This is a genomic window from Pseudomonas sp. PvP001, assembly GCF_040546375.1.
GTDB lineage: Bacteria > Pseudomonadota > Gammaproteobacteria > Pseudomonadales > Pseudomonadaceae > Aquipseudomonas > Aquipseudomonas coleopterorum.
In genome coordinates, this window is sequence record NZ_JBEPNQ010000001.1 from 4,681,358 (window position 1) to 4,849,397 (window position 168,040).

A 168,040-nucleotide genomic window follows, 5' to 3' on the forward strand; every position below is an offset into this window, starting at 1 on the left:
AATCATCAATGAATAACTACGACGTAGTGATTGTAGGGGGCGGTTTCACCGGCCTCACCGCAGCGTATGTACTGGCCAAGCAAGGCAAGAGCGTACAAGTCATCGAAGCGGACTCCACCCCTGGCGGCCTGGCCGGTATCTTCGAATTCGACGATGGCGTGCGTGTCGAGAAGTTCTATCACCACTGGTTCAACAACGACGTGTTCGTACCCGAGCTGGTCAAGGAACTGGGTCTGGAAGGCGACGTGATCCTGCTGCCGACCCGTACCGGCATGTACTTCAACGGCCGCATGTGGAAACTGTCCACGCCGCTGGACCTGTTGCGCTTCAAGGCATTGTCCTTCGTGGATCGTATTCGCCTGGGTCTGCTGGTGTTCCAGGTGCGCAAGATCAAGGACTGGAAGTCCATCGAGCACCTCAGCATCCGTGAATGGCTGGAAGGCATGTGCGGCAAGTCGGTGTACAAGGTGGTCTGGGAGCCGTTGATCGACTCCAAGTTCTCGGTCTACGCCGAAGCGGTCAACGCCGTGTGGATGTGGAAGAAGCTGGTACTTCGCGGCAGCACCCGTAACGACAAGGGTGGTGAAGAACTGGCTTACTTCAAAGGCGGTTTCGGTCGCTTGGCTGAAGCGCTGGTCTCGGCCATCCGTGAGCACGGTGGCGAAGTGAGCCTGAATACCAAGGTCCAGGGCCTGGTAACCGAAGGCAAGCAGATCACAGCCGTCACCACCGACAAAGGCGAAGTCGCCGGCAAGAAGTTCCTCTTCACGCCGTCGTTCCCGTTGATCGCGGATCTGTTCGAAGGCAAGGCCGACGACCAGTGGCTGGCCAAGCTGCGTCGCGTCAAGTACCTGGGCAACATGTGCCTGGTGCTGCGTTTGAAGCACAGCCTGTCCGACACCTACTGGTTGAACGTCAACGACCCGGGCTTTCCGTTCGTGGGCGTGATCGAACACACCAACTTCGACACCCCGGAAAACTACAAAGGTACGCACATCGCCTACCTGTCGCGCTACCTGGCGACTCAGGATCCGGTGTGGGCCTACAACGACGAGCAGTATCTGGACTTCGCTTTGGGCCACCTCAAGCGCATGTTCCCCAAGTTCGAGAAGGACTGGGTCGTCGACTACAAGGTATGGCGCTCCGAGTACGCACAGCCGGTGACCGAGCGTAACTATTCGCAGTATGTACCTGACGCTTCGACGCCGTACGACAATGCCTTGATCTCGACCATGGCGCAGATCTATCCGGAAGATCGTGGTACCAACTACGCTATCCGCGAAGGCCGGGCTGTGGCCAAGCGGCTGAAATAGGATCTCAATAGTCAATGAAATACTCCGAGTGTCCGACTGGTGCGGGCGCCCGGAGCTGTTTGAAGGATCCCAAAAAGGATGATGGCTACGCTCATCATGGAGATGTGAATGTCCTCACAAAATTTACCGTCAAAGCCAATGGTCTTTTTAATGCTGGTGTCTCTGGCATTATTGATCGTCCTTAATATTGACTATTTATGGGGTCATTCCGTAGACCTCGCCCACCACTACGTGCTTGTATTTAGAGTGGGGGAGCAATTCAATCTCGGAAATCCCGCAGATCCCTCTATGGGCGAAATGAACTTGTACCCGCGGCTTAGCCATATTTTCGCTGCGATTGTGGGATTTATTCTTGGGTCACCATTGCTTGGGCTCAACTTTACAGCGCTATTAGCCCTTTTCTTAATCTGGTTCTGCTACGTATATTTGCTTGGTACCTTGCCGCGAGCTTTAGCGTTAGCGAGTATGATCTCTCTGGCCTTGATATCGCTTTTTAATAAGCGAGTGTTACATCTCGAGGTCCATGGTGGAGAAATTCACGATAACTATTTCTTTTCTCAGTTGGTGGCTCAAAGCTTCAGCATGCTGGTTATTGTGCTAGGTTTGATCTGTGAGCGTAAGGCTGGACGGTGGTATGCCTACTTTGTCCTGACCATTGGTGTGGTCATCAATACTGGCGTGCACCTGCTTCCTACGCTTGAGCTACTAGGTGTCCTTGCATTCCTAGTATTGTTGGATGGTATCAAGGCGCGCCGTGACGCTGTGCGATGGGAGATTTGGTTTCTGCCGGTGGTTGTCATTCCTATTGTTGCGCTTGTGGCGGTATTGAGTAATCCGGCATTCGCCGCAATGCGAATGATTGCTGAGAATAATGGAGGTCTAAGTTTCGAACGGATTAGTTATCCTTTGGGCCTGATTGCTGTTTGCGTAACGCTGTTTATAATGTCGATCATAGCTGCCTGGATCTACCTGCGTCCAAACTCCCGGTATAGTTGGCCTTTACTCAAATATTTGGGAGCCTTAGGGTTTTCAATGGCCTCGCTTTGTATTTTGCAAATATTACTGGCGCAGTTTGGGTATGGTTCCGACTATGCTGCTAAGAAATATGGTAGCGGATTGCTAACATTGCTTCTGGTGTTTGCAAGTATTGGTGTAGGCGCTTTGCTGCTGCGTCTTCCACGAATCAACGCAATCAATCTACCTGGCTGGTTGATCCCTCCTGGTGTAGCAGCCTTATTTTTTTGTATCGCAACTAACGCCACTCCGCGCAACAGCGACTTTGACCTCTCGGATCTAATAGGCCTGGAAAAAAGTCTAGCTGGTTTATTGTCCAGTCAATACACGCCCGCTGTAGTGCCTAAGCAGGACGTAGTCATAGACGTGAGTAAGACTCCAACCTTTGATTATATGTTTTCATTGGCAATCTCGCGCACTTCACGTGAATACGCAACACCCGAAGTTTACTCTGCGCATGCCATCGCTGATCTGAACAACTACGAAAACGTGATCACTGCTCGCGGTGCACCTCGTTACGATAATCCAAAGTGTCGGCTTAATAGCAATCGGCTGCTCGTAGTAAACTCCGCAGCTTGTCTGGCGGCTGAGGCAGATAAGGTTGAAAAAGCGCGGACTGAATTCGACTTCTCTTCACAGAGCACGCTTCCGCAAGGTAGTGTCGATGGTTTCAGTATTCCGGAGCCACATGGTCGGTGGATGCTAAGTGCGAGCGCTAAGTTTACTTGGCTGCAGCCGAGCATTCAGCCCTCCGCGATGATAGTAGAGCTCGCGCCTTATTTAAATGTTCAGCACCCAGAACAGAGGCTTCTTATCAAGGTAAATGGTAATCCAGTTTATGAAGGTGTATATCGTTATAATGAGCCAATAAAGCCTTTTGAAGTCATAATGCCTACGGTGGGTGCTAAGAGTTATTTTATTGAGTTCTCCACACCGGATGCTGTTTCGCCAAAAGCTTTAGGCTTGGGTGATGATACTCGCGAGCTTAGTTTTTCTTTAAAGAGGCTGAGTTTTAAATGAGGGTGCATGTGTGATTAACTTTGTGAGGGTCAGTGCTGAAAAGGCAGGTGAGCGGAAGTGTGGTGAAAGCTCTTCATCGCTAGCTGTAAATTTCATAACTGACGCGGTAAGTATGCTAATAAGGCAATTTTATGCATGATACTGAAATCATACCTCACCACTTTAATTATCGGCATGTGGTGGTGTATTTCGTAATTGGTTTAGCGCTTCTGCTCCTTTGTTTGCTGCTTGGCCGCCTGGAGCCAGTGCGAGTTGGCGACGGCTCGGAGTACTACGCTCTTTACTTGGCATGGCGAGATACGCTCCGACCTTGGATGGGTGGTGCTTCGTACGCATCCTACCAACAGCTTTTCTCAGAGCACGGAATCGCTGAGTTGGTCACGCTAGACTGGTTAAGGAATGCATTCCCCTCCCTTCACCTTGGTGAGACAGCCGATTTCAATCACTTTTGGTTTTACAGTTTCCTAGCATTCATAGTAAGCAAAGTAGCCAGTTTTATAGGTCTGATGCTCAATCCGCATCAAGCATTTCTTGCGCTACATTGGCTATTGCTATTTGCAACCTGTTCTACTGCTTATAGGCTATATGGAGGTAGAGGCGTTGCAGTATTTGTAATACTTACATTTTGCTCGCCTATTATTTGGTTTGTGGACAAGGTTCACACTGAACTGCTGACCTATTGCGCGACATTAATTGGAATTATGCTTGTCTTCTCGCGCATGTACTTGGCAGCAGCATTTGCTATTGCCATTGCTGCAACGCAGAATCCCAGCTTCGCATTAGTCGCCTTTATTCCTTTCACCTACCGATTCATTCTGTTTCGAACGCAACGGTTCACATTGATCGAAGTTTGTATTGTGGTTGCGACAGTGCTTATGGTATTGGTCCATCCTGTGTATTATTTTCTTAGGTATGGTGTGGTGACACCCCAACTGCTTGCTGGCGGTGCATCGCTGGGCAGAAACCTATCAACGTTTTATATATGGATCTTGGATCCGGATCTTGGTTTGTTGCCAAATTGGCCAGTTGGAGTTTTCATTATAGGCACTGCATTAATATTGTTGAGGAGGAAGCCGCTTATTGCTTCGAGGGAAGGGTGTAAGCCATTCTATATTTTCCTGGCGGCGTTCTTTTTTATTAACTTTTATGCGCACTCATCGACTATTAATCTCAACTCTGCTGGCACTCCAGGCGTGGCTCGTTATTCCCTGTGGTATCTGCCGGCGTTCTTTCCGATTGTCTACTTCGTAGCCCGTTGTCTGCCGTTCCGAAATTGGGTGACAGCACTATGGGTGATAGTGCTTCTTGTTCTTGGGATTTATAGTGCGCGGGAAAATAACCCAGTCAGGCATGAGCAATATTCGGTGCCTTCATGGCTGTCCAATATGATTCAAACAGATTTTCCGAATCTCTATTTTCCACCCGATGAGGTCTTTGTTGAAAGGTATTCTGGATATGGCGAGGCTATATATTCCCTAAGGCCCCGCGCAATTCTCGGCCCCGACTGCCATAAGCTGTTTATATTTGGGGGTCAGCGTAATCAAATGGTGACGGCGCCATCGTCATGTGCACTTGATCTAATGAAGCTTGAGCAGACCATAGCTACCGAGTTTCCGATTACAGAGAAAGATCGCTACGTCCGACTAAGTGACAATCAGCTTAAATCAGCCATATTGGTGATGAAATTTGGTCATTATCCAGCTGGACCATCGGATGGTGGCGCACCAATGCTTGGCGCAGGCTGGCTGGATGTTGAACCATGGGGGCGCTGGTCTACGACTGACGCTACTTTGACTCTACCTTGCAATCCAGCACAGCCATACGCTGCAAGAAGCAGCGTCGATCTTATCTTGCATGTGCAGAGCTTTGCGAATCAACCCGTTCAGATACGGCAGGACGACATAGTCCTTTTCGACGGGCCGGTGCCCACTGATAATTTGATCCCTGTTCAGTTGCAGGTGGAAGGCTGCAAGGTTCCTTTCCTAACGCTAGGATTACATATAAAAAACGCCAAATCACCTCGTGAGCGTGGCTTATCTGAGGATACTAGGATCCTAGGTATAGGGTTGCGCGGGATCGATGTGTTGCCATAGATAAAGTGCCGGCGTGTGAGCGGGAATTGGCTTATGGGTGCTCAATGCGATAAACTTACACCGCTCTTTATGCTCAAACGCCGGTTGATCAGTAGGTGGATTTTGTTAGGTGAGAAATAGGACTGTTTGTCTACTATTCTACTCGGGCATGTATGCCTCCTATGCCGTATCGCTGGTAATTCTAGTGCGTGGGGGACTTCATTAAAGCGCTTGTCTATGCTGTATGCAGAATAGTATTGGCTTCATTACTTGGTTGATTAAAGTGGGTAGGATTTGCGTCGTGTGGCTCTAAAACTGTCTCGTCGCTTCTGGCACTCATCTTGGTGGTGGGTTTTAGTTTATGAGGCGTTCATTGAGGTTGGTGGTGAATAAGTTTCTGCATGTACGATAAGACCTATAGGCTCAATTCTGTAAATTATGCTTTATGTTTGCTGCTCTCGCGCTTGGAGTAACTCGCCTGCCGTAGTAGGAAATTCAAGTCGGCGTAATGATTTGCGGCGGAAGTACAGTTTCGAAAGCTGGCATGATAAGAAGATTAAAGTGGTCCACAAGGCGCGGAGTCGCTGGTCTAGAGTGCCTGCTTGCCTGTCGCTAGAGCCTTGGGTCTGTGAGACAATTATTAAGCGCTCCAACATGTACATGAGGATCTTCTTGGACAAGTCATTAAGGTGGCCGGTCCTACATGGCTGGTTGCCTTCACTAGCGTTGAAGAAATATGTACCAAAACGTATACATAGTTATCGGCTCAGAAACTGAGCACCCTACCACATAAGGTGGTTGCCTAACGCATGGTAAAGCGATAGAAGTTTTGGTGTCTATCTGGAACGACTTTCGAGCACGCTTGGATGTTCGTCCAAACCTTAATTTTATCGGTGAGCTGTGCAGTCTAACGGTCCCCAGTTGACGGTTGAGCCGAGAAATTGTCTACAATTTAGGATTCGCCGTCCGCCCGAGCCGGAGTTACGTCTCCCGTTGGCCGCGCCGCGACAGTCAAACCCCGGCCTTGATCGAGGCGATCACTGACCCCGACGTTTCATCCAGAACATCGCGCCCATACACGCCGCTTGCGCCGCCACAAGCGAATTGCTTATCAATAGCAGCACCAGCCGCGTCAGCCGTTTTCGCGGTTTTTCAGACCTAATCTGTCCTACCTGAAGCGACTTTCGCAGGCCTGGCTGTCTAAAGCTGGGCTGAGCTGGCGGGTATATGTATACTCCGCGGTTTACAGATAAGGCGCCGGTGCTTTGCGCTGCCGCAAGCGTGGTTCGGTTTCTCTTTCGCTGCCTCGTCGGCACTAAATGGAGTTGGTTAATTCGCATGAAAGCTATTGTCACTGGTATCACTGGTCAAGATGGCGCCTACCTGGCGGAACTGCTGCTGGAAAAGGGCTACACCGTTTACGGCACCTACCGCCGTACCAGCTCCGTCAACTTCTGGCGTATCGAAGAGCTGGGTATCCAGAACAACCCCAACCTGCACCTGGTTGAATACGACCTGACCGATCTGTCCGCCAGCATCCGCTTGCTGCAGACCACCGAAGCCACCGAGGTGTACAACCTCGCCGCGCAGAGCTTCGTGGGTGTTTCGTTCGAGCAGCCGCTGACCACCGCCGAAATCACTGGCCTGGGCGCTGTGAACCTGCTGGAAGCCATCCGCATCGTCAACCCGAAAGCGCGCTTCTACCAGGCTTCGACCTCCGAGATGTTCGGCAAGGTGCAGGCCATTCCTCAGATCGAGGAAACTCCGTTCTACCCGCGTAGCCCCTACGGTGTGGCCAAGCTGTACGCCCACTGGATGACCATCAACTACCGCGAGTCGTACGGCATCTTCGCTACCAGCGGCATCCTGTTCAACCACGAATCGCCACTGCGCGGTCGTGAGTTCGTGACCCGCAAGATCACCGACACTGTCGCCAAGATCAAGCTGGGCCTGCAGGAGACCCTGGAACTGGGCAACATGGACGCCAAGCGCGACTGGGGTTTCGCCAAGGAGTACGTCGAAGGTATGTGGCGCATGCTGCAGGCCGACGAGCCGGACACCTTCGTCCTGGCCACCAATCGTACCGAAACCGTGCGTGACTTCGTCACCATGGCGTTCAAGGCCGCGGACATCGAGATCAAGTGGCAGGGCGAAGCCGAAGCCGAGCAAGGCCTGTGCGCCAAGACCGGCAAGGTCCTGGTGTCGGTCAATCCGAAGTTCTACCGCCCGACCGAAGTCGACCTGCTGATCGGCAACCCGGCCAAGGCCAAGGAAGTACTGGGCTGGGCGCCGAAAACGTCGCTGGAAGAGCTGTGCCGCATGATGGTCGAGGCCGACCTGCGCCGCAATGAGCAAGGGTTCTCGTTCTGATGGCTAATGTCGGCAAGCGTGCATTGATCACTGGTATCCAGGGTTTCACCGGTCGCTACATGGCGGCCGAGTTGGCGGCTCATGGGTATGAAGTCATCGGCCTGGGCAGTCAGCCGTCAGAGGAGCCTGGTTACTACCAGGCCGACCTGAACGATGCGCCCAGGCTCGCCGCCTTGCTGGCAGAGCTGCAGCCAGACTATGTGATCCACCTCGCCGCGCTGGCGTTCGTGGGCCATGGTGTGGCTGATGCGTTCTATCAGGTCAACCTGATCGGGACGCGCAACCTGCTCGAGGCGCTCGCTGCTTCGGGCAAGGCGCCTGAATGTGTATTGCTGGCCAGTAGCGCCAATGTGTATGGCAATGCATCCGAAGGCATGCTGGATGAAGGCACGGCGCCCGCGCCGGCCAACGATTACGCCGTCAGCAAGCTGGCCATGGAATACATGGCCAGCCTGTGGCAAACCCGCTTGCCGATTGTCATTACCCGGCCGTTCAACTACACCGGGGTGGGGCAGGCGGACAATTTTCTGTTGCCGAAGATAGTTTCGCACTTCCGCCGCAAGGCCGAAGTCATCGAACTGGGCAACCTCGATGTATGGCGCGACTTCAGTGACGTTCGTGCGCTGGTGGCCGCCTACCGCGGGCTGTTGGAAAACAAGCCCCTGGGGCAGACCGTCAACGTCAGCTCGGGTGTCACCCATTCCCTGCGCGAAGTGATCGAGTTATGCGAAAGCATCACTGGCCACCGCATGCGCGTGGAAGTGAACCCCGCGTTCGTGCGGGCAAACGAAGTGAAGACGCTGTGCGGAGACAATACTCGCCTGCGCTCGCTGGTCGGCGACTGGCAGACCCCGCCCTTACGTGACACCCTCCAATGGATGTTGGCTGCCCAATAAATGAAGGTCGTCCTTTCCGTCGAGCCTGTCCGCTTTCCGCTGACGGGCATCGGTCGTTACACCTATGAGTTGGCGCGGCGCCTGCAGAACAGCCCCGAGATCACCGACCTGCAGTTCTTCGCCGGTCGCAGTTTCCTGTCAGGGTTGCCCAGTGCAGCCGATGCCTCCGGCAGTGGCTACAGCCTCAAGCGCGCGGTGCAGAAGAACTTTCTCGCCATCGAGGCCTATCGCCTGTTGATGCCGCTGCTCAAGGCCCGAGCCTTGAAGGCTCATGGCGACTGCCTGTATCACAGCCCCAATTATTATCTGCCGCCGTTCAAAGGGCCTCGTATCGCGACGTTTCACGACTTGTCGCCGTTCACCTGGTCCCAGTGTCATGCGCCGCAATTGGCGCGCTACCTGCAAAAAGAGCTGCGGCTGACCTTGAAGCGGGCCGATCGCCTGATCACCGATTCCGAATTCACGCGGCGCGAACTGGCTGAGTATTTCGACTGGCCCATCGAGCGGATCGATGCCGTACCGCTGGCCAGTTCACCGGAGTTTCATCCGCGCAGCGCCGCCGAAACCAGCGAAGTGCTCGCTCGTTATGGGCTGATGCACGAGGGATACAGCCTGTTCGCCGGCACCATCGAGCCCCGCAAGAACATCGAAACGCTGCTCACGGCCTACGAAAGGCTGCCGCTGGCTACGCGTCAGCGCTGGCCGTTGATCCTGGCCGGCTATCGGGGCTGGCGCAATGAAGCCATTTTCGCGCGCATCGAATCCGCGCAGCGCCAGGGCTGGGCGCGCTATCTGGGGTTCGTGCCGGCCGAGGACCTGCCGATCCTGTTCGCGGGCGCACGGTTGTTCGCCTTCCCGTCACTGTACGAAGGTTTTGGCCTGCCGGTGCTGGAGTCGATGAGTTCGGGCGTGCCGGTGGTGTGTTCCAATAACTCGTCGCTGCTCGAGGTGGCGGGTGATGCGGCGCTGATGTGCGAAGCAATGGACATCGAGACCTTGGCAAAGCATATGGCCCAGGCACTGGAAGACGTGAAATGGCGCGCCGCTGCACGGCAACGGGGTCTGGATCACACTAAAGGATTCTCGTGGGACCGATGCACCGAGCAAACGCTGATTGCCTATCGCAAGACGATGGAAGGCGAATGATGATAGTCCTAGGCTTCTACAAATACAAAGTAGCCCTCCTTAGTTTCGAGGCTCTAATAATGCGGATTTCAGTGTCGAGCCTGATACGCGGTGGTAGTTGCAGCCCTCCAGTATTGCCGTTTTTGATCGGTCTTAATGTCTAAATGAACAGATGGGAGCAAGTGATTTGATTTTTTCCGGCGGATCGAATTTGTTCTCTCGTGACCGAAAGACGTTAGAGAAAGTACCGTTTATTCTCCTTTTTTTCATAGTGGCTATGATTCTTGGATCATTGCTGAATGGCGCCACCTCGAAATTGTACTGGTCGAGCGATTATGCCATTTTCATGGTGGACATGCTTCATGCCTCTGAGTTCCAGCAGGCGGTAGGTATTTCGTCAAGATTTGGATGGGCTCATCCTGGTCCGCTTAACTATTACTTGCTTTTACCTTGGTATTGGTTATCAGATTCAGGAGAGCAGGGTTTGGTTGCAGGAACTTTTTTTTATAACACTCTCTTCTTAATGGGAGCAGCCTACACAGTTGGCAATGCAGCAGGAAGGGCTGTGGCTGCACTATTCGTTGTTACTGTTGTTAGTGTTATTTTCATGGCGATGGGGGCTGAATCTTTTTTTGACGTTCTGCTACCCTCTGCGACACTTTTTCCTTGGGTGCTGGCTGTCATTTTGGCATCTCTTGTCGCTATCAGAGGATTGAGGTACGTTCCGTTACTGGTGGGCACTCTGACCTATGTCACTCAGATGCATGTTGCGTTTTGGATGCCTGCGGCGGTTTTAGGTTTGAGTTGCGTCGTATTGTCTCTATATCACCAGCGCCCAATGAAAAAAGATATAATGTATGGTGTTGGATCGTTGGTTTTCGGATTCGTACTGTGGCTCCCTCCGTTATTGCAGATGGATAACTTGCGTGCTATTTTTGATTTTTTCTTATTACGGCCGGCTAGCGAGCATAGCGTTTGGGATGCATTTCGGGCGCTTCTAGTTTTGGTGGGACAGCCGATCCTTGGAATACCGCTACACTACCAAAATGTAGATTCAGAGCTACCCTCGCTTTTTATCGGATTTATGCTATTCGTTGGCTTGATTATTGGCGCTGTGCTCGCGTTCTTAAAAAAACATATTTTTGCGCAGGTTTTGGTTGTCATTCTGATCCTCCAAATATTTGTCTATATTTTCGCGTTGACGAAGATGGTAGGTCCTATTCTTCATCATAGCATTACCTTCTTTTCTTTATTGTCTGTTTTTATTATCCTTCAGCTAGTGGTTTTGTCAATGTCATACTGGAAGGGCTCCTATAAGGCGTTACCGATATATGTAATTGGCTTCATGATATTTGGATTGATATTTTCGGTGCCTGCATGGGTGTCTGCGGTAGGAAAGGTTGAGCGCCCTGATGAATCTGTAAAAGGCCTTTACGGAAGGCTTAGTTCTGCAGTCAGGCTCTGTGAAACTCCCCCGACGATTTTCATGAATCAAGAGAATTGGAAAATTTTAATCGGCGCTATTTCAGAGCTTTACAGGGCAGGCGGGGAGTTTTCAATCTATCCTGCAAACTGGCGGATTGTATTCGGTGGGCGAGTTCCCGTAGCTATCAATGAATGCCAGATAAGGTTTTCTAAAGATGATCAGGACGTTTCAGTTTCGATCGATTCAGATAGTTCGCCGTATGATTTGCGTCTCGTCTACGTAGCTAAAGATATGAAGTTCACTGGCTACGGTTCGGCCGTATTTGATCAAGAAAACCTCTCCGTGAAAGCCGAGAATTTTGTTGATGCTGGCCTTGTATCCAAAGAGTTGCTATTACCGTATGGAAGATATAAGATAGTTGGGCATTTTGATTGGAGCGTAGTATCTGCGAGCCCGTTAGCCAATGCTGCCCATTTCTCCATGCATGGTCGAGAAATGCTTAGCCCGATTTTTGCATCCGAAAAGCATGATGCTAAAATTACTAGCTACATAGATTCAGATGGTAGCCCTATGAGAATCTCTTTTGGTCTAGGTGGGTGGTCTGTGGGAAGTGGGGTGATTTCGATGAGGTCGCTTGAAATATATTCAATTAATACTGATAAGTGAGCAGGTTCTCGTGTCCAAGCCGAAATCATTCATTCCGCACAATGCCTTGGCTTTATTTGGGTTTGAGTGGGTTCGCAAACTTTGAGAGAGTCATTGTGCTCTGCCCTCTTTAATGCGGCTGGTTTATAGCTAATGTCAGGTAGGTAATAAGCTGGCAGTCGCGCTAACGAATCGAAAAAACTGAATGAAAGCAATCCTAAGTAGAGCCTTTGCTGCTAGAATCGATGACATTAGCGTATTCACTGCCCGCGCTTTGACCGCCTTTATAATGAAGGTGGCAGGTGATGCGGCGCTGATGTGCGAAGCGACGAACATTGATACCTTGGCGCAACTCATCGCGAAAGCGATGAAAGACCTTCAATGGCGCACAGACGCACGTGAACGGGGCCTGGCCCACAACGACGGCTTCTCGTGGGACCGCTGCACCGCGCAAACGCTGATCGCTTACCGCAAGACGTTGGAAAGCCGATGATCAAGGTGCTGCATTTTTTCAAGACCTACTTTCCCGATTCCATGGGCGGCGTTGAGCAGGTCATCTTCCAGCTGGCTGAAGGCTGTGCCGCTGGCGGTGTGGAGTCCGAGGTCCTGTACCTGAGCGATCGCGGCGCCGCGCGCAACGAGCGGGTAGGGCGCCACATCGCCCATCGCTCGAAACTGGATCTGCACGTGGCTTCCACCGGTTTTTCCTGGTCGGCACTGGGTGATTTCAAGGAATTGGCCAGCAAAGCGGACCTGATCCACTACCACTTTCCATGGCCGTTCATGGACCTGGTGCATTTTGCCAGCCGTACGGGCAAGCCGTCGGTGGTGAGTTATCACTCCGACATCATCAAGCAGAAGACTTTGCTCAAGCTGTACCAGCCGCTTATGAATCGCTTTCTCGGGGCCATGGACCGCATCGTCGTGTCATCGCCCGATTACGCGGCGAGCAGCCCGGTTCTGCAGCGCTTTCCCGAGAAGCTGTCGGTCATTCCCTTCGGTCTCGACCCGGCGACCTATCCCATGCCCGCCGCCGAGCGCCTGGCACACTGGCGTGGTCGCTTCCCGGGCAAGTTCTTTCTGTTCGTTGGCGCGCTGCGTTACTACAAGGGTTTGAACTACCTGCTGGACGCAGCCAAAGCCACTGGGCTACCGGTGGTGATTCTCGGCGGTGGTCATCTGGAGGCCGAACTCAAGGCTTACGCCCAGCAGTTGGACGTGGGCAACGTGCACTTTCTTGGCGGCCTGCCGGACGAAGACAAGGCGGCGCTGCTCACCTTGTGCCACGCCTTTGTCTTTCCTTCGCACCTGCGCTCCGAGTCGTTCGGTATTTCGCTGCTTGAAGGCGCGATGTACGGCAAGCCGATGATCTCGTGTGACATCGGCAGCGGCATGAGTTACATCAACCGCACCGGGGAAACAGGATGGGTGATTCCCCCGCGTGATTCTCAGGCGCTGGCGGCTGCCATGCAGGCGCTGTGGAACGACGAAACCATGGCCAGTGCCATGGGCGCCGCCGCATCGCGGCGTTTCCAGCAAGTATTCACCGCACAAGGAATGGCGGACAGTTATGTGCAGTTGTATCACGACGTATTGCAGCGTTAACCCACTCGACCAAGGTACTGGCTCATGATCTCGAAACCTGTTTTGATCACCGGTGCGTCGGGGTTCGTCGGCGCCGCCGTGGCGGCGCGTCTGGTGCAGCTGGGCTGCCCGAACACGCGGGCAGCAGTGCGCCGCGCCTACACGCAACTGCCTCTGGGCGTTGAAGGGTGCGTGGTCCCGACCCTGGCTGCCGATACCGATTGGACCAGCGCCCTGGCCGGCATCGACAGTGTGGTCCACGCCGCTGCGCGGGTGCATGTGATGCGCGAGTCCGCAACCGACCCGTTGGACGCGTTCCGCCGGGTGAACGTCGAAGGCACCCTGAACCTTGCTCGCCAGGCGGCCCAGGCCGGGGTTCGACGCTTCGTGTTCATCAGTTCGATCAAGGTCAATGGCGAAGCCACCGAGCCAGGCCGGCCGTTTCGTGCCGACGACGAGCCGGCACCCCAGGACGTCTACGGCGTGTCCAAGCTGGAGGCGGAAGTGGGCCTGCGTGCGCTGGCTGAGACCACGGGCATGGAAGTGGTGATCATTCGTCCGGTGCTGGTGTACGGGCCGGGTGTGCGTGCAAATTTCCATGCGCTGATGAGCCTGGTCAACAAAGGCGTACCGTTGCCATTCGGCAGAACCAGCAATCGCCGCAGCCTGGTCGCGCTGGATAACCTGGTGGACCTGGTGTGCACCTGCCTGGAACATCCGGCTGCGGCTCATCAAACCTTTCTGGTCAGTGATGGCGAAGCGGTGTCGACCGCAGGTCTGGTGCGAGCCATGGCAACGGCGCTGGGCAAGAAGCCGCGTCTGCTCGATGTGCCGCTGCCGTGGATGAGCCGCGTGGCCCAGGCGTTGGGGCAAGGCGCGGTGACGCAGCGTCTGTTCGAGTCCCTGGAAGTGGACATCGACAAGAACCGCCAGCTGTTGGGTTGGGAACCCTCCACCCGAATGGCCGAGGCATTGCTCGCCACCGCGCGGCCCTACGTGGAAGCGCGACGTAGATGAGCATGCCGGTGTGGCTGGTAATCGTTCTGGTGATGGCCTATGGGCTGACCTACGCCTTGCGCCGCTATGCCTTGGCATGCAGCCTGATGGACGTACCCAATGCGCGCAGCTCCCACACGGTGCCGACACCACGCGGCGGCGGGGTTGCCATCGTGCTGGTGTTCCTCGCGGCCATAACGCTGCTGACCCTGAATGGAACGCTGGACAGCCGCTCCTGGCTGGCGCTGTTCGGCAGTGGTGCGCTGGTGGCGGTGGTGGGTTTTCTCGACGACCATAATCACATTGCCGCGCGTTGGCGTCTGCTCGGGCATTTCGGTGCGGGCGCCTGGGCGTTGCTGTGGCTGGGCGGCATGCCGGGTGTGCTCGGTGCAGTCGATGGCCTTGCGCCGCTGTGGTGGGTGTTCGGCCTGTTGTATCTGGTGTGGATGCTCAACCTCTACAATTTCATGGACGGTATCGACGGCATCGCCAGTGTCGAGGCCATCTGCGTGTGCGCCGGAGCTTGTCTGATCTATGCAGTGGGCGGGCACCCGCAGTTGATGTGGCTGCCGGCCTTGCTCGCCGCAGCGGTGGCGGGCTTTCTGTTGTGGAACTGGCCGCCGGCGAAGATTTTCATGGGCGATGCGGGCAGCGGGTTTCTTGGGCTGATTCTGGGCATCCTCTCGGTCCAGGCCGCGTGGGTCGAGCCGAGTTATTTCTGGGCCTGGGTCATCCTGCTGGGGGTGTTCATCGTCGATGCGACGTTCACCCTGCTGCGCCGCCTGCTGCGCGGCGACAAGGTGTACCAGGCCCACCGAAGCCATGCCTATCAGTACGCTTCAAGGGTTTACGACAGACATCTGCCAGTCACCGTCGCAACGGCATTGATCACCCTGGGATGGCTGTTACCCATGGCTCTGTGCGTGACGGTTTTCGGTCTGAACCCCGCGTTAGGCACTTTCATTGCATACATCCCTTTGTTGTGGCTGGCTTTTCGTTATCATGCGGGGGAATTGGAACGCGCGTGAAATTGCGTTCGCGCACTGGTGCTATCGACTGATCGCACTTATGGTTACGTAGTTGCTGCAACCGACCGTTACGGTCAGGGGCCAATTGGGTCGAATGTCTATGGATAAGATACGTACACGCTTGCTGGGTTTGCCACGTCGCCAGAAGCGCATGCTGCAGGTGGTCACGGACATTGTGCTGGTCTGGGTCGCGCTGTGGATGGCATTCCTGGTGCGCCTGGGCGTCGAGGACATGTACAACCCGATTCGTGCGCACGACTGGTTGTTCATGGCCGCGCCGCTGGTGGCGATACCGCTGTTCATTCGTTTCGGGATGTATCGAGCGGTGATGCGCTACTTCGGCAACGATGCACTGGTGGCCATCGTCAAGGCCGTCAGCCTCTCGTCGTTGATCCTGGCTTTGGTAGTGTATTGGTACAGCAACCATCAGACCGTGGTGCCGCGCTCGATCATCTTCAACTACTGGTGGATCAGCCTGGTCATCATCGGCGGCTTGCGCCTGGCGATGCGTCAGTACTTCATGGGCGACTGGTTCAACGCGGTGCACAACGTGCCGTTCGCCGGGCGCGACGACCGCCTGACCAAGGTGGCGGTGTACGGTGCAGGTGTGGCGGGCAATCAACTGGTCGCCGCACTGCGCATGGGCCGGGTGATGCGTCCGGTGGCGTTCATCGATGATGATCCGAGCATCTCCGACCGGGTGATCGCCGGTCTTCAGGTGTTCAAGCCCAAGCATATCCAGCGCATGATCGAACTGACCGGCGCCGAGGAATTGCTGCTGGCGCTGCCGTCGACATCGCGTTCGCGGCGACGCGAAATTCTCAGCTTCCTCGAAAGCTTTCCGCTGCATGTACGCAGCGTGCCGAATTTCACCGCGCTGGCCAGCGGCGAGGTCAAGGTCGACGACATTCAGGAAGTGGACATCGCTGACCTGCTGGGGCGCGATTCGGTCCCTGCGCAGGATGACCTGCTCGAGCACTGCATTGCCGGCAAGTCGGTGTTGGTCACCGGGGCAGGGGGGTCGATTGGCTCCGAGCTGTGCCGACAGATCCTGGGTCTGGAGCCTGCGCTGCTGATTCTGCTGGACCATGGCGAATTCAATCTCTACACCATCAGCGGCGAACTGGAGCAGCGTGCGGCCCGCGAAGGGCTGAACGTACAGATGCTGCCGACCCTGGGCACGGTGCGTGACCAGGCCAAACTGCTCGAAGTGATGACCACCTGGAAGGTGGACACGGTGTACCACGCGGCCGCCTACAAGCATGTGCCGATGGTGGAACACAACATCGCCGAAGGCGTGCGCAACAACGTACTTGGCACGCTGAACTGTGCCCAGGCAGCGCTGCAGGCCGGAGTGGCCAATTTCGTGTTGATCTCCACCGACAAGGCCGTGCGCCCGACCAATGTGATGGGCAGCACCAAGCGCCTGGCGGAGATGACCCTGCAGGCGCTCAGCCGCGAGGTGGCGCCGGTGCTGTTCGGCGACCCGGCCAACGTGGCGCGGGTCAACAAGACGCGCTTCACCATGGTGCGTTTCGGCAATGTGCTGGGGTCGTCCGGCTCGGTGATCCCGCTGTTTCACAAGCAGATCAAGTCCGGTGGCCCGGTGACGGTGACCCACCCGAACATCACCCGCTATTTCATGACCATTCCCGAGGCCGCGCAACTGGTGATCCAGGCCGGTTCCATGGGGCGCGGTGGCGAGGTGTTCGTGCTGGACATGGGCGAGCCGGTGAAGATCATCGACCTGGCACAGAAGATGATTCACCTGTCGGGCCTGAGTATCCGTTCCGAACAGAACCCGCAGGGCGATATCGGCATCGAGTTCACCGGGTTGCGGCCGGGCGAGAAGCTGTACGAAGAGCTGCTGATCGGCAACAACGTGGTTGCCACCCGGCACCCGATGATCATGAGTGCCCATGAGGATCATTTGTCATGGGAAGGCCTCAAGACCGAACTGGCCGCGTTGCTGCGCGCACTGGATGAAGCCGATTTCGACCGGGTCCGCGAGATCCTGCAGGAAGCGGTGAGCGGGTACGCGCCCGAAGGCGAGATCGTCGATTGGCTGCACCTGCAGCAGCACCGTGGCGGCAACGATTGACCTGCCGCGCCGGCCTTTCCGATGCCGACAACCGCTCCTGCGCAGCCATCAGCGACGAGCGGTAGGTTTGGGTTATACTCGGTTTTTTTAAGTCCTAGGGCCCTCCAAATGCATCGCGGCGCCTAGATTGATAGAGGTTATGTCCTTGGTTTCGACCCTCTTCGGCATGTGCTGCGCCTCAAGGCTCGAGCGCCGATGCGACTCCGGTTGCCACGATCTGGGTAAACCATTGCAGACGATGGCTACCGCATGACGCTGCCTACGACATTGATCAGCGTTGTCGTGCCCACCTATAACTACGGTCGATACCTTCATCGCGTCCTGGACTCGATTCTCGATCAGTGGTCGGATGATCTGGAACTGATCATCGTGGACGATGGTTCTACCGATGACACCGCTCGGATCGTAGATGGCTACCTGCCGCGCTTTGCATCTGTCCAGTATCTCTATCAAGCCAACGCCGGTGCGGCGGCGGCGCGCAATCATGGCATCCGCGTGGCGAGAGGGCGCTTCATCCTGCCCGTCGATGCCGATGACGAGCTGATTCCGGGTGCAATCGCCGTCCTGCGCGCGATGGTGAAAGCCACACCTGGCACCGACGTGATCATCGGCGCTCACGTATCAGTCCATCCGGATGGCCGCGAACGCACTCGGCTTCCCGCCCCGGTGCCCGACTTGAGTGCCAAGGCCAAGATCTGCCGGTATCTGCTGCAAAAGCGTATTTCATTTGCGCCCAGCAGCATCCTGATCACCCGTGAACTCCTGATCAAGCGACCTTACGCGGAGCAACTGCGCTCTGGCGAGGACATTCCCGTGTTCGCGTATCTGTTGGTAGCCGCGCAAAAGATCATGATCACGGACCAGGTGATCGCCCGCATCCACAAACATCCCGACAGCCTGCGCAACGACCGACGGGATGAAGAAACATTGGCTCAGGCCATGACGACGGAAGTGTTTTCGACGCTTCCGGAAGAGTGCCAGCCGTTGCGCAGGCGCTACCAGGCGCAGCGCTACCTTTCCCTGTTTCGCGCAGCATTGCGCGAGAAGGAGCGTTCCAAGGCGCTCCACTACTATCGACGAGCCCTGTATCTCAGTGGGCCGCAAGCGTTGCGCTGGGTTTACCTGCGCAAGGCCATCAATTTGTTCTTCAAGGATTAGCCTGCATGTGGTCAGCGGTTTCAGCGGCGAGACATAACTCACCGTCTTCGGTATTCAACAACCTTTCGCCTCTGTGGCTGACCTTCATCGGCAGCCTGGTGTTGTCGCTCATAGCGATGGCAGGCACCGACATCCTGGCCCGTGATGCCGCGTTCTACATGGATATAGCGTACCAGGCGAGCCGCCACGGTTCAGGCATTGCGCTGGAGATGTTCAACTGGCCCTGGTTCGCGCTGCTGATCGCGGGCACGCATTCGGTGACCGGCCTGCCACTGGAGTGGTGCGCCCACCTGTATTGCGCGCTGTTCATGGCCGGGACCTGTACGCTGCTGGTCGACTGCATCCGCCAGCGTGTGCCAGAGGCGACGTGGTGGGCGTGCCTTGTCGTGCTCGCCATGCCGGCGATCAACCAGTTTCGCTGGGACATCATCCGCGAGGATGGCTTTTGGTTCTTCTGTACGCTGGCGCTATGGCTCACGCTGCGCTGGGAAACCCACGGTGGCTGGTTGCGCGCCTCGGCTATCTACCTGGCCGTCGCTGCCGCCGTGCTGTTCCGGCTTGAAGCCTTGACGCTCCTGGTTGCATTGGGTGCATGGCAACTGCCCAATCTGTTCATCAGCGGACGGCGCCGTCAATTCCTGGAGTTTTTCTGCCTGCCGCTGGTGCTGCTCGTTCCAGTCCTGGCCGTGTTGGCGATGTATGTGGACTGGCAGTCCAGCCGTATCGAACTGATGATGGCGCTGATCAGCCCGCAATCCATATTGACCAACTTCAATACGCTGGCGCATCAGTTCGGTAGTTCGCTGATCAACAAATACTCTGTGGATGAAGCCGGACGCATCATCTTTTTCGGTCTGCTGGCGTCGCTTCTGATCAAGACAGTCAGCATGATGGGCCCGTTCGCCCTGCCGTTTCTGTGGCCGCGGTCCTGGAGCCTTTGGCAGCTGTACTGGAAGTCCTTCCGCCCATTCGCCTACGTTGCTGCGGCCTATCTGGTCGTCATGATGCTGTTCTTCATCCATTCACAGTTCATGATCGGCCGCTATCTGAGCTTCCTCGATGTGCTGCTTCTGCCGTTGCTGGCGGTTGCGCTGGCACGGTTGGCCCAGGCGTATCCGAAACTGGGCAAGGCGATGCTGGTGCTTGGCGTGCTGATGATGCTGGCGAATGTCATCTCCCTGGGTGGCAAGAAAACCAACTTCGTCGCCGCTGGCCAATGGGTTGCGCAGCACATCGAAGAACAGACGCCGGTGTTCTATGAAGATGGGCGCATTTCCTACTATGCCGGGCGCGGGTATCCGCAGCCGACACTACCTCGCGAAACCGCAATCGCTCCTGGCAGTTTCGAGCGTTACCAGTACTTCGTTTTCGAAGCCGCTGAAAGCGAGCCCTGGCTGCAGGCGTGGATGGCCGAACATCACATGAGGGTTCTGGCCAGCTTCCCTCAGCGAAAAGGCAAGACCGTGACGGTGGTTGGCCGCTGATGTCACATCCACTTGGATCACTGCGCAGGCAGGTGGCGTCGATGCATTCGTGTACTGAGGTAGAGGTATGAAAGTCTTGCTGTTGGTGATGGACGAGCAGCGCGTGCTGCTCGACCGCCTGTACGACATCATTCGCCAGCATTGTGATGACTGCGTGATCATGCGGCTCACCAAGGCGCAGCAGATGAACCTGGGTCCGTTTCTCGCGTCGGTGAATCACCAGGACTTCGATCGCGTGGTGGTTTTCTCCCGCGTCAAGCGTCTAGCGCCTCAGTGGCGAGTCCTGAAGTGCGTGCCCGGATTGATCTTTCTGGAGCATGACGCCTATCAGAACTACATGCCCAACAGTAAGTACCGTCACATGTATTCCCGTCTGTATGCTCGCCTGCCTGCTTGCCGGGCCTTGGTGTCCGGTGCGGTGGTCGCACAGCGCATGCAGGCCGAAGGCATAGACGCACTGTTCATTTCCAAGGGCTATGACGATGCCATGCTGACCAACCTGGGCGGAACGCGTGACATTCCCCTGGGCTTTCTCGGCAGTCTGAAAAGCAAGGAATATGCGCAACGCCGGGCCATCCTCGAGTCCCTGGCCAGCAAGACGGGGATGCTGATCGCCAAGACCGCGTCGGGCGAGGAGTATCTGCAGACACTCAACCGCATCAAGGTATTCGTCAGTGCCGATATCGGTATGGGCGAGTTCATGATCAAGAACTTCGAAGCGCTGGCCTGTGGTTGCGTGCTGCTGGCCTGGAGTCAAGGCGAGGAGGACCGTCTGCTGGGATTTCAGGACATGCACAACGTGGTGTTCTACCGTTCAGAGGCCGAGGCATTGGAAAAAATTGCCTTGCTTGAGAGCGACCCCGTGCTCGCGGCTCGGATTGCTGAAAATGGCCAGGCATTCGCCCGTGACAACTACAGCTTCGCGCGGGTCGGACGGGATCTGGCTGCGGCGATCCAGGCGCCGATGCGTCGCTGGCAGGCGCCCGGGCCGCTGACGCAGTGGTGGGTGAAGATGCGTTTCGGGCTGAAGGTGCCGAGCCAGTGAACCACGGCGATATGAATCTGGCCGCTTTGCCGGGGGGGGATCAGGATATCCTCGGTGCTTTCGACGAAGGTTTGCTCGATTGCCTTCGCCGTGCCGAGCGAGTGGTGCTGGTGGCCAATAACCCTGCCATTGGCCAGGCCGACGTCGACGCACTGTCGCTGGGGCCCCGTGATGCAGTGGTCAGTTTCAATACCTGCCTGAAGTGGCCGCTGCTCAGTAGCCTGAGCACGAATATCTTCATCCACGGCTACAATGCGCCTGACCAGTATTTCTTCGGTCTGCCTCATGGGCCTGGAGTGCAGGCGTTGTGGCAAGCTCCCGAGGCTCGCTGCTTTACGATACTGGTGGGTGTTGCCCATCCCATGTCACCCGTCAAAGGTGTTTCGCTGTTTCGCGAACGCATTCCGTTGCCCACGCTGTGGAATTATCCCAGTGCCCACGCCAACGGCAAACGATTCGTCGGCCCGTCGACGGGCTTCAATGCACTGGTACTGTTCGACTGGCTGCGCCGTGACCAGGGCATGGACTTCCGTCTGCTGACCCTCGGCTACTCCAATGATGGCGGCAAGCTCTGGAGTGGGCATGCCTGGGACTACGAGCGGGCCTGGCTGGCCAACGCCGACGTTGAAACCCTGGCTCTGCAGCGCCAGCCAAGCTGGTGGCAGCGCTTGTTGAAACGCCGATAAAAAGTGTAACTACCTCCGTTCAGGAAAGATCACGTGTTGAAAGTGGCCGTCGCGTTCTTTGGCATCCCCAGAAATTCAGCAATATGCTTCCCGTCGATCCAGAAGCAGGTGCTTGCACAGATCCCGCAAGGGGCGAACGTGCAGTGCTTTTATCATCTGTACCAGACTGACACCGTTTCGAACCGACGCTCGGGCGAGGACGGCTCCCTGAGCGCTTCCAATTATGATCCGTTCCTGACCATGACCGGAGCGCTCGAACGAGACACCGGTGTGCTGGAGCGGTGGGAGTTCGAACGGATCAAGGCACTGGGCGATACCTGGGGGGATGAGCACGCATCGGTCCGCAACCTGCTCCTGCAACTGCACTCCTTGCATAGCGTGACTGCAAGGGTGGAGGCGTTCGATCCGGACTTCGTCATCTTCGTTCGGCCTGATCTCAAGTATCACGATCCTCTGCCCGGCTATGTATTCGAGCAGCCTGATGCTCGTCGTTTGAATGCCTACATTCCCAATTGGCAGTGGTGGGGAGGCTTGAACGATCGATTCGCGATTTGCGGGCGTGACGTTTACCAGGCCTATGGGCGCCGAATAGAGCGCATTTTCGAATTTTCCAAGGCCACGGGTCGCAAGTTGCACTCCGAGCGTCTGCTCAAGTTCGCCCTTCAACAGGCCAATGCCAAGATCTGCCTGCTGGCGACCACGGCTTCACGTGTCCGCATCAATGGGGAATATGCGGAAGAGGATTTCACCGGCAAGCATGGCATGGGCAAGCGCGAAAACCGTTACCTGCATCCCGTTGCGTACTGGCGAACATGGTTCGATGCCCGGCGCAGGTCATCATAGGTTGGCTTCGTGAAAGGAGCTGCGCGGCTCAAGGGCTGACCCATATTTTCTTACACTTGCTCGGATGGGCGTCAGGGGTCGGAATGCACGCAGGGCGCGCGCTGCGACATGTTCCCTAACACCGTGCAGGTGGACTGTCTGGCTTCATTGGCTAATGTGTGCGAGCGGCTTTGGAATGCCGCTTACCTCACGTCAATCATGGAGCGTACACAGTGCTTAGAGCGTTTTTCTCCTATTTACTATTGGCCATCCTGGCAAGTTCTCCAGGACTGGTTCATGCCGCGCCAGCCTCCAGAGTGGAAGCATCGACGCTTGCGGCAAGGCAGATGCCGGTGCCAAACCGGGTTCACTTGAATACTGCCGATGCAGAGACCTTGAAGCGCGAGCTTTCGGGAATAGGGCGCACCAAGGCCGAAGCTATCGTGAAACACCGCGAGGCTTATGGACCCTTCGATTCCATAGACGAGTTGCTCGAAGTGAAAGGCATAGGCAAGACCTTGTTCGAGCGTAATCGCGAGAAACTTGCATTGTGAGCCCTCTATCGGGGGTCACCGTCAGCGAGAGCTGACGAGGTAGAGCTTGGATCTATCAGGAATGACCGACTCGACGATATCCGCCGCCCGCTCGGTGCCACCCATCAGATGGATGGCATCGGCCAAGTTCTCGAGCTCCGGCCATTGGTTCTCCAGCAAATGACGCAAGTGCTCTGCCAGATCCCGGCTGCTGCTGTGCCGGCTGGCGTGCACGCCGGAACCACTATAGGCCACGCGCGCCGCAACACCTGGCTGGTCGGCTGCGATGGGCAGGGCCAATATGGGGGTTTCCGCCACTACGGCCTCGAGCACGATGTCGAGGTCGCCGTGGGTCACTAGGACGTCGGCGTACTGCAACACCATGGCCTGGTCGGCGAAGTCCGTGACCCAGGTCGCGCCATGACGCAACAGCTGGTCGCTTTGGCGATGGCTCAGGCCGCCGCAGTGCACCACCAGCAATTGCGCATCGAGCATCTTGCAGGCTTGGGCAATGCGCTTGAACAGATTCATCCGGTTGCCATGTTGGCTGCCGAAGGTAGCGACCACGAAGGGCCGACTGTTGTCCAGGGTGTAGGGCAGGTGGTTGGTCTCATCCGAAACCCGACGCAATGGACCCACTTCATGGAACCAGGGTGGCAGGTTGGGGCGGGGGAAATCGAACTCCAGCACCGTCTGACTGATCTGCGCCAGCGGCGACAGGCATTCATGCAATTTCTCGCGAACGGGCAGACCCAGCGCTACGCTCTGGCGCGCGATGACCTTGCGCAGCGGCTTCATTACCCAGTCGTGAAGACGTGCGCCCCGTGCGTAACGCTTATGCGCACCGTCGCTGCTGCTCGTAGGAATAGGGCAGCACGGCCAATGGCACCGTGGTGTCTTCGCGGTTGACCGGCAGTGCACAGGCAATGGAAACGAAGGGCAGGCCGAGCGATTCCGCCACCAGCCCACCGGCTGCCTCCATCTGATCGCAGATCAGTGCATCGATGCGATCTTCGCGTAACGCCGCGGGCAGTTCCTCGCAGAGCATTTGCGTAACCTGCGCCATGTCCACGTAGCTGCGCCACTGGCCCAGCAAGGTGTCGAAGTAGGGCGGCAGTGGCAGGCTTTTCGAACGTTTTCCGGTGGGCAGACGATGTTGGCCAACCGGGTGGAACTTGATCCGCTCGAAATGCAGCAGACGTCTAGCGTCGGGCTGATGAAAGAACGTCACGCTGTGGCCACGCGCGATCAGCTCGATGGCAAGGTTCTCGAGCGGCTGGAAATGACTTGAGAGGGGTTGAGCGATGATGGCGAAGCGAATCATGGCTGACTCCCGCAGGGTCCGGTGATCAAAGTGCGTGAACTCCTGTATCAACGGCAGTTTGGGCGAGCCGGGCACTCGTACTGCGATTTTGCACGAGTATCATATTTGAAGCTATGAGCCTGGATCTGTGACGCTCGTTCCATATGAACCGGGGGTTTGTGCGCTGTGGACGTGCTGATCGTCGGAAAAGTGCTCGATATACGTCTGGCAACAGATTAAAAATTCTTGTAAAACAATAGTTTGAGATCAAAGCTGAATGTAGTTTTTGATTTGTCGTCAAATGCTCGACGTTTTTCATTCCGAACGGCTGTATTGGAGAGTAAGCTTGCCAGCGGGCCACCCGTCGAGGGTGATATTCATTGGAAAGCGCGGGTCGCATTGCACCCGCCGTAGTGGCTTGGCGCGGCGGGTAAGGGACCGTCCTGCGCTCGTGCCTGGGAAGTGGATGATGGCTGACAAGACATTGCGTATTCTGATTGCCGACGAGTTGGGCCAGCAAGCGGTGCAGATCGAGCGAACGCTCAACCATCTGGGCTATTTCAGGGTCGTGGCGGTGCACACGCTCGACGAATTGCTGGTCATGGTCCAAAGCGCTTACCAGCCATTCGATCTGTTGATTGCCAACACCGACATGGCGGTGCGCTCAGGTGTTGATTTGCCACGATTCTGCAAGAACACCGAGCATGTCCGCCATGCGTTGCTGTATGAAAGCCAGAAGCAGATCGAAACGGAGCTGACCGACGCCAGCGGTGAGCGGTTGCGTACCAGCGTGATGCAGTTGCCTGACCTTGAAGCCCTGAAGACATTCATGGCCATCGTCGAATCGCCCAAAGCGCCACTGGAGCATCGCGTACGCGTGATCGGCGACGGTGTTCGCACGCGTAAGTCTCTGAGCTCCCCTTCGCTGTAGCCGTTCGCGCCTGCCACGTCCGACGCTTTTTGCTATCCTGCGCGCCTTTGACAGGCGCGAGGATACGCGCCGTCGGTCACCAGCGGATTTGCTCATGCCTGCCGATAGCTCAGCCCAGCCCCTGCTGCTCAACCGCAGCGACCACAAGACCCTCGGTCTGGCGGCCCTTGGTGGCGCGCTGGAAATCTACGATTTCATCATTTTCGTTTTCTTCGCGCTGACCCTGAGTCAGCTGTTCTTCCCTCCACAGATGCCGGAATGGCTGCGCTTGCTGCAAAGCTTCGGCATCTTCGTGACCGGTTATCTGGCTCGTCCATTGGGCGGCATTCTGATGGCGCATTTTGCCGACCGTCTGGGGCGCAAGCGGGTCTTCAGTCTGAGCATCCTGATGATGGCGGTGCCCTGCCTGCTGATCGGAGTGATGCCCACCTACGCGCAGATCGGCTATTTCGCGCCGCTGCTGTTGCTGGCCTTGCGAATTCTGCAAGGCGCTGCCGTAGGGGGCGAGGTGCCGAGTGCCTGGGTGTTCGTTGCCGAACACGTGCCGCTGCGGCGACGCGGTTATGCGCTGGGTTTTCTCCAGGCTGGACTGACCTTCGGCTACCTGCTGGGCGCGCTGACCGCGACCGTGCTGGCGCGGGTGTACACGCCACAGGAAATTCTCGATTGGGCCTGGCGTCTGCCGTTTCTGCTCGGCGGCGTGTTCGGCGTGGTTGGGGTGTGGCTGCGTCGTCTGCTCAGCGAAACGCCGGTGTTTCTGGCCATGCGCGCACGCAGCGAGCAAGTCAGCGAGTTTTCCCTGCGCACCGTGTTGCGCGAACATCGCGCGTCGTTGATTCCGGCGGTGTTGCTGACGTGCGTGCTGACCTCCGCCGTAGTGGTGTTGGTGGTGATCACCCCCACAGTGATGCAGCAACGTTTCGGCCTCGATGCCCGGCACACCTTCGCGTTGAGCAGTCTGGGCATCGTGTTCCTGAACATCGGCTGCGTGCTGGCGGGCTTGCTGGTCGATCGCATCGGCGCCTGGCGTGCGCTGGTTCTTTACAGTGTGTTGCTGCCGCTGGGCATCACTGCACTGTACGCCAGCCTGGTCGCAGGTGTAGGTAGCCTCTCACTGGCTTATGCGTTGGCAGGCCTGGGGTGCGGGGTGGTGGGGGTGGTGCCTTCGCTGATGGTCAGCCTGTTCCCGGCGAAAGTTCGGGTGTCGGGGATTTCGTTTACCTACAACATCGCCTATGCACTGTGGGCCAGCACCACGCCGTTGTTGCTGATCGCCCTGATGCCCTGGAGCCCATGGGTGTGCGTGGGCTATTGCCTGGCGATGGGCGCGGTCGGCATCGGTACCGCATGGGTCTTCGGCAGACGCCGCCCCTTGCAGGCGTACGCCTGACTCCAAACGAACCGGCCTCCTCAGGCCGGTTTTTTTTATGGCCGGTTTCAGGCAGCAGAGCTGTTGAAGCAGAACTGTCAGAAGCAGAACTTTGGGAACAGAACTGTGGGAGCGGGCTCTGCCCGCGAATGGAGCACCGCGATCTGCCAGGCACACCTCGGTGAATTCTTCGCGGGCAGAGCCCGCTCCCACAGGGATGTGGCAGGTACCCCACAGGGCAGAGCCCGCTCCCACAGGGATGCGGCAGGTACCCCACAGGGCAGAGCCCGCTCCCTCAGGATGTGGCAGGTACCCCGGAGGGCAGAGCCTGCCTTAAAGAAAATCCCTATATATGGGATTGATAATTATATATTGAGATTTCGATCCGGATGGATTTATAGTCGGCCATCACACACCGCCATTCACTACCAAAAACAAACAAGGTGAAGCGATGCAGCCGCAACTCGTTGCACTCGATTGGGGGACCAGTTCCCTGCGAGCCTATCTGCTCGGCCCCGAAGGCCATGTACTCGACCAGCGCTCGCTGGATCGGGGCATCATGCAGCTGTCTACCATCCCCCGTACCATCTGCGGCGAATCCACCAATGATGGCTTCGAACTGACGTTCGACGAAGCCTGTGGCGACTGGCTCGACGCCTACCCCGACGCTGCCGTGATCGCCTGCGGCATGGTCGGCAGCGCCCAGGGCTGGCAGGAAGTCCCCTATTGCCCAAGCCCTGCCCAGGCCGCCGACGTGGCCGCTGGCATGGCACGGGTACGCACCCTGCGCGGCATCCATGTGCACCTCGTGCCCGGCGTTCTGCAACGCTCGGCGCTGCCCAACGTGATGCGCGGCGAGGAAACCCAGATCTTCGGTCTGTTGCAGTCGCTGCCCCCGGCCGAGCGTGACCAGACCCTGCTGGTCGGTCTTCCCGGCAGCCACTCGAAGTGGGCGAGGGTGGTCGAGCAGCGCATCGAACATTTCGACACCTTCATGACCGGCGAGCTGTTCGCCGCTGCCAGTGCCCACACCATTCTCGGCCGCACCCAGAAGCGCAGTGCGTCGTTCGACAGTGTGGCCTTCGAGCGCGGCGTGGCCGTGGCGATGTCGCCCGAGGGCAGCATTGGTGTGCTGTCGACCATGTTCAGCGCGCGCAGCCTCGGCTTGACCGGCCAGTTGGCCAGCAGCGAGCAGGCTGACTACCTGTCCGGCCTGATGATCGGGCACGAACTGCGGGCGCTGGCCGAAATGCTACGCCAGCGCAGTGGTCTGGCGGCGCTGCCGGCGGTGGTCCTGATCGGTAACGGGGCCTTGTGCCAGCGCTACAGCCAAGCCCTGGCCCTTTGCGGTTTTTCCAGCGTCAGCCAGGCCGAACAGGCCACCGAACGCGGTCTCTGGAGCCTGGCGCTGGCCGCCGGGCTCGTCGCTCAACAGCTCCAAGAGGTTTGACATGCTCAAGCAAGCAATGGCCCAGAACGGGCTGATCGCCATTTTGCGCGGCCTGCGCCCCGAGGAATCGGTGGCCATCGGTGAAGTGCTGTATGACGCCGGTTTTCGCATCATCGAGGTGCCGCTCAATTCCCCTCAGCCTTTCGACAGCATTCGGCTGCTGCGCAACAGCCTGCCCGCCGACTGCCTGATCGGCGCCGGAACGGTGCTGTCGGCCGAACAGGTGCAGCAGGTGAAAGCCGCGGGCGGGCAATTGATCGTCATGCCCCACAGCGATCCAGCGGTACTCAAGGCGGCCAAGGAAGCGGACCTGTACCTGGCGCCGGGCGTGGTGACGCCAACCGAAGCCTTCGCCGCCCTCGCTGCCGGCGCCGATGTGCTGAAACTGTTCCCGGCCGAGTCCCTGACCCCTGCGGTGGTCAAGGCGCTGCTGGCGGTGTTGCCCAAGGGCACGGCGCTGGTGCCGGTGGGCGGGATCAGCCCGGACAACATGCAGCCGTTTTTCGACGCGGGCGTGGCGGGCTTTGGCCTGGGCTCGGGTCTGTTCAAGCCGGGCATGACGGTGCAGCAGGTGGCGGACAACGCCAAGGCGTATGCGCAGGCGTGGCGATCGCTGACGGGCTGAGAGGTGCCGGCTCAGGGTGCGGTGGTGCGGGCCGACGCGGCTTGCACCGCTGCTACAGGGGTGGAAGTCGCGAATTTATTACAGGCGCTTGAGCGTCCATCGAACAAGAGAGACAACAGATGAAAATCACCAAACTCACTACATTCATCGTTCCGCCGCGCTGGTGCTTCCTGAAGGTCGAAACCGACGAGGGCGTGGTTGGCTGGGGCGAGCCGGTGGTCGAAGGCCGCGCGCATACCGTGGCTGCCGCGGTCGACGAATTGTCGGACTACCTGATCGGCAAGGACCCACGCAACATCGAAGACATCTGGACAGTGCTGTACCGCGGCGGCTTCTACCGCGGCGGTGCGATCCACATGAGTGCGTTGGCCGGTATCGACCAGGCCCTGTGGGACATCAAGGGCAAGGCCCTGGGTGTTTCGGTCAGCGATCTGCTGGGCGGTCAGGTGCGTGATCGCATCCGCGTGTACTCGTGGATCGGTGGGGATCGGCCGGCCGATACGGCGCGGGCGGCCAATGAAGCCGTAGCCCGTGGTTTCACGGCGGTGAAGATGAACGGCACGGAAGAACTGCAGTTCCTTGACACCTTCGACAAGGTCGATCGCGCCCTCGCCAGTGTGGCGGCCGTGCGTGATGCGGTCGGGCCGAACGTAGGCATCGGCGTCGACTTCCATGGCCGGGTGCACAAGCCCATGGCCAAGGTGCTGATGAAGGAGCTGGACCAGTTCAAGCTGATGTTCATCGAAGAACCGGTGCTGAGCGAGAACTACGAAGCGCTCAAGGAACTGGCGCCTCTGACCAGCACGCCGATCGCGCTGGGTGAGCGTCTGTATTCGCGCTGGGATTTCAAGCGGATCCTCAGTGAAGGCTATGTGGACATCATCCAGCCCGATGCGTCCCACGCCGGCGGGATCACCGAGACCCGCAAGATCGCCAACATGGCTGAAGCCTATGACGTGGCGCTGGCGCTGCATTGTCCGCTGGGTCCGATCGCGCTGGCGGCTTGCCTGCAGCTGGATGCGGTTTGCTACAACGCGTTCATTCAAGAGCAGAGCCTGGGCATTCACTACAACGAAAGCAATGATCTGCTCGATTACGTCGCCCATCCCGAGGTGTTCGACTACGACAACGGGTTCGTGAAGATCCCGAATGGGCCGGGGCTGGGCATCGAGATCAACGAGGAGTACGTGCGGGAGCGGGCCGAAATTGGCCATCGCTGGCGCAACCCGATCTGGCGCCATGCCGATGGCAGCTTTGCCGAGTGGTGAGAAGACGCTGATATTGCGGCGCGGCCTTCGCGGGCAGAGCCCGCTCCCACACGGATATCGACACCTTTGTGAGAGCGGGGCAGGCGGTGAGCCATCTGCCTGCGAAAGCGTCCGCAAAGGCGCCGCATCACCCTCTACAACTACAATAAGAGGCACCCCATGCACACGCAAACCGCAACCACCGCTCCGGCGCTGGCGACGCCCAGCCGCAAGCGCTTCTTCATCATGGTGCTGCTGTTCATCACCGTGGTCATCAACTACCTGGACCGCAGCAACCTGTCCATCGCCGCACCTGCACTGACCAGCGATCTGGGTATCGATCCGGTGCACGTCGGCCTGATCTTCTCGGCCTTCGGCTGGACCTACGCGGCCATGCAGATCCCCGGCGGCTGGCTGGTGGACCGCGTGCCGCCGCGCATTCTCTACAGTGTGGCCCTGGCCCTGTGGTCCATCGCCACGGTCATGCTTGGGTTCGCTGGCAGCTTCATCGCCCTGTTCGTGCTGCGCATGGCGGTGGGTGCGCTGGAAGCCCCGGCGTACCCCATCAACAGCCGCGTGGTGACGACTTGGTTCCCCGAGCGCGAACGCGCCACTGCCATCGGTTTCTACACGTCGGGCCAGTTCGTCGGGCTCGCTTTCCTGACGCCGGTGCTGGCCTGGCTGCAACACGAATTCGGTTGGCACATGGTGTTCGTCAGTACCGGTCTGGTCGGTATCGTCTGGGCGGTGATCTGGTACGCCGTGTACCGCGAGCCGCGTGATTTCAAAGGCGCCAACGCTGCCGAAATCCAGCTCATCAGCGACGGCGGCGGCCTGGTCGACATGCAGAAATCGGCACGTCAGGCCAAGGCCGGCTTCAGCTGGACCGACCTGGGTATCGTGCTAAGCAAGCGCAAGCTGTGGGGCATCTATCTGGGCCAGTATTGCCTGAACTCGACCCTGTGGTTCTTCCTCACCTGGTTCCCGACCTATCTGGTCAAATACCGCGGGATGGATTTCATCAAGTCGGGCATGCTCGCCTCGCTGCCGTTCCTGGCGGCTTTCGTCGGCGTGCTGTGCTCCGGGTTCTTTTCCGACTGGCTGATCCGTCGCGGCGCGAGCATCGGCTTGGCGCGCAAGCTGCCGATCATCGGTGGCCTGCTGATCTCGACCTGCATCATCGGCGCCAACTATGTGGATTCGACAGCTTTGGTGATTGCCTGCCTGGCGCTGGCGTTCTTCGGCAACGGGTTGGCCTCGATCACCTGGTCCCTGGTCTCGACCTTGGCGCCGGCGCGTCTGCTGGGTCTGACGGGCGGGGTGTTCAACTTCATCGGCAACCTGTCGGCGATCACCACGCCGATCGCCATCGGTTTCCTGGCGACCGGCGACTCGTTCGCGCCGGCGATTACCTACATCGCGGTCACGGCGTTGGTTGGGGCGTTGTCTTATATCCTGCTGGTGGGCAAGGTCGAGCGGATCGAGCTTTGACCGCTTTGCAAGCAGGCGAACATAATGCGCCTGCTTTTTCTCGACGTGAAGGTTGACCATGCAGGACGACATGCCCCCCGCCGCACCGACCGGCACACAGACCCTGCTGCGCGGCCTGGCGGTGATTCAGGCCGTGGCCGGCGGCGCCCGCGATCTCAAGGAGATCGCGCGGCGCATTGGCACCACCCGCAGTACCACGCACCGACTGGCCAGCTGTCTGGTGGACGAGCGCTACCTGCGGGTGTTGCCTCAGGTGGGGTATCTGTTGGGGCCGCGGCTGATCGAGCTGGGCTTTCAGGCGCGGGAGGAGGTGCCGCTGGTGATGCTGGCGACCCCTTGGCTCGATGAGCTGTCGGCGCTGACCGGCGATACCATTCACCTGGCGATTCGCGACGGCGATGAGGTGCTGTACCTGCACAAGACCCCGGGGCGCAATGGCCCGGAGATGCGTTCGCGGGTCGGGCATCGCATGCCGCTGGCGCGCACCGGTATCGGCAAGGCGTTGATGCTCGATGCCAGTGAAGCCGAATGGCAGCGGCTGTTCGAGCAGGGAGAGGCGCTGGCGGCGAAGTCGGCGCTCTGGCCCGACCACCCGCAATTGACCTGGCCGCAGTTCCAGGCCCGTATGCGAACGTACGTCGCGGGACGCTATGCGTTCGATCTGGAAGACAACGAACCCTCGATCCGCTGCGTCGCCGCGCCGATCCGCGACGCCAGTGGGCAGGTAGTGGCCGCGATCAGTGTCGCCAGTACGGTGCCGTACATGCCGCTGGAAAAGATGCATAGCTTGGTGCCAGTGGTGCAGAAAGCCGCCCAGGCCGTCTGCGCCGAACTGGGCGCCAAACCGCAGCCCTAGCCGCCAATCATTTGCATCAGGCCCACCGTATACACCGCCGACGCGGCTTGCGCCGCTGCTACATGGGGGTGTGTCTGTGGGAGAGGGGCGGGCGGGTGTGGGAGCGGGCTCTGCCCGCGAAGGGGCCTTGCGGTGCATCAGGCCCACCGCATACACCGCCGACGCGGCTTGCACCGCTGCTACAGGGGGAGTGTGTCTGTGGGAGAGGGGCGGGCGGGTGTGGGAGCGGGCTCTGCCCGCGAAGGGGCCTTGCGGTGCATCAGGTCCACCGCATACACCGCCGACGCGGCTTGCGCCGCTGCTACAGGGGGGGTGTGTCTGTGGGAGAGGGGCGGGCGGGTGTGGGAGCGGGCTCTGCCCGCGAAGGGGCCTTGCGGTGCATCAGGCCCACCGCATACACCGCCGACGCGGCTTGCGCCGCTGCTACAGGGGATTGGGGTGTTTGTGGGGGCGGGGTCTGCGCACAAGAAAGGCCCCTGACAGGAGGGGCCTCATGAGGGCATGCGGGAAACAGCGGGCGGTCAGTTCAGGCCGAGTTTGCCGCGCAGGGTGGAGAGGTCTTCGGCGAGGGTGTTGACCGGGCCGATCAGGGCTTTGCGGTCGTTTTCCTTGACTTTGTCGTAGGTTTCGAAACCGCCGTCCTGGGTCTTGTACTTGGCCAGGATCTTGTCCACGGTGGCGAAGTTCTTGTCGACTTTGGCGGCGAACGCCTTGTCCTGGCTTTCGATCTGCGGGCGGAACAGGTCGACGATCTTCTTCGCACCATCGATGTTGCCCTGGAAGTCATACAGGTCGGTGTGGCTGTAGCGATCTTCCTCGCCCGACACCTTGGTCGCCGCCACTTCTTCCAGCAGCGCGGCAGCACCGCCGACCACTTTTTCCGGCGGGAAGGTCAGCTCGGCGATGCGGTTCTGCAGGTCCTTCACGTCCTTGAGCAGGCCGTCGGCCAGGGCATCCAGACCCTTGGTGGTGTTTTCCGAGTACAGGCTGTATTCCAGGCGATGGAACCCGGTGAAATCTTCTGCCTTCACACCGGCTTCATGATCGTCGACCCGGGAGTCGATCGACGCATCCAGATCACTGAACAGCTCGGCGATCGGCTCGATCGCTTCGTAGTGAACGCGGGTCGGTGCGTACAGCTTCTTGGCGGTGGCCAGGTCGCCCTTCTTGATCGCGTCGGTGAATTTGGCGGTTTCCACGGCCAGTTGGTCGACCTTTTCGGTCACGTAGATCTTGTAGTCCGAAACCGGGCCCACCAGGTCCAGGGGCGACTGGGTCGCGGCAAAGGCCGAGAGCGGCGCGTTCAACAGGCCTAGGGTCAGCAGCAGAGCGAGTGGCGTCTTTGTCATGAGGGGTTCCCCGGTGGTCTCAAGTGGTCAAGCGTTGGTCGTGGTGGTTCTGGTCGCGTCGAGCAGGCTGCGGCCGATGAAGTCCTGGGCGCCGGTCACCCCCGGCAAGGTGAAGAAATAGCCGCCGCCGACGGGCTTGAGGTATTCCTCGAGCGGTTCGCCGTTGAGGCGGGTCTGCACGGTGATGAAGCCTTTTTCCAGATCCGCCTGGTAGCAGACGAACAGCAGGCCCATGTCCAGCTGGCCGTTCTTGTTCGCCCCGTTCGAGTAGTTGAACGGGCGGCGCAGGATCAGGTTCTGCTGCGACGCAGCCGTGCGCGGGTTGGCCAGGCGGATGTGTGCGTCCAGCTTGGTGATCTTGCCTTCGGGGTCCTTGGCGTAGTCCGGCACATCGCTTTCGAGCCGGCCATCCATGGGTGCGCCGGTGGTCTTCACCCGGCCGAAGATGTTTTCCTGCTCCTGCAGCGGGGTGCGGTCCCAGCGTTCGACGAAGTTGCGGATGATGCGCACCGCCTGATAGCTGCCGTGGGCGGCCCAGGCGGGTTCGTCGCTGTCGGGCTGCACCCACACCAGGGTGTTCATCAGCCGGTTGTCGTTGGAATCCGGGTTGGCCGAGCCGTCACGAAAGCCGAGGAAATTGCGCGCGCTCTGCTCGGGTTCGCCCGGTTTGGCGGGCGCTTGCGGCGGTACGGTGCCTTCCTGCTTCCAGCGCACGAACAGCAGGTCGGGCAGGTTCTTGACGATGTCACGCAGGGCGTGAATGTTGCTGTCCGGCGTGTTGGCACAGAACTGCAGGGTCAGGTCGCCGTGGCACTGATCGGCTTCCAGTGCGTCGTTGGGGAAGCCGACCATCCGCGACAGGCGCTTGGGCTTGACGTCGGTGAGGCCGAAGCGCTCGTCGAACAGCGACTCGCCCACCGACACGGTGATGGTCAGGTTGTCCGGCACCACCACCGGGCCGAGGATGCCCGAATCCAGGGGAGGCAGCTTGGGGTCGACCTGAGCGACGGGGCCGCCGGTCATCAGAAAGCGGATGCGCTCGTCCAGGGTGCGGAACAGGCGCTCCAGGTCTGCGCGGTCACTGGCCAGGACATCGAAGGCGACCATCATACCAGCGGCCGGTCGTGGCGTGACGATGCCGGCCTGGTGCTGGCCCTCGTAGTCGTGGCGGTCCTGGGTCTTTTCACTTTTCGGTGCTTCGGTGACCTTGGCGGCGGGGGCCGCCATCGCCGGACAGCTAAGCCCCGCGCCGGCCAGTGCCGCGCCGGCAGCGCCCAGGCCCAGCAGCACGCGCCGACGCTGGGCGTCGACCGGTGAATTCGGGTTGTCGGTGTTGCTCATGATCGTTGACCTCGTATCTTTTCCATTCGCCGCACGTGTGGCTGCGTCGGGCTTTATCGCGGCCAGCCAATCACACTGTGGAGACCGCCGACGCGGCTCGCGCCGCTGCTACAGAGATCGCGCTCAAACCTTGTCCGGTCTCACCGCGTTCAGTCAGCCATAGCGCGTAAACCGCGACGCGGCTCGCGCCGCTGCTACAGGGTGGAGAGGCCAAGGGCGGGGTCGATGCCGTCGAGGGCATCGGCCAGGGCCTTGGCTTGCGCGGCAATCTGCTGGCGTTGTTCGGCGCTGACCGTTTCGTAGCTTTGGTAACCGTCGCCGCTGCGCAGGCTCGCCAACTGCATGGCCAGTTCGTCCGCTGCGGCATCGATGCCCGGCAGCAACTCGGCCGCCGACTTGGCCAACAGCGGACGCAGCAGGTCGATGACCTTGCGCGCGCCTTCCAGGTTGGCAGCGAAGCCATTCAAATCGGTATGGCTGTAGCGCTCTTCCTCACCGTTGGTGCGAATGTCCGCCAGCCCACGCAGGTTGCGCGAGACGATGTTCACCAGTTGTTCGGGCGGCAGCGGTTGAGCCAGCAGTTGGCGTTTCAATTCGGTGACGTCGGCCGCCAGTTTCTTCGCCACCGGTGCCAGGCCATCCAAGGTGTTCTGTTTGAACAGGCCGTATTCCAGGCGGTGGAAGCCGCCGAAGGCCGGGTCCTGCTCACGCTTTTCGTAGTAGTCCGCGCGGGCGTTGATGGCATTGTCCAGCTCGGCCAGACGCTGCGCGGCGGGCGCGATGCGTTGATAGGCGGCGCGCGCCGGTGCATACAGATGGCGCGCCTGTGCCAGATCACCGGCAACGATGGCCTGGTTCAACGCATCCACGGCGCGGATCAGGCCGCTGCCCTGGGTCGCCAGGTACACCCGGTATTCCGACAGCGGGCCGACGAAGGCCACCATCGACGGCCGCGCTTTGGCGGCTGCATCGGATTCGGCCGTAGGCGTCACCTTCAACGTGCCGCGAGGGTTGCTGAGCAGACCGCAGGTGATCTGATAGTCACCCGGCTGCAGGTTGGCGTTGATCACCTGGCTCAGGCCGGGCGCGATGTTCTCGCGCTCCTCGACCACCAGCACGCCGTCGAGGATTTCCCATTCCACGGCGCGCTCGGAACGGTTGACGATGCGAAAGCTGTTGCGCCCGGCAGCCACGGTCAGTGAGGCCGGCTCACAGTTGTGTGGATGGATGTTCACCACGATTTCGTTCTGGGCACTGGCCTGACGTTTGTTCGAAGCGACTTGCGAGGCGTAGTAGAACAGGCCGCCGGCGGCGATCATCACGACCACCGACCCGGCGAGCGCCAGACGCATCAGGCGCGGCGGCGCGCCATTGACTGGATTGGACATGGAGGCCTTACTGATGAGTGGCAGGGGAGGAGGGAACCGGCGTCGGCGCGGCATGGGGCATGAAGAACACCACCAGTGCCACGACCAGATAGATCAGGTACGCGCCCAACGTGCTGACGGTGGGAGCATCCTGATAGCCGAACATGCCGGCCAGCACCGATCCGGTCGGACCGTCCATGGGCAGCGTGGCGCTGATGTCGAAGACCACGGTCTGCAAGCTGTTCCAGACCCCGGCTTCGTGCAGGGCCATCACGGAATTGGCGAGAATCCCGGCCGCTACCACCAGGATGAACAGACCCGTCCAGCGAAAGAACAGCGACAGGTTCAGGCGCATGCTGCCCGAATAGATGGCGAAGCCGACCGCCACCGCGACCAGCAGGCCAAGCAGGGCGCCGATGGGCGCGCCAGGCCCTTCGCTCTGTTGAAAAACCGCGAGCAGGAAAAACACGGTTTCCAGGCCTTCACGGGCGACCGCAAAGAACACCATGGCAATGAGCGCGGCAACCTGATGGCGAGAGCCGGTCAGGGCCTGGTCCAGCGCGGCCTGCAACGAATGCTTCACGCAACGGGCGACCTTGCGCATCCAGAACACCATGGAGGTGAGGATGACCACGGCCACCAGGCCGATGAGCGCTTCGAACAATTCCTGTTGTTTCTGCGGAAATTCCGCGCTCATCAATTCCAGACCACCGCCCACCAGCAGGGCCACGGCTGCGGCCAGGAAGACGCCGATCCAGACCGCTGGCATCCATTGACCACGGCCGGTCTGTTGCAGGTAGCTGGCGATGATGCCAACGATAAGCGCGGCTTCAATCCCTTCGCGCAGCATGATCAAGAATGGAACCAGCACTTCGCACCGTTCGAGGAGTAATAAGGATGCTAACTTGTAACATAATGATACTCATTATTGAACAGAGCGCTTGATCTTTGCGCCGAGCGGAAGCTGAACAAATCTTCAGGATGGCGGAGCGAACCTTCGGGCCGCGCCGCCATTTAGGCATCAACCCGTGGTGCCGTACACCTCCTGGCCCAAGCGCAGTACCAGCAGCGTCAATGAATCCGCGTTCGCCAGGATGATCTTCGCGCGCACCTCCGGATTGCCTCGAAAGGCCACCCTGGCTTCGGCCAAGGTCGACTGGCCGGACAACTTGAGGATCATTTCCCGCTGACGCCCATCGTAGTGGCGAAAATCACGACGACCGTTGGTACCGCGCCGGGTGAACAGTTTCGTGTCCGGGGTGCTCAAGGACAATGCCTCGTGCCGTACCCGGTTCAGGCTATGGGCGTAGAGCTGTGCCTGGCTGTGAGGCCCGCCCAGCGTGTCGTGTTGTTCGAGCAGTGGCCTGAAGCTGTCCATGTAGGCGATGTCCACGGTCTTGAGTACCTGATGGCTGACTTCATGCAGCAGTGAAGAGGCCTGGTGATGCAGGAACATGTCGTTCTGGCTGCGGTGGAGGTCCGAGTAGAGGATGGTTTCCGGCGGCAGGACGTAAAACTCTTCGGTAAGGAAGATGCGCTTCTGCGGATCGGTTTCCCAGACGAACGCGTGGGTGCCGTTGTGCCGTTGCTTGTTCAGCCCCACCCAGTAGCGGGGCGAGGATTGCGGGTCCAGACCGGGGGTTGTGAACTCGCTGAGCAGGCGCAGGCAACTGCTGCGAATCTGATGCAGCATGGCCGGTGTCACATCGACCTCGAATATGTCGGTGAGTACGGCGTTGGTTTCAGCGGCGAGCGGTACATGGGGCGCGGTTTGATTCAGGTTGGCCAAGGCGTTGCGCAGGCATTCCACGCTGTGGGCGTGGGCCTCCACCAGCTGCCGATGCCGCCGAGGATACTGCCGGCGAATCTGCAGAGCGCCTTCGGCCTGGGTCACGAACAGATCCGTCAGGTTCTGCTCGGCCACCCATATGTCATAGTGCTCGACGATGGAATAGCCGCCGCCCATCCGCACCACTTCGGCATCCACTCGCCACTTCTGCTGTTCATCGAGCTCAAGGTTCGGGCCGTCGCCTTGAGGGCTGATGATCTTCAAGCCAACGTCGGCGTCCGCCACCTCGTACACTCGACCACTGACGACGGCATAGCGGTGTTTGCCGTCGGTACTCTTGTAAAGGTTGAGCAGCGGGTCGAAGTGCAGCTCGGAGAGCACCACATCGGTGGCCTGGGCATTTTTCAAGGCGGTCAGCCCGGATGTCCCCAGCACGCCTTGCTGGGATGCCGCCATTTCGTCGGAAGGCCGGCGCTTGGACGGCTCACGCCACTCCAGGTCGTCCAGGGCTTGCCGCGACCCCACGACAGACGCCAAGGCCGCCACGAGGTCGGCTACCGCTTCTCCCCATTTCCGTTCCTTGGCGGCTTCCACCGAATCGCGGACCAGCACAATGCCCTGATACAGCGCCACCAGCGAGGCCACGGCACTGGGCAGCATGACCGAGCCTTGCTGCAAACCCAGTTCCAGCAGACGGCAGAACGCGTTCCAGGTGGCCTCGCCAGCCGACAAGGTTTGCTCCTTGGCGGCCAGCTGGATCAATTTCAGGGTGTCTTCGAAAATCAGAAACAGCGCATTGCCGGTGTAGGGTTTGTCCGACAAGGTAATCGAAGGCGGGCGGCCCGGGCGTTGGCCATCGCTGACTTCGGTGGTCCATGGAATATGGGGCTCCCGGAAACCGCCGTGCTGGTAGCGTTCCTTGGCCTGTGCCGGAAGGCGCGACATGATCAGCGCCTGCAGGCTGGCGTCGGTTTTCACCTGGGCGAGCAGGCTGGCGCGGTCGGCGTACTCGAGCAACGTCTGTTCCCCACCGTAGGCGCTGTACAACACGACCGGCCCTGCCGCCTTGTCGTCGGGCGCGAACAGGAACATCGCGCAGGCCATGTCAGCGGCAACGTCAGTGTCCGGGATCAAGCCAAATGGCGCAATGATGACGTTGTGACGGTGCAGCGGTTCACGCGCCAGCCCGTCGGGCATCTCCATGACCTGCTCGATCAGGTTGACGGCCTCGTTGCTCAGCTTGCCCTGCATCTGCCGTTCGGCGGCGTAGCGCAGCATCTGCGGCGGTACCCCCCGGGCGAACAGGCGGCGGCGTTCGGCATAGTCGGCATTCGTGGGAGCGAGCCGTTCGGCAAGCATGCTGCGATAGGCACCACCGATGTCGGCTTGGTCCACCAACGTGCGGATCTGGTGTGTGCTTGGGGTGGCAATGGTTTGGCTGGGTGGGTCCAGCACGATGGTCATCGCACTGCTCAACGAGCCGCCGAACTGGTCGACTGCCCACTGCGTCAGTGACTGGGTGACACCGGCGGCACTGCCCAGCGCGATACCGCCACCGGCACTCAAGCCCCCGCCGCTGGTATCGGTCAGCGTGATCTGCACCCGATCGGGATTGTAGGGCCCTTGCGGCCAGGCCTTGAGCATGGCCTCTTTGAGGCGGTCTCGGGAGAAATCCAGGATGTAGGGTATGTTGGCCAGGTAGTTACCCTGAGCATCGGTGGTCGATGCGCAGCGTCGCAAGATTTCGGTGTAGCGCGTGATCTGTTCTTTGGAGGCGTATTTCAGCCAGCCAGGCAGCAGTTCCACCAGTTGGCTATTGGCGATTTCGGTGCCCAGCCATTCAAGCGCCGCTGCCAGGGTGTCGTCGCTGTGCTCGAAATCGGTATTGCCCTGCATGAGTTGGGTGGAAAAGTGGCAGTCGATGCCAAGCTGCAGGTTGCTCCTCAAGTAAACCAGGCGTCGATTGAATTCCAGGGCACACAACTCGGCGATGAAATCACCGCGCAGGGCATGGGTCGTCAGGTCGGACGCGCCCCCCAGGCTGGCGTTGTCCTGAATAGGGCCTGCGCGGTCCCGGAAGTAGCGACCGCTGCCCAGATTTCGCGATCTTGACGGGTGAGTCACGACGGTGGCGACGGTCTCCTTCATCTGCTGGGCAGAGCTGAACGCCCGCAGGCCATCGTGGGTCGACCACATCAGCACCGGGCCTTCGGGTTGCGAGCGCTGATGAATGAGCACCAGATTGCTCAGCACGACCTCACTGCCATCGCTGCGCGCGCGCAGGCACAGGCTTTGCACGTCCACGTCCAGTGCATTGCGCAATGCCGCCGTCGGTCGATCCAGCGCAACGGCCAGCCAGTCGAGCATCTTCTCGTCGATTCGCCCTTCACGCCGCGCCGACGCCAGACCGATGCGCAGGCAACGTTCGGTGATGGCTCGCCGCTGCCCCTGCAGGTCGTAGGTGCCGCGGTAATGCCCGTAGGGGGTGGTGTCATGGCGAGCGGCCAGGCGCGCAAATGCACGAGGCACGTGTCGGCGTTGCTCGCCGATCAGGCGTTCCATCTGCAGGATGTCGGGCCATTGCAGGGTGTTGCCACGGGCGTCCAGCACCGCGTCGACACTGGACAGTGCCTGAACGATAGCGCCGCTGCAGCGCTCCAGAAAGTAGTCCACCAGGCTGATCGACGACAACTGCGGCGAGCCGGCGATACGCAAGTGCAGCTGATCAACGGGCAGCGTCGACTGGATCGCCAGCAAACCGGGCGCCAGCAACTGTTGCACTCCCTTGACCAGGCTCAGTGAGCGCTTGCGCTGCCCATCCAGTTGACGTTGCATGGCGTGCAGTTCCCGCAGCCAGGTCTGGCTGGGCGGCCCGCTCGGCTCGTCGACCGCCGGGGTGGCGGGGGCGGCGTGCTCCACTGTCTCGCCCAGCCAGGCCAGATTGGGCTGGAGCAGATCATGGAGTGCCGTGGCCCGGGCCATGGCGGACAACGGATTGCCGCGCAGCTGGGCTGGCATGTCGAAGCAGTCCTGAACGCGGCGGCGCTGCAGATCGATGAAGCCATCGGCGAGGGCTTGCCACGGGCTGCTGGTGAGGGGCGTCAGCTGCGCCCCGGGAACGATGGTGGCGTTGAACAGCTGGCGCTGGCTGGCAATGATTCTTGGACTGCTGGGGGCTTGGGCGATCAAGGTGTCGAAATGCCGGCTCAAGGCCCTGAAGTCGCTGCACAGCGTGAAGCCCTGGTCGCAGCTGTACAGCCAGTGTCCCAGTGCGGCATCGTTTCTATCGCTGATCACCAGCACCCCAGGCCAGGGCACTGCACGGTCGGTTTTAACCGGATCGGCGGCGAAGCTCAGGCTTTGCAGCACGATGTCCGCACGCGGCTTGTCTTGCGCTGCGTCCATCAGCAACGCTCGCTGCGCCGGGGTGTAGCCCAGATGTGCCTGGATCTCCAGCACCGCGTTCAGGTAGCTGTGCTTCAGGTGTCGGGCCAGTAACGTGCGGTAGGTCGACGCCGAAGACGACGGCGTGGAAGCCCAGAAAGCGACCAGCGCTTGATCGAAAGCCCCTGGAAGTTTCGCCACGGTGCTCGCGATGGTCGCGTTGTACGTGGCCGTTTCAGTGGCGCTGAGGGCCTGGCCGTACACGCCGATGAAGTGATGTTCCACGGACGGGCTGCCACGACCGGTCAGCCTGTCCAGACCGACATCGATCAGGTTCTGGGTGGTCTCGACGGTTCCAGGGGTGCCCACCCGGCGCTGTATGCGGTGCAGGGCCGGGACGATCGGGTCGCTTGCCGGCAGGGCAGTGCGCAGGGCGCGGGTCAACTCCTGATCCAGCACGGTGCGTAACGCCGGTACGCTCTGCAAACACGCCACCAGGGGCTTGAGCCGCTTGGCATGGGCCTGGATGATCGCGTCCATCCAGCGTTGGAACGGCGTCCTGGACACCGACAGCCAGCGCGCGTAAGCCCCCTCCAGGTCGGGTCCGGTACCAGGCTCGAGCAGGGCCGCTTCAAGTTCACGGCGAGTGAAAAAGGGCAGTATCCCGGCCATCGGGGAGTAGAAATAGACGGCCGGGTTGGTGATGTCGGCATGGGCGATCATCAGACCGCTGAAGATACCGGGCGCCGCATTGGTCAACAGGCTGATGCGCATGTCACTGGGCAGACTGGGCTGTTCGGGCAACCGCCGCAGCCAGTCGTGCTCGATGACGCTCAAGCGTTCATCCTGCAGGGCTTGCAGCAATTGGCGGGACATGCGCTGCGCCAGCGATCGGGCATGGAACCAGGGCAGGGTGTTGGACATCGGGCGGACTCCTTGTGGTGCGAGCCGGTCCTTGCCAGCTCGCGGAGCGCCTACGCTAGAACCTGTCCGGTCCGGGGAAGCTGTAGATATGTGTAACCTGGGATCGCCGCCTGGGCACGTCCAGATACAAAAACGCCCCGGCACTGGCCGAGGCGTCTGGTCTCACCGCAATCGATCAGACCGGGAACAGTTCGCTCAGCTTCATGGCCAGCATCATGTCGCCTTCGGCGCGCAGCTTGCCGCCCATGAAGGCCTGCATGCCGTCGGTTTCGCCGCTGACGATGCCCTTGAGGGTTTCGCTGTCCATGACCAGAGTGACGTTGGCGTCCGGATTTTCACCTTCCTCCAGTTCGCAGGTGCCGTCCTTCACGTGCAGCGCGTAGTGCTTGTCTTCGTCGGTGATGTTGAAACCGAAGACCAGGTCCAGACCTTGGGCGGCGGCTGGATTGAACTTGGCTTTCATGGCTTGTACGGCGTCGGCTACGGAGGTCATGGTGCGTTCCTTTTGTTGGAAGGGTGCGGCGATCGCGCAATCTTGGGAGGGCCAAGGCTCGATGTGACAGTGAAAGTCTTCCGAGGGTAGGGGGGGCATCGACAGCTGTCAACGAAAAATCATACGTGCGTTTGAAAGGCTTGTTTGATGCCGATCGTTTCACGGCTGGCCCAAGGCTTTGCCCCCCGGTATGCTGGGCCCATTCAATCGCCCCCTGGTTTGGCGGGCGTCATGCATGTAAGGAGTCACCGTGGAGTTTCTTGCCGATTACGCCGGTTTTCTGATCCGGACCGTCACCTTGGTCGTTGCCATTCTGGTGGTGCTGGCCGCGATTGCCTCGCTGCGTGCCAAGGGCCGGCGCAAACCGGCTGGCCAGTTGCAGGTCAGCAAGCTCAACGACTTCTACAAGGGCCTGCGCGAGCGGCTCGAAGCCGGGCTGTTCGACAAGGACAAGCTCAAGGCCTTGCGCAAGGAACAGGCCAGGACCGACAAGAAAGCCAGGAAGAAAAAGCCCGACAGCAAGCACCGGGTGTTCGTCCTGGACTTCGATGGTGACATCAAGGCCTCGGCCACCGAGAACCTGCGTCATGAGATCACCGCCGTGCTGACCCTCGCGACGCCCAACGACGAAGTCGTGCTGCGCCTGGAAAGCGGCGGCGGCATGGTTCACAGCTATGGCCTGGCGTCCTCGCAACTGGCGCGCATCCGCCAGGCCGGTGTGCCGCTGACCGTGTGCATCGACAAGGTCGCGGCCAGTGGCGGCTACATGATGGCCTGCATCGGCGAGAAGATCATCAGCGCACCGTTCGCCATCCTCGGCTCCATCGGCGTGGTGGCGCAGTTGCCCAACGTCAACAAGCTGCTGAAGAAGCACGACATCGATTTTGAAGTGCTGACGGCGGGTGAGTACAAACGCACCCTGACCGTGTTCGGCGAGAACACCGAGAAAGGCCGGGAAAAATTTCAGGAAGACCTGGACGTCACTCACAAGCTGTTCAAGAGCTTCGTGGCCCATTACCGGCCGCAGTTGTCCATCGATGACGTCGCCACCGGTGAAGTCTGGCTGGGCGTGGCGGCGCTGGACAAGCAACTGGTGGATGAGCTCAAGACCAGCGATGAGTACCTGGCCGAGCGCGCCAAGCAGGCTGAAGTCTTTCATCTGCATTACGCCAAGAGCAAAAGCCTGCAGGAGCGGGTCGGTCTGGCGGCCAGCAGTTCGCTCGAGCACGTGGCGAGCAAGGCCTGGGGCAAGCTCACCCAGCAGCGCTTCTGGTAACGGTCAGCCTTATGTAGTGCAGAACCCGATGTAAACCTTGCTCCACTGATTGCCCGGGAGTCTTTCGCTGCCGGGCAATCTTTCTGGAGCCGTGTCGTGACCCCGCAAATCCCTTCTCCGAGTCCAGGCACTGTGCCTGCGAACCATGATCTTGTCGCTCGCCTGCTGCCCGCCTGGCTGACCCGTGCCAGCGTCCAGGGCCGTGCCGAGTACCAGCAGGCACTGACCCTCAGTCATGCCGCGCAGTTCCGGGTGCGAAGCTTGATGAACACCGTCAAGCCGCCCGCCACCTTCGCCGCCGAGCGTCTGGCTCCGGCCTTGCGTTCGCGCTTCAATCAGGACGTGGACCTGAACGGCACGCAATGGGTCCGGTTCGAGTACAGCTACGGCATCGACCGCCGCGTGACCTCCGTGCGCCGTCAGAGCTTGCTCGAAGTGGCCATGGCCAACTTCGGGCCCGAGGAAAGTGAACCGGGGGCTTATGACAGCGATACCTTGCTGGTGCCGGCCCGCGCCCTCAAGTTGGAGGTGGGACCCCGGTTGGCCTGGCGTCTGGACCGTAGCCAGGTGCTGTCCATCACACCCGAACAGTTTGCTCGTGCCTGCCGGGAAATCGATCTGGGCCAGGCCTATCAAGAGCATGTGCAGCAGGTCTTTCACACCGACGAGTCGAACGCTGGCAGTGCACGCGAACGGCTGGAAGCCAGCTTTCGCAGTGATCTGAAAGCACAGATGGCCCGTTCGCTGCTGCGCGGTGACATCACGGCCCAGTGTGAACAGGTGCTGCAGCAATTGTTGCGCGGGCCTTCCAGCGACGTCAGTTGGAACGGCACGCCGGTCGTGGTTTCCGGGGTGCGCGCCTTGGTCACCTGGTTCAGGAGCGGCACGGTGTTGTCGGGCATGTTCGTGGTTCAGGCATCTGCCAGCGCCGATGCGGCGTGTGTGGTCTATCTGCCAGGTGATCCGGACTCGCCTCTCAAGCAATACACCAGCGTGCAGGCGTTCGCCGACGCATTGCGCGAAAAGCTGCGGCGCCCCGGTTATGCCGACTATTTTGCGCGGTTCATCTGCGAGGCGGAGCGCCATGGCTTCTTCGAGCGTTTGAACGACACGTTGCGGCCCGAAGCGTTTTCCCTGTGGACGCCCAAAGGCCGGGTCGATGACCCGAACGCCGATATCGGCGTGCGACTCGAGCCCCGTGTCGGTGGTGTGGTCGAGCGCCTGTACGAAGATGCGTTGGGCATGCTTGTCGCCAACGCGCGGACCTTCGTGGTGCCCACTGCCGAGGTCGACCGGGCTGCCCGTGAGGCGCGTCTGCTCAAGTACCTGGAGTGGGGTACCACGCTGCTCAATGCGTCGGCGTTCTTCGTTCCTGGCATCGGTGTATTGATGGCCGCCGTTGGCACCGCCCAGTTGCTGGGCGAGGTGTTCGTGGGCATCGACGATTGGGAGCACGGGCAGACCCAGGAGGCCCTGGATCACCTGTTCAGTGTGGCCGAAAATGCGGCCTTGATCGCCGCCACCTCGGCGGCCGAGATCACCTTGGCACGCTCGCCCTTCGTCGAGGGGATGCTGCCGGTGGTCGACCGCCACGGCGCGACACGGTTGTGCAACCTGAAACTGACCGATTTTGCCAGCCCCGAACCCTTGCCCGTGCATCTGCAAGCGGACCCTGCTGGCCAGTATCGGCAGGGGGCTGACCGCTATATCAAACTGGACGGCATTGCGTACCGGCAGAGCGAGGACGTCGAGCTCGGCCGCTGGTACCTGGAACATCCCGACCCCCAACGGGGATTGCGGGTGGCGCTCGAGCACAATGGCGAAGGCGCCTGGCGGGCGGCCCATGAAGACCCGACCACATGGAACGTCGAACAGGCCATGAGCCGCTTGGGGCCGGTGTTCGAGGGGTTTACGCCAGGCACGCTGCAGCGCATCCGCCAAGTCACGGGGATCTCCGCCGCGCAGATCCGTCAGATCCACGTCCAGGGTTTGCCACTTCCGGCAACCCTGCGCCTGGTCGCCGCTGACGTTCGCGCCGCTCAGGGGATGAAGTCGCAACCTCATGAGTGGCCCGCCGAGCATGCCGCCGCCGCGCTGCGTCGCGACTTTCCGCGCCTGCCCTGGGAGCTGGGCGAAGCGCTGTATCGTCAGGCCAACGCGCAGGAGCGCCTGCAACTGACGCAGCGCCAGCGAGTCCCCCTGCGGTTGGCGCTGAAGGCCCATGAGGGCATACGCGAGGCCAACCTGAACCGTGCCATCGGCGGGCTGGTGTGGCCGTCCATGGCCAACCCTGCCACCGCCAGGCTACGCCAGGGACTGCTCGATCTGCTGCCTGAACGCGAACGTGCAGCCGCCACCGCTCAACGCATCATTCAACTTGCGCTGGCCGACCGCGAGCGTGCCGCGCGCCTCATCGGCCAGCGTCGGATGCCCGCTTTCAACGGGCCGGAGCGGTTGGACGACGGCAGGATCGGCTATCGCCTCAGCGGCCGCGGCCGTCCTGCACAAGCGCCAGCGTTGCCTCATATGGCGGCAGACCTCGAGCAGGCTCGCCACGAGGCGGAGGGCGCACGACTGGAGGCTGCCTTGAACCAGTGGGCCCTGCAGCCGGCGACCGTAGCGGACGAAAATGGCAACCCGGCGCCTGTGGACCCGGCGCATCGCACCCTGGCCGCACAGCGCCTGCGCGATGCCTGGCATCGTCAGGCGCCGCTGGCAGAGGGGCTGGCAGGCGATCCGCCGCAGTATTTCCTCGACCTATCGGAGCTGCGGGTCGGCGCTTTGCCGGCATTGACGGTCGATTTCAGTCATGTGTCCTACATCACCCTGGAAGGCGCTGGACTCGAAAGTTTGCCGACGGGCTTTCTGCTGAATTTCCCCACCCTCACCGTGCTTGACCTGCAAGGCAATCTGCTCAGCGAAATCCCGGCCGAGGTGGCCGCGTTACCGTACCTGGAATCCCTGACGCTGGAGAACAACCGGCTGAGGGCGTCGCCGACGATGTTCGATGCCCTGCGCGGGCTCGATCGACTGCAAGCGCTGGTGCTGCGCAACAATCCGGTGCGTCTTCCGGCACCGGCGGTACAGGCATTGAGCGATCTGACGTCGCTGCGCTACCTGGTGCTCAGCGGCACCGACACTGTTGCCATGGCCGAGCACCTGCCCACCTTGGCTCGGCTGACCCAGCTGGAAAACCTCTGGCTGAGCGACAACAATCTACGACTGACGCCGGCCGCCATGCAGGCGTTGTGTTCGCTGCCGCTGCTGGACTACCTCGACCTGTCCGGCAATCCGTTGGGCGAGCACCTGGACCTGGCGGGGCTGCCCGTGATCGGCGCCCTCAACCTGCGGGCCTGCGGCCTGACGCAGTGGCCTCGGGGGCTGACGCAGCTGATGTCCCGTGAGCCTTTGACGCTGCGCCGCGTGGCGCTCGACAACAACGCTATCGTCGACGTGCCGTCACTGACCGAACTTGCCTTCTTTCAGGAAGAACCGCAGGTGGCAACGCCCTTGATCATCTCCTATGCCGGGCTCAGCGAGCTCAGTGTCCGGCGGCTGCAGGCGGTGGGCGTTTCCTTCAAGTACCTGGACATACTGGCCGCCGCAGCCAGTCCCGAGAGACTGCAGCGACTCCGTGATCTTCGCGCACACCCTCGGTCGACGCGCTTCATCCAGTTGCTCGACCGCCTCGGCGAAACCGCCGACCAGGCGCTCGTGCCGGACAATCTGGCCAGTCGCGCCTGGGCTGTGATCGATGCCGCCGCCCAGTCGCCCGTGTTGCGTGACGAGTTGTTCCTGCTCGCCCAGCGCCCGGACGCCTGTGGCGATCAAGTCATCGCGCTGTTCAATGATCTGGAGGCACAGCTGCTGTTCGCCAGGGCCAACGATGCCACCTTGGACGGCCCGCAGCGGGCCACCGAGCTGCTCGCGACTTCGCGCAGCCTGTTCCGGCTCAACCAGGTTGAATCGCTGGCCCGTGCCGAGGCGCAGCGACGTGTGCAAGCGCGGCAGATCGAGCCGGACGAGTTCGAGGAGGTCGAGGTGCTGCTGGCCTACCGCATCGGCCTTGCGCAACGCCTGGAGCTGCCCAACCAACCCCATGGCATGCTGTTCGCCAATATCGAGCCGGTCACGGCGCAGCAGCTCGATGCCGCGGCGCAGCAGGTTCATCAGGCCGAAACGCGGGAGGCTTTGCTGGAGTGGCACATGGTGCAGGACTACTGGCTGGGCTACCTGCGCCGCGCGTTCGCCGAGCGGCTGAGCCAGACCCTGGCGCCTTTCGTCGCACGGCAGCAGGCGCTGGAAGCGGCACCCTACGATGACGGGTACGACGAGCGACTGGTGGCGCTGCAAGTGGAGCGACACGCCGCCGAAGCAAGTCTGTTGAGGGCACTGACCGAACACGCCATGGACGGCTGAGCGGGCACACACCTATCTACCTCAACCACAGCGTGGGGCTTTGTTCCACTGGCGCTCTGCCCGCTACACCCCGTGGCGGGCATTGCCATGGAGCACAAGCATGACCCTTGATTCTGCCGTGACCGGCGAAGCGGCTTCCCACCAGGCCCTGATCGAAGCGGTGTTGCCGTCGTGGTTGACGGCGGCGGCACCGGCGTTGCGCGAGGCTTATTTCGCCAGTTCGTTGCTCAGTGTGCGGTCCAGTGCGGATGCCGCCCAGGTCAGCGCGCGCTTGCAGACGCCTGCCGCGTTCTGCGCGCCGTTGTTGCAGGCAGCGCTGCAAAAGGCCTACCCGACGCTTGCGCTGGACGTGAACAAGCACGAACTGATTCGCATGGTGCGCACCCGTGACGGGCTGACCACCCAACTGACGCCCAGGCACCAAACCCTGCTCGAAGCGGCCTTGCAGAACTTCCTGCCTGCCGAAGCGAGGCCCGGGGGGCTGGAGGAGGGTACGGTCATCCTGCCGGTTGGCGTCTTCGGTTTTACCCTCGATGACGACGGCAGCCTGGTGTATCGCTACCCGGACAGCGCGCGGGTCAAGCTTGAGGTGCATGATTTCGCAGCCCTGGTCCGCAAGCTGGATCTGGGCCGTCAGTACCAGGCGCACTTCAAGGCGGTGTTCCGCCCACTCGGTCAGGCGCCCAGCGAAGATCTCGAACAGGCCGACACTGCCGGCCGGTTCAACCTGGCCATACGCGACCATCTGGACGCCGCGGCCGTGACCGCGCGGATCCGCGGATACATCAGCGAAGCGGCCTATCGGGCAGTCAAGCAGATCACGCAACCCAGGGACTTGCAGCCCGCTAGCTGGGAGGGCAAGTCGCTGCGGTTCTGCCAGCTGGGGTTGCTGCATACGCCGCTGACCAAGGGGTACAGCCTGTTGGGCATGGTGCTGATCGAACAGGTGAACGGTTCGGCCTGCCTGGCCTACATGCCCGGCGAGCCGACCCATGCACTCAGGGAGTACGCCTCACGGCAGGCGTTCGCCGATACCCTGCGTGAGAGATTGCGCGAGGTGCCTTACCGTGACTATTTCGGGCGCTTCGTCGCTCAGCGCAGCCAGGCGGCGTTTACCGAGCGTCTGGTCAACACCTTGTCGCCGGTACCCTGGATCGTGCCTGGCCAATTCGTCAAACCACCGGTCCCCAACCCTGACGCGGACATCGGCCTGCGTGTGTATCCGGTCGAGGGCAAGCTGGTGCACCTGCTGTATAGCCAGCAACTGATCAAGTTGGGAGAAACGGTGCGCCTGGCGGTGGTACCCACCGATGACGAGGATCAATTGGCGCGAGAGCAGCGTGTTGCGTGGTGGGAAGGGGTGTTGGCCAGCGCATTCGATATCGCCACGTTCGTCGTGCCTGGGGCTGGGGAACTGGCACTGGCGGTCGGCGCTGTCGAACTGGTCAAGGACCTGTGCCTGGGCGTCGATGACTGGAAACACGGGCAGACGGTGGAAGCGATCAGCCAATTCGGCGCCGTGGCACAGAACGTAGCATTGCTGGCCAGCGGTGCCGCAGCCAGCATCGCTCTGGCGCACTCACCGTTCATGGAGGCGCTTGTCCCGGTCATCGACAGCGCAGGCAAGCCACGCCTGCTGAATCCGGACCTGACGGCGTATGCCACCGACATCAGCCTGCCCGCCGACGCTATGCCCAATGCTCTGGGCCAGTATCGGTTCAACGACCGTACCTATGTGCGCATCGACCAGCACTACTACCAGCACGTGCAGGATGAAACGAGTGGGCAATGGGTCATCGACCATCCCAGGCTGCGCGACACCTATCGCCCGGTGCTGACCCATAACAGGGCCGGGGCGTGGCAGCACGTTCACGAGCAGCCACTGCAGTGGCAAGGTGCGCAACTGTTGCGCCGGTTTGGCGCCATCACCGATCGTCTGAGCGATGCCGAGCTGCTGCAGGTCAACGACGCCTGTGGGATTTCCCCCGAGCAATTGCGCGAAGCCCACGTGAACCGACAGCAAGCCCCTGTGCTGTTGCAGGACGCGTTGTTGCGTTACCGCGCCCGGCGCGATGTCGAGCGCCTGGTTACGCAGGTTCGGCAGGCGCAGCCGCCCGGGGAGGGCGCTGCCTACTGTCTGCCACTGCTGCAGCGTGTTGCCGGCTGGCCGCAAAGCTGGACCCTGCGCGTGGTCGCCGAGGACGGTCATGCCGTGCAGTACGGCGCCGGGCACGCCGAGCCGATCGTGGTCCAGCGCAGCGACTGGCTGGCGGGCAAGCTGTGCGAACGCATCGTCGAGCAGCTCGACGACACGCAGAAGCAGCGTCTGTTTCCGGACAGCGTCGAGAACTCCGTACAGGGCCAATCCTCGGCATTGGCCCAGGCCCTGGCCGATCAGGTGCAGGCGGCCAGTGCGGACATTGCCGACGGACTCTATGCCCACCAGGAGCCTAAACTGACCAAGGAAGCGGCGCCCATCAAACGCCTGTTCCCCGGATTGTCCGGGCGAGCAGCCAACGACCTGGCCGCGCAGGCGCTGGACTGGGAGCTGAGCCAGTTACGTGGTAGCGGACGGCTGTCCGTGCGCCTGACCGAGCAAGCACGTCTGTACCTGCGCGTACAGCGGCTGAATCGGGCGTGCGAGGGGCTGATCGATCCAGCTTTCACTTCCGAAGATCGCGACACCCTGGCCCTCGGCCTGCTTGCCCAACTGCCCGGCTGGACCGGTCATACTCGAATCGAGCTGCATGCCGGGTACCTGCAGGGTCGCACGTTGGCAACGGTGGGCAGTGAAGCGGCCAGCGAGGTGAAGTATCTGGTCAGTCAAGACGGGCAATACCAGGCGTTCGACGCGCTGGAGCAGGCGCTGGGCGGCCAGCAGGATGTGTTCGCGGCGCTGTGCAGTGCCTTGCCGGATGTCGAACTGAAGGCACTGTCGCTCTCGCGCCACGACAGCCGAGGGCTGCGCAAAAGCCTGTCGGCACAGGCCGCAAGCGACCGAACGCGCGCGGGTCTACTACTCGGGCAGAGGGTGATACAGCCGTGGTTCAAACTGCCCCAGCTCACCGAGCAGGGGACCGGTTACACCCTGAGCGGTCGGGCAGAGGCCTCCTGGGGCCAGCGGCGGCGCTTGCGTGCGTTGTACCCCAGCCTCAGTTATAGGGACATGGCCGCGCTACGCGACGTGCTGCGCCGTCCGGGTGAAAGCTTCGAACTGGCGATTCAGCGTCTGGAGCAAGAGTACAAGGTATTGGACAGTTCGCTGGAGCTGTGGAGCCGAGCACTGCCCGAGTACGCCGCCGCCCGCGCCGAAGTGCGTAACCGCCTGCTCAGGGCCTGGCGGGGCGAAACACGCCGAGTCAACCTCAGCGGCCGGACCCTCGGTGAGTTGCCGCTGATCACCGCCGACTTCAGCCATATCGTCGAGCTCAAGATGGAGCGCATGCAGCTGTCGGCAGACCCGTCCTTCTTTCTTTCGCGATTCCCGAGGCTTCAGAAGTTGTCCCTGGGTCAGAATTTCCTGCGGGCCATTCCGTCGCAGATCAAGGAGCTCACGGCACTGACGCACCTGGACCTGCAGCTCAATGTGATGGAACCGGTGCCGGACGTGTTCGCCGAGCTGGCCAAGGACGACAGCAGCGTCATCCAAGTCCTCAACATGGACCGCGCATGTGTTTCGACCATCGTCGACGGTCGCGAGCAGCCGCTGTTGCTCGGCGAGCAGGCCATGACCAGCCTGTCACGCCTCAAACAGCTGCGCTCTCTGATTCTGGCCAACAATGCGTTCAGCTTCGACGACCGGGGCATGGCGATCCTGGGGCACATGAATCAGTTGGAAGAACTGTCGTTGAAAAACACCTTGATGAGCCTGACCGATCAGGGGCGCCAGGCACTCAGCCGCCTGACACGTCTCCGATCACTGAACCTGAGCTTCAATGAACTGGGGCAGGCGCCGGATGTGGCCCGCATGCGCATGCTGGAAAAGCTGATCCTGCAATCCACCGGCCTCACACAATGGCCAGAGGGCTTGAGCTTCCTGATGAATCGTCACGCCACGCCGTTACGCTGGATCAACCTGAGCGACAACAACCTGACCGAGCTGCCCGACCTGGCTGAAACCACCTACGTCACCATGATGCGCTCCTTCATACTGCGTGAGCAGTTCCACATCAACCTCGACCGCAACCCACTGTCGGAGCTCTCACGGCGGCGCCTGCGGCGGGCACGCATCGATTTCCAGGCCGGCGACCGGAACACCGCAAGCAGTGCGCAGAATCAGACCAGCAACGCCTGGCTTACCGATTGTCCCCATGACTTGCGTGCCAGTATCGAGGCGGACCAGAACACGCCGGAAGCGGCCGCCTTCTACCGAGTCATGGCGCGCCTGACGTCCACGGACGCCTACAAACGCCACCCCGAGCCCTTCAAGGCGCGCATGTGGTCGGTAATGCGCGCGGTGGTTGCCGATGCCCAGGCACCCGGCGACGGGCTGGGAACGGGCGACTTGCGTGAGCAACTGTTCGAGCACGCCACCTTGGTCGACGGCAGCTGCGGGGATGGCATGAGCATCGTGCTGGATTATTTCGAAACGCGAACGCTGGCCTGGCAGGCTGCGTCCTCGGCCATGGCCGGTGGAGAGGCGATGCTGCGTCCGTTGCTGGGCTTGGGGCGTCAGCTGTACCGCGCGGCGCTGGTGGATGAGTATGCCGCAGCCATCACCCAGGGACGCTTGAATCGGCGTGCCGCGCTGATTCTGGAAGCCCTGGAAATACCTGCGCTGCATCCCATGGATCAGATAACGGACGCCCAGCTGCTCGATGGCAACCCCGATGAGGTCGAGATCCGTCTGCTGTTGCGCAACCGTCTGCAGGCTCGCCTGGCGCTGCGCGCGCAGCCATCGATGCTGTACAGCGAAATCCTCTCCACCGAGACCACCCGGCAAGTGGGCAATGCCGTGCTCACGGATGAAACCGCCAGCGGCATGTTGGATTGGCTGGCCGAACAGCCGTTCTGGAGCCTGTACCTGCGGCGGGTGTACCCGCAGCGGTTCGAAGCGGTCGAGAGCTTGTGGGGGAACGTGCTGATTCATTTCGAAGAAGCCAGGACGCTGGACCCGTTCAGCGTCGAGCAGGACACTTTGGCCACCGTACTCAAGGCGCTGAGCGACTTGGCGCCGGAAACCCTGTGGGGCGGGGCGCAAGGGGAGCCATTGCGTGTCGTCATGACGGATCAGGCGGCGTTGGAGATGTACGCCTCGATCAGTACGGGCCGTACCAAGGCGACTCAACGGCTGATCAGAACCTTGTCTGAGGAGGTGACCGCAGCGAACGTTGCGTAACGAGGCGGTGCAATGAAAAGGCTGGCGCAAGGTAAATCGCGCCAGCCTTTTTAGGTTCAGCGACGACGGAACAGCGGCAGCGGTTCGTCGGTGGCCGCCTGGTAGCTCACGGAGAAGTCCTTGAGACTTTCCAGTGCTTCGTACGGATCCTTGTCGGCGCGCAAGGCGAAGGCATCGAAGCCGCAGCGGTGCAGGTAGAACAGTTGGTCGCGCAGCACGTCGCCGATGGCGCGCAGTTCACCCTTGAAGCCATAGCGATCGCGCAACAGGCGTGCGTTCGAGTAGTTGCGGCCATCGGTGAATGCCGGGAAGTTCAGGGCGATGACCTCGAACTGGTTGGCCACCTCGCCGATCTCTTCGGCTTCCTCGTCACTGTCCAGCCACACGCCCAGGCCGCCATCGCGGGCCTGGAGCGCCGGACCGTGTTCGCGCCACAGGGCCAGTGGTACGATCAGATCATCGCAGTTGCTGATGCCGTCGAACGGTGTGTCCTTGGGCAGCAGGTGCCAGGTTTCGTCGACAACTTCGTTGTTCTTAATGATTCGCTGCATAGACGCGCTCCTTGAAGGGGTCGATGCCGATCCGCTGGTAGGTATCGATGAAACGCTCGTCTTCGGTGCGTTTTTCCACGTACACGTCGATCAGCTTGGAAATGACATCGGGCATGGCTTCCTGGGCGAAGGAGGGGCCCAGGATCTTGCCCAGGCTGGCGTCGCGGCTGGCGCTGCCACCCAGGGACACCTGGTAGAACTCTTCGCCTTTCTTGTCCACGCCCAGAATGCCGATGTGGCCAACGTGATGGTGACCGCAGGCGTTCATGCAACCGGAGATGTTGAGATCCAGCTCGCCGATGTCGAACAGGTAGTCCAGATCGTCGAAACGACGCTGGATGGATTCGGCGATCGGAATCGACTTGGCGTTGGCCAGGGAGCAGAAATCACCCCCTGGGCAGCAGATGATATCGGTCAGCAGACCAATGTTCGGCGTGGCAAAACCGCCTTCGCGCAGCTCGTTCCACAGGCTGAACAGCTGGGCCTGTTCGACGTCGGCCAGAATGATGTTCTGCTCATGGGAGGTGCGCAGCTGGCCGAAGCTGTACTTGTCGGCCAGATCGGCAACGGCGTCAAGCTGCTTGTCGGTCAGGTCGCCGGGGGCCACGCCGGTCGGCTTGAGCGACAGGGTTACCGCCACGTAGCCGGGCTTCTTGTGCGCCAGGGTGTTGCGCGAACGCCAGCGGGCGAAGCCGGGGTGCTCGCTGTCGAGCTGGGCCAGGTCGGCCGCGAAATCAGGCAGTGCCTTGTAGTCCGGGTCGACGAAGTGCTTGGCCACGCGGTGCAGTTCGGCCTCGGTCAGGGTCGTGCTGCCGCCACGCAGGTGCTCCATCTCGGCATCGACTTTCTGGGCGAAGACTTCCGGCGTCAGCGCCTTGACCAGGATCTTGATGCGCGCCTTGTACTTGTTGTCGCGACGGCCATAGCGGTTGTACACGCGCAGGATGGCGTCCAGGTAGCTGAGCAGGTCCTGCCAGGGCAGGAACTCGTTGATGAACGCGCCGACTACCGGCGTGCGGCCCAGGCCGCCACCGACCAGGACGCGGAAGCCCAGCTCGCCGGCGTCGTTGTGCACGGGCTCAAGGCCGATGTCGTGCACCTCGATGGCGGCACGGTCGGTGCTGGCGCCATTGACGGCAATCTTGAACTTGCGCGGCAGGTAGGCGAATTCGGGGTGGAAAGTGGTCCACTGACGAACGATCTCGCACCAGGGGCGCGGGTCGATCACCTCGTCGGCGGCAACGCCGGCGAACTGGTCGGTGGTGACGTTGCGCAGGCAGTTGCCGCTGGTCTGGATCGCGTGCATCTGCACGGTGGCCAGTTCGGCGAGGATGTCCGGAATGTCTTCCACGGCCGGCCAGTTGAACTGCACGTTCTGCCGGGTGCTGATGTGGGCGTAGCCTTTGTCGTAATCGCGAGCGATCTTGGCCATCATGCGCGTCTGGCGCGATGTCAGCTGGCCGTAGGGCACGGCGACGCGCAGCATCGGGGCAAAACGCTGGATGTACAGGCCGTTCTGCAGGCGCAGCGGGCGAAATTCTTCTTCGCTCAGTTCGCCAGCCAGGTAGCGGCGGGTCTGATCCCGGAACTGCTTGACGCGGTCCTCGATGATCCGTTGATCGTACTCGTCATAAACGTACATGGTGATCCTGTTCTCAGGCTGTCTTTCGCATCATCAGAAAAAGCACGCGCACGGTCGCGCACTCTTAGCAGAGCCGACGGAAGATAACAGTTTGTAAATAGACGTAAAAGTGACGTTTGAGTATATGCACCGAACCAGAATGCATATGCACGTGGGAGTCTTCACCCTGTGGGAGCGGTCATGCTGTGGGAGCGGGCTCTGCCCGCGAAGGGCACACCGCGCAGTGCCTGCGGAACCACACCGATCTTTTCGCGGGCAGAGCCCGCTCCCACAGGAGAGGATATGCCCGCATCAGCGGGATCAGAGCGCCTTGCTGATATGGATGTCGCTGATGTTCGCCGCGGCGTCGCCATGCAGGGCCACCAACGCCGCCTTCGCTTCTTCCAGCGAGCCCGTTTCCAGGTGCGCGAAGTCCCAGCGACGCTGCCCATCGAGGTTGTAGCGGATCACGTACTTGATCATGGGTGCCCCTGCATCAGGTGAATTTCGAAGCCGTGCGGCGCACGATCTTGATCTTGTGGGTGAACGTGCTCTTGCGCGTGACGCTCGACAGCTTGGTGCCGGCGGTGTCGATGGTGATGTTCCAGAAACCGGTGCTGGGCGCCGTGATCTTGGCCGGGAAGGTGTCGAACGCGCCGCCGTGATAAGTATGTCGCCCACCGTTCTTGAAGCTGCGGAAGTTGGCGTCGCTCATCAGGCGGATGTTGCAGCGCTGGGAGCATTCGATGACGACCAGATCGTCTTCGTTGAGGTGCTCGCGCTGGTGAACGAATTTCATGGACTCTCCACAGTTGCAGGTGCGCAAAAAAGCGCAACGATATCATGCGCATCGCCGTGCGGATAAATTCTGCCGATGCATGGAGCAAATTCATGACCTTGCGGTCACAGGGTATTTAATGACGGAGATGCATCATGAAGTGGGCCTGGTTGACGGCAGTGGTAATGCTCGGTGGTTGTGCCACCGTGACGGACATCGAGAAAAGCCCCGAGACCATGAGTGTAATTTCCGGCAAGACCCCCAAGGAATATTCCACCTGTGTCGTCGCTCAGCTGAGCAACAGCCGCGGACCGTCGCTGATCGAACAGAAACACGACGGCTATCGCATCATCGTTCCGCAGAAACTTTCCAAGGACCCGGCCGCCGTGCTGATCGTCGACGATCGTTCCGGTGGCAGCAGCATCAAGGTGCACGAGCGCCTGTCCAACGTACCGCTGCGCCCGGCCGATGTACGCCAGGCGGCCGAGAAATGCATCTCCGGCTGAGCCGGCGCTATTTGCAGATCACCACCAGGCTGCGGGTCTGGTAGTTGCCCAGGTCGGCATCCGCCAGCCCAGCCTCGTCAGCACGTCTCGGCACGCCCTGAGTCGCTACCGTCTGGTAGCCGCCGGGGCACTCGAGTCTTGCCTGCTCGTCGCACTTGTCCCAGGACATGGCCTGACCCGAACAGTCGATGTTCAAGCCCTGTTGGCCGTTCTTCAAAATGGTGGCGGAAGTGCTCGCGCAGGCCGAAACGGCGAGCACGGCGATGCAGGACAGGGTAGTGCGCAGGAGGGTGTTCATGAGGCGGGATTCTTCAGGTAGACAAGGGGGCCGCTATGCGGTGGCCCAATGCTATACACTGGCAAGCGGCAAGGGTAGTTGTGCGCGGAAATTTTCCGTTGCTCAAGCGGTGTAGCAATATTTACCCTGCAGTGGAACTATCTTCACCAGGATTTCTCTATCAACCAATCAATTGGCCAGCGGCAGACATTGTGAAGTAGTCGACGCCTGAAACCGACTGTGCCGTACCTCGTCAGCATTGCTCTTTTGTAAGGACTCACATGATCAAGAAATGCTTGTTTCCAGCGGCCGGCTACGGTACTCGCTTCCTTCCAGCGACCAAAGCAATGCCCAAGGAAATGCTGCCGATCGTCAACAAGCCACTGATCCAGTACGGCGTCGAAGAAGCCCTGGAAGCTGGCCTGAGCCAGATCTCCATCGTCACCGGTCGCGGCAAGCGCGCGATCGAAGACCACTTCGACATCAGCTATGAGCTGGAAACCCAGATCAAGGGCACCGAGAAAGAGAAGTACCTGGTCGGCATCCGCAAGCTGATCGACCAGTGCACCTTCTCCTATACCCGCCAGGTGCAGATGAAGGGCCTGGGCCACGCCATCCTCAGCGGTCGTCCACTGATCGGCGACGAGGCGTTCGCCGTGGTCCTGGCGGACGACATGTGCGTGAATCTGGAAGGCGACGGCGTGCTGCAGCAGATGGTCAAGCTGTACAACCAGTTCCGCTGCTCGATCGTCGCCATTCAGGAAGTCGATCCTCAGGAAACGAACAAGTACGGCGTGATCGCCGGTGACATGATTCGTGAAGACATCTATCGCGTTACCAGCATGGTTGAAAAGCCAAAGCCTGAAGATGCCCCATCGAACCTGGCCATCATCGGCCGCTACATCCTGACCCCGGACATCTTCGACCTCATCGAACAGACCGAGCCAGGCAAGAGTGGCGAGATCCAGATCACCGATGCCCTGATGAAGCAGGCCCAGAACGGTTGCGTACTGGCCTACAAATTCAAGGGCGAGCGTTTCGACTGCGGCGGTGCGGAAGGCTACATCGACGCCACCAACTTCTGTTTCGAAAACTTCTACAAAACCGGCAAGGCGTTCATCTGACGCCTCACCGGCTTGCATGATCGACGCCGCTGCTCTTCGGACAGCGGCGTTCTCGTTTTATGGCCACGGCCCGGTGGCGGGTCGTGCAGGTGCCAGGAGAGCAACATGAGCTATGACTTCGATTTATTCGTGATTGGCGCCGGTTCCGGCGGTGTGCGCGCCGCGCGTTTTGCCGCAGGTTTCGGCGCAAAAGTGGCGGTGGCCGAGAGCCGCTACCTGGGCGGGACCTGCGTCAACGTGGGCTGCGTACCGAAGAAACTGCTGGTTTACGGCGCGCACTTTGCCGACGACTTCGACCATGCCAGCGGCTTTGGCTGGAGCCTGGAGAAACCCTCGTTCGATTGGTCGACGCTGATCGCCAACAAGAACAAGGAAATCGAACGGCTCAATGGCATCTACCGCAATCTGCTGGTGAACAGCGGCGTCAAGCTGGTCGAAGGCCATGCACGCCTGGTCGACCCGCACACGGTCGAAGTGGACGGCCAGCGCTTCAGCGCCGAGCACATCCTCGTGGCAACCGGTGGCTGGCCGCAGATCCCCGACGTACCGGGGCGCGAGCATGCCATCACGTCGAACGAGGCGTTTTTCCTCGAGCAGTTGCCCAAGCGAGTGATCGTGGTAGGGGGCGGCTACATCGCCGTCGAATTCGCCGGGATCTTCAATGGCCTGGGCAGCGAAACCACCTTGCTGTACCGCGGCGAGATGTTCCTGCGCGGCTTCGATGGTTCGGTGCGCAAGCACTTGAGCGAAGAGCTGACCAAGCGCGGCATGAACCTGCAGTTCAATGCCGACATTGCCCGCATCGACAAGCTCGATGACGGCAGCCTCAACGTCACCCTCAAGGACGGCCGCGAGTTGGCGGCCGATTGCGTGTTCTACGCCACCGGACGCCGGCCGATGCTGGACAACCTGGGGCTGGAGAACACCGGTGTGAAGCTGGACGACAAGGGGTTCATCCAGGTCGACGAGCAGTTCCAGACCACCGAGCCGTCGATCCTGGCGCTGGGTGACGTGATTGGACGGGTACAGCTCACGCCCGTGGCCTTGGCCGAGGGTATGGCCGTGGCGCGTCGGCTGTTCAAGCCCGAGCAGTATCGCCCGGTGGATTACAAGCACATTCCGACGGCGGTGTTCAGCCTGCCGAACATCGGTACCGTCGGCTTGACCGAGGAAGAAGCGCGCGAGCAGGGCCATTCGGTGCAGATTTTCGAAAGCCGTTTCCGGCCCATGCAGTTCAGCCTGACCCACAGCCAGGAGCGCACCCTGATGAAGCTGGTGGTCGATGCCGATACCGACAAGGTGCTGGGATGCCACATGGTCGGTCCCGATGCCGGCGAGATCGTTCAGGGCCTCGCCATCGCATTGAAGGCTGGCGCGACCAAGCAGGTCTTCGACGAAACCATCGGCGTGCATCCCACGGCCGCCGAAGAGTTCGTCACCATGCGCACACCGGTGGACGCCTGAGTCCTGGGCCTGCCGGTCAGTCCGGCAGGCCAACCACGGCGGCGTATTCCTGCAGCGCGGCATCGTGGCTGATGCCCAGCTTTTCCATGGCGCAGCGTTTCTGGCGGCTGATGGTCTTCTCGCTGCGATCCAGATGTGCAGCCACGTCACGCCCGCTCATGCCGCCTACCAGCAATTTCAGCACTTCCAATTCACGGGTCGAGAGGCGCTCATGGGCGCCCCGGGGTTCGACTTCGTGTTCGGCCAGGCGCCGGGTGAAGCGGGCGCTGAGGTAGTGGCTGCCGCGCATCAGGGTGTAAGCCGCCGTGCTCAGGTTGCTCAGGCATTCTTGCTTGTCGTACAGGCCCCGCGCTCCGCTGTCGAGAATGGCGCGCAGCACCATGGGGTTGTCCAGCGTAGTCAACACCAGCACGGGCAGGCGTGGGTAGAGAAGGCGTACCTGACGCAACAGGGCCAAGCCGTCGCCGCCTTGCTCCTGAGGCATCCGGTAGTCGGTGATCAGCAGATCACAGGCGTGCTGCTGCAGGCATTCGAGGACCTGACTGGCGCTCTCGGCTTCGTCGATGACGCTGAAGCGCGATCGCGGCGCACGCTCCAGAGCGATGCGCAGCCCGAGTCGAACGGCCGAGTGGTCGTCGGCCACGATGGTTTTGATAGTCATCTGGTTGATCTCATCTGCGAAAGCGGGCCCCATGCTAGCTGTCAGGTGGGGGCATGGCTGTCAGGAAGGCGTTGGTGCAGGCGTGAGAAAAGTCGACAAAAAGCGGCGGCATCGCCCTCTGTTCACAATTCTTCTTTATTATGGGTAGCCTCGATAGGCAAAACCAATCGGTAGCATCCAGTTTGCCAATGAGCTATCGCTCGAGCATGTGTTTAGGATGCTCCCTATCGAATTCAAACACGATTTCAACCCCCTGAAGGAGAGTCACCGATGCCGATCATCAACAGCCAAGTCAAGCCATTCAACGCCACCGCTTACCACAACGGCGCTTTCGTGCCGGTCAGCGACGCCGATCTGAAAGGCAAATGGTCTGTCGTATTCTTCTACCCAGCCGACTTCACCTTCGTCTGCCCAACCGAACTGGGCGACCTGGCCGACAACTACGAAGCGTTCAAGCAACTGGGCGTGGAAATCTACGGCGTGTCGACCGACACCCACTTCACCCACAAAGCCTGGCACGACACTTCCGACACCATTGGCAAGATCCAGTACCCGCTGATCGGTGACCCGACCCACGTCATCTCGAAGAACTTCGACGTGCTGATCGAAGCCGACGGTATTGCTGATCGTGGCACCTTCGTGATCAACCCCGAAGGTCAGATCAAGATCGTCGAACTGAACGACGGTGGTGTAGGCCGTGACGCTTCCGAGCTGCTGCGCAAGGTCAAGGCTGCCCAGTACGTTGCTGCCCACCCAGGCGAAGTCTGCCCAGCCAAGTGGAAAGAAGGCGAAGCCACCCTGGCTCCATCGCTGGACCTGGTTGGCAAGATCTAAGCAGCTTCCCACGCTGTTTCCCGCGGGTCATTTCCCGCGGGATCGCGACATCCGTTACGGGATTGCGATACCTCCTTAACGGACCGCTTTCGTATCATCGTTTCCAAAAGTATCTCGCTCACGCGGGGCCCAGTGCCCTGGCGGGCAACTGTCGTCTTCGAAACACTCAAAACGGAAATCGCCCTCATGTTGGACGCCAATCTTAAAGCCCAGTTGAAAGCCTATCTGGAACGGGTCACCCAACCGATCGAGATCGTCGCGTCCCTTGATGACGGCGCGAAATCCCAGGAATTGCTCGGTCTGCTGCGTGACATCGATGCACTGTCGGACAAGATCACGCTGCTGGACAACGGTAACGATGCGCGCAAGCCGTCGTTCTCCATCAATCGCCCCGGAGCGGACATCGGCCTGCGTTTCGCCGGTATCCCCATGGGTCACGAATTCACCTCGCTGGTACTGGCGCTGCTGCAGGTTGGCGGCCACCCGTCCAAGGCCAGTGCCGAGGTCATCGAACAGATCGCTGCCCTGAAAGGCGAGTTCCTGTTCGAAAGCTATTTCTCGCTGTCGTGCCAGAACTGCCCGGACGTGGTCCAGGCACTGAACCTGATGGCGGTGCTCAACCCCAACATTCGTCACGTGGCCATCGACGGCGCCCTGTTCCAGGCCGAAGTCGAAGAGCGTCAGGTGATGGCTGTGCCAAGCATTTACCTCAACGGCAAGAACTTCGGCCAGGGCCGCATGGGTCTGGAAGAGATTCTGGCCAAGATCGACACCAGCGCCAGTGATCGTCAGGCGGAAAAGCTCAACGCCAAGCAGGCGTTCGACATGCTGGTGATCGGCGGCGGCCCTGCCGGTGCATCGGCGGCCATCTATGCGGCGCGTAAAGGTATCCGTACTGGTGTTGCGGCCGAGCGTTTCGGCGGGCAAGTACTGGACACCATGGCCATCGAGAACTTCATTTCCGTGCAGGAAACCGAAGGTCCGAAGCTGGCTGTCGCCCTGGAAGAGCACGTCAAGCAGTACGACGTGGACATCATGAACCTGCAGCGCGCCGAGAAACTGGTGCCGGGCAAGGACGGTGCGCCTCACGAGGTGATCTTCGCCAGCGGCGCGTCGCTCAAGGCCAAGACGCTGATCCTGGCGACCGGTGCGCGCTGGCGTGAAATGAACGTGCCAGGTGAGCAGGAATACCGTAACCGTGGCGTGGCCTACTGCCCGCACTGTGACGGTCCGCTGTTCAAGGGCAAGCGCGTGGCAGTGATCGGCGGTGGTAACTCGGGTGTGGAAGCGGCCATCGACCTGGCTGGTATCGTCGCCCATGTAACCCTGATCGAGTTCGACACACAGTTGCGTGCCGACGCCGTGTTGCAGCGCAAGCTGTACAGCCTGCCCAACGTCAAGGTCATCACCAGTGCGCTGACCACTGAAGTGACCGGTGACGGACAGCGCGTCAATGGCCTGCGCTACAAGGATCGCCAGAGCAGCGAGCATCACGAAATCGCGCTCGAAGGCATCTTCGTGCAAATCGGCCTGCTGCCCAACACCGACTGGCTCAAGGGCACCATCGAGCTGTCGAACCGTGGCGAGATCATGGTCGACGCTCGCGGCGAAACCGATCTGCCGGGTATTTTTGCCGCCGGTGACGTGACCACCGTGCCGTACAAGCAGATCGTCATCGCGGTCGGCGAAGGCGCCAAGGCTTCGCTGTCGGCATTCGATCACCTGATCCGCACGTCCGCCCCGGCCTGATACGACCGGCAAAGCCCCTGTAGCAGCGGCGCAAGCCGCGTCAGGCTCCGACGCGTTCACCCAGGCGCACCGCGCCTACCGCTGACGCGGCTTGCGCCGCTGCTACGGGGGATTGCGTGTACCGCTGACGCGGCTTGCGCCGCTGCTACGGGGGATTGCGTGTACCGCTGACGCGGCTTGCGCCGCTGCTACGGGGGATTGCGTGTACCGCTGACGCGGCTTGCGCCGCTGCTACGGGGGATTGCGTGTACCGCTGACGCGGCTTGCGCCGCTGCTACGGGGGATTGTGTGTACCGCCGACGCGGGTTGCGCCGCTGCTACAGGGGATCGCGTGTACCGCTGACGCGGCTTGCGCCACTGCTACAGGGGATTGCGTGTACCGCTGACGCGGCTTGCGCCGCTGCTACAGGGGAGTGCGGGCTCTGTAGCAGCGGCGCGAGCCGCGTCGCTTTTGACTTATACACTTCATGGATAGCACTTACGCAACTACGGTTGCCACAGTTATATCGCACTGGAGTTGCATGCTTTTATACAGTCGGATGTGACCGTTCGGCAGCGCCACAAAAAATAGCAGATGCTCTTCGATGTTTTCACATCCTTTTCACAGCCACTGTTCCACTATGAAATCCGCTGATGGAACAGCGCCCCAAATGCCCGCTTCGGCGGGCTTCTTATTGCCTGCGTTTTACGCTTTCCTCCAGTTTCAATTCCCCCGCGTCTCCGTGTCGCGCGTTCGATGCCGTATCTGGTTTGGCATCATCCGCACCGTTCCGTATCATCAACCGCAGCTACTGCCCATTCATTCAAGGGAGCTTTCATGAGCCTCGATCATTTGAACAATGTGCCCGGTGTTACCGCGCAACCTGAAGCCGCCACATCCCAGTTCGTCTTCAACCACACTATGTTGCGGGTCAAGAACATCGAGAAGTCGCTGGACTTCTATACTCGCGTACTGGGTTTCAGTCTGGTTGAAAAGCGTGACTTCGCCGAGGCGCAGTTCAGCCTGTATTTCCTGGCGCTGGTGGACAAGTCGACCATCCCGGAGGATGACAAGGCGCGTACCACCTGGATGAAATCCATGCCGGGCATTCTGGAGCTGACCCATAACCACGGCACCGAGAACGACGCCGATTTCGCCTACCATGACGGCAACAGCGATCCCCGTGGCTTCGGGCACATCTGTGTGTCGGTGCCGGATATCCACGCTGCCTGTGAGCGCTTCGAAACGTTGGGCGTGGACTTCCAGAAGCGTCTGACCGATGGCCGGATGAAGAGCATCGCCTTCATCAAGGACCCGGACGGTTACTGGGTCGAAATCATCCAGCCCGACCTGTAGACCACTCCCTCTGTAGCAGCGGCGCAAGCCGCGTCAGGGACGGCGTGGTGAACATGACCCACCGCGGTGTCTCAGACGCGGCTCGCGCCGCTGCTACAGGGGTGACGCAAGACCGTGTAGCGGCGGGGCGGGTTATACCGGAATGTGCTGGCGGTAACGCTGATAGGCACCGTGGTAGGCGAGGACATTGGCAGGGATGGGTTGGGTGTGGCTGGTGTCGTCCAGCCGCACACAGCGTTTGCATAACGCGGCCAGTCCGTCCGGATCCTGACCGGCACACCAGGCGGCCTGAATGGCTGCGCCCAGGGCCGCTGCTTCCGGTTGTTCGGTACACACGACGGGCGCGTCCATGACGTCGGCCACCAACTGGCGCCACACCGGGCTCTTCGAACCGCCGCCGATCAAGCGTATGGCATGAGTCTGCAGGCCCCCGGCCTGCAGCAGATCCAGGCCATAGCGCAGGCCGAAGGTCGTGCCTTCCACGGCCGCGCGACATAGGTTCGCAGCGTTCAGGTTGTTGGTGGTCAAGCCCAGCACGGACCCGGTGGCGTGGGGCAGGGCAGGCACCCGTTCACCGTTCAGGAACGGCAGCATCACGATGCCTTCCGCCCCGATCGGCGCCTGCGCCACCGCCTGGTTGAATCCGCTGATGTCCAACTGCAGCAGCTCGCGCACCGCCGTGGTGACGTTGGTCAGGTTCATGGTGCAGATCAGCGGCAACCACCCTCCCGACGACGAGCAGAAGCTTGCCACCGCCGGTTCCTCCAGCACGGTGGGACGGTCACTGTAGGCGTACACCGTGCCTGAAGACCCCAGGCTCATGGTGATGACCCCAGGGTGAATGTTGTCCGTGCCGATGGCGCCCATCATGTTGTCGCCCCCGCCACTGGCGACCACTGCCAGTGGATTGATGCCCAGGCGCGCAGCAATGCCCGGGCGAATGGTACCCACCGGCTGGTGCGCCTCGATCAACCGCGGCAACGCGGCTTCCAGACGGCCGCTGGGGTCGATCTGCCGCAGCAGGGCCAGGTCCCACTGGCGTTCGCGCACGTTGAAATAACCGGTGCCCGAGGCGTCCCCGTATTCGGCGCGGGCCTGCCCGGTGAGCCAGAAATTCAGGTAGTCATGGGGCAGCAGCACATGGGCGATCCGTTCGAAGATCTCCGGATGGTGCTCCCGCGTCCAGAGCAGCTTGGACACGGTATAGCCCGGCGCGATCACCAGCCCCAGGCGGTCGAGCGAGCCCTGCTCACCGCCCAGCTCGGCCAGCAGGCGCTCGTTCTGCGGCGTGCTTTCGGTGTCGCACCAGAGCTTCGCCGGCCGCAGCGCCTGACCATCGGCGTCGAGCAACACCAGCCCGTGCTGCTGCCCGGACACACCGATACCCAGAATCTGCTGACCATCGATGCCGGCCTGGGCCAGCGCCTGGGCAGTGGCCTGCTCGAAAGCGGTGAGCCAGTCGCCCGTCTCCTGTTCGCGACGGCCGTTTTCGCCGCTGATCATGTGATGGGAGGCCGAGCCCTGGCCCATGACCTGGCCACTGTCCGCGTCAAGGATCAACGCCTTGGTCCCTTGGGTGCCGCAGTCGATCCCGAGAAACATGGCCGCTTACTCCTTGCCGTCCAGCATATGTTCCAGGGTGGCCTGCACGCCTTGGGTACGCAGGCTGTGCAGATTGCGTTCGAAGGCGGCCACGAACTCCGCCGACTGGGGGATCCGGGTGCCGAAGATTTCCTCGACGCCCAGCAGCCGCTTGGTGAGCGAGGCCGGGTCGGCAACCAGTGCCTGGCAGAACGCAGCGCGCGGGTCGGGAATGCTGTAGTGGGTGCCGTTTTCGTCGACGCCGCCCAGGTAGAGCGCCCAGGCCGCCACCACCAGTGCCGCGCGTTCGGTGCTCTGCCCGTCGGCGATCAGCCGGTTGATGGTCGGTACGGTGAACTTGGGAAACTTCGAGGAACCATCCGAGCAGACGCGCTCCAGTTGATCGGCGATGGCCTGGTTGGAAAAACGCTCGATCAGGGTGTCCTTATAGCCTTCCAGGTCGATACCGGGAACGGACGCCAGTTGCGGGGTGACGTCCAGGTCCATATAGGCGCGGATATAGCGCACGAACAGTGGATCGTTCATGGTTTCGTGAACGAAACGGTAGCCCTTGAGGAAGCCCAGGTAGGTCAGGGCCAGGTGACTGCCGTTGAGCAGCTTGATCTTCATTTCTTCATAGGGCGTGACGTCGTCGGTGAACTGCACGCCGACCTTTTCCCACGCGGGCCGACCGGCGCCGAACTTGTCTTCGAGCACCCATTGCACGAATGGCTCGCAGACCACCGGCCAGCTGTCGTCGATACCATGGCGCTCGTGCAACTGCGCGCGGTGGGCATCGCTGGTCATGGGCGTGATGCGGTCGACCATGGCATTGGGGAACTGCACATGGCTGGCGATCCAGTCATGCAGCGCTGGATCATGCAGCGCGGCGAACGCCAGCAGGGCCTTGCGGGCGACCGCGCCGTTGTGCGGGAGGTTGTCACAGGACATCACGGTGAATGCTTCGATACCGGCATCGCGACGTTGCCTCAACGCTGCGCAGAGAAAGCCGAACACCGTACCGGGTGCCTGCGGATGCGCCAGGTCGTGCTGGATCTGTGGCAAGTGGGCCATGAACTCGCCGTTGCTGTCATCGATGCAATAGCCGCCCTCGGTGATGGTCAGCGAGACGATGCGCACCGAAGGCTCGGCCAGTTTATCGATCAAGGCCTGGGCGCCGTCTTCGGCCAGGAGCATGCCGGTGATCGCGCCGATCACCCGCACTTCGGTGTCCGGGGTGTCGCCCAGTTCGACCAAGGTGTAGTAGAAGTCCTGCTCGGCCAGGGCGTCGCGGACCTTGCGGTCTTCGCTGCGCAGGCCGGCGCCACAGATCGCCCACTGTTCGGCCTCTCCCATGTTCATCAAGGCATCGGTATAGAACGCCTGGTGTGCGCGATGAAAACCGCCCACACCGATGTGGACGATGCCATGCGCACGGGTCGCAGGATCGTAGGTCGGCAATTGGATGTGTTCGGCGAGCTGGTGCAGATTCTGTCGATTGAGTTTCATCATCGGTCCTGTATCAGGCAGCGGCCTGGAGCGGTTTGGCCACGGCAATGCCCTGGGCGTCGAAAAGGTGGCAGTACTGGGGATCCAGCAGCAGGCTCAGGCGTTCGCCATACTGGCTGCGCAGATCACCGCGAATGCGCAGGGTGAGCGGCTCCTGGGAGTCGGTGATCACATGGCAGAAAGTGTCGCTGCCCAGGCGCTCGCTGACGTCGGCGGTCACCGCCAGTTGGCATTGCCCCGGTTGGGCAAGGTCGAGGTGCTCGGGGCGGATGCCCAGGGTCACCGTGTCGCCCACGCTCAACGTCTGGCTGACACGTGGCAGGTAGATATGGGTGCCGGCGTCCAGAGCGACTTCGCAGCCCTGGCCGTCGACGCGGCTGAGCTTGCCCTTGAGGAAGCCCATCTTGGGCGTGCCCAGGAAACCGGCGACGAACAGGTTCGCCGGATGGTGATAAAGCTCCAGGGGCGAGCCCACCTGTTCGACCCGACCGCCGTTGAGTACCACCACCTTGTCGGCCAGGGTCATGGCCTCGACCTGGTCATGGGTCACGTAGATCATGGTGGCCTGCAGCTCCTTGTGCAGGCGCGACAGTTCCAGGCGTGTCTGCACGCGCAGGGCGGCGTCGAGGTTGGACAGCGGTTCGTCGAACAGGAAGATTTTCGGATGGCGCACGATGGCCCGGCCAATCGCCACGCGCTGGCGCTGGCCACCGGACAATTGCTTGGGCTTGCGGTCGAGCAGGGCGCCGAGTTCGAGGATGCGCGCCGCTTCCGCCACCTTGCTTTCGACCTCGGCCTTGGGTTTGCCGGCCAGGTCCAGGGCGAAGGAGAGGTTCTTGCGCACGGTCATGTGCGGATACAGGGCATAGGTCTGGAACACCATGGCCAGGTCGCGTTTGGCCGGCGTCACTTCGGTGATGTCGCGGCCGTCCAGTTCGATGGTGCCGCTGCTCACCTCTTCGAGCCCGGCGATCAGGCGCAGCAGGGTCGACTTGCCGCAGCCCGACGGGCCGACGAACACCACGAATTCGCGGTCGTGCACTTCCAGGTCGATGCCCTTGATGATCTGCAGACCTTCGAAGCCCTTTTTCAGGTTTTTTATTTTCAGAGTGGCCATGGATTGGGTCCTTTGGAAGGAAGTGTTGTTCGGGCGGGCGTCTTCGCGGGTAGAACCCGCTCCCACAGGGTTGCGTGAAGCAAACGTGACTGGCTCACTTGACTGCCCCGAAGGACAGGCCGCGCACCAGCTGCTTCTGGCTGATCCAGCCGAAGATCAGGATCGGCGCGCAGGCGAGGGTCGATACGGCCGACAGCTTGGCCCAGAACAAACCTTCGGGGCTGGAGTAGGAGGCGATCAGCGCCGTCAACGGAGCGGCGCCGGAACTGGTCAGGTTCAGCGACCAGAACGCTTCGTTCCAGCACAGAATCAGTGACAGCAGCACGGTCGAAGCCAGTCCGCCCTTGCTGATCGGCAACAGCACCCGGAGCATTTCCTGACCCAGGGTGGCACCGTCCAGGCGTGCCGCTTCGAGTATTTCCCGGGGAATGTCCTTGAAGTAGGTGTACACCATCCAGACCACGATCGGCAGGTTGATCAGGGTGTAGATGACGATCAAGGCGATGCGCGAATCCAGCAGGCCGGCGCCCTTGGCCAGCAGGTAGATGGGCATCAGCACGCCCACCGGTGGCAGCATCTTGGTGGAGAGCATCCACAACAGGGTTTGCTTGGTCCGTTTGGTCTCGTAGAACGCCATCGAGTAGGCGGCCGGCACGGCGATCAACATGCACAGAGCCGTGGCGCTGAACGAAATCAGCACCGAGTTCCAGGCGAAGTGCAGGTAGTCGCTGCGTTCCTGGATGTGCAGGTAGTTTTCCAGCGTGGGCGTGAAAATGAACTGCGGTGGCGTGGCGAAAGCGTCGATCTCGGTCTTGAAGCTGGTCAGCACCATCCAGAAGATCGGAAAGAACACCACGATGGCTATAGCCCAGGCCAGGCAGCCCAGGACCAGACTTTGCAGGCGACGCGATTGTTGAAGTGTCATGGCGCAGGCCTTCAGTTCTTGTCGGTGAGGTTTTTGCCGATCATCCGCACCAGGATGATCGCGGCGATGTTGGCGATGACCACGGCGATCAAGCCACCGGCCGAGGCCATGCCCACGTCGAACTGCACCAGGGCCTGGTTGTAGATCAGGTAGGCGAGGTTGGTGGACGCAAAGCCCGGTCCGCCGTTGGTCGTGGTGAAGATTTCAGCGAACACCGAGAGCAGGAAGATCGTTTCGATCATGACCACCACCGCGATGGGTCGCGCCAGGTGCGGCAGCGTCAGGTGCCAGAAGATCGCCAGGGCACCGGCACCGTCCAGCCGCGCGGCTTCCTTCTGCTCCTGGTCCAGGGACTGCATGGCGGTCATCAGCAAGAGGATGGCGAACGGCAGCCATTGCCAACTGACGATGACGATGATCGAGAACAATGGGTAATGCGCGAGCCAGTCGACCGGTTCGGCGCCGAAGAACTTCCACACCGCGGCGAGAATGCCCGAAACCGGGTGGAAGATCAGGTTCTTGAAGATCAGTGCGCCCACGGTGGGCATGATGAAAAATGGCGAGATCAGCATCACCCGCACGATGCCGCGGCCGAGAAACTCGCTGGCTTCCAGCAGCGCGGCGATCAATACGCCGAACACCACGCTGATCAGCAGCACGCTGCCCACCAGCAACAAGGTATTGGTGGCGCCCGGCATGAAGCCTGCGTCGGTGAGAAAGAAGCTGAAATTCTCGAGCCCCACGAATTCGTTTTCGCCGGGGTACAGCAGGTTGTAGCGGATCAGCGAGAAGTACACGGTCATGCCCAGCGGCACGATCATCCACAGCAGCAGCAAGGCGACCGAAGGGGTGACCAGAAACCAGCCGGGGTTGGACAAGCGGCGCTTGTCCGTCACCTCAGCCGTGTCGGGCTGGGGCTTGACAGTCGTAGTATTCATGAGTGCGCACCTGGTGAGCAGCGCTGCCCGCCGCAATCAGCGGGCAGCAGGGCAGACGTGTTACTGCTTGGGGTAGCCGGCGCGCTTCATGGCCCGCTCGGTGGCTGTCTGCGCGACGACCAAAGCCTGATCGGCCGTGCTCTGGCCGGTCAGCGCGGCAGAAAATGCCTTGCCGACCTCGGTACCGATGGCCTGGAACTCGGGGATCGTCACCAGTTGGATACCCACATACGGCTTGGTATCGGTCTGCTTGGGATCGGCCACCTTCAGCGATTCGAGGGTGATGTGCGCGAACGGCGCCGCCTTCAGGTACTCATCGGTGTAGGTGGATTTGCGCGTACCCGGCGGCACGTTGGCCACGCCGTCGGTTTTGGCCACCAGCGCGGCGTACTCCTTGGAGGTCGCCCAGGCCGAGAATTGCTGTGCGGCTTGCTGGTTCTTCGAGCTGGTCGGAATGGCCAGGGCCCAGGAGTACAACCAGGCGGAGCCCTTGTCGGTGGTCTCGTGGGGGGCGAAGGTGAAGCCGACGCTGTCGGCGACCTTGCTCTGGGTCTTGTCCATGGTGAAGGAGCCGGCCACGCTGGCATCGACCCAGATGGCGCACTTGCCGCTGTTGAACAAGGCCAGGTTCTCGTTGAAGCCGTTGCTCGATGCGCCCGGCGGGCCGGATTTCTTCATGTTGTCGACGTAGAAGTTGAGGGCCTTCTTCCACGCATCGCTGTCGAATTGCGGCTTCCACTCATTGTTGAACCAGCTGCCGCCAAAGCTGTTGGCCACGGTGGTGATCAAGGCCATGTTCTCGCCCCAGCCGGCCTTGCCACGAAGGCACAGGCCGTATTGGTCCTTGCTCTTGTCGGTGAGTTTGCCGGCGAAGTCGGCGATCTGTGTCCAGGTGGGTTTCTCCGGCATTTCCAGCCCGGCCGCCTTGAACAGGTCGGTGCGGTAGTAGGTCATCGAGCTTTCGGCGTAGAACGGCAGGGCGTACAACTGACCCTTCACCGACAGGCCGTCGCGTACCGAAGGGAAGACATCGTCGATGTCGTAGCTGGCGGGCAGGTCCTTCATCGGTGACAGCCAGCCCTTGGCGCCCCACAGCGAGGCTTCGTACATGCCGATGGTCAGCACGTCGAACTGGCCGCCCTGGGTCGCGATATCGGTGGTCAGGCGCTGGCGCAGCACGTTTTCTTCCAGCACCACCCAGTTGAGCTTGATGTCGGGATGCTCGGTCTCGAAGGTCTTGGCCAGGCGCTGCATGCGAATCATGTCGCTGTTGTTGACGGTGGCGATGGTCAGGGTGGTGTCAGCGTAGCTGTAGCCGCTGAGGGACAGTGCACCGCACAGGGCGCCGGCAACGAGCAGATGTTTGCGGTCGATCGTCATCTCGCATTCCTCTTCGGCACGCCGGGAGGCGGCCTTGGTTATTATTCTTGTGTCTTCGTCGAGGTGAAGCACTGGCTGTGATTACAGACCCCCGCAGCCGTTCTGACAAATCCCTGGGAGCACCTGCGCTGATACTAATTTGCACTGGCCGCGCCATACGCGCGACGTGCCAGAGGGATACAGGCAGGCGCTGTGAGGTTTCGTACAGGTTTCAGGAGCTCAGCCGTTGCATGGCCAGACGACGATAGTGCGACGGCGTCATGCCCTTGAGCTGCTGAAAGCGACGGTTGAAATTGGAGATATTGTTGAAGCCCGATTCGAAGCACACGTCCGTCACCGGGCGATCGCCATCGGCCAGCAGCTCGCAGGACTTGCTGATGCGCAGCCGGTTGACGAATTCGACGAAGCAGCGGCCGGTGGCTTGCTTGAACACCCTGGAGAAGTAGGTGGGTTTCATGCCCAGGTAGGCCGCGACTTCTTCCAGGGACAACTCACGGGCGTAGTGAGCGAAGATGTAGTCGACGGCGCGGTTGGTCCGTTCGACCGCGTGCTCGTCGGCGTCCTGGACGGCGGCGGTGCCTGACAGCAGTTGGTAATCGTCACAGGCGGCCAGCGATTCCATGAGAATCAGGAAATGGCCGAGACGACTGATGCCCTGGCTGTCGGCAATACGCTGCATCGACACGCTGGCTTGGGCGATGGTCTGCGGGCAGCGAAATTCGATGCCATAGCGTGCCCGCTCCAGCAGCGGGGCGAGGCTGCGCAGTTCGCTGAACACCTGATGGCCCTGGTCGAACAACTCGTCGGTGAAATTGACCAGCATGTCGCGCTTGTTCACCGACTGACCACTCTGCATCTGGCTGATCCAGTTGTGCGGCAGGTTGGGCCCGGTCAGAAACAGGCTGCCCGGATTGAAATTGCCGATGTAGTCGCCGACGAACACTTTGCCCGAGGTGGCGACCAGCAGGTGCAGTTCGTATTCCTTGTGGAAATGCCAGCGCACCAGCGGACATGGGAAGCCGTGCTGGCGATAGATGATCGAGCGACCTTCGTGGTCGTCCATCAACTCATAGGAAGGGTCGGTGATTCGCGTGGGTCGAGTCATGCCGTGGCTGCTTTTATGATTGTGCCGATCGGGAATGCGCACTCAAGCATAACGGCGTTCGGTGCTGCGCGTCCAAGGCTGAGATGACCAGGCTCAGCAGGAGTCGTCGTGCTTGCGGGGTGTTGAGGGGCGCAGCAGGTCTGGCCACGTAGGACGCACGCTGCTGCGCTGCGGTTTCCAGTCGGTCAGCGACGGCTGGGCCTCGCTGAGCGTTGGTTTCAGGAGCTGTAGCTGTGCCAGCAGCGCTTCGACGGCGGCCATCAGTCCGACTTTGGAGTTGGGCAATACCGGATGTGTGGCGGGGATGAACAGACTCATGTGGGACAGTTCTGCCAAGGGCGATGCCGGGCAGTCGGTGATGCTCATGACGCAGGCGTTGCGCGATTGAGCGAACTCGGCCATGCGTATGGTTTCACCGGTGTAGGCGGGCAGGGCGATCGCCAGCAGTGCATCGTTGCTGGTGATGTTGCTCAGTCGGTAGGCCGAGCCTTCCATACCCCCATCCAGTGTCACGCAGTGCGCCCCGACACAGAACGGATTGAGCCCGGCCGCTGCGATCTGGGCGATATGAAAACTGTTGCCCAAACCGACCACGAAGACATTTTGCGAGCGTGCCAACTGCCGGGCCATGTCCTCGAAGGTCTGGCTATCGTTCATGCGTGCGACGTTTTCCAGGTGGTGCTTGCTCAGGTCGATCTGCTGGTCCAGATGAAAGCCGTTCTCGGGTGATTGCTTCAGCCTGTCCTCGATGACATCGGCCGAAGAAACCACGGCGAGCAGATTTTCCATCAGGGCGAAGCGCAGTCCGGTGAAGCCGTTGAACCCTATCGCATTGGCCAGACGGTTGACGGCAGCGGTGGAAGTGCCGGTCGCAGCAGCCAGTTCTTCTATGTTGAGCGTTGCGCTGCGGTAGGGATTGGCTTGCAGAAACGTCGAGACTTTCTTCAGCGCCGGGCGGAGGTCGGCATGCTGGATGCGTAGCTTACGCATCAGATCGGAGTCGTACACCTTGGTGCTGGTCATAGGCGCCATTGTCGTTCGTCCTGAATGAGCATGGAAACGGTGCTTGAGGACTAGAGTTTAGTTGTCCGACTACTTGCGTCCAGTACATGCTTAGATCGATTGGTTCTTGGATTGGATCCACTGCGAGAAATATTTCGTGCTCTTGTGCAGGTGATGGCGAAGCATGGCGCCGATGAAATTGGCACGCCGATGCTGCGGGAGGTTCGCGTGAAGCTGCTGCAGACGCCGGGCCAGTGCTTGTGCATGGTGCTCCATTGCATAGGCGGCAAGCAGATGCTCCCGGCACTGTGTCTGGGCCGCGTGCCATCGCTCTTTGTGGTCGTACAACAGCACCGCGGCCTCCGCCAATTCGTCGGCGCTGCGGCCGATTTCGCCTGGCCAGCGGTCACCCGTGCGCATGCCTTCGGCGCCCCACGGGGTGGTCACGCTGGGGGTACCGCAAAGCATGGCATCGAGCAGCTTGCCTTTGATGCCGGCGCCAAAGCGCAGGGGTGCCAGGGCCACCCGCGCCTGACCGACCACCTGCAGGGCGTCCGCTGCCCAGCCCTTGACCAGAAAACCGTGTGCAGGGTTGTGCAGGGCCGTGGCCTTGGGCGGTGTGTAGGCGCCGTACACATGCAGCTCGGCCCGCGGCAGTCGCTTGCGGATGCGTGGCCACACTTGATTTTTCAGCCACAGCACGGCGTCCCAATTGGGCGCGTGACGAAAGTTGCCGATGCACACGAAGTTCGCGCGCTGCTCGAAATCCAGAGGAGGCGTGGGCAATGGCTCGACCATCAAAGGACAGTCGTGGAGCAGATCGGGCGGCACGCCGAAACGCTCCACCAGCAACTGCGATTCGAAGGGCGAGATCATCAGGCTCAGGTCGCAGCGGAAGATAGCTGCGACTTCGCGCTGGGTGACGTCGGCCTCGCTCATGTGCTGGAAGAGGATGTCGGGCGTTACGTCGAACAACGCGGCGAAGTCGTTTTCATCGTCACTGGCTTGCAGACGCTCCTTGAGCAGGCCCTGGCGGGCGTCGCGCAGGCTTTGCAGGTCACAGGTTTCGAGCACACGCACGGCTTGCGGACAGTGCAGCTCCACGCGCCAGCCGAACTGCTCTTCCATCATGAAACGGTCGAACAGCACCATGTCCGGCTGCAAGGCGCCGACGAAACGGTCGAAGCTGTCGTTGTTGAGTTCGATAGTCTGCTCGGCGATGCCCAGCGCCGCCAGATCGGCCTTGTGTTCGCCGACCTTGGCGGGGCTGGCGAAGGTGACCTGCCAGCCCTGGGCCACGAAGCAGTGCAGCAGCTGCATCATGTGCCCGCCGGCCGCCGATGAGGTGGGCTCGGGCCAGACATAGCCGATGACCAGAACGCGTTGAAAGGGCATGAACGAGACTCGGGGAAAAACCGGGCGCGTATTAGGCCATGATTACGCGCCGCGGTGTAGCGGCAGGCAGGCTTCAGGCCGCCAGCATGCTCTTGACCTTGTCGCGCAACTGGTCGATGGAAAACGGCTTGCCGATACTGCTCATGCCCGCTGGCACGTCGAGGGCTTCAGCGTAGCCGCTGGCAAACAGTACTGGCAGTACCGGGCGCAGAGCGCGCGCCTTTTGGGCCAATTCCTTGCCATCCATGCCGGGCAGACCCATGTCGGTCATCATCAGGTCGATGGTCTTGGCGGCATCTTCGAGAAATTTGAGGGCGCCCGGTCCGTCCTCGGCTTCCAGTACCTCGAACTCGAATTCCTCCAGCACGTCCACGATCAGCATGCGGACGATCGCGTCGTCTTCGACGACAAGAATGGTTTTGGCGGTATCGGACATCGTTCGGATCCTGGTCGGCAAAGGGCGCAGACGGCGCCGAGCCGTCATTTCGCAGATATCGATGCGCCTCTGGGCGACGAGCACCTGGGAGGCAGGGCGCCATCATAAAGCATGGGTCGGGGTCAGACCATGCCCGCGGAGCCATTAAACGAGACTGTTCCCACGTTTAGATATGAAAATTCTTACAAGACGTACGGAAAAAACCTAACTCTTTGATCGAATTGCGGCAAAATCCCCCGCCTCGATTACAGGATCCGGGTCCAAGGACATGAACAAACCCTCTTCGATCGACGAGCGAAGCTTCCGCCGACTGCTCAGTCGCAACGTCGGCCTGCCGCTGGGCGTCGGCGTGCTCAGTGCCGCCGTGTTCATCGGCATCATCGTCTACCTGCTGTCCGTGATCGACTGGGTCGAGCACACCGACCGCGTGATCAACAACGCCAACGAGGCGACCAAGCTGTCCATCGACATGGAAACCGGCATGCGCGGTTACCTGTTGTCGGGCGCCGAAGGCTACCTGGATCCCTATGAGCTGGCCAAGCCGCGTCTGGCTGCCGAACTGCCGGCGTTGCAGGCGCTGGTCAGCGACAACCCGCGCCAGGTCGATCGGCTGACTCGCATCATGGCCCTGCAGAAGGACTGGCTCGACTATGGCGAGGAGCTGATCGCGCTCAAGCGCTCCACCGGCGACTATTCCAGCGTGGTCCAGACCGGTCGCGGCAAGCGCCTGACCGATGCGATCCGTAAGGAATATGAAGGCTTCATCGCCATGGAGCAGCAACTGCGGGTGGAACGCAGCGAGAACGTGTCGCGCACCATCTGGACCTCGGTCAGCCTCTATGTGCTGTTCGTTTTCGTGGTCAGCGCCTTGCTCGCCTATTTCGGCCGACGCGACATGACCGAGCTGTCGACCTCCTACGGTGGCAATCTGGCCGCCTTGCAGAAGGGTGCCAAGCGCCTGCAGGACCAGGCCTGGTTGCGCACCGGTCAGACGCAACTGGCCGAGCAGTTGCTGGGCCAGCAGACGTTGCAGATGCTGGGCCGCAACATGCTGCAATTCTTCGCCCAATACCTGGGCACGGTAGTCGCCGCGGTGTACATCCGCGAAGAACAAGGCAACCTGCGCCGCATCGCTTCGTACGGGTTCTCCCGCGAGCGTGAGGTGATGGATCAGGTGCTGATCAATGGCGAGGGCATCGCCGGCCAGGCCGTGCAGCGCAACCGGGTCATTCGTCTGGACGACGTGCCGGCCGATTACCTGCGCCTGAGCTCCGGCCTGGGCGAGGGCGCGGCGCGCAGCGTACTGGTCATACCGACCAGCGACAACGACCACATCAATGCCGTGGTCGAGCTGGGCTTCCTGCGCCCCTTGACCGACCGCGACCTGGAAATCGTCGAATTGCTGGCCGACAACATCGGCACCGCCATCGAAGCGGCGCGCTATCGCCAGCGTCTGCAGGAAGTGCTCGCCGAAACCCAGCAGCTCAATGAAGAACTGCAAGTGCAGCAGGAAGAGCTCAAGACCGCCAACGAAGAGCTCGAAGAGCAGTCACGCGTGCTCAAGGAGTCCCAGGCGTACCTGGAAACCCAGCAGGCCGAGCTGGAGCAGACCAACGAGCAACTGGCCGAACGGACCGAAGCCCTGGGCGAGCAGCGCGATGCGCTGGATCGCAAGAACCTGGAGTTGAACCAGGCCCAGGTGCAGCTCGAAGAGCGCGCCGACGAGCTGCAGCGTTCAAGCCGCTACAAGTCCGAGTTCCTTGCCAACATGTCCCACGAGCTGCGCACGCCGCTCAACAGCTCGTTGATCCTGGCCAAGTTGCTGGCGGAAAACCCCCAGGAAAACCTCACGGCCGATCAGGTCAAGTTTGCCGAGTCGATCTATTCGGCGGGCAACGATCTGCTCAACCTGATCAACGACATTCTGGACATTTCCAAGGTCGAGGCCGGTAAGCTCGACCTGCGTCCGGAAAACAGCAGCGTGCCGCGGCTGGTGGACAGTTTGCGCATGACCTTCGAGCCGCTGGCCGGGCAGAAGCATCTCGAGCTGTCGGTACAGATTCTTCCCGATGCCCCGGCGATGCTCTATACCGATCGCCAGCGCGTCGAGCAGATTCTCAAGAACCTGTTGGCCAACGCCCTCAAGTTCACCGAACACGGCATGGTCGAGCTGCTGGTCTCCGGCCACGCCAATGACGACATCGCCTTCCAGATTCGCGACACCGGCATCGGCATTGCCGTCGACCAGCAGCAAGCCATTTTCGAAGCGTTCCGCCAGGCCGACGGCACCACCAACCGGCGCTACGGTGGCACCGGCCTGGGTCTGTCGATTTCCCGCGACCTGGCCAACATGCTCGGTGGCTACATCACCGTCACCAGCGAGCTGGGCAAGGGCAGCACCTTCACCCTGGTTCTGCCGCAGCGTTACGAAGAGATCATCGAGGCACCGCGACACGCACCGCAGCCCATGGTTATCGCGCCGCAGCCGGTATCCAACACCCCGGCGGTGATCGAAGCACCGCTGACCGTGGCGCGCTTCGCCGACGATCGCGACAAGGGGCCGTTCACCAAGCGCTGCATTCTGGTCGTCGAAGACGAACCCAATTTCGCCCGCATTCTCTACGACCTGGCCCACGAGCTGGGCTACCACTGTCTGGTCGCACACGGTGCCGACGAGGGCTTCGATCTGGCAGCGACCTTCGTGCCCGATGCGGTGCTGCTCGACATGCGCCTGCCCGACCATTCCGGGCTGACCGTACTGCAGCGCCTGAAGGAACTGGCCACCACCCGGCACATCCCGGTGCACGTGATCTCGGTCGAGGACCGGGTCGAAGCGGCCATGCACATGGGCGCCATCGGCTATGCGGTCAAGCCGGCTACGCGTGATGAACTCAAGGAAGTCTTCGGCCGCCTGGAAGCCAAGCTCACCCAGAAGCTCAAGCGCATTCTGCTGGTGGAAGACGACGACCTGCAGCGCGAAAGCATTTCCCTGCTGATCGGCGACGACGACGTCGAGATCACCGCCGTGGGCTTTGCCCAGGAAGCGCTCGACCTGCTGCGCGACAACGTCTACGACTGCATGATCATCGACCTCAAGTTGCCTGACATGCTCGGCGGCGACCTGCTCAAGCGCATGTCCAACGAGGAGATCCGCTCGTTCCCGCCGGTGATCGTCTACACCGGACGCAACCTGACCCGCGACGAAGAAACCGAGCTGCTCAAGTACTCGCGCTCGATCATCATCAAGGGCGCGCGCTCGCCCGAACGTCTGCTCGACGAAGTGACCCTGTTTCTGCACAAAGTCGAATCGCAGTTGTCCCATGAGCGGCAGAAGATGTTGAAAACCGCCCGCAGTCGCGACAAGGTCTTCGAGGGCCGCAAGATCCTCGTGGTCGACGACGACGTGCGCAATATCTTCGCCTTGACCAGCGCCCTTGAACACAAGGGCGCCATCGTTGAAGTGGGCCGTAACGGCCGTGAGGCGATCGACAAGTTGAATCAGGTCGAGGACATCGATCTGGTGTTGATGGATGTGATGATGCCCGAGATGGACGGCTACGAAGCGACCCGCGAGATCCGCAAGGATCCACGCTGGCGCAAGCTGCCGATCATTGCGGTGACCGCCAAGGCCATGAAGGACGATCAGGAGCGCTGCCTCCAGGCCGGCTCCAATGACTACCTGGCCAAGCCCATCGACCTGGACCGCCTGTTCTCCCTGATCCGCGTCTGGTTGCCGCAACTGGAGCGCATGTAGTGAGTGATTCCCCGGCCGATCAGTCGTTGCAACCGGCTGCCGAACGCCATATCGATATCGAGATCCGGCTGTTGATCGAGGCGATCTACCTCACCTACAGCTACGATTTTCGTGACTATTCCGGCGCTTCGGTGAAGCGCCGCATTCTGCACGCCCTGCGGCAGATGGAGTGCGGCAGCGTCTCGTCGCTGCAGGCGCGGGTGCTGCACGAGCCCACGGCGTTCATGGAGCTGCTGCAGTACCTGACGATTCCGGTCAGCGAGATGTTCCGCGATCCCGAGCACTTCCTGGCCTTGCGCCGCGAAGTGGTGCCGCTGCTCAAGACCTATCCGTCGGTGAAAGTCTGGATCGCCGGCTGCAGCACCGGGGAGGAGGTTTATTCGATGGCCATCCTGCTGCGCGAGGAGGGTCTGCTCGAACGCACCATCATCTACGCCACCGACATCAACCCCACCTCCCTGGAAAAGGCCAAGCAAGGCATCTATTCCATGGAAAGCGTGCGCGCCTACACGCAGAACTACCAGCGCGCCGGTGGCACTCGTTCGTTCTCCGACTATTATACGGCGGCCTACGGCAACGCGATCTTCGACAGCAGCCTGCGCGCCAACGTGACCTTCGCCGACCACAGCCTGGCCACCGACAGCGTGTTTTCCGAGACGCAACTGGTGTCGTGTCGCAATGTGCTCATCTATTTCAACAAGGGCTTGCAGGACCGTGCCTTCGGGCTGTTTCACGAGTCCCTGAGCCGGCGTGGCTTTCTCATGCTGGGCAGCAAGGAAACCCTGGATTTCTCGGCTTACAGTTCGCGTTTCGAAACCCTGACGCGCCCGGAACGGATCTATCGCAAGTCATGAGTCGTTTTCAAGCGGTGGTGGTGGGGGCTTCGGCCGGCGGCGTGGAAGCGTTGCTGGGTATCTACGGCCAGTTGCCGACGAATTTCAAGCTGCCGGTGCTGACGGTACTGCACCTGCCCGACGAGCGTCACAGCCAGCTGGCGGAAGTGTTCGAGCGGCGCTTGAATCGGCCGGTGCGCCAGGCCCGGGACAAGGAGCCGATCGAGGCGGGTATGTTCTATTTCGCCGGGCCCAGCTACCACCTGTCGGTGGAGCGCGATTTCAGCCTCTCGTTGAGCCAGGAGGAACGGGTGCATTATTCCCGTCCCGCCATCGACTTCCTCTTCGATTCGGCAGCCGATGCCTATGGCGCCGGCCTGATCGGCGTTCTGCTGACCGGTGCCAACGAAGACGGTGCGCGCGGCCTGGCCAGCATCAAACGCAAGGGTGGCTTGACCATCGTCCAAGACCCCGCCGAGGCGCGGGTTGCGGTCATGCCGCAGGCGGCCATCCGCCTGCAGACGCCTGACCATATTCTTTCACTCCACGGCATTGGCTGTCTGCTTGCCGAGCTGGAACGAAGCACATGCTAAGCAACGTCCAAGCAAAACTGTTGATCGTCGATGACCTGCCGGAAAACCTGCTGGCCCTGGAGGCGTTGATCGCCAGCCCCGGCCGTGAGGTGCACAAGGCGTTGTCGGCCGATGAAGCCCTTTCATTGTTGCTGCAGCACGAATTTGCCATGGCCATTCTCGACGTGCAGATGCCGGGCATGAACGGCTTCGAGCTGGCAGAACTGATGCGCAGCACCGAGAAGACCAAGAACATTCCGATCGTCTTTGTCAGCGCCGCCGGGCGCGAGCTCAACTATGCCTTCAAGGGCTACGAGAGCGGCGCGGTCGACTTTCTGCACAAGCCGCTGGACATGCAGGCGGTGAAGAGCAAGGTCAGCGTGTTCGTCGACCTGTACCGTCAGCGCAAGACCCTCAAGGAGCAGCTCGATGCGCTGGAGCGCTCGCGCCAGGAGCAGGAGGTCCTGCTCAAGCGTCTGCAGGTGACCCAAAGCGAGCTGGAACATGCGGTGCGCATGCGTGACGACTTCATGTCGATCGTCTCCCACGAGGTGCGCACGCCGCTCAACGGTCTGATCCTGGAAACTCAACTGCGCAAGTTGCACCTGGCACGCGATAACGCCGACGCCTTCACCCTCGACAAGATGCGCGCCATGGTCGAGCGCGACGAGCGCCAGATCCAGAGCCTGATTCGTCTGATCGAAGACATGCTCGATGTGTCGCGGATCCGTACCGGCAAGCTGTCCATCCGACCTGCCCAGTTCGACCTCGCGCAATTGGTGCGCAACCTGGTCGACAGTTTCGCACCGCAGGTGGATGCTGCCGATTGCACGATCAGCCTGCAGGCCGATGAGCCGGTGCTGGGTATCTGGGACGAGTTCCGCATCGAGCAGGTCGTCAGCAACCTGATTTCCAATGCCTTGCGCTACGGTGGCAAAGGCCCGGTGGAGGTCACCGTGTATGGACACAACGGCTGGGCGCGCGTGGAAGTGCGCGACCATGGCATCGGCATCAGCAAGGAAAACCAGCTACGGATCTTTCAGCAGTTCGAGCGCGTTTCCGGTAGCAACGTGGTGGCCGGGCTGGGCCTGGGGTTGTTCATTTCCGAGCAGATCGTGGCCGCTCATGGTGGACGTATCGAGGTCGAGAGTGCGCTGGGCGACGGCGCGACGTTCCGAGTCAGCCTGCCGCTGTAGGAATAAGCGCAATCACACGCAACCTCTGTCGCAGGTCATGGTCGTAATGGCAGCGAAACACACACGTACATAGGCTTCCCCATGAGTGAAGATGCACAAGATGTCGTTCTCATCGTCGAGGACGAACCGCTGATATTGATGGTACTGGCGGATTACCTGGAGGGTCAGGGGTATCGCGTCCTGAAAGCCGAAAACGGCGAGCAGGCGCTGGAGATCCTTTCGACCAAGCCGCACCTTGACCTGATGGTGACGGACTACCGTTTGCCTGGCGGGATTTCCGGGGTGAAGATCGCCGAACCGGCAGTGCTGTTGCGACCAGACCTCAAAGTCATCTTCATCAGTGGCTATCCGGCAGAGATCGAAGAGACCAACAGCCCGATCGCGCGCAAGGCGCCGATCCTGGCCAAGCCATTCGACTTGGACACGCTGCACCAACAGATCGAGAAGTTGCTGGCGTGAGAGAGCAAGGTGCCTGACGGTCAGGCACCCTGTTTATCGAGGCGCTATCTGCTTCAGGGCGTCGGCAGCGCTGCACCTTTGGGCCAGAGCAGCCACACCTGACCTTCCTGCTTCATGTTGCCGGCCAGTTCCCCGGCTTCGTCCCCCGTCCCCCAGAACAGATCCGCACGCACTTCGCCGGCAATGGCGCCACCGGTGTCCTGAGCCGCGACCGGGCGCACCACGGGGCTGCCGTCAGGGCGTGTAGTGGACAGCCACAACAGACTGCCCAGCGGTATCACCTTGCGATCGATTGCTACACTGTAGCCAGCGGTCAACGGCACGTTGAGTGAACCGCGGGGGCCTTCGTTGCTGTCCGGGCGCAGGCTGAAGAACACGTAGCTGGGGTTGCTGGCGAGCAGTTCCGGTACCCGCTGCGGATTGGCCACAGCCCACTCGCGGATACGGCCCATGCTGACTTCTTCCTTCTTGAGCAGGCCTTGCTCGACCAGCCAGCGGCCGACCGGGCGATACGGATGGCCGTTCTGGTCGGCGTAGCCAACGCGCAGCTGCCGGCCGCTGTCCAGTTGCAGGCGGCCCGAGCCCTGGATCTGCAGGAACTGCAGGTCCATGGGGTCGCGCATCCAGGCGACCACGGGGGCATTGATGCCTTGGCGCTGGATCGTGGCGGCGTCGTCATAAGGGCGCAGTACCTGACCATCGAGCCGACCGCGCAGGCGCTTGCCCTTGAGCTCGGGGTAGAGGCTGTCCAATTGCACGCTGATCATGTCGGTCGGCACGCCGTAGACGGGGACCGGATGTGTTGCGCGTCGGCCTTGAGGCTGCCCGAATAGACGGGTTCGTAGTAGCCGGTGATCAGGCCGTGTTCGCCTTTTTCGGCTGAGCGCAGGCCATAGACCTGCAATTGCGCCTGGAGGAAAGCGCGGATCGCGGCAGGGGAGGTGTCCACCGATTGCGCGCCGGCGCAGGTAGCGCCCCAGATCGGGTCCTTGGCCAGACGCTGGCAGGCCGAGCGCCAGGCCGCAAAACCGGCCTGCAGGTCGCTGTCGCTGACCTTGGGCAGGTCATCCCAAGTGGCGGGTGCGTAAGTGGCGACGGGATGGGTGGTTTCGACAGGCTTGTTGTCGCTGTCGCAGGCGGACAACAGCGCCAACGCGGGCACGACGCCGATGAGCAGGCGCCGCCAGGGAAAACGGAAATGGGTCACGCAACGCATCCTGATAGCGGGGAGAGGCGGCTACTTTGGATAAACCCACACCCGACGTCAAATCGATGCGGTGGTCCAGGCATACCGCGGCGTCCGCCGACGCGGCTTGCGCCGCTGCTACAGGGGGTTGCAATCCGCGTTGTGATTGATGCGGTGGTCCAGACATGCCGCGGTGTCCGCCGACGCGGCTTGCGCCGCTGCTACAGGGGATTGCAATCCGCGTTGTGATTGATGCGGTGGTCCAGGCATACCGCGGTGTCCGCCGACGCGGCTTGCGCCGCTGCTACAGGGGGTTGCAATCCGCGTTGTGATTGATGCGGTGGTCCAGGCATACCGCGGTGTCCGCCGACGCGGCTTGCGCCGCTGCTACAGGGGGTTGTAATCCGCGTTCTGATTGTCTCCGCCGACGCGGCTCGCGCTGCTGCTACAGGATGGCACCACTCCCTGTAGCAGCGGTGCAAGCCGCGTCCGGGTTGACGCGGTGGCCCGGGCTCACCGCGATCGAGTTCAGCAATAGCTCGCGATGCGACGAACCTGGCTTTGGCCCTGGCTCAGGTTCCATTCCCGATTGAGTGTCTGGAACACATCGTTGACGAACTGTCGGTCAGCTGCAGCTTTCTTGCCGACGTACCCTTTGCCACGCCGGTAGATGGGCATGCGTGCACGCAATTCGGGGTGATTGCGCTCGAATGCTTCGCCATCGGCGTCGTTGGCCAAGGCATCTATATGCACGTCGCCACGCTTGCACACCCAAAGAATGTGGTCGTCCAGCGTGTCACGGCCGGCTGCCAGGATACGGGCAAGTTGGTCAACGGTAGGTTGCTGATTCAGGTTCATGATTACGCTCCTTGAGCTCTGTGTGATCTGTCAGGTTGTCGTCTTCAACACGCGTCCGCCGATACGCTTCAGGTGTTGTCCGTCTAGGTCAGTACTGGCTCGAGCTCGATGTGTAGTGCCGGCGATCCTGACTACATGAAACTCATGAGGTTCAGGTTCCAGCGGCCCGCCTGGTACGCGGAGGTCATCGGAGTGGCTCGATGGCTCATCGAGCAGGGCCCATTCGGGCTCCGCTCTGTTCCCGATCAGGGAGACGGCCTCATCATGCAAGGCCGGGAGAGGCGCGTCAATGGATATGTAGTGCTTTTATGTCGGCACTACATATTTTAATTATGACCTCCCGGTCACGCTTCAGTGGAGTGGGAAATTGCTGATAGCGACCCGTCACCTCGAGAAAGTCACGGCAAGGGTTGATTGTTCCGAGCGCTCCTATAATCATGCTCGGCCCGGGCACGGTCGGGCCGTCCCGTGCAAGCACCCACTGGAGCAGTATGGAGTTCAAGCAGAGTCTGAGTCGCCGCATCGTCATCGTGTTTGCCCTGATGAGCGCGTTCGTCGCCGGGGTGTTCGCGGTGGGTATCGTGGCGACCGTGCATCTGGTGGAGCGCAAGCTGACGACCATGAGCCTGAGCGGCAACATGCACCGCCTGTTGCTGGTGGACAATGCGGACGACTGGCGTCATCGCCCCGAGAAAGACGAGCTTTTCTATATCGATGGCGGCGACGGCGACCTGAGCATGCCCGATGAACTCAAGACCCTGCCGGTCGGGTTCCAGGAGCTCACCCTCGGTCCACGTACCTACTACGCCATGGTTGCCCAGGTCGACGGGCGTCAATACGTCCTGTTGCGCGACCAGGAGGGCATGGAGCAGCGCGCCCATGTGCTGTTCATCGTGGTGGGCGCCGGCTTTCTGTTGAGCATCGCCCTGGCGATCCTGCTGGGCGGGCTGCTGGCACGCCGCGTGATGGCGCCGGTGGTGCGTCTGGCGCGGCAGGTGCGTCACCGCGACAAGATGCTCGGCCTGGCGCCGCCGTTGTCGCCGGACTACACCGACGACGAGGTCGGCGAGCTGGCGCGCTCGTTCGATGAAACCCTGAGCAAATTGCGCGCTGCGCTCAACCGCGAGCAGATGTTCACCAGCGATGTCAGTCACGAGCTTCGCACGCCATTGATGATCCTGGCGAGCTCCTGCGATCTGCTGCTCGGCAGCGAGCTGGATGAGCGTTCGCAACGACAGGTGACCCGCATTGCCCGGGCCACGGATGGCATGAGCCAGTTGGTCGAGACCTTCCTGCTGCTCGCCCGGGATCGCGAGGCGGCCAGTCATGGCAACCCCACCGCGACGCTCAGGCGTACTGCCGATGAACTGGTGGAGATCTGGGGGCGGCAGATCGAAGCCAAGGGCCTGGAATTCATCTATGTCGTGGATAACTATTCGAGCGAGGTCTATAACCAGGCCTTCCTGCACTCGGTGATGGGCAACCTGCTGCGCAATGCCTGGCACTACACCGACACCGGTTTCGTGCGCCTGACCCTGACGGAAACCGGCTTCCATGTCGAAGACAGCGGCATCGGCATTCCCGAGGAAAAACGCAACGCGATGTTTCAGCCCTTTGTGCGGGGTGACGAGCAGCGGGGCGAAGGCCTGGGTCTTGGCTTGTCACTGGTGCAGCGTATCTGCGTCAACCAGGGCTGGAGCGTCAGCCTGAGCAGCCGCGAACCCCACGGCTGTCTTTTCAGTGTGAAGCTGGGCAACGCCTAGCTTCCGCTTACCCACAGCGTGCGCCCAGTCACTCTTTTTTTGTGAACCTTGACACGATTTCGTGGTCTTTCAGCTGGCGGCTTGAACCGACGGCATGCCGGGCAATAGGCCCTTTGGGAGCTTTTCATCGCTTCCCTTCGCAAGTAGTAGCCACCCGTAGCGGTAGTAGCGACAGGCCCTCCGGTGCAGGCCCAGCCTCTTGGGACATTGTTGTCCCGCTATCGAATGGTCCGTTCATCGGGGCCTTTTTTCTTATTCATGTGAAGATCGCCATGCCCTCATTTCAACGTTTCTCTACCGTATTCAGCCGCACCCGCCTGGTGGCCACCGGCGTATTCACTGGCCTGCTCTTCACTGTCGGCCCGGCGCATGGCGAAGAGGCTCCTGGCAACAGCCGCTGGGTCAGTGACAACCTGAGCACCTTCGTTCGCAGTGGTCCTACCGACGGCTATCGCATCGTCGGCAGTTTGAAGTCCGGCCAGAAGGTCGAGTTGCTGTCTACCCAGGGTGACTACAGCCAAGTGCGCGGTGAAGGTGGTTCCAGTGTCTGGATCCCCAGCAGTGACCTGCAACAGACGCCAGGTCCCGCCGAGCACGTTCCCTTGTTGACCCAGCAGGTCGCCGATCTGAGCGGCAAGCTGCAAACCATCGACGACAGCTGGAAGAACCGCGTACAGGGCATGCAGGAAACCCTGGACGCGCGCAAGGCGCTGATCGACGAGCTGGAAGCGCGCAGCAAGGCACTCAATGCCGAGCTCAGCGATGCCCAGTCCGAGCTGCGCAGCACCCAGGCGAAGCTGGGCGACGAAAACAAGCATGTGATGATGAGCTACATGGTCTACGGCGGCAGTATCGCTGGTGCCGGTCTGCTGGCCGGCCTGATCCTGCCGATGATGACCCGTGGCCGCAAGCGTAACGACCGCTGGTTCTGAGGGTTACGCCTACAGTTTGTGCTGAACCTGCCAGGCCGCTCGATGATCTATGGTGTTGCACTCCATATCACTACATAGAGAGCTTTGCCATGAACACCAGTGACCTCCTTGAACAACTGCTGCGCGGTCGCGGCAGCCAATCCTCGAACAACCGACCTGGCGCACCGAGCGGGCAGGGTGGTCTTGGGGATCTGCTGGGAAGTTTGCTCGGCGGTGGCCGGGGTGCATCAGGTGCCGGTGGCCTCAGCGGTCTGGGTGGATTGCTGGGCGGCCTGCTGGGCGGGCGTGGCGGTAATCGATCCGGTTCCGGCAAGTACGCTGCGCTCGCATCGTTGGGGATGATGGCCTTCAAGGCCTATCAGGCCTGGCAGCAACAGCAGGCCAATGCCCCACAGCAGGCGTTGCGCACCGTCGATCAGTTGTCCGAGCCGGAAGCGGAAGGGCATAGTCATGCGATCCTGCGCGCTCTGATTGCCGCCGCCAAGGCCGATGGCCGGGTGGATGCGCAGGAGGAAGCGGCGATCCGCGCCGAGTTGACCGAGCATGCCGAGGATGCGCAGTTGCAACAGTGGCTGGATGCGGAGCTGGCACGGCCGCTGGACGCACAGGAGTTGGCCAGCGCGGCTGATGGCCCGGCAATGGCGGCGGAGATGTACCTGGCCAGTGTGATGTTGATGGGCCAGCAGGATGCCGGCGAGCGCGCGTGGCTCGACCAATTGGCCGCTGCCCTCAATCTGGCGCCGGAATTGCGCGCCCAGCTCGATCAGCAGGCCCAGGCGCAATAAGCCCACCGCAAAAGCCGTACGGCGATGCTGCAGGCCAACCCCATGCACCGCCGACGCGGCTCGCGCCGCTGCTACAGAAAATCTCCGTGCCCCGGCCAAGGTTGCACCATCGCAACCCACCAAACGCCCACAAGCCCCGTAGCAGCGTCGCAAGCCGCGTCCGGCCGCACCGCCGATCCGACAGACACCCCACAATCCCCGTAGCAGCGGCGCAAGCCGCGTCCACCCACACCGCCAATCCGACAGACACCCCACAATCCCTGTAGCAGCGGCGCAAGCCGCGTCCACCCACACCGCCGATCCGACAGACACCGCACAATCCCTGTAGCAGCGGTGCAAGCCGCGTCCGGCCGCACCGCCGATCCGACAGACACCCCACAATCCCTGTAGCAGCGGCGCAAGCCGCGTCCGGCCGCGCCGCCGATCCCTACAGGATGGTCACAAAGGCCCCAGCTCCAACCATATTGGCGCATGGTCGGACGGTTTTTCCATCGCCCGCAAATCGTAATCGATACCCGCTGCCCGAACCCTGGGCAGCAACCCGTGGGACGCCAGGATCACGTCGATCCGCAACCCCCGCTTGGGCTCGTCCTCGAAGCCGCGGCTGCGGTAGTCGAACCAGCTGAACCGGTCCGCCACTTCCGGATGCAAATGACGGAAACTGTCCACCAGCCCCCACTGTTGCAATCGCTGCATCCACTCGCGCTCTTCGGGCAGGAAACTGCACTTGCCGGTCTTCAGCCAGCGCTTGGCGTTGTCCGCCCCGATACCGATATCGCAATCCTGCGGAGAGATGTTCACGTCCCCCATCACCACCAGCGCTTGATCGTTACTGAACCCTGTATCCAGCAGGGTTTGCAGGTCGCTGTAGAAACGACGCTTGGCCGGAAACTTGGTGGGGTGGTCGCGACTTTCACCCTGTGGAAAATAACCGTTCATGATCGTCACGACCTGGCCTTGGGCATCGGCGAAGGTACCGCGGATGAAGCGGCGCTGTGCGTCCTCCTCGTCGCTGGCAAACCCTTTGTCGATACTCAACGGCGCGGCGCGCGACAGCAGTGCCACCCCGTAATGGCCTTTCTGCCCGTGGAAATGCACGTGATACCCCAGCGCCTCGATCTCGGCCTGGGGGAACTGTTCATCCGACACCTTGGTTTCCTGCAGACCGATCACATCCGGCTGGTGCTTGTCGATCAAGGCGGCCAGCTGATGGGGGCGGGCACGCAAGCCGTTGATGTTGAACGAGACGATTTTCATGGTCGCGGATCCTGGCAAATCGGTGATGCTAACGGACTGCGGCGCAGCTCACCAGCACGGCGTCCGGCATCGGCGCACGATTTGCTTCACCAGGGTACGGAACCCCTGGGGTCGCGGACCGTCCATTGACTACTCGTTGCACTCCTCAAGGACAGACCCGATGCCCCAGACTTCGACCACCGCTGCAGAAGTACGTCAGCTCGATGGTGGTTATGCCCGTGAAACCCGTGCGCTGCTGTACCAGACCTATCTCGTCGACCCGACCTTCGCCTACCTGTTCGAAGCCGATCGCCCAGGCTTCGAACGGCGCGTGCGTTCGACCGTGCGGCAATTGGTCAATCAGCATTTTCTCCAGGACCTGCCGGCCTTGGGCTTGTTCTTCGACGACCGCCTGGCGGGTGTTGCGCTGGTAGCGCCACCACAGCGTCGCCTGGGCATCACCGAAAGCTGGGCCTGGCAGTGGCGAATGATGCTGGGCACGGGCGTGGAAGGCACGCGCCGCTATCTCGAATACCATCACGCCGTCCAGGAATGCATCCCCTCGGATGCCGTCCATGTGCTGCCGCTGATGGGGCTGCACCCGGACTTCCAGGGCCCTGAACTCGGGGAGCAACTGCTGACGGCGGTGCATAACTGGTGCGCCCAGGACCCAACGTCCGAAGGCGTGGTACTGGATACCGGCAACCCGCGCTACCTGGCGTTCTTCCAGCGCCAGGGCTATACCCAGATTGGGGAAGTGAACCTGGGGCCCGTGGTCGAGCATGTGTTCTTCCACCCCAGTCCTGAAACAGTCGGTTACGCACAGGGCTGATCCAGAGTCCTTGGCAACGCCTGGCAGGGTCCAAATCGACGTACGGGTCGTGATAGCATTCGCCTATGAATTATTCAGGACGATTGGCCGGCAGCCTGGCGCTGCTGGTCGCAAGCATGGCGGCCCAGGCCCAAAGCGTACTCGACGTACGCGTCAACCCTGCCAACCCGGCACTCAAGAGCAACGTCGAAGGCTACATCGGCAGCTTGGGTGATCGTGACGGTGAGGCGCTGCTGCGCTTCAGTCGGGGAGCCGAGGAGCAGGCGCAAAAGGCGGCCCAGGCACTGGGCTATTATCAGGCACGCGTGACCAGCGAAGTGCAGCCGGGCGAGAACCCGCGCCTGCTGCTGCGCATCGAACCGGGTGAGCCTGTGCATCTGCGCAACGTCACGGTGCGCGTCGAAGGCCCGGCGGCCGACTTGAAGGCCTTTCGCGTCCCGCGCAGCAGCGAGCTGGCGCCGGGTGCCGTGCTCAACCACGGTCAGTACGAAAATGCCAAGCAGCTGATCCAGAACCAGGCCTCGCGCTATGGGTTCTTCAGCGGCACTTTCAGCAAGCAGCGTCTGGCGGTCGACCCACGGGCCGGCGTCGCGGATGTCGAACTGGTCTACAACAGCGGCCCGCGCTTCAAGCTGGGCAAGGTCAGCTTCCAGGGCGACACGCCGTTCGACGAAGAACTCCTGCAACGCATGGTGCCGTTCAAGGAAGACACGGCCTACGATTCCGAACTGATCGCCGAACTCAACCAGGCGTTGCAATCGAGCGGCTACTTCGAAGGCGTGCGGGTCGATGCCGCGCCCACTGCCGCCAGCGAGCGAGTGATTCCCGTCGATGTCCAGCTGACGACCCGCAAGCCTCGGACCATGGGCTTGGGCCTGGGGTATTCGACCGACGTCGGCCCGCGCGGCAAAGCCAACTGGACCCGCCATTGGGTCAATCCCCAAGGCCACAGCTATGGTGCGGAACTGGAACTTTCGGCGCCTCGGCAGAACGTCGGGCTTTGGTACGACATTCCCCTGGATCCCCCTCTGACCGACAAGCTGCGATGGGCGGGCGGTTATCAATACGAAGAGCTGGCCGACACCGACAGCCTGAGCAAACTGCTCACGTTCGGCCCGGAATGGCACAGCAAACTGCCGAGCGGCTGGCAGCGGGTCATCTCGTTGAAGTGGCAACGCGAAGAATACCGACTCGGCGACGACACCGGCCTGAGTACCTTGCTGATGCCCGGCATCAGCTACACCTACCTCAAGAGCGACAACAAGGTCGACCCCCATAACGGCTACCGCGTGCAGTTCGATGCCCAGGTGGCCAAGGAAGGGGTGCTGTCGGACACCAACCTGTTGCATGGCAACGTAATGCTCAAGGGCTTGACCACTGTGGCACAGAATCACCGCTTGCTTGGCCGGGTGCAGTTGGGCGGCAATGCCACCAACGGTTACAAATCCGTTCCGCCTTCGTTGCGTTTCTTCGCCGGTGGCGACCAGAGCGTGCGTGGCTACGACTACCAGACCCTGTCACCGGAGAACTCCGATGGCGATCGCATCGGCGGACGCTACATGGTCGCCGGCAGTGTCGAGTACCAATATTCGATTGCCGAAAAGTGGCGCGTGGCAACCTTCATCGACAAGGGCAACTCGTTCAACGACCTGAAATTCGCCGACCTCAAGACAGGCATCGGCGTCGGCGTACGCTGGGTGTCCCCGGTGGGCCCCATTCGGCTCGACCTGGCCCACGCGATGGATGACGATGGCGGCGTGCGGCTGCACTTTTCCATGGGGCCGGAACTGTGAGGCCGGCGGTGAAGCGCGGTGCGCTGATCACCCTGGCTGCGCTCGTTGGCCTGTTGCTGATCGTTCTGGTGACCCTTTATCTGGTGCTGGGAACCCAGGCGGGTAGTCGTTGGGCGCTGGCCCGTGTGCCCGGACTGACCCTGGAAAACTTCAAGGGCACACTGGGCAGCCACTGGCAGGCAGACTCTTTGATATGGCAGCAAGGCGCGACCCGCGTCGAAGTGCGGGCACCCGAGCTGGCCTGGTCACCCAGTTGCCTGTGGCGCATGACGCTGTGCATCGACACCCTGCACACCGACGCCATTCTTGTGCAACTGCCTGCCAGCCAGGAACCGGCCAGCGACGGGCCGATCACACTGCCTGACCTGCAGTTGCCCGTCGCCATAGAATTGGGTGATGTGCGTATCGGCAGCCTGCAACTCGATGGCGTGCAGCAGCTCAGTGGTTTCGAGCTGGCGGCGCACTGGACCGCCGATGGCCTGAAGATCGATCGCGGGCACTTGCAACGCGATGATCTGGTGCTGGATCTGGACGGCACCTTGCGCCCCGGCGGCCAATGGCCGCTGAACCTCAATGCCCAAATACAGTTGCCCAAGGTTGACGACAAGCCTTGGCAAGTCACCCTGAACGCCACAGGTGATCTGCTCGACACGCTGACCCTGAACGGGCAAAGCTCTGGCTACCTGCCGGCCGCCATAACGGGCACCCTGAAGCCGCTGGCCGAACACTTGCCGGCCCAGCTGCGCATTGTCAGCGAGGCGTTCAAACCCAGCGCCGGGCTGCCTGACACCTTGGCATTCAATCAACTGGAACTGCTCGCCAAAGGCGACCTGCAGGCTGGCTATGCCATCGATGGCCACGCCAGTCTGCCAGCGGAACAATCACCAATGACGTTGGTGCTGGGCGCGCGGGTCGACGCCAAGGGTGCAGTGGTTCAGACCCTGGATATTTCCTCCACGGCACAGGAACAGGTGCGGCTGGCTGGCAGCGTGGATTGGCACGAAGGTCTGGCGGCCAAGGCCACTATCGATTGGCAGGACTTCCCGTGGCACCGCCTGTACCCCGTCATTGCCGAGCCGGACGTGAAAGTCCGGCGTTTCAAAGGCGAGATCGACTATCGAGACGGCAAGTACCTGGGCAACCTCAACGGTGCCTTCGATGGCCCAGCCGGTGCGTTTACCCTGGTGACGCCGTTCAGCGGCGATCTGCAGCAAGTGTTCCTGCCGCAACTGGAACTGGTCGCGGGGCAGGGCAAGGCAGCAGGGCACCTGAACGTCAAGTTCGCCGATGGCGTTGCCTGGGACACGGCTCTGGACCTGAGCGCCATCGATCCTGCCTACTGGGTCGCGCAGATGCCAGGCAGCCTCGCCGGTCCGCTGCGCAGCACCGGCGAGTTCAAGAACGAACAGCTCAAGCTGGATGCCGACCTGGACCTCAAGGGACGCCTGCGCGGGCAGCCTGCGGTGCTCCAGGCCAAGGCGCAGGGCGCCGGGGAGCGCTGGACGCTGGGCAATCTCGACGTACGCCTGGGTGACAACCGTATCCAGGGTCAAGGCAGTCTGCAGCAGCAGATTCAGGCGCGACTCAACATCGATCTGGCCCGTCTGGGCCAGTTGTGGCCCGGGCTGCAAGGCCAACTCAAGGGCCAGCTCGACGCGGCCGGTACCTTGCAGGCGCCCCAGGGCAAGCTCTCGCTGCAGGGGCGTCAGTTGGCACTGGACAGCAACCGTCTGCAGAACCTGACACTGGACGCCGTCCTCGACAAAGCCCAGCGTGGCACCCTTGATTTGACCGCCGCCGGTATCCGCGCCGGTGACACCGACCTGGGCACCCTGACCGGTAAGGCCTCGGGCGATATCAAACGGCAGCAGCTGCAATTGGCGCTCAAGGGGCCGCAACTGGCTTTGGCCACCGCGCTGGACGGCACGCTCGATAAGGGCTTCACCGCGCAAAGCAGTTGGCGCGGGCGGCTGGCCAGCGGTTCGGTCCAGGCCGGTGGCCAGGATTGGCGTCTGCAGGCGCCGGCACGTCTTGAATACCTGGCCGGTGGCCAGGTCAATTTCGGCGCCCACTGCTGGCGCTCGGGATCTGCCAGCCTGTGCGGCGACGACCAGCGCCTCGCGCCGCAGCCGCGACTGCGTTACCACCTCAAGCAGTTTCCGCTGGACAGCCTGGCCCAGTGGCTGCCGAAGGATTTCGCCTGGAAGGGCATGCTCAACGCCGATGTCGCGGTTGACGTCCCTGCCAGCGGCCCGGCCGGTGAGGTCATGATCGACGCGGGCAACGGTACCCTGCGCGTGCGCAACAAAGAGCAATGGGTCGATTTTCCTTACCAGACACTGCGCCTGACCAGTCGCTTGAACCCCAAGCGGATCGATACCGAACTCAACTTCAGGGGCGATCGCCTGGGACAATTGCAGGTCATCACCCAGATCGATCCCATTGCGCAGAGCAAGCCGATCAGCGGCAGCTTCCGCCTGTCCGGGCTCGACCTTTCCATCGCTCGGCCATTCGTGCCCATGGTGGAAACCCTCAAGGGCCAACTCGATGGCAGCGGGCAGATCGCCGGTTCCCTCGTGGCGCCCCAGGTGAACGGCAATGTCACCCTCAGCGGCGGTCAGATCGCCGGCCCGGAATTGCCCACCACCCTCGAGGACTTGCAACTGCAGGCGTTGATCGCGGGTGAAAGCGTGCGCCTGCAGGGCAGTTGGAAAAGCGGCAAGACGGGTCAGGGGACGTTGGGCGGCACGGTCGCCTGGGCCAACGCTCTGGACGTTGACGTGCAGCTCAAGGGCACGCGCTTGCCGATCAACGTCGAACCCTATGCGACGCTCGAAGCGGCTCCGGATCTGAGTATCCAGATGAGTGGCGAAAGGCTCGCCGTGGCCGGCAAGGTGTTCATTCCCAAAGGGGCCATCGTCGTCCGCCAGCTGCCACCGTCCACCGTCAAACTTTCCGATGACGTGGTGATCGTCGGCAATCAGACCGAGCAGGGCAAGACACCCTTGCCCATGGCGATCGATATCGATGTGGAAGTGGGCCAGGAAAAACTCACCTTCAACGGCTTTGGCCTGAGTGCCAATCTGGCCGGTCACGTGCACATCGGCGACAACCTCGACACTCGGGGTGAACTGGCGCTCAACGATGGGCGCTACAACGCCTATGGCCAGCGCCTCACCATACGTCGCGCACGGCTGTTGTTTGCCGGGCCCATCAGCCAGCCGTACCTGGACATTGAAGCGATCCGTACCACCGGCGATGTGATTGCCGGCATCCGCCTGACCGGCAACGCCGAGCAGCCTACCAGCGAGGTGTTTTCGGAACCGACCATGAGCCAGGAGCAGGCGCTGTCGTACCTGGTGCTGGGTCGCCCGCTGGGCAACAGCGGCGAGGACAACAACATGCTCGCCCAGGCGGCGCTCGGCTTGGGCCTGATGGGCAGTTCGGGGGTGACCAGCAAACTGGCGACCGATCTGGGTATCGAAGATTTCCAGCTCGACACTCAGGGCAGCGGCGATGCAACCAGTGTGGTCGCTAGCGGTAATCTGTCGGAGAAACTCAGTCTGCGCTATGGCGTGGGGGTATTCGAGCCGGCCAATACCATTGCCTTGCGCTATCTGCTCAGCAAACGTCTGTATCTGGAAGTGGCCAGTGGCGTGGCCAGCTCACTGGATCTGTTCTACAAGCGCGATTTCTGAGGGGTGAACCTAGGCCCGTGAATGGGCCCGGGGAATGCTCGACTAGCCAAGGGTGCGGCGAATGTTGCCGATCTGGCGCTGGCTCAGTCCGTATTTATGCGCCAGCACACTGCGCGAGGTGCCGTTGCGCGTTTCGTGGTGAATCTGTTGATTGCGCCACTGCCGCAGAAAATGGTCGGCCTTGGGGATTTCCAAGGCCATGCCGGCGAAGCGCTCGATCAGGGCGGCCACCGTTTCGGCTTCAAGCTGCTCGGTCAGGCTGGTGCGTTGCGGGTGCTTGGGAATGTAGCGCGGGCGCCCGCCATACAGTTGCGTCAGTCGATAAGCTTGCTCGACGCCGATGCAGTCGATCAGTACCTGTAATGAGTGGGGGAGTTGCTCGACGTCGATCTGCTGAAGCTGTTGGGTGTTCATGGTGACTTCCTTGTGGCAGCAAATGGCCCATCCGGCCGGCAGCCATTCTTGTCCAGGCGCCTTTGGGGCTCTAGGAGTCAAGGGGTCTCTGGGTGTAGGTAGGTTCCGACAGCTACGTCGGAAACGTTCACCACGAGGCCGCATCGCCATGGCCCGTGATCCGGTTCTTGAACGCCATCCCCTGTTGCGTCCAGGCGTTGTAAAATGCGATTTTCCGCGCACAGAGCTGACTTCGGTTCATGTGCAATCCACGCAAAGGTGTGAGGCCGGATACCCAGGTCGGCCAACACCCCTGTCAGGACCTTTAGATGACCCAAGCTCAACGTATCAAGTATTCCTTGCTGATTGCCCTGCTGGTGCTGCTGGCAATGCTCGGCCTGTCCTACCTGCAGACCCAGGGCGTGATCACTGAAAAAGTCTTTCAATACATCGCCATGGGCATTGCCGTGCTCGTGGTTGTGATCAACGGCGTGATGCGTCGCAAGGTCAAGCGACCGTGAACTAATTTTTCAGCGTGACGCTCCAAGACAGTGCAGCACACACCAATCACTGTTATGGAGTGCCCCATGTTCAAGAAGACTTTGACTGCCGTAGTTGCAACTTCCGCCTTGATGACTGCCGGCCTGGCGCTGGCCGACAAGCCGGGTGCGGGTTGGATCACCATCGAGAAAGCCATCGAAACCGCCAAGTCCAAAGGCTACACCCAGGTCACCAAGATCGAAGCCGACAATGATGGCTACTGGGAAGGCGAAGGTCTCAAGGCTGATGGCGTGACTTACGAGTTCCGCATCGACGGCGTATCGGGCAACGTGCTGCGCGACCAGAAGGACTGATTCGAGCGGGCTTGTCCTGAAGCAGGTGGGTATGGCGTACTAGGACTCCGTTCCGTTCACGCCAGGAAGCCCATGATGCCTGCCAGCGACGCTTCGCAATCGTTGTCCTTCTCCGATCTGACGCAGCTGCTGCGTCAGATCTTCCTGCGTCATGGCACCTCGGTCGAGGTCGCCGACATTCTCGCCCACAACTGTGCAACCGCCCAACGCGACGGTGCCCACAGTCATGGCACATTCCGCATACCCGGTTACCTCTCTACCTTGGCCAGCGGCTGGGTGGACGGCAAGGCGCGCCCCGTGGTCGAGGATGTGGCAAGCGGTTATGTCGCGGTGGATGCCGCAGGGGGCTTTGCGCAGCCGGCGTTGGCCGCTGCGCGAGGGCTGTTGGTGAGCAAGGCACGCGAGGCGGGCATCGCTGTCCTCGCTATCCGCAACTCCCACCATTTCGCCGCGCTCTGGCCGGATGTAGAACCCTTCGCCGCCGAAGGCCTGGTCGCTCTGAGCGTGGTCAACAGCATGACCTGCGTCGTCCCCCACGGCGGTAACAAGCCGTTGTTCGGCACCAATCCCATAGCGTTCGCGGCGCCTTGTGCGGGCAAGGATCCCCTGGTCTTCGACATGGCCACCAGTGCGCTGGCCCACGGGGACGTGCAGATCGCGGCGCGCGCCGGCCATTCGGTGCCCGTGGGTACCGGTGTCGACAAGCACGGGCAGCCCACGACCGATCCGACAGCGATCCTCGAGGGTGGTGCGCTGCTGCCGTTTGGCGGACACAAGGGCTCGGCCTTGTCGATGATGGTCGAGCTGCTCGCCGCAGCGCTCACTGGCGGGAATTTTTCCTTCGAGTTCGACTGGAAGCAACACCCCGGCGCACAAACGCCCTGGACCGGGCAACTGATCATTGTCATCGACCCCAGCAAGAGCGCTGGTCGGGATTTTGCCGTGCGTAGCCGCGAGCTGGTCGAGCGCATGCACGAGGCAGGGCAGATACGGTTGTCGGGTGACAGGCGCTATCGTCAGCGAGCGTTATCGCACACTCAGGGTATTTCGATGCCGGTGCAAGAACTGGAAAGACTGCGGGCGTTGGCGGGGGAGTGAAGCCTGGGCACAAGAGGGCCGCAGCGATCGGCGGCCCGGAGCGGAGGTGAATCAGTTACGACGGCCCAGCAACAGGCCGAGCAGCAAGCCACAGGTCGCCGATGCGGCCACGGTCTGCCACGGATGGCCACCGATGTAGGTCTGCGTGGCCTCGACCACCGGTTTGGCGCGTTCGCGCAGCCCGGCGAGGGAATAGGACACATGTTCGAGTTTGGAGTTGACCTGCGCGCGCACGGTGTCGGCCTCGTTGCTTCCCAGAGAGGCGCTGTCCCTGAGCATTTTTTCCGACTCTTCGATCAGCGCCAACAGCTCGCTGAAGACTTGATCCTTGATTTGATCCTCGGCCGATTGAGCACCTGATTTACGGGCCATTTCACTAACTCCTGGTGTTTATTAAGGCAGTGCAAGATGGAGTCCCAGCGCCCTGGAAAGTTGCATGAAGGGCTTGGGCACGGCGTCTGTTCCTACAGATTTTCATGTATAGGCGTGTAAGATGTCGCCTGTTTTTTCTGCTGACAGGTACCTGCAATGAGCTTCAATCTCGCCAATCGCTCGCTGGCCGAGCGCGCCATGATCGAGGATGAAAAAGCCCGTCTCTACGAGCTGTGGCAAGCCAACCTGGGCAAGGCCAAAGCCGAGGCCGCGCGTCTCATCGGGGAAAAGGCCAAGCGCAAAGGGCGCTGGGCCGAATGGGTGCGGGGCGAGCTGGATGGCATGTCCCCCCCCGAATACGCCAACATGGTCCGCGCCGAAGTGAACAAGCTGATGGCGGCGGCCCGCTGATTCCCCCAGCGTGGTGCATCCCAAGGATTGCTCGGTCCGCGACCCCATCCGCACTCAGTAGCCCGTTGCGGACGGTAGACTCAAGGTACCGCTGTCGCTGAAGCGCACCGTCCCGAACAGCCCCCCGGCAAGCTTGCCGTGCAGGCGGTAGGGCAAGCCGTTCAAGCTCTGCGCCGGGTTCAGGCCCACCGCCTGGCGCAATGCGGTCAGTGCGGACACGCTGACCGGCACCACCAGCACATCCTCCGAATACCGCTCGATACGGCCGTGCTGACTGCTGACGCCGCTGGCCAGCGGACGGCCGTTGACGTCCAGATTCACTGCCACGCCGTCGTACTCGATCGGCGTTTCGTTGGGGTTCTGCAGTCGCAGCTTGATGGCGAAGCGCAGTTCCAGCTCGTGCGCCGGCAAAGGCTCGATACCCACCACGCTGATCGACACCGGATCACGCTGGGGCAACAGCGAACAGCCCACCACGCTGGCCAGCAACGCTACGGTCAAACAACTGCGCAATAAGCGAAACATGGTTCTACAACTCACCGGCCGAGCACGTCGCTCCCTGTCTGCGACCATCATCGTGGCTATCGGTTCGCCGCTCACGCGCAATGCGGGGCAGGGTTGAACACACCTCTGCCATGAGCTGGCTTGATGTGTGCAGATGTTTCAAAGAACTGTTTCCGAGAATCGTTCAAACACAGGGTTCAAGGAAACGGCGCTCCTGCGTGTTCAGCCACATGCCGTGAAAATGTGCTGCCATTGAGTGCCCGCGATTGAGGCATCGGACAAAAAGGTGTGCTTCAACTTGGCGCGCTATCGATGAAGTCGATGGCAAGGCAGCTTTCATATTCACGGCGCCAGATCGCCATTGGGCGCCTATGGTTACCTGCAGGAACGCTCCTTTGCTCATCTCCACTCTCGAGGGCACACCCATGACCGTTTCGCAACTCAAACCCACGCTGGGCACCCTGCACCTGTGGGGCATCGCCGTTGGCCTGGTGATCTCCGGAGAGTACTTTGGCTGGAGCTATGGCTGGGGCAGTGCCGGCACCTTGGGTTTCCTCTGCACGACGCTGATGGTCGCCGTGATGTACACCTGCTTCATTTTCAGCTTCACTGAACTGACCACCGCCATCCCCAACGCGGGCGGGCCCTTTGCCTATAGCCTGCGTGCGTTCGGCCCCACCGGTGGAATGATCGCCGGGCTGGCCACGCTGATCGAATTCGTGTTCGCCCCGCCTGCCATCGCCATGGCCATCGGCGCCTACCTCAATGTGCAGTTTCCAGGGCTCGACCCCAAGTGGGCGGCAGTGGGGGCCTATTGTGTGTTCATGAGCCTGAACATCGTCGGCGTGAGCATCGCGGCGACATTCGAGCTGGTGGTGACCATCCTCGCCGTGTTCGAGCTGTTGGTGTTCATGGGCGTGGTGGCGCCAGCGTTCAGTTTCAGCAATTTCGCCCTGGGCGGGTGGGCCGGGTCGGACACGTTCAGCCTGGGTGCCTTGAGTGGCATGTTCGCAGCGATTCCCTTCGCTATCTGGTTCTTCCTGGCCATCGAAGGCGCGGCCATGGCCGCCGAGGAAGCCAAGGATCCCAAGCGCACCATTCCCCGGGCCTACATCGCCGGCATCCTGACCCTGGTGACCCTGGCCATCAGCGTGATGATCTTCGCCGGTGGCGTGGGTGACTGGCGCGCTCTGGCCAACATCAACGACCCGCTGCCGCAGGCCATGAAAGGGGTAGTGGGCGAGAACTCCAACTGGATGCACATGCTGGTGTGGATCGGCCTGTTCGGGCTGGTCGCCAGTTTCCACGGCATCATCCTGGGCTATTCGCGGCAGTTCTTCGCGCTGGCACGGGCCGGCTTTTTGCCTCCGAGCCTGGCCAAGCTGTCACGTTTCCAGACGCCGCATCGCGCCATCCTCGCCGGTGGCGTGGTGGGCATCGCAGCGATCTTCAGCGATGGCCTGGTCAATCTCCAAGGCCTGACGCTGACCGCAGCGATGATCACCATGGCCGTGTTCGGCGCCATCGTCATGTACATCATGAGCATGCTCAGCCTGTTCAAACTGCGTCGCAGCGAGCCCCAGCTGGAGCGTTCCTTCCGCGCCCCCGGCTATCCGCTGGTGCCGGCCATTGCCCTGCTGCTGGCGCTGGTGTGTCTGGTGGCGATGGTGTGGTTCAATGCCATGATCTGCGGGATCTTCATCGGCCTGATGGCCCTTGGCTCGCTGTTCTGCGTGTTCGTGCGCAGCCGTGGCGACCGCCAACCCGTACTGGCCAGCGAGTGAGGAGGGCAGCATGAGTTTCGTGCACAGCATCGGCGGGCAGACCTGGCGTTTCGACAGCCTCCGGCAGTTGATGGCCAAGGCCAGTCCGGCCCGCTCCGGCGATTACCTGGCCGAGATCGCCGCCGGCAGTGATGCCGAGCGGGCGGCGGCGCAGATGGCGCTGGCCGAGGTGCCGCTCAAGCGCTTTCTGGACGAGGCGCTGATTCCCTATGAAGAAGACGAGGTCACTCGGCTGATCGTCGACACCCATGATGCGCAGGCTTTCGCTGCGGTCAGCCATTTGACCGTGGGCGGCTTCCGCGATTGGCTGCTCGGCGATGCGGCCAGCGAAACCAGCCTGCGCGCGTTGGCGCCAGGCATCACGCCGGAGATGGCCGCGGCTGTCTCGAAGATCATGCGCGTGCAGGACCTGGTCCTGGTGGCGCAGAAGATCCGCGTGGTCACGCGCTTTCGCAACACGGTCGGGCTGCGTGGGCGCATGTCGACACGGTTGCAGCCCAACCACCCCACCGACGATCCGGCCGGCATTGCCGCCAGCGTGCTGGATGGCCTGCTGTACGGCAACGGCGATGCCATGATCGGCATCAACCCGGCCAGCGACAGCTTGAGCGCCATCAGCGAACTGTTGAAGATGCTCGATGGCGTCATCGAGCACTACGGGATCCCGACCCAGTCGTGCGTACTGACCCATGTCACGTCCTCGATCGCGGCGATCGAACGCGGCGTGCCTCTGGACCTGGTGTTCCAGTCCATCGCTGGTACGCAGGCGGCGAACAGCAGTTTCGGCGTCAGCCTGGCGGTGTTGCAGGAAGGCTACGAAGCGGGTCTGAGCCAGAGGCGAGGGACGGTCGGCAACAACCTGATGTACTTCGAGACAGGCCAGGGCAGTGCGTTGTCGGCCAATGCCCACCATGGCGTGGACCAGCAGACCTGTGAAGCGCGGGCCTATGCCGTGGCGCGCCGGTTCGACCCTTTTCTGGTCAACACCGTGGTGGGGTTCATCGGGCCGGAGTATCTGTACAACGGCAAACAGATCATCCGCGCCGGTCTCGAGGATCATTTCTGCGGCAAGCTGATGGGTGTGCCGATGGGCTGCGACATCTGCTACACCAATCATGCCGAGGCCGATCAGGATGACATGGACATGTTGCTGACCCTGCTGGGTGTTGCGGGGATCAATTTCATCATGGGCATTCCGGGCTCCGATGACGTCATGCTGAACTACCAGACTACGTCCTTTCACGACGCCTTGTACGCGCGCAAGACCCTGGGCCTGCGCCCGGCGCCCGAATTCGAGGAATGGCTGGCGCGCATGGACATTCTGCAACAGAAGGATGGCCAGCTCCGTCTCGGCAGCGGTGTGCCACCGTTGTTCGGCAAAGCACTGGGGCGGCTGGGTTGAAGCGCCGGTTTCGTCTGGTCATAGCGATGGGGTGGAAAGTAACTCATGAACGATAAGACGCTGACACAAGGCGATCCCTGGCATGCGTTGCGTGCACTGACACCGGCGCGCATTGCCTTGGGGCGAGCCGGCACCAGTTTGCCCAGCAGTGCCCAATTGGACTTTCAGTACGCCCATGCGCAAGCTCGCGATGCCGTTCACCTGCCGTTCGACCAGGCTGCGCTGGTACAGGCCCGTCCCGAGAGCCTGAGCCTGCACAGCGCGGCGAGTGATCGGCATGTCTATCTGCAGCGTCCGGATCTGGGGCGGCGCCTGGACGAGGCGTCGCTGCAGACCTTGCGTACTTATGCCAACGAGCATGCGACCGGTTTCGACCTGGCGCTGGTGATCGCCGATGGTCTCTCCGCGTTGGCGGTGCATCGGCATGCGCTGCCCATGCTCGAGCGCATCGAGCGGATTGCCGCTGACGAGGGCTGGAGCCTGGCGCCGATCTGCCTGGTGCAGCAAGGCCGTGTGGCGGTGGCCGATGAAGTCGCTCAGGCGTTGGGCGCGCGCATGGTGGTGCTCCTGATTGGCGAACGGCCCGGCCTGAGCTCGCCCGACAGCCTGGGGCTGTATTTCACCTATGCACCGCGGGTGGGGCTGAACGATGCTGCGCGCAATTGCATTTCCAATGTGCGCCTGCAAGGGCTGAGCTACGCCACGGCCGCGCACAAGCTGCAGTACCTGATGCGCGAAGCGCACAAGCGGCAGCTGTCGGGTGTACACCTGAAGGATGAAGCGCTGGTACCCGAGATCGACAATGACACCCCCCAACGCCCCGGCAACTTCCTGCTCCACGATCCCGCGTAGCAGCACCCCCTGTGGGAGCGGGTTCTACCCGCGAATGGTTCACCGCGGTATATGGACATGACCGGGTAGTATCAGGAATACCGCATAGACCGCCGACGCGGCTTGCGCCGCTGCTACAGGGGATCCTGTGGGAGCGGGTTCTACCCGCGAATGGTTCACCGCGGTAGATGGACAAGGCCGGGTTGTATCGGGAATACCGCATAGACCGCCGACGCGGCTTGCGCCGCTGCTACAGGGGATCCTGTGGGAGCGGGTTCTACCCGCGAATGTTCGGCGCGGTAGATGGACATGACCGGGTTGTATCGGGGGATACCGGATAGACCGCCGACGCGGCTCGCGCCGCTGCTACAGGGGATCCTGTGGGAGCGGGTTCTACCCGCGAATGGTTCACTGCGGTAGATGGACAAGGCCGGGTTGTGTCAGGAATACCGCATAGACCGCCGACGCGGCTCGCGCCGCTGCTACAGGGGATCCTGTGGGAGCGGGTTCTACCCGCGAATGGTTCGGCGCGGTATATGGACATGACTGGGTTCTATCAGGAATACCGCATAGACCGCCGACGCGGCTTGCGCCGCTGCTACAGGGGATCCTGTGGGAGCGGGTTCTACCCGCGAATGGTTCGGCGCGGTATATGGACATGACTGGGTTGTATCAGGGATACCGGATAGACCGCCGACGCGGCTTGCGCCGCTGCTACAGGGGGGCGCAGCTGGTTATTGGTCTTGGCGCATTTTGTCGATATGAATCCAGAGGTTTTCATCCTCGTAGGATTCGATCACCAGATTGGCGCCGGCGGATCTGAGGGTCTGCGGGGATTGGCTGGTCGACAGCGCGACAGTGAACAGACCAGCGGCGACTGCGGCCGTCACGCCTGGCACCGAGTCCTCGAAAGCGATGCCAGCCTCGGCCCGGGCACCCAAACGTTGCAAACCGGTTAGGTAGGGCAGTGGATCGGGTTTGGCGCGCTCCAGCTCTTCGGCGACCACCACCTGCGGCAGGCGCTCGGCCAGGCCCAGGGCGTCGAGCATGTGCTCGGCATTGGCGCGCGGAGCGTTGGTCACCACGACCATGCCCAAGCCTTCGCGCTCGGCATGGTCGAGCAGGCGCAGCAGCCCGGCGATGGGCGTCAGCTGCGGGGCGAGGTCGCGAAAGCGTGCTTCCTTGCGATCGGCAAAGGCTTCATGCTCGGCCACCGAGCGGTCCGGGAACAGGTACTGGCACAAGTCGGCGTTGGCCCGGCCACTGGCGTGCAACTGGAACTCTTCATGGGTGAAGTCGCGGCCTTCTTCGGCCAGCAATTGCTGGACAGCGAGCAGGTGCAAGGCGTCGGTTTCGGTCAGAGTGCCATCGAGGTCGAACAGCAAGGCTTCAAGCATGAATCGTCCATTCCATCCCAGGGTTTGCCGCAGTGTAGCAGCCTCGTCCGGCATTCCTATGTCAACCGCGTGCTACTGGGCGGATGGGGCTTGGCAATTATTTAGTGCGATGTTATTTTGCCACCACCTAAAGAGCCGCTTTTTGATGGCTACTCCCTCAGTAAATACCCTCTGAACAACTGGCCAGTCTCTCGCAGGAAGCTCGAGCCTGTCATTCGCGGGAAAGTGTGATGTCGGATAGTGTCCATGCCGCTGCTCAGGCGTTCGTCTCGAGCGATCGGCTTACCTCGTTGCCTGATCGCCGGCAGTTCCTGACTGACCTGGGGCACCTGTTGCTCCAGCACCCGGATGAGTCGCGCTACCTGGTGCTGATCGATGCCATGGACACCGCCTGGGCCCACGACATGACCCTGGCCCTGGGCATGGTCCCGTTCGAGAACCTGCTGTGCTGCATTGCACGCCGTCTGGTGCGTCTGCGGGCAGGCCAGGGGAGGGTGTATCACATCGGCCGCAAGCGCTTTGCCTTCGTACTCGATGCGCAGCAAGGCGATGTCAGCGGCTACCTCGACATTCTGGTGCACGCCCTGCGCTGCACTACCCAGATCGAAGGCATGCCGGTTCGTCCCAGCGTACGCGCGGGCGTCGCGCCTTTCGTGATCAACTTCGAAGCAGTCCGCGATGCCCTGCGCAAGGCCATGTACGCCGCTGAACTGGCCCTGCTCGCAGGTCAGCCGTGGGCGTGGTACGACCCGGTGCGCGACAATGCCTATCGCCGGTCTTTCAAATTGGCTTCCGACGTTACCCAGGCGATGCGTGAGGGCCAGCTGCGCCTGGTGTTCCAGCCACGCTTCGCGCTGCGCGAGGGTGACCAGGTCAGCGCCGAAGCCTTGCTGCGCTGGGAGCACCCACGCCTGGGCCTGGTCTTGCCCGACGAATTCATTCCGGTGCTGGAAAGAAACGCGCTGATCCACAGCGTAACGCGCTGGGTGATCGACGCGGCATTGGCCAAGCTCGCCCAATGGCCGGCCACGCTCCTGACCCGGCTTTCGGTGAACCTCTCGGCGCTGGATTTCGACGGCCACGACATCCCTCAGGTCATCAGCAATGCCTGCCGTACCCATGGTATCGACCCAGAACGCCTGGAAGTGGAGATCACCGAAGGGGAGTGGTTGCGCTCCAATCCACAGGTGCTCAGCCAGCTGGCGGCCATTCGTGACCTGGGGGTGGATGTGGCGATCGATGATTTCGGTACCGGCTACAGCAATTTTTCCTACCTGCACGAGATCCCGGCCAACGTGGTGAAGCTGGACAAGTCGATGATCACTGGCCTGGAACACAGCCCGCGGCATCAGTTGATCGTCCAGGCGGTGCTGGAACTGGCCCGCAAACTGGGCTACCGAACGGTTGCCGAAGGCGTCGAAACCTTCAAGTGCATGCAGGTGATCCGCGCCTTGGGCTGCGATGAGGCCCAGGGCTTCTATTTCGCACGGCCCATGGTCGAACAGGAATTCCTGGGCTGGAGCGGCGCTTCGCGCTTTCCATTGCGCAAATTGCTGGTGCCCACGCCGGAGTGATCGGGACCGTTCGCACCCCCGATGGCATGAAGTGAAAATAGACGCTTTACTGTTCATGCATACAGTAGTAAAAATGCACCCATGAACAGATCACTCCCACTCACCGAAGTTTTTTTCCCACGCTGCCTGACCATGAGGGCAGGGCAGTGATGGGCGCCGTGGTCAGCCTGGAAGGGTTGATCGACCAACGTCGCGTCTGGCGCGGTCGCCAGGAGTCCAGCCCCAGCGGCGTGCAGCCGACCGGGCATGCCGCCCTCGACGCCGTGCTGCCCAGCGGGGGTTGGCCACCGGCAGCGCTCAGTGAAATCCTGCTGGCCGCCAACGGCTGTGGCGAATTGCAGTTGCTCTGGCCGACCTTGGCGCGTTTGAGCCAGGCCGGTGAACGAATCGTGTTGATAGCGCCCCCGTTCATTCCCTACCCCCATGCCTGGATGGCGGCCGGTGTGCGCCTGCAACACCTGAGCGTGCTGCAAGCGCAAGGCCGGGATGCCTTGTGGGCTGCCGAGCAGTGTCTGCGTTCCGGCAGTTGCGCAGCCGTGCTCTGCTGGCCGCAGAACCCCGACGACAAGGCCTTGCGGCGCCTGCAGGTAGCCGCCGAAACCGGCGAAACCCTGGCCTTTGCCTTGCGCGAGCAGCAGGCGGCGCACAACCCGTCGCCTGCTGCCCTGCGGCTGTCGCTGCAAGGGCCTGCCGGGCAAGTGCAGATTCTCAAATGTCGCGGCGGGATACCCCCTGCGATGCCCGTCACCTTCGTCAGTTACGCTTGAGATTGCCATGCTGTGGGCCTGCATTCTGCTGCCGCAACTGGCCCTCGATGCCGTGCTGCGCCAGCGCGACGATCCGCAGCAGCCGCTAGTCCTGGTCACCGGCCCGGTGCAGCGGCGAGTGCTGCAGGCGGTCAACCCGGCGGCGCGGGCCCTGGGTCTCAAACCGGGGCAGTCGCTCACCGCCGCCTACATGCTCAGCCGCGATTTTGCCACCGCACCCTACGATCCGGCGCAGATCGAGCACTGGCAAAGCTTTCTGGCGGCGTGGGCCTATCGGTTCAGCTCCCAGGTCAGCGTGCACTATCCACGTGTATTGCTACTGGAAGTGCAATCGACCATGGGCCTGTTCGGGCCATGGCCGCAATTCGAAGCGCGCTTGCGCGATGAACTGAACGCACTGGGGTTCCGCCATCGCATTACCCTGGCGCCCAATCCGGCTGCGGCGCGGATGCTGGCCAATGCTTATGACGGTTTCGGCGTCGAAGACCCGGATGCCCTGGTCGAGGCCCTTCAGCGCCTGCCGGTGGAACGGGTGGGGCTTGCTGCCGATGACGCCACGGCGCTCAAGCGCATGGGCATGCGTCACCTGGGTGAGGTCTTGTCCTTGCCCAGGGCACAACTGGCCAGGCGCTTCCCAGCCCAGGTGCTCAGCCATCTCGACACACTGCTGGGGCATCGCCCCCTGGCGCTGGAATTCTTCATTCCTCCGGACGTATTCGACCAACGCATCGAGCTCAATTTCGATGTGGAGTCGAACCAGGCCCTGCTCTTTCCCCTGCGACGCCTGATCAACGACCTGGCGGTTTACCTGGCGGGGCGGGACGTGGGGGTGCAGCGTTTTACCCTGCACCTCAAGCATGCGGACGGCGAAGACACGCGGGTCGAGGTGGGCCTGCTCGCCGCCGAACGGGACGCGGCCCTGCTGTTCGAGCTGGCCCGCGGTCGCTTCGAGCATCTGCAGGTGCCACGGCCCGTGCAGGTCGTACGGTTGAGTGCGCTCGACCTGCCGCGCTTCGTGCCCGCCTGCAAGGAGTTGTTCGATCAGCGGCCGCAACAGACCCAGCCTTGGGAGCAGTTGCGCGAACGCTTGCGCGCACGCCTGGGCGACGATGCCCTGCAGGATCTGCGCGCCCATGCCGACCATCGCCCGGAGCGGGCCTGGCGCAACGACGGCCCGTGGATGCCGGCTACCCTGAATCTCGGCGCACAGCGACCGGGATGGTTGCTGGAGCAGGCCGAACCCTTGCCCGCCCATGGCTTGCGCGTGCTGGCCGGGCCTGAGCGCATCGAATCGGGCTGGTGGGACGGTGGCGATGTGCGCCGTGATTACTATCTGGTCGAAACCTCGGCAGGGCAGCGCGGTTGGGCTTATCGCTCGGTGGGTGATGACACCACGTTGTTGTTGCAAGGCTGGTTCGCATGAGCCAGGGCTACGCAGAATTGCACTGCCTCTCCAACTTCAGCTTCCAGCGCGGTGCTTCCAGTGCCCAGGAGCTGTTCGCCAAGGCGGCGGCCTTGGGTTATGAAGCGTTGGCGATCACCGACGAGTGCACCCTGGCCGGTATCGTGCGCGCCTGGCAAGCGGCCCAGGCTCACGGGATGACGCTGATCGTCGGCAGTGAGATGCGCATCGAAAACGGGCCCAAGCTGGTATTGCTGGCGCAGAACCTGGGTGGCTATCAGGCCCTGTGTCGCCTGATCACCCTGGCCCGCCGACGTGCCGACAAAGGCCGGTATCGTCTGCTGCGCGAGGACCTCGACGAGGTCGAACGCGAGGGCCTGCTGGCGTTGTGGATAGCCGATGAGCCTCATGAACTGGCCCACGGTCATTGGCTCAAGGGACGTTTTGCCGATCGCCTGTGGCTGGCCGTGCAATTGCACTGCGGCGCGGACGATCAGCGACGCCTGCGCGGTTTGCTCGATCTGGCAGCGACGCTGGGCCTGCCAGCGGTGGCCTGCGGCGACGTGCACATGCACGCTCGTGGGCGGCGCGCCTTGCAGGACACGATGACCGCGATCCGCCATCACGTACCCGTGGCCGAGGCCGGGCATGTGTTGTTCGCCAACGGCGAGCGGCATCTGCGTGGGTTGCCACAACTGATCGACCTCTATCCGGCGGCGCTGCTTGAGGAAACCCTGCACATAGCCCGGCGCTGCCATTTCGATCTGGGTCAGCTGCGCTATCAGTATCCCCACGAGTTGGTGCCCCAGGGCCATGACGCAGGCTCCTGGCTGCGCCATCTGAGCGCCGAGGGTGCGCGCTGGCGCTGGCCATCGGGGGTGACCGCCGAGGTTCAGGCCCTGCTCGACAAGGAACTGCAACTGATCATCGAACTGGGCTATGAAAGCTACTTTCTGACCGTCCACGACATCGTGCGGTTTGCTCGCGAGCAGCATATCCTTTGCCAGGGGCGCGGCTCGGCGGCCAACTCGGTGGTCTGTTTCGCCTTGGGCATCACCGAGCTGGACCCGCGCGACACGCACATGCTGTTCGAGCGCTTCATCTCCAAGGAGCGCAACGAGCCGCCGGACATCGACGTCGATTTCGAGCACGAGCGGCGCGAGGAAGTCCTGCAGTACGTTTTTCGTCGCTACGGTCGCGACCGCGCCGCGCTGACCGCCGTCGCCAGCAGTTACCGTGGCCCCGGCGCGGTACGCGACGTTGCCCGGGCGCTGGGCCTGCCACCGGACCAGATCACCGCACTGGCCGATTGCTTCGGCCGCTGGAGCGACCACCTGCCCCCGGTCGAGCGATTGGTCGAGGCCGGATTCGACATCGAAAGCCCGGTGCTCAAGCGCGTCATGGCACTGACCGAGCAACTGATCGGTTTCCCTCGTCACCTGTCCCAGCATCCCGGCGGCTTCGTGATTTCCGAGCACCCTTTGCACACCCTGGTGCCGGTCGAGAACGCCGCCATGGCCGAGCGTACGGTGATCCAGTGGGACAAGGATGACCTGGATGCCGTGGGCCTGTTGAAGGTCGACATTCTGGCGCTGGGCATGCTCAGCGCGATTCGTCGCTGTTTCGACCTGGTGCGCGGCTACCGGGGCCTTGATCTGACCCTTTCGACCTTGCCCAAGGAGTGCCCGCAGACCTACGCGATGATCAGCCGGGCCGACACCATCGGTGTCTTCCAGATCGAATCCCGAGCTCAGATGGCGATGCTTCCGCGCCTGCAACCTCGCACGTTCTACGATCTGGTCATCGAGGTGGCCATTGTCCGACCGGGCCCCATCGTTGGCGACATGGTTCACCCGTACCTGCGTCGGCGCAATGGTCAGGAGAAGGTCAGTTACCCCTCTGAAGCCCTCAAAAAGGTTTTCGAGCGGACATTGGGCGTGCCCCTGTTCCAGGAACAGGTGATGGAGCTGGCCATCGTCGCGGCGGGCTACACTCCGGGCGAGGCCGACCAACTGCGGCGCTCCATGGCTGCCTGGAAGCGCCATGGCGGGTTGGAGCCCCACCAGATCCGGCTCACCGAAGGCATGCTGAAAAACGGTTACACCCGCGAGTTCGCCGAACGCATCTTCGAGCAGATCAAGGGCTTTGGCAGCTACGGCTTTCCCGAATCCCATGCCGCCAGCTTCGCCCTGTTGACCTATGCCAGTTGCTGGCTCAAGTGCCATGAACCTGCGGCCTTTGCCTGCGCCTTGATCAACAGCTGGCCCATGGGCTTCTACAGTCCCGACCAGATCCTGCAGGATGCATGTCGCCATCATCTGCAGATCCTGGCCGTGGATGTCTGCCACAGCGACTGGGACTGCAGCCTCGAATCCCGCACCACCGGGCAACCCGCTGTGCGCCTGGGGTTGCGCATGGTCAAGGGGCTGCGCGAAGAGGCTGGGCGTGCGGTGCAGCAGGCTCGCCTGGCCGGGCCGTTTCTGGACGTGACCGATCTGGCCCGCCGCTGTGGGCTGGACAACCGCGCGCTGGAACAGCTGGCCGACGCCAACGCCTTGCTTGGCCTGGTGGGTCACCGACACCAGGCGCGCTGGGATGTGGCCAGTGTCGAGCAGCAGTTGCCCCTGTTTGCCGATGTACCGACTGCTCGCGAGGCCAGCGTGGCCTTGCCGGTACCCAGTGTCGGCGAGGACCTGTATGCCGACTACGCCAGCCTCGGCACCACCCTGGGGCCACACCCGCTGGCCATGCTCCGCGAGCGCCTGCAGGGGTTGCGCTGCCGCAGCTCCCAGGATCTGCAGAGCCTGGCCCACGGTCGTCCGGTTACCGTGGCGGGGTTGGTCACGGGCCGCCAGCGACCGTCGACCGCCACCGGGGTGACCTTCGTTACCCTGGAAGACGAGTTCGGCATGATTAACGTGGTGGTCTGGCGTGACCTGGCCGAGCGTCAGCGGCGCGTGCTGGTGGGGTCGCAGATGATGCAGGTCAAGGGTCGCTTCGAGCACAAGGACGGCGTGCGCCATGTCATTGCCGGGCATATGGCCGATGTCAGCGCCATGCTCCACGGGCTGGATATCCGCAGCCGAGATTTCCGCTAGCCAGGCTGCGCGGGGCAGGCAAATGCAGTATTGTTGTGTCCATTCGTAAAAGCCTGTGCTGTTCAGGCGATCGCCAAAGGGTAGAGGGTGTCATGGGTCACGAAAGCATCAACTGGGACAAACTGGGTTTCGACTACATCAAGACCGATCTGCGCTACCTGTCGCACTGGCGCGACGGTGAATGGGATCAGGGCAACCTGACCGAAGACAATGTGCTGCACATCAGCGAAGGCTCTACCGCACTTCACTATGGGCAGCAGTGCTTCGAGGGCCTCAAGGCCTACCGTTGCAAGGATGGTTCGATCAACCTGTTCCGCCCCGACCAGAACGCTCTGCGCATGCAGCGCAGCTGTGGTCGCCTGTTGATGCCGCAAGTCCCCACCGAGGTGTTCATCGAAGCCTGCCGCAAAGTGGTCGCGGCCAACGAGCGCTTCATTCCGCCCTATGGTTCCGGCGGCGCCCTGTACCTGCGTCCTTTCGTGATCGGCGTGGGTGACAACATCGGCGTGCGCACCGCACCCGAGTTCATCTTCTCGATCTTCTGCATTCCGGTCGGCCCTTACTTCAAGGGCGGCATGAAGCCGCACGATTTCGTCATCTCCGGCTACGATCGCGCTGCGCCCAACGGCACCGGTGCCGCCAAGGTCGGTGGCAACTACGCTGCCAGCCTGATGCCAGGCTCCAACGCCAAGAAGGCCAACTTCGCCGACTGCATCTACCTGGATCCACAGACCCACACCAAGATCGAGGAGGTGGGCTCGGCCAACTTCTTCGCGATCACCCAGAACGACGAGTTCGTGACCCCGAAATCGCCGTCGGTATTGCCTGGCATCACCCGTCTGTCGCTGATCGAACTGGCGCAATCGCGTCTGGGCCTGAAAGTGATCGAAGGTGACGTTCTGATCGATCAGCTCGACCAGTTCAAGGAAGCCGGTGCTTGCGGCACCGCGGCGGTGATCACCCCGATCGGGGGTATCGAATACAAGGACAAGCTGCACGTGTTCTACAGCCAGGAAGAAGTGGGGCCGTTCACCCAGCGCCTGTACAAGGAATTGACCGGTATTCAGGCCGGCGACGTGGAAGCACCCGAGGGTTGGATCGTCAAGGTCTGATGCTTCAGGGCAGGCCGGCAGCTGGCGCTCGGCTTGCCCTGTATCCCGCCGCCGCTCGCTCGAGCGGCAACCGCCTCTTTTTCCAGCCGCATCGCTACGGTCGAAATCCGGCTAGCTCACCCCAACAAGCGTGTCTGAAAGAAAACGCGATCGTACGATGTACGCGCTTTTTCCATGGCCTGTACTTCGCGTCGCTTGTCCGCGCGTATCAGTCCGACAAAGACGATAGCCGCAAGAACGGACAGTGCGCACCAGCCCAGCAGAAAGGTAATCATGGGTCTCTCCTGTTGATCGCCCGCGCAGGGAGAATCCCCTGCCAATGCTGTATCGGCCTGATGGCACAATGCTTTATACCGAATGTCGGATCAGGTCAGCGGGCGCCTTCAGGGAAATCCGCGACGGATGCAACGATAACCTTCCGTCGTACTCTCAATGTAGGACACTTTTCGAGGGCAAGTAACGATGACGACGCCGGACAAGGACTACATCCAATGGCTGGTCGACCAGTCCATGCTGCACACGGCCAAACAGCGCGCCAAGCTGTACGCCGGACAGGCACGGCTGTGGCAGCGACCCTACGCCCAGGCCAGACCTCGGGACGCCTCCGCCATTGCTTCGGTGTGGTTCACTGCCTACCCAGCTTCCATCGTGACCCGCGAAGAGGGCTCGGTGTTGCAGGCCCTGGGTGACGAAACCTTATGGCATGCGCTGTCCGAGATTGGTATTCAGGGCATTCACAACGGCCCGTTGAAGCTCTCCGGTGGCCTGCGCGGACGTGAACGCACGCCCAGCGTGGACGGCAACTTCGACCGCATGAGCTTCGACATCGACCCTGAACTGGGCACCGAAGCCGACATGATCCAGCTCAGCCGTATGGCCGCCGCGCACAACGCCGTGGTCATCGACGATGCGATCCCCTCGCACACCGGTAAAGGCGCGGATTTCCGTCTGGCCGAAATGGCCCATGCGGACTATCCAGGCCTCTACCACATGGTCGAGATCAAGGAGGAGGACTGGGGGCTGTTGCCTGAAGTGCCGGCCGGTCGCGATGCGGTCAACCTGACCCCGGAAGTCTGCGACATCCTCAAGGACAAGCACTACATCGTTGGCCAGTTGCAGCGGGTGATCTTCTTCGAACCGGGCGTCAAGGAAACCGACTGGAGCGCCACCCCGGTGGTGGTCGGCGTGGACGGCAAGCCCCGGCGTTGGGTGTACCTGCACTACTTCAAGGAAGGTCAGCCTTCACTCAATTGGCTGGACCCGACCTTCGCCGCGCAGCAGATGATCATTGGCGATGCCCTGCATTCCATCGACGTGATGGGCGCGCGCATCCTGCGCCTAGACGCCAACGGCTTCCTGGGAGTCGAGCGGCGTGCCGAAGGCCCGGCCTGGTCCGAAAGCCATCCGCTGTCGGTCAACGGCAACCAATTGCTCGGCGGTGCCATTCGCAAGGCCGGGGGTTTCAGCTTTCAGGAGCTGAACCTGACCATCGACGATATCGCCTCCATGTCCCACGGCGGCGCAGACCTGTCCTACGACTTCATCACTCGTCCGGCCTATCAACATGCGCTGCTGCTGGGCAACACCGAGTTCCTGCGGCTGATGCTGCGGCAAGTGCATGCTTTCGGCATCGACCCGGCTTCGCTGATTCACGCCTTGCAGAATCACGACGAGTTGACCCTGGAGCTGGTGCATTTCTGGACCCTGCACGCTCACGATACCTACCTGTATCAAGGCCAGACCTTCCCCGGCAACATTCTGCGCGAGCACATTCGCGAAGAGATGTACGAGCGCCTGGCCGGTGAGCACGCGCCCTACAACCTGAAGTTCGTGACCAACGGGGTTTCCTGCACCACCGCCAGCATCATCACGGCGGCGCTGGGCATTCGTGACCTGGAAGCGATCACCGAGCAGGACATCAAGCAGATCCAGCACATTCACTTGCTGTTGGTGATGTACAACGCCATGCAGCCTGGCGTGTTCGCGCTGTCGGGCTGGGACCTGGTCGGCGCACTGACTCTGCCGGCCGAAGAAGTCGCGCATCTGATGGAAGACGGTGACACGCGCTGGATCCACCGTGGCGCGTACGACTTGGTAGGCCTTGATCCAACCGCAGAGTTCTCCGCCGGGAACATGCCGCGTCCCAAGACCCTGTACGGCAACCTGGTCGATCAACTGCAGCGTCCAGACAGCTTCGCTTCGCAGCTGAAGAAGATTCTGGCGGTGCGGCGTGCCTACGACATTGCGGCCAGCAAGCAGATTCTGATCCCGGACGTGCAGCATCCCGGGCTGTTGCTGATGGTCCATGAACTGCCAGCGGGCAAAGGCACGCAGATCACTGCGCTGAACTTCAGCAACGAGCCGATCGTGGAGACCCTGCATCTGCCAGGCATCGCGGCAGGTCCGGTGGTGGACATCATCAACGAGCGGGTCGAGGGCGATCTGACCGAAGACGGTGAATTCACCATCACTCTGGACCCGTATGAGGGCCTGGCCCTGCGTGTGGTGAGTGCTTCGCCGATCTGATAGGTTGCGGGCGCCGATGCGGACCTCGCATCGGCGCCTGGAAAGCAAAACCCGGAAAGCACTGAGGGGAGCCTAGGCTCCCCTCAAGGTTTTTCTGCATGCTCTGTTTTTATTATTGAGGGGCGACCTGTTGTTGTAGTTGTCGGTCGTGACCCGTACCGCGTGTTGTGCGATCCCCATGCGGGATCAAGAGCAAACGTATTTTTTTGAGCGCTGATCTGCTTTCATCATCGATCCAACCAGTGGGTAGCTACTGAATGTAGTTTTATTGTTCTCTACCTGGCTGCGGGGCAAGCCCCTGAAAAGCCCATCTTCTCCAAAAAAATCTGTTAGCTACGTCTCTGTCGCGTTTGTTCTTGTTATGTCAGAGTCGTTTCGTCTTGTTGTTATTGGTTTGTCGCGTTGTTGTTATTGTTGTACGTAAGCTATAGCAGGGTGCGTGCCAACTTCTGCAATCTCTTTATAATCAATGGCTTAGGATTCCTGCGCAAACGTAGTGCGACAGAGTGACGCAGATTTGTTCCCATGTTACCCGCTTCGCGTTCCCCATCGGCAGGACCGGTAACACTTTGTGTCCGGGTCGCGCACAGGTGACACCCCGACGGCTATGGGCTGATCCACACTTCCACCCGACGATTCTTGATTCGCCCCTCATCGACCTCATTGGTCGCCACCGGCAGTTGCGCACCAAGGCCCTGGATGTCGCGCAGCACCACGCCGGCCTTGACCAGCTCCCGGCGCACCGCCATGGCTCTGAGCCGAGACAGCAACACGGCGCGAGCGGGATCGTCCTTCGCATCGCCAAAACCCACCAGCGTGGTTTTTTTCTGCAGCAAACCATGACGGCCAAGGTAGTCCTGCACCCGAACCACATCGGCCAACGCCTTGTTATCCAGCGTGGCGCTGCCCTCGGCGAAGCGAAAGCTGACCGACAGGCGCAGGCCGTCACGGGCCAGTTGCCGGTAGAGCAGGGGCATGTCGGGCGAAGTCGGGACGCTCATGGCCTTTACCGTTTGCGCCACGAAGCCCTGGCTGGCGACGATGCCCTGGCCCGCTTCGCTCTGGGCGAAGGCGATCAGCGCGTCGGCCCAGGGCGAAGGGCGTGTAGGCGCGCTGTACAGGTAGAGCCGTCGGCTCAGCGGATAGTCCTGGGTTGCGATCAAGCTGACCGTAGGCGCCATGGGCTGGCTGGCACCATCGACGATCGCCAGCGCTCGGGCCTTGCGCACCGAGGCCAGGCCGATGAAACCGATGGCTTGGCGATCGGCACTGACCCGATCCGACAATTGCTCGCTGGATTCCAGCCTCAGCGCGTGGCTGCTCAGTCGGCTGCCATAAGGGCTCAACACCTGGTCGCGGAAAGTCTCCCACGTACCCGAGCGATCGTCCCGGGCCAGTACATGGATCGGCCCACGGCCACCGAGCACGCGCCAGTCGTCGATCTCGCCACTGAACACCTGGGCAAGCTGCTGCGTTGTCAGCTGTCGAAGGGGGTTGTCCGGATGAACGATGACCGCCACGCCATCGATGGCGATCACGTGTTCGGCGGCGAAACTGGTCAGGTCACCCAGAGGCGCCAGTCTGGCACGCTCCAGGTCACTGATCGGTCTGGATGAAGCGGCCAGGTCTGCCTGGCCGCTCAGCAGGCCGTCGAAGCCGGTGCTGGAACCGTGGGCGGCGATGGCAAAGCGCAGCGGTGAACCGTTCGGCTCGTGCGCGGTGATGAGTTGCTCGCCCGGAGCCGGGGTGAACGTCTGGATATCCTGCAGGCCGCGGGCTTCGAGCAGGCCGCGCACCAGGGCTGGGAGCAGCGCCGCACCGAGGGTATTGGAGCCCTGGATGCGCAATGTGTCCGGGCCGGCGAGGGCGCCGCTGCACAGGCTCAGGATGCACAGCATGAAAAACAGACGGTGCATGGCGAATTACCGGGTCGGGAAGCCTCGCAGATTAAGTCAGTCATGTTGCAGAGCGATGACGGCAGTTATTGCTGCGCTCGTCGTTCGCGGCCGATGACCGCTCCTACAGAAGCATCTGACTCACACCTTGCGCTTGACCGAAATCGACGATGCCGCGCTGATCACCAGATCGGCATAGCGCTTGGTATCGCGCTCCGGGACCCAGCGCGAGCGAGAGACCGCCAGGTTCACAGCGCCGATACCGCGGCCGTTGCCATCGACGATGGCCGCCGCGGTGGAAACATCGCCGTAGAAGAACTGGTCTTCGGTGTGCGCATAGCGACGCTGGCGGATCTGCTCGATGCTGGCCCAGATCTGCCCGCGATCGGTGATGGTGGCCGGCGTGTGCTGGACGAACTGGCTGCGGTCGAAGATGTCGTTCACTTCATCGTCACTGTAGGTCGCCAGCAACGCCTGACCGGGCGCCGTGCACCAGGCCGGCAGACGAGTGCCGATGATGACGCTGGCGTTGAACACATGCCGGCTGACGATGCGTTGCACGTAGACGATGTCGGTGCCGTCGAGCACCGTCAGGTTGGTCGCCTCTTCGGTGTCCGCGCTCAACTGTTGCAGATAGGGCGCGGCGCGGGTCACCAGTTCGCTGGACGTCAGGTAGTGATAGGTGAAGTCCAGCAGCCGCGGCGACAGCTCGTACTTCTTGCTGCTGTCCTTGTTCAGATAGCCCAGGGTCGCCAGGGTGTGGGTGAAGCGCTGGGCAGCGCTGAGGTCCATGCCGGTCAGTGCGGCGATGTCTGACAGCGACAACTGGCGCTGGCTGCCATCGAAGGCCATGAGCACTTTCATGGCCTTGTCGACGGACTGCACGTAGAGCGAGGAGGCCGTGGGATCGGCAGGTGGGGTCTTCGGGGTACGGGCCATGAACGCAACACAGTGGTGAAAAAAAACCGATTATCCGGCAGATGCCTGGCACTTTCTATCGCTATTCACTAGAACGTTACTGCGCAGTTCGGGCCTGGTCCTGCATTCAACTGCGGCTGTCCCAGGCCAGGCTGGCGTCCTTGGGCAGCAGGTGTTTCTTGATGCGTTCGCTGGGGGTCAACTCGAACCCCTCCACTTGCCGGTAGTAGCGTGGCAATTGATAGGAGGCGCACCGGCGAGCGGCCCATTCGAGCATGGCTGGCCAGTCCGGGGGGGTATCGGTCTGCAGTTGCACGTACAGCAGGATTTCCTGCTCGCCGACCGTCGACTCGACCCCGATCGCGGCGCAGGCCTGCACCGCTGGATGCCCACTGAACACCCGCTCCACCTCCCAGGCGGACACGTTCTCGCCCCGCACGCGCATGCTGTCGGTGCGACGGCCGACGAAGAACAGGTCGCCCTCGGCATCCATGCGAGCCATGTCTCCGGTGAACAGGCGGCCGTCGCGCAAGGCGCTGGCCGTCGCTTCAGGGTTGTCGAGGTAGCCGGGCAGAAAGACGCCGTCGACCTCGCTGGCAAGTACGATTTCCCCCAATTGTCCGACTTCGACGGGCTTGCCGTAGGGGTCCAGCAGTTCCAGGCTCAGCCATGGCAAGGGGCGGCCGATCGAGCCGGGCTTGCCGGTGCGGTTCAAGGTGGCGAAGCTGGAACATTCGGTCATGCCATAGCATTCGCGCAGCGGGCAGCCAAAACGCTGCTCGATCGCCGCCCAGTTGGCCAGGCTGACACCTGCGCCCCACAAGGTGCGTAGAGCATGGTGGGCAGGCCACTGCTCTTCGGGTTGCTGCATGAGGATATCGATGATCCCGCCCAGATAATGCAATTGCGTGGCCTGCACTTGCACGCACTGCGCCCAGAACTTGCTCGCGGAAAACCGCTGCACCACGTTCAGGCTGACCTCGGCCAGAAAGGGCATCAGCAGCATCTGCGCACCGCCGATGTGGCACAGCGGTTCCCACAACAGCAGACGATCGCCGGCCTTGACGTCGGCGACCTGCAATACCGCCTCACTGGCGATGCGCAACATGCGATGAGTGAACACCACGCCCTTGGGCGCCCCGGTGGTGCCAGAGGTGTAGATCACACAGAGCGTGGCATCGGTCGCACTGTCTTCCAGGCGCAGGGTCGCGGCCGGGCAGGCCAGCGCCTGTTCGTGCAGCGTGTTGATGTCGACACAGTCAAGGTGGCCTGCGGCACTGCTCGCCAGGCGCTCGGCGAACTCGGCGTCGCCCACCACGAGGTCCGGGCGGGCATGTTCGAACGGGTAGTCCAGGCCCGGTCCGCGCAGCTTGGTGTTGATGGGAATCCACACCAGGCCGCTGAGGATCAGTGCATAGATCAATACGATCTGGTCGTCGCTGTTGCCCAGCATGACCGCGACCCGGTGTCCGGCCCGCAGGCCACGTTCGGCCAGTACCTGTTGCAGCGCGGCGACCCGCTGGCGCAATTCCCGTGTAGTCAGGGAACGACCTTCGAACGTGACGCGTACAGCGTCGTCATCGATCATCAGGCCAGCATGGATAAGCGGTGCGGTGGTCAGTTGATCCTGACTGATGCGATGCGGGAAGAATCGAGTGTATGTATGCATCGTTCAGAGCCCTTGACGTTTGGAGTTGGAGCGCCGCGAGACCCACTGGGCGATCACGGCAAACAGCACGATGAACACCAGCAAGGTGGTGGAAACCGCAGCCAGGGTCGGCGTCAGCGCCAGTTGGATGCTGTCCCACATCTGCTTGGGCAAGGTGGTATTGATGCCGCCACTGACGAAGATGGCGATGGTCAGGTCGTCGAACGAAGTGATGAAGGCCAGCAGGAAGGCCGAGACCAGGCTCGCCGACATCAGCGGCAGGGTCACCGTGCGCAGGCGAGTGAATGCGCCGGCACCGAGGATCCGCGCCGCATCGTCCAGACGCCAGTCGTATTGCTTGAAGGCCGCGGACAGGGTCACCACCACATAGGGCAGGGCCAGCACGGTATGGCCCAGTACCAGGCCGATGTCCTTGCCCGCCAGTCCCAGTCGGGAAAACAGGTAGAGCAGGCCGAGGGCGATGACGATGCGCGGCACGATCAGCGGTGCGATGAACAGGGCGAACAGGCCCTTGCGCCAACCTGCGCTGACCCGTGTCAGTGCCAAGGTCGCGCCAAAGCCCAGCACCAGGGCCAACAAGGCCGTGGCCACACCGACGCCCAGCGAACGCAACAGCGCCGCCTGCCATACCGCGGACGTGAAGAATTCTTCGAACCACTTCAGGCTGAACAGCTTGGGTGGAAAGGCAATGAACGGGCTGCTGGTGAAGGCCAGCGGGACGACCACCAGCACTGGCAGGATCAACAGCATGACCAACAACACGCTGTAGCCCGTGAGCAGCACACCGTCGCCACTGCGCCGGGGAGCGTTGCCCTTGCCCGAAAACAGATGCCCGAGCCAGATCAGCATCTGCAGGCCGCGTCCGGACTGGCGCTCCTTGGGCGCCTCGCCGCCCAGCGACGACAGCCCGGCGATGCGATCGTAGATCACGAACACCACCAGCGAGCAGGCCAGCAGCACCACCGAGAGGGCGCCGGCAAAGTTCATGTCGAACAGGTCGAGCACCGAGGAAATCACCAGTTGCGCCACCATCATTTCCCGTGGCGAACCCAGCAGCGCAGGCACGATGAAGAAGCCCAGGCTGGTGATGAATACCAACAGCCCAGCGGCGGCGATGCCCGGCGCCGACAGCGGCAGGAAGATGCTGAAGAAACTCATCGATCCGCTGGCGCCCAGGGTCTGCGCGGCGGGCGCCAGGCGTTGATCGATGCTGCGCATGATCGGCAGCAGAGTGATCACGGCCAGCGGCAGCATCGAATGCACCATGCCGATCAGCACCCCGGAAAGTGCCGGGACCAATCCGGATGGATTGTCCAGCACATCGGCGGCCAGAGTGGTCAGCAGTCCTTTGCGCGACAGCAGCAGCATCCATGCGTAGGTCTTGACCAGGTAGCTGGTCCAGAACGGCAGCATGATCCACAGCAACCAGCGCTCCCGGCCCATGGGCGAGAGACGCGTGAGCAGATACGCCACGGGGTAGGCCAGCAGTACCGAAAGTAATGCCGTCAGTGCCGAGATCCAGAAGGTGATGCCCAATACGCGCGCATACACCGGGGTCGAGGCGATCCGTTCGAAGTTGCCCAGGCTCAGCTCGCCGCTGGCGTTCTGAAAACTGCCCATGAGCATTTCCGCAACCGGCAACAGAAAGAACAGCGCCAGGAACAGCAGGGCGGGGATGGCCGGAATCAGGCCCTTGCGCCAGCTCATGACACGGCCTGCGCAGGCAGCAGGGTAGCCCGGGTCGGGTCCCAGGCGATGCCCACCGGGTCGCCGATGCGGGGGCTGAGGTCGCGCGAACAGCGCACGCTGAAGCGGTTGCCCGAGGGCAGTCGGACCAAGGCGCGGGTGTCACTGCCCAGGAACACGCATTCATCCACGGTGCCTTGCAGCAGGCCTGCGGCGGGGTCGGTGAGGCGCGCGGCTTCGGGCCGGATCAGCAGAAACGCTTCGGTCCCTGCACTGGGCGCCTGGTGCCCGGCGCATCCGGTCAGGTCCAGCCGTTGACCTTCGACCTGCAGGTGGCCAGCACCGTCGCGCTGGCCCTGCAACAGGTTGGAATGACCGATGAATTCGGCTGCAAAGCGTGTAGCCGGGCGATCGTACAGTTCTTCTGGCGTCGCCAGCTGCTCGATCCGCGCCCGATTCATCAGGCAGATGCGGTCCGACAGGGTCAGCGCCTCTTCCTGATCGTGGGTGACATAGATGAACGTGGCCCCCAGCTCCTTATGCATGCGGCGGATTTCCAGCTGCATGTGCTCGCGCAGGTTCTTGTCCAGCGCGCCGAGTGGTTCATCGAGCAGGATGATCGAGGGTCGATAGGCGAAGCAGCGCGCCAGGGCGATGCGCTGCTGCTGACCACCAGACAATTCGTTCGGGTAGCGATGGGCGAAGTCCTCCATGCGCACCATGGCCAGGGCATCGTCGACTGCCTGGCTGACCTCGGCCTTGGGGTACTTGCGCATGCGCAAGCCGTAGGCCACGTTGTCACGCACGCTCATGTGCGGAAACAGCGCGTAGCTCTGGAACACCAGGCCGATGCCGCGTTTGCCGGGTGCGATGTGGGTCGCCTCCTGGCCGTCGATCAGCAACTGCCCGCTGTCGGGCGGGACCAATCCGGAAATCATCTGCAGCAGGGTGGTCTTGCCCGAGCCCGAAGGCCCGAGCAGGGTCAGGAATTCGCCTTCACGCACCTGAATATCGGTAGGTTGCAGGGCGACGAACTGACCATAGGTCTTGCCCAGGCCACGGGTTTCAAGTTTCACGCTCATGCATCGACTCCCTTACGACAAGATCCAGGCGTTGAACCGCTCGGTCACGGCGGTACGGTGCTCCGCCCACCAGGCCGGGCTGGGCAGGCGCATGTGTTCCAGGTTCTGCGGCGCAGTGGGCAACAGCGCAGCCCGCTCGGGGGCGATGAACTCGAACGACTTGCGGTTGGTGGGGCCGTAGGCCAGCGTGTCGGTGAAATCGGACTGGCGCTTGGCATCGGCGCAGAAGCGCACGAACTGCTTGGCCATGTCGGCGTGTGGCGTGCCCTTGGGAATCGCCCAGCCTTCGATGGAATACAGCCCTTGGTTCCAGACGATCTGCACCGGAGCGCCATTGTCGATGGCCGCCTGGGCGCGGCCGTTCCAGGCCGAGATCATGTCGACTTCGCCGCTCTGGATGGCCTGCATCGCCTGCGCACCGGAGGTCCACCACAGGTCGATGTGCGGTTTGATCTTGTCCAGGCTCTTGAAGGCGCGGTCGACGTCCATCGGGTACAGCTCGTCGAGGCCGACGCCGTCGGCCAGCAGAGCCTGTTCCAACGTGTCCAGGGGGCTGCGGCGCAGGCAGCGACGGCCGGGAAACTGCTCGACGTTCCAGAAGTCCGCCCAGCTCTGCGGGCCCTTGCCATCCTTGAAGGTGTCCGTGCGGTAGGCCAGCACGGTGGAGTACACATCGACGCCCAGGAAGTTGGGGGTGATCGCTTCGGGCAACAGGTCGGGGTATTCGCTGGCCGACAGACCGATGGGTTCGAGAAAGCCCTGGGCTTCGAGGTAGGGGATGTCGGCGGAGATGGTCAGGGTGGTGACGTCCCAGACGTAATTGCGGGTTTTCACCATGGCCGAAAACTGCGCCACGGGCTGTGATTCGCGGGCCACGCTGATGACTTTGATGCCGGTGGCTTTTTCGAAAGGGTCGTAGAAGGCCTTGCGGTAGGCCTCGGTGTAGGGGCCACCGGGATCGGAAACGATGATCTGCCTGTCGGCGGCGCGGACTACGCTGGGCAGACCGCAGACCAGAGCGACGGTGGCACCGGCCTTGAGCAACTGACGGCGTCCGGGGTTGGAAGGTGTGTGCATGACAGTCTCCTGCAGAAAACGAATGGATCGTTGGGTAGTCAGGACGTCGGCAGTCAAGGTGTTGCAAAAAGCCGGGGTAGGTACATGGCCGCCGCCGTGCGTAGTGCTATCTGTGGGAGATGACCCTGTGGGAGAGAACCCTGTGGGAGCGGGTCTCTGCCCGCGAACGGGCCTCCACGGTGTATCAGTGCTCCGCATCGCCGCCTTCGCGGGCAGAGCCCGCTCCCACAGTGTGGGAGAGAACCCTGTGGGAGCGGGTCTCTGCCCGCGAACGGGCCTCCACGGTGTATCAGTGCCTCCGCGTCGCTGCCTTCGCGGGCAGAGCCCGCTCCCACAGTGTGGGAGCGAAACCTGTGGGAGCGGGTCTCTGCCCGCGAACGGGCCTCCACGGTGTATCAGTGCCTCCGCATTGCCGCCTTCGCGGGCAGAGCCCGCTCCCACAGTGTGGGAGCGATCCCTGTGGGAGCGGGTCTCTGCCCGCGAACGGGCCTCCACGGTGTATCAGTGCCTCCGCGTCGCTGCCTTCGCGGGCAGAGCCCGCTCCCACAGTGTGGGAGAGAACCCTGTGGGAGCGGGTCTCTGCCCGCGAACGGGTCTCCACGGTGTATCAGTGCCTCCGAATTGCCGCCTTCGCGGGCAGAGCCCGCTCCCACAGTGTGGGCGAGAACCCTGTGGGAGCGGGTCTCTGCCCGCGAACGGGCCTCCACGGTGTATCAGTGCCTCCGAATTGCCGCCTTCGCGGGCAGAGCCCGCTCCCACAATGGGCGCGCGCCCACTGCTAATCTGCTTTCAGAAGGTAGGCTGGGTTTTACTTGGCCCGCGCCTTGAAGAAGGCTTCCATCATGCGTGCCGGCTCGCCGGAGTCGTACGCTTCCTTTTGCAGGCGTCGGCCGGCTTCGATGCAGTCCTTGAAGCCCGACTCACTCATTTCGCGGAATCGCTGCTTGTCCAGGCGCATGGCGATCGGTGGCTTGGCGGCCAGTTCTTCGGCGATTTCAAGTGCCTTGCTCATCACCTGATCGGCCGGGACCAAATGGTGAATCAAGCCGATCTGCTTGCATTCATCGGCATTCATCAAGCGGCCGGTCAGTGTCAGCTCGATGGTGCGCGACATGCCCAGCATGCTGTTCATGATCCAGGGACCTGTGGTGCTGGGAATGCCCGAGTTGATCTCTGGCTGGCCCATGCGCACGCCGGGGTGGCCGATGCGGATGTCGCCCAGCAGCGCGACCTGGAACGCCGAACCTGCGGCCGTGCCGTTGAGCGCGATGATCAGGGGCTTGGACAGGCCGCGCAGCGTGGCGTAGTAACGCTCCCATTCACCCACCCATTCCACGGCGCGATCGCCGTCGAAATCATGGGCTTCGGAAAGGTCCTGGCCCGCGGAAAACGCCCGGTCGCCAGCGCCGGTCATGATCACGGCCTTGATGGCAGGGTCGGTGTTGTAGCCGTTCAGGGCTTCGATGATTTCGTTACGCATCGGCGTGGTCCAGGCATTGAGCACCGCCGGACGATTGAGGGTGATGACAGCGACGGGGCCTTTGATTTCTAGCACGATGTCTGACATGTTTATCTCAATGCGATAGTTGATGTGGAATAACGATAGAATTATCCCGCTGGATGCGCAACCGGTTTGTGTGGATTATTGGCAAAGCGCGCACGACAGAAGACGCCACTGCACTCAGATCAACGTGCACACGCTGGCAGCGGTCAGTGGCCGAGAAGAGGGCGGTGCGGTGTGTCAGGTGTTATGCGGTGAGATTTTCGCGGCCGATGGCCGCTCCCACGCAGGGGTGTGGGAGCGGATCATGGAGAGGTAAGGATCAGGTCACAACGCGGTAGCAGGGCACATAGGCTGCGCCACCCCGGCAGTTTCATGCGGTGCTGCTCGACGAACGCCTGCAGCAACTTGTCCAGCGGCTCCATCACTGCGGCATCGCCACGGATCTGGTAAGGCCCGTGTTCTTCGATCAGGCGAATGCCCTTGTCCTTGACGTTACCCGCCACGATGCCGGAAAACGCCCGGCGCAGGTTGGCCGCCAGCTGATGCGGGGGCAGGGCGCGGCGCAGTTCCAGGTTGGCCATGTTGGCGTGGGTCGGGTCGAAGGGACGCTGGAAGCTTTCCTCGATCTTCAGCAGCCAGTTGAAGTGGAACGCGTCGTTGCGCTCGCGACGGAACGATTTGACCTTCTTCAACGACTCGGTCATCTCCCGTGCCACGTCGGCCGGGTTGTCGATGATGATCTGGTAGTGCTCTCGCGCCGCCTCGCCCAACGTCGCCACGACGAAATGATCCAGTTGCTGCAGATACGCCTCGGCACTCTTGGGCCCGGTGAGGATCACCGGGAACGGCAGCCCCTGATTGTCCGGGTGCATCAGGATGCCCAGCAGGTACAGGAATTCCTCGGCCGTGCCCGCGCCGCCGGGGAATATGATGATCCCGTGACCGACGCGCACGAACGCTTCCAGACGCTTCTCGATATCGGGAAGAATGACCAGCTCGTTGACGATCGGATTCGGCGCTTCCGCCGCGATGATCCCCGGTTCGGTCAGACCCAGATAGCGTCCGCCGCTCATGCGCTGCTTGGCATGGGCGATGGTGGCGCCTTTCATCGGGCCTTTCATCACGCCAGGGCCGCAGCCGGTGCAGATGTCCAATTTGCGCAGGCCCAGTTCGTGGCCGACTTTCTTGGTGTACTTGTATTCGTCCGAATTGATCGAGTGGCCACCCCAGCACACCACCATCTTGGGCTCGAGGCCGGCACGCAGGGTGCGGGCGTTGCGCAATAGATGAAAGACGTAGTCGGTGATGCCCTGGGAGTCGCTCAGGTCGATGCGCTGGCTGTGCAGCTCGCTTTCGGTGTAGACGATGTCGCGCAATGCGCTGAACAGCATTTCGCGGGTGCTGGCGATCATTTCGCCGTCGACGAAGGCGTCGGCCGGAGCGTTCAACAATTCCAGGCGAACACCGCGGTCTTGCTGGTGGATGCGCACCTCGAAATCCTGATAGGCATCGAGGATGGTCTTGGCGTTGTCGACATGGGCGCCGGTGTTGAGGATGGCCAGGGCGCACTGGCGAAAGAGGGTGTAGGTGCTGCCCGAACCGGCGGCGCTGAGTTGCTGGACTTCACGCTGGGAGAGGGTTTCAAGGCTGCCCTTGGGGCTGACCGAGGCATTGATCACATTTCTTGGGGCCATTCTATATTCCCTTAACGCACTGTAGCGCGGCCACACGGGCCGCCCCATCTGGATAATGAGCGACTTCACCGGCCCCAGGCTGTCTGTCTTTCAAGCCTGGGCGCCGGGTCTGCTTGTCCTGTTGATGAAAAACCGTTTCCTCCTGGGCATGGGGCTGATCGACACTGGTCTCATCTTACTCCGCGCCGCTGCGCGTCGGTCAACGTCCGTCGCCAGAAAAACTCCAATGCAGTGAATCGCTTGGCAGCGCACCGCGTTACCTGTGACACTTACGGGGACCGAGTCGTGAACCTTACCCCCACACGCCCGGTCGATAGCTGCGGCCCACCCTTTTACAGAGGCCGCTTTCGGGTCAATGCTGTGGATACCTGCCAGCGATTGTCTTGGCCCGTCTACTTCCTGGAGAACACCCCGTGATATTGATCAGACCCTCGGCCACGCTCAAAGCATGGGGCGCCCACGGCTTCACCGCCACCGGCGTGGTGCTGGCCTTTCTTGCCACACTGGCGCTTTTCGATGGCCAGCCGAAGATCTGCCTGCTGTGGCTGGGCCTGGCGCTGGTGGTCGACGGCGTCGACGGCTCGCTGGCGCGCAAGCTCAACACCCAGTCGGTACTGCCGCACTTCGACGGCTCCACGCTGGATCTGGTGATCGACTACCTGACCTACGTGTTCATTCCGGCGCTGTTCATCTACCGCTACATCCCCTTGCCAGAATTTACCATGCTGATCACCGTCAGCATCATCCTGGTGTCGTCGCTGTTCTGCTTCTGCAACGTCAACATGAAGAGCAAGGACAACTACTTCGTTGGATTCCCGGCGGCGTGGAACGTGGTCGCGCTGTGCATGTACATCATTTCGCCGTCGCCGTGGGTGGCACTGCTCAGCGTGATCGGTCTGGCCCTGCTGACCGTCACCAAGATGAAGTTCCTGCACCCGTTTCGGGTCCGTCGCTTCATGGCGATCAACATCGCCGTGACCTCGATCTGGCTGCTGTGCACCTTCGTGCTGATCCTCAATCATCCGGCCAGCAACCCGGTGGCGATGGGGCTGTGGAGCCTGATGTCGGCCTACTTCCTGGGCATCTGCGTCTGGCGCACAGTGGTCGAATGGCTCGGCCGCCTGCGCGCCTGATGCCTGGATTCAAACGCCTGGCAGGTTGAGCATCTCGATCCACAGGGCGCCTTTGCCTGAAGGCGCCTCCCCGGTACGGGTCAGCGCGCCTTGCACACCCACTGCGTAACTTCCCACCTTGTCGGCTTTCTCGCCGGTCACCAGCAACCAACGTCCACTGGGTGAGAAGGCGATGTTGCGCGGTTGTTTTTCCTGCAAGGGATAATTGCCCTGGAAGCTCAAAGTACCAGTGTTCGGATCGGCCTTGAATGCCGAGACGGAGCTGGTGGTGCGCTCGGTGATGTAGATCAACTGACCATCCGGCGAGACGCGAATGTCCGCCGCCCAGATCCGCGGGGTAGGGTCGTCCTTGAGGTCGTTGTTGGCCGCGTTGCGGATTTCGCCCTGTACCAGATTCAGAGATTTGGGCACGCCTTCGGCATGGGCCACTTTGGTCAGAGCGCCTGTCTGCGAGTCGATGGAAAAACTGTCGACCGTACCGCTCAGCTCACCCACTACGTAGAGAAACTTGCCTCCTGGCGCGAATGCGATGTGCCGCGGGCCGCTACCTGCTGTCACCGACGCATGGGCAGGGCCGATGGGCTCCAGTGCGCCGCTCTTCTGGTCGAATGAGAACTGCATCACCTTCTCATCCCCAAGCGAGGTGGCGTAGACGAAATGGTTGCTGGGGTCGCTGCGCACCGAGTGGGCATAAGGACCGGTAGGGTAGACCTTGCTCTCCTTGGCCGGGCGATGCTCCGCATCGATGGCTTGTACGGTGAGCACGTTGCCCCCGTAGGAGGCACCCATCAGGTAGCGGCCACTGCGATCGGTGCTCAGGTAGGCCAGGCTGGCAGCGAGCGGTGCCTCGGCGGCGGCGGTCAGTTGGCCAGTGCCGGGGTCGATACGGTAAGCGATCACTCGAAAGGGCTCGACCCGCAGCGCGGCATACAGGGTCGTGTTATCGGGGCTGAGGGCCATGGGGTTGACCTTGTCGCCAGCAGGGGTCTGGTGCAGCAGAGTCAGGGAGCCGGTGGTTTCGTCCAGGCGGTATTGAGAGATCATGCCGTCGTCGGGGCTTGAGATATAGGCAAAGGTGTTGGCCTGAGCCATACCGCCCGCGCAACCAATGGCAGCGGCAAGAAGCAAATGTTTACGCATGAATGATCCTCGGTTTTGTTGTTGTGATCAGTCATCCTATGAGTGCATTGCACCGAAGTAAAGAATTCCACCTTCCCCTGTAGCAGCGGCGCAAGCCGCGTCGGCCGCCTCCGCAACAGGTCACTGTGAACGCGGTGTGGCCGACGCGGCTTGCGCCGCTGCTACAGGGGTGATGATTACAGGCTGGAACGCAGGGGAATTTCTTCGCGCATGATGTGGTTGCCTTCCTCGGGGTTGCCGATCATCTCGTCATGGGCGTTGCCCTGCACCAGGAACAACTTGATGTCGGCGACACCGGCCAGCACCTTGCGTGCTTCCTCGACCGAGGCGACGTGAATGGTTGCGCCATTGTCACTGGCCACCGGCTGGGACACACCCTCCAGGATGGCGTGCAGCACGTAGGAGCCACCTTCCATGGAAACCAGGTTCACTTCGTGGATTTCGCCATTGTTGACGTGGCTACTCAGTTTATCGATGTTCATGCGCGACCTCGAAATGGCGGGATGGACCGGAGTGGCCATCGCTCTTGCCCCATGCAAGGTTTGAGGCTGGCCACGCTGACGGAGTTCCATCGCGCGGCACCTCCCGCGCGCCGCGTCAGATCTTCCAGCGGCTCGCGGTCTTGGCCAATCGTTGCTGCAGCCCGTCGAGGTTATTGACCAATTGCAGCGTCAGCAGGCGATACCCGATCAGCTCACCGGGCACCACGTTGGGCGCGTCCGCATCGGCGCTGGCGTAGTTGCGCTCCAGCCGTTCGGTGGCACCATCGCGCAAGGCGCGGGCCATGCCCACCAGTTGCCGACGAATGTGCCGGTGCTCACCGCTCAGGCACTGCTGCAATTGCGCCATGGCGTTACGGTCGGTCCCGCTGGGGCGCAGGTTGGCGAGGATTTCCCAGAGTGCTCAGGCACATGCGGAAATGACCCTGGATCGCGTCCAACTCGGTCATGGAGATCTTCACTTCCTTGGACACCGACGGCAGCAGCGAGCGTAGCTGGACCATGTTCGCGTTGAGCTTGGCCATCAACTTGAGGTGTTCATCGGCCGACACCGGCTGGCCACTGACGATCCGACTGTGAATGGTCGCGCAGCCGCGCAATCCGGTGGCCAGGTTGTAGCGCCACGAATACACGGCGTAAAGCGGCAAGGCGAACGAAAACGCCAAGGCCAGGGCGATGCCGATGAGGATGTCGACAGTGCGCCATAGGCCGTCGGTGATCGGATTGTCGCCATGACCGGCGACGATGAACAACGTGATCGCCGACAACAGTGCCGTGTAGCCGCCCTTGCCGATCGCATGGTAGGCGAAGAACCCACAGGCCACCGACATCAGCAGGTAGGTCACGATGGGCAGTTCGAAGTAGTTCTGCTGGGCCACCACGGCCAGCCCGAGCGCGGCGCCGATGAGGGTTCCGTAGGCACGTTCCACCGATTTCTTGCCGATATTGCCATGGTGCTGGAGCCCGCCGATGACGATCAGCAGGGTGACCGATGCCCACTCACCGTGGGGCAGGTTGAAGCCACTGGTCAGCAGGATGGACACCAGCAAGGCGGCGACGATGCGTGCGGCGTGTATCAGGCGGGCGTGCCGGTAACGACGGTAGGGATCGAGCAACGGCCGCAGCACGCGGCGCAACCAGAAGGGTAGAGCAATGGATTTGAATGCATTCATCCGTTAAATGACCATGGGTACCTGGAATAAGTCCGCCACACAGCTGTCGACTCTGGGCTGGAAGGTAAATTGTGTCATGGCTGCGGCTATATATCTTGTTCAAGGAACGCTTTTGTCGATGCTCGACTTCTCTCGCCTGAAGAATTTTCTGGGCCAGGCCCGACGTGCCTTGCAACTGGTCTGGGCGACTTCACCCGGCCTGCTGCTTGGGCTGGTAATCGCCACGCTAGCCGCGGGCATCCTGCCGGCACTGGCGGCCTGGCTGGGCCAGCGCATCGTTGATGCAGTGGTGGCTGCCATGCAGCTGCACCAGCAGACCGGCGCTGCGCCGCTGTGGCCGGTGTTGCGCTATGTCCTGATGGAAGCCGGTGTGCTGGCACTGCTGGCCGCAGCGCAGCGCGGCCTCTCGGTGCAACAGGCGCTGTTGCGCGTTCAACTGGGACAGAAGGTCAATACACTGATTCTGGAGAAAGCCCAGACCCTCTCGTTGATGCAGTTCGAGGACTCGGAGTTCTACGACAAGCTGGTGCGCGTGCGCCGGGAAGCGTCCACGCGACCGCTGGCGCTGGTGAGCAAGTCGCTGGGGTTGGTGCAGAACCTGATTTCCCTGGTCAGCTTCGGTGTGTTGCTGGTGCATTTCTCGCCCTGGGCATTGGTGATCCTGGTGATCGGCGCGTTGCCGGTGTTCTTTGCCGAGGCGCATTTTTCCGGCGATGCCTTCCGCCTGTTCAGCCGCCGCGCACCGGAAACCCGTCGACAGAATTACATCGAAACACTGCTTTCCCACGAGGGTTACATCAAGGAGGTGAAGCTGTTCGGTTTCGCGCCGCTCTTGCTGCAGCGCTATCGCGACACCTTCACCAAACTGTATGCCGAGGATCGCCGCCTGACCTTGCGTCGGGACGGCTGGGGTTTCGTGCTGGGTCTATTGGGCACGACGGCCTTCTATCTGGCGTATGGCTGGATCGTCATCGACACGGTGAACGGCCATATCACCCTGGGGCAGATGACCATGTACCTGGTGTTGTTCAAGCAGGGGCAGAGTGCGGTCAGCAGCAGCCTTACGGCGATCGGCGGCCTGTACGAAGACGGCTTGTACCTGGCGGACCTGTACGACTATCTGGCCTACCCGGTGCAGGCCACTCAGGGCGATCTCACTCAGGGCGTGAAGCCGGGCGACGGCCTGCGCTGTGAAGGGCTGGGCTTTCGCTATCCAGGCGCCAACCGCGCCACCTTGCAGGGTATCGACCTGCATCTGATGCCGGGCAAGAGCCTGGCGCTGGTGGGTGAGAACGGTTCAGGCAAGACCACCTTGATCAAGCTGCTGACGCGTCTGTACCGGCCTGACGAGGGTCGCATCCTGCTCGACGGCAGCGATCTGCAGGACTGGCAGGAAGAGGCGCTGCGTCAGCGAATCGGGGTGATCTTCCAGGATTTCATCCGCTATCAGTTCAGCGTCGGGGAAAACCTCGGGGTGGGTGACACCCGTGCGTTCGATGACACGCAGCGCTGGCGCGAGGCCGCGGTGCAGGGCACGGCCGAGCCGTTTATCGAGCGTCTGGAGCACGGCTATGCCACTCAGTTGGGGCGCTGGTTTGCGGGTGGGCAGGAGCTGTCCGGTGGGCAATGGCAGAAGCTGGCGCTGTCGCGGGCCTACATGCGGCGTGATGCCGACATTCTGATTCTCGATGAGCCTACCGCAGCACTGGACGCCAGTGCCGAAGCCGCGGTGTTCGAGCATTTCCGCGAGTACGCTAAGGGCCGCATGACCCTGTTGATTTCGCACCGCTTCTCGAGTGTGCGCAATGCCGACCATATTGTGGTCCTGGAACAGGGCCGGGTGCTGGAGCGCGGCAACCATGAACAACTGATGGCCCAGGCGGGGCGTTACGCCGAACTGTTCGACCTACAGGCGCGGGGTTATCGCTGAGAGGTCCAGGAGATGCACCGCGTTGAGTTCTTCGCGGGCAGAGGGCTCGCCGCCCGCCCCGCTCCCACATGATCGCCACCGCACCTTGTGGGAGCGGGTTCTACCCGCGAAGGACGCACCGCGGTCCAGCAGATGCACCGCGTTGACTTCTTCGCGGGCAGAGCCCGCTCCCACATGATCGCCACCGCACCTTGTGGGAGCGGGTTCTACCCGCGAATGGCGCACCGCGGTCCAGCAGATGCACCGCGTTGACTTCTTCGCGGGCAGAGCCCGCTCCCACAGGATCGCCACCGCACCTTGTGGGAGCGGGGCGGGCGGCGAGCCTTCTACCCGCGAAGGGTGCACTGCGGTCCGGCAGATGCACCGCCACTCCAGGCAGAGCGGATCTGTGATGCGTTTGCGAGTGCCGCCGTCTACGGCTTGATCCCTTGATGCGAGTAGCCCGATGCAAGCGCTTTTGGTTGAAATACTGGATGCCGTCCGCCCTCTGATCGGACAAGGCAAGGTGGCCGATTACATTCCGGCGTTGGCCGATGTGCCCGCCGCGCAACTGGGTATTGCCGTGTACGGCAACGATGGCGAAGTGTTCAGCGCCGGCGATGCCCACACGCCGTTTTCCATTCAGAGCATTTCCAAGGTGTTCAGCCTGGTCCAGGCGATCGGCCACTCGGGTGAAGACATCTGGCAGCGTTTGGGCCATGAGCCGTCCGGGCAGCCGTTCAATTCCCTGGTGCAGCTGGAGTTCGAACGGGGTCGGCCGCGCAACCCGTTCATCAACGCCGGTGCGCTGGTGATCTGCGACATCAACCAGTCGCGCTTCGCCGCTCCTGCGCTGTCGATGCGCGACCTGGCGCGGCGGTTGTCGGGCAACCCTCAGGTGATCGTCGATGGCCGGGTGGCGGAATCGGAATACCAGCACCGGGCGCGCAATGCGGCCATGGCTTACCTGATGAAGTCGTTCGACAACTTCCACAACGACGTCGAGGCGGTGCTGCGCAGCTATTTCAGCCACTGCGCGTTGCGCATGGACTGCGTCGATCTGGCCCGCGCCTTCTGCTTCCTGGCCAACGACGGCTACTGCAAACACAGTGGCGAACAGGTGCTGACCCGGCGCCAGACCCAGCAGGTCAACTCGATCATGGCCACCAGTGGGCTGTACGACGAAGCGGGCAACTTCGCCTACCGCGTCGGGTTGCCAGGCAAGAGCGGGGTAGGCGGCGGCATTGTCGCGGTGGTGCCGGGGCAGTTCACCGTGTGCGTCTGGTCCCCGGAACTCAACCCGGCGGGCAACTCGCTGGCCGGCATGGCTGCACTGGAGCTGCTCAGCGAGCGGATCGGCTGGTCGGTTTTTTAGGTAGAGGCCTGAGTGACCGGGGTGCTTTTTCGCGGCCACGGACCGCTCCTACACGATCAGCGTGCATCCGTAGGAGCGGTCATCGGCCGCGAAGGGCATGACGCGAAGTGTCTGATCGACCGAGGGGGTTTTTTCGCGGCCACGGACCGCGAAGGGCATGGCACGGTATGCCTGAGCGTCCGCGATTAAACAAAATGTGACAGGTTGCAGTGCCCAAGCGCCGCTGTGGACTTTAAACTGCGGCCCTCTTCAGAGGGCGATATGGCATGAACGATTTCCCGACCCGCCGCCGAGTACTCGCCGGCATGGGCATTCTCGGTCTCGGTGCGCTGGCCGGATGTGGCGACAGCAATACGCTGTCGTTCAAGTACGGCAAGGACCTGAGCAACGAGATCCTTGGCCGCACCTTCCGGCTCAAGGACCCGCAGGGCAACGAAAAGACCCTGTCCAGTTTTCGCGGCATGATGCCCATGGTGTTCTTCGGTTTCACCCAGTGCCCGGCCGTCTGCCCGACCACCTTGGCGCGTGCGGTCCAGGCCAAGAAACTCATGGGCCGCGACGGTGACCGCCTGCAGGTGATCTTCATCACCCTGGACCCCGAACGCGACACGCCGGAAGTGCTCGACGCCTACGTCAAACTCTTCGACCCCACCTTCGTGGCCCTGCGCGGTACGCTGGAACAAACCGCCGAGGTCGCGAAGGAGTTCAAGGTGTTCTACGAAAAGGTCCCGGTAGGGGATACCTACACCATCTCCCATACCTCGACCAGTTACGTCTACGATTCCCGAGGCGTGCTGCGCCTGGGTCTGTCCCATTCCCTCACCGCACAAGAGTGCGCCGAGGACCTGCTCACCGTAATGGAAGTCTGCTGATGAAACCCGTTGCCACTTTGAAAGCCCTGCGCCCATTCACCGTCCTCGCAGTCGCCCTGAGCCTCTCCGGCTATGCCATGGCCCAAACCACCGTGGAAGATGCCTGGGCACGTGCCACGGTTCCAGGCCAGCCGGCCACCGGCGCATTCATGACGCTGACGGCGGATTCGGACAGCACCTTGCTCAGTGTGCAGTCACCGGCTGCCAAGGACACGCAGATCCACCAGTCGACCATGAAAGGCGACGTGATGAGCATGTTGCCGGTGGACGAAGTCAGTCTGCCCGCAGGCGAACCGGTCGTGTTCGATGCCAACGGCTATCACGTGATGTTGATGGGCTTGGTCAAGCAGGTGAAAGAGGGTGATGCAGTGCTATTGACCCTGAAGATCAAGAATGCACAGGGAGAGGAAGAAACGCTGGAAGTGAACGCCGTGGCCAGGGCACTGAATGCACCCGACCACGCTCACGCTCACTGAATGACCGGCAACAGGGCGCTGCCGGCATCACAGTTGCACCGTCGCAATCACTTGCCGACGGTCTGACCCAGGAACCAGGCACGCTCTTCGGCCTGATCGATCCACTCTTCCAGCAGGCTGGTGGTGGACAGGTCGTTGGCTTCGTCGGTGACGCCATGGGTAGTGCGCATGTAGGCAGCCAGGGACTGGTTGTCGTCATGCAGCTCGGTCAGCATGTCTTCCGGCGACAGGTCGGCAACTTCGCTGCTGGCCAGACGCTTGAGTTGCACCATCTGCTCCATCGAGCGGACAGTCGGCTCGCCGATCTTGCGGGCGCGCTCGGCAATCAGGTCAGTGATGGCGTAGATCTGGGTGGCTTGCTCTTCCAGCAGCAGATGATAGTCGCGGAAATGCGACCCTTTCATGTGCCAGTGGTAGTTCTTGGTTTTGAAGTACAGCGCAAAGACGTCAGACAGAAGCACTGCCAGTTCCTGACCAACTTCGGCTTGGTTCTGCAAGCGGGCGCCTTCGCCTTTCTCGGCTTTGGCCTTGACGGACGATACGGTCTTGAGTTCCTGTTTCACATTGGCAACGGCCATTTGAAATCTCCTTGGTACAGGTTTGCGGGATAGGGTTTGTAACCACTAATTGAATCGACCGCGCTGTGAACCGGAATGCTCAGAGATTTTTTCAATCACGCCGATGAAGGGTCGCTATCAACGTAGGAATCAAGCTGCACAGCGCCTGAATTCGGGAAGCTCAAGGTAAAGGTCGTCACGCCGTCGTCACTGGACGCACTCACCTTGCCGTTCACCAACGTCATGATCGACTGCACTATGGCCAGCCCCAGGCCACCGGAGTCGCCAGGCTCCGTGCGTGCCGGATCGATGCGGAAGAAGCGATCGAACAATCTCGGCAGATGCTCGGGCGCAATGGTGTCACCTTCGTTGCGCACGCACAGGCGCACGAACGCCGCGTCATCGTGTCGGCTCAACCGCACAGTCGTGCCGGGCTTGGCGTGGCGCACCGCGTTGGCGAGCAGATTGCCCAAGGCCCGTTGCAACAGTTGCAAGTCGGTGTTCAACGTCCCGTGCAACGAATGCTCAAGGCATGCACCGCGCTCGTCGGCCAGCAGCTGGAAGTAGTCGCACAGCTCTTCGCCCAGATGAGCAAGGTCGATGGCCTGCATGTGTACCCGGCGCTGGCCGTGGTCGGCACGGGCCAGGAACAGCAGGTTTTCCACCATGCGGTTCAGACGCTCGTACTCCTCGATGTTGGAACCGAGCAATTCACGGTATTCATCCGAACTGCGGGGCTGGTTCAGGGCTTGGCCCGTGCTGGCCAGCAGCGTGTGGAGCGGGGTGCGAATTTCGTGGGCCAGATCGGCCGAGAATTGTGAGAGCCGTTCGAAACCCTGTTCGAGCCGCGCCAGCATGCCATTGAGCGCCTGAATGGGCGCCTGCAATTCCAGGGGCGCGGCGGTATCGGCCAGCCGTCGATGCAGATTGCGCAGATCGATGAGGGCCAGCGCGTCGGCCATATCGCGCAGGGGTGTCAGGGCCCGCCGTACCAGCAGCAGACCGATGATCCAGGCCAGCAAAGCGCCCGCCGCCACGGCCAGGTACAGACGCAGCCGATAGCTGGCCAGGATCGCTTCGCGTTCTTGCAGGCGTTTGCCGACCATCACCGTCAGCGCTTCGCCCGCCGGACCGACCGCGTCACCGGCCAGCAACAAGGCGTTACGGTCCTGACGAATGTCGGCCCGGCTCGGATGCTGACTTACACCGATGCGTGGAGGATCGCCCAGTGTTTCGCCATGGGGGTTGATTTCGAACACCAGGCTGCCATCGGCGCGGCGCACCCGCAGCACGCTCTCCTGATTGCCAAGCATGTTCTGGTACAACTGAGGGCGCTGCTGCAGGGCGCCCAGGCTGTCGCTGTCGTGGAGCAGGGTGCGGACCTGTTCGAGTCGACCCAGCAGGGCGAGATCGTCGCGGTAGGCAATTTCAGCCGCCAGCGAGCGGTACAGAAACACCGCGACCGCACTCATCGCCAGCGTGCAGACCACCGCCACGGCCAGCGCCAGCCGCCAGGCCAGGGAATGGCGGCGTTCACTCATCCTGGTGCTCCAGCCGATAGCCGACGCCACGCACGGTATGGATCAGCTTGGGCATGAATGGATCGTCGACCTTGGCCCGCAGGCGGCGTATCGCTACCTCGACCATGTTGGTGTCGCTGTCGAAATTCAGGTTCCACACCTGGGACGCGATCAATGTGCGCGAGAGCGCCTCGCCGGGCCGGCTGATCAGCATGTGCAGCAAGGCGAACTCCTTGTTGGTCAGGCTGATGCGCTGTCCACCGCGGCTGACTCGACGGCGCAGCACGTCCACTTCCAGATCGGCCACCTGGTAGTGCTCGACCTCGCGTACCGCGCCCCGACGCAACAGCGTGCGCACCCGCGCCAGCAGCTCGGCGAAGGCGAACGGCTTCACCAGGTAGTCGTCGGCGCCCAGCTCCAGCCCGCGCACGCGGTCTTCGATGGCGTCCTTGGCGGTGAGGAACAGCACCGGTGTCTCGCCTCGCTGACGGATCAGCTTGAGCAGCTGCCAGCCGTTCAGGCCGGGCAGCATGACATCGAGGATCACCAGGTCATAAGCCTGTTGTTCGATCAGATAGCGTCCATCCAGCCCGTTGAGCGCCACGTCTACCGAAAAGCCGGATTCACCCAGCCCCTTGGCGAGAAAGTTCGCCGTCTTCGCTTCATCTTCAACCAGCAACACACGCATCGTTCAGCTCCTGTACCCGCGCATAGGCTAGGCCTCCGCCGCCCGATTGCCTATTACAAAGTTGTAATCCCTGCGACGGGGTTCTGTCGGGACGGGCTTGTTAACGTGGTTGCCACTGATCACGGAGAAGCCCGATGAAAGCCCTTTGCATGACATTCACCCTGAGCTGTCTGCTGGCCACGCAGGCCCATGCTGCGCTCGCCCAGCATCCGGACCTGGACCTGGCGACCGCCCAGCGACTGGCCAACGGCAGTGGCTGCGTGGCCGCGGTGGCGGTCCTGGACCGTGGCGGCAACGTCATTGTCCAGCAACGCGGCGACGCGGTGGGCCCGCACAACACCGAAGCGGCGCGGTTGAAAGCCTACACCGCACTCTCGACCAAGACCCCGACCCGGGCCTTCGCCGAACGCGCCCGCAACAACCCCGAAGCCGCCAACCTGACATCCCTGGGGCAGTTGCTTCTGCTCGGCGGCGGCGTGCCGGTCTACGAGGGCACGCAGCTGGTCGGTGCCGTTGGCATTGCCGGCGCCGGCGGCGCCGAGCAGGACGAAGCCTGTGCAATCAAGGCCACCGAATCCATCGGTCTGGCCATTCACCCTTGAAGGAGCGCTGCACCATGTTGAAAAAGACTCTTCTGGCCATCAGCCTGGCCTCGTTGTCCGGCCTGGCGATGGCTGCCAATCCCCTGAGCGTCCACGTATTGAACCTTGAAACCGGGGTGCCCTCGGCCGGTATCGAAGTGACTCTGGAGCAGCATCAGGGGAACCAGTGGCAAGCACTGGGCAAAGGCGTTACCAACGAGCAAGGGCGCATCGCCGAGCTGTTCCCGCAGCAGCGCCAATTCGTTGCGGGTGAATACCGCGTGGTGTTCAAGACCGGCGACTACTACCGCAAGGTTGGCCATGACACGTTCTTCCCGGAAATTCCGGTGATCTTCGAGGTCAAGAACACCGAGCAGCACTACCACATCCCGTTGCTGCTCAGCCCCTACGGCTTCAGCACCTATCGCGGTTCCTAGTCGTACGGGCAGTGATGCGAGTGCCCGGCTGCGGTCGGGTGCCTGCAAGGATGGCCGCCATGCTTTCGCCATACCCGGAAAACTATTGCCCCCTGCCTGCGGTCTGTTGCACCAGAGCAGCGCCGCAGGGCAGGGCGCCGAGGAATTGCGCAGGATCATGACGGGTGTCCATCGATGAAGCAGCTTGATCTGCAAGTCATACAACAGGCCCAGGCCTGGCTTGGCCAGGGCCGGGGCGTATGGCTGTGCACGGTATTGTCGACCTTCGGTTCGGCGCCACGCGGGCCGGGGGCGATGCTGGTCGCTCTGGATAATGGCGAGCATTGCGGCTCGTTGTCGGGTGGCTGTGTGGAAGACGATTTTCTGGAGCGCGTCGCCGCCGGATTTTTCACGCCGGTCAATCAGGTGGTGCGCTACGGCGACGGCGGCCTGGCGCCGACCATGGCGCTGCCCTGCGGCGGCGTTCTGGATGTGCTGGTGGAATACCTCTCGCCCGGCGACGCGACGCGGGAGCACCTGCAACAGGTGGAACACGCCTTCGCCGGCGGCCAGCTGGTGGCTCGCCAGGTCGTACCCGGAAGCGATCAGCGCAGCATTCGCCCCGGGAGCATGGGCGATGCGCGGGTGCTGGTGAACGACGAAGAAATCCGCATCCGCATCGGCGCCGTACAGCGCCTGATCCTGGCCGGCCTGTCGCCGGTAGCAGAGTTCTGTGCCGGGTTCGCCTTGAGCCTGGGCTACGAAGTGATCCTCTGCGAGCCACGTCCCGAAGTCCTGGCCCGTCTCGACCTGCCAGGCGTGCAGGTCCATGAAGTCTTGCCCGCGGTGTTCATCGCCAAAGGCGGCTGCCATTCGGCGACAGCCGTGGTGGCGTTGACCCACGACCCTCGACTCGACGACCTGACCCTGCTCGAAGCGGTGCGCACGCCAGCCTTCTACATCGGTGCCATGGGCTCGATGCGCACCAGTGAAAAGCGTTTCGAGCGCCTTCAGCGCATCGGCGGTCTGGACGCCGATGCACAGCAGCGTATCCATGCACCCATCGGTCTGAACCTGGGCAGCAAGACACCCGCCGAGATCGCCCTTGCGGTCATGGCGGATATCCTGCGTGCCGCCAACGGCATCGACCGGCAGCGCCTATGACCGCGCGGCGGGCGGCTGGAAGCCTTTGAGACGCAGCGCATTGACCAGCACGAAAACTGACGACAAGGCCATGGCCCCCGCCGCGAATTGCGGCGACAGGGTCAGCCCGTTGATCGGGTAGAGCAGCCCCGCAGCCACGGGGATCAGGGCAGCGTTGTAGACGAAGGCCCAGAACAGGTTCTGACGAATGTTGTTCAGGGTCGCCGTCGACAGCGCGATGGCGCTGGCCACCGAGCCCAGATTATCCGACATCAGCACCACATCCGCCGCCTCGATGGCGATGTCCGTGCCACTGCCCACGGCAATGCCGACATCGGCCTGGGCCAGCGCCGGCGCATCGTTGATGCCGTCGCCTACGTAGACCGTCAGGCCATATTCGCGCTGCAAGGCCTGAACGGCGTCCACCTTGCCCTTGGGTAGCACCTCGGCCACCACATGATCGATGCCCAACTGGGCGGCGATGGCCTGGGCGGTGCGGCGGTCATCCCCTGAGATCATCGCCACTTTCAGGCCCAGTGCATGCAGCGTCTGAATCGCAGCCTGGGTGGAGGGCTTGAGGGTGTCTGCCACGGCGATGACTGCGGCCAAATGGCCATCCACTGCGGCATACAGTGGGGTCTTGCCGTGTTCGGCCAGCGCGTGCGCGGCGCTGGCGAACGCCGCAGTATCCACACCCAGTTGCGCCATGTAGCGCTCGGCACCGATTGCAACGTTTTGCTCATCCACCGTGGCGCTGACGCCGTAGCCGGTGTGCGCCTGGAAGTCCTGCGCTTGAGACCAGGTCAGCTGTTCCTCCTGTGCCGCCGCCACGATGGCCAGGGCCAGCGGATGCTCGGAAAGTGCCTCGACCGCTGCCAGCAGTGGCAGCAACCGTTCGCGGCTGAAGCCAGGTGCAAGCTGCAGGTCGGTCAGGCGCGGCTGGCCTTCGGTGAGCGTGCCGGTCTTGTCCAGTGCAACCACGCGGGCCTCCTTGAGCCGCTGCAGCGCCTCGCCCTTGCGAAACAGAATGCCCAGCTCGGCGCCACGACCGGTGCCGACCATGATCGAGGTGGGCGTCGCCAGGCCCATCGCACAGGGGCAGGCGATGATCAGCACTGCCACGGCGTGCACCAGCGCCATGCCCAGCGCCGGCTGAGGACCCAGCCAGTACCAACCGACGAACGTGGCCAGCGCCAGAGCCATGACCACGGGTACGAACCACAGCGTCACCCGGTCAACCAGCGCCTGGATCGGCAACTTGCTGCCCTGAGCCCGTTCGACCATGGCGACGATACGGGCGAGCAGGCTGGCGCTGCCCAGCGCGGTTGCCTGTATCTGCAGCGTGCCGTTCTGGTTCAGCGTGCCACCGACGACGTTGTCGTTGCGCACCTTGCGGACCGGCATGGGTTCGCCCGTCAGCATCGATTCGTCGACGAAGCTGTCGCCTGCCACTACGGTGCCGTCCACCGCGATTCGCTCGCCGGGGCGCACCTGCACCACGTCGCCCTGCACCAATTGCGCCAGCGGGACTTCCATCAGCCCGGTTTGGCGTTGCACCCAGGCGGTCTGTGGCTGAAGGTTCAACAGGCGCTTGATCGCCTGGGAAGTACGGCCACGGGCGCGGGCTTCCAAGGTGCGACCCAGCAGGATCAGGCAGATGATCACGCACACCGCTTCGTAGTAGACCGTCGCCGTGCCAGGGGGTAGCACGTGGGCCGCGAACGTCGATACCAGGGAAAAGCCGTAGGCGGCGAGGGTGCCCACCGCGACCAGCGAGTTCATGTCCGGCGCACCGCGCAGCAACCCTTGGACGCCTTTGACGTAGAAGCGTTTGGCACAGATGAGCAGCACCAAGGTGGTCAGGGCGAACTGCAGCAGCCAGTTACTCTGCTGAGCGAGGTGCTGGTCGAGCCAGGCGTGAAAACCGGGTATCAGGTGCGTGCCCATTTCCAGGATCACCACGGGCAGCGACAGCGTCACCGACCCGCGCAGGTCGCGCCGCAGGCGGGTGGCGTCTTCCAGGTGTTCCTGGCTGGCTCGATCAAGCTCATCGCGGGTGTGTTCGATCAGTCTGGCGCTGTAGCCAGCCTTGTCGATGGCAGCGATGAGTGCCTGCACGTCCAGCGCGCCATCGCCTTCCACCCGGCCGCGCTCGGTGGCCAGGTTGACCGCCACCGCCGTCACCCCGGGCACCTTGCTCAGTGTCCGCTCGACCCGACCCACGCAGGACGCACAGGTCATCCCCTGAATGCCCAGCTCGATCGCACCCTCATTCGCCGCCATGCCCACATCCTCCTTCCATTCCAAGCCTCGACTTTGACCCTTCCCATCATGGGAAGGTCAAGCCCGGCACCACTCTGCGTAGGAGCGGTCCGTGGCCGCGAAAAGAGCGCCGCGGTGTACCAGCCACACCGCATCACGCCTTTCGCGGCCCTTGACCGCTCCTGCGGGAGTCGCGCCGGCGCGGTGAAACTGGCAGCATGGACGTACAAGAACTGGAGAACGGCCATGAAGATCGTTATCGCACCTGACTCATTCAAGGACAGCCTCAGCGCCGCCGATGTGGCTTCGGCCATTGCCCGCGGACTGCGCCAGGCGCTCCCCGATGCGCAACTCGTCGAACGGCCCATGGCCGATGGCGGCGAAGGCACCATGCAGGCCATCATGGCCGCCTGTCAGGGCGAGCTGTGCAGCCTCACCGTGGAAGGCCCTCTGGGCCAGCCCACCGAAGCGCATTGGGGCTGGCTGGCGAGCGAACGTACCGCAATCATCGAGATGGCCGAAGCCAGCGGATTGCAGCTGCTCGAACGGCAGCAGCGCGATGCCTGCGCCAGCAGCACCTACGGCACCGGGCAGCTGATTGCTGCCGCGCTGGAAGCCGGCGCGCGGCGCGTCATTCTCGCCATCGGCGGCAGCGCCACCAATGACGCGGGTACCGGCATGCTCTGCGCGCTGGGCCTACGTCTGACCGACGCCCAGGGCGCCGACTTGCGCCGTGGTGGGCTGGCATTGGCGAACCTGAACGCGCTCGATATCAGCGGCCTCGATCCGCGCCTGGCCGAGGTGCAGTTCGAAGTCGCGGCCGATGTCGACAACCCCTTGTGCGGCCCACACGGCGCCTCCCATATTTTCGGCCCACAGAAGGGCGCCACGCCGGAACAGGTAGTGGCCCTGGACAAGGCCTTGGACCACTTTGCCGATCACTGCGCACCACTTCTGGGCCACGATCACCGCAACCTGCCGGGGTGCGGAGCGGCCGGCGGCATGGGTTTCGCGGCCAAGGCGTTTCTCGACGCCTCGTTCCGCCCAGGCGTCGAAGTCGTGGCGCAATTGGTCGGGCTTGCCGATGCGATCAAAGACGCCGATCTGGTGATCACGGGGGAAGGGCGATTCGATGCGCAGACCCTGCGGGGAAAAACGCCCTTCGGTGTCGCGCGCATCGCGCGCGACGCAGGCGTCCCGGTGGTGGTATTGGCCGGCACGCTGGGCGAGGGTTATCAAGAGCTTTACAACCACGGGATCGACGCCGCCTTTTCCCTGGCCTCCGGGCCGATGACCTTGGAGCAGGCCTGCAGCGATGCAGGTGAGCTGCTCAGCGCTCGCGCCCGAGATATCGCCTTGCTCTGGCAACTGCGCCGCTAGCAGCGAATCCGCTACCGACGGTCAATCCCGCTCGCGCATGAAGAAACCGGCCACGTACTTGCGGAAGGTGTCCAGACTCTTGAAGTCGGCCAGACGCTTGAAGGTCTCGGAGCTGGGCTCCGGACCCAGCGGCTCCTTCATCAGCGAGACCGAGAGCACCCGGTCCAGGTCCGAACTGAGCACCAGCTCATCCATCACCATGGCGCCGATCACCGGTCGGCGCATCACCACCTTGACGCCCTTGCTGGCCATCCAGTCGATCAGCGACACCAGCATCTTCAATGGCTCCCGCTCCTCGTCGCGGAACACCGGGAACAAATGCCCGCGGGTCAGCACCGGCACCGTGGCCACATGCACCATCTCGTAGAACTGACTGCCAGCGGTGGCCGGCGAGTACAGCGCCAGTGCCAGCAACGGCCCGCTGCTGCGCGCCCCGCCCCACAAAAGATGATGACCCTGAAAGTCGAACCCGGCGCTGCTGCGGTCGGTGATCACCTTGCGACCCACCACATCTGCCACGCAATCGAGCAACAGCCCGTAGCGACGCTGCCCGATGAACGCGGTGGAATCCTGCAGGCGCGACTTGAGCATCATCATGTGCTTCATGTCGATACGGGTTTCCAGGTAGTTGCTCGCCGGCACCCGATCGATCAGCGGGTAACGCGTGGCCACGGCGCGCAGATCGGAGAACTGGCGGCTCAGGTCCTTCTTCAAGTGCGTGGCATACACGTTGAGCCCGGAGGCTTCGATGAAGGTCAGCAGCAACGACAGCAACCGATGCTGTTCCCGACGCTGGCTCGCTGCAAGCGCGTTCGCCGGAGCGCCCGGCGCAGCAGGTGCGCGAAAGTCACCTATCAGCTTGAGCGGCACGTCAGGAGGGAGCCAGGCGGCAGGCAGTGGCGCGTCGTCCCCACGCACCGACGGGTTTTCGCGCTCGTCATGGATGAACGGGCAGCCTGGTGCGTGCTCGGCCGTACCGGGGTTGTTCTTCAGAAACAGGGTGCCGGTACTGCTGTTGAGGGTCACGTTCATCACCGGCAGCGTGCCGGGCCGGCAATCGCACGCCAGCCACTGGCCCTGGGTACGAACTTTCATCAGCCACTGGTTGGCCTGCAGCAGCTTCGGACCTTCGCTGCGGCCTTCGGCGAACTCGGTCACCAACTGCTGCTCGGCAGGGGTGAGGGTGCGCACCTGGGCGCCGGTCTTTTCGATGATTCTCATGACGCTGCAAACGCCCCTTCGACGAACGGGTTCAGGCCGGGTTGGCTTGTATGGGACAACGCTTCGGCGCCATGTTTCCGTTGCTCGCGCCCCAGCCCGGTGCGCTGCCCCGGCCGCGCTGGCGGCACCATCGAAGGCAAGAACGAATGCACTATCGGCTTGCTGCGCACTCGAACCCTCGCTACCGTTGTACCCCACCTCATCGACAGGAGCCATGACATGGCAAGCACGCAAGCGAGCATCGACATTCCGGCATCGGCCGATCAGGTCTGGAACCTGGTGGCCGGGTTCAATTCCCTGGCCCAGTGGCTGCCGATGATTCAACAAAGCGAGGCCCAGGAGCATGGCCGGTTGCGTCACCTGACCACAGTGGATGGCACGGTCATCGTCGAGCGCCTGGAAAGCTACGACAATGCCGCGCGTACCTACAGCTATTCGATCACCGAAGGTCCGTTCCCGGTAAACGACTACCTCGCCACCCTCAAGGTGATCGAAGTGGACGCCGGCAACAGTCGCGTGGAGTGGGGCGGTCGATTCACCCCGGCAGGTATTTCCGACGCTGAGGCCGTGGAAATCTTCGACGGCGTCTATCAAGGCGGCTTGCAGGCACTGCGCGACAACTTCTGATCAAACCCGACCGGGTGACGGCGGGCAGGTCAGGCAGGGATGCGGGTGTTAGAATGTTCGGCGTTCACCTCGACGCTCTAAAGGATCCCCACGGTTTGTCTGATCTGCAAAACCCTCTGTTGCAATACCTCGCCCGGCTGATGCCGTCCAGCCGTACGACCATGCAATACGTATTGCAGGACGCCGCCGACCGCCTCGGCTTCGAGGACGCCGATATCCGCGAGGTCCCCTGGCATCTGCTGGAGCCGGGACATGTCACCTCGCTGGTGGCCGCGCTGCGCGAAGACGGTTACGCGCCCAACACCACCTCGCTCTACGTCAACGCTGTGCGTGGCGTCATGAACGAAGCCTGGCGGCTGAGCCTGATCGACCAGGATCACCTGCTCAAGATCCGCTCGGTCAAGCCCATGCAGGGCACGCGCCTGGGCAATGGTCGCAACCTCAAGCGCAGTCTGATCCGCGACCTGATGGAAGTCTGCGCCAGCGATCCGCGGCCCCAGGGCCTGCGCGACGCAGCCGTGATCGCGATTCTGTATGGCTCGGGCATGCGCAAGTCCGAGTCGGTCAACCTGGACCTGACCCAGGTCGACTTCGCCGAGCGCAGCCTGCGGGTCGTGGGCAAGGGCAACAAGGAACTGATCAAGTACGCGCCCAGCTGGGCCTTTACCCACTTGCAGACCTGGCTGGCGTTCCGCCGCAGCCAGCTGCCGGCCGGTCAGGCGGACGACGACTTCCTCTTCAACCGAATCCGCCGCGGCGCGCACATCACGCGCGAGCGCATCACCAAACACGCCATCTATTACATCGCCCGGCAGCGTGGTGCTCAGGTCGGCGTGAAGATCATGCCCCACGATTTCCGCCGCTCGTTCATCACTCGGGTGATCGAGGAGCATGACCTGTCGATCGCCCAGAAACTGGCGCACCACACCAACATCCAGACCACGGCGGCCTACGACATGCGCGACGACAACGAACGTCGGCGTGCCGTGGACCGCTTCGACCTCTAAGCGGGCGCGGCTTACTGGCGAGCCGCAGGCGCGGCCGGCAGGAACCAGTTCAGCACCAGCGCGCAGATACCCCCGGTGGCCACGCCCGATTCCAGCACGTTGCGCAGCGCACCCGGCATGTGTGCCAGGAACTCCGGCACCTGGGCTACACCCAGGCCCAGCGCCAGCGATACCGCGATGATCAATAGCGCCCGGCGATCGAGGTCGACGCTGGCGAGGATATTGATACCCGACGCAGCCACCGCGCCGAACATCACCATGGCCGCACCACCGAGCACCGGCTCGGGCACCGCCTGGATCACTCCGGCGACGGTGGGGAATAGACCAAGCAGAATCAGCATCGCGGCGATCCACACGCCGATGTGTCGGCTGGCGATGCCGGTGAGCTGAATCACCCCGTTGTTCTGGGCGAAGATGGAGCTGGGGAAGGTATTGAACAACCCGGCCAGCATCGAGTTGACACCGTTGACCAGGACGCCGCCCTTGATGCGCTGCATCCACAGCGGACCTTCGACAGGTTGGCGCGACACTTTGCTGGTAGCCGTCACGTCACCGATGGCTTCCAAAGACGTCACCAGGTAGATCACCAGCATCGGAATGAACAATACCCATGAGAAGCCCAGGCCGAAGTGCAGAGGCATCGGCACCTGGAACAGCGCGGCCTGATGCATGCCGGTGAAGTCCAATCGACCCAGGTAGCCGGCGAGCGCGTAACCCATGGCCAATGCGATGACGATGGCCGCACTGCGCATCCAGGTCACTGGAATGCGATTGAGCACCACGATGATCGCCAGTACCAGGCCGGAGAGCATGAGGTTTTCGCCATTGGCGAAGGTACCGTTGGCCATGGCGCCGAAACCGCCGCCCATGCTGATCAGCCCGACCTTGATCAAGGTCAGGCCGATCATCAACACGACGATGCCGGTGACCAGGGGGGTGATCAGTCGTTTGACGAAGGGCAGAATCCGCGAAATCCCGATTTCCACGAACGAGCCGGCAATGACCACGCCGAAGATGGCCGCCATTACCGCCTCTACCGGCGTGCCCTGCTGGACCATCAGTGCGCCACCGGCAATCAGCGGCCCGACGAAGTTGAAGCTGGTGCCTTGCACGATCAGCAGGCCCGCGCCGAACGGGCCGATGCGACGGCACTGCACGAACGTGGCGATACCCGAGATGACCAGTGACATAGAGACGATCATGTTGGTGTCACGGGCACTGACGCCGAGCGCCTGGCAGATCAATAGCCCCGGCGTGACGATCGGCACGATGATCGCCAGCAGATGCTGCAGGGCGGCAAGCAGGCCCAGCAATGGCCGGGGACGGTCTTCCAGGCCCAGGATCAATTCGTCGCTGGGCGGCAATGGGGCGGTCATAGCAAGGGCTCCGGAAAACGAGCGCGCGATGGCTCTTGGAAAAAGAGCGCGATTCTACGGCGCGTCGTCGACGCGGCAAAACGGTTTTTGCGCAGACTCTGTGAGCTGCAGACAAGAAAAAGCCCGCACGAGGCGGGCTTCGACTTCAAAGCCGTGGATCAGTCGTCGCGACCCATGATGCCGAACAGCTGCAGCAGGCTCACGAAGAGGTTGTAGATCGACACGTACAGGCTGATGGTGGCCATGATGTAGTTGCGCTCGCCACCGTGGATGATCGCGCTGGTCTGGAACAGGATGCACACCGACGAGAACAGCACGAAGCCGGCGCTGATCGCCAGTTGCAGGCCGGCGATCTGGAAGAAGAAGCTCGCCAGCACCGCACCCAGCAGCACGAAGAAGCCTGCGGTGACGAAGCCGCCCAGGAAGCTCATGTCCTTGCGGGTGATCAGCACGTAGGCCGACAGGCCGCCGAACACCAGCGCCGTCATGGCGAATGCCGAGCTGACCACTTCGGCGCCGCCCTGCATGCCCAGATAACGGTTGAGGATCGGGCCGAGCAGGAAGCCCATGAAGCCGGTAAGGGCGAAGGTGGACACCAGGCCCCAGGCCGAATCACGCAGCTTGTTGGTCAGGAAGAACAGGCCGTAGAAGCCGATCAGCACGACGAAGATGTTCGGGTAGCCGACGCGCATCTGCTGCGCGACGTAGGCCATCACACCACTGAAAGCCAGGGTGAGGGCCAGTAAGCCGTAGGTGTTGCGCAGGACGCGGCTAACTTCTAGCTGCTGCACCTGCGAGCCTTGATTAACTGCATAATCCTGTTCGCGCATGGCGAGACTCCTTTGATTGAACACGTCTGAAACGTTCAGATGCAAAGATCATATCAGACCCCTGTGCAGCCGCTCTATCCAGAGTTTGACAGCGTGTTTCATTACGGTATTATGGCGCCCGCAAAGCAACCAGCAAGACATCGGGAAATTGGCAGAGTGGTTGAATGCACCGGTCTTGAAAACCGGCGGACGTTAATAGCGTCTCCAGGGTTCGAATCCCTGGTTTCCCGCCAAACATCGTGAAGCCCCGCATTGGCGGGGCTTTTTCGTTTCTGCTCCTGCAGAAATGCCACGCTGTGAACTTCACTTGTGCAGGTGTCCTGATTGTTGCGCTACAGCAAGAAGAAGCTATCGAGATTGATCAGGAAGGGCGTCGTCTACGTGACCGTCATGGGTGTGATGGGCAACTCCGGCAGGATCTTCGACCACCTCTCGGTCTGGCAGCCGTGGCGTCTGGCCAAGCAGATGCTGGGTTATGTGCTGATGCACTGACCGTTGCGCCCGGTCAGTTCGGTGTCAGGCGGCCGCGCAGGGCCGAAACCTTGTCGCGCAAGGCGTGGCCGCGACAGATCAACACCACCAGCGAGCCCGCAGCGGCCACCGCCATGTCCTTCTGAGCATCCCAGACGTCGCCCTGAGCGCCGACGAAGGCCGAGTCGCCTCCGCCTGCGTACGCAGCCCCAGCCCACTCCATCAGTTCGTAGAGCATCGAGGTCGAGAGCACCAGCGACCAGGCGATCAGCGACGCCCAAGCACCCTTCAAATGGCACTTTTCGCTGACGATTTCCCGCAGCGGCAAGCTCAGCAGCAGTCCATAGGCCAGGTGGACGAAGCGATCGTATTGATTGCGCTCCCAGCCGAACGCTGCATTCACGTCCATACCGCTGATCAGATAGACCGCCGAGTTGTAGGGCACCTCGGGATAAGTGAAGTGGGTGCCCACCTCATGCAGGCACAAGAAACCGATCACCATGATCCATGACCGACGGCTCCAGTAAAACTGCTTGCGGGTGGTCCATACCGCTACGGCCCCGACCAGTACCAGGACGTTTTCGATCAACCAGGTCTGCCGGTCCACTGGCTGCCAGCCCGAGACGATCAGGGCCAGCAGCACAATGCAGTGCAGGTAGCCCACGCCGGTCGTTCGAGTGTTCATCGCTGCCTGCCTCAACAAGGTTCCTGATTCGGTTGATCCCCTGGCCCCTCATTAATTCGCTCGGTCTTGTGACTGCCTGTGACCGGCAATCCGCAGGAGCCCGCTGGAAACGTTCGAATCGAAAAAAAGAATGAACATTTGGCGCACTACCACCCGTCGTATCTATCTGCAACGAACGCGCGATAGATAGGTCAAGAGACTTACAGCCGCCGGATGCCGGCCTCCCCACGACAGGTATTGTCCATGATCGGAATCATTGTCCCAGCCCATAATGAAGAAGCAGTGGTTGCCCAATGCATCGAGTCGTTGCTGATCGCGGGTGAGCATCCGGCTTTGGCAGGTGAAGAGGTCTGCGTAGTCATCGTGCTGGATCAATGCACCGACGGGACTCAACGGGTGGTCAGCCGCTATCCGGTGCAAAGCCTGGACGTATCCCACTGCAATGTCGGTCGTACCCGTGCTGCGGGCGCCGAGCTGATGCTGGGGCAGGGCGCGCGCTGGCTTGCGTTCACCGACGCGGATACCGTGGTGCCCGCCACCTGGTTGGTGGATCAGCTGCGCTTTCGGACCGACGCGGTGTGCGGCACGGTCCGGATCGATGACTGGTCGCTGCACGCCGAAGAAGTGCGCACCCGCTACGACGCGCTCTATACCCCTGTCGAAGGCCACAAGCACGTGCACGGCGCCAACATGGGCGTCAGCGCTCGGGCGTACCGTCAGGTGGGCGGTTTCAAACCTTTGAAAGCCCACGAAGACGTCCATCTGGTAGCGGACCTGAACGAAGCGGGTGCGTCGATCACCTGGACTTCCATGAATTGCGTGACCACCAGCGCACGTCTGGATTGCCGCTGCCGCGAAGGATTCGGCGATTACCTGCGATCGCTGTCGATCAGCGCGCCACTCGAGGCCGTGAGTCCCTGACACGAAGATTGTCCGCAGGAATCTTTCCAGGATGAAAGTTGAAAATAACGTTGGAACTATTTGCAGGACGCAACGCCCTAAGATGATGCAATAAGTACTTAGCTTTTCCGCTTACATACTTTAAATACTGTCACTCAATATTGATCAAGGTGGGACTAACATGAAAAGCGAACAGATCGAAGGCGTAGCAGAGAAGATTGCTGGCAAGGCTCAAGGCGTCGTTGGCAAACTGGTCGGTGACCATTCCCTGCAAGCCGAAGGCGCAGGTCGCGAAGCGGCTGGCCAACTGACCAAGACCTATGGCGACGCTTTGAACAATGTGTCCGCTTTCGTCAAGGAAAAGCCAGGCGCTTCGTTGGCCATCGGCGCGGCCGTGTTCGTACTGGTTAGCCGCTTCCTGCGTCGCTGATCTGTCGTGTAGCGCTGCTTCTTCCAGATCGTTCGACGCCAGGCTCGGTGCCGGTCGAACGGTCGGGAAGTGCCGCAATAATGCGGCTATGTTCTTCCTCTTATATCTGTCTTTTCCAGCCCAGCGAGTTCTCGATTGCCTCTCGATAAGGCGTATGAATTTGTTGCGGTAGTCGTTCTATGTATTCTCTTGCGTGTTCCCTAACTTCCCCTGTCAATCCCGTTAGATAGCCGATCACGTTATCGACGCTGGGCACCCGTGCCTCGATTCCAGCGAAGCGGGGAGGAAGAGCTGTCCAGATCACCGCGTCCACTTCTTTGGCTTGAGCCCATCTGGCAATTACACCCGTGTCCGTTTCACTGCGGATGAAGGTGCCGATTCCGTCGTCGCGGCTGCGCGGGATCTGCTCACGTTCACGCAGCGCCTCGCAGGCGTGTCCGAGGCTGGCGCTCTCCAGCAGGGCCCAAAGCGCGGGGCGGGAGGGTGCATTCAGGCAGATTGCCGTGGCCAGTTCACCGCCATCTCCCACTCTGCAAAGCTCGATGGGAAAGCGCGGGCCATCTTCATGCCACGGACCGCAGACCGGTAATGCCCCGGGCTTCCAGACGAGTGATCCCCACGCCAGGCAAGCTATCTTCATAATCGATTCCTGTTTGAACAACCGTTGTCTGCAGGTGCAGTGTCAACTAAGGCCCCTGACGTGGGAGACAAGTTCAGGGGCGTTGGTCGAGCGGATTGCACGGGGCAGGACGGCGGCATGTTCAGTCAAGCAATGGTTTGGCCAGGGTATGCAATCGCTGTTTTTCTTCATCCAGCGTGAGGGCGAGTTCTGCTCGTTTCAGCAGCCACTGAGCATGAAGGCGGCATTGCGCGCCGAACACGTCTGGGCTGATGTCGTTCAGGCTGATCAGCGCCTTGATCATGCGAATGTCGACTTCCAGAAGCCCGGCGCCGTCGCGCGCCACCAAGGTGAAAAAGTCATCGAACAGGTCGGCAATCAGCAGGCCGTGTACATAGACGCGTTGGCAGTTGGCGTCGATCTCGGATGGTTGGTGCTCAACTGTGCCGTGTACGTGCCAGGCGGTCAGGCACCTGACCCCGCGGCCGATCACGTCGATCACCGTCCCCGAGTCGTTGGTGGCCGGCGACAGGGCGCGGGACGCGATCTCTGCCAACACCGAAATGCCAAAGCGCGGGTCCTGCTCGAAACTGCGGCGCAGGCCCACGGTCACGGCGTCGCGGATGGCCGGGACAAGCGCTTCGAAGGTCGCGGTTTGGGCCTCCTCGTCGTTGACGAGACGGGCGAGTGGCGCCCCCAGATGCAGGAATGCGCCGGGCAGCACTTCCATATAGATGCGCAGCCCGTGCTTCTCGGCCAGAACGCCAAGCGCTGCGACGTCGATGTGCTGGACGTAGCCGGTCTGATCACTGCGCACGCTGTGACCGGCCCTCGGCAGGGCCTGGTCGACAGGGTAGGGCGCAGCACCCATGTACGGCCATTGCGCGCGGTTCTTCAGTGATTGCAGCGCCGCGACTTCGACACGGTCGATGGTCTCGCCGACGCGACCGAGCTTTGACAGGTGATCGATCCAGCGCAGCAGGGTGTAGACGATCAGGATGATCATGACGATAGTGACGGCGAACAGCACCACCCGCCCTTGCGCGCCATAGGCTCCGGTGCTCAAGGCGATGATGCCGACCAGGCTGAACAGGAAGGAGCCGATGAAGGTCGCCAGGGCGTTCTGGGTGGTGGTGTCCTCCATGACCAGCGAGGTCGCCCGAGGCGTCACGCCGCTGCTGGCGGCACTGTAGGCACTGACCATGGTGCTGAGCGAAAAGGTCGTCACCGCGAGCATGCTGGAGGCGATGATTGCCAGGATCTTGTCGACCGAGTCGGCGCCGATCCGCGTCGGCAGGTCGGCGGGAACGAAATCCTTGAAGACGATGGCGATCAGCGCCGTGGCGATGCCCGCCAGGGAAAACAGGCTCGCGCGAAACCACAAGCGTTTGGTCATCTGACCCAGGGCCCAGCGCCAGCGAGCGATCATCGTGTATTCCTCGGGTAGTCGTATGCCTGCAGCGCTCGTCGGGGCGCGGCTGCACATTGAGTCCCTGACCTCGGTGAAAGTTTCACGATGACGTCGTCACAACGTGTATGGCCGTCTGTAGGAGCGGTCATCGGCCGCTATGGGTTTGTGCGGTCTGCCTGACGTACCGCTGTGCCCTTTTCGCGGCCACTGACCGCTCCTACAGGGACCGTTGTGACATTGGACGGAACCCAAGATCGGTCCGCAGGCTCACAGTCTTGAACCCCTCACCGACAGGAACCGATCATGGCCGATGACAAGCAACCGCCCGCCGAGGACACCGAGGACCAGACGCCTGCCCATTCCACACCGGAAGAAAAGGAGCGGCTCAAGGACTTCAACAAGGACGGCATTCCGCCAGGGGTGGCCTGAGGCTGCACCGAGGCATCCCACCGATTGGCATATCCACGACCGGAGCATTTATGAGCAACGACACCAAGCCCGACGACGACCTGGGTTTCGACCCGGATTCACCCGATCTGGCCGATCCTCAGATCGATCCGCCCAAGCCTGCAAAGAAGCCTGAAAGCGAGCAATCCGACGAGACGGGTGACACAGACGCGTATCCGCCCTATGGCACCAAGGACTGACTCTGGTAGCCTGTGCAGGCAGCGCTCGCCGTGTGCCTGCCGTAACCACGCGTGAAGCGTGTCTGCGCCTTCCAAGTCCCGTGACGGCGCACGCACGCTGCGACAAGTCTCCAGCCATGACATTGCCAGGAGAACCGCAACATGATTCCCACCAACGAAATGCGCCGCATCGTCGAGTCCAGTTTTGCCCCGCTGTGCTGTCATTGCACGCTGAATCCCGGCGGCACCATGACGGTCGAGGTATCGGACCCGGCCAGTGGGCAGGTCGACCTGCTGATGGTAGGCGTGAATACCCAGCCGCTGTCCAACAGCCGCGCCATCGCGGAACTGGTCGCCCAGCTGCGAGCCGAGCTCAAGGCCAATCAAGAGTGGTTCCGCCGCAACGTCCCGCGCGGAGCCGCCAGGCCTTGATCAGTCTGGCTGCTTCTGACGTTCCGGCAGGGCCTGCTCGTTGTTCTCGATGGTCCAGAGCGGCCTGAACAAGCGAGTCCACAGCCCCACGATCACCAACGTGCTGATGGCGCCGAACAGCGCCGCCGGTACAGTGCCCAGCGCGGTAGCACTGACGCCGGCGCGAAACTCGCCCAACTCGTTCGAAGAGCCGATGAACAGCATGTTGACCGCGCTGACCCGTCCGCGCATGTCATCGGGGGTGGCGAACTGGATCAACGAAGAGCGGATGTACACACTGATCATGTCCGCTGCACCCGCGACGAACAGCGCCGCGCAGGACACCCAGAACCAGGTCGACAAGGCGAACACCAGGTTGGCCACACCGAACACCGCCACAGCCAGGAACATGCGCTGGCCCATGCGCGCGTTGAGCGGCCGGATGCTCAAATAGAAGCCCATGCCAAGCTCGCCCAGTGCGATGGCGCTGCGCAACAGACCAAGCCCGGCCGGGCCCACATGCAGGATTTCGGCGGCATAGATCGGCAGCAGGGCGACGACGCCACCCAGCAGCACTGCGAACAGGTCCAGAGAGATGGCACCGAGAATGATGGGGCGTGAGGTGATGAAGCGGATACCGGCGGTGAAGCGACTTACTGCAGTGGTCTGATCGTCGACCGGGCGAACGATGCGCACGCTGGGTACCCACTGCAACAGCAGGACACCGATCGCGAAACCCAGCAGGCAGACGCCGAACGTCCAGCCGCCGATAGCGGCATACAACAGCCCGCCCAGCAATGGGCCGGCAATCACCGCCACTTTCATGATCATGCTGTTGGTGGCGATGGCCTGGGCCAGGTGCTCGCGGGCAACGATCTGCGGAAGCAAGCTCTGCACCGCCGGCCCGGTGAAGGCACGGGTGCAGCCGAAACACGAACAGCGCGACGTAGTACGGCCAGGTGTCGACGGTTCCAGTCAGGGCCAACCAGAGCAGTGCGGCCGAGGAGAGCACCGACACTCCCCAACTGATCTGCAGAATCCGGCGTCGATCGAAGCGGTCCAGCAGATCGCCCGCTGGCAGCAGCAACAGCACCATGGGTATGAACTGAGCCAGGCCGACGTAGGCCAAGGTCAACGGATGGCGAGTCATGTCGTACATGTGCCAGGCAACGACGATCGCCTGGATCTGCATGGCGAACATGGCCGCAAGGCGCACCATGAGGAAAGCGCGGAAACCGGGCTGCGAAAAGATAGCGGTAGAGGTGCGTTTCAAAGTCGACGTTCTTGTGCCAGTCAATGGGTCACGCAATGAGCGCATACGTTTCAAGATGTTAACGTGATTGAGTGTACGTGATGATGTCGGGGGTGTGCAGGTGCAGTCGCCGCGGTGATTACAAAAGGTGCGCTCGATATGTCGATAATGACTATTGACGAACGCAATAGTGGCGGGTTGTTTGCGCTGGTATCTTTGCTGTCGAAGATGAATACATGGCCAGGCGCTGATTCTTCCCCCCGCATGGCGACTGGCCAAGTGCTCTGCTTCGACTCTCTTTGGTTAATTTTCAGCCACCTCACGTCAGTGCGGTGGTTTTTTTTTGCCCGGCGAGAATGCGGCCACGATCCGCGGCCGCGAACGGGCAATCATTGCGCTGAAAACGCAAAGACCGTGGTCTGGGTGTAGGTCTGGCCGGGATTCAGGCGGGTGCTGGCAAAGTTGGGCTGGTTGGGCGCATCGGGGAAGTGTTGCGTTTCCAGGGTGAAAGCGCCCCAGTGCGGGTACAGCTTGCCGCCTTTGCCGCGAACCGTGCCGTCGAGGAAGTTGCTGGTGTAGAACTGCACACCCGGTTCGGTGGTGTACAGGGTCAGGGTGCGTCCCGATGCCGGGTCGGTCACCTTCGCCGCTTCGCGCTTCAGGTCGCCTTGGGTGTCCAGTACCCAGTTGAAGTCGAAGCCACCCTGTTTGGGCTCGGCGAAGGTCAATTGCTCATGCTTGGCCTGAATGTTCTTGCCAATGGCAGTGGGCGCCAGGAAATCCATCGGCGTGCCTTTCACCGGCGCCAGCTCGCCGGTGGGAATCAACTTCGCCGTGACCGGTGTGTAGCGGCTCGCATGCAGGGTTGCAACCTGCTTGAGCACATCGCCGCTGCCGGCACCGGCGAGGTTGAAATAGCTGTGGTTGGTCAGGTTGAGCACCGTCGGCTTGTCGGTCGTGGCCTTGTAGTCCACGCGCAGCTCGTTGCGCTCGTTCAGGCTGTAGGTGACTTCGGTCGCCAGCGTGCCGGGGAAGCCCATGTCGCCGTCTGGCGAGCGATAGGTGAAAGTCGCAGTGACACGGTCGGCATCCTGTTTGGCTTCGACGGCCCAGACGTGCTTGTCGAAACCACGGGTACCGCCGTGCAGTGCATTGCTCTTGTCATTGAGCGGCACCGAATAGGTCTGCCCATCCAGGCTGAACTTGCCGTCGGCCAGCCGGTTGCCGAAGCGGCCAATGGTGGCGCCGAAATACACGGTGGGGTTGGCCTGGTAGCCCTGAATGTCATCGAAGCCCAGTACCACATCCGCAACCTCGCCCTTTTTGTCAGGCACCTGCAGCGCCTGCAAGGTCGCGCCGTAGGTGATGATGCTGGCTTTCATGCCATGGCTGTTGCTCAGGGTGATCTTTTCCAGCGGCGTGCCGTCGGGCAGCGCGCCGAAGCTTTCGCGGGTCGAAGTCAAGCCTGCCGCGTGGGCAGAAATGGAAGCAGTCATGAGGGTCAATCCAATGGCGCTGAGCAGTTTTTGATGAATAGGCATGTAAGGCGTTCCGTAGTTTTTTATAGGAAATGGCTGGATCCCGGGGTTGGACAACCGGGCTCCGGCGATGGCTGCACTGGCAGGTATAGCTGAAATTCGACGTCCGTAAAAATAAATGGTAATACTATTTGGCAGATCGATCGTGGTGTCATTTCTGACAGGATCGACGACACGCCGCCGTCGACGGCATAAACGTGACGTTACGTTACAAATGCACATCCTGATATATGGTATGACTATTCGCTGATGTTGCTGGACGCTGTAGCTATTCAATAAAAATAAGGAGTTAGCTATGTTGAGTCGTCACGGGATCCGTTCCCTGTGCTGTGCCGCCCTGACCGCCGCGATGTTCGCAGGCTCATCGGCTTCCTGGGCCGAAGAGGTCAAAATCGGTTTCCTGGTCAAGCAGGCTGAAGAGCCCTGGTTCCAGACCGAGTGGGCCTTTGCCGAAAAAGCCGGCAAGGACAAAGGCTTCAAGGTCATCAAGATCGCCGTGCCCGACGGCGAGAAAACCCTTTCCGCTATCGACAGCCTGGCCGCCAACGGCGTCAAGGGCTTCGTCATCTGCCCGCCGGATGTGGCGCTGGGCCCTGCCATCGTCGCCAAGGCCAAGCTCAACGACATGAAGGTAATGGCCGTCGACGATCGCTTCGTCGATGCCAAGGGTCAGTTCATGGAGGATGTGCCCTACCTGGGCATGGCGGCCTTCGAGGTGGGCGAGAAACAAGGCATGGCCATGGCCGGCGAAGCCAAGAAGCGCGGCTGGGACTGGAAAGACACCTACGCGATCATCAACACCTACAACGAATTGGACACCGGCAAGAAGCGCACCGATGGTTCGGTGAAAGCCCTGCAGGCCGCTGGTCTGCCGACTGATCACATCCTTTTCGCCCCGCAGAAGACCCTCGACGTGCCGGGCAGCATGGACGCCACCAACTCGACCCTGGTCAAGCTGCCGGCTGGCGCGAAGAACCTGATCATCGGCGGCATGAACGACAACACCGTGCTGGGCGGCGTGCGCGCCACCGAAAGCGCCGGGTTCGCTGCTGCCAACGTGATCGGTATCGGCATCAATGGCACCGATGCCATCGGTGAACTGAAGAAGGCCAACAGCGGCTTCTTCGGCTCGATGCTGCCCAGCCCCCATACCGAGGGCTACAACACGGCGAGCATGATGTTCGAGTGGGTCACCACCGGCAAAGAACCGCCCAAATACACCGCCATGGATGACGTGACCCTGATCACGCGCGAGAACTTCAAGCAGGAACTGGAAAAGATCGGTTTGTGGAACTGATCTGACCCATGGCCTCTGCCCCGGCAGAGGCCGCTTCTTCACGGCCTGCCGTGATGCCTGCTCTGGAGTGGTATCCATGCGTGTAGAGTCATTGCGTTTCAACGGTATCGGCAAGAATTTTCCAGGCGTGCGCGCCCTGTCGGACATCAACTTCGAAGTCCGTCCCGGCAGTGTCCATGCGCTGATGGGCGAAAACGGTGCCGGCAAGTCAACCCTGCTCAAGATACTCGGCGGTGCCTACCAGCCCAGTGTCGGCAGCCTGCAGATCGGCGCTCAGACCCTGGTCTTCAAATCCGCAGCGGAAAGCATCGGCAGTGGCGTGGCGGTGATCCACCAGGAACTGCATCTGGTGCCGGAGATGAGCGTTGCCGAGAACCTGTTGCTTGGGCACATGCCGTCGCGGTTCGGCTTGATCGATCGCGGCGCCATGCTGCGCCGGGCGAGCGAACTGCTGGCCGGGCTGGCCGACGAGATCGATCCGCGCCAGCGGCTGGGCAGTCTGTCGCTGGGGCAGCGGCAGTTGGTGGAGATCGCCAAGGCCATGTCGCGCAATGCCCATGTGATTGCCTTCGACGAACCGACCAGTAGCCTTTCGGCGCGAGAGATCGATCGGCTGATGGCGATCATCGCCAAGCTGCGCGACGAGGGCAGGGTGGTGCTGTACGTCTCTCATCGCATGGAAGAGATATTCCGCATCTGCGACGCGGTGACGGTGTTCAAGGACGGGCGCTACGTGCGCACCTTCGACGACATGGCCCAGCTGACCCATGACCAGTTGGTGACCTGCATGGTCGGCCGCGATATCCAGGACATCTACAACTATCGTGCCCGTCCTCACCAGGGCGAGGCACTGCGTGTCGAGGGTTTGCTGGGCCCAGGGTTGCAGGAGCCGATCAGCTTCAGTGTTGCCAAAGGCGAAGTGCTGGGTTTCTTCGGTCTGGTGGGGGCGGGCCGCACCGAGCTTCTGCGGCTGCTGTCCGGATTGGCGACGAGCAAGGCCGGCAGCCTGACCCTGGACGGCCGCGCGCTGACCTTGGCCAATCCGCGCGACGCCATCGCCGCGGGCATTCTGCTGTGTCCCGAAGACCGCAAGAAGGAAGGCATCGTGCCGCTGGCCAGCGTTGCCGAAAACATCAACATCGGTGCCCGCGACCGCCATCTCACTCTGGGCTGCCTAGTGCAGGGCCTGTGGGAGAAGGAAAACGCCGCGCGCCAGATCAAGGCGCTGAACATCAAGACCCCGTCGGCCGAGCAGCCGATCATGTACCTCTCAGGCGGCAATCAGCAGAAGGCCATTCTCGGCCGATGGCTGTCGATGCCGATGAAAGTGTTGCTGCTCGACGAGCCCACGCGCGGCATCGACATCGGCGCCAAGGCCGAGATCTACCAGATCATCCATGGGCTGGCCGCCGACGGCATCGCGGTGATCGTGGTATCCAGCGACCTGATGGAGGTGATCGGCATCAGCGATCGCATCCTGGTGATGAGCGAAGGTGCGCTGAACGGTGAAGTCCTGCGCGAAGAGGCGCAGGAATCCAGGTTGCTGCAATTGGCACTGCCGCGCACTCGCGGCTGAACAATAACAATAGAGGTGCATATGTCTACGCAAAACACGCTGCCGGCGCCCCGCCAAGGCCTCAACCTGCGCCGCTTTCTGGACGAGTGGGTCATGCTGCTCGCGGCGCTGGCGATTTTCGTGCTGTGCACGATGTTCATCGACAATTTTCTCTCGCCGCTGAACATGCGCGGGCTCGGGCTGGCCATCTCCACCACCGGGATCGCCGCCTGCACCATGCTCTACTGCTTGGCGTCGGGTCACTTCGACCTGTCCGTGGGTTCGGTGATCGCCTGCGCAGGGGTGATTGCGGCGGTGGTCATGCGCGACACCGACAGCGTGCCACTGGGTGTTAGCGCGGCCCTGTTGATGGGGCTGATCGTCGGTCTGATCAATGGCATCGTCATCGCCAAGCTGCGCATCAATGCGCTGATCGCGACCCTGGCCACCATGCAGATCGTGCGCGGGCTGGCCTATATCTTTTCCAACGGCAAAGCGGTCGGGGTGATGCAGGAGGACTTCTTCGTCTTCGGCAACGGCCAGTTGCTGGGCGTGCCGGTGCCGATCCTGATCACCATCGTCTGTTTCATCTTCTTCGGCTGGCTGCTCAACTACACCACTTATGGCCGCAACACCATGGCCATCGGCGGCAACCAGGAAGCTGCTTTGCTGGCCGGTGTGCATGTGGACCGCACCAAGATCATCATTTTCGCCGTACATGGCGTGATCGGTGCGCTGGCCGGTGTGGTGCTGGCGTCGCGCATGACCTCGGGCCAGCCGATGATCGGCCAGGGCTTCGAATTGACGGTGATTTCAGCGTGTGTGCTGGGCGGGGTGTCGCTGGCAGGGGGGATCGGCATGATCCGCCATGTGATCGCCGGGGTGCTGATTCTGGCGATCATCGAGAACGCGATGAACCTGAAAAACATCGACACGTTCTACCAGTACGTGATTCGCGGGACGATCCTGTTGATCGCGGTGATCATCGATCGTTTGAAGCGGCGTTGATTTGCGGGGCGGCTTTCGCGGGCAGAGACCCGCTCCCACATTGCAATGCCGTGGGAGCGGGCTCTGCCCGCGAATGATTCACCGCGGTGCATCAGGCAGGTTGCGGGGAGGCTTTCGCGGGCAGAGCCCGCTCCCACACGAGTACAGTTCATTTCACTCTGTGGAAGCGGGCTGGGGATCAGACCACCAGCGACAGCAGCAGGATGAAGATCAGGCCCACCACCGACAGGATGGTTTCCATCACGGTCCAGGTCTTCAGGGTTTCGGTGACGGTCATGTTGAAGTACTGCTTGACCAGCCAGAAACCGGCGTCGTTGACGTGTGACAGGATCACCGAACCGGCGCCGGTAGCCAGCACCAGCAGCTCACGGTTCACGCCGGGCATCATGCCGATGACCGGGGCGACGATGCCCGCACCGGTAATGGTCGCTACCGTCGCCGAACCGGTCGCGACGCGAATCACCGCAGCGACCAGCCAGGCCAGCAGGATCGGGTTGACCTCGGCCTGCACGGCCATCTGCCCAATGATGTTGCCCACACCGGTGTCCACCAGCATCTGCTTGAATCCACCGCCGGCACCGACGATCAGCACGATGGCCGCAGTGGGCGCCAGGCTCTGGTCCAGCAGCTTCATGATCTTCGCCCGGTCGAAACCGCGCGCCACGCCGAAGGTGTAGAAGGCCAGCAGCAGGGCGGCGAGCAGGGCGGTGATCGGGTGACCGATGAAGTCCATCCACTGGCGGAACAGGTTTTCCGCCGGCAGCGCCACGTCGGCGAAGGTCTTGAGCATCATCAGGAACACGGGCAGCAGGATGGTGATCAGGGTCACCGCGAAGCTGGGCAGGTTCTGGTTGTCCGACTCCTTGGCGATCTGGTCCATCAGTTCCTTGGAAGGATTGCCCGGAATGTATTTGGAAATGAACGAACCGAAGATCGGGCCGGCGATCATCGCGGTGGGCAGGCCGACGATAAGCCCGTAGAGAATGGTCTTGCCGATATCAGCGTTGAAGATGCCGATGGCCAGCAGCGGGCCCGGATGCGGCGGGACCAGCCCGTGCACCACCGAAAGGCCGGCGAGCAGCGGGATACCGATCTTCACCAGCGACACGCCGGAACGGCGGGCGACGATGAACACCAAGGGGATCAGCAGTACGAAGCCGATCTCGAAGAACAGCGGGATGCCCACCAGAAAGGCGGAGAACATCATCGCCCAGTGGATGCGCTTGACCCCGAACTTGCGGATCAAGGTCTGCGCGATCTGGTCGGCGCCCCCCGAGTCGGCCATCAGTTTGCCGAGCATGGTGCCCAGCGCGAGGATGATGCCGACGAAGCCAAGGACCCCACCGAAGCCATCCTGGAACGACTTCATGACCTTGACCACCGGCAGACCGGATGTCAGGCCCAGGAAGATCGCCGCGATGGTCAGGGCGACGAAGGGGTGAACCTTGAACTGGGTGATGAGCACGATCAGACCAATGATGGTGACCAGTGCATCAAGCAGCAAGTAGGTGTCGTGAGCTAAGCCAAACATAAAGGTCTGCCTCGTGTTGTCGTTGTTGTGGGCGCAACGGTTGTGGTTGGGAACATCGGGCGCTGCCGGGCGGAAAGCTCAGATAGCGCTGTCTTCAAAAGCCGTTCAAGCCAGCGTGGAGGCGCCATGCTCGACCAGCCAGTTTTCCACCTGCTGCGCCAGCTCCACGATGGGGACTGTGGCATCCAGGGGCAGGGTCAATGCTTCACCGGTGGGCCGCTCCAGGGTAGCGAACTGGCTGTCGATGAGGCTGGCCGGCATGAAGTGACCGGGCCGGTGAGCAACGCGATTGGCGGCTTCTTCGCGGGTCAGTTCGAGAAACACGAAGCCCAGGCCGGGCACGGCGTTGCGCAGGGTTTCGCGGTACTTGAGCTTGAGGGCGGAGCAGGTCAGTACCGGGCGCTGTCCCGATTCGATACAGGCGCGCATTTCTTCGCCCAGACGCAGCAGCCAGCCGGCGCGGTCCTGGTCGTCGAGGGGAGTGCCGGCGCTCATCTTGGCGATGTTGGCTTCGGGATGAAAGCTGTCGCCTTCGATCAGGCGGCCGCCGCTGCGACCGACGATGGCTGCACCGACGCTGCTCTTGCCGCAGCCGGATACTCCCATCACCACCAAAGCGTTCAGAGGGGCATTCATCAAGTCACTCCTGCTGGGGCGCACCGGGTATGGATACGGCGCCCTCATCTTATTGATCTTGTCAAAGCAGTCTGGTGCAGCCTGCAGTAATAGCAAGGCACAAATCATTATTGCTCTGGATTCGAGACAGCGCTACCTTACCTCAACTCTTTTTCATTGCAAGTAGATAACAACAAGAATCATGGCGCGAATCGGCTCACGCGCAACCGGCCTACCGACCCTGGCCGAAGTTGCCAAACTTTCAGGTGTTTCTCCCATTACCGCTTCGCGCGCATTGCGCGGGGTGTCCACGGTTGCTCCACAACTGGCCAGCAAAGTGCTGGAAGCCGCGCAAGCGCTGGGTTACGTGGTCAATCCGGCGGCACGGGCGCTGGCGTCGGCGCAGAGTCAGTCGGTGGTGGTGCTCATTCCTTCTCTCTCCAACCAATTGTTCATCGACACACTGGAAGCCATCCATGAAGTGATGCGTCCGCGTGGGCTGGAAGTGTTGATCGGCAACTATCACTACGATGTCGACGAAGAGGAAAACCTCATTCGCAACTACCTGGCCTACAAGCCGGGTGGGATGCTGCTGACGGGCATGAGCCGCAGCGAACGCTCCCAGGTCATGTTGCACAACAGCGGTGTGCCGTGCGTGCACATGATGGAGCTGGGTGCTGAGGGCCAAGGCGCCTGCGTCGGTTTTTCCCAGGAGCAGGCCGGGAGTGTGGCGGCGCGGCATCTGCTGGCCGCCGGGCGGCGGCGCCTGGGATACGTGGCGGCGCAGCTCGATCCACGCGTGATGCAGCGGGCCGAGGGGTTCAGGGCGGCGCTCGAGGCGGAAGGGGTGCACGATCCGCAACTTGAAGTGCTGTGTCCGCAGCCTTCGTCGATCGGCCTGGGTGGCGAGTTGTTCGCCGACCTGATGCGTCGGCATCCGGACGTGGACGGCGTGTTCTTCTGCAACGACGACCTGGCCCAGGGCGCGATCTACGAGGCGCAGCGCCAGGGCATTGCCGTTCCGGATCGGGTCGGCATGGTGGGGTTCAATGATCTGCCGGGGTCGGCCCACCTGGTGCCGCGGTTGACCTCGATCCGCACCCCGCGCGCGCAGATCGGGCGCAAGGCGGCGCAGATGTTGCTCGACAGCATGGATGGCAAGCGTCATTGCGCCCAGGCGATCGACCTGGGCTTCGAATTGGTCGTGCGCGAAACCTGATACTGCGGTGTGTCTGGCGTACCGCAGCGCGGCCTTCGCGGGCAGAGCCCGCTCCCACAGTGGATCGCGGCGCTTGTGTAGCAGCGGCGCGAGCCGCGTCGGCGGTGGATGCGGTGTGCCTGTTATACCGCAGCGCGCCCTTCGCGGGCAGAGCCCGCTCCCACAGCGGATCGCGGCGCTTGTGTAGCAGCGGCGCGAGCCGCGTCGGCGGTAGATGCGGTGTGTCTGATGCCACGCGGTGAAGCCGGACGCGGCTTGCGCCGCTGCTACAGGGATCGCGGCGCTTGTGTAGCAGCGGCGCGAGCCGCGTCGGCGGTGGGTGCGGTGTGTCTGATGCCACGCGGTGAGGCTGGACGCGGCTTGCGCCGCTGCTACAGGGATCGCAGCGCTTGTGTAGCAGCGGCGCGAGCCGCGTCGGCGATGGGTGCGGTGTGTCTGATGCCACGCGGTGAAGCCGGACGCGGCTTGCGCCGCTGCTACAGGGGATTGCGGTGCCTCTGTAGCAGCGGCGCGAGCCGCGTCGGCGGTGGATGCGGTGTGTCTGATGGCACGCGGTGAAGCCGGACGCGGCTTGCACCGCTGCTACAGGGGATCGCGGCGCCTCTGTAGCAGCGGCGCGAGCCGCGTCGGCGGTGGGTGCGGTGTGTCTGATGCCACGCGGTGAAGCCGGACGCGGCTTGCGCCGCTGCTACAGGGGCGGTGCTGTACCTGACGTTGCGCTGGAATTCAGCGTAGGTCGCGTTCCTGGCCGGGGCTGTGGTTGAAGAGGCGCTTGTACTCGCGGCTGAACTGCGAACTGCTCTGGTAGCCCACCTTCAACGCAACCTGGCTGACGTTCATTGCGTCGGCCACCAGCAGTGCGCGGGCCTTGAGCAGGCGCAGGCGCTTGATGTATTGCACCGGCGAGGCCAGGGTGTTGCGCTTGAAATGCTCGTGGAAGGTCGAGGCACTCATGTTCGCGCGACGGGCCAGGTCATCGACCTGCAACGGCTCTTCGTAATGCGCATGCAGCCAGGACAACGCGCCAGCGATGCGGGCGAATTGCCCCTGTTGCTCCACCAAGGCACGCAGCACATGGCCATTGGGCCCGCGCAAAGCGGTATAGAGGACTTCGCGCAGGCGAGCCTGGCCCATGGCCAAGCGGTCCTGGGGATCGTGCAGACACTGCAGCAGCCGCTCCACGGCCCCGCGCATGGAATCGTCCAGCGGCACGGCGGTCATCGACTCGGTGGTCTGCGCCTGACTCGGCCCGGGCTCCATGGCCAGGACCAGTTCACCCAGCAACGTGCGATCGATCGGTATCGACACGCCGAGCAGGGGCAGCTGTTCACTGGCGAAGGTCTCGCACTCGAACGGCACCGGCAGGGCCTGGATCAGGTAATGCCCGGCGCCATACTCCAGGGTGCGCTCGCCCAGGTACGCCAGCTTGCTGCCTTGGGCGATCACCATCAGGCTCGGTTCGTAGATCTGCGCGGTGCGCGCGATATGGCTGCGGCACGAAACCACCCGCAAGCCGTCGATGGAGGTAGGGATCCAGTCATCGGCAACGGCGAGCGGACGGATCAGTTCTACCAGGCGGGCGTTGGCGTCGAGGTGTTTGGTCAGGCTCATGGGATACCACGGATCAGGCATGAAATCAGTCGTCCATGATCGCACGTTCGGGCCCCGTTTGCGGGGTGCTCGGAGGAATGGGCATGCATCGCGCAGGATCGGACATGGCCGCGAGCGCGCGTGAGGGCCACAATCGGCGCCTGATCATCTTCGTTTCGAGAGGTTTCAACATGTCCAAGGCACTCGGCTACGCCGCGCTTTCGCCCACCACGCCACTGGCTCCCCTGAGCTTCGAACGTCGTGCCCTGCGCCCCGACGACGTCAGCATCGCCATCGAATTCTGCGGCGTCTGCCACTCCGACCTGCACCAGGCTCGCAACGACTGGGGCATCGCCGTGTATCCGCTGGTACCAGGCCACGAGATCGTTGGCCGCGTCGTCGCCGTCGGAGACCAGGTGCAGAAGTACGCCGTCGGTGACCGCGTGGGCGTGGGCTGCATGGTCGACTCGTGCCAGCACTGCGATGCCTGTCACGCCGACCTCGAGCAATACTGCCTGGAAGGTCCGACCATGACCTATGCCACGCCCGACCGTATCGATGGCACCAACACCATGGGCGGCTACTCGGACAGCATCGTCGTCAGCGAGAACTTCGTGGTGCGCATTCCCGACGGCCTCGATGCGGCCAACGCTGCGCCAATCCTCTGTGCAGGCATCACCACCTATTCGCCGCTCAAGCACTACGGCGTCAAGCCGGGTGACAAGGTCGGCATTCTGGGCATGGGTGGCCTGGGCCACATGGGCATCAAGTTCGCCAAGGCGCTGGGCGCCGAAGTGACGCTGTTCACCCGTTCGGCGAGCAAGGCTGCCGAAGGCCGCCGCCAGGGCGCGGACCATGTCATCGTGTCGACCGATGCCGAGCAGATGAAAGCCGCTGCCGAAACCTTCGACTTCCTGCTCGACACCATTCCGGTGCCTCACGACCTGAACCCCTACCTGGAAACCCTGCGTTTCGACGGCGTGCACATTCTGGTCGGGTTGATCCAGCCGGTAGACCCTGCGCTGCACGCAGCCAACCTGGTGCTCAAGCGCCGTGTGCTGGCCGGTTCGTTGATCGGTGGCATCAAGGAAACCCAGGAAGTGCTGGATTTCTGCGCCGAGCACAACATCACCTGTGATATCGAGATGCTGGACATCAAGAACATCAACGAAGCCTTCGAGCGTATGCACG

The 168,040-nt window shown here is 61.8% G+C and carries 134 protein-coding genes, 1 tRNA gene and 4 pseudogenes; 81 read left to right on the forward strand and 58 right to left on the reverse strand.

Features of this window, described 5'->3' with window-relative positions; genetic code table 11:
* Positions 1 to 8: 8 nt before the first annotated feature.
* From ABMD26_RS21370 to ABMD26_RS21455, 18 genes are all read left to right on the forward strand, one after another.
* The gene (locus ABMD26_RS21370) at positions 9 to 1,313 is read left to right on the forward strand and encodes an NAD(P)/FAD-dependent oxidoreductase (protein WP_354311715.1); all 1,305 of its coding nucleotides are present in this window, start codon (positions 9 to 11) and stop codon (positions 1,311 to 1,313) included.
* Positions 1,314 to 1,421: 108 nt separating this feature from the next.
* Complete coding sequence (locus ABMD26_RS21375; protein WP_354311716.1) at positions 1,422 to 3,347, forward strand: putative glycosyltransferase family protein; 1,926 nt, start codon at positions 1,422 to 1,424, stop codon at positions 3,345 to 3,347.
* 131 nt (positions 3,348 to 3,478) lie between these two features.
* Positions 3,479 to 5,440, forward strand: a complete 1,962-nt coding sequence (locus ABMD26_RS21380; RefSeq protein WP_354311717.1) for a hypothetical protein — start codon at positions 3,479 to 3,481, stop codon at positions 5,438 to 5,440.
* Between the two features lie 1,317 nt (positions 5,441 to 6,757).
* The gene (gmd, locus tag ABMD26_RS21385; protein ID WP_090358543.1) at positions 6,758 to 7,789 is read left to right on the forward strand and encodes a GDP-mannose 4,6-dehydratase; all 1,032 of its coding nucleotides are present in this window, start codon (positions 6,758 to 6,760) and stop codon (positions 7,787 to 7,789) included.
* Positions 7,789 to 8,685, forward strand: a complete 897-nt coding sequence (locus tag ABMD26_RS21390; RefSeq protein WP_354311718.1) for a GDP-mannose 4,6-dehydratase — start codon at positions 7,789 to 7,791, stop codon at positions 8,683 to 8,685. The genes gmd and ABMD26_RS21390 overlap by 1 nt, the downstream gene beginning before the upstream one ends.
* A complete protein-coding gene (locus ABMD26_RS21395) occupies positions 8,686 to 9,831 on the forward strand; it encodes a glycosyltransferase family 4 protein (protein WP_354311719.1) in 1,146 nt (381 codons plus the stop codon).
* A 151-nt stretch (positions 9,832 to 9,982) separates the two neighbouring features.
* A complete protein-coding gene (locus ABMD26_RS21400; protein ID WP_354311720.1) occupies positions 9,983 to 11,902 on the forward strand; it encodes a hypothetical protein in 1,920 nt (639 codons plus the stop codon).
* 184 nt (positions 11,903 to 12,086) lie between these two features.
* Entirely contained in the window at positions 12,087 to 12,374 is a 288-nt protein-coding gene (locus ABMD26_RS21405) for a hypothetical protein (RefSeq protein WP_354311721.1), read from the forward strand.
* Positions 12,371 to 13,486: a glycosyltransferase gene (locus tag ABMD26_RS21410; RefSeq protein WP_354311722.1), complete on the forward strand. Its 1,116-nt coding sequence runs from the start codon at positions 12,371 to 12,373 to the stop codon at positions 13,484 to 13,486. Before ABMD26_RS21405 ends, ABMD26_RS21410 begins: the two co-directional genes overlap by 4 nt.
* A gap of 24 nt (positions 13,487 to 13,510) precedes the next feature.
* Positions 13,511 to 14,482, forward strand: coding sequence for a UDP-glucose 4-epimerase family protein (locus tag ABMD26_RS21415; RefSeq protein WP_354311723.1), 972 nt, complete (start codon positions 13,511 to 13,513; stop codon positions 14,480 to 14,482).
* A 2-nt stretch (positions 14,483 to 14,484) separates the two neighbouring features.
* Complete coding sequence (locus ABMD26_RS21420; protein WP_354311857.1) at positions 14,485 to 15,489, forward strand: MraY family glycosyltransferase; 1,005 nt, start codon at positions 14,485 to 14,487, stop codon at positions 15,487 to 15,489.
* Between the two features lie 100 nt (positions 15,490 to 15,589).
* Complete coding sequence (locus ABMD26_RS21425; RefSeq protein ID WP_320521778.1) at positions 15,590 to 17,590, forward strand: polysaccharide biosynthesis protein; 2,001 nt, start codon at positions 15,590 to 15,592, stop codon at positions 17,588 to 17,590.
* Between the two features lie 249 nt (positions 17,591 to 17,839).
* Complete coding sequence (locus ABMD26_RS21430; protein WP_134721940.1) at positions 17,840 to 18,748, forward strand: glycosyltransferase family 2 protein; 909 nt, start codon at positions 17,840 to 17,842, stop codon at positions 18,746 to 18,748.
* A 5-nt stretch (positions 18,749 to 18,753) separates the two neighbouring features.
* Positions 18,754 to 20,232 (forward strand): ArnT family glycosyltransferase, encoded by a 1,479-nt coding sequence (locus ABMD26_RS21435; protein WP_354311724.1) that lies wholly within the window; start codon positions 18,754 to 18,756, stop codon positions 20,230 to 20,232.
* Between the two features lie 67 nt (positions 20,233 to 20,299).
* On the forward strand, positions 20,300 to 21,277 hold the full coding sequence (locus ABMD26_RS21440) for a glycosyltransferase family protein (protein ID WP_354311725.1): 978 nt from the start codon (positions 20,300 to 20,302) through the stop codon (positions 21,275 to 21,277).
* A gap of 11 nt (positions 21,278 to 21,288) precedes the next feature.
* Positions 21,289 to 21,963, forward strand: a complete 675-nt coding sequence (locus tag ABMD26_RS21445) for a hypothetical protein (protein ID WP_354311858.1) — start codon at positions 21,289 to 21,291, stop codon at positions 21,961 to 21,963.
* Between the two features lie 33 nt (positions 21,964 to 21,996).
* On the forward strand, positions 21,997 to 22,806 hold the full coding sequence (locus ABMD26_RS21450; RefSeq protein WP_354311726.1) for a hypothetical protein: 810 nt from the start codon (positions 21,997 to 21,999) through the stop codon (positions 22,804 to 22,806).
* A 212-nt stretch (positions 22,807 to 23,018) separates the two neighbouring features.
* Positions 23,019 to 23,339, forward strand: a complete 321-nt coding sequence (locus tag ABMD26_RS21455) for a ComEA family DNA-binding protein (protein ID WP_134721943.1) — start codon at positions 23,019 to 23,021, stop codon at positions 23,337 to 23,339.
* Positions 23,340 to 23,360: 21 nt separating this feature from the next.
* Here the strand turns inward: ABMD26_RS21455 and ABMD26_RS21460 are convergent, their stop codons facing one another.
* Positions 23,361 to 24,116: a glycosyltransferase gene (locus tag ABMD26_RS21460; protein ID WP_354311727.1), complete on the reverse strand. Its 756-nt coding sequence runs from the start codon at positions 24,114 to 24,116 to the stop codon at positions 23,361 to 23,363.
* Between the two features lie 37 nt (positions 24,117 to 24,153).
* The gene (locus ABMD26_RS21465; RefSeq protein WP_354311728.1) at positions 24,154 to 24,642 is read right to left on the reverse strand and encodes a glycosyltransferase family protein; all 489 of its coding nucleotides are present in this window, start codon (positions 24,640 to 24,642) and stop codon (positions 24,154 to 24,156) included.
* A 448-nt stretch (positions 24,643 to 25,090) separates the two neighbouring features.
* Here ABMD26_RS21465 and ABMD26_RS21470 point away from each other — a divergent pair, with 448 nt between their 5' ends.
* From ABMD26_RS21470 to ABMD26_RS21500, 7 genes are all read left to right on the forward strand, one after another.
* Positions 25,091 to 25,552: an ANTAR domain-containing protein gene (locus ABMD26_RS21470; protein ID WP_192067283.1), complete on the forward strand. Its 462-nt coding sequence runs from the start codon at positions 25,091 to 25,093 to the stop codon at positions 25,550 to 25,552.
* A gap of 94 nt (positions 25,553 to 25,646) precedes the next feature.
* Entirely contained in the window at positions 25,647 to 26,942 is a 1,296-nt protein-coding gene (locus ABMD26_RS21475) for an MFS transporter (RefSeq protein WP_354311729.1), read from the forward strand.
* 430 nt (positions 26,943 to 27,372) lie between these two features.
* Positions 27,373 to 28,371 carry a 2-dehydro-3-deoxygalactonokinase gene (locus tag ABMD26_RS21480; RefSeq protein ID WP_134721946.1) on the forward strand — a complete coding sequence of 333 codons (999 nt, stop codon included), beginning with the start codon at positions 27,373 to 27,375 and terminating at the stop codon, positions 28,369 to 28,371.
* Position 28,372: 1 nt separating this feature from the next.
* Positions 28,373 to 28,996 carry a 2-dehydro-3-deoxy-6-phosphogalactonate aldolase gene (locus tag ABMD26_RS21485; protein WP_122742780.1) on the forward strand — a complete coding sequence of 208 codons (624 nt, stop codon included), beginning with the start codon at positions 28,373 to 28,375 and terminating at the stop codon, positions 28,994 to 28,996.
* A 119-nt stretch (positions 28,997 to 29,115) separates the two neighbouring features.
* Complete coding sequence (gene dgoD, locus ABMD26_RS21490) at positions 29,116 to 30,264, forward strand: galactonate dehydratase (RefSeq protein ID WP_134721947.1); 1,149 nt, start codon at positions 29,116 to 29,118, stop codon at positions 30,262 to 30,264.
* Between the two features lie 159 nt (positions 30,265 to 30,423).
* Positions 30,424 to 31,734 carry an MFS transporter gene (locus ABMD26_RS21495; protein WP_056842846.1) on the forward strand — a complete coding sequence of 437 codons (1,311 nt, stop codon included), beginning with the start codon at positions 30,424 to 30,426 and terminating at the stop codon, positions 31,732 to 31,734.
* A 58-nt stretch (positions 31,735 to 31,792) separates the two neighbouring features.
* Positions 31,793 to 32,590 (forward strand): IclR family transcriptional regulator, encoded by a 798-nt coding sequence (locus ABMD26_RS21500; RefSeq protein WP_122742782.1) that lies wholly within the window; start codon positions 31,793 to 31,795, stop codon positions 32,588 to 32,590.
* 521 nt (positions 32,591 to 33,111) lie between these two features.
* Here ABMD26_RS21500 and efeO (ABMD26_RS21505) read toward each other — a convergent pair.
* From efeO (ABMD26_RS21505) to ABMD26_RS21530, 6 genes are all read right to left on the reverse strand, one after another.
* The gene (gene efeO / locus ABMD26_RS21505) at positions 33,112 to 33,939 is read right to left on the reverse strand and encodes an iron uptake system protein EfeO (protein WP_122742783.1); all 828 of its coding nucleotides are present in this window, start codon (positions 33,937 to 33,939) and stop codon (positions 33,112 to 33,114) included.
* A gap of 27 nt (positions 33,940 to 33,966) precedes the next feature.
* Positions 33,967 to 35,280, reverse strand: a complete 1,314-nt coding sequence (gene efeB / locus ABMD26_RS21510; RefSeq protein ID WP_354311730.1) for an iron uptake transporter deferrochelatase/peroxidase subunit — start codon at positions 35,278 to 35,280, stop codon at positions 33,967 to 33,969.
* Between the two features lie 194 nt (positions 35,281 to 35,474).
* Entirely contained in the window at positions 35,475 to 36,668 is a 1,194-nt protein-coding gene (efeO, locus tag ABMD26_RS21515) for an iron uptake system protein EfeO (protein WP_122742785.1), read from the reverse strand.
* 7 nt (positions 36,669 to 36,675) lie between these two features.
* Complete coding sequence (efeU, locus tag ABMD26_RS21520; protein WP_354311731.1) at positions 36,676 to 37,518, reverse strand: iron uptake transporter permease EfeU; 843 nt, start codon at positions 37,516 to 37,518, stop codon at positions 36,676 to 36,678.
* Positions 37,519 to 37,668: 150 nt separating this feature from the next.
* The gene (locus tag ABMD26_RS21525) at positions 37,669 to 42,744 is read right to left on the reverse strand and encodes a dermonecrotic toxin domain-containing protein (RefSeq protein ID WP_354311732.1); all 5,076 of its coding nucleotides are present in this window, start codon (positions 42,742 to 42,744) and stop codon (positions 37,669 to 37,671) included.
* Between the two features lie 175 nt (positions 42,745 to 42,919).
* Positions 42,920 to 43,237, reverse strand: coding sequence for an SCP2 sterol-binding domain-containing protein (locus ABMD26_RS21530; protein ID WP_049859445.1), 318 nt, complete (start codon positions 43,235 to 43,237; stop codon positions 42,920 to 42,922).
* Between the two features lie 250 nt (positions 43,238 to 43,487).
* Between ABMD26_RS21530 and sohB the strand changes: the two genes are divergently transcribed.
* The 3 genes from sohB to ABMD26_RS21545 all read left to right on the forward strand — a co-directional run bounded on the left by sohB (position 43,488) and on the right by ABMD26_RS21545 (position 54,270).
* On the forward strand, positions 43,488 to 44,513 hold the full coding sequence (gene sohB, locus ABMD26_RS21535) for a protease SohB (RefSeq protein ID WP_192067303.1): 1,026 nt from the start codon (positions 43,488 to 43,490) through the stop codon (positions 44,511 to 44,513).
* 96 nt (positions 44,514 to 44,609) lie between these two features.
* On the forward strand, positions 44,610 to 48,932 hold the full coding sequence (locus tag ABMD26_RS21540; RefSeq protein ID WP_354311733.1) for an NEL-type E3 ubiquitin ligase domain-containing protein: 4,323 nt from the start codon (positions 44,610 to 44,612) through the stop codon (positions 48,930 to 48,932).
* Positions 48,933 to 49,032: 100 nt separating this feature from the next.
* Positions 49,033 to 54,270 carry a dermonecrotic toxin domain-containing protein gene (locus tag ABMD26_RS21545; protein ID WP_354311734.1) on the forward strand — a complete coding sequence of 1,746 codons (5,238 nt, stop codon included), beginning with the start codon at positions 49,033 to 49,035 and terminating at the stop codon, positions 54,268 to 54,270.
* 56 nt (positions 54,271 to 54,326) lie between these two features.
* Here ABMD26_RS21545 and ABMD26_RS21550 read toward each other — a convergent pair whose 3' ends face one another.
* The 4 genes from ABMD26_RS21550 to ABMD26_RS21565 form a co-directional block, all read right to left on the reverse strand.
* A complete protein-coding gene (locus ABMD26_RS21550; RefSeq protein ID WP_134722462.1) occupies positions 54,327 to 54,821 on the reverse strand; it encodes a DUF934 domain-containing protein in 495 nt (164 codons plus the stop codon).
* Positions 54,805 to 56,463: a nitrite/sulfite reductase gene (locus tag ABMD26_RS21555; RefSeq protein WP_134722461.1), complete on the reverse strand. Its 1,659-nt coding sequence runs from the start codon at positions 56,461 to 56,463 to the stop codon at positions 54,805 to 54,807. Before ABMD26_RS21555 ends, ABMD26_RS21550 begins: the two co-directional genes overlap by 17 nt.
* Positions 56,464 to 56,763: 300 nt before the next feature.
* Complete coding sequence (locus ABMD26_RS21560) at positions 56,764 to 56,925, reverse strand: hypothetical protein (RefSeq protein WP_090358484.1); 162 nt, start codon at positions 56,923 to 56,925, stop codon at positions 56,764 to 56,766.
* 13 nt (positions 56,926 to 56,938) lie between these two features.
* Positions 56,939 to 57,241 (reverse strand): DUF1883 domain-containing protein, encoded by a 303-nt coding sequence (locus tag ABMD26_RS21565; RefSeq protein WP_049859451.1) that lies wholly within the window; start codon positions 57,239 to 57,241, stop codon positions 56,939 to 56,941.
* A gap of 134 nt (positions 57,242 to 57,375) precedes the next feature.
* Here ABMD26_RS21565 and ABMD26_RS21570 point away from each other — a divergent pair, with 134 nt between their 5' ends.
* On the forward strand, positions 57,376 to 57,726 hold the full coding sequence (locus tag ABMD26_RS21570; RefSeq protein WP_354311735.1) for a hypothetical protein: 351 nt from the start codon (positions 57,376 to 57,378) through the stop codon (positions 57,724 to 57,726).
* 7 nt (positions 57,727 to 57,733) lie between these two features.
* Here the strand turns inward: ABMD26_RS21570 and ABMD26_RS21575 are convergent, their stop codons facing one another.
* Positions 57,734 to 58,024 (reverse strand): hypothetical protein, encoded by a 291-nt coding sequence (locus tag ABMD26_RS21575; protein WP_502948327.1) that lies wholly within the window; start codon positions 58,022 to 58,024, stop codon positions 57,734 to 57,736.
* Between the two features lie 260 nt (positions 58,025 to 58,284).
* Between ABMD26_RS21575 and galU the strand changes: the two genes are divergently transcribed.
* Entirely contained in the window at positions 58,285 to 59,127 is an 843-nt protein-coding gene (galU, locus tag ABMD26_RS21580; protein ID WP_049859454.1) for a UTP--glucose-1-phosphate uridylyltransferase GalU, read from the forward strand.
* 105 nt (positions 59,128 to 59,232) lie between these two features.
* Complete coding sequence (gorA, locus tag ABMD26_RS21585) at positions 59,233 to 60,591, forward strand: glutathione-disulfide reductase (RefSeq protein ID WP_134722460.1); 1,359 nt, start codon at positions 59,233 to 59,235, stop codon at positions 60,589 to 60,591.
* 16 nt (positions 60,592 to 60,607) lie between these two features.
* Here the strand turns inward: gorA and ABMD26_RS21590 are convergent, their stop codons facing one another.
* Positions 60,608 to 61,252: a response regulator gene (locus ABMD26_RS21590; protein WP_167649307.1), complete on the reverse strand. Its 645-nt coding sequence runs from the start codon at positions 61,250 to 61,252 to the stop codon at positions 60,608 to 60,610.
* Positions 61,253 to 61,522: 270 nt separating this feature from the next.
* Between ABMD26_RS21590 and ahpC the strand changes: the two genes are divergently transcribed.
* The 3 genes from ahpC to gloA all read left to right on the forward strand — a co-directional run bounded on the left by ahpC (position 61,523) and on the right by gloA (position 65,171).
* Positions 61,523 to 62,086, forward strand: coding sequence for an alkyl hydroperoxide reductase subunit C (gene ahpC / locus ABMD26_RS21595; protein ID WP_043189224.1), 564 nt, complete (start codon positions 61,523 to 61,525; stop codon positions 62,084 to 62,086).
* Positions 62,087 to 62,272: 186 nt separating this feature from the next.
* A complete protein-coding gene (ahpF, locus tag ABMD26_RS21600) occupies positions 62,273 to 63,835 on the forward strand; it encodes an alkyl hydroperoxide reductase subunit F (RefSeq protein WP_354311736.1) in 1,563 nt (520 codons plus the stop codon).
* 817 nt (positions 63,836 to 64,652) lie between these two features.
* A complete protein-coding gene (gene gloA / locus ABMD26_RS21605; protein ID WP_090358476.1) occupies positions 64,653 to 65,171 on the forward strand; it encodes a lactoylglutathione lyase in 519 nt (172 codons plus the stop codon).
* A gap of 132 nt (positions 65,172 to 65,303) precedes the next feature.
* On the opposite strand, the gene xylB is transcribed toward gloA, so the two are convergent.
* The 10 genes from xylB to ABMD26_RS21655 all read right to left on the reverse strand — a co-directional run bounded on the left by xylB (position 65,304) and on the right by ABMD26_RS21655 (position 76,559).
* Positions 65,304 to 66,773, reverse strand: a complete 1,470-nt coding sequence (xylB, locus tag ABMD26_RS21610) for a xylulokinase (RefSeq protein WP_134722459.1) — start codon at positions 66,771 to 66,773, stop codon at positions 65,304 to 65,306.
* A 6-nt stretch (positions 66,774 to 66,779) separates the two neighbouring features.
* The gene (locus tag ABMD26_RS21615; protein WP_354311737.1) at positions 66,780 to 68,261 is read right to left on the reverse strand and encodes a mannitol dehydrogenase family protein; all 1,482 of its coding nucleotides are present in this window, start codon (positions 68,259 to 68,261) and stop codon (positions 66,780 to 66,782) included.
* A 13-nt stretch (positions 68,262 to 68,274) separates the two neighbouring features.
* Positions 68,275 to 69,378, reverse strand: coding sequence for an ABC transporter ATP-binding protein (locus ABMD26_RS21620; RefSeq protein WP_134722457.1), 1,104 nt, complete (start codon positions 69,376 to 69,378; stop codon positions 68,275 to 68,277).
* A gap of 94 nt (positions 69,379 to 69,472) precedes the next feature.
* Complete coding sequence (locus ABMD26_RS21625; RefSeq protein ID WP_049859462.1) at positions 69,473 to 70,303, reverse strand: carbohydrate ABC transporter permease; 831 nt, start codon at positions 70,301 to 70,303, stop codon at positions 69,473 to 69,475.
* Between the two features lie 11 nt (positions 70,304 to 70,314).
* Entirely contained in the window at positions 70,315 to 71,241 is a 927-nt protein-coding gene (locus ABMD26_RS21630) for a carbohydrate ABC transporter permease (protein WP_354311738.1), read from the reverse strand.
* A gap of 60 nt (positions 71,242 to 71,301) precedes the next feature.
* Entirely contained in the window at positions 71,302 to 72,621 is a 1,320-nt protein-coding gene (locus ABMD26_RS21635; RefSeq protein ID WP_354311739.1) for an ABC transporter substrate-binding protein, read from the reverse strand.
* Positions 72,622 to 72,832: 211 nt separating this feature from the next.
* A complete protein-coding gene (locus ABMD26_RS21640; RefSeq protein WP_122742799.1) occupies positions 72,833 to 73,726 on the reverse strand; it encodes an AraC family transcriptional regulator in 894 nt (297 codons plus the stop codon).
* A 93-nt stretch (positions 73,727 to 73,819) separates the two neighbouring features.
* Positions 73,820 to 74,758: a MurR/RpiR family transcriptional regulator gene (locus ABMD26_RS21645; protein WP_354311740.1), complete on the reverse strand. Its 939-nt coding sequence runs from the start codon at positions 74,756 to 74,758 to the stop codon at positions 73,820 to 73,822.
* Positions 74,759 to 74,839: 81 nt separating this feature from the next.
* The gene (locus ABMD26_RS21650; protein WP_354311741.1) at positions 74,840 to 76,123 is read right to left on the reverse strand and encodes a glycosyltransferase family 4 protein; all 1,284 of its coding nucleotides are present in this window, start codon (positions 76,121 to 76,123) and stop codon (positions 74,840 to 74,842) included.
* Positions 76,124 to 76,196: 73 nt separating this feature from the next.
* Positions 76,197 to 76,559: a response regulator gene (locus ABMD26_RS21655; RefSeq protein WP_122742802.1), complete on the reverse strand. Its 363-nt coding sequence runs from the start codon at positions 76,557 to 76,559 to the stop codon at positions 76,197 to 76,199.
* A 268-nt stretch (positions 76,560 to 76,827) separates the two neighbouring features.
* On the opposite strand from ABMD26_RS21655, the gene ABMD26_RS21660 reads away from it, so the two are divergent.
* The 5 genes from ABMD26_RS21660 (at position 76,828) to ABMD26_RS21680 (ending at position 83,373) form a co-directional block, all read left to right on the forward strand.
* Positions 76,828 to 80,313, forward strand: coding sequence for a response regulator (locus ABMD26_RS21660; protein WP_354311742.1), 3,486 nt, complete (start codon positions 76,828 to 76,830; stop codon positions 80,311 to 80,313).
* Between the two features lie 26 nt (positions 80,314 to 80,339).
* A complete protein-coding gene (locus ABMD26_RS21665; RefSeq protein WP_122742830.1) occupies positions 80,340 to 81,167 on the forward strand; it encodes a CheR family methyltransferase in 828 nt (275 codons plus the stop codon).
* Entirely contained in the window at positions 81,164 to 81,739 is a 576-nt protein-coding gene (locus tag ABMD26_RS21670; RefSeq protein ID WP_122742804.1) for a chemotaxis protein CheB, read from the forward strand. The genes ABMD26_RS21665 and ABMD26_RS21670 overlap by 4 nt, the downstream gene beginning before the upstream one ends.
* A complete protein-coding gene (locus ABMD26_RS21675; protein ID WP_122742805.1) occupies positions 81,733 to 82,914 on the forward strand; it encodes a hybrid sensor histidine kinase/response regulator in 1,182 nt (393 codons plus the stop codon). The genes ABMD26_RS21670 and ABMD26_RS21675 overlap by 7 nt, the downstream gene beginning before the upstream one ends.
* A gap of 81 nt (positions 82,915 to 82,995) precedes the next feature.
* Positions 82,996 to 83,373, forward strand: coding sequence for a response regulator (locus ABMD26_RS21680; RefSeq protein ID WP_122742806.1), 378 nt, complete (start codon positions 82,996 to 82,998; stop codon positions 83,371 to 83,373).
* Positions 83,374 to 83,426: 53 nt separating this feature from the next.
* On the opposite strand, the pseudogene mltA reads toward ABMD26_RS21680, so the two are convergent.
* Both mltA and ABMD26_RS21690 read right to left on the reverse strand, forming a co-directional pair.
* Positions 83,427 to 84,589: pseudogene (mltA, locus tag ABMD26_RS21685) on the reverse strand (murein transglycosylase A).
* A 498-nt stretch (positions 84,590 to 85,087) separates the two neighbouring features.
* Positions 85,088 to 85,417, reverse strand: a complete 330-nt coding sequence (locus ABMD26_RS21690) for a hypothetical protein (protein WP_354311743.1) — start codon at positions 85,415 to 85,417, stop codon at positions 85,088 to 85,090.
* Between the two features lie 491 nt (positions 85,418 to 85,908).
* Here ABMD26_RS21690 and ABMD26_RS21695 point away from each other — a divergent pair, with 491 nt between their 5' ends.
* From ABMD26_RS21695 to ABMD26_RS21705, 3 genes are all read left to right on the forward strand, one after another.
* Positions 85,909 to 87,180 carry a sensor histidine kinase gene (locus ABMD26_RS21695; protein WP_354311744.1) on the forward strand — a complete coding sequence of 424 codons (1,272 nt, stop codon included), beginning with the start codon at positions 85,909 to 85,911 and terminating at the stop codon, positions 87,178 to 87,180.
* A gap of 272 nt (positions 87,181 to 87,452) precedes the next feature.
* On the forward strand, positions 87,453 to 88,112 hold the full coding sequence (locus ABMD26_RS21700; protein ID WP_082223591.1) for a TIGR04211 family SH3 domain-containing protein: 660 nt from the start codon (positions 87,453 to 87,455) through the stop codon (positions 88,110 to 88,112).
* 89 nt (positions 88,113 to 88,201) lie between these two features.
* Positions 88,202 to 88,897, forward strand: a complete 696-nt coding sequence (locus tag ABMD26_RS21705) for a DUF533 domain-containing protein (protein WP_354311745.1) — start codon at positions 88,202 to 88,204, stop codon at positions 88,895 to 88,897.
* 438 nt (positions 88,898 to 89,335) lie between these two features.
* On the opposite strand, the gene xthA is transcribed toward ABMD26_RS21705, so the two are convergent.
* Positions 89,336 to 90,154, reverse strand: a complete 819-nt coding sequence (gene xthA / locus ABMD26_RS21710) for an exodeoxyribonuclease III (RefSeq protein ID WP_134722446.1) — start codon at positions 90,152 to 90,154, stop codon at positions 89,336 to 89,338.
* Positions 90,155 to 90,314: 160 nt separating this feature from the next.
* On the opposite strand from xthA, the gene ABMD26_RS21715 reads away from it, so the two are divergent.
* From ABMD26_RS21715 to ABMD26_RS21725, 3 genes are all read left to right on the forward strand, one after another.
* Positions 90,315 to 90,965 (forward strand): N-acetyltransferase, encoded by a 651-nt coding sequence (locus tag ABMD26_RS21715; protein WP_122742813.1) that lies wholly within the window; start codon positions 90,315 to 90,317, stop codon positions 90,963 to 90,965.
* Between the two features lie 65 nt (positions 90,966 to 91,030).
* Complete coding sequence (locus ABMD26_RS21720) at positions 91,031 to 92,758, forward strand: autotransporter assembly complex protein TamA (RefSeq protein WP_122742814.1); 1,728 nt, start codon at positions 91,031 to 91,033, stop codon at positions 92,756 to 92,758.
* An 8-nt stretch (positions 92,759 to 92,766) separates the two neighbouring features.
* Positions 92,767 to 96,456, forward strand: coding sequence for a translocation/assembly module TamB domain-containing protein (locus tag ABMD26_RS21725; protein WP_354311746.1), 3,690 nt, complete (start codon positions 92,767 to 92,769; stop codon positions 96,454 to 96,456).
* A 42-nt stretch (positions 96,457 to 96,498) separates the two neighbouring features.
* Here ABMD26_RS21725 and ABMD26_RS21730 read toward each other — a convergent pair whose 3' ends face one another.
* A complete protein-coding gene (locus tag ABMD26_RS21730; RefSeq protein WP_122742816.1) occupies positions 96,499 to 96,870 on the reverse strand; it encodes a Mor transcription activator family protein in 372 nt (123 codons plus the stop codon).
* A 308-nt stretch (positions 96,871 to 97,178) separates the two neighbouring features.
* Here ABMD26_RS21730 and ABMD26_RS21735 point away from each other — a divergent pair, with 308 nt between their 5' ends.
* The 3 genes from ABMD26_RS21735 (at position 97,179) to ABMD26_RS21745 (ending at position 98,801) form a co-directional block, all read left to right on the forward strand.
* Positions 97,179 to 97,370 (forward strand): hypothetical protein, encoded by a 192-nt coding sequence (locus ABMD26_RS21735; RefSeq protein ID WP_122742817.1) that lies wholly within the window; start codon positions 97,179 to 97,181, stop codon positions 97,368 to 97,370.
* A gap of 66 nt (positions 97,371 to 97,436) precedes the next feature.
* A complete protein-coding gene (locus ABMD26_RS21740; RefSeq protein ID WP_049859484.1) occupies positions 97,437 to 97,703 on the forward strand; it encodes a PepSY domain-containing protein in 267 nt (88 codons plus the stop codon).
* 72 nt (positions 97,704 to 97,775) lie between these two features.
* Entirely contained in the window at positions 97,776 to 98,801 is a 1,026-nt protein-coding gene (locus ABMD26_RS21745) for an Ldh family oxidoreductase (RefSeq protein ID WP_134722442.1), read from the forward strand.
* 51 nt (positions 98,802 to 98,852) lie between these two features.
* Here the strand turns inward: ABMD26_RS21745 and ABMD26_RS21750 are convergent, their stop codons facing one another.
* Positions 98,853 to 99,173 carry an ElaB/YgaM/YqjD family protein gene (locus tag ABMD26_RS21750; protein ID WP_049859486.1) on the reverse strand — a complete coding sequence of 107 codons (321 nt, stop codon included), beginning with the start codon at positions 99,171 to 99,173 and terminating at the stop codon, positions 98,853 to 98,855.
* A 156-nt stretch (positions 99,174 to 99,329) separates the two neighbouring features.
* Here ABMD26_RS21750 and ABMD26_RS21755 point away from each other — a divergent pair, with 156 nt between their 5' ends.
* Positions 99,330 to 99,584, forward strand: a complete 255-nt coding sequence (locus ABMD26_RS21755) for a hypothetical protein (protein ID WP_049859487.1) — start codon at positions 99,330 to 99,332, stop codon at positions 99,582 to 99,584.
* Between the two features lie 54 nt (positions 99,585 to 99,638).
* On the opposite strand, the gene ABMD26_RS21760 is transcribed toward ABMD26_RS21755, so the two are convergent.
* The gene (locus ABMD26_RS21760; RefSeq protein ID WP_502948328.1) at positions 99,639 to 100,109 is read right to left on the reverse strand and encodes an LEA/WHy family protein; all 471 of its coding nucleotides are present in this window, start codon (positions 100,107 to 100,109) and stop codon (positions 99,639 to 99,641) included.
* A gap of 404 nt (positions 100,110 to 100,513) precedes the next feature.
* Here ABMD26_RS21760 and eat point away from each other — a divergent pair, with 404 nt between their 5' ends.
* Genes eat through eutC form a run of 3 tightly spaced genes read left to right on the forward strand, consistent with a single transcriptional unit; the run spans position 100,514 to position 104,126 of the window.
* Entirely contained in the window at positions 100,514 to 101,872 is a 1,359-nt protein-coding gene (gene eat / locus ABMD26_RS21765) for an ethanolamine permease (protein ID WP_320522081.1), read from the forward strand.
* 10 nt (positions 101,873 to 101,882) lie between these two features.
* Positions 101,883 to 103,274, forward strand: coding sequence for an ethanolamine ammonia-lyase subunit EutB (locus ABMD26_RS21770; protein ID WP_134722438.1), 1,392 nt, complete (start codon positions 101,883 to 101,885; stop codon positions 103,272 to 103,274).
* Between the two features lie 45 nt (positions 103,275 to 103,319).
* Positions 103,320 to 104,126 (forward strand): ethanolamine ammonia-lyase subunit EutC, encoded by an 807-nt coding sequence (gene eutC, locus ABMD26_RS21775; protein WP_134722437.1) that lies wholly within the window; start codon positions 103,320 to 103,322, stop codon positions 104,124 to 104,126.
* A 713-nt stretch (positions 104,127 to 104,839) separates the two neighbouring features.
* Here eutC and ABMD26_RS21780 read toward each other — a convergent pair.
* Positions 104,840 to 105,502 carry an HAD family hydrolase gene (locus tag ABMD26_RS21780; protein WP_354311747.1) on the reverse strand — a complete coding sequence of 221 codons (663 nt, stop codon included), beginning with the start codon at positions 105,500 to 105,502 and terminating at the stop codon, positions 104,840 to 104,842.
* Positions 105,503 to 105,732: 230 nt separating this feature from the next.
* Between ABMD26_RS21780 and ABMD26_RS21785 the strand changes: the two genes are divergently transcribed.
* From ABMD26_RS21785 to ABMD26_RS21805, 5 genes are all read left to right on the forward strand, one after another.
* On the forward strand, positions 105,733 to 107,076 hold the full coding sequence (locus ABMD26_RS21785; protein ID WP_134722436.1) for a putative bifunctional diguanylate cyclase/phosphodiesterase: 1,344 nt from the start codon (positions 105,733 to 105,735) through the stop codon (positions 107,074 to 107,076).
* A gap of 149 nt (positions 107,077 to 107,225) precedes the next feature.
* Complete coding sequence (gene imuA / locus ABMD26_RS21790) at positions 107,226 to 107,843, forward strand: translesion DNA synthesis-associated protein ImuA (protein ID WP_049859494.1); 618 nt, start codon at positions 107,226 to 107,228, stop codon at positions 107,841 to 107,843.
* Positions 107,844 to 107,850: 7 nt separating this feature from the next.
* Positions 107,851 to 109,266 (forward strand): Y-family DNA polymerase, encoded by a 1,416-nt coding sequence (locus ABMD26_RS21795; protein WP_354311748.1) that lies wholly within the window; start codon positions 107,851 to 107,853, stop codon positions 109,264 to 109,266.
* Complete coding sequence (locus ABMD26_RS21800; RefSeq protein WP_354311749.1) at positions 109,263 to 112,343, forward strand: error-prone DNA polymerase; 3,081 nt, start codon at positions 109,263 to 109,265, stop codon at positions 112,341 to 112,343. Before ABMD26_RS21795 ends, ABMD26_RS21800 begins: the two co-directional genes overlap by 4 nt.
* A gap of 92 nt (positions 112,344 to 112,435) precedes the next feature.
* Positions 112,436 to 113,455: a branched-chain amino acid aminotransferase gene (locus ABMD26_RS21805; protein ID WP_090358426.1), complete on the forward strand. Its 1,020-nt coding sequence runs from the start codon at positions 112,436 to 112,438 to the stop codon at positions 113,453 to 113,455.
* Positions 113,456 to 113,571: 116 nt separating this feature from the next.
* On the opposite strand, the gene ABMD26_RS21810 is transcribed toward ABMD26_RS21805, so the two are convergent.
* Entirely contained in the window at positions 113,572 to 113,730 is a 159-nt protein-coding gene (locus ABMD26_RS21810) for a hypothetical protein (RefSeq protein WP_167649305.1), read from the reverse strand.
* Positions 113,731 to 113,917: 187 nt separating this feature from the next.
* Between ABMD26_RS21810 and treS the strand changes: the two genes are divergently transcribed.
* On the forward strand, positions 113,918 to 115,981 hold the full coding sequence (treS, locus tag ABMD26_RS21815) for a maltose alpha-D-glucosyltransferase (protein ID WP_122742838.1): 2,064 nt from the start codon (positions 113,918 to 113,920) through the stop codon (positions 115,979 to 115,981).
* A 605-nt stretch (positions 115,982 to 116,586) separates the two neighbouring features.
* Here the strand turns inward: treS and ABMD26_RS21820 are convergent.
* From ABMD26_RS21820 to ppnN, 8 genes and pseudogenes are all read right to left on the reverse strand, one after another.
* Positions 116,587 to 117,897, reverse strand: coding sequence for a substrate-binding domain-containing protein (locus ABMD26_RS21820; protein ID WP_502948329.1), 1,311 nt, complete (start codon positions 117,895 to 117,897; stop codon positions 116,587 to 116,589).
* A 120-nt stretch (positions 117,898 to 118,017) separates the two neighbouring features.
* A complete protein-coding gene (locus ABMD26_RS21825) occupies positions 118,018 to 118,815 on the reverse strand; it encodes an IclR family transcriptional regulator (protein WP_201782759.1) in 798 nt (265 codons plus the stop codon).
* A 106-nt stretch (positions 118,816 to 118,921) separates the two neighbouring features.
* Positions 118,922 to 120,463: an AMP-binding protein gene (locus ABMD26_RS21830; protein WP_354311750.1), complete on the reverse strand. Its 1,542-nt coding sequence runs from the start codon at positions 120,461 to 120,463 to the stop codon at positions 118,922 to 118,924.
* Positions 120,464 to 120,466: 3 nt separating this feature from the next.
* On the reverse strand, positions 120,467 to 122,170 hold the full coding sequence (locus ABMD26_RS21835) for an ABC transporter permease subunit (RefSeq protein ID WP_122742835.1): 1,704 nt from the start codon (positions 122,168 to 122,170) through the stop codon (positions 120,467 to 120,469).
* Positions 122,167 to 123,231 carry an ABC transporter ATP-binding protein gene (locus ABMD26_RS21840; protein WP_134722431.1) on the reverse strand — a complete coding sequence of 355 codons (1,065 nt, stop codon included), beginning with the start codon at positions 123,229 to 123,231 and terminating at the stop codon, positions 122,167 to 122,169. Before ABMD26_RS21840 ends, ABMD26_RS21835 begins: the two co-directional genes overlap by 4 nt.
* Before the next feature lie 12 nt (positions 123,232 to 123,243).
* On the reverse strand, positions 123,244 to 124,308 hold the full coding sequence (locus tag ABMD26_RS21845) for an ABC transporter substrate-binding protein (protein WP_134722430.1): 1,065 nt from the start codon (positions 124,306 to 124,308) through the stop codon (positions 123,244 to 123,246).
* Positions 124,309 to 125,116: 808 nt separating this feature from the next.
* Positions 125,117 to 125,875 carry an enoyl-CoA hydratase/isomerase family protein gene (locus ABMD26_RS21850; RefSeq protein WP_192000604.1) on the reverse strand — a complete coding sequence of 253 codons (759 nt, stop codon included), beginning with the start codon at positions 125,873 to 125,875 and terminating at the stop codon, positions 125,117 to 125,119.
* A 256-nt stretch (positions 125,876 to 126,131) separates the two neighbouring features.
* Positions 126,132 to 127,506 (reverse strand): annotated as a pseudogene (gene ppnN, locus ABMD26_RS21855) (nucleotide 5'-monophosphate nucleosidase PpnN).
* A 413-nt stretch (positions 127,507 to 127,919) separates the two neighbouring features.
* Between ppnN and pcsA the strand changes: the two are divergent.
* A complete protein-coding gene (gene pcsA / locus ABMD26_RS21860) occupies positions 127,920 to 128,639 on the forward strand; it encodes a phosphatidylcholine synthase (RefSeq protein WP_049859507.1) in 720 nt (239 codons plus the stop codon).
* Positions 128,640 to 128,648: 9 nt separating this feature from the next.
* Here the strand turns inward: pcsA and ABMD26_RS21865 are convergent, their stop codons facing one another.
* From ABMD26_RS21865 to ABMD26_RS21875, 3 genes and pseudogenes are all read right to left on the reverse strand, one after another.
* Positions 128,649 to 129,779, reverse strand: a complete 1,131-nt coding sequence (locus ABMD26_RS21865; protein ID WP_354311751.1) for a lactonase family protein — start codon at positions 129,777 to 129,779, stop codon at positions 128,649 to 128,651.
* A 176-nt stretch (positions 129,780 to 129,955) separates the two neighbouring features.
* Positions 129,956 to 130,261 carry a DUF6482 family protein gene (locus ABMD26_RS21870; protein ID WP_049859509.1) on the reverse strand — a complete coding sequence of 102 codons (306 nt, stop codon included), beginning with the start codon at positions 130,259 to 130,261 and terminating at the stop codon, positions 129,956 to 129,958.
* Between the two features lie 115 nt (positions 130,262 to 130,376).
* Positions 130,377 to 131,451 (reverse strand): annotated as a pseudogene (locus tag ABMD26_RS21875) (FUSC family protein).
* Positions 131,452 to 131,569: 118 nt separating this feature from the next.
* Between ABMD26_RS21875 and ABMD26_RS21880 the strand changes: the two are divergent.
* The 4 genes from ABMD26_RS21880 to ABMD26_RS21895 all read left to right on the forward strand — a co-directional run bounded on the left by ABMD26_RS21880 (position 131,570) and on the right by ABMD26_RS21895 (position 136,083).
* Positions 131,570 to 133,381: an ABC transporter ATP-binding protein gene (locus tag ABMD26_RS21880; RefSeq protein ID WP_354311752.1), complete on the forward strand. Its 1,812-nt coding sequence runs from the start codon at positions 131,570 to 131,572 to the stop codon at positions 133,379 to 133,381.
* Positions 133,382 to 133,826: 445 nt separating this feature from the next.
* Positions 133,827 to 134,735, forward strand: a complete 909-nt coding sequence (gene glsB, locus ABMD26_RS21885; RefSeq protein ID WP_049859512.1) for a glutaminase B — start codon at positions 133,827 to 133,829, stop codon at positions 134,733 to 134,735.
* Positions 134,736 to 135,001: 266 nt separating this feature from the next.
* Entirely contained in the window at positions 135,002 to 135,607 is a 606-nt protein-coding gene (locus ABMD26_RS21890; RefSeq protein WP_049859513.1) for an SCO family protein, read from the forward strand.
* Positions 135,607 to 136,083, forward strand: a complete 477-nt coding sequence (locus ABMD26_RS21895) for a copper chaperone PCu(A)C (protein WP_354311753.1) — start codon at positions 135,607 to 135,609, stop codon at positions 136,081 to 136,083. The genes ABMD26_RS21890 and ABMD26_RS21895 overlap by 1 nt, the downstream gene beginning before the upstream one ends.
* A gap of 47 nt (positions 136,084 to 136,130) precedes the next feature.
* On the opposite strand, the gene ABMD26_RS21900 is transcribed toward ABMD26_RS21895, so the two are convergent.
* From ABMD26_RS21900 to ABMD26_RS21910, 3 genes are all read right to left on the reverse strand, one after another.
* Complete coding sequence (locus ABMD26_RS21900) at positions 136,131 to 136,661, reverse strand: Dps family protein (protein ID WP_122742326.1); 531 nt, start codon at positions 136,659 to 136,661, stop codon at positions 136,131 to 136,133.
* 95 nt (positions 136,662 to 136,756) lie between these two features.
* Positions 136,757 to 138,181 (reverse strand): heavy metal sensor histidine kinase, encoded by a 1,425-nt coding sequence (locus ABMD26_RS21905; protein WP_354311754.1) that lies wholly within the window; start codon positions 138,179 to 138,181, stop codon positions 136,757 to 136,759.
* Positions 138,174 to 138,848 carry a heavy metal response regulator transcription factor gene (locus tag ABMD26_RS21910; protein ID WP_320521822.1) on the reverse strand — a complete coding sequence of 225 codons (675 nt, stop codon included), beginning with the start codon at positions 138,846 to 138,848 and terminating at the stop codon, positions 138,174 to 138,176. The genes ABMD26_RS21905 and ABMD26_RS21910 overlap by 8 nt, the downstream gene beginning before the upstream one ends.
* A gap of 134 nt (positions 138,849 to 138,982) precedes the next feature.
* Here ABMD26_RS21910 and ABMD26_RS21915 point away from each other — a divergent pair, with 134 nt between their 5' ends.
* The 3 genes from ABMD26_RS21915 (at position 138,983) to ABMD26_RS21925 (ending at position 141,009) form a co-directional block, all read left to right on the forward strand.
* Positions 138,983 to 139,450: a GlcG/HbpS family heme-binding protein gene (locus ABMD26_RS21915; RefSeq protein WP_192067393.1), complete on the forward strand. Its 468-nt coding sequence runs from the start codon at positions 138,983 to 138,985 to the stop codon at positions 139,448 to 139,450.
* A gap of 14 nt (positions 139,451 to 139,464) precedes the next feature.
* The gene (gene uraH, locus ABMD26_RS21920) at positions 139,465 to 139,866 is read left to right on the forward strand and encodes a hydroxyisourate hydrolase (RefSeq protein ID WP_354311755.1); all 402 of its coding nucleotides are present in this window, start codon (positions 139,465 to 139,467) and stop codon (positions 139,864 to 139,866) included.
* 174 nt (positions 139,867 to 140,040) lie between these two features.
* Positions 140,041 to 141,009, forward strand: a complete 969-nt coding sequence (locus ABMD26_RS21925) for an XdhC family protein (protein WP_354311756.1) — start codon at positions 140,041 to 140,043, stop codon at positions 141,007 to 141,009.
* Here the strand turns inward: ABMD26_RS21925 and ABMD26_RS21930 are convergent.
* Positions 141,004 to 143,271, reverse strand: a complete 2,268-nt coding sequence (locus ABMD26_RS21930; RefSeq protein ID WP_354311757.1) for a heavy metal translocating P-type ATPase — start codon at positions 143,269 to 143,271, stop codon at positions 141,004 to 141,006. The two genes, ABMD26_RS21925 and ABMD26_RS21930, sit on opposite strands and share 6 nt — an antisense overlap.
* A gap of 225 nt (positions 143,272 to 143,496) precedes the next feature.
* On the opposite strand from ABMD26_RS21930, the gene ABMD26_RS21935 reads away from it, so the two are divergent.
* Positions 143,497 to 144,630, forward strand: a complete 1,134-nt coding sequence (locus ABMD26_RS21935; RefSeq protein ID WP_354311758.1) for a glycerate kinase — start codon at positions 143,497 to 143,499, stop codon at positions 144,628 to 144,630.
* 21 nt (positions 144,631 to 144,651) lie between these two features.
* Here the strand turns inward: ABMD26_RS21935 and ABMD26_RS21940 are convergent, their stop codons facing one another.
* Positions 144,652 to 145,851 carry a DUF8534 domain-containing protein gene (locus tag ABMD26_RS21940; protein WP_354311759.1) on the reverse strand — a complete coding sequence of 400 codons (1,200 nt, stop codon included), beginning with the start codon at positions 145,849 to 145,851 and terminating at the stop codon, positions 144,652 to 144,654.
* Positions 145,852 to 146,070: 219 nt separating this feature from the next.
* On the opposite strand from ABMD26_RS21940, the gene ABMD26_RS21945 reads away from it, so the two are divergent.
* Both ABMD26_RS21945 and ABMD26_RS21950 read left to right on the forward strand, forming a co-directional pair.
* Positions 146,071 to 146,478, forward strand: coding sequence for an SRPBCC family protein (locus tag ABMD26_RS21945; protein ID WP_354311760.1), 408 nt, complete (start codon positions 146,071 to 146,073; stop codon positions 146,476 to 146,478).
* Positions 146,479 to 146,531: 53 nt separating this feature from the next.
* Positions 146,532 to 147,485 (forward strand): site-specific integrase, encoded by a 954-nt coding sequence (locus ABMD26_RS21950; RefSeq protein WP_056842766.1) that lies wholly within the window; start codon positions 146,532 to 146,534, stop codon positions 147,483 to 147,485.
* Positions 147,486 to 147,496: 11 nt separating this feature from the next.
* On the opposite strand, the gene ABMD26_RS21955 is transcribed toward ABMD26_RS21950, so the two are convergent.
* Both ABMD26_RS21955 and ABMD26_RS21960 read right to left on the reverse strand, forming a co-directional pair.
* Positions 147,497 to 148,861, reverse strand: coding sequence for a nucleobase:cation symporter-2 family protein (locus ABMD26_RS21955; protein WP_354311761.1), 1,365 nt, complete (start codon positions 148,859 to 148,861; stop codon positions 147,497 to 147,499).
* Positions 148,862 to 149,019: 158 nt separating this feature from the next.
* Complete coding sequence (locus ABMD26_RS21960; protein ID WP_354311762.1) at positions 149,020 to 149,691, reverse strand: Bax inhibitor-1/YccA family protein; 672 nt, start codon at positions 149,689 to 149,691, stop codon at positions 149,020 to 149,022.
* Between the two features lie 142 nt (positions 149,692 to 149,833).
* On the opposite strand from ABMD26_RS21960, the gene ABMD26_RS21965 reads away from it, so the two are divergent.
* Positions 149,834 to 149,924: transfer RNA gene (locus tag ABMD26_RS21965), tRNA-Ser, on the forward strand.
* Between the two features lie 91 nt (positions 149,925 to 150,015).
* Entirely contained in the window at positions 150,016 to 150,183 is a 168-nt protein-coding gene (locus tag ABMD26_RS21970) for a hypothetical protein (RefSeq protein WP_192000613.1), read from the forward strand.
* Between the two features lie 13 nt (positions 150,184 to 150,196).
* Here the strand turns inward: ABMD26_RS21970 and ABMD26_RS21975 are convergent, their stop codons facing one another.
* Positions 150,197 to 150,847, reverse strand: a complete 651-nt coding sequence (locus tag ABMD26_RS21975; RefSeq protein WP_134722418.1) for a DUF2238 domain-containing protein — start codon at positions 150,845 to 150,847, stop codon at positions 150,197 to 150,199.
* Positions 150,848 to 151,090: 243 nt separating this feature from the next.
* Here ABMD26_RS21975 and ABMD26_RS21980 point away from each other — a divergent pair, with 243 nt between their 5' ends.
* A complete protein-coding gene (locus tag ABMD26_RS21980; protein ID WP_049859527.1) occupies positions 151,091 to 151,768 on the forward strand; it encodes a glycosyltransferase family 2 protein in 678 nt (225 codons plus the stop codon).
* A gap of 160 nt (positions 151,769 to 151,928) precedes the next feature.
* On the forward strand, positions 151,929 to 152,177 hold the full coding sequence (locus ABMD26_RS21985; RefSeq protein WP_043189409.1) for a CsbD family protein: 249 nt from the start codon (positions 151,929 to 151,931) through the stop codon (positions 152,175 to 152,177).
* A gap of 100 nt (positions 152,178 to 152,277) precedes the next feature.
* Here the strand turns inward: ABMD26_RS21985 and ABMD26_RS21990 are convergent, their stop codons facing one another.
* A complete protein-coding gene (locus ABMD26_RS21990; RefSeq protein WP_354311763.1) occupies positions 152,278 to 152,817 on the reverse strand; it encodes a hypothetical protein in 540 nt (179 codons plus the stop codon).
* 121 nt (positions 152,818 to 152,938) lie between these two features.
* Entirely contained in the window at positions 152,939 to 154,225 is a 1,287-nt protein-coding gene (locus ABMD26_RS21995; protein ID WP_354311764.1) for a DUF2254 domain-containing protein, read from the reverse strand.
* Positions 154,226 to 154,510: 285 nt separating this feature from the next.
* Here ABMD26_RS21995 and ABMD26_RS22000 point away from each other — a divergent pair, with 285 nt between their 5' ends.
* The 3 genes from ABMD26_RS22000 to ABMD26_RS22010 all read left to right on the forward strand — a co-directional run bounded on the left by ABMD26_RS22000 (position 154,511) and on the right by ABMD26_RS22010 (position 155,265).
* Positions 154,511 to 154,636 (forward strand): hypothetical protein, encoded by a 126-nt coding sequence (locus tag ABMD26_RS22000; protein WP_090358366.1) that lies wholly within the window; start codon positions 154,511 to 154,513, stop codon positions 154,634 to 154,636.
* 50 nt (positions 154,637 to 154,686) lie between these two features.
* A complete protein-coding gene (locus ABMD26_RS22005; protein WP_167375933.1) occupies positions 154,687 to 154,854 on the forward strand; it encodes a DUF6021 family protein in 168 nt (55 codons plus the stop codon).
* 141 nt (positions 154,855 to 154,995) lie between these two features.
* Positions 154,996 to 155,265: a DUF1652 domain-containing protein gene (locus ABMD26_RS22010; protein WP_122742315.1), complete on the forward strand. Its 270-nt coding sequence runs from the start codon at positions 154,996 to 154,998 to the stop codon at positions 155,263 to 155,265.
* On the opposite strand, the pseudogene ABMD26_RS22015 reads toward ABMD26_RS22010, so the two are convergent.
* Both ABMD26_RS22015 and ABMD26_RS22020 read right to left on the reverse strand, forming a co-directional pair.
* Positions 155,266 to 156,463 (reverse strand): annotated as a pseudogene (locus tag ABMD26_RS22015) (MFS transporter).
* A 422-nt stretch (positions 156,464 to 156,885) separates the two neighbouring features.
* The gene (locus tag ABMD26_RS22020) at positions 156,886 to 158,037 is read right to left on the reverse strand and encodes an aldose epimerase family protein (protein WP_354311765.1); all 1,152 of its coding nucleotides are present in this window, start codon (positions 158,035 to 158,037) and stop codon (positions 156,886 to 156,888) included.
* Between the two features lie 292 nt (positions 158,038 to 158,329).
* Here ABMD26_RS22020 and ABMD26_RS22025 point away from each other — a divergent pair, with 292 nt between their 5' ends.
* The 3 genes from ABMD26_RS22025 to araH all read left to right on the forward strand — a co-directional run bounded on the left by ABMD26_RS22025 (position 158,330) and on the right by araH (position 161,894).
* Positions 158,330 to 159,331 (forward strand): substrate-binding domain-containing protein, encoded by a 1,002-nt coding sequence (locus tag ABMD26_RS22025; RefSeq protein ID WP_122742312.1) that lies wholly within the window; start codon positions 158,330 to 158,332, stop codon positions 159,329 to 159,331.
* A gap of 76 nt (positions 159,332 to 159,407) precedes the next feature.
* Positions 159,408 to 160,907 carry an L-arabinose ABC transporter ATP-binding protein AraG gene (araG, locus tag ABMD26_RS22030; RefSeq protein ID WP_354311766.1) on the forward strand — a complete coding sequence of 500 codons (1,500 nt, stop codon included), beginning with the start codon at positions 159,408 to 159,410 and terminating at the stop codon, positions 160,905 to 160,907.
* A 21-nt stretch (positions 160,908 to 160,928) separates the two neighbouring features.
* On the forward strand, positions 160,929 to 161,894 hold the full coding sequence (gene araH, locus ABMD26_RS22035; protein ID WP_354311767.1) for an L-arabinose ABC transporter permease AraH: 966 nt from the start codon (positions 160,929 to 160,931) through the stop codon (positions 161,892 to 161,894).
* Between the two features lie 178 nt (positions 161,895 to 162,072).
* Here araH and ABMD26_RS22040 read toward each other — a convergent pair whose 3' ends face one another.
* Together ABMD26_RS22040 and ABMD26_RS22045 are read right to left on the reverse strand one after the other, a co-directional pair.
* Positions 162,073 to 163,425: a GntP family permease gene (locus ABMD26_RS22040; protein ID WP_056842757.1), complete on the reverse strand. Its 1,353-nt coding sequence runs from the start codon at positions 163,423 to 163,425 to the stop codon at positions 162,073 to 162,075.
* Positions 163,426 to 163,530: 105 nt separating this feature from the next.
* Complete coding sequence (locus tag ABMD26_RS22045) at positions 163,531 to 164,061, reverse strand: gluconokinase (protein WP_354311768.1); 531 nt, start codon at positions 164,059 to 164,061, stop codon at positions 163,531 to 163,533.
* A 181-nt stretch (positions 164,062 to 164,242) separates the two neighbouring features.
* Here ABMD26_RS22045 and gntR point away from each other — a divergent pair, with 181 nt between their 5' ends.
* Positions 164,243 to 165,259 (forward strand): HTH-type transcriptional regulator GntR, encoded by a 1,017-nt coding sequence (gntR, locus tag ABMD26_RS22050; RefSeq protein ID WP_354311769.1) that lies wholly within the window; start codon positions 164,243 to 164,245, stop codon positions 165,257 to 165,259.
* 726 nt (positions 165,260 to 165,985) lie between these two features.
* Here the strand turns inward: gntR and ABMD26_RS22055 are convergent.
* Positions 165,986 to 166,870, reverse strand: coding sequence for an AraC family transcriptional regulator (locus tag ABMD26_RS22055; RefSeq protein WP_043189436.1), 885 nt, complete (start codon positions 166,868 to 166,870; stop codon positions 165,986 to 165,988).
* Between the two features lie 170 nt (positions 166,871 to 167,040).
* On the opposite strand from ABMD26_RS22055, the gene ABMD26_RS22060 reads away from it, so the two are divergent.
* The coding region (locus ABMD26_RS22060; protein ID WP_354311862.1) for an NAD(P)-dependent alcohol dehydrogenase at positions 167,041 to 168,040 on the forward strand (1,000 nt) is incomplete at its 3' end.

What these genes read in the sequence shown, in the direction of transcription:
- ABMD26_RS21575 (WP_502948327.1), bottom strand. Translation starts at nt 58,024, where the DNA reads ATGAACACCCTCCTGCGCACTACCCTGTCCTGCATCGCCGTGCTCGCC.
- ABMD26_RS21735 (WP_122742817.1), top strand. Translation starts at nt 97,179, where the DNA reads ATGACCCAAGCTCAACGTATCAAGTATTCCTTGCTGATTGCCCTGCTG.
- ABMD26_RS22010 (WP_122742315.1), top strand. Translation starts at nt 154,996, where the DNA reads ATGATTCCCACCAACGAAATGCGCCGCATCGTCGAGTCCAGTTTTGCC.
- ABMD26_RS21770 (WP_134722438.1), top strand. Translation starts at nt 101,883, where the DNA reads ATGAGTTTCGTGCACAGCATCGGCGGGCAGACCTGGCGTTTCGACAGC.
- ABMD26_RS21390 (WP_354311718.1), top strand. Translation starts at nt 7,789, where the DNA reads ATGGCTAATGTCGGCAAGCGTGCATTGATCACTGGTATCCAGGGTTTC.
- ABMD26_RS22005 (WP_167375933.1), top strand. Translation starts at nt 154,687, where the DNA reads ATGAGCAACGACACCAAGCCCGACGACGACCTGGGTTTCGACCCGGAT.
- ABMD26_RS21740 (WP_049859484.1), top strand. Translation starts at nt 97,437, where the DNA reads ATGTTCAAGAAGACTTTGACTGCCGTAGTTGCAACTTCCGCCTTGATG.
- ABMD26_RS21495 (WP_056842846.1), top strand. Translation starts at nt 30,424, where the DNA reads ATGCACACGCAAACCGCAACCACCGCTCCGGCGCTGGCGACGCCCAGC.
- imuA (WP_049859494.1), top strand. Translation starts at nt 107,226, where the DNA reads ATGGGCGCCGTGGTCAGCCTGGAAGGGTTGATCGACCAACGTCGCGTC.
- ABMD26_RS21750 (WP_049859486.1), bottom strand. Translation starts at nt 99,173, where the DNA reads ATGGCCCGTAAATCAGGTGCTCAATCGGCCGAGGATCAAATCAAGGAT.
- ABMD26_RS21655 (WP_122742802.1), bottom strand. Translation starts at nt 76,559, where the DNA reads ATGTCCGATACCGCCAAAACCATTCTTGTCGTCGAAGACGACGCGATC.
- ABMD26_RS21925 (WP_354311756.1), top strand. Translation starts at nt 140,041, where the DNA reads ATGAAGCAGCTTGATCTGCAAGTCATACAACAGGCCCAGGCCTGGCTT.
- ABMD26_RS21780 (WP_354311747.1), bottom strand. Translation starts at nt 105,502, where the DNA reads ATGCTTGAAGCCTTGCTGTTCGACCTCGATGGCACTCTGACCGAAACC.
- eat (WP_320522081.1), top strand. Translation starts at nt 100,514, where the DNA reads ATGACCGTTTCGCAACTCAAACCCACGCTGGGCACCCTGCACCTGTGG.
- ABMD26_RS21800 (WP_354311749.1), top strand. Translation starts at nt 109,263, where the DNA reads ATGAGCCAGGGCTACGCAGAATTGCACTGCCTCTCCAACTTCAGCTTC.
- ABMD26_RS21630 (WP_354311738.1), bottom strand. Translation starts at nt 71,241, where the DNA reads ATGAATACTACGACTGTCAAGCCCCAGCCCGACACGGCTGAGGTGACG.
- ABMD26_RS21955 (WP_354311761.1), bottom strand. Translation starts at nt 148,861, where the DNA reads ATGACCGCCCCATTGCCGCCCAGCGACGAATTGATCCTGGGCCTGGAA.
- ABMD26_RS21475 (WP_354311729.1), top strand. Translation starts at nt 25,647, where the DNA reads ATGCCTGCCGATAGCTCAGCCCAGCCCCTGCTGCTCAACCGCAGCGAC.
- ABMD26_RS22045 (WP_354311768.1), bottom strand. Translation starts at nt 164,061, where the DNA reads ATGAATGCCCCTCTGAACGCTTTGGTGGTGATGGGAGTATCCGGCTGC.
- ABMD26_RS21940 (WP_354311759.1), bottom strand. Translation starts at nt 145,851, where the DNA reads ATGAGAATCATCGAAAAGACCGGCGCCCAGGTGCGCACCCTCACCCCT.
- ABMD26_RS21525 (WP_354311732.1), bottom strand. Translation starts at nt 42,744, where the DNA reads ATGTCCAACACCCTGCCCTGGTTCCATGCCCGATCGCTGGCGCAGCGC.
- ABMD26_RS21910 (WP_320521822.1), bottom strand. Translation starts at nt 138,848, where the DNA reads ATGCGTGTGTTGCTGGTTGAAGATGAAGCGAAGACGGCGAACTTTCTC.
- galU (WP_049859454.1), top strand. Translation starts at nt 58,285, where the DNA reads ATGATCAAGAAATGCTTGTTTCCAGCGGCCGGCTACGGTACTCGCTTC.
- ABMD26_RS21370 (WP_354311715.1), top strand. Translation starts at nt 9, where the DNA reads ATGAATAACTACGACGTAGTGATTGTAGGGGGCGGTTTCACCGGCCTC.
- ABMD26_RS21795 (WP_354311748.1), top strand. Translation starts at nt 107,851, where the DNA reads ATGCTGTGGGCCTGCATTCTGCTGCCGCAACTGGCCCTCGATGCCGTG.
- ABMD26_RS21915 (WP_192067393.1), top strand. Translation starts at nt 138,983, where the DNA reads ATGAAAGCCCTTTGCATGACATTCACCCTGAGCTGTCTGCTGGCCACG.
- ABMD26_RS21845 (WP_134722430.1), bottom strand. Translation starts at nt 124,308, where the DNA reads ATGCACACACCTTCCAACCCCGGACGCCGTCAGTTGCTCAAGGCCGGT.
- araH (WP_354311767.1), top strand. Translation starts at nt 160,929, where the DNA reads ATGTCTACGCAAAACACGCTGCCGGCGCCCCGCCAAGGCCTCAACCTG.
- ABMD26_RS21850 (WP_192000604.1), bottom strand. Translation starts at nt 125,875, where the DNA reads ATGTCAGACATCGTGCTAGAAATCAAAGGCCCCGTCGCTGTCATCACC.
- ahpC (WP_043189224.1), top strand. Translation starts at nt 61,523, where the DNA reads ATGCCGATCATCAACAGCCAAGTCAAGCCATTCAACGCCACCGCTTAC.
- ABMD26_RS21650 (WP_354311741.1), bottom strand. Translation starts at nt 76,123, where the DNA reads ATGCCCTTTCAACGCGTTCTGGTCATCGGCTATGTCTGGCCCGAGCCC.
- ABMD26_RS21960 (WP_354311762.1), bottom strand. Translation starts at nt 149,691, where the DNA reads ATGCGCGAACAGGATTATGCAGTTAATCAAGGCTCGCAGGTGCAGCAG.
- ABMD26_RS21805 (WP_090358426.1), top strand. Translation starts at nt 112,436, where the DNA reads ATGGGTCACGAAAGCATCAACTGGGACAAACTGGGTTTCGACTACATC.
- ABMD26_RS21720 (WP_122742814.1), top strand. Translation starts at nt 91,031, where the DNA reads ATGAATTATTCAGGACGATTGGCCGGCAGCCTGGCGCTGCTGGTCGCA.
- ABMD26_RS21995 (WP_354311764.1), bottom strand. Translation starts at nt 154,225, where the DNA reads ATGATCGCTCGCTGGCGCTGGGCCCTGGGTCAGATGACCAAACGCTTG.
- dgoD (WP_134721947.1), top strand. Translation starts at nt 29,116, where the DNA reads ATGAAAATCACCAAACTCACTACATTCATCGTTCCGCCGCGCTGGTGC.
- ABMD26_RS21465 (WP_354311728.1), bottom strand. Translation starts at nt 24,642, where the DNA reads ATGATTCGCTTCGCCATCATCGCTCAACCCCTCTCAAGTCATTTCCAG.
- ABMD26_RS21890 (WP_049859513.1), top strand. Translation starts at nt 135,002, where the DNA reads ATGAACGATTTCCCGACCCGCCGCCGAGTACTCGCCGGCATGGGCATT.
- ABMD26_RS21975 (WP_134722418.1), bottom strand. Translation starts at nt 150,847, where the DNA reads ATGAACACTCGAACGACCGGCGTGGGCTACCTGCACTGCATTGTGCTG.
- ABMD26_RS21660 (WP_354311742.1), top strand. Translation starts at nt 76,828, where the DNA reads ATGAACAAACCCTCTTCGATCGACGAGCGAAGCTTCCGCCGACTGCTC.
- gorA (WP_134722460.1), top strand. Translation starts at nt 59,233, where the DNA reads ATGAGCTATGACTTCGATTTATTCGTGATTGGCGCCGGTTCCGGCGGT.
- ABMD26_RS21460 (WP_354311727.1), bottom strand. Translation starts at nt 24,116, where the DNA reads ATGAAGCCGCTGCGCAAGGTCATCGCGCGCCAGAGCGTAGCGCTGGGT.
- ABMD26_RS21905 (WP_354311754.1), bottom strand. Translation starts at nt 138,181, where the DNA reads ATGAGTGAACGCCGCCATTCCCTGGCCTGGCGGCTGGCGCTGGCCGTG.
- ABMD26_RS21835 (WP_122742835.1), bottom strand. Translation starts at nt 122,170, where the DNA reads ATGAGCTGGCGCAAGGGCCTGATTCCGGCCATCCCCGCCCTGCTGTTC.
- xthA (WP_134722446.1), bottom strand. Translation starts at nt 90,154, where the DNA reads ATGAAAATCGTCTCGTTCAACATCAACGGCTTGCGTGCCCGCCCCCAT.
- ABMD26_RS21680 (WP_122742806.1), top strand. Translation starts at nt 82,996, where the DNA reads ATGAGTGAAGATGCACAAGATGTCGTTCTCATCGTCGAGGACGAACCG.
- uraH (WP_354311755.1), top strand. Translation starts at nt 139,465, where the DNA reads ATGTTGAAAAAGACTCTTCTGGCCATCAGCCTGGCCTCGTTGTCCGGC.
- ABMD26_RS21900 (WP_122742326.1), bottom strand. Translation starts at nt 136,661, where the DNA reads ATGGCCGTTGCCAATGTGAAACAGGAACTCAAGACCGTATCGTCCGTC.
- ABMD26_RS21620 (WP_134722457.1), bottom strand. Translation starts at nt 69,378, where the DNA reads ATGGCCACTCTGAAAATAAAAAACCTGAAAAAGGGCTTCGAAGGTCTG.
- ABMD26_RS21760 (WP_502948328.1), bottom strand. Translation starts at nt 100,109, where the DNA reads ATGTTTCGCTTATTGCGCAGTTGTTTGACCGTAGCGTTGCTGGCCAGC.
- ABMD26_RS21485 (WP_122742780.1), top strand. Translation starts at nt 28,373, where the DNA reads ATGCTCAAGCAAGCAATGGCCCAGAACGGGCTGATCGCCATTTTGCGC.
- ABMD26_RS21550 (WP_134722462.1), bottom strand. Translation starts at nt 54,821, where the DNA reads ATGCAGCGAATCATTAAGAACAACGAAGTTGTCGACGAAACCTGGCAC.
- ABMD26_RS21785 (WP_134722436.1), top strand. Translation starts at nt 105,733, where the DNA reads ATGTCGGATAGTGTCCATGCCGCTGCTCAGGCGTTCGTCTCGAGCGAT.
- ABMD26_RS21895 (WP_354311753.1), top strand. Translation starts at nt 135,607, where the DNA reads ATGAAACCCGTTGCCACTTTGAAAGCCCTGCGCCCATTCACCGTCCTC.
- ABMD26_RS21570 (WP_354311735.1), top strand. Translation starts at nt 57,376, where the DNA reads ATGAAGTGGGCCTGGTTGACGGCAGTGGTAATGCTCGGTGGTTGTGCC.
- ABMD26_RS21380 (WP_354311717.1), top strand. Translation starts at nt 3,479, where the DNA reads ATGCATGATACTGAAATCATACCTCACCACTTTAATTATCGGCATGTG.
- ABMD26_RS21870 (WP_049859509.1), bottom strand. Translation starts at nt 130,261, where the DNA reads ATGAACATCGATAAACTGAGTAGCCACGTCAACAATGGCGAAATCCAC.
- ABMD26_RS21500 (WP_122742782.1), top strand. Translation starts at nt 31,793, where the DNA reads ATGCAGGACGACATGCCCCCCGCCGCACCGACCGGCACACAGACCCTG.
- ABMD26_RS21560 (WP_090358484.1), bottom strand. Translation starts at nt 56,925, where the DNA reads ATGATCAAGTACGTGATCCGCTACAACCTCGATGGGCAGCGTCGCTGG.
- ABMD26_RS21945 (WP_354311760.1), top strand. Translation starts at nt 146,071, where the DNA reads ATGGCAAGCACGCAAGCGAGCATCGACATTCCGGCATCGGCCGATCAG.
- ABMD26_RS21590 (WP_167649307.1), bottom strand. Translation starts at nt 61,252, where the DNA reads ATGACTATCAAAACCATCGTGGCCGACGACCACTCGGCCGTTCGACTC.
- ABMD26_RS21745 (WP_134722442.1), top strand. Translation starts at nt 97,776, where the DNA reads ATGATGCCTGCCAGCGACGCTTCGCAATCGTTGTCCTTCTCCGATCTG.
- gloA (WP_090358476.1), top strand. Translation starts at nt 64,653, where the DNA reads ATGAGCCTCGATCATTTGAACAATGTGCCCGGTGTTACCGCGCAACCT.
- eutC (WP_134722437.1), top strand. Translation starts at nt 103,320, where the DNA reads ATGAACGATAAGACGCTGACACAAGGCGATCCCTGGCATGCGTTGCGT.
- ABMD26_RS21695 (WP_354311744.1), top strand. Translation starts at nt 85,909, where the DNA reads ATGGAGTTCAAGCAGAGTCTGAGTCGCCGCATCGTCATCGTGTTTGCC.
- ABMD26_RS21645 (WP_354311740.1), bottom strand. Translation starts at nt 74,758, where the DNA reads ATGGCGCCTATGACCAGCACCAAGGTGTACGACTCCGATCTGATGCGT.
- ABMD26_RS21625 (WP_049859462.1), bottom strand. Translation starts at nt 70,303, where the DNA reads ATGACACTTCAACAATCGCGTCGCCTGCAAAGTCTGGTCCTGGGCTGC.
- xylB (WP_134722459.1), bottom strand. Translation starts at nt 66,773, where the DNA reads ATGTTTCTCGGGATCGACTGCGGCACCCAAGGGACCAAGGCGTTGATC.
- ABMD26_RS21375 (WP_354311716.1), top strand. Translation starts at nt 1,422, where the DNA reads ATGTCCTCACAAAATTTACCGTCAAAGCCAATGGTCTTTTTAATGCTG.
- ABMD26_RS21615 (WP_354311737.1), bottom strand. Translation starts at nt 68,261, where the DNA reads ATGAAACTCAATCGACAGAATCTGCACCAGCTCGCCGAACACATCCAA.
- ABMD26_RS21555 (WP_134722461.1), bottom strand. Translation starts at nt 56,463, where the DNA reads ATGTACGTTTATGACGAGTACGATCAACGGATCATCGAGGACCGCGTC.
- ABMD26_RS21395 (WP_354311719.1), top strand. Translation starts at nt 8,686, where the DNA reads ATGAAGGTCGTCCTTTCCGTCGAGCCTGTCCGCTTTCCGCTGACGGGC.
- ABMD26_RS21690 (WP_354311743.1), bottom strand. Translation starts at nt 85,417, where the DNA reads ATGAACCTGAATCAGCAACCTACCGTTGACCAACTTGCCCGTATCCTG.
- efeO (WP_122742783.1), bottom strand. Translation starts at nt 33,939, where the DNA reads ATGACAAAGACGCCACTCGCTCTGCTGCTGACCCTAGGCCTGTTGAAC.
- ahpF (WP_354311736.1), top strand. Translation starts at nt 62,273, where the DNA reads ATGTTGGACGCCAATCTTAAAGCCCAGTTGAAAGCCTATCTGGAACGG.
- ABMD26_RS21635 (WP_354311739.1), bottom strand. Translation starts at nt 72,621, where the DNA reads ATGACGATCGACCGCAAACATCTGCTCGTTGCCGGCGCCCTGTGCGGT.
- ABMD26_RS22055 (WP_043189436.1), bottom strand. Translation starts at nt 166,870, where the DNA reads ATGAGCCTGACCAAACACCTCGACGCCAACGCCCGCCTGGTAGAACTG.
- ABMD26_RS21880 (WP_354311752.1), top strand. Translation starts at nt 131,570, where the DNA reads ATGCTCGACTTCTCTCGCCTGAAGAATTTTCTGGGCCAGGCCCGACGT.
- ABMD26_RS21440 (WP_354311725.1), top strand. Translation starts at nt 20,300, where the DNA reads ATGAAAGTCTTGCTGTTGGTGATGGACGAGCAGCGCGTGCTGCTCGAC.
- efeB (WP_354311730.1), bottom strand. Translation starts at nt 35,280, where the DNA reads ATGAGCAACACCGACAACCCGAATTCACCGGTCGACGCCCAGCGTCGG.
- ABMD26_RS21415 (WP_354311723.1), top strand. Translation starts at nt 13,511, where the DNA reads ATGATCTCGAAACCTGTTTTGATCACCGGTGCGTCGGGGTTCGTCGGC.
- gntR (WP_354311769.1), top strand. Translation starts at nt 164,243, where the DNA reads ATGGCGCGAATCGGCTCACGCGCAACCGGCCTACCGACCCTGGCCGAA.
- glsB (WP_049859512.1), top strand. Translation starts at nt 133,827, where the DNA reads ATGCAAGCGCTTTTGGTTGAAATACTGGATGCCGTCCGCCCTCTGATC.
- ABMD26_RS21565 (WP_049859451.1), bottom strand. Translation starts at nt 57,241, where the DNA reads ATGAAATTCGTTCACCAGCGCGAGCACCTCAACGAAGACGATCTGGTC.
- ABMD26_RS21670 (WP_122742804.1), top strand. Translation starts at nt 81,164, where the DNA reads ATGAGTCGTTTTCAAGCGGTGGTGGTGGGGGCTTCGGCCGGCGGCGTG.
- ABMD26_RS21950 (WP_056842766.1), top strand. Translation starts at nt 146,532, where the DNA reads ATGTTCGGCGTTCACCTCGACGCTCTAAAGGATCCCCACGGTTTGTCT.
- ABMD26_RS21410 (WP_354311722.1), top strand. Translation starts at nt 12,371, where the DNA reads ATGATCAAGGTGCTGCATTTTTTCAAGACCTACTTTCCCGATTCCATG.
- treS (WP_122742838.1), top strand. Translation starts at nt 113,918, where the DNA reads ATGACGACGCCGGACAAGGACTACATCCAATGGCTGGTCGACCAGTCC.
- ABMD26_RS21675 (WP_122742805.1), top strand. Translation starts at nt 81,733, where the DNA reads ATGCTAAGCAACGTCCAAGCAAAACTGTTGATCGTCGATGACCTGCCG.
- araG (WP_354311766.1), top strand. Translation starts at nt 159,408, where the DNA reads ATGCGTGTAGAGTCATTGCGTTTCAACGGTATCGGCAAGAATTTTCCA.
- ABMD26_RS21640 (WP_122742799.1), bottom strand. Translation starts at nt 73,726, where the DNA reads ATGACTCGACCCACGCGAATCACCGACCCTTCCTATGAGTTGATGGAC.
- ABMD26_RS21425 (WP_320521778.1), top strand. Translation starts at nt 15,590, where the DNA reads ATGGATAAGATACGTACACGCTTGCTGGGTTTGCCACGTCGCCAGAAG.
- ABMD26_RS21930 (WP_354311757.1), bottom strand. Translation starts at nt 143,271, where the DNA reads ATGGCGGCGAATGAGGGTGCGATCGAGCTGGGCATTCAGGGGATGACC.
- ABMD26_RS21990 (WP_354311763.1), bottom strand. Translation starts at nt 152,817, where the DNA reads ATGAAGATAGCTTGCCTGGCGTGGGGATCACTCGTCTGGAAGCCCGGG.
- ABMD26_RS21865 (WP_354311751.1), bottom strand. Translation starts at nt 129,779, where the DNA reads ATGCGTAAACATTTGCTTCTTGCCGCTGCCATTGGTTGCGCGGGCGGT.
- ABMD26_RS21830 (WP_354311750.1), bottom strand. Translation starts at nt 120,463, where the DNA reads ATGCATACATACACTCGATTCTTCCCGCATCGCATCAGTCAGGATCAA.
- ABMD26_RS21480 (WP_134721946.1), top strand. Translation starts at nt 27,373, where the DNA reads ATGCAGCCGCAACTCGTTGCACTCGATTGGGGGACCAGTTCCCTGCGA.
- ABMD26_RS21985 (WP_043189409.1), top strand. Translation starts at nt 151,929, where the DNA reads ATGAAAAGCGAACAGATCGAAGGCGTAGCAGAGAAGATTGCTGGCAAG.
- ABMD26_RS21470 (WP_192067283.1), top strand. Translation starts at nt 25,091, where the DNA reads ATGGCTGACAAGACATTGCGTATTCTGATTGCCGACGAGTTGGGCCAG.
- ABMD26_RS21980 (WP_049859527.1), top strand. Translation starts at nt 151,091, where the DNA reads ATGATCGGAATCATTGTCCCAGCCCATAATGAAGAAGCAGTGGTTGCC.
- ABMD26_RS21435 (WP_354311724.1), top strand. Translation starts at nt 18,754, where the DNA reads ATGTGGTCAGCGGTTTCAGCGGCGAGACATAACTCACCGTCTTCGGTA.
- ABMD26_RS21400 (WP_354311720.1), top strand. Translation starts at nt 9,983, where the DNA reads ATGGGAGCAAGTGATTTGATTTTTTCCGGCGGATCGAATTTGTTCTCT.
- ABMD26_RS21420 (WP_354311857.1), top strand. Translation starts at nt 14,485, where the DNA reads ATGCCGGTGTGGCTGGTAATCGTTCTGGTGATGGCCTATGGGCTGACC.
- gmd (WP_090358543.1), top strand. Translation starts at nt 6,758, where the DNA reads ATGAAAGCTATTGTCACTGGTATCACTGGTCAAGATGGCGCCTACCTG.
- ABMD26_RS22000 (WP_090358366.1), top strand. Translation starts at nt 154,511, where the DNA reads ATGGCCGATGACAAGCAACCGCCCGCCGAGGACACCGAGGACCAGACG.
- ABMD26_RS21430 (WP_134721940.1), top strand. Translation starts at nt 17,840, where the DNA reads ATGACGCTGCCTACGACATTGATCAGCGTTGTCGTGCCCACCTATAAC.
- ABMD26_RS21755 (WP_049859487.1), top strand. Translation starts at nt 99,330, where the DNA reads ATGAGCTTCAATCTCGCCAATCGCTCGCTGGCCGAGCGCGCCATGATC.
- ABMD26_RS21715 (WP_122742813.1), top strand. Translation starts at nt 90,315, where the DNA reads ATGCCCCAGACTTCGACCACCGCTGCAGAAGTACGTCAGCTCGATGGT.
- ABMD26_RS21405 (WP_354311721.1), top strand. Translation starts at nt 12,087, where the DNA reads ATGAAAGCAATCCTAAGTAGAGCCTTTGCTGCTAGAATCGATGACATT.
- ABMD26_RS21825 (WP_201782759.1), bottom strand. Translation starts at nt 118,815, where the DNA reads ATGGCCCGTACCCCGAAGACCCCACCTGCCGATCCCACGGCCTCCTCG.
- efeO (WP_122742785.1), bottom strand. Translation starts at nt 36,668, where the DNA reads ATGTCCAATCCAGTCAATGGCGCGCCGCCGCGCCTGATGCGTCTGGCG.
- ABMD26_RS21545 (WP_354311734.1), top strand. Translation starts at nt 49,033, where the DNA reads ATGACCCTTGATTCTGCCGTGACCGGCGAAGCGGCTTCCCACCAGGCC.
- ABMD26_RS21445 (WP_354311858.1), top strand. Translation starts at nt 21,289, where the DNA reads ATGAATCTGGCCGCTTTGCCGGGGGGGGATCAGGATATCCTCGGTGCT.
- ABMD26_RS21935 (WP_354311758.1), top strand. Translation starts at nt 143,497, where the DNA reads ATGAAGATCGTTATCGCACCTGACTCATTCAAGGACAGCCTCAGCGCC.
- ABMD26_RS21840 (WP_134722431.1), bottom strand. Translation starts at nt 123,231, where the DNA reads ATGAGCGTGAAACTTGAAACCCGTGGCCTGGGCAAGACCTATGGTCAG.
- ABMD26_RS22040 (WP_056842757.1), bottom strand. Translation starts at nt 163,425, where the DNA reads ATGTTTGGCTTAGCTCACGACACCTACTTGCTGCTTGATGCACTGGTC.
- ABMD26_RS21820 (WP_502948329.1), bottom strand. Translation starts at nt 117,897, where the DNA reads ATGCACCGTCTGTTTTTCATGCTGTGCATCCTGAGCCTGTGCAGCGGC.
- ABMD26_RS21700 (WP_082223591.1), top strand. Translation starts at nt 87,453, where the DNA reads ATGCCCTCATTTCAACGTTTCTCTACCGTATTCAGCCGCACCCGCCTG.
- ABMD26_RS21705 (WP_354311745.1), top strand. Translation starts at nt 88,202, where the DNA reads ATGAACACCAGTGACCTCCTTGAACAACTGCTGCGCGGTCGCGGCAGC.
- ABMD26_RS21810 (WP_167649305.1), bottom strand. Translation starts at nt 113,730, where the DNA reads ATGATTACCTTTCTGCTGGGCTGGTGCGCACTGTCCGTTCTTGCGGCT.
- ABMD26_RS22025 (WP_122742312.1), top strand. Translation starts at nt 158,330, where the DNA reads ATGTTGAGTCGTCACGGGATCCGTTCCCTGTGCTGTGCCGCCCTGACC.
- ABMD26_RS21530 (WP_049859445.1), bottom strand. Translation starts at nt 43,237, where the DNA reads ATGACCTCCGTAGCCGACGCCGTACAAGCCATGAAAGCCAAGTTCAAT.
- ABMD26_RS22020 (WP_354311765.1), bottom strand. Translation starts at nt 158,037, where the DNA reads ATGCCTATTCATCAAAAACTGCTCAGCGCCATTGGATTGACCCTCATG.
- ABMD26_RS21730 (WP_122742816.1), bottom strand. Translation starts at nt 96,870, where the DNA reads ATGAACACCCAACAGCTTCAGCAGATCGACGTCGAGCAACTCCCCCAC.